This window comes from Saccharopolyspora rhizosphaerae (genome assembly GCF_003931915.1).
In the GTDB taxonomy this organism is placed as follows: domain Bacteria; phylum Actinomycetota; class Actinomycetes; order Mycobacteriales; family Pseudonocardiaceae; genus Saccharopolyspora; species Saccharopolyspora rhizosphaerae.
Genome location: NZ_RSAA01000017.1, coordinates 57,672 through 285,589, shown reverse-complemented (window position 1 = coordinate 285,589; position 227,918 = coordinate 57,672). Strand labels below are relative to the sequence as shown.

Annotated in this window: 209 protein-coding genes (2 of these 209 cut by a window edge); 121 read left to right on the top strand and 88 right to left on the bottom strand. The window is 70.8% G+C overall.

Going from position 1 to position 227,918, the window contains the following annotated elements:
- Positions 1 to 57, top strand: the 3' portion of a protein-coding gene (locus EIL87_RS19440; protein WP_125091979.1) for a PPOX class F420-dependent oxidoreductase. The gene continues 369 nt to the left of window position 1, outside the view; only the last 57 of its 426 coding nucleotides appear in the window; its start codon lies off the left edge, out of view; its stop codon occupies positions 55 to 57.
- A 246-nt stretch (positions 58 to 303) separates the two neighbouring features.
- Here EIL87_RS19440 and EIL87_RS19435 read toward each other — a convergent pair whose 3' ends face one another.
- On the bottom strand, positions 304 to 2,019 hold the full coding sequence (locus EIL87_RS19435; RefSeq protein ID WP_125091978.1) for a DEDD exonuclease domain-containing protein: 1,716 nt from the start codon (positions 2,017 to 2,019) through the stop codon (positions 304 to 306).
- Between the two features lie 76 nt (positions 2,020 to 2,095).
- Between EIL87_RS19435 and EIL87_RS19430 the strand changes: the two genes are divergently transcribed.
- From EIL87_RS19430 to EIL87_RS19420, 3 genes are all read left to right on the top strand, one after another.
- Positions 2,096 to 3,457, top strand: a complete 1,362-nt coding sequence (locus tag EIL87_RS19430) for an NYN domain-containing protein (RefSeq protein ID WP_125091977.1) — start codon at positions 2,096 to 2,098, stop codon at positions 3,455 to 3,457.
- Positions 3,458 to 3,839: 382 nt separating this feature from the next.
- A complete protein-coding gene (locus EIL87_RS19425; RefSeq protein ID WP_233576382.1) occupies positions 3,840 to 4,886 on the top strand; it encodes a C40 family peptidase in 1,047 nt (348 codons plus the stop codon).
- Positions 4,887 to 4,993: 107 nt separating this feature from the next.
- Positions 4,994 to 6,289 carry a hypothetical protein gene (locus EIL87_RS19420; RefSeq protein ID WP_233576381.1) on the top strand — a complete coding sequence of 432 codons (1,296 nt, stop codon included), beginning with the start codon at positions 4,994 to 4,996 and terminating at the stop codon, positions 6,287 to 6,289.
- Between the two features lie 460 nt (positions 6,290 to 6,749).
- On the opposite strand, the gene EIL87_RS19415 is transcribed toward EIL87_RS19420, so the two are convergent.
- Positions 6,750 to 8,558, bottom strand: a complete 1,809-nt coding sequence (locus tag EIL87_RS19415; RefSeq protein WP_125091975.1) for an AMP-dependent synthetase/ligase — start codon at positions 8,556 to 8,558, stop codon at positions 6,750 to 6,752.
- 345 nt (positions 8,559 to 8,903) lie between these two features.
- Here EIL87_RS19415 and EIL87_RS19410 point away from each other — a divergent pair, with 345 nt between their 5' ends.
- The 5 genes from EIL87_RS19410 to EIL87_RS19390 all read left to right on the top strand — a co-directional run bounded on the left by EIL87_RS19410 (position 8,904) and on the right by EIL87_RS19390 (position 12,715).
- Positions 8,904 to 9,692, top strand: coding sequence for a metallophosphoesterase family protein (locus EIL87_RS19410; RefSeq protein WP_125091974.1), 789 nt, complete (start codon positions 8,904 to 8,906; stop codon positions 9,690 to 9,692).
- A gap of 89 nt (positions 9,693 to 9,781) precedes the next feature.
- Positions 9,782 to 10,222: an SRPBCC family protein gene (locus EIL87_RS19405; protein ID WP_125091973.1), complete on the top strand. Its 441-nt coding sequence runs from the start codon at positions 9,782 to 9,784 to the stop codon at positions 10,220 to 10,222.
- Positions 10,223 to 10,229: 7 nt separating this feature from the next.
- Positions 10,230 to 11,447, top strand: a complete 1,218-nt coding sequence (locus EIL87_RS19400) for an ArsA family ATPase (RefSeq protein ID WP_125091972.1) — start codon at positions 10,230 to 10,232, stop codon at positions 11,445 to 11,447.
- A gap of 6 nt (positions 11,448 to 11,453) precedes the next feature.
- A complete protein-coding gene (locus EIL87_RS19395) occupies positions 11,454 to 11,804 on the top strand; it encodes a hypothetical protein (protein WP_125091971.1) in 351 nt (116 codons plus the stop codon).
- Positions 11,798 to 12,715, top strand: coding sequence for an ROK family protein (locus tag EIL87_RS19390; protein WP_125091970.1), 918 nt, complete (start codon positions 11,798 to 11,800; stop codon positions 12,713 to 12,715). Before EIL87_RS19395 ends, EIL87_RS19390 begins: the two co-directional genes overlap by 7 nt.
- Positions 12,716 to 12,910: 195 nt before the next feature.
- Here the strand turns inward: EIL87_RS19390 and EIL87_RS19385 are convergent, their stop codons facing one another.
- Positions 12,911 to 13,393, bottom strand: a complete 483-nt coding sequence (locus EIL87_RS19385) for a DUF308 domain-containing protein (protein ID WP_125091969.1) — start codon at positions 13,391 to 13,393, stop codon at positions 12,911 to 12,913.
- Complete coding sequence (locus EIL87_RS19380) at positions 13,390 to 14,151, bottom strand: alpha/beta hydrolase (protein WP_125091968.1); 762 nt, start codon at positions 14,149 to 14,151, stop codon at positions 13,390 to 13,392. Before EIL87_RS19380 ends, EIL87_RS19385 begins: the two co-directional genes overlap by 4 nt.
- A 250-nt stretch (positions 14,152 to 14,401) precedes the next feature.
- Between EIL87_RS19380 and EIL87_RS19375 the strand changes: the two genes are divergently transcribed.
- From EIL87_RS19375 to EIL87_RS19350, 6 genes are all read left to right on the top strand, one after another.
- Positions 14,402 to 15,142, top strand: coding sequence for a lysophospholipid acyltransferase family protein (locus tag EIL87_RS19375; RefSeq protein WP_125091967.1), 741 nt, complete (start codon positions 14,402 to 14,404; stop codon positions 15,140 to 15,142).
- A gap of 45 nt (positions 15,143 to 15,187) precedes the next feature.
- Positions 15,188 to 15,688: a polyadenylate-specific 3'-exoribonuclease AS gene (locus tag EIL87_RS19370; RefSeq protein ID WP_125091966.1), complete on the top strand. Its 501-nt coding sequence runs from the start codon at positions 15,188 to 15,190 to the stop codon at positions 15,686 to 15,688.
- 188 nt (positions 15,689 to 15,876) lie between these two features.
- Positions 15,877 to 16,902 (top strand): 6-phosphofructokinase, encoded by a 1,026-nt coding sequence (locus tag EIL87_RS19365; RefSeq protein ID WP_125091965.1) that lies wholly within the window; start codon positions 15,877 to 15,879, stop codon positions 16,900 to 16,902.
- Between the two features lie 787 nt (positions 16,903 to 17,689).
- Positions 17,690 to 19,138 (top strand): MFS transporter, encoded by a 1,449-nt coding sequence (locus EIL87_RS19360; RefSeq protein WP_233576380.1) that lies wholly within the window; start codon positions 17,690 to 17,692, stop codon positions 19,136 to 19,138.
- A 136-nt stretch (positions 19,139 to 19,274) separates the two neighbouring features.
- Entirely contained in the window at positions 19,275 to 19,748 is a 474-nt protein-coding gene (locus EIL87_RS19355; protein WP_125091963.1) for a TIGR03618 family F420-dependent PPOX class oxidoreductase, read from the top strand.
- Between the two features lie 1,074 nt (positions 19,749 to 20,822).
- Positions 20,823 to 22,208 (top strand): class II 3-deoxy-7-phosphoheptulonate synthase, encoded by a 1,386-nt coding sequence (locus tag EIL87_RS19350; protein WP_125091962.1) that lies wholly within the window; start codon positions 20,823 to 20,825, stop codon positions 22,206 to 22,208.
- Positions 22,209 to 22,268: 60 nt separating this feature from the next.
- Here EIL87_RS19350 and mptB read toward each other — a convergent pair whose 3' ends face one another.
- Entirely contained in the window at positions 22,269 to 23,822 is a 1,554-nt protein-coding gene (gene mptB, locus EIL87_RS19345) for a polyprenol phosphomannose-dependent alpha 1,6 mannosyltransferase MptB (protein ID WP_233576379.1), read from the bottom strand.
- A gap of 316 nt (positions 23,823 to 24,138) precedes the next feature.
- Positions 24,139 to 26,127 carry a Stk1 family PASTA domain-containing Ser/Thr kinase gene (gene pknB, locus EIL87_RS19340; RefSeq protein ID WP_125091961.1) on the bottom strand — a complete coding sequence of 663 codons (1,989 nt, stop codon included), beginning with the start codon at positions 26,125 to 26,127 and terminating at the stop codon, positions 24,139 to 24,141.
- Between the two features lie 150 nt (positions 26,128 to 26,277).
- Here pknB and EIL87_RS19335 point away from each other — a divergent pair, with 150 nt between their 5' ends.
- Positions 26,278 to 26,643: an Rv2175c family DNA-binding protein gene (locus EIL87_RS19335; RefSeq protein ID WP_199740504.1), complete on the top strand. Its 366-nt coding sequence runs from the start codon at positions 26,278 to 26,280 to the stop codon at positions 26,641 to 26,643.
- A 52-nt stretch (positions 26,644 to 26,695) separates the two neighbouring features.
- On the opposite strand, the gene EIL87_RS19330 is transcribed toward EIL87_RS19335, so the two are convergent.
- From EIL87_RS19330 to EIL87_RS19315, 4 genes are all read right to left on the bottom strand, one after another.
- The gene (locus EIL87_RS19330) at positions 26,696 to 27,118 is read right to left on the bottom strand and encodes a PPOX class F420-dependent oxidoreductase (RefSeq protein ID WP_125091960.1); all 423 of its coding nucleotides are present in this window, start codon (positions 27,116 to 27,118) and stop codon (positions 26,696 to 26,698) included.
- Between the two features lie 106 nt (positions 27,119 to 27,224).
- Entirely contained in the window at positions 27,225 to 28,700 is a 1,476-nt protein-coding gene (gene crtI / locus EIL87_RS19325) for a phytoene desaturase family protein (RefSeq protein WP_125091959.1), read from the bottom strand.
- Between the two features lie 4 nt (positions 28,701 to 28,704).
- Positions 28,705 to 29,823, bottom strand: coding sequence for a polyprenyl synthetase family protein (locus EIL87_RS19320; protein ID WP_233576378.1), 1,119 nt, complete (start codon positions 29,821 to 29,823; stop codon positions 28,705 to 28,707).
- A gap of 156 nt (positions 29,824 to 29,979) precedes the next feature.
- Complete coding sequence (locus tag EIL87_RS19315; RefSeq protein ID WP_125091958.1) at positions 29,980 to 30,642, bottom strand: DUF3153 domain-containing protein; 663 nt, start codon at positions 30,640 to 30,642, stop codon at positions 29,980 to 29,982.
- 113 nt (positions 30,643 to 30,755) lie between these two features.
- Here EIL87_RS19315 and EIL87_RS19310 point away from each other — a divergent pair, with 113 nt between their 5' ends.
- Positions 30,756 to 32,438: a DUF885 domain-containing protein gene (locus EIL87_RS19310; RefSeq protein ID WP_125091957.1), complete on the top strand. Its 1,683-nt coding sequence runs from the start codon at positions 30,756 to 30,758 to the stop codon at positions 32,436 to 32,438.
- A gap of 318 nt (positions 32,439 to 32,756) precedes the next feature.
- On the opposite strand, the gene EIL87_RS19305 is transcribed toward EIL87_RS19310, so the two are convergent.
- Positions 32,757 to 33,317 carry a GNAT family N-acetyltransferase gene (locus EIL87_RS19305; RefSeq protein WP_125091956.1) on the bottom strand — a complete coding sequence of 187 codons (561 nt, stop codon included), beginning with the start codon at positions 33,315 to 33,317 and terminating at the stop codon, positions 32,757 to 32,759.
- A 259-nt stretch (positions 33,318 to 33,576) separates the two neighbouring features.
- Between EIL87_RS19305 and EIL87_RS19300 the strand changes: the two genes are divergently transcribed.
- Genes EIL87_RS19300 through EIL87_RS19290 form a run of 3 tightly spaced genes read left to right on the top strand, consistent with a single transcriptional unit; the run spans position 33,577 to position 35,365 of the window.
- Positions 33,577 to 34,032: an SAV_6107 family HEPN domain-containing protein gene (locus tag EIL87_RS19300; RefSeq protein WP_125091955.1), complete on the top strand. Its 456-nt coding sequence runs from the start codon at positions 33,577 to 33,579 to the stop codon at positions 34,030 to 34,032.
- Entirely contained in the window at positions 34,019 to 34,789 is a 771-nt protein-coding gene (locus EIL87_RS19295; protein WP_233576377.1) for a maleylpyruvate isomerase N-terminal domain-containing protein, read from the top strand. Before EIL87_RS19300 ends, EIL87_RS19295 begins: the two co-directional genes overlap by 14 nt.
- A 57-nt stretch (positions 34,790 to 34,846) precedes the next feature.
- Positions 34,847 to 35,365, top strand: coding sequence for a GNAT family N-acetyltransferase (locus tag EIL87_RS19290; protein WP_125091954.1), 519 nt, complete (start codon positions 34,847 to 34,849; stop codon positions 35,363 to 35,365).
- 6 nt (positions 35,366 to 35,371) lie between these two features.
- Here the strand turns inward: EIL87_RS19290 and EIL87_RS19285 are convergent, their stop codons facing one another.
- The gene (locus tag EIL87_RS19285) at positions 35,372 to 39,940 is read right to left on the bottom strand and encodes an ATP-dependent helicase (RefSeq protein WP_125091953.1); all 4,569 of its coding nucleotides are present in this window, start codon (positions 39,938 to 39,940) and stop codon (positions 35,372 to 35,374) included.
- A 190-nt stretch (positions 39,941 to 40,130) separates the two neighbouring features.
- Complete coding sequence (locus EIL87_RS27745; RefSeq protein ID WP_267898864.1) at positions 40,131 to 40,253, bottom strand: hypothetical protein; 123 nt, start codon at positions 40,251 to 40,253, stop codon at positions 40,131 to 40,133.
- A 37-nt stretch (positions 40,254 to 40,290) separates the two neighbouring features.
- Between EIL87_RS27745 and EIL87_RS19280 the strand changes: the two genes are divergently transcribed.
- Complete coding sequence (locus EIL87_RS19280) at positions 40,291 to 40,485, top strand: DUF3046 domain-containing protein (RefSeq protein WP_125091952.1); 195 nt, start codon at positions 40,291 to 40,293, stop codon at positions 40,483 to 40,485.
- Positions 40,486 to 40,575: 90 nt separating this feature from the next.
- Here EIL87_RS19280 and EIL87_RS19275 read toward each other — a convergent pair whose 3' ends face one another.
- Positions 40,576 to 41,307, bottom strand: coding sequence for a DUF4383 domain-containing protein (locus EIL87_RS19275; protein WP_125091951.1), 732 nt, complete (start codon positions 41,305 to 41,307; stop codon positions 40,576 to 40,578).
- Between the two features lie 275 nt (positions 41,308 to 41,582).
- On the opposite strand from EIL87_RS19275, the gene recA reads away from it, so the two are divergent.
- From recA to EIL87_RS19260, 3 genes are all read left to right on the top strand, one after another.
- The gene (recA, locus tag EIL87_RS19270) at positions 41,583 to 42,638 is read left to right on the top strand and encodes a recombinase RecA (protein WP_125091950.1); all 1,056 of its coding nucleotides are present in this window, start codon (positions 41,583 to 41,585) and stop codon (positions 42,636 to 42,638) included.
- Positions 42,639 to 42,654: 16 nt separating this feature from the next.
- On the top strand, positions 42,655 to 43,248 hold the full coding sequence (locus EIL87_RS19265) for a regulatory protein RecX (protein ID WP_125091949.1): 594 nt from the start codon (positions 42,655 to 42,657) through the stop codon (positions 43,246 to 43,248).
- A gap of 486 nt (positions 43,249 to 43,734) precedes the next feature.
- On the top strand, positions 43,735 to 44,391 hold the full coding sequence (locus EIL87_RS19260; RefSeq protein ID WP_125091948.1) for an HAD family hydrolase: 657 nt from the start codon (positions 43,735 to 43,737) through the stop codon (positions 44,389 to 44,391).
- A 45-nt stretch (positions 44,392 to 44,436) separates the two neighbouring features.
- On the opposite strand, the gene eda is transcribed toward EIL87_RS19260, so the two are convergent.
- Both eda and edd read right to left on the bottom strand, forming a co-directional pair.
- Positions 44,437 to 45,060, bottom strand: coding sequence for a bifunctional 4-hydroxy-2-oxoglutarate aldolase/2-dehydro-3-deoxy-phosphogluconate aldolase (gene eda, locus EIL87_RS19255; RefSeq protein WP_125092058.1), 624 nt, complete (start codon positions 45,058 to 45,060; stop codon positions 44,437 to 44,439).
- 41 nt (positions 45,061 to 45,101) lie between these two features.
- Positions 45,102 to 46,946 (bottom strand): phosphogluconate dehydratase, encoded by a 1,845-nt coding sequence (gene edd, locus EIL87_RS19250; protein WP_125091947.1) that lies wholly within the window; start codon positions 46,944 to 46,946, stop codon positions 45,102 to 45,104.
- A 357-nt stretch (positions 46,947 to 47,303) separates the two neighbouring features.
- Here edd and EIL87_RS19245 point away from each other — a divergent pair, with 357 nt between their 5' ends.
- Complete coding sequence (locus EIL87_RS19245; RefSeq protein ID WP_158628668.1) at positions 47,304 to 47,897, top strand: transporter substrate-binding domain-containing protein; 594 nt, start codon at positions 47,304 to 47,306, stop codon at positions 47,895 to 47,897.
- A gap of 49 nt (positions 47,898 to 47,946) precedes the next feature.
- On the opposite strand, the gene EIL87_RS19240 is transcribed toward EIL87_RS19245, so the two are convergent.
- From EIL87_RS19240 to EIL87_RS19225, 4 genes are read right to left on the bottom strand one after another with little or no spacing between them, the layout of a single operon-like run.
- Complete coding sequence (locus EIL87_RS19240) at positions 47,947 to 48,816, bottom strand: amino acid ABC transporter permease (protein ID WP_125091945.1); 870 nt, start codon at positions 48,814 to 48,816, stop codon at positions 47,947 to 47,949.
- On the bottom strand, positions 48,813 to 49,472 hold the full coding sequence (locus EIL87_RS19235) for an amino acid ABC transporter permease (RefSeq protein ID WP_233576376.1): 660 nt from the start codon (positions 49,470 to 49,472) through the stop codon (positions 48,813 to 48,815). Before EIL87_RS19235 ends, EIL87_RS19240 begins: the two co-directional genes overlap by 4 nt.
- Positions 49,473 to 49,531: 59 nt before the next feature.
- A complete protein-coding gene (locus EIL87_RS19230; protein WP_125091944.1) occupies positions 49,532 to 50,434 on the bottom strand; it encodes a glutamate ABC transporter substrate-binding protein in 903 nt (300 codons plus the stop codon).
- Between the two features lie 36 nt (positions 50,435 to 50,470).
- Positions 50,471 to 51,199, bottom strand: coding sequence for an amino acid ABC transporter ATP-binding protein (locus EIL87_RS19225; RefSeq protein ID WP_199740516.1), 729 nt, complete (start codon positions 51,197 to 51,199; stop codon positions 50,471 to 50,473).
- Between the two features lie 287 nt (positions 51,200 to 51,486).
- On the opposite strand from EIL87_RS19225, the gene miaB reads away from it, so the two are divergent.
- Both miaB and EIL87_RS19215 read left to right on the top strand, forming a co-directional pair.
- On the top strand, positions 51,487 to 52,971 hold the full coding sequence (gene miaB, locus EIL87_RS19220) for a tRNA (N6-isopentenyl adenosine(37)-C2)-methylthiotransferase MiaB (RefSeq protein ID WP_125091942.1): 1,485 nt from the start codon (positions 51,487 to 51,489) through the stop codon (positions 52,969 to 52,971).
- A complete protein-coding gene (locus tag EIL87_RS19215) occupies positions 52,968 to 53,411 on the top strand; it encodes an Rv2732c family membrane protein (RefSeq protein WP_233576375.1) in 444 nt (147 codons plus the stop codon). The genes miaB and EIL87_RS19215 overlap by 4 nt, the downstream gene beginning before the upstream one ends.
- A gap of 84 nt (positions 53,412 to 53,495) precedes the next feature.
- Here EIL87_RS19215 and EIL87_RS19210 read toward each other — a convergent pair whose 3' ends face one another.
- Complete coding sequence (locus EIL87_RS19210; protein WP_125091940.1) at positions 53,496 to 54,821, bottom strand: DUF349 domain-containing protein; 1,326 nt, start codon at positions 54,819 to 54,821, stop codon at positions 53,496 to 53,498.
- A 332-nt stretch (positions 54,822 to 55,153) separates the two neighbouring features.
- Here EIL87_RS19210 and EIL87_RS19205 point away from each other — a divergent pair, with 332 nt between their 5' ends.
- From EIL87_RS19205 to EIL87_RS19185, 5 genes are all read left to right on the top strand, one after another.
- Positions 55,154 to 55,849, top strand: coding sequence for a class III extradiol ring-cleavage dioxygenase family protein (locus tag EIL87_RS19205; RefSeq protein ID WP_125091939.1), 696 nt, complete (start codon positions 55,154 to 55,156; stop codon positions 55,847 to 55,849).
- 29 nt (positions 55,850 to 55,878) lie between these two features.
- On the top strand, positions 55,879 to 56,790 hold the full coding sequence (gene miaA, locus EIL87_RS19200; protein ID WP_125091938.1) for a tRNA (adenosine(37)-N6)-dimethylallyltransferase MiaA: 912 nt from the start codon (positions 55,879 to 55,881) through the stop codon (positions 56,788 to 56,790).
- Positions 56,791 to 56,799: 9 nt separating this feature from the next.
- On the top strand, positions 56,800 to 57,642 hold the full coding sequence (dapF, locus tag EIL87_RS19195) for a diaminopimelate epimerase (RefSeq protein ID WP_125091937.1): 843 nt from the start codon (positions 56,800 to 56,802) through the stop codon (positions 57,640 to 57,642).
- 166 nt (positions 57,643 to 57,808) lie between these two features.
- Complete coding sequence (gene hflX / locus EIL87_RS19190) at positions 57,809 to 59,242, top strand: GTPase HflX (protein WP_125092056.1); 1,434 nt, start codon at positions 57,809 to 57,811, stop codon at positions 59,240 to 59,242.
- Positions 59,232 to 60,260: an esterase-like activity of phytase family protein gene (locus EIL87_RS19185; RefSeq protein WP_233576374.1), complete on the top strand. Its 1,029-nt coding sequence runs from the start codon at positions 59,232 to 59,234 to the stop codon at positions 60,258 to 60,260. The genes hflX and EIL87_RS19185 overlap by 11 nt, the downstream gene beginning before the upstream one ends.
- Before the next feature lie 9 nt (positions 60,261 to 60,269).
- On the opposite strand, the gene lexA is transcribed toward EIL87_RS19185, so the two are convergent.
- Entirely contained in the window at positions 60,270 to 60,980 is a 711-nt protein-coding gene (gene lexA / locus EIL87_RS19180) for a transcriptional repressor LexA (RefSeq protein WP_199740503.1), read from the bottom strand.
- Between the two features lie 451 nt (positions 60,981 to 61,431).
- On the opposite strand from lexA, the gene EIL87_RS19175 reads away from it, so the two are divergent.
- The 4 genes from EIL87_RS19175 (at position 61,432) to EIL87_RS19160 (ending at position 66,077) form a co-directional block, all read left to right on the top strand.
- Positions 61,432 to 61,686 (top strand): LysM peptidoglycan-binding domain-containing protein, encoded by a 255-nt coding sequence (locus tag EIL87_RS19175; protein WP_233576373.1) that lies wholly within the window; start codon positions 61,432 to 61,434, stop codon positions 61,684 to 61,686.
- 260 nt (positions 61,687 to 61,946) lie between these two features.
- A complete protein-coding gene (gene nrdR / locus EIL87_RS19170) occupies positions 61,947 to 62,435 on the top strand; it encodes a transcriptional regulator NrdR (protein ID WP_125091935.1) in 489 nt (162 codons plus the stop codon).
- A gap of 179 nt (positions 62,436 to 62,614) precedes the next feature.
- Positions 62,615 to 65,440: a vitamin B12-dependent ribonucleotide reductase gene (locus EIL87_RS19165; RefSeq protein WP_125091934.1), complete on the top strand. Its 2,826-nt coding sequence runs from the start codon at positions 62,615 to 62,617 to the stop codon at positions 65,438 to 65,440.
- 202 nt (positions 65,441 to 65,642) lie between these two features.
- On the top strand, positions 65,643 to 66,077 hold the full coding sequence (locus tag EIL87_RS19160) for a hypothetical protein (RefSeq protein WP_125091933.1): 435 nt from the start codon (positions 65,643 to 65,645) through the stop codon (positions 66,075 to 66,077).
- Between the two features lie 66 nt (positions 66,078 to 66,143).
- Here EIL87_RS19160 and EIL87_RS19155 read toward each other — a convergent pair whose 3' ends face one another.
- The gene (locus tag EIL87_RS19155; RefSeq protein ID WP_125091932.1) at positions 66,144 to 67,421 is read right to left on the bottom strand and encodes an aminotransferase class I/II-fold pyridoxal phosphate-dependent enzyme; all 1,278 of its coding nucleotides are present in this window, start codon (positions 67,419 to 67,421) and stop codon (positions 66,144 to 66,146) included.
- A 201-nt stretch (positions 67,422 to 67,622) separates the two neighbouring features.
- On the opposite strand from EIL87_RS19155, the gene EIL87_RS19150 reads away from it, so the two are divergent.
- Positions 67,623 to 68,363, top strand: a complete 741-nt coding sequence (locus EIL87_RS19150) for an SDR family oxidoreductase (RefSeq protein WP_125091931.1) — start codon at positions 67,623 to 67,625, stop codon at positions 68,361 to 68,363.
- Here the strand turns inward: EIL87_RS19150 and EIL87_RS19145 are convergent.
- Entirely contained in the window at positions 68,350 to 68,643 is a 294-nt protein-coding gene (locus EIL87_RS19145; protein WP_125091930.1) for a hypothetical protein, read from the bottom strand. The two genes, EIL87_RS19150 and EIL87_RS19145, sit on opposite strands and share 14 nt — an antisense overlap.
- Before the next feature lie 151 nt (positions 68,644 to 68,794).
- Here EIL87_RS19145 and EIL87_RS19140 point away from each other — a divergent pair, with 151 nt between their 5' ends.
- Both EIL87_RS19140 and EIL87_RS19135 read left to right on the top strand, forming a co-directional pair.
- Complete coding sequence (locus tag EIL87_RS19140; RefSeq protein ID WP_125091929.1) at positions 68,795 to 70,579, top strand: Xaa-Pro dipeptidyl-peptidase; 1,785 nt, start codon at positions 68,795 to 68,797, stop codon at positions 70,577 to 70,579.
- 191 nt (positions 70,580 to 70,770) lie between these two features.
- Positions 70,771 to 71,865 carry a DUF4192 domain-containing protein gene (locus EIL87_RS19135; RefSeq protein ID WP_125091928.1) on the top strand — a complete coding sequence of 365 codons (1,095 nt, stop codon included), beginning with the start codon at positions 70,771 to 70,773 and terminating at the stop codon, positions 71,863 to 71,865.
- Between the two features lie 20 nt (positions 71,866 to 71,885).
- Here EIL87_RS19135 and galE read toward each other — a convergent pair whose 3' ends face one another.
- The 3 genes from galE to EIL87_RS19120 all read right to left on the bottom strand — a co-directional run bounded on the left by galE (position 71,886) and on the right by EIL87_RS19120 (position 74,785).
- The gene (gene galE, locus EIL87_RS19130) at positions 71,886 to 72,848 is read right to left on the bottom strand and encodes a UDP-glucose 4-epimerase GalE (protein WP_125091927.1); all 963 of its coding nucleotides are present in this window, start codon (positions 72,846 to 72,848) and stop codon (positions 71,886 to 71,888) included.
- Between the two features lie 66 nt (positions 72,849 to 72,914).
- On the bottom strand, positions 72,915 to 74,093 hold the full coding sequence (galK, locus tag EIL87_RS19125; protein WP_125091926.1) for a galactokinase: 1,179 nt from the start codon (positions 74,091 to 74,093) through the stop codon (positions 72,915 to 72,917).
- A complete protein-coding gene (locus EIL87_RS19120) occupies positions 74,090 to 74,785 on the bottom strand; it encodes a metal-dependent transcriptional regulator (protein WP_125091925.1) in 696 nt (231 codons plus the stop codon). Before EIL87_RS19120 ends, galK begins: the two co-directional genes overlap by 4 nt.
- A gap of 122 nt (positions 74,786 to 74,907) precedes the next feature.
- Between EIL87_RS19120 and EIL87_RS19115 the strand changes: the two genes are divergently transcribed.
- The 5 genes from EIL87_RS19115 to EIL87_RS19095 all read left to right on the top strand — a co-directional run bounded on the left by EIL87_RS19115 (position 74,908) and on the right by EIL87_RS19095 (position 81,270).
- Entirely contained in the window at positions 74,908 to 75,759 is an 852-nt protein-coding gene (locus EIL87_RS19115) for a sulfurtransferase (RefSeq protein ID WP_125091924.1), read from the top strand.
- 82 nt (positions 75,760 to 75,841) lie between these two features.
- A complete protein-coding gene (locus tag EIL87_RS19110) occupies positions 75,842 to 77,017 on the top strand; it encodes an acetoin utilization protein AcuC (RefSeq protein WP_125091923.1) in 1,176 nt (391 codons plus the stop codon).
- A 12-nt stretch (positions 77,018 to 77,029) separates the two neighbouring features.
- Entirely contained in the window at positions 77,030 to 79,705 is a 2,676-nt protein-coding gene (locus EIL87_RS19105) for a bifunctional acetate--CoA ligase family protein/GNAT family N-acetyltransferase (RefSeq protein ID WP_233576372.1), read from the top strand.
- A 122-nt stretch (positions 79,706 to 79,827) separates the two neighbouring features.
- Positions 79,828 to 80,709, top strand: coding sequence for an alpha/beta hydrolase family protein (locus EIL87_RS19100; RefSeq protein ID WP_233576371.1), 882 nt, complete (start codon positions 79,828 to 79,830; stop codon positions 80,707 to 80,709).
- 258 nt (positions 80,710 to 80,967) lie between these two features.
- On the top strand, positions 80,968 to 81,270 hold the full coding sequence (locus tag EIL87_RS19095; protein ID WP_233576370.1) for a hypothetical protein: 303 nt from the start codon (positions 80,968 to 80,970) through the stop codon (positions 81,268 to 81,270).
- Between the two features lie 186 nt (positions 81,271 to 81,456).
- On the opposite strand, the gene EIL87_RS19090 is transcribed toward EIL87_RS19095, so the two are convergent.
- Positions 81,457 to 83,112 (bottom strand): fumarate hydratase, encoded by a 1,656-nt coding sequence (locus EIL87_RS19090; RefSeq protein WP_125091921.1) that lies wholly within the window; start codon positions 83,110 to 83,112, stop codon positions 81,457 to 81,459.
- 198 nt (positions 83,113 to 83,310) lie between these two features.
- On the opposite strand from EIL87_RS19090, the gene EIL87_RS19085 reads away from it, so the two are divergent.
- Positions 83,311 to 84,030, top strand: a complete 720-nt coding sequence (locus EIL87_RS19085) for a tyrosine-protein phosphatase (RefSeq protein ID WP_125091920.1) — start codon at positions 83,311 to 83,313, stop codon at positions 84,028 to 84,030.
- Positions 84,031 to 84,285: 255 nt separating this feature from the next.
- Here EIL87_RS19085 and EIL87_RS19080 read toward each other — a convergent pair whose 3' ends face one another.
- The 3 genes from EIL87_RS19080 to EIL87_RS19070 form a co-directional block, all read right to left on the bottom strand.
- Complete coding sequence (locus EIL87_RS19080) at positions 84,286 to 85,257, bottom strand: sigma-70 family RNA polymerase sigma factor (protein ID WP_125091919.1); 972 nt, start codon at positions 85,255 to 85,257, stop codon at positions 84,286 to 84,288.
- Between the two features lie 300 nt (positions 85,258 to 85,557).
- Entirely contained in the window at positions 85,558 to 85,983 is a 426-nt protein-coding gene (dtd, locus tag EIL87_RS19075) for a D-aminoacyl-tRNA deacylase (RefSeq protein ID WP_125091918.1), read from the bottom strand.
- Complete coding sequence (locus EIL87_RS19070) at positions 85,980 to 87,494, bottom strand: N5-glutamine methyltransferase family protein (protein WP_125091917.1); 1,515 nt, start codon at positions 87,492 to 87,494, stop codon at positions 85,980 to 85,982. The genes dtd and EIL87_RS19070 overlap by 4 nt, the downstream gene beginning before the upstream one ends.
- A 281-nt stretch (positions 87,495 to 87,775) precedes the next feature.
- On the opposite strand from EIL87_RS19070, the gene EIL87_RS19065 reads away from it, so the two are divergent.
- Positions 87,776 to 88,354 carry an HhH-GPD-type base excision DNA repair protein gene (locus EIL87_RS19065; protein WP_125091916.1) on the top strand — a complete coding sequence of 193 codons (579 nt, stop codon included), beginning with the start codon at positions 87,776 to 87,778 and terminating at the stop codon, positions 88,352 to 88,354.
- A 71-nt stretch (positions 88,355 to 88,425) separates the two neighbouring features.
- On the opposite strand, the gene EIL87_RS19060 is transcribed toward EIL87_RS19065, so the two are convergent.
- Positions 88,426 to 89,100, bottom strand: coding sequence for a lysophospholipid acyltransferase family protein (locus EIL87_RS19060; protein WP_125091915.1), 675 nt, complete (start codon positions 89,098 to 89,100; stop codon positions 88,426 to 88,428).
- A 162-nt stretch (positions 89,101 to 89,262) separates the two neighbouring features.
- Between EIL87_RS19060 and EIL87_RS19055 the strand changes: the two genes are divergently transcribed.
- Complete coding sequence (locus EIL87_RS19055) at positions 89,263 to 89,589, top strand: DUF3099 domain-containing protein (protein ID WP_125091914.1); 327 nt, start codon at positions 89,263 to 89,265, stop codon at positions 89,587 to 89,589.
- A gap of 81 nt (positions 89,590 to 89,670) precedes the next feature.
- Positions 89,671 to 89,919, top strand: a complete 249-nt coding sequence (locus EIL87_RS19050) for a DUF3039 domain-containing protein (RefSeq protein ID WP_125091913.1) — start codon at positions 89,671 to 89,673, stop codon at positions 89,917 to 89,919.
- A 27-nt stretch (positions 89,920 to 89,946) separates the two neighbouring features.
- On the opposite strand, the gene EIL87_RS19045 is transcribed toward EIL87_RS19050, so the two are convergent.
- Positions 89,947 to 91,008: a YihY/virulence factor BrkB family protein gene (locus EIL87_RS19045; protein WP_233576369.1), complete on the bottom strand. Its 1,062-nt coding sequence runs from the start codon at positions 91,006 to 91,008 to the stop codon at positions 89,947 to 89,949.
- Between the two features lie 315 nt (positions 91,009 to 91,323).
- On the opposite strand from EIL87_RS19045, the gene EIL87_RS19040 reads away from it, so the two are divergent.
- From EIL87_RS19040 to EIL87_RS19030, 3 genes are all read left to right on the top strand, one after another.
- Complete coding sequence (locus EIL87_RS19040; protein ID WP_125091911.1) at positions 91,324 to 93,093, top strand: DEAD/DEAH box helicase; 1,770 nt, start codon at positions 91,324 to 91,326, stop codon at positions 93,091 to 93,093.
- A gap of 69 nt (positions 93,094 to 93,162) precedes the next feature.
- The gene (locus EIL87_RS19035; RefSeq protein WP_125091910.1) at positions 93,163 to 93,900 is read left to right on the top strand and encodes a hypothetical protein; all 738 of its coding nucleotides are present in this window, start codon (positions 93,163 to 93,165) and stop codon (positions 93,898 to 93,900) included.
- Positions 93,901 to 93,976: 76 nt separating this feature from the next.
- On the top strand, positions 93,977 to 95,188 hold the full coding sequence (locus EIL87_RS19030; protein ID WP_125091909.1) for a cysteine desulfurase-like protein: 1,212 nt from the start codon (positions 93,977 to 93,979) through the stop codon (positions 95,186 to 95,188).
- 60 nt (positions 95,189 to 95,248) lie between these two features.
- Here EIL87_RS19030 and EIL87_RS19025 read toward each other — a convergent pair whose 3' ends face one another.
- The 3 genes from EIL87_RS19025 to ppgK all read right to left on the bottom strand — a co-directional run bounded on the left by EIL87_RS19025 (position 95,249) and on the right by ppgK (position 98,481).
- Entirely contained in the window at positions 95,249 to 95,434 is a 186-nt protein-coding gene (locus EIL87_RS19025) for a DUF7455 domain-containing protein (RefSeq protein ID WP_125091908.1), read from the bottom strand.
- 482 nt (positions 95,435 to 95,916) lie between these two features.
- The gene (locus tag EIL87_RS19020; RefSeq protein WP_125091907.1) at positions 95,917 to 97,299 is read right to left on the bottom strand and encodes an RNA polymerase sigma factor; all 1,383 of its coding nucleotides are present in this window, start codon (positions 97,297 to 97,299) and stop codon (positions 95,917 to 95,919) included.
- A gap of 420 nt (positions 97,300 to 97,719) precedes the next feature.
- Positions 97,720 to 98,481: a polyphosphate--glucose phosphotransferase gene (ppgK, locus tag EIL87_RS19015; protein WP_125091906.1), complete on the bottom strand. Its 762-nt coding sequence runs from the start codon at positions 98,479 to 98,481 to the stop codon at positions 97,720 to 97,722.
- Positions 98,482 to 98,568: 87 nt separating this feature from the next.
- Here ppgK and EIL87_RS19010 point away from each other — a divergent pair, with 87 nt between their 5' ends.
- Positions 98,569 to 99,372 carry an inositol monophosphatase family protein gene (locus tag EIL87_RS19010; protein WP_233576368.1) on the top strand — a complete coding sequence of 268 codons (804 nt, stop codon included), beginning with the start codon at positions 98,569 to 98,571 and terminating at the stop codon, positions 99,370 to 99,372.
- A gap of 79 nt (positions 99,373 to 99,451) precedes the next feature.
- Here the strand turns inward: EIL87_RS19010 and cei are convergent, their stop codons facing one another.
- Positions 99,452 to 100,153, bottom strand: a complete 702-nt coding sequence (gene cei, locus EIL87_RS19005; protein WP_158628667.1) for an envelope integrity protein Cei — start codon at positions 100,151 to 100,153, stop codon at positions 99,452 to 99,454.
- 482 nt (positions 100,154 to 100,635) lie between these two features.
- Between cei and EIL87_RS19000 the strand changes: the two genes are divergently transcribed.
- Positions 100,636 to 100,935 carry a DUF4193 domain-containing protein gene (locus EIL87_RS19000; RefSeq protein WP_125091905.1) on the top strand — a complete coding sequence of 100 codons (300 nt, stop codon included), beginning with the start codon at positions 100,636 to 100,638 and terminating at the stop codon, positions 100,933 to 100,935.
- A gap of 127 nt (positions 100,936 to 101,062) precedes the next feature.
- Here EIL87_RS19000 and EIL87_RS18995 read toward each other — a convergent pair whose 3' ends face one another.
- The gene (locus tag EIL87_RS18995; protein WP_125091904.1) at positions 101,063 to 101,572 is read right to left on the bottom strand and encodes a DUF3093 domain-containing protein; all 510 of its coding nucleotides are present in this window, start codon (positions 101,570 to 101,572) and stop codon (positions 101,063 to 101,065) included.
- Positions 101,573 to 101,596: 24 nt separating this feature from the next.
- Between EIL87_RS18995 and dut the strand changes: the two genes are divergently transcribed.
- The 4 genes from dut to EIL87_RS18975 all read left to right on the top strand — a co-directional run bounded on the left by dut (position 101,597) and on the right by EIL87_RS18975 (position 103,982).
- Positions 101,597 to 102,091, top strand: coding sequence for a dUTP diphosphatase (dut, locus tag EIL87_RS18990; RefSeq protein WP_125091903.1), 495 nt, complete (start codon positions 101,597 to 101,599; stop codon positions 102,089 to 102,091).
- A 4-nt stretch (positions 102,092 to 102,095) separates the two neighbouring features.
- Complete coding sequence (locus EIL87_RS18985) at positions 102,096 to 102,731, top strand: DUF3710 domain-containing protein (RefSeq protein WP_125091902.1); 636 nt, start codon at positions 102,096 to 102,098, stop codon at positions 102,729 to 102,731.
- A gap of 178 nt (positions 102,732 to 102,909) precedes the next feature.
- Entirely contained in the window at positions 102,910 to 103,287 is a 378-nt protein-coding gene (locus EIL87_RS18980; protein ID WP_125091901.1) for an OB-fold nucleic acid binding domain-containing protein, read from the top strand.
- A complete protein-coding gene (locus EIL87_RS18975) occupies positions 103,284 to 103,982 on the top strand; it encodes a DUF3159 domain-containing protein (protein WP_125091900.1) in 699 nt (232 codons plus the stop codon). Before EIL87_RS18980 ends, EIL87_RS18975 begins: the two co-directional genes overlap by 4 nt.
- A gap of 387 nt (positions 103,983 to 104,369) precedes the next feature.
- Here the strand turns inward: EIL87_RS18975 and EIL87_RS18970 are convergent, their stop codons facing one another.
- Positions 104,370 to 105,035 (bottom strand): potassium channel family protein, encoded by a 666-nt coding sequence (locus EIL87_RS18970; RefSeq protein ID WP_125091899.1) that lies wholly within the window; start codon positions 105,033 to 105,035, stop codon positions 104,370 to 104,372.
- Entirely contained in the window at positions 105,035 to 105,700 is a 666-nt protein-coding gene (locus EIL87_RS18965; RefSeq protein WP_125091898.1) for a potassium channel family protein, read from the bottom strand. The genes EIL87_RS18970 and EIL87_RS18965 overlap by 1 nt, the downstream gene beginning before the upstream one ends.
- Positions 105,701 to 105,933: 233 nt before the next feature.
- Between EIL87_RS18965 and EIL87_RS18960 the strand changes: the two genes are divergently transcribed.
- From EIL87_RS18960 to EIL87_RS18945, 4 genes are all read left to right on the top strand, one after another.
- Complete coding sequence (locus EIL87_RS18960; protein WP_125091897.1) at positions 105,934 to 107,961, top strand: APC family permease; 2,028 nt, start codon at positions 105,934 to 105,936, stop codon at positions 107,959 to 107,961.
- Entirely contained in the window at positions 107,933 to 109,171 is a 1,239-nt protein-coding gene (locus EIL87_RS18955; RefSeq protein ID WP_125091896.1) for a class I SAM-dependent RNA methyltransferase, read from the top strand. The genes EIL87_RS18960 and EIL87_RS18955 overlap by 29 nt, the downstream gene beginning before the upstream one ends.
- 193 nt (positions 109,172 to 109,364) lie before the next feature.
- Positions 109,365 to 110,231, top strand: a complete 867-nt coding sequence (locus EIL87_RS18950) for a hypothetical protein (protein ID WP_125091895.1) — start codon at positions 109,365 to 109,367, stop codon at positions 110,229 to 110,231.
- The gene (locus tag EIL87_RS18945) at positions 110,228 to 111,349 is read left to right on the top strand and encodes a hypothetical protein (protein ID WP_125091894.1); all 1,122 of its coding nucleotides are present in this window, start codon (positions 110,228 to 110,230) and stop codon (positions 111,347 to 111,349) included. The genes EIL87_RS18950 and EIL87_RS18945 overlap by 4 nt, the downstream gene beginning before the upstream one ends.
- Before the next feature lie 216 nt (positions 111,350 to 111,565).
- On the opposite strand, the gene EIL87_RS18940 is transcribed toward EIL87_RS18945, so the two are convergent.
- The 3 genes from EIL87_RS18940 to EIL87_RS18930 are packed head-to-tail and all read right to left on the bottom strand — an operon-like array spanning position 111,566 to position 113,569.
- A complete protein-coding gene (locus EIL87_RS18940) occupies positions 111,566 to 112,738 on the bottom strand; it encodes a WXG100-like domain-containing protein (RefSeq protein ID WP_125091893.1) in 1,173 nt (390 codons plus the stop codon).
- Positions 112,739 to 112,748: 10 nt separating this feature from the next.
- A complete protein-coding gene (locus EIL87_RS18935) occupies positions 112,749 to 113,057 on the bottom strand; it encodes a WXG100 family type VII secretion target (protein ID WP_148101519.1) in 309 nt (102 codons plus the stop codon).
- A complete protein-coding gene (locus EIL87_RS18930; RefSeq protein ID WP_125091891.1) occupies positions 113,057 to 113,569 on the bottom strand; it encodes a YbaB/EbfC family nucleoid-associated protein in 513 nt (170 codons plus the stop codon). Before EIL87_RS18930 ends, EIL87_RS18935 begins: the two co-directional genes overlap by 1 nt.
- Positions 113,570 to 113,814: 245 nt before the next feature.
- Between EIL87_RS18930 and dxs the strand changes: the two genes are divergently transcribed.
- The 3 genes from dxs (at position 113,815) to EIL87_RS18915 (ending at position 118,022) form a co-directional block, all read left to right on the top strand.
- Complete coding sequence (gene dxs, locus EIL87_RS18925) at positions 113,815 to 115,731, top strand: 1-deoxy-D-xylulose-5-phosphate synthase (protein WP_125091890.1); 1,917 nt, start codon at positions 113,815 to 113,817, stop codon at positions 115,729 to 115,731.
- 468 nt (positions 115,732 to 116,199) lie between these two features.
- The gene (locus EIL87_RS18920; protein ID WP_125091889.1) at positions 116,200 to 116,886 is read left to right on the top strand and encodes a response regulator transcription factor; all 687 of its coding nucleotides are present in this window, start codon (positions 116,200 to 116,202) and stop codon (positions 116,884 to 116,886) included.
- 2 nt (positions 116,887 to 116,888) lie between these two features.
- Entirely contained in the window at positions 116,889 to 118,022 is a 1,134-nt protein-coding gene (locus tag EIL87_RS18915) for a sensor histidine kinase (protein ID WP_125091888.1), read from the top strand.
- A 401-nt stretch (positions 118,023 to 118,423) separates the two neighbouring features.
- Here EIL87_RS18915 and EIL87_RS18910 read toward each other — a convergent pair whose 3' ends face one another.
- From EIL87_RS18910 to EIL87_RS18890, 5 genes are all read right to left on the bottom strand, one after another.
- Positions 118,424 to 120,520, bottom strand: coding sequence for a 3-hydroxyacyl-CoA dehydrogenase NAD-binding domain-containing protein (locus EIL87_RS18910; protein ID WP_125091887.1), 2,097 nt, complete (start codon positions 120,518 to 120,520; stop codon positions 118,424 to 118,426).
- Positions 120,517 to 121,758 (bottom strand): thiolase family protein, encoded by a 1,242-nt coding sequence (locus EIL87_RS18905; protein WP_199740502.1) that lies wholly within the window; start codon positions 121,756 to 121,758, stop codon positions 120,517 to 120,519. Before EIL87_RS18905 ends, EIL87_RS18910 begins: the two co-directional genes overlap by 4 nt.
- A gap of 256 nt (positions 121,759 to 122,014) precedes the next feature.
- Positions 122,015 to 123,274: a ribonuclease D gene (locus EIL87_RS18900; protein WP_125091886.1), complete on the bottom strand. Its 1,260-nt coding sequence runs from the start codon at positions 123,272 to 123,274 to the stop codon at positions 122,015 to 122,017.
- Between the two features lie 93 nt (positions 123,275 to 123,367).
- Positions 123,368 to 124,084 carry a response regulator gene (locus tag EIL87_RS18895; protein WP_093264979.1) on the bottom strand — a complete coding sequence of 239 codons (717 nt, stop codon included), beginning with the start codon at positions 124,082 to 124,084 and terminating at the stop codon, positions 123,368 to 123,370.
- 432 nt (positions 124,085 to 124,516) lie between these two features.
- On the bottom strand, positions 124,517 to 125,107 hold the full coding sequence (locus EIL87_RS18890; protein ID WP_199740514.1) for a DUF3000 domain-containing protein: 591 nt from the start codon (positions 125,105 to 125,107) through the stop codon (positions 124,517 to 124,519).
- A 205-nt stretch (positions 125,108 to 125,312) separates the two neighbouring features.
- On the opposite strand from EIL87_RS18890, the gene hemE reads away from it, so the two are divergent.
- From hemE to hemQ, 3 genes are read left to right on the top strand one after another with little or no spacing between them, the layout of a single operon-like run.
- Entirely contained in the window at positions 125,313 to 126,398 is a 1,086-nt protein-coding gene (gene hemE / locus EIL87_RS18885) for a uroporphyrinogen decarboxylase (protein ID WP_125091884.1), read from the top strand.
- Entirely contained in the window at positions 126,398 to 127,843 is a 1,446-nt protein-coding gene (hemG, locus tag EIL87_RS18880; protein WP_125091883.1) for a protoporphyrinogen oxidase, read from the top strand. Before hemE ends, hemG begins: the two co-directional genes overlap by 1 nt.
- Positions 127,844 to 127,847: 4 nt before the next feature.
- On the top strand, positions 127,848 to 128,543 hold the full coding sequence (gene hemQ / locus EIL87_RS18875) for a hydrogen peroxide-dependent heme synthase (RefSeq protein ID WP_125091882.1): 696 nt from the start codon (positions 127,848 to 127,850) through the stop codon (positions 128,541 to 128,543).
- Positions 128,544 to 128,601: 58 nt separating this feature from the next.
- Here hemQ and msrB read toward each other — a convergent pair whose 3' ends face one another.
- Positions 128,602 to 129,018 carry a peptide-methionine (R)-S-oxide reductase MsrB gene (msrB, locus tag EIL87_RS18870; protein ID WP_125091881.1) on the bottom strand — a complete coding sequence of 139 codons (417 nt, stop codon included), beginning with the start codon at positions 129,016 to 129,018 and terminating at the stop codon, positions 128,602 to 128,604.
- A gap of 845 nt (positions 129,019 to 129,863) precedes the next feature.
- Complete coding sequence (locus tag EIL87_RS18865) at positions 129,864 to 130,157, bottom strand: hypothetical protein (protein WP_125091880.1); 294 nt, start codon at positions 130,155 to 130,157, stop codon at positions 129,864 to 129,866.
- Between the two features lie 132 nt (positions 130,158 to 130,289).
- Between EIL87_RS18865 and EIL87_RS18860 the strand changes: the two genes are divergently transcribed.
- Positions 130,290 to 131,063, top strand: coding sequence for a DUF4389 domain-containing protein (locus EIL87_RS18860; protein WP_125091879.1), 774 nt, complete (start codon positions 130,290 to 130,292; stop codon positions 131,061 to 131,063).
- A gap of 275 nt (positions 131,064 to 131,338) precedes the next feature.
- On the opposite strand, the gene EIL87_RS18855 is transcribed toward EIL87_RS18860, so the two are convergent.
- Complete coding sequence (locus EIL87_RS18855) at positions 131,339 to 132,895, bottom strand: alpha/beta fold hydrolase (RefSeq protein ID WP_125091878.1); 1,557 nt, start codon at positions 132,893 to 132,895, stop codon at positions 131,339 to 131,341.
- 246 nt (positions 132,896 to 133,141) lie between these two features.
- Here EIL87_RS18855 and EIL87_RS18850 point away from each other — a divergent pair, with 246 nt between their 5' ends.
- Entirely contained in the window at positions 133,142 to 134,014 is an 873-nt protein-coding gene (locus EIL87_RS18850; RefSeq protein WP_407690556.1) for an EamA family transporter, read from the top strand.
- Between the two features lie 352 nt (positions 134,015 to 134,366).
- On the opposite strand, the gene EIL87_RS18845 is transcribed toward EIL87_RS18850, so the two are convergent.
- From EIL87_RS18845 to EIL87_RS18800, 10 genes are all read right to left on the bottom strand, one after another.
- Entirely contained in the window at positions 134,367 to 135,260 is an 894-nt protein-coding gene (locus EIL87_RS18845) for a 2-dehydropantoate 2-reductase (protein ID WP_233576367.1), read from the bottom strand.
- A 14-nt stretch (positions 135,261 to 135,274) separates the two neighbouring features.
- Entirely contained in the window at positions 135,275 to 136,378 is a 1,104-nt protein-coding gene (locus tag EIL87_RS18840; protein WP_125091876.1) for an ATP-dependent DNA ligase, read from the bottom strand.
- Between the two features lie 179 nt (positions 136,379 to 136,557).
- Positions 136,558 to 137,160 carry an alkaline shock response membrane anchor protein AmaP gene (gene amaP / locus EIL87_RS18835; RefSeq protein WP_125091875.1) on the bottom strand — a complete coding sequence of 201 codons (603 nt, stop codon included), beginning with the start codon at positions 137,158 to 137,160 and terminating at the stop codon, positions 136,558 to 136,560.
- Positions 137,157 to 137,693 carry a DUF6286 domain-containing protein gene (locus tag EIL87_RS18830; RefSeq protein WP_125091874.1) on the bottom strand — a complete coding sequence of 179 codons (537 nt, stop codon included), beginning with the start codon at positions 137,691 to 137,693 and terminating at the stop codon, positions 137,157 to 137,159. The genes amaP and EIL87_RS18830 overlap by 4 nt, the downstream gene beginning before the upstream one ends.
- 3 nt (positions 137,694 to 137,696) lie before the next feature.
- Complete coding sequence (locus EIL87_RS18825; RefSeq protein ID WP_125091873.1) at positions 137,697 to 138,062, bottom strand: Asp23/Gls24 family envelope stress response protein; 366 nt, start codon at positions 138,060 to 138,062, stop codon at positions 137,697 to 137,699.
- On the bottom strand, positions 138,059 to 138,241 hold the full coding sequence (locus tag EIL87_RS18820; protein WP_125091872.1) for a hypothetical protein: 183 nt from the start codon (positions 138,239 to 138,241) through the stop codon (positions 138,059 to 138,061). The genes EIL87_RS18825 and EIL87_RS18820 overlap by 4 nt, the downstream gene beginning before the upstream one ends.
- 31 nt (positions 138,242 to 138,272) lie before the next feature.
- Complete coding sequence (locus EIL87_RS18815; protein ID WP_125091871.1) at positions 138,273 to 138,524, bottom strand: hypothetical protein; 252 nt, start codon at positions 138,522 to 138,524, stop codon at positions 138,273 to 138,275.
- A 17-nt stretch (positions 138,525 to 138,541) separates the two neighbouring features.
- A complete protein-coding gene (locus EIL87_RS18810) occupies positions 138,542 to 138,844 on the bottom strand; it encodes a hypothetical protein (RefSeq protein ID WP_233576366.1) in 303 nt (100 codons plus the stop codon).
- 35 nt (positions 138,845 to 138,879) lie between these two features.
- Positions 138,880 to 139,395 (bottom strand): Asp23/Gls24 family envelope stress response protein, encoded by a 516-nt coding sequence (locus tag EIL87_RS18805; protein ID WP_125091869.1) that lies wholly within the window; start codon positions 139,393 to 139,395, stop codon positions 138,880 to 138,882.
- Positions 139,396 to 139,532: 137 nt separating this feature from the next.
- Entirely contained in the window at positions 139,533 to 140,285 is a 753-nt protein-coding gene (locus EIL87_RS18800; protein ID WP_125091868.1) for a pyrimidine reductase family protein, read from the bottom strand.
- Positions 140,286 to 140,365: 80 nt separating this feature from the next.
- Here EIL87_RS18800 and zapE point away from each other — a divergent pair, with 80 nt between their 5' ends.
- Entirely contained in the window at positions 140,366 to 141,397 is a 1,032-nt protein-coding gene (gene zapE / locus EIL87_RS18795; RefSeq protein ID WP_125091867.1) for a cell division protein ZapE, read from the top strand.
- A 51-nt stretch (positions 141,398 to 141,448) separates the two neighbouring features.
- Here the strand turns inward: zapE and rocD are convergent, their stop codons facing one another.
- Together rocD and EIL87_RS18785 are read right to left on the bottom strand one after the other, a co-directional pair.
- Positions 141,449 to 142,681, bottom strand: a complete 1,233-nt coding sequence (rocD, locus tag EIL87_RS18790) for an ornithine--oxo-acid transaminase (RefSeq protein WP_125091866.1) — start codon at positions 142,679 to 142,681, stop codon at positions 141,449 to 141,451.
- 116 nt (positions 142,682 to 142,797) lie between these two features.
- Positions 142,798 to 144,486 carry a serine/threonine-protein kinase gene (locus tag EIL87_RS18785; RefSeq protein ID WP_125091865.1) on the bottom strand — a complete coding sequence of 563 codons (1,689 nt, stop codon included), beginning with the start codon at positions 144,484 to 144,486 and terminating at the stop codon, positions 142,798 to 142,800.
- 228 nt (positions 144,487 to 144,714) lie between these two features.
- Here EIL87_RS18785 and EIL87_RS18780 point away from each other — a divergent pair, with 228 nt between their 5' ends.
- The 4 genes from EIL87_RS18780 (at position 144,715) to EIL87_RS18765 (ending at position 149,328) form a co-directional block, all read left to right on the top strand.
- Complete coding sequence (locus tag EIL87_RS18780) at positions 144,715 to 146,223, top strand: sugar ABC transporter ATP-binding protein (protein WP_233576365.1); 1,509 nt, start codon at positions 144,715 to 144,717, stop codon at positions 146,221 to 146,223.
- Positions 146,216 to 147,226 carry an ABC transporter permease gene (locus EIL87_RS18775; protein ID WP_125091864.1) on the top strand — a complete coding sequence of 337 codons (1,011 nt, stop codon included), beginning with the start codon at positions 146,216 to 146,218 and terminating at the stop codon, positions 147,224 to 147,226. The genes EIL87_RS18780 and EIL87_RS18775 overlap by 8 nt, the downstream gene beginning before the upstream one ends.
- Positions 147,227 to 147,257: 31 nt before the next feature.
- The gene (locus tag EIL87_RS18770; RefSeq protein ID WP_125091863.1) at positions 147,258 to 148,262 is read left to right on the top strand and encodes a substrate-binding domain-containing protein; all 1,005 of its coding nucleotides are present in this window, start codon (positions 147,258 to 147,260) and stop codon (positions 148,260 to 148,262) included.
- A 256-nt stretch (positions 148,263 to 148,518) separates the two neighbouring features.
- Positions 148,519 to 149,328, top strand: coding sequence for a serine hydrolase (locus tag EIL87_RS18765; RefSeq protein WP_233576389.1), 810 nt, complete (start codon positions 148,519 to 148,521; stop codon positions 149,326 to 149,328).
- Here EIL87_RS18765 and EIL87_RS18760 read toward each other — a convergent pair.
- Positions 149,312 to 150,499: a low temperature requirement protein A gene (locus EIL87_RS18760; RefSeq protein WP_233576364.1), complete on the bottom strand. Its 1,188-nt coding sequence runs from the start codon at positions 150,497 to 150,499 to the stop codon at positions 149,312 to 149,314. The genes EIL87_RS18765 and EIL87_RS18760 overlap by 17 nt on opposite strands.
- Before the next feature lie 298 nt (positions 150,500 to 150,797).
- On the opposite strand from EIL87_RS18760, the gene EIL87_RS18755 reads away from it, so the two are divergent.
- Positions 150,798 to 151,658, top strand: coding sequence for a 3-hydroxybutyryl-CoA dehydrogenase (locus tag EIL87_RS18755; RefSeq protein ID WP_125091861.1), 861 nt, complete (start codon positions 150,798 to 150,800; stop codon positions 151,656 to 151,658).
- A 24-nt stretch (positions 151,659 to 151,682) separates the two neighbouring features.
- Here the strand turns inward: EIL87_RS18755 and EIL87_RS18750 are convergent, their stop codons facing one another.
- Positions 151,683 to 152,351, bottom strand: coding sequence for a GntR family transcriptional regulator (locus EIL87_RS18750; RefSeq protein WP_125091860.1), 669 nt, complete (start codon positions 152,349 to 152,351; stop codon positions 151,683 to 151,685).
- A gap of 134 nt (positions 152,352 to 152,485) precedes the next feature.
- Between EIL87_RS18750 and EIL87_RS18745 the strand changes: the two genes are divergently transcribed.
- The 3 genes from EIL87_RS18745 to EIL87_RS18735 all read left to right on the top strand — a co-directional run bounded on the left by EIL87_RS18745 (position 152,486) and on the right by EIL87_RS18735 (position 156,093).
- On the top strand, positions 152,486 to 153,667 hold the full coding sequence (locus EIL87_RS18745) for a CaiB/BaiF CoA transferase family protein (protein WP_125091859.1): 1,182 nt from the start codon (positions 152,486 to 152,488) through the stop codon (positions 153,665 to 153,667).
- On the top strand, positions 153,664 to 154,857 hold the full coding sequence (locus tag EIL87_RS18740; protein ID WP_125091858.1) for an acyl-CoA dehydrogenase family protein: 1,194 nt from the start codon (positions 153,664 to 153,666) through the stop codon (positions 154,855 to 154,857). The genes EIL87_RS18745 and EIL87_RS18740 overlap by 4 nt, the downstream gene beginning before the upstream one ends.
- 75 nt (positions 154,858 to 154,932) lie before the next feature.
- Positions 154,933 to 156,093, top strand: a complete 1,161-nt coding sequence (locus EIL87_RS18735; RefSeq protein WP_125091857.1) for an MFS transporter — start codon at positions 154,933 to 154,935, stop codon at positions 156,091 to 156,093.
- Here the strand turns inward: EIL87_RS18735 and EIL87_RS18730 are convergent.
- Entirely contained in the window at positions 156,056 to 156,901 is an 846-nt protein-coding gene (locus EIL87_RS18730) for an SAM-dependent methyltransferase (RefSeq protein WP_125091856.1), read from the bottom strand. The two genes, EIL87_RS18735 and EIL87_RS18730, sit on opposite strands and share 38 nt — an antisense overlap.
- 120 nt (positions 156,902 to 157,021) lie before the next feature.
- Between EIL87_RS18730 and EIL87_RS18725 the strand changes: the two genes are divergently transcribed.
- From EIL87_RS18725 to ehuA, 11 genes are all read left to right on the top strand, one after another.
- Positions 157,022 to 158,158, top strand: a complete 1,137-nt coding sequence (locus tag EIL87_RS18725) for an S-(hydroxymethyl)mycothiol dehydrogenase (RefSeq protein ID WP_125091855.1) — start codon at positions 157,022 to 157,024, stop codon at positions 158,156 to 158,158.
- A gap of 27 nt (positions 158,159 to 158,185) precedes the next feature.
- Entirely contained in the window at positions 158,186 to 158,815 is a 630-nt protein-coding gene (locus EIL87_RS18720) for an MBL fold metallo-hydrolase (protein ID WP_125091854.1), read from the top strand.
- Between the two features lie 219 nt (positions 158,816 to 159,034).
- The gene (locus EIL87_RS18715) at positions 159,035 to 160,276 is read left to right on the top strand and encodes a sensor histidine kinase (protein ID WP_125091853.1); all 1,242 of its coding nucleotides are present in this window, start codon (positions 159,035 to 159,037) and stop codon (positions 160,274 to 160,276) included.
- A gap of 38 nt (positions 160,277 to 160,314) precedes the next feature.
- A complete protein-coding gene (locus tag EIL87_RS18710) occupies positions 160,315 to 161,013 on the top strand; it encodes a response regulator (RefSeq protein WP_125091852.1) in 699 nt (232 codons plus the stop codon).
- A 60-nt stretch (positions 161,014 to 161,073) separates the two neighbouring features.
- Positions 161,074 to 162,135, top strand: a complete 1,062-nt coding sequence (locus EIL87_RS18705; protein WP_125091851.1) for a Gfo/Idh/MocA family protein — start codon at positions 161,074 to 161,076, stop codon at positions 162,133 to 162,135.
- 451 nt (positions 162,136 to 162,586) lie between these two features.
- Positions 162,587 to 164,962, top strand: a complete 2,376-nt coding sequence (locus EIL87_RS18700) for a phosphoketolase family protein (protein WP_125092045.1) — start codon at positions 162,587 to 162,589, stop codon at positions 164,960 to 164,962.
- Positions 164,947 to 166,047, top strand: a complete 1,101-nt coding sequence (locus tag EIL87_RS18695) for an acetate/propionate family kinase (protein ID WP_125091850.1) — start codon at positions 164,947 to 164,949, stop codon at positions 166,045 to 166,047. The genes EIL87_RS18700 and EIL87_RS18695 overlap by 16 nt, the downstream gene beginning before the upstream one ends.
- Before the next feature lie 240 nt (positions 166,048 to 166,287).
- Positions 166,288 to 167,172 (top strand): ectoine/hydroxyectoine ABC transporter substrate-binding protein EhuB, encoded by an 885-nt coding sequence (gene ehuB / locus EIL87_RS18690; protein WP_125091849.1) that lies wholly within the window; start codon positions 166,288 to 166,290, stop codon positions 167,170 to 167,172.
- 6 nt (positions 167,173 to 167,178) lie between these two features.
- The gene (ehuC, locus tag EIL87_RS18685; RefSeq protein ID WP_125091848.1) at positions 167,179 to 167,880 is read left to right on the top strand and encodes an ectoine/hydroxyectoine ABC transporter permease subunit EhuC; all 702 of its coding nucleotides are present in this window, start codon (positions 167,179 to 167,181) and stop codon (positions 167,878 to 167,880) included.
- Complete coding sequence (gene ehuD, locus EIL87_RS18680; RefSeq protein WP_233576362.1) at positions 167,865 to 168,533, top strand: ectoine/hydroxyectoine ABC transporter permease subunit EhuD; 669 nt, start codon at positions 167,865 to 167,867, stop codon at positions 168,531 to 168,533. Before ehuC ends, ehuD begins: the two co-directional genes overlap by 16 nt.
- A gap of 4 nt (positions 168,534 to 168,537) precedes the next feature.
- Positions 168,538 to 169,293, top strand: a complete 756-nt coding sequence (ehuA, locus tag EIL87_RS18675; protein WP_125092044.1) for an ectoine/hydroxyectoine ABC transporter ATP-binding protein EhuA — start codon at positions 168,538 to 168,540, stop codon at positions 169,291 to 169,293.
- Positions 169,294 to 169,300: 7 nt separating this feature from the next.
- Here the strand turns inward: ehuA and EIL87_RS18670 are convergent, their stop codons facing one another.
- Together EIL87_RS18670 and EIL87_RS18665 are read right to left on the bottom strand one after the other, a co-directional pair.
- The gene (locus tag EIL87_RS18670) at positions 169,301 to 170,269 is read right to left on the bottom strand and encodes an LLM class flavin-dependent oxidoreductase (protein WP_125091847.1); all 969 of its coding nucleotides are present in this window, start codon (positions 170,267 to 170,269) and stop codon (positions 169,301 to 169,303) included.
- Positions 170,270 to 170,321: 52 nt separating this feature from the next.
- Positions 170,322 to 170,504: a PspC domain-containing protein gene (locus EIL87_RS18665; RefSeq protein WP_125091846.1), complete on the bottom strand. Its 183-nt coding sequence runs from the start codon at positions 170,502 to 170,504 to the stop codon at positions 170,322 to 170,324.
- A 79-nt stretch (positions 170,505 to 170,583) separates the two neighbouring features.
- Between EIL87_RS18665 and EIL87_RS18660 the strand changes: the two genes are divergently transcribed.
- Positions 170,584 to 171,447 (top strand): hypothetical protein, encoded by an 864-nt coding sequence (locus EIL87_RS18660; protein ID WP_125091845.1) that lies wholly within the window; start codon positions 170,584 to 170,586, stop codon positions 171,445 to 171,447.
- A gap of 130 nt (positions 171,448 to 171,577) precedes the next feature.
- On the opposite strand, the gene EIL87_RS18655 is transcribed toward EIL87_RS18660, so the two are convergent.
- Positions 171,578 to 173,569, bottom strand: a complete 1,992-nt coding sequence (locus tag EIL87_RS18655; RefSeq protein WP_125091844.1) for a S9 family peptidase — start codon at positions 173,567 to 173,569, stop codon at positions 171,578 to 171,580.
- Between the two features lie 350 nt (positions 173,570 to 173,919).
- Between EIL87_RS18655 and EIL87_RS18650 the strand changes: the two genes are divergently transcribed.
- Positions 173,920 to 175,176, top strand: a complete 1,257-nt coding sequence (locus EIL87_RS18650; RefSeq protein WP_199740500.1) for an MFS transporter — start codon at positions 173,920 to 173,922, stop codon at positions 175,174 to 175,176.
- Between the two features lie 97 nt (positions 175,177 to 175,273).
- The gene (locus EIL87_RS18645; RefSeq protein ID WP_125091843.1) at positions 175,274 to 176,713 is read left to right on the top strand and encodes an Nramp family divalent metal transporter; all 1,440 of its coding nucleotides are present in this window, start codon (positions 175,274 to 175,276) and stop codon (positions 176,711 to 176,713) included.
- Between the two features lie 420 nt (positions 176,714 to 177,133).
- On the opposite strand, the gene EIL87_RS18640 is transcribed toward EIL87_RS18645, so the two are convergent.
- The 3 genes from EIL87_RS18640 to EIL87_RS18630 form a co-directional block, all read right to left on the bottom strand.
- A complete protein-coding gene (locus EIL87_RS18640; RefSeq protein ID WP_125091842.1) occupies positions 177,134 to 177,610 on the bottom strand; it encodes a (2Fe-2S)-binding protein in 477 nt (158 codons plus the stop codon).
- Positions 177,611 to 177,628: 18 nt separating this feature from the next.
- Positions 177,629 to 179,974: a molybdopterin cofactor-binding domain-containing protein gene (locus EIL87_RS18635; RefSeq protein ID WP_125091841.1), complete on the bottom strand. Its 2,346-nt coding sequence runs from the start codon at positions 179,972 to 179,974 to the stop codon at positions 177,629 to 177,631.
- Positions 179,975 to 180,185: 211 nt separating this feature from the next.
- The gene (locus EIL87_RS18630) at positions 180,186 to 181,175 is read right to left on the bottom strand and encodes a sugar-binding transcriptional regulator (protein WP_125091840.1); all 990 of its coding nucleotides are present in this window, start codon (positions 181,173 to 181,175) and stop codon (positions 180,186 to 180,188) included.
- A 130-nt stretch (positions 181,176 to 181,305) separates the two neighbouring features.
- Between EIL87_RS18630 and EIL87_RS18625 the strand changes: the two genes are divergently transcribed.
- The 5 genes from EIL87_RS18625 to EIL87_RS18605 all read left to right on the top strand — a co-directional run bounded on the left by EIL87_RS18625 (position 181,306) and on the right by EIL87_RS18605 (position 186,039).
- Positions 181,306 to 182,307, top strand: a complete 1,002-nt coding sequence (locus tag EIL87_RS18625) for a zinc-dependent alcohol dehydrogenase family protein (protein ID WP_125091839.1) — start codon at positions 181,306 to 181,308, stop codon at positions 182,305 to 182,307.
- Positions 182,300 to 183,658: an ABC transporter substrate-binding protein gene (locus tag EIL87_RS18620; protein WP_125091838.1), complete on the top strand. Its 1,359-nt coding sequence runs from the start codon at positions 182,300 to 182,302 to the stop codon at positions 183,656 to 183,658. Before EIL87_RS18625 ends, EIL87_RS18620 begins: the two co-directional genes overlap by 8 nt.
- Complete coding sequence (locus EIL87_RS18615; protein WP_125091837.1) at positions 183,655 to 184,584, top strand: carbohydrate ABC transporter permease; 930 nt, start codon at positions 183,655 to 183,657, stop codon at positions 184,582 to 184,584. Before EIL87_RS18620 ends, EIL87_RS18615 begins: the two co-directional genes overlap by 4 nt.
- Positions 184,584 to 185,405, top strand: coding sequence for a carbohydrate ABC transporter permease (locus EIL87_RS18610; protein ID WP_125091836.1), 822 nt, complete (start codon positions 184,584 to 184,586; stop codon positions 185,403 to 185,405). The genes EIL87_RS18615 and EIL87_RS18610 overlap by 1 nt, the downstream gene beginning before the upstream one ends.
- Positions 185,406 to 185,634: 229 nt before the next feature.
- The gene (locus tag EIL87_RS18605; protein WP_125091835.1) at positions 185,635 to 186,039 is read left to right on the top strand and encodes an FHA domain-containing protein; all 405 of its coding nucleotides are present in this window, start codon (positions 185,635 to 185,637) and stop codon (positions 186,037 to 186,039) included.
- A 77-nt stretch (positions 186,040 to 186,116) separates the two neighbouring features.
- On the opposite strand, the gene EIL87_RS18600 is transcribed toward EIL87_RS18605, so the two are convergent.
- Positions 186,117 to 187,445, bottom strand: coding sequence for an MFS transporter (locus EIL87_RS18600; protein ID WP_125091834.1), 1,329 nt, complete (start codon positions 187,443 to 187,445; stop codon positions 186,117 to 186,119).
- Between the two features lie 55 nt (positions 187,446 to 187,500).
- Complete coding sequence (locus tag EIL87_RS27965; RefSeq protein ID WP_407690561.1) at positions 187,501 to 187,581, bottom strand: putative leader peptide; 81 nt, start codon at positions 187,579 to 187,581, stop codon at positions 187,501 to 187,503.
- A 240-nt stretch (positions 187,582 to 187,821) separates the two neighbouring features.
- Here EIL87_RS27965 and EIL87_RS18595 point away from each other — a divergent pair, with 240 nt between their 5' ends.
- A complete protein-coding gene (locus EIL87_RS18595) occupies positions 187,822 to 188,985 on the top strand; it encodes an LLM class flavin-dependent oxidoreductase (protein WP_125091833.1) in 1,164 nt (387 codons plus the stop codon).
- A 129-nt stretch (positions 188,986 to 189,114) separates the two neighbouring features.
- Here the strand turns inward: EIL87_RS18595 and EIL87_RS27520 are convergent, their stop codons facing one another.
- Positions 189,115 to 189,519: a hypothetical protein gene (locus tag EIL87_RS27520; RefSeq protein WP_233576361.1), complete on the bottom strand. Its 405-nt coding sequence runs from the start codon at positions 189,517 to 189,519 to the stop codon at positions 189,115 to 189,117.
- A 416-nt stretch (positions 189,520 to 189,935) separates the two neighbouring features.
- Here EIL87_RS27520 and EIL87_RS18585 point away from each other — a divergent pair, with 416 nt between their 5' ends.
- Positions 189,936 to 190,865, top strand: coding sequence for an LCP family protein (locus tag EIL87_RS18585; protein WP_325049482.1), 930 nt, complete (start codon positions 189,936 to 189,938; stop codon positions 190,863 to 190,865).
- 77 nt (positions 190,866 to 190,942) lie between these two features.
- Here EIL87_RS18585 and EIL87_RS18580 read toward each other — a convergent pair whose 3' ends face one another.
- Positions 190,943 to 191,827 (bottom strand): formylglycine-generating enzyme family protein, encoded by an 885-nt coding sequence (locus EIL87_RS18580; protein ID WP_407690555.1) that lies wholly within the window; start codon positions 191,825 to 191,827, stop codon positions 190,943 to 190,945.
- Between the two features lie 168 nt (positions 191,828 to 191,995).
- Between EIL87_RS18580 and EIL87_RS18575 the strand changes: the two genes are divergently transcribed.
- Together EIL87_RS18575 and EIL87_RS18570 are read left to right on the top strand one after the other, a co-directional pair.
- A complete protein-coding gene (locus EIL87_RS18575; protein ID WP_125091831.1) occupies positions 191,996 to 193,354 on the top strand; it encodes a PepSY-associated TM helix domain-containing protein in 1,359 nt (452 codons plus the stop codon).
- Positions 193,355 to 193,780: 426 nt separating this feature from the next.
- Positions 193,781 to 195,223: an MDR family MFS transporter gene (locus tag EIL87_RS18570; RefSeq protein ID WP_125091830.1), complete on the top strand. Its 1,443-nt coding sequence runs from the start codon at positions 193,781 to 193,783 to the stop codon at positions 195,221 to 195,223.
- A gap of 58 nt (positions 195,224 to 195,281) precedes the next feature.
- Here the strand turns inward: EIL87_RS18570 and EIL87_RS18565 are convergent, their stop codons facing one another.
- A complete protein-coding gene (locus tag EIL87_RS18565; RefSeq protein ID WP_125091829.1) occupies positions 195,282 to 195,821 on the bottom strand; it encodes a cupin domain-containing protein in 540 nt (179 codons plus the stop codon).
- A gap of 56 nt (positions 195,822 to 195,877) precedes the next feature.
- Here EIL87_RS18565 and EIL87_RS18560 point away from each other — a divergent pair, with 56 nt between their 5' ends.
- The gene (locus EIL87_RS18560) at positions 195,878 to 196,312 is read left to right on the top strand and encodes a MarR family winged helix-turn-helix transcriptional regulator (protein WP_125091828.1); all 435 of its coding nucleotides are present in this window, start codon (positions 195,878 to 195,880) and stop codon (positions 196,310 to 196,312) included.
- 37 nt (positions 196,313 to 196,349) lie between these two features.
- On the opposite strand, the gene EIL87_RS18555 is transcribed toward EIL87_RS18560, so the two are convergent.
- Both EIL87_RS18555 and EIL87_RS18550 read right to left on the bottom strand, forming a co-directional pair.
- The gene (locus EIL87_RS18555; protein WP_125091827.1) at positions 196,350 to 197,816 is read right to left on the bottom strand and encodes a 4Fe-4S binding protein; all 1,467 of its coding nucleotides are present in this window, start codon (positions 197,814 to 197,816) and stop codon (positions 196,350 to 196,352) included.
- 10 nt (positions 197,817 to 197,826) lie between these two features.
- Positions 197,827 to 198,729, bottom strand: coding sequence for an AurF N-oxygenase family protein (locus tag EIL87_RS18550; protein WP_125091826.1), 903 nt, complete (start codon positions 198,727 to 198,729; stop codon positions 197,827 to 197,829).
- Between the two features lie 258 nt (positions 198,730 to 198,987).
- Between EIL87_RS18550 and EIL87_RS18545 the strand changes: the two genes are divergently transcribed.
- Complete coding sequence (locus tag EIL87_RS18545) at positions 198,988 to 199,674, top strand: TetR/AcrR family transcriptional regulator (protein ID WP_125091825.1); 687 nt, start codon at positions 198,988 to 198,990, stop codon at positions 199,672 to 199,674.
- A gap of 1 nt (position 199,675) precedes the next feature.
- Here the strand turns inward: EIL87_RS18545 and EIL87_RS18540 are convergent, their stop codons facing one another.
- Both EIL87_RS18540 and EIL87_RS18535 read right to left on the bottom strand, forming a co-directional pair.
- Positions 199,676 to 200,560, bottom strand: a complete 885-nt coding sequence (locus EIL87_RS18540; protein ID WP_125091824.1) for an AurF N-oxygenase family protein — start codon at positions 200,558 to 200,560, stop codon at positions 199,676 to 199,678.
- A 99-nt stretch (positions 200,561 to 200,659) separates the two neighbouring features.
- A complete protein-coding gene (locus EIL87_RS18535; RefSeq protein WP_125091823.1) occupies positions 200,660 to 201,058 on the bottom strand; it encodes a DUF5997 family protein in 399 nt (132 codons plus the stop codon).
- 42 nt (positions 201,059 to 201,100) lie between these two features.
- On the opposite strand from EIL87_RS18535, the gene EIL87_RS18530 reads away from it, so the two are divergent.
- The 4 genes from EIL87_RS18530 to EIL87_RS18515 all read left to right on the top strand — a co-directional run bounded on the left by EIL87_RS18530 (position 201,101) and on the right by EIL87_RS18515 (position 205,315).
- Positions 201,101 to 201,838, top strand: a complete 738-nt coding sequence (locus EIL87_RS18530; protein WP_125091822.1) for a LysR family substrate-binding domain-containing protein — start codon at positions 201,101 to 201,103, stop codon at positions 201,836 to 201,838.
- Between the two features lie 84 nt (positions 201,839 to 201,922).
- Positions 201,923 to 202,363 (top strand): nitroreductase family deazaflavin-dependent oxidoreductase, encoded by a 441-nt coding sequence (locus EIL87_RS18525; protein ID WP_125091821.1) that lies wholly within the window; start codon positions 201,923 to 201,925, stop codon positions 202,361 to 202,363.
- Positions 202,364 to 203,452: 1,089 nt separating this feature from the next.
- A complete protein-coding gene (locus EIL87_RS18520) occupies positions 203,453 to 204,115 on the top strand; it encodes a C39 family peptidase (RefSeq protein WP_233576360.1) in 663 nt (220 codons plus the stop codon).
- A gap of 132 nt (positions 204,116 to 204,247) precedes the next feature.
- The gene (locus EIL87_RS18515; protein ID WP_125091819.1) at positions 204,248 to 205,315 is read left to right on the top strand and encodes a hypothetical protein; all 1,068 of its coding nucleotides are present in this window, start codon (positions 204,248 to 204,250) and stop codon (positions 205,313 to 205,315) included.
- A gap of 55 nt (positions 205,316 to 205,370) precedes the next feature.
- Here EIL87_RS18515 and EIL87_RS18510 read toward each other — a convergent pair whose 3' ends face one another.
- Complete coding sequence (locus EIL87_RS18510) at positions 205,371 to 205,976, bottom strand: glycoside hydrolase family 25 protein (protein WP_158628666.1); 606 nt, start codon at positions 205,974 to 205,976, stop codon at positions 205,371 to 205,373.
- 406 nt (positions 205,977 to 206,382) lie between these two features.
- Between EIL87_RS18510 and EIL87_RS18505 the strand changes: the two genes are divergently transcribed.
- Positions 206,383 to 206,601, top strand: a complete 219-nt coding sequence (locus tag EIL87_RS18505) for a hypothetical protein (RefSeq protein WP_125091817.1) — start codon at positions 206,383 to 206,385, stop codon at positions 206,599 to 206,601.
- 129 nt (positions 206,602 to 206,730) lie between these two features.
- Positions 206,731 to 207,537, top strand: a complete 807-nt coding sequence (locus EIL87_RS18500) for an SAM-dependent methyltransferase (protein WP_125091816.1) — start codon at positions 206,731 to 206,733, stop codon at positions 207,535 to 207,537.
- Between the two features lie 27 nt (positions 207,538 to 207,564).
- Here the strand turns inward: EIL87_RS18500 and EIL87_RS18495 are convergent, their stop codons facing one another.
- Positions 207,565 to 208,464: a hypothetical protein gene (locus EIL87_RS18495; RefSeq protein WP_233576359.1), complete on the bottom strand. Its 900-nt coding sequence runs from the start codon at positions 208,462 to 208,464 to the stop codon at positions 207,565 to 207,567.
- A gap of 217 nt (positions 208,465 to 208,681) precedes the next feature.
- On the opposite strand from EIL87_RS18495, the gene EIL87_RS18490 reads away from it, so the two are divergent.
- The 3 genes from EIL87_RS18490 to EIL87_RS18480 all read left to right on the top strand — a co-directional run bounded on the left by EIL87_RS18490 (position 208,682) and on the right by EIL87_RS18480 (position 212,519).
- Positions 208,682 to 209,461 (top strand): SGNH/GDSL hydrolase family protein, encoded by a 780-nt coding sequence (locus EIL87_RS18490; RefSeq protein ID WP_125091815.1) that lies wholly within the window; start codon positions 208,682 to 208,684, stop codon positions 209,459 to 209,461.
- Between the two features lie 476 nt (positions 209,462 to 209,937).
- On the top strand, positions 209,938 to 211,230 hold the full coding sequence (gene larA / locus EIL87_RS18485; protein ID WP_125091814.1) for a nickel-dependent lactate racemase: 1,293 nt from the start codon (positions 209,938 to 209,940) through the stop codon (positions 211,228 to 211,230).
- 482 nt (positions 211,231 to 211,712) lie between these two features.
- The gene (locus EIL87_RS18480; protein ID WP_125091813.1) at positions 211,713 to 212,519 is read left to right on the top strand and encodes a class I SAM-dependent methyltransferase; all 807 of its coding nucleotides are present in this window, start codon (positions 211,713 to 211,715) and stop codon (positions 212,517 to 212,519) included.
- A gap of 150 nt (positions 212,520 to 212,669) precedes the next feature.
- Here EIL87_RS18480 and EIL87_RS18475 read toward each other — a convergent pair whose 3' ends face one another.
- The gene (locus EIL87_RS18475) at positions 212,670 to 213,689 is read right to left on the bottom strand and encodes a helix-turn-helix domain-containing protein (protein ID WP_158628665.1); all 1,020 of its coding nucleotides are present in this window, start codon (positions 213,687 to 213,689) and stop codon (positions 212,670 to 212,672) included.
- 208 nt (positions 213,690 to 213,897) lie between these two features.
- On the opposite strand from EIL87_RS18475, the gene EIL87_RS18470 reads away from it, so the two are divergent.
- From EIL87_RS18470 to EIL87_RS18450, 5 genes are all read left to right on the top strand, one after another.
- The gene (locus EIL87_RS18470) at positions 213,898 to 214,689 is read left to right on the top strand and encodes an enoyl-CoA hydratase/isomerase family protein (RefSeq protein ID WP_233576358.1); all 792 of its coding nucleotides are present in this window, start codon (positions 213,898 to 213,900) and stop codon (positions 214,687 to 214,689) included.
- A gap of 62 nt (positions 214,690 to 214,751) precedes the next feature.
- A complete protein-coding gene (locus EIL87_RS18465; protein WP_125091811.1) occupies positions 214,752 to 216,008 on the top strand; it encodes an acyl-CoA dehydrogenase family protein in 1,257 nt (418 codons plus the stop codon).
- On the top strand, positions 216,005 to 217,354 hold the full coding sequence (locus tag EIL87_RS18460) for a phosphotransferase family protein (protein ID WP_125091810.1): 1,350 nt from the start codon (positions 216,005 to 216,007) through the stop codon (positions 217,352 to 217,354). The genes EIL87_RS18465 and EIL87_RS18460 overlap by 4 nt, the downstream gene beginning before the upstream one ends.
- Positions 217,347 to 219,002 (top strand): class I adenylate-forming enzyme family protein, encoded by a 1,656-nt coding sequence (locus EIL87_RS18455; RefSeq protein WP_199740498.1) that lies wholly within the window; start codon positions 217,347 to 217,349, stop codon positions 219,000 to 219,002. The genes EIL87_RS18460 and EIL87_RS18455 overlap by 8 nt, the downstream gene beginning before the upstream one ends.
- 5 nt (positions 219,003 to 219,007) lie before the next feature.
- Positions 219,008 to 220,030 (top strand): phosphotransferase family protein, encoded by a 1,023-nt coding sequence (locus tag EIL87_RS18450; RefSeq protein WP_158628664.1) that lies wholly within the window; start codon positions 219,008 to 219,010, stop codon positions 220,028 to 220,030.
- Positions 220,031 to 220,033: 3 nt separating this feature from the next.
- Here the strand turns inward: EIL87_RS18450 and EIL87_RS18445 are convergent, their stop codons facing one another.
- Positions 220,034 to 220,651, bottom strand: a complete 618-nt coding sequence (locus tag EIL87_RS18445) for an MOSC domain-containing protein (RefSeq protein WP_125091808.1) — start codon at positions 220,649 to 220,651, stop codon at positions 220,034 to 220,036.
- A gap of 44 nt (positions 220,652 to 220,695) precedes the next feature.
- Positions 220,696 to 220,881, bottom strand: coding sequence for a hypothetical protein (locus tag EIL87_RS27960; RefSeq protein ID WP_407690554.1), 186 nt, complete (start codon positions 220,879 to 220,881; stop codon positions 220,696 to 220,698).
- Positions 220,882 to 221,672: 791 nt separating this feature from the next.
- Between EIL87_RS27960 and EIL87_RS18435 the strand changes: the two genes are divergently transcribed.
- Complete coding sequence (locus EIL87_RS18435; RefSeq protein WP_125091807.1) at positions 221,673 to 222,275, top strand: methyltransferase domain-containing protein; 603 nt, start codon at positions 221,673 to 221,675, stop codon at positions 222,273 to 222,275.
- A 10-nt stretch (positions 222,276 to 222,285) separates the two neighbouring features.
- Here EIL87_RS18435 and EIL87_RS18430 read toward each other — a convergent pair whose 3' ends face one another.
- Positions 222,286 to 223,740 carry an MDR family MFS transporter gene (locus EIL87_RS18430; RefSeq protein WP_233576357.1) on the bottom strand — a complete coding sequence of 485 codons (1,455 nt, stop codon included), beginning with the start codon at positions 223,738 to 223,740 and terminating at the stop codon, positions 222,286 to 222,288.
- 630 nt (positions 223,741 to 224,370) lie between these two features.
- Between EIL87_RS18430 and EIL87_RS18425 the strand changes: the two genes are divergently transcribed.
- The 3 genes from EIL87_RS18425 (at position 224,371) to EIL87_RS18415 (ending at position 227,517) form a co-directional block, all read left to right on the top strand.
- Positions 224,371 to 225,678, top strand: coding sequence for an Nramp family divalent metal transporter (locus tag EIL87_RS18425; protein WP_125091806.1), 1,308 nt, complete (start codon positions 224,371 to 224,373; stop codon positions 225,676 to 225,678).
- Between the two features lie 98 nt (positions 225,679 to 225,776).
- Positions 225,777 to 226,367, top strand: coding sequence for a hypothetical protein (locus EIL87_RS18420; RefSeq protein ID WP_125091805.1), 591 nt, complete (start codon positions 225,777 to 225,779; stop codon positions 226,365 to 226,367).
- A gap of 55 nt (positions 226,368 to 226,422) precedes the next feature.
- On the top strand, positions 226,423 to 227,517 hold the full coding sequence (locus EIL87_RS18415) for a baeRF2 domain-containing protein (RefSeq protein WP_125091804.1): 1,095 nt from the start codon (positions 226,423 to 226,425) through the stop codon (positions 227,515 to 227,517).
- Positions 227,518 to 227,577: 60 nt separating this feature from the next.
- Here EIL87_RS18415 and EIL87_RS18410 read toward each other — a convergent pair whose 3' ends face one another.
- Positions 227,578 to 227,918, bottom strand: partial view of a BCCT family transporter gene (locus tag EIL87_RS18410; protein WP_125091803.1) — the 3' portion only. 1,261 nt of this gene lie beyond the right edge of the window; only the last 341 of its 1,602 coding nucleotides appear in the window; its start codon lies off the right edge, out of view; the stop codon is at positions 227,578 to 227,580.

Genomic DNA, 227,918 nt, shown 5'->3' with positions numbered 1-227,918 from the left:
GTCGTCGTCCGCCTCCGCCCCACCAAGATCAACGCAGCCTTCGACATGATCGTCTGACCGACCCGTCCAGTTCGGATCGTCCGATCGTCGGCTCGGGCGCGCCGCGGTTCCCGGAGATGACCCACCACCTAGGGCGGACGAGTCGGGAGAGCACAGCCCCGGTCGGTCGCGGCCGGGCACTCGCGTCGACGCTGCGTCCGCAGCCGCCGACCCGGCGCCGGAGCACCTCCGCCGACGGACGGGAGGGCCGGTACACCGCGGTTCCCGGCACCGATCACCGCGGTATCCGGGTGCGCGGGTGCGTCAGTCGAGGGCGGCGTAGGGGGTTCGGCCTCTGGTGGCCTTGTCGAGCCAGGCTCGCCAGGAGCCGGCGGCGCCGGCGGGCTCGCCCCAGGGGGAGTGGGTGCGGACGAGGCGGGTGCCTCCGGTGGTGAGCCAGCGGTAGACGACCCGGACCTCGTCGGCGGTGGCGCCGCGCAGCGGGCCCGGGCCGTCGACGACCGTTTCCGCCGCGGCCTGCAGCACGTCCACCACCGGCATCGGTGGAACGCCGCGTCGGGCGACGCCGGCGGACGCGAGGCGGCCGTGGCGGATGACGGAGAGGTGCCAGCCGCGGCGCCCGTCGGGCCGGGCCGCGACGAGTTCGGGGACGGCGGCGAGCGCGGACAGCCGCTGGCCCCGGTCCAAGGAGCGGACGAGGCCGGCGAGCTGGTCGCGGTGGGCCGCGGCGTCCTCGAAGCGCTCGGTGTCGGACAGCCGCTGGAGCTCGAGGTGCAGCCGCTCCAGCAGGTCGCCGCTGCGGCCGCGGATCACGTCCCGGATCGCGATCACCTCGGGTGCGTACTCCTCGGCGCTCTGCAACCCGGCGCACGGCGCTCCGCACCGGCCGAGCTCGTGCAGCGCGCACGGGCGGAGGGGCTTGCGCGGGGAGATCCGCTCGGTGCAGCGCCGCACGAAGGTGGCCGACTGCAGCGCCTCGACGGCCGCGCTCGCCGCGTGGCGGGACCCGAACGGCCCGAGCGCGTCCTCGCGGGGCGTGCGCACGATCGACAGCCTCGGGAACGCCTCGTCGGTGAGCACCACCCACCACGCGCGCTGCGGGAACTTGGAGCGGCGGTTGTAGCGCGGCTGGTGCGCCGCGAGCAACCGCAGCTCCCGCACCTCGGCCTCCAGCGGGTGCGCGCACTCCACGTGGTCCACCCGCTCGGAGATGCCGACCATCTCCTTGATCCGCGACCGGCGCTCGCCCGCCGTGAAGTACTGCCGCACCCGCCGTCTCAGGTCGGAGGCGGTGCCGACGTAGAGGACCTCGTCGCGTGGGCCGCGGAAGAGGTAGACGCCGGGGGAGTTGGGCAGCGCGTCGGCGAGGTTGCGCTTGCGCTTCTGCTGCGGGGTGACGTCGGGCAGGTGACCGAGCAGGTCTTCCAGGGTGCGCACGCCGAGCGGGCCCAGGCGCTCCAGCAGCGAGTGCAGCACGTCGACGGTCGCGCGGGCGTCGTCCAGGGCCCGGTGCACGGGTTGGGTGCGCGCGCCCAGGACGCGGGCGAGCGTGCCGAGCTTGTGGTTGGGCGTCTCGTCGCGGGTCAGGACGCGGCGGGCGAGCCGGACGGTGTCAACGACCTGCGGCTTCGGCCACCTCAGCCCGAGCCGTTCGCAGCCGGCGCGGAGGAACCCGATGTCGAACGGCGCGTTGTGCGCGACCACCACCGCGCCCTGGCAGAACTCCAGGAACGCGGGCAGCACGCTGTCCCAGAGCGGTGCGTCGTGCACCATCGCCTCGGTGATGCCGGTGATCGACACCACCGACGGCGGGATGCCGCGCTCCGGGTTCACCAACGTCGCGAACTCTCCGAAGACCTCGCCGCCGCGGACCTTCACCGCACCGATCTCGGTGACGGCGTCACCCTCCCGGTCGCCACCGGTGGTCTCCAGGTCGACCACGACGAACGTGGCCTCGTGCAACGGGATTTCGTCGTTGACGGCGATCTCGTCGAAGCTCAGCTGGCGGTGCGCGGACATCATCCGCACGTTACGTCCCGCTACCGACAACGCGGCGCGTGCGTGTGTTCCGGGCGGTGGCGATTAGCCTGTGGGGATGGCGACACCGAACTCGGGGACGGACGGCCCCACCCCGGACGAGTCCGCTGTGGACGGTGCGCAGCAGACTCCCGGTGCTGCGCCTGTCGACACCGAGGACCTACCGCCTCCGCTGCGCGCCCGGCTGGCCGACCTGGCCGCGGGGGCGCTGGACGCGATGCGCACGAGCGACGTTCCCGCGGCGCTGCGCCCGGTGGTGCGGTTCGCACCGGCCAAGCGCGCCAAGCTCGGCCAGCCCGCGCTGCTCGGAGCGCTGCGCGACTCCTCGGTGTTCCGCACGGCGGTGCTGGACTGGTGCCGCAAGCACCGCCCGGAGGCGTTGTCCTTGCAGGACCCGGACCCGGTCGTCGTCGGGGCCGCCGCGGTGCTGCAGGGGTCTCCGACCGCTCCGCACTACGTCGAGCTGATCGGTTTCCGCACCGAGCAGGGGCAGCTGCGGGCCGAACGCGACTCGGCGACGGCGAAGGCCGAGCGGCTGTCCGCCGAGGTCGAGCGCCTCAAGGCCGAGTTGGCCGAGGCCCGGGCAGCGGCGGACCAGGCCGCGGGCAACGAGGAAGCCGAGCGGTTGCGGAAGCGCCTGCGGGAGCAGGGGATGCGGCTGCGCGAGGCCAAGGACGCGGCCGAGGCCGCGCAGGACGAGCTGGCGCGGATGCAGCAGGAGCGGGAGTCGGCGATCACCGAGGTCGCCGCCGAGCGCGACCGCGAACGCGCCCGCGCGCAGGAGGAGCGGCAGCGGGCCGAGCGCGCCGCCGCCGAGGTCCAGGTGGCGCGGGAGAGCGCCCGCGAGGCGCGGCAGGGGGACGAGGTCCGCCTGGCGCTGCTGCTGGAGACCTTGGAAGGCGCGGTCGGTGGGTTGCGCCGCGAGCTGGGTGCCACGGGTTCCGGGCCGCGGCCCGCCGACGTGGTGCGCCGGGTCCGCGAGCAGACCGCGATCGCCGGCGAAGTCGCGGACCTCGCCGCGCTGGACCGGCTGCTGGCGCTGCCCGCGGTGCACCTCCTCGTCGACGGCTACAACGTCACCAAGACCGGCTACCCGGAGCTGCCGCTGGCCGACCAGCGGGACCGGCTCGCCCACCAGCTCGCCGCGCTGGCCGCGCGCACCGGAGCCGAGGTCACGCTCGTCTTCGACGGCGCGGACGTGCTGGCGGTGCCCACCTCCCGGCCTCGGGGCGTGCGGGTGCTGTTCAGCGAGTCCGGGGTGCAGGCCGACGACGTGATCCGCGACCTCGTGGCCGCTGAGCCGGAGGGCCGGCAGGTCGTGGTGGCCACGTCCGATCGCGCGGTGGTGAGCTCGGTGCAGCGGCGCGGCGCCTACGCGGTGTCCTCGGCGATGTTGCTCGCGCGGCTGAACAGGGTCTGACCGCTCGTCGCTCCAGCGGTGCCGCCTGGCGACTTCCCGACACGTGGCGGAGGTCATGCGGGATCACCCCGCACGCTCCGCAACCCGAAGGTGGGCGTGTTGTCGTCACTTGTCCAGGTGATGGCCTCGCACGATCGGTCACCGTGAGCAAGTGACTCTCCTCCGTTAGGGGAATTCAGTCGCGCTCAGTAGAAAACGGGACCCGCTTATAGACGTTCCGCCTCACCTTTCGTAACCTACTCGAGGCCTCGTGCCGATCAGTTGCCCAGACCGGGCGACACGCGAGGCGCCGCTGATTCGGTTTTGTCGGGGAACCGGGCCGCGTGCGAGCGGGTTTCCGCGCGCGGTCAGGCGGTTGGACGCAGAAGGAGCTGTGCGCGACGTGGCGTCGCACGGAATCAAGCGATCATTGCGAGGCGCCCTGGCCGCAACCGCGGTCGCTGCGGTCGTTGGCATGACCTCCGGCGGTGCGGCTCTCGCGGACCCGCCTCTCCCGAACAACGCCTCGGACGCGGCCAAGCAGGTCCGCGAGCTCCAGCACGAAGCTGAGAAGCTCACCGAGGAGATGAAGAAGGCCGAGGACGACCACGAGGCCAAGAAGGCCGAACTGGCTCGTTCCGAGGCGCAGGCCGTCCAGGCCGAGCAGGTCGCCAACCAGGCCCGCGGCGAGGAAGAGAAGTTCCGCGGCCAGGTCGACCAGCTCACCCACGCCTCCTACCAGGGCGCGAGGCTGAACAAGCTCTCCGCGCTGCTGGTCAGCGAGAACCCCGATGACTTCCTGGACCGCGCCTCGGCGCTGGACGCGCTGGCCAAGGACAACAACGACGCGGTCAAGGCGCTGGCCGCGGCCACGCACCAGGCCGAGGAGGCCGAGCGGACCGCCAAGGACGCGCGCAACCGCGCCGCCCAGGCCGAGCAGGACGCCGCCCGGCTGTCCCAGGACCTGAAGGCCAAGAACAAGGCCATGAAGGACCAGATCGAGAAGGTCGAGGAGCGCTACGCCGAGCTCAGCGGCACCGACCGCGACTCGCTGATCTCGGACGGCGACACCGGCGTCGGCTCGATCGCCGGTGCGGGTGCTGCGGTCAAGGCCGTCAACGCCGCGCTGAGCAAGCAGGGCTCGCCCTACGTCTGGGGTGCCAAGGGCCCGAGCAGCTTCGACTGCTCCGGCCTCATGCAGTGGGCCTACAAGCAGGCCGGCGTGAGCATCGGGGGTTCCACCAAGACCCAGGTCAGCGAGGGCAAGTCGGTGTCGGCCAGCCAGCTCAAGCCGGGCGACCTGATCTTCTACTACAGCCCGGTCAGCCACGTGTCGATGTACATCGGCAACGGCAAGGCCGTGCACGCCCCGACCTCAGGTGACGTGGTTAAGGTGACCGACTACAAGAAGATCGGTGACGTCACCTCGATGCGCCGCATCGCGGGCTGACCCGCCGTCGTGCTCCGGGGCCGGTGCTCTCACGAGTGCCGGCCCCGGAGTGCGTCCGGCCCCGGGCTGCGTCGACCGGACCGGTGATCGGACTTACGATGCGAGCCGTGTCTTCGACCGGGAAAGCACGCGGTTGGTGGGTGCTCGCCGCGGCGGCTGCGGTGCTGGGCGGGTTCGGGCTGGTGGGCCTGCCTTCTCCGGCTCCGGTCGAACCGCCGCCCGCGCCGGCACCGGCCGAGCACGCCGGACTGGCGGCACGGCTGCCAGCCCCTGAGGCGGCCGTGGGCGAGCTGCTGGCGCGGCGGGCGGAAGCCGTCCGCGACGACGACGAGGCGGCGTTCGCGGCCACTGTGGACCCGCAGGCGCCCCTCGAGTTCCAGCAGCGGCAGCTGCAGCTGTTCCGCAACCTCCGGACCGTGCCGCTGACCCAGTTCGCGCTCCGCCTCGACGGAGCTCCGCTGCCGCACGCACCGGTTCCCGCCGCCGACGAGGTGCTGGCCTCCCGCGTGGTGCTGCGGTACGCCATGGCGGGTGCCGACTCGGTCCCGACCCAGCGCCCGCTGGGGTACCAGTTCGTCCGACGTGGAGCGTCCTGGTACCTCGCCGAGGACACCGGCGTCGTGCCCGACGCCTGGCGCGGCCCGTGGCACTTCGGGCCCTGCGAGGTGCGGCGCACCGACCGCGGGATCGTCGTCGGCCACGACACCACCGCGGTGGAACAGGCTGCGGCCCAGCTGGACTCGGCGGTCGCCGACGTGACCGAGGTGTGGGGGAGCGGCTGGGCGAAGCGCGTGGGGGTGCTGGTGCCCGCCACGCCGGAGGAGATGCGGGCGCTGGTCGGGCCGGAGTTCGCGGTCAACGGGATCGCCGGGGTGGCGATCGCGGACCTGGTGGACACCCGGACCCGGCGGGTGGAGGGAGCCCGCGTCGTGCTGAGCCCGCGCTCCGCCGATCAGCTCTCGGACGTCGCGCTGGGCGTGGTGCTGCGGCACGAGATCACCCACGTCGCGGCCCGCGCCGTCACCGCGGACGGCGCTCCGATGTGGATGCTGGAGGGCTTCCCGGACTACGTCGGCTACCGCAAGAGCGGGCTCGAACCCCGGGACATCGCGCCGGACCTGGCCCGCTCGGTCCGCGAGGTGGGTCCGCCGCTGCGGCTGCCCACCAACACCGAGTTCCACCAGGCCGGACGCCGTCTCGACCTCGCCTACCAGCAGTCCTGGTCGGTGGTGCACTACCTGGCGCAGCGGATCGGGGAAGAGCGCCTCACCGAGCTCTACCGCCGCATCGCCGCGTCGACCACCCCGGACCAGGCTGAAACCGCCCTGCACGAGGCGACCGGCCTCACCTCGCCGCAGTTGCTGCAGGCCTGGGGCCAGGCACTCCCGCACACGCTCGGCTGACCGCCTGCGGAGGACCGTTCCAAACAGGCGGTGCCGGTACCAGGAACTCCCGCAAACCGAGAGCCCAGCAGCTCGGCGGACCTCAGCACGCCGCTCCGCGAGCCGTGTCGAACGCGCGTCCCGGCGCGCTCTCCCCGAACCCGCTCACGACCTGCGGCGTTGCCACCCGGGTCCCCACGTCGGCTTCGCGCGAAGTTCGACGGGGATCTTCAGGGGTCGAAGTTCTCGCGAGGTTCGAGGGGGCTTCGGGGGCGAAGTTCTCGCGAGGTTCGACAGGCCCTGCGTGGTGCCGGGAGCTGGCTCCGCCGCCGCTTCGGGAGCGTCCTGGAGACGACGACGGCGGTGCTCCGACCCCGGTTCGGGTCGTCGCACCGCCGTGCTCCGGGCTCGCTGGAGCTGCTCCTGCGGCCTGCTGTCGGCACCGCCCGGGCGAGTCGGGTCGCCCGGGCGGTACCGGGGATCAGGAGTAGATCGCCTCGATGTCGGCCGCGTGGTTCTCCGCGACCTTGTTGCGCTTGAGCTTCATGCTCGGCGTGAGCTCGCCGGAGGCCTCGGTGAAGTCCTCGGTGAGGATGCGGAACTGCTTGATCGCCTCCGCGCGCGAGACCGCCTTGTTGGCCTCGTCGACGGCACCCTGCACCTCGGCCCGCAGGTCCGGGTCCTTGACCAGCTCGGACATCGGCGTGTCGGCGGGCCGGCCGTGGTTGGACAGCCAGGACGGCACGAACTCCGGGTCCAGCGTGATGAGCACGCCGATGAAGGGCTTCTGGTCGCCGACCACCATGCACTGGCTGATCAGCGGGTGGGCGCGCAGCGCGTCCTCGAGCACGGCCGGGGCGACGTTCTTGCCGCCGGCCGTGACGATGATCTCCTTCTTGCGGCCGGTGATCCGCAGGTAGCCCTCGTCGTCGAGCGAGCCCAGGTCACCGGTGTGGAACCAGCCGTCCTCGATGGACTCCTTGGTGGCGGTCGGGTTGTTCCAGTACTCCTTGAACACCACGTCGCCCTTGATGAGCACCTCGCCGTCCTCGGCGATGCGGACCGTGGTGCCCGCCAGCGGCCGGCCGACGGTGCCGACCTTGAAGCCGTCCTCGACGTTGACCGCCGCGGCCGCGGTGGTCTCGGTCAGGCCGTAGCCCTCCAGCACCGGCACGCCGACACCGCGGAAGAAGTGGGCCAGCCGCTCGCCCAGCGGGGCACCGCCGGAGACCGCCGCGATGCAGCGGCCACCGAGGGCGGCGCGCAGCTTGCCGTAGACGAGCTTGTTGAACACCGCGTGCTTGACCTTGAGGCCCAGCCCGGCGCCGCCGGCGTCCATCGCCTTGGAGTACTGGACGGCCGTCTCCTCGGCGGCGTCGAAGATCTTGCCCTTGCCGTCGCCGTGCGCCTTCTGCTTCGCGGTGTTGTAGACCTTCTCGAACACGCGCGGGACCGCCAGCACGAAGGTCGGGCGGAACGAGCCGAGGTCGTTGACCAGGTCCTTGACGTCGGGCGTGTGGCCGAGGGTGACCTTGCCGTAGACGCACATGACCGTGATCGCGCGCGCCAGCACGTGCGCCATCGGCAGGAACATCAGCAGCGAGTTGCCCGGCTGGGCCAGCTGCGGGAACGCGTCGATGTCGGCCCGCACCTCGGCGAGCACGTTGCGGTGGGTCAGCACGCAGCCCTTGGGGCGGCCGGTGGTCCCGGAGGTGTAGATGAGCGTCGCGGGGTTCTCGGCGTTGACCGCCTTGCGGCGCTCGTGCACCTGCTGGTCGGACACCTCGGCGCCCAGGGCGGTGAGCTCGTCGACCGCGCCTGCTGCGCCGCCGCTGGTCGGACCCTCGATCTGCCACACGTGGCGGACCTCGGAGAGCCGGTCGATCACCTTGTCGACCTCGGCGCGGTGGGCGTCGGTCTCCACGAAGATCGCCGTTGCCCCGGAGTCGGTGAGGATCCACTCGGCCTGGTCGGCCGAGGAGGTCTCGTAGATCGGGACGGTGACACAACCGACCGTCCAGATCGCGAAGTCCAGCAGCGTCCACTCGTAGCGGGTGCGAGACATCAGCCCCACCCGGTCGCCGGGCTCCAACCCGGCTGCGACCAGGCCCTTGGCCACGGCCAGGACCTGCGCGGCGAAATCGGCGGCCGTGACGTCGACCCAGGTGCCGTCCACCCGGCGCCGGAAGCTCACGGTGCTCCCGAACCGCTCCGCGTTGGCCCACACCATGTCGGTGAGGTTCTCGTCCTCTGCCACTGTCGTAGTGGCGGGTGCGCTGAACTCTCGCACGTCGAAACCTCCGGAAAACAAGCCTGTCTAGTGGGCTCAACCTAACGTTGATGGTTACTGGGCGGTAGCCCCCGTTATCTCAGGCCACACCAGCGGTCACAGCCTAGACCTCACCGATTCGGAGGAACGCCGACCGGTCACCGCGGGCTGATCGTGGGCGGGAACAGGTGCGCAACGGGCCGTGCGATCCGGTGCCCCGGCCGATTAGGTTCGAGGGTGGTCGTCGTCGAGGAGGAACCTGGGTATGCGGTGCGAGCGGCCGCGTCGAGGCGGTGGCTCCGCTCCCGCAGCCCTCGCTCACCGCGCCGCTGAGCAGCACGAGCATGAGCAGAGAGAGGTTGGAAGTTGCGCGTTCACGTCGTGTCCGACGTCCACGGCAACGTCGAAGCGCTCAAGCGCGCCGGTGATGGTGCGGACGCGCTGGTCGTGCTGGGCGACTTGATCGACTTCGTCGACTACCACGACCACGGCAACGGGATCCTCGGCCGCGTCTTCGGCGCCGAGAAGGTCGCGAAGTTCGCCGAACTGCGGAGGAGCCGCCGCGGGCCGGAGTTCGGCGCCTACATCCGTTCGCTGTGGGAGAGCCTGTCCGATCCGGCCGCGACGGTCGACGACGCCGTCCGCGAGCAGTACTCGGAGCTGTTCGGCGCGATGACCGCGCCGACCTACGCGATCGCCGGCAACGTCGACGCCCCGCACCTGTGGCCGGAGTTCGCCGGTGAGGGCATCCACCACCTCGACGGCGAGACGATCGACCTCGACGGTCTGACGTTCGGCTTCGTCGGCGGGGTCCGGCTCCCGGACGGGGTCGCGCTGCGCCGGCACTCGGCCTGGGTGCCCTACCTGCGCGTCGCCGAGGAGTACGACGCGGCGATCGCCGCGCTGCCGCAGGTGGACGTGCTCTGCACGCACCAGCCGCCCGCCGTCCCGGAGCTCACCTACGACGTGGTGGCGCGCAACGAGGAAGCCGGCGCGGCCAGCGTCCTCGAGCGCATCAACGCTGATCAGCCCCGCTGGTCGCTGTTCGGCCACGTGCACCAGCCGCTCTCGCGGCGGGTCCGCATCGGGCGCACCGAGTGCGTCAACGTCGGGCACTTCAAGCGGACCGAGCAGCCCTACGTCCTGCGCTGGTGATACCGCACGGGAAGGTGATGTTCGCGGACTTCCCCGAAACCGGGCTCCTCGTTGACCGCGCACCGGCCTCCACCCGGTAGCCTGCGCGCATGGTCGATCAGTCCACCCAGTCCATCGAGATCGAAGCCCCCGCTGAGCGGATCATGGCGGTCATCGCGGATTTCCCCGCGTACCCGGAGTGGGCGGAAGCGGTCAAGGAGACCGAGGTGCTCTCCCAGGACTCCGCGGGCAACGCCGAGCGGGTCCGGTTCGTGCTGGACGCAGGCGTGGTCAAGGACACCTACACCAACGTCTACACCTGGGCCGAGGACGGCCTTTCGGTGAGCTGGGAGCTGACCGAGGGGCAGGTGCAGAAGGCCCAGCACGGCAGCTACACCCTCAAGCCGCTCGGTGAAGGCCGGACCGAGGTGACCTACAGCCTCGCGGTGTCGCTGGCGATCCCCATGATCGGCATGTTCCGCCGCAAGGCCGAGAAGATGATCATGGACACGGCGCTCAAGGAGCTCAAGCGCCGCGTGGAAGCGGAATAGAGCGCACTTGCGCATCGTGCTGTTCACCGGGAAGGGCGGGGTCGGCAAGACGACCCTGGCCGCGGCCACCGCCGCCCGCGTCGCGGGCGACGGCGGCAAGGTGCTGGCCGTGTCGACCGACCCGGCCCACTCGCTGGCCGACGCGCTCGGCACCGACCTGGGCGCGCAACCCCGCGAGGTGCGCGTCGCCGAGACCGGCGCCGCCCTGCACGCCGCCGAGGTGCAGACCCGGGGACTGGTGGACGGGGCGTGGTGCGAACTCCGCGAGCACCTGCGAACCCTGTTGCGCGGCGCGGGTGTCGGCGAGGTCGACGCCGAGGAGCTCACCGTCCTGCCCGGCGTCGAGGACCTGCTGGCGCTGACCGAGGTGCACCGGCTCGCCGCGAGCGGGATGTGGGACACCGTCATCGTCGACTGCGGCCCCACGGCCGAGACGCTGCGGTTGCTGGCCCTGCCGGAATCCCTGGCCGGGTACCTGGAGCGGCTCTTCCCCGCCCACCGCAGGGCCGTGCGCGGACTGCTCGCCGGGGTCGCCGGCAGCGACCAGGTCGAGCGCTGGGACGCCGTGGCCGACGGGCTGAGCCGGCTCGCCGAGCAGCTGGCCGCGCTCAAGGACATGCTCACCGATCCGGACACCAGCGTCCGGCTGGTGCTCACCCCGGAATCCGTCGTCGCCGCCGAGACCCGCCGGACGCTGACCGCGCTGGCGCTGCAGCGGATCCGGGTCGACGGGCTGGTCGCCAACCGCCTGGTGCCGCACCCGGGTTCGGCCCGCGGTGACGCGGCGGGCTGGTTGCGGACCCGCCGCAAGGAGCAGGAAGCCGTCCTCGACACGCTGCGCGCGGCCACCGACCTGCCGCTGCGCACCGTCGAGCACCGGGCTTCCGAACCCGTGGGGACCGAACAGCTGCAGGACTTGGGCGCCGAGCTCTACGGCGACGGTGACCCGCTCGCCAACGACGCCTCCGCACCCGAGATGCGGGTCGGTGGCGGCGGCACCTCGCTGGACTCGGAGTACACGTTGCGCGTCGGGTTGCCGCTGCACCCGGCCGCCGAGCTGGACCTGGCCCGCATCGGTCCAGAGCTGGCGATTACCGTCGATGGACGACGACGGCTCGTGGCCCTTCCCGCTGTGCTGCAGCGGTGCGTGGTGACCTCGGCGGTCGCCGGAGAAGACGGGCTGACGGTGCGGTTCCGTCCCGACCCCGATCTGTGGATGCGGTGAGGCTGGATGCGCGAGCACGATCGACTGCTCGAGGAGTTGCGGCTGCTGCTGGACGCGCTGGCCGGCAGGGCCGAGGAGTACCTGCGCGGCTGCGAGCGGGAACCGCGGCAGGGCGAGACCGGCTGCGGCTGGTGCCCGCTGTGCGCGGCGGTGGCGCTGGCGCGCGGGCAGCGTCCCGAGCTCAGCGACCAGCTCCTGGGCATCGTCCAGGTGCTGCGCCAAGCGCTGGTCGACCACGCCGAGCACGCCACGGCCGAGCAGCCGGAGGAACCCGAGCCGGAGGAGCCGAAGGTGCAGCGCATCCAGGTCCAGCGGGTCGCGGGACCCGTGCTGGCGGAAAGCGACGCGGTGTGCTGACCATCGGCGTGGACGTGGGCGGCACCAGTGCGCGCGCGGCCGTGGTGGACGAGCACGGCCAGATCCTGCAAACGCACCGGGTGCCCACCCCGAAGACGGGCGCCGAGCTCAACGCGGCGATCGCCGACACCGTCCGGGCGCTCACCGACCGCTACCCGGTCGATGGCGTCGGTCTCGCGGTGGCGGGCTTCGTCAGCGAGGACCTGCGGATGGTGCGGTTCGCCCCGCACCTGCCGTGGCGGCACGTCGCCGTCGCCGACGAGCTCTCCCACCGCCTGGGGTTACCGGTGGTGCTCGAGCACGACGCGAACGCGGCGGCCGTGGCCGAGCAGCGCTTCGGCGCGGCCGTCGGTGCCCGGGTGGCGGCCCTGGTGGCCATCGGCACCGGCATCGGCGGTGCGCTGGTGATCAACGGTGACGTCTTCCGCGGTGCGTTCGGCGTGGCCCCGGAGCTCGGCCACCTGCGGCTGGTGCCGGACGGGCGGGAGTGCCCGTGCGGCAAGCGCGGCTGCTGGGAGCGCTACTGCAGCGGGACCGCCCTGGCCGCGACCGCGGCCGAACTCGGCTGGTCCGGGCCGCCCCCGACCGGCTTCGAGGTGGCCCGTGCGGCCGAGGCCGGCGACGAGCTCGCGTTGCGCGCGGTGGACGACCTGGCGCGCTGGCTGGGGGAGGGGTTGGCGCTGGTCGCGGACGTCTACGACCCGGAGGTCGTGGTCATCTCGGGTGGCGTCTCCGACTCGGCGCACCTGTTCCTCGACAAGGCCCGCGGCCACTACGCCGCCGCCGTCACCGGTGCCGGGCACCGACCGCTGGCACGCGTCCGCGTCGCCCACCACGGCGACCCCGCGGCGATGATCGGCGCAGCAGCCATAGCGCGCCAGCACGTCCTCACCGGCCCCCGGGTCAGCTGACTCCTGTCGCTCGTCAAGCGGCGGCAGCCGCCGCTTCAGGTGGGACTCAGCTTGCACCGCCGCAGGTTCTGAGCGGCTTCGTGGCGAGTACGCCGCGACGCCGTGCACCTGGCGTACATCAGGAGTGGCGCACGGAGCCACGCCCCGGTTCTGCTACCCGCACCGCCACGCACAGCAGGTCTTCCAGCAGGAGGCTCAGACCTGGGCGCCGTCGTCGTCCGGGTCTTCCGGCGGCGTGCGGCGCAGGCGGAAGAGCAGCACGCCGATCCCGGCGCTGATCAGCACCAGGCCCAGCGGGAGCTTCACGGTCGCCGCGATGCCTGCCAGGCCGGGGACGAGCAGCACCAGCACGCCGAGCACGATGACGCCGACGCCCAGGAACGTCGCCGGGCGCGGCACCGGCAGCGGCGGTGGTTCGGGCGGGACGAAGTGCTCTTCCTCCTCCTCGGCCGGTGTCCAGTCGCGGGGGCCCTGCTCGGCGGGCGGCTCGACCGCCGGCTGCGGGGCGGTGGACTCCGCGGGGCGCGGCTCCTGGTCGTCCTCCGACGAGGTCTTCGCGGGCTCGTCCTCGCCCGGCCACCTGCCGAACTTGGTGTCGCGTTCCAGGTCGGCGACGATCTCCGCGAAGGCGGCGTCGATGTCCTCCGGCCCGTCGGGCGAGTTGTGTCCGCGGCTCATACGGCTTCTCCGACACGCTCGCGGTGGACGCGGTGCGCGAATTCGACGCTGTCGCTGAAGATCCGCGGCGCGTCGTGGTCGAGGGTCGCCACGTGGTAGCTGTCGTCGAGCACCACTTCGGTGACGTCCTCGCTGCTCACCTCGTTGAGCACGATCGTGGAGTTCTCCGGCTCGACGATGTGGTCGACCGCCGAGTGCAGCAGGAGCAGCGGCTGGTGCACGGTGGCCAGGTCGGCCCGCACCACGCGCCAGAGCTGCTGCAGGCTCGCCATGCCCCGCAGCGGCAGCCGCGAGTAGGCCAGCTCCACGACCTCCGGCTTGGCGATGTCACCGGCGATCGCCGCCAGGGACGGCACCACCCGGCTGAGCACCGGGAGCAGCTTCGCCTCCTTGCGCAACGTCATGACCGAGGGGTTGACCAGCACGATCCCTGCGATGTCGGGATGCTGCTCGGCCAACCGCAGCGCCAGGGTGCCGCCCATCGACAGGCCGAACACGAACACCGAGCGGCACCGGCCGCGCAGCTCGTCGAGGGCTTCCTCGACGGTGCGGTACCAGTCGTGCCAGGTCGTGCGGTTGAGGTCTTGCCACCGCGTGCCGTGGCCGGGCAGCAACGGGCACCGCACGGTGTGGCCGGCCTCGGCCAGGTGTTCGGCCCATCCCCGCATGCTCTGCGGTGTGCTGGTGAAGCCGTGGCACAGCAGCACGCCGATGTCCTCGGACCCCTCGTGCGCGAACGGCTCTGCGCCGACGAGCACGGACCCTGTTCCTCCCACCCGCGAACCTCCCTCAGGCTCAACACCACGGCACGGCGAGCCGGTCCCAATCGTCGCACGCGAGCCCGTCGATTGGGACCGTCTGGCCGCTACTCGCGTCGAGCGGAACAGCGGGGGGTCGAACGCGGACCAGGTGTGACGTGATCGGATTCCGGACGGTGCGCATTGTGCGCAAAGTGCGCGCTCCGTAGGCTGAAAAACAACATTTCACGCGTGAGGAGGCGGCGGCGCCGTGATGTACTGGGTGATGAAACACCTTTTGCTCGGTCCCCTCATGAAGATGTTCTGCCGCCCGCGCGTCGACGGCGTCGAACACGTTCCGCGCGAGGGCGGCGCGATCCTGGTCAGCAACCACATGGCGGTCGCCGACTCGTTCTTCATGCCGCTGATGATGCCGCGCAGGGTCACCTTCCTGGCCAAGCGCGAGTACTTCACCGGTAAGGGGCTCCGCGGCAAGTTCAAGAAGGCCTTCTTCTCCGGCGTCGGGCAGGTGCCCATCGACCGCTCCAGCGGTGCGGCCGCGCAGGCGGCCCTCGACACCGGTGTGCGGTTGCTCAGCGAGGGCAAGTTGCTGGGCGTCTACCCGGAGGGAACCCGTTCGCCGGACGGCCGGTTGTACAAGGGCAAGACCGGTGTGGCGCGAATGGCGTTGGAGTCCGGCAAGCCGGTCATCCCGATCGCCATGTTCGGCACCGACAAGGTCAACCCGATCGGCTCCAAGATGTGGTGGCCGCACAAGGTCGTCGTCAAGGTCGGTGAGCCGCTGGACTTCTCCCGCTACGAGGGCATGGCCGGTGACCGCTTCGTGGAGCGCTCGATCACCGACGAGATCATGTACGCGCTGATGGAGCTCTCCGGCCAGGAGTACGTCTACGCCGCCACCGTCAAGGACCAGCTGGCTGCGGAGGGCAACGACCTGGGCGGGTGGAGCACCAGCTCGGCGTCGCGACTGCCGGAGTCCAAGGCCGGCTGACGGCCCGGGCCCACGACCACGAAGAACGCCGCATACGCTTCCCGGGTGCGGTACTTCTACGACTGCGAGTTCATCGAGGACGGGCGGACCATCGATCTGGTGTCGATCGGTGTGGTCGACGAGACGGGTCGCGAGTTCTACGCGGTGTCCACCGAGTTCGACGCGGCCCGGGCGGGTGCCTGGGTGCGCCAGCACGTCCTCCCGCAGCTGCCGCCTCCGGCCGAGCAGGTCTGGAAGTCCCGTGCGCGCATCCGCGAGGACCTCTACAAGTTCCTCACCTCGCGCGGCGAGAACGTCGAGCTGTGGGCCTGGTACGCCGCCTACGACCACGTGGCGCTGGCCCAGCTGTGGGGCCCGATGCCGACCCTTCCCTCCCGGATCCCCAAGTTCACCCGCGACCTGCGGCAGCGCTGGGAGGACGTCGGCAAGCCGAAGCTGCCCGCGGCGCCGGACAACGCCCACGACGCCCTCGCCGACGCCAAGCACAACCTCGAACGCTGGAAGGTCATCGAGGAGATCCGCAAGAAGCGCGGCTACCCGCTGTAGGTGACGTAGCCGGGGGTCCCGGCTGCTGCGCAGGTGATGACCGGTGCGCGCCGCGGCCGGTGATCTCGACCGGTGGGTATACGCGCCAGAGCCTTGCTGCACCGATCCAGCCCGTGCCACGCTGTTCCTGGGAGAGACGTGGATCACTCGAGGGTTGGATGGAGGCGGCAACAGCGATGCCCGCTGGAATGCGTGTCGGAGTTCTCACCGGTGGCGGCGACTGCCCTGGGCTCAACGCGGTGCTCCGCGCCGTGACCCGCAAGGGGATCTCGGTCTACGGGCACGAGATCGTGGGTTTCCGCAACGGCTGGCTCGGTCCGATCGAAGGTCTGACCACCCCGCTGACGCTGGACAAGGTGGAGGACGTCCTGAACCGGGGCGGCACGATCCTCGGTTCCTCGCGCACGAACCCCTACTCCGTGGACGGCGGCGTGGAGCGGCTCAAGAGCACGATCGCCGAGCACCGGATCGACGCGCTGGTCGCGATCGGCGGCGAGGACACCCTCGGCGTGGCCGAGAAGCTCACCGCCGAGGGAGTGCCGGTGGTGGGCGTGCCGAAGACGATCGACAACGACCTCGACGCCACCGACTACACGTTCGGCTTCGACACCGCCGTGCACATCGCCACCGAGGCGATCGACCGGCTGCGCACCACGGCCGAGTCGCACCACCGCGCGCTGGTCGTGGAGGTGATGGGCCGGCACGCGGGCTGGATCGCGCTGCACTCGGGCCTGGCCGGCGGTGCGAACGTGATCCTGGTGCCCGAGCAGGAGTTCAGCGTCGACCGCGTCGTGGACTGGGTCGAGCAGCGCTTCGAGCGCCAGTACGCGCCGATCATCGTCGTCGCGGAGGGCGCGATCCCGGAGGGCGGCGAGGAGTTGCTGGCCGCGGGCGAGAAGGACGCCTTCGGGCACGTCCGGCTCGGCGGTGTCGGCACCTGGCTGGCGGACGAGATCGCGCACCGCACCGGCAAGGAGTCCCGCGCGGTCGTGCTCGGCCACGTCCAGCGCGGCGGCACGCCGACGGCCTACGACCGGGTGCTCGCCACCCGCTTCGGCCTGCACGCCATCGACTCCATCTCCGACGGTGACTTCGGCAAGATGGTCGCGCTGCGCGGCACCGACATCGTCCGCGTCCCGCTGCGCGAGGCCACGGCGGCGCTCAAGACGGTGCCCAAGGAACGCTTGGCCGAGGCCGAGGTCCTCTTCGGCTGATCCCTTCGGAACGCGGGGGCCTTCGTGAGAAGGCCCCCGCTTCTTCGCGGCAGCCAGTGCGGCGCGCCAGGCCTCGGTGACCTCGGTGAGCTCCCTCCAGGACGCGAAGCCCTCGAGATCCGTGGTGCAGAGGCGCGCGTCCTGAGCGCGTGCGCCCCGTCGGGGCTACCAGGAGTTCCCCTCGTGCGGGCCGGTGGCTGCCTCCTCGATCTGGCCGCCGCAGCTCGCCGCAACTGGCATCGTCCTTGGGAAGTGTGACCTCTCGGCGAGCGCCGACAAGCGCCTGAGCGATCGACTCTCGCCCTCTCGTCCTCGGCGATCAGCACGCCGACGTGGATCTCGACCACGGTCGCGCGCTGATGGCCAACTCGCCAGGGGCTCGCGTCGAGGATCGCCTTCACCTCTCGCTCCGCGGGTCGCGGAGCTCCTGGTCGACGAGGTCGTGGTCAGCCAACCAGTCGCGGTCCGGAGCTGTCAGCGGTCTCGTCGAAGGTCGGCCAGCGTCGACGCCGATCGGCACGAGGCGCGTGGGGGCGGCCGGCAACCGTGGTGGTGATCTCCGCGCCGGAATCGACCCGGCGCACGGGACCAGCCGTGTGCTGTCGCAGGTCGCGCAGCCCGACGGTGGTGCGGTCCGATGTCCCGCCTCGGTGGCAGCGCAGGCGCAGCAGAGGCGCTGTTCCAGCATGTGGACGAGGGTTCTCGTCCGGTTAAGCTCTTCCTCCGCGGTTTTGAACGGTGCGCAGCGTCGCGGGCCGGAACATCCCACCAACGTGAAGGAGCCCGCGTGTCCACGCACACGGCCGCCGAGCGCCCACCGGTGCTCATCCGCTCGGCGCAGGACGTCACCGACCTGGTCAACTCGGGTGCGGCGCGCGGCAGCCACGCGAAGATGATCGTGCTGCTGGCGCTGGGCGGGATTTTCCTCGACGCCTACGACCTGACCTCGCTGGCCTACGGCATCACCGACATCAAGCAGCAGTTCGGCCTGACCTCGGTCGGTGCGGGCGCGGTGACCGCCTCGATCAGCGTGGGCGCGATCCTCGGTGCCTGGTTCGGCGGGGTGCTGGTGGACCGCCTCGGCCGCTACCGCGTGTTCATGGCCGACATGCTGTTCTTCGTGGTCTCCGCGCTCGGCTGCGCGCTGGCCCCGAACGCGGAAGTGCTGATCTTCTTCCGGTTCCTGATGGGCTTCGGCGTCGGCATGGACATCCCGGTCGCGATGGCCTTCCTCGCCGAGTTCTCCCGGCTGCGCGGCAAGGGCAGCAAGGGATCGCGGACCGCGTCCTGGTCGACGGCCTGGTACGTGGCCACCAGCGGGTGCTACGCGGTGATCATGGCGCTGTACTTCCTGCTGCCGGAGGCGCACCACGGTCTGCTGTGGCGGTTCACGGTCGGCTTCGGCGCGGTGCCGGCGCTGGTGATCCTGCTGGTGCGCAACAAGTACATGAACGAGTCCCCGTCCTGGGCGGCCGACAACGGGGACCTGCAGCGAGCGGCGGAGATCCTCACCCGTTCCTACGGCGTCAACGCCACCGTCGCCGAGGACGCGCAGGTCCCGGCGAAACCGCAGCGCAAGGGGCTCCCGGAGGTCAAGCGGCTGTTCGAGCGCCGCTACCGCGCCCGCACCTTCCAGGCCCTGACGATCGGCCTGGCGCAGACCTTCGGCTACAACGCCGTCGCCTACGGGCTGCCGGTGATCATCGCGAGCATCCTGGCGCAGGGCGCGCTGAACACGATCAGCGCGTCGCTGGTGCTCAACCTCGTCTTCGCGGTAACCGGTGGGGTGCTGGGGATCCGGTTGGCCCACCGCGCGGGTGCGTGGAAGCTGACCTTCATCGGTTTCGCCGTTCAGCTGGCCTCGCTGGTGGTGCTCGCGCTGATCGGCAAGCCCGACGGCACGGCCTACGTGCTGTTCGCCATCGCCGCCCTCGGCGCGTTCATGTTCGCCCAGGCCTCCGGACCGGGCGCGCACTTCATGAGCTTCGCGTCGCTGAGCTACCCGACGTCGATGCGCGGCACGGGGCTCGGCTTCAACCAGGGAACGCTGCGCGTCGGCTCGACGCTGGCCCTGTTCTTCTTCCCGGTCCTGAGCACGGCACTGGGCAGCGGCGTCTTCTGGGTGATCGCTCTCGCGCCGGTCATGGGTCTGGTCGCGCTGCTCGCCAAGCGCTGGGAACCGGTCGGCTACGACGCCGACGCCCGCGAAGCCGACGCGGTCCGCGAAACCGTCTGACGACGACGGAGCTCGCCGAGGTCCACGTGGTCCAACCGGTCCGGATGATCGCGGACACCTCCGGCCGGGATTGACGGGACGGAGACGGCGGAACAAGATCGGCCCACCAACGGTCTTGCGGAACACCGGAGTTGCCATGTCGCGGCGCGGCCAGATCACCATGTCAGAGGACGAGATCGTCGAGTTCATCGACGAGCGCAGGGTCGTGGTCCTGGCCAGTGTGAAGTCCGACGGCCGCCCGCACCTGGTGCCCATGTGGTTCGTCCCGAACGGCACCACCATCGAGGTCTGGTCCTACGGGCGATCGCAGAAGACGGTGAACCTGCGTCGCGATCCGCGCGCCACGCTGCTGCTGGAGACCGGCACGGATTACGGCGAACTCCGCGGTGTCTCCCTGGAGTGCGGCGTCGAGGTCTTCGACGAGCCGGAGGAAGTCGAACGCCTCGGCCTGGCGATCGCGGTCCGCTACGGCCAGCTCACCGAAGCCGAGGCCAAGGACGACGGTGTCCGCGAAGTCATGCGCGGCCGAGCCGCCAAGCGGGTGGGCTTCCGCTTCACCCCCACCCGGACCCTCAGCTGGGACCACAGGAAGCTCGGTGGCACCTACTGACCTCCGGGGCAGCGGACTCGTGGTGGCGACGTGGACGACGACCCGCGCCAATCCACGAGCTGACCCACGACTCGCCGCGGGTCTTCGGTACCGATGGAGCGCAGCTCGACCAGTGGGTCGCGGCCGGCGAGGCACCCGCCGACTGGCACGAGCGGCAGGAGGGGTTGCGCTCCTTCCTGGCCAACGCGCCGGTGCGCACCGCGTTGCCGCGCGAGCGTGCGGGGTCGACGGCCGTGCTGGCCGACCGCGAAGCCGAGTCGTGACCGCGACGTCCCCGTTCGAACTTCCGGAAGGCGGCGTGATCTCCCTCGACAGGGCGGCGACGAGCTAGCCAGTGGTCGATGCGCCTGAGCGCTCGGCCGGTGGCTGGCCGTCAGCGGCACGGTCAATCCCCGGCACTCGCCACGTCACTGGGATCACCGGGCCGAGTTGATCACCTCTCCTGAACAAGTTCGATCACACTGTCGGGGGTTGCACCCCCGGTCCGTCGTTCGCGCCCGGCGCAGGTGCGTTCCCCTCGTGCGTCCGATTTCTCGCGAAGTTCGAGGGCCGAAGTTCCGCGTCGAACCTCGCGAGAACGTGGAACGTGGGGATTCAGCCCCGCAGGTGCTTCAGCGGTGCGGTGGCGAGTGCGCCGTGACGTCCCGTGGGAGCGGCGCCCGGAGCTGCGAGCCGCTCAGATCCGCCAACAGCGCTGCTGAGCGGAAGCAGTCGAGGGAGGAGGTCGAAGCAGTGGTGCAGACGAGCTGGACGGTGATTCGACTGGTGCGCGGCGTCGTGATCGCTGATCGCCCCGAGCGTGGTGTGCATCACCACGTCGACCAGGCGCGCTGTGCCGGGCGGTGAGGGCGCTCGGGAGCTGCACGCGGTCCGCGACAGGTCAGGGGCACCGGTCGGTCCGGGAGGTGGTGCGCGCGGAGCGTCCGGTTTTCGGCGGGCCGGTGGCTTTCGCGGGGTGGGTGGGGTGGTGCAGATCTGAATCGACGCCGACCGGTGAGGTCGTCACCACACCAGCGGTGTGAGACTGCGCTCCCGGCGGAAAAGGAGTGGCACCGAGCGCCTATTCTTGAGCGCGTGAACTGGACCGTCGACGTCCCCGTAGATGACCTGCCCGAGTTGCCTCCGCTGCCGACGGAGATGCGCGCGCGTCTCGACGACGCCCTGGCGCGGCCCGCGGCTCAGCAGCCCACGTGGCCGGACCAGGAGGTCCGCAACGTGCGCAAGGTGCTGGAGAGCGTTCCGCCGGTGACCGTGCCCTCCGAGGTGGACCAGCTGCGTCACCACCTCGCCTCGGTCGCGCGCGGCGAGGCGTTCCTGCTGCAGGGGGGTGACTGCGCGGAGACGTTCGCGGACAACACCGAGCCGCACATCCGCGGCAACATCCGGACCCTGCTGCAGATGGCCGTCGTGCTCACCTACGGCGCGAGCATGCCGGTGGTCAAGGTCGGGCGCATCGCCGGCCAGTACGCCAAGCCGCGCTCGAGCGACACCGACGCCCTCGGCTTGCCGTCCTACCGCGGCGACATGGTCAACTCCCTGGTCGCCACCGAGGAGGCCCGGCGGCACGACCCGTCGCGGCTGATCCGCGCCTACGCTAACGCCAGCGCCGCGATGAACCTCTCCCGCGCGCTGACCAGCGCCGGGATGGCCGCGCTGACCAAGGTGCACGACTGGAACAAGGACTTCGTGCTCAACTCCCCGGCCGGGGAGCGCTACGAGTCCGTCGCCGCCGAGATCGACCGCGGCCTGCGCTTCATGCACGCTTGCGGCGTCGACGACACGAGCCTGCACTCGGTGGAGTTCTTCGCCAGCCACGAGGCCCTGGTGCTCGACTACGAGCGCGCCATGCTGCGGCTGGACACCAGCGGTGACCAGCCCCGGCTCTACGACCTGTCCGGGCACTTCCTGTGGGTCGGTGACCGCACCCGCCAGCTCGACGGGGCGCACATCGCCTTCGCCGAGCAGATCTCGAACCCGATCGGCCTCAAGATCGGCCCGACGACCACGCCCGAGCAGGCCGTGGAGTACGTCGAGCGGCTGGACCCGAACAACGAGCCGGGCCGCCTCACGCTGATCAGCCGGATGGGCAACGGCAAGGTGCGCGACGTGCTGCCGGCCGTCGTGGAGAAGGTCACCGCCTCCGGGCACCAGGTGATCTGGCAGTGCGACCCCATGCACGGCAACACCCACGAGGCCACCACCGGGTACAAGACCCGCCACTTCGACCGAGTCGTCGACGAGGTGCAGGGCTTCTTCGAGGTGCACAACCGGCTCGGCACCCACCCGGGCGGCATCCACATCGAGCTGACCGGTGAGGACGTCACCGAGTGCCTGGGCGGCGCCCAGGAGATCTCCGACACCGACCTCTCCGGCCGCTACGAGACCGCCTGCGACCCGCGCCTGAACACCCAGCAGTCGCTGGAGCTGGCGTTCCTGGTCGCCGAGATGCTGCGCGGCTGAGGACTTCTCGTCCGACACGAGAACGGGCCCGGGAGAGCGCTCCCGGGCCCGTTCTCGTGCTCAGCGGCTGATCAGCCGTTCTTCGCGGAGATCGCGTGTGAAGTCCCGGATCGGGCCGCTCAACCCCAGCGGGTCGAACCGCACCAGCGAGATCCCGCCCAGCACGGCGGCGCCGATGCCCACCGCGACGAACGGCCAGTTGTACATGGCCTGCTCGCCGTCGGGGTAGTAGGCCAGCACCAGCGCGATCGACGCTCCGACCACGTAGGACAGCGCGCGCGGAGTCCACGCGAACGCCGAGCCGAGCGCGAGCCCCCAGGTCAGGTACCAGGGCAGCACCACGGGGGAGAGCAGCGCGCCGCAGCACAGCACGATCGCCGCGCGCCGCACGGCCTCGGTGCCGCCGTCACGGGCCTGCCACCAGTGCCAGGCGAGCAGGGCGACCAGCAGCATCGACCCGAGCGTGCGGGTGGTGCCCACGATCGGCCAGATGTTGCGCTCGCCGAACAGCGACAGCAGGGTGTGCGCGGCTTGCCCCACCGCCGTGGGGGCCGACAGGTAGTTCACGATCATGCCCGGGGCCGACAGCGCTGACAGCCAGCCGAAGCCGACCTTCGCCAGCGCGGTGCAGGAGCCGAAGACCACCGCGAAGACGCCGAGCGCGGGCACCAGCGCGTGCACGAACCGGCGCAGCAGCGGGCCCTCGAGCTGCGCCGCCCACATCCACACCAGGAACGGCAGCGCGAGACCGGCGGTCGCCTTCACCGCCATCGCCGCGGACACCAGCGCGAGGCCCAGCACGGTGCGGCCCCGCAAGACGGCCAGCGTCCCGGTCGCGAGCAGCCCGATCATGAGCATGTCGTTGTGCGGGCCGCCGACCAGGTGCACCACGGTCATCGGGCTCGCCGCGACCAGCCACAGCGCGACCGGCAGCCGCCCACCCAGGTGCTCGACGAGGCCGGGTAGCGCGCAGATCAGCAGCACCAGGCCGCCGAGCAGCACCAACCGCATCACGATGACGCTGGCGATCACGTCGTGCCCGGCCAGCAGGATCACGCCCTTGGCCACGCCGATGAACAGCGGCCCGTAGGGCGCGGGCGTGGTCTGCCAGGTGGGGTGGACGTTCTCCGGGATGGGGCCGGTCAGCACCGCCGGGCCCACGCCGTAGGGGTCGAGGCCGTTCAGCGCGAGCAGGCCTTGCCCGAGGTAGCTGTAGACGTCGCGGGTGAACAGCGGCGGCGCGAGGAGGATCGGTGCCAGCCACGCGGCCGTCGCCCACAGCACACCGCGCGCGGAGACGAGTTCGGCGATCACGCCGCGGCCCAGCCGCACCCACGCCCAGACCAGCAGCGCGAACCCGACGTAGAGCACGGTGACGGCGACGTCGTGGCCGTGGCCGTAGCGCAGCACCGACAGCGGTCCGCCGCCGAGGACCGGGTCGTGGATCAAGGTGCCGCCGGCACCGATCGAGCCGGTCAGCAGCAGGAGGGAACCGATCGCGCCCAGCGCGATGGTGCGCAGCGGCAGCGGACGTCCGGGGTGACGTCCGCCGAGGGTGAACACGTCGGCTGTCGGGGTGGGGGTCCGCTGGGACCGTTCAGGTGCCGACTCCACGGGAGCAATCGGGGCCATTGTGCTCCCAATAGTTCCACAAACCCCGGCTCCTCCGGCCCTGACCAGGCGAGATCACGGGCCGTAGGGTCGACCGCAGGTGATCTTCTCGACCCGGGTCGGCGCAGGTAGATCCACATGCCGGATGAACGTTACAACTCGGACGCGAGATCAGGATCACACGGTCAGGTGGAGATCTTCCGCCGGAGAGCTGACACCCGACCCGGGGATCGCCAGGCCCCGAGCACGTGCGGCGGGCCGCTGTTCCCGGCGTGGGACTCAGCTGCCACCGCCGTGCGGAACGGTTCCGGGTGCTGCCCTAGAACGCCGTGACGTGGAGGGCGGACCCGGGCTCCACCCGGCTGCCCGGCAGCGGGTACTGGCCGAGGATCACCATGTCCTGGCGTTGGAACAGCGCCTGCACGTTCAGCTGCAACCCGAGCTGGGCCACCTGCTGCTGCGCCTCGGTGACCTTCATGCCGTTGAGGCTGGGCACCGGGACCGCGTTGGACACGACCACGCCGATGCGCGGCCTGCCGACGAGCTTGACCTCGGTGCCGGTCGTCGGGTTGGTGCTGACCACCTTGCCGGCGTCGACATCGCCGTCGAACTGCTGGCCCGCGTCGTAGGGCTCGAACCCGGCGTTGCTGAGCGTGGTGAAGGCGTCGTCGCGGCTCATCCCGCGCACGTCCGGGACCTGCACCGGCGGTGGGCCCTTGCTGACGATCAGCGTCACCGCGGAGTTGAGGTCCACCCGGGTGCCCGGCGCGGGGTCGACGCTGATCACGCGCCCCTCCGGCACCGTGCGGTGGTACTGCCTCGAGGAGGAGTTCTGCTGGGGCTGCAGCTTGGCGTTGCGGAGCAGGTTCTCCGCCTCGGCGACCGTCATGCCCGAGGAGATCTCCGGGACCGCCGGCTTGCCGAGCGAGACCACGAGGTCCACCGAGCCACCGCTGCGCACCTGCGAACCCTCGCCCGGGTTCGAGCTGAGCACGATCCCTTCCGGGACGTCGTTGTCGTTCTCCTTGGTCACGTTCGCGGACAGCCCGGCGCTCTCCAGCGATTGGACGGCCTGCTGCTCGGAGGTGCCGACGAGCTTGGGCACGGCGACGTAGTTGCCGAAGCCGAGCCAGAACGCCGCGCCGCCCACCAGCGCCGCCAGCACCAGCACGACGACCGCCCACAGAGCACCGTTGCGGCGGCCCTTGCGACGCGGCTCCATGCCCGCACCAGGCGGCGGGGCGTCGAGCTCGTCGGTGGCCGGGCGGGCCAGCGCGCGGGTGTGGTGCCGCGGCTGCTGCGCCATCGGCGCGGGCTCCACCCGCGTCGGCTGCGCGCGCACGGTCGGGAACTGCTCGGTCGGCGGGTCGGCCACCGGCGGCATCACAGCGGTGTGGGCCTCCGAGGCGGGCACCGGCACGGCGACCGGGGCGATCCCGAGGTCGCTGCGCACCTGCTCGAGCTCGGCCAGGAACGCCTCGGCGTCGGCGGGCCGCTGCGCCGGTTCGCGCCGGGTGGCGCGCACCACCAGCGCGTCGAGCTCGGGCGGGACCTCGGGGGAGGTCTGCGCTGGGGGCGGGACGTCGTCGTTGACGTGCTGGTAGGCCACCGACATGGCCGTGTCGCCGACGAACGGCGGACGGCCGGTCAGCATCTCGTAGAGCACCACGCCCGCGGCGTAGACGTCGGTGCGCGCGTCGGCCGCGCCCGTGGTGACCTGCTCGGGGGAGAGGTAGGCCACGGTGCCGAGGATGACGCTGCCGCTGGTCGTGCCGGCCTCCGCGGCCGCGCGGACCAGGCCGAAGTCGGCGACCTTGACCGACCCGTCGTTGCCGATGAGCACGTTCTCCGGCTTGACGTCCCGGTGCACCATGCCGGCGCGGTGCGCGGCGGCCAGCGCGGACAGCACCGGCTGCATCACGCTCAGCGCCATCGCCAGCGGGAGCTTGCCACCGCGGTCGATGATGAGGTCCCGCAGCGTGCAGCCCTCGACCAGCTCCATGACGAGGAACACGTGGTCGCCGTCGGCCTCGCGGTCCACACCCTGGTCGTAGACGGCGACGACGTCGTTGTGGTGCAGCTTCGCGGCAGCCCGGGCCTCGCGCTCGAAGCGCTCGACGAAGGAGCGGTCACCGGAGTAGCGGGCGTCCATCACCTTGAGCGCCACCGGGCGCTCGAGGCGGGTGTCCAAGCCCCGGTAGACGGTGGACATGCCCCCGCGGGCGATGACCGAGTCGACCCGGTAGCGACGTTCGAGAAGGGCTCCGACGAGGCTGTTGCCTTGTCCTTGCCGTGTCTCAGGTGTCATCGCTCGCCTATTTCCCCGGGTTCCTTGCCACCACCGATTGTGGCAGGTATGCGCGACGGTACCGCTGCTCGGTCGGGCGGTGGTGTTGATCAACGAATTTACCCGTGCGGTGCACGGCACACCGGGGTGCGATGTGGCAAGGTGTTCGACGTGGTTGCGATCCCTGCTGCCCCGGACGTGCTGGCTCCCGATGTGGAGGTCGTTCCGCTGACCGCCGTGGCTGAGAAGCTCGGCCGGTCCGTCACCCGGGTGCACCAACTCATCCGTGATGGTCAACTGCTCGCTCTGCGCCGGAACAAGGAACTGGGTGTGCCGGCAGCGTTCTTCGTCAACGACGAGATCGTGAAGGGCTTGCCCGGCACGATCACCCTGCTCCGGGACGCCGGCTACCACGAGGACGAGATCCTTCGCTGGTTGTTCACCCCGGACGACACGCTCCCGGGCGCTCCGATAGACGCCCTGCGCGGCGACCGCGGCCGAGAGGTCAAGCGCCGCGCCCAAGCGATGGGCTTCTGAACGACCGTCCCAGGTGGAGCGCGACCGCGCGCTCCACCTGGGACGAGCGTGCTCATCCTGGCTGGGCGTTGTCCTTCATCGCACCCCAGCCGTGCCACCGGTCGACCTCGATCCAGGCGCTGACCCGCGGGCGTTCCCGGTCCGGGTACTTGCTGCCGAGGTAGTGGTGGGCGAGCCGGTCGATGTCGACGAGGCCTTCGTCGTCCTTGAACTCGGTCACCCGCCCCACGAGGGTCACGTGGGTGTACCAGTCGTCGGAGGCGAGCACGCTCAGCGAGACCCGCGGGTCGCGGCGGACGTGCTTCAGGCGAACCCGGCCAGCGTCCATGTTGATCAGGACCCGGCCGTCGTCCTCCCACAGGTACCAGGTGGGCGTCGAGACCGGTGACCCGTCGGAACGCAGCGTTGAGATCACGGACGGGTTGGCGCGGCGCAGCAGCTCGACGGCGTCGGGCGGCAGCGGCGGCTTGGACATGGGATCTCCTCGATCACTGGGTGCCATTGCGGGGCAGCGGTGATCAGCCCCGCCCAGCATCATCGCCACAGCGCGCCTCCGGCGCCATCCGGGCGCGCCCGCCCGGTCACGCCGAGCGGGTGCCGCCCAGGACGCGCTGCGCGGCGAGCTTCCCGGAGATCAGCACCGGCGGGACGCCGACGCCCGGCGTGGTGCCCGAGCCGGCGAGCACGGCGTTGCTCACGCCGCGGACCAGGTTCTTCGGCCGGAACGGTCCCGTCTGGGAGAAGGTGTGGGCGGCCGAGAACGGTGTCCCCGCGGCGTGCCCCTGCGCCGCCCAGTCCAGCGGTGTGACCAGCTCGGACGTCTCGATCGCGGAGCCGAAACCGGTGAACCCCCGGTCCTCGAGAACGCCCAGCAGCTCGTCGCGGTAGCGCGGACCGACGCGGGCCCAGTCGAGCGGCCCGGTCTCCAGGTTCGGGCAGGGCGCCAGCACGTAGTGCAGCTCGCGGCCGTCCGGGGCGAGCGACGGGTCGCTCGCGGTCGGCCGGGTGATCAGCAGCGACGGGTCCGTCATGGGCTTGCCGTCGCGGATGATCTCGGTGAAGGTGCCGTGCCACGCCGAGCCGAAGGAGATCGTGTGGTGCGCGGGACCCCAGTTGCGCGTGGTGCCCGCGTGCAGCACCACCGCCGAGGGGGACCAGCGCAGGCGCCGTCGTGGGCGCGTGCCCAGCAGCCGGTGCACCACGGGCAGGTCGGGGGTCAGCACCACGGCGTCGGCCGGGAGCCGCTCCTCGGCGGTGAGCACCGCGCTGATCCGGTCGCCGCTGCGTTCCAGGCCGGTCACCTCGGTGCCGTAGCGGAACTCCACGCCCGCTTCGGCCGCCGCTCGGGCCATCGCGGTGGGGACCGCGTGCATGCCGCCGCGTGGGAACCACACGCCACCGACCGTGTCCATGTAGGAGATCACCGAGTACAGCGCCAGCGCGCGGCGCGGGTCGAGTCCCGCGTAGAGCGCTTGGAAGGAGAACACCCGCTGCAAGCGCTCGTCGCGCAGGAACCGCCCGATCGCCGGTCCGAGCCTGCCGAAACCGCCCAGCGCCACCAGCTTGGCGAGCTCGGGCGAGACCAGGTCGAGCGGGGAGTCGAAGTTGGCGTCGATGAAGCGGTGCATCTCGGTCGCGTGCACCTGGGTGAGCCAGCGCCGCAACCGCCGGTACCCCTCGGCCTCGCGGGCACCGGCCAGCCGCCGCACCTCCTGCTCCATCGCCTCGGCGTCGGTGTGCACGTCGAGCACCGAGCCGTCGGCGAAGCGCGCCTGGTAGGCCGGGTGCAGCGGGAGGAGGTCGAGGCGTTCGCGCACCGACGTGCCGACGGCGTGCAGCGCTTCGTCGAGCAGCTCGGGCATGGTCAGCACGGTGGGGCCGGTGTCGATCCGGTACCCGTCGAGCTCGGTCCGCCCGGCCCGCCCGCCGGGCACCTCGGCGCGCTCCAGGACGGTGACCCGGCGTCCGGCACCGGCCAGGTGCAGCGCCGCGGACAGCCCCGCGAGCCCTGCACCGACGATCACCACGTGGTGGGCGTGACCGGTGACCGAACGCATCGGCTCAGCAGCTGCGGTCGGTGACCGCGATGGCCAGCTCGGCCAGCCGCGACGCCGCGGGTTCGTCGAGCCCGGCGGTGTGCAGGGCGAGCATCGCCGATCCGGTCAGCTCGGTGATCCGCTTCTCCACGGCGGTGACCGCGCCCAGCTCGGTGAGCACCTCGCGGGCCGCCTCGACCCGCTCCTCGGTGAGCTGCGGGTCGCCCAGCACCTCGTGCAGCAGGTCCAGGCCCGCCTGGTCCTGCTGCGCGCGGGCGACGGCGACGGCTTCGGCGACCAGCACGGTGCGCTTGCCCTCGCGCAGGTCGTCACCGGCGGGCTTGCCGGTGACCGCCGGGTCGCCGAACACGCCGAGCAGGTCGTCGCGCAGCTGGAAGGCCACCCCGATGTCGGAGCCGAAGCGGCGCAGCGCCGCCAGCGCCTCCGGGCCGGCTCCGGCGATCTCCGCCCCGACCTCCAGCGGCCGCTGCACGGTGTAGGAGGCGGCCTTGAGCTGGCAGATCTTCAGCGCGGCCTCAGGCGACTCGTCGACGGCGACCTGCCCCATCACGTCCAGGTACTGCCCGGAGAGCACCTCGGTGCGCATCGCGCGCCACGGCCGCAGCGCGCGCAGCATCGCCTCGGCCGGGATGCCGGAGCTGTGCAGCATGTCGTCGGCCCAGGCCAGCGCCAGGTCGCCCAGCAGCACGGCGGCGGCCATGCCGAACTGGGTGTCGTCACCGGTGTAGTCGGAGTCGCGGTGCTGCTGCTGGAAGCGCCGGTGGATGGTCGGCTTGCCGCGCCGGGTGTCGGACTCGTCGATGAGGTCGTCGTGCACCAGCGCGCAGGTCTGGATCAGCTCCAGGGCGCTGGCCGCCTGCAGCATCGCGGCCGCTTCGGGACCGTCGGCAGCGCCGCCGCTGGCGCGCCAGCCCCACCAGGCGAAGGTCGGGCGGATCCGCTTGCCGCCACCGAGCACGAAGTCGTTGAGCTGGGCCACCGCGGCCCCGACGGCGGGATCGAGGTCGGCCGCCTCGTCGCGCCGGGACTGCAGGTAGGCCGCCAGCGTCCGCTGGACGTGGCCGGGGAGATCGGCTTCGAAGTCGGCGTTGCCGCCGGGGGCCCGCATGGTGGCCGAGTACATGGGAGGCACACCTCCATCCTGCGCGATGCGTTCCGGTGACTTCGGACGGGGCCACGGCATCGCTCCCCGTAGCTGGGAAGACTCCGGAGGGTGACCGCCTCGGATCGGGGTTCGGGGGAGGGCTGTGATCGTCGTGGTCCTTCCTGGAGCCCGGGGTCAGAGGCGCGCTCCCGGACGGGTCCGGAGGTGGTTGCGCAGAGCCAGGGTGCCGACCCACACCGCCGCGGCGGCCGCGCCCGCACCCACCAGCAGCGCCCACCCGATCCACTCCAGACCCGAGCCGTCGGAGAACTGGAAGGTCGCCGACGGCTCCGTGACCTCGCCGGGCTGCAGCACCCAGGTGACGGTGCCGGCGCTCTCCTCACCGTTGGTGGTGGTGATCTCGCCGGGGGCGCTGATCTTCAGCTCGATGCCGGAGTCGGTGTCCGCCAGCGGTGTCAGGTCGGCCGACCCCTCGAAGACCACCAGCGAGCCGGTCCGGTACAACCGCATCGAGAAGCGCGAGTCCGCAGGGCTCATCGCGGACGCGAGCCGCTCGACCTCCTGCAAGGAGAGGTCGGAGAACGACAGGTTCGCGCCCACCCGCTTGCCCTGCGCGTAAGGCCGCACCTGCACGCGGTCGGCGAACTCGGGAGGCGGCCGCAGCTCGAACGGCACCTGGCCGTCCGGGGTTTCGGTGGCCACCAGCACCTCGCCGGACACGGTGTCCTCACCGGAAATGGTCATCGCGGCCCTGACGTGCAGACAACCGCTGAGCAGTGCGCAGAGCACGATGACCAGCAGCAGCCGCAGCGCTCGACTCGATCCGTTCCCCTCCACCCGAAGGATGTTGCCACCGAAGCGGGAGGTTCGCCGTCCGTGCGATCGCCCGGCGTTGGCCGCTTCACGTCGGACCGCGTCGGTGCTTCCCGGCGCGCGCTAGCGTTGGCGGCATGGGAGTTGACCACAACGGCGTACACGCGATCAGCGACCGGTTCGTCGACGAGCTGGCGGCGCTCGATCCTGTTGCGAGCACCTACCTGGGCCTGCCCGGTGGGGACGAGGAACTGACCGACTACTCGCCGGACGGGCACCGGGCGCGCGCCGACCTCGCCGCCAGGAGCCTGGCCGCGATGCGCGAGGCGGAACCCACCGACGACTCCGAGCGGGTCGCCCAGGCGGTGTTCACCGAGCGCGTCGGGCTCGACCTCGAACTGCACGAGATCGGCGCGGACATGTCCTCGCTCAACGTGATCGCCAGCCCGCCGCAGGAGTTGCGCCAGGTCTTCGACCTCATGCCGACCGGTTCGGCCGAGGACTGGCGGACCATCGCCCGACGGCTCTCGGCGATGCCGCAGGCGGTGCTGGGGCTGCGCGCCGGGCTGACCGAAGCGGCGGCCAACGGTGATGTCGCGGCGGCGCGGCAGGTCCGCAAGGTCGCTGAGCAGTGCGACACGTGGTCCGGGCGCAGCGGTGGCGAGTCGTTCTTCGCCGAGATGGTGGGGCGCGCCGAGAGCGTCGACGACTCGTTGCGCGGGGAGCTGGAGACTGCCGCGGAGTCGGCCGCCGAGGCTTACGCCGGGCTGGCCGACTTCCTGCGCGGCGAGCTGCTGCCCAAGGCCCCGGAGAAGGACGCGGTCGGCGAGGAGCGCTACCGGCTCTGGTCGCGCTTCTTCACCGGCGCGAAGCTGGACCTCCGCGAGGCCTACGAGTGGGGCTGGCAGGAGTTCTCCGCCATCGAGGCGGAGATGAAGGAGGTCGCGAACCGGATCAAGCCGGGCGCGACGCTGGCCGAGGCCGCTGCCGCGCTCGACGCCGACGAGCGCTACCGGGTGCACGGCCAGCGGGAGTTCGAGCGGTGGATGCAGCGGCTGTCCGACCAGGCGCTGGCGGACCTGCGCGGGACGCACTTCGAGATCCCCGATCGGCTGATGCAGCTGGAGTGCAAGATCGCCCCGCCCGGCGGCGGAGTCGGCGCTTACTACACCGGTCCCACCGACGACTTCTCCCGTCCGGGCCGGATGTGGTGGTCGGTCCCCGCTGACCGGCAGGACTTCCCGACCTGGCGCGAAGTGTCCACTGTGTACCACGAGGGTGTTCCGGGGCACCACCTGCAGATCGCGACCTCGGTGCACGAAGCCGAGCGGCTCAACAAGTTCCAGCGGCTGGTCTGCTTCGTCTCCGGGCACGGTGAGGGCTGGGCGCTCTACGCGGAACGGCTGATGCGCGAGCTCGGCTACCTCTCCGACGACGGCGACCTGCTCGGCATGCTCAACGACCAGCTGTTCCGCGCCGCGCGCGTGGTCGTCGACATCGGCATGCACCTGGAGCTGGAGATCCCGGCCGGCACCGGGTTCCACGAGGGGGAGAGGTGGACGCCGGAGCTCGGGCTGGAGTTCATGCTCAGCCGGACCATCACCGATCCGGCGCAGGTCCGCGACGAGATCGACCGCTACCTGGGCTGGCCTGGCCAGGCCCCGTCCTACAAGCTCGGCGAACGCCTCTGGCGCGCCGCGCGGGACGAGGCCCAGCAGCGCCACGGCGCGGACTTCGACGTCAAGGCCTTCCACACCGACGCCCTCAAGATGGGCGCCATGGGCCTGGACACCCTCCGCCAGCAGCTCGCGCACCTCTGAGGGTGTTCTGGCTAGCTCTGCTGGGCGGTGCGGGAGCAGAACCTGAGCGGGTCGTGGTCTCCGTGCGCCGCTCCTCGAGCACGTCGACCACGGGGGCGTCTTGGCGTGGTCGCCACGAAGCCGCTCAGGACCTGCGGCGGTGCTAGGTGAGTCCCGCACCTGGAGGAGCGGCTGCCGTCGCGAGCCCGCTGTGTCCTCCGGCGGTGCTGGATTCCGCTCCTGGACCTCCGCACCGCTCCAGGTGTGGCGTGGTGGGGGAGGTTCCCGCCGGGAACGTCCTCCACCACGAGCAGGTTCCTCCTGGAGCTCCCGTGGCTGTCAGAGGGGGAGGGGGCGGCCGAGGACCGCGAAGGGCCTGGGGTCCCCGGTGAAGTTGTAGTTCCGCAGGACGTCCTGGAAACCGACGCGCTGGTAGAGCTTCCAGGCGCGGGTCGGACCCTCCGGAGTGGACAGCAGGACCTTGCTGCCGGGCGCTCCGTCGAGCAGCCTGCGCAGGATCTCCTCGCCGAGCCCGGCGCCTTGCGCGCTGGGGTGCACGTGGAGCTCGGTGAGCTCGAAGTAGTCCTCCAGCCAGGCGTCGGCGTCGCCGCCGGTCTCCTGCAGACCGCGGCGGACCTGCTCGTGCCACCACTGGCCCGGGGCGCCCAAGTAGCCGTAACCGATGCCGGTGAGCTCGTCGTCGTCGTTGAAGGCGCCGATGCAGCGCCAACCCGCGCGCAGCATGTGGGCGGACCACATCGGGGCCCGCTGCTGGGCGGTCACGGGCGGGTAGCCCATCGCGGTGACGTAGATCCGCAGGGCTTCGGGAAGTCTCGCCCGCAACTGGTCGGTGGTCAGTTCGACAACTCGGTCGCAGCTGGGGGATGGCGCAGCGGTCACGGCCGAACACTAACTCCTCTCGCCTCTGAGGTCTTTCTCCGCGCCCGGACACGGCGGTCCGATCCGGTGACGTGATCGTCTCCGCAGCACATGACTCGAACAGGTGAGCTACAGCGCATCGCTTGAGTCGATCTCCACCCGGCGCTAATCTGAACTCGTTCGAACGGTAGTTCGATGAACTCCTGTTCGAACTCCGGCCCGGTGGTGTGGTGGGGGAAGCACCCCACCACCGGGCCCCACAGCCGAAGGGAGAGAGCCGATGTCGCGTCCCACCGACCTGTCGATCCCGTCACCGCGGTACTCCGCCGAGAACGAGGGGCCCACACCGGAGGCCGACACCCCCGCCGGTGCGCTGTCGCTGCTGCTGCACGCGCGCACCTGCCTGCACGAGGCCGAGATCGCGGGACGACCGGGCGAGCGGTTCGTCGCCGCTCACCTGGCGGCGCTGCGGGCCGCCTCGGCGGTCGTCGTGGCGCGTGCGGTGCACCGCGTGGACAAGCGCCCGGCCAGCGTCTGGCAGCTGCTGACCGCGGCCGCACCAGAACTGCGCGAGTGGGCGGCCTACTTCGCCGCGCACTCCAACCGGCGCGCCGCGGCCGAGGCCGGGGTTCCGAGCACGAGCGACGTGCACGCCGACGAACTGCTGGAGAACAGCCGCGAGTTCCTCGGCATCGTGGGCCGGAACCTGCTGGGAGCGACGCGTGAACGGAACTGACGTGGAACTGCAACACGCGCGCATGCTCGACCACCTCGGGATCGAGGCGCAGCTGCTGACCGCCGCGACGCACGACGTGCACGCCGACGCGCCGGTGTTCAGCGCGTCCGGTCGCACCGTCGGTCAAACCGTCCGGCACCTCGGGGACCTGTGCGAAGACGTGCTGTGCTGGCTCGGATCCGCGGAGGCGCGGCGCCGTGGTGACCTCTCCGGCGAGCCCGAGCTCCGCGAACTGACCAACCGGTTCGCTCTGCGGATGGCCGACCTGCTCGCCGAGTTCACCTTCCGACCACCGGAGGACCCGTGCCCGACCTGGTGGCCCGAGCAGCACACCGTGGGGTTCTGGGTGCGGCGGATGCTGCACGCGACCACCGTGCACCGCGCGGACGTGCAGACGGCGGCAGGCATCGAGCACACGCCGATCGACCCCGTGGTGGCCACCGACGGCATCGACGAGGTCCTGCGGGTCTACTTCGGCTACCGGCTGCACTCGCTGCAGATCACCGCGACCCGGCCGTGCTCGGTGGGCGTGCACGTTCCCGGGCGGAACTGGCTGGTCACCGCCGACCCGGCCGGATCGGCGGTGACCAGCTCGGGGGACGTGGCCGGCACGACACCGGACGCGGTCGTCGGTGGCGACCCCAGCGCCGTCTACCTGTGGATGTGGGGTCGGCTGCCCAACCGCGCCGTCGAGACCGGCGGTGATCCGGACGCCATCGCGCAGCTGTGGGGGCTCCTGCAACTCGCCACCCGGTGAGCAGTGGTCGGCGGAAATTCGGTTGCCCGGCCGCGGCGGCGGGCACATCGTGGGCGGGTGCTGATCCGCCGTGAAACCCCCGCCGACCTCCCTCCGATCCGCCAGGTGCACGCGGCGGCGTTCGCCGACGCCGAGAACCCGCAGAGCCGCCCGGTCGAGGTCGGGCTCGTCGACGCCCTGCGCGACGGTGACGCGTGGCTGCCCGCCCTGTCGCTGGTCGCCGAACGGTCTGGTGAGGTCGTCGGGCACGTGGTGTGCACTCGAGCGCACGTCGGCGACGTCCCGGTGCTCGCGCTCGGACCGGTCGGCGTGCCACCGGACCTCCAGCGGGCGGGCATCGGATCGGCCCTGATGCACGCCGTGCTCGGTGCGGCCGACGCCCTCGACGAACCGCTCGTCGCTCTGCTCGGTCATCGCGAGTACTACCCGCGCTTCGGCTTCGAACCCGCCGCGGACCGCGGCATCACCCCGCCGGTGCCCGAGTGGGCCTCGCACTTCCAGGTCCGGCCGCTGAGCGGCTACGACCCGGCGGTGCGCGGTGAGTTCGCCTACGCCGCTCCGTTCATGGAGCTGTGAGCGCGCTCAAGCCCGCAGCCGGAGTCCTTTCGGCGTGGCTCGGAACCCCGCTTCGGTGAGGACTTCGGCCAGCCGCGAGCCCCAGGCGCCCTCCCCGTCGGCGCGTTCCACCGCGAGCTGGTCGAGCCAGCCATCGCGCACCACGCGGGCCAAGCCCGCCGCCGCGGTGCGCAGCGCCGACTCGTCCTCGGTGAACGACAGCAGCGACTTGCCGCCGCGTTCGACGTAGAAGACGGCCTCGCCTCCCACCAGCACCACCAGAGCGCCTGCCTTGCGCCCCGGCCGGTGCCGCGTGTCGCCTCGCGGCGCGGGCCAGTCGAGCGCACCGCCGTAGGGCTGCGCGGGATCGGCCGCGGCCAGCACCACGGCCTCGTCGTCCGCGTGGTCGTCACCGGACAGGGCGCGCAACCGGTCGATCGCGCCGGGGACGGCGAACTGCGCGGCGCCGAGGCCCTCGATCACGTAACCACGGCGGCAGCGCCCGGACTCCTCCATCGCCCGGAGCACCTTGTACACCGCCGAGAACCCGCCGGTCACCCGCTCCACGTCGAGGGCACCCCTCGTCAGCACCCCGTGCCGTTCCAGGAACGCCTCGGCACGCGCGTGCGCTCGGCGGGTGGGTGCCTCGGCGGGCTGCGGTGCCAGCGACCAGCGTCCTGACACCGTCGGCGGACCGCCGCGCGGCGGCATCGACGGGCGTCCCGCCCGCAGCCGCGCGTAGCGGCCCCGCGGGGCGTTGCGGCGCGGCTTGTGCGCTGCGCCCTTGCCGGAGACCAGCGCCCGCAACGGAGCCAGGGTGTCGTTGGTGACCGCTCCGGCCCACACCAGGTCCCACAGCGCGCTCGTGAGCGCGTCATCGGCGGGTGCGGACTCGTCCTGTTCGAGCAGCAGCGCGCCGGCCCGGTCGGCCAGCTGCCGGAAGAACAACGCGCCACCTTCCAGAGCGGACAGCGCGGCGCGGTGCAGCGGTGAATCCGGTGGTCCCTCGTCGACGTCGGGCAGCAGCAGGTCCGCGACGTCGGTGGGGGCCAAGGCGATCCACCCGTCACCGCCGGCCAGCGACCCCGCCCCGACCCAGCTCACCTCACCCGTCGCCGTCAGCTCGTCCAGCAGCGCGGGGGAGTAGCCGGGCAAGCGCGCGGGCAGCACCAGCGACTCGAGCGCGCTGGCCGGGACCGGCACTCCGGCCAACTGCTCCACGACCGAGTAGACGTCGTCGATGGTCGGCGCGCTGCGCACCCGTGCGCCGATGCCGTGCCACGCCGGCAGGAAGCGGCCCAGCGCTGCCGGTTCCACCGGTTCGACCTCGGCGCGCAGCCGAGCCAGCGAGGCCCGTCGCAACCGCCGCAGGACCTCGGCGTCGCAGTACTCCAGCGCGCCACCGCCCCCGGCCTCGAGCGGACGCAGCTCGCCGCGCACCAGCCGGCCGGAACCGCTGAGCCGGTCCAGCACGCCGTGCACCACCGCCACTCCCAACCCGAACCGGTGCGCGGCGGCATCGGCGGTGAACGGTCCGCGGCAGCGCGCGTAGCGGATCAGCAGGTCCGCCAGCGGGTCGGCGACCGGTTCGGTGAACGCCTCCGGCACCCCCACCGGCAGCGCGACGCCCAACGCGTCGCGGACCTTGCCGGCGTCCTCGATCGGGATCCAGCGCTGCTCACCGGCGATGCGCACCTGCAGCACCCGGCGCTGCTCGGCCAGCTCGGTCAGCCACTCCGGCTGCACACCGCGCTTCTCGGCCTCCTCCGTGGTGAGGTCGCCGAGGAAGTTCAGCAGGTCGGCCGCGCCCTCGGCGTCGCGCGCGTGGCGGTTGGGGTCCAGCCGTTGCAGCTGCTGTTCGATCTCGGCCAACGACTCCGGGTCCAGCAGCTCGCGCAGCGCTTCCGAGCCGAGCAGCTCGGCCAGCAGCGTGGAGTCCAGGCTCAGCGCCGCCGACCGGCGTTCGGCCAGCGGAGCGTCGGTCTCGTAGAGGAACATCCCGATGTAGCCGAACAGCAGGCTGCGCGCGAACGGCGAGGGCGTCGGCGTCTCCACCTCCACCACCCGCACGGTGCGGGACGCGACCTGCTGCATCAGCTCGGTCAGCCCCGGGACGTCGTAGACGTCCTGCAGGCACTCCCGCATCGCCTCCAGCACGATCGGGAACTGCTCGTACTTCGACGCCACCTCCAGCAGCTGCGCCGAGCGCTGCCGCTGCTGCCACAGCGGCGTCCGGCGCCGCGGATCGCGGCGCGGCAGCAGCAGCGCCCGTGCCGCGCACTCCCGGAACCGGGCGGCGAACAGCGCCGACCCGCCGACCTCGTCGGTGACCAGCTGCTGCACCTCGGCGGGAGGCAGCAGCACGTCCTCGGCGGTGGGCAGCACCTCGCTGCCGGAGTCGTCGAGGGCGTCGGCGAGCCGGAGCACGATGCCGTCGTCGGAGGAGGCGATCTGCGGTTCGATCCCGCGCCGCTCCCGGATCCGCGCCCCGATCGCCAGCGCCCACGGCCCGTTGACCTGCGCGCCGAACGGGGAGTGCACCACCATCCGCCAGTCGCCGAGCTCGTCCCGGAAGCGTTCCACCACGATCGTCCGGTCGTCGGGCACGTGGCGCGTGGAGCGCCGCTGCTCGTCCAGGTAGGACAGCAGGTTGTCGCTGGCCCACTCGTCGAGACCGGCGGTGGTGATGCGATCGCGGGCCTTGTCGCTGTCGGCGCTGATCAGCTCGCGGACAAAGGCGCCGAGCGCCCGGCCGAGCTCCAGCGGGCGGCCGGGCTGGTCGCCCTTCCAGAACGGCATCCGCCCCGGCTGTCCCGGCGCGGGGGTGACGACGACCCGGTCGTGGGTGATGTCCTCCACCCGCCACGCGCTGGTGCCCAGCAGGAACGTGTCGCCGACGCGCGACTCGTAGACCATCTCCTCGTCGAGCTCGCCGACCCGGACGCCACCGCGACCGGCCTCCTCGTCGCCGGGTGTGGTCACCGTGAACAGCCCGCGGTCCGGGATGGTGCCGCCGGAGGTCACGGCGAGGCGCTGCGCTCCCGGCCGTGCCCGCAGCTCGTCGTTGACCCGGTCCCAGACGATCCGCGCCCGCAGCTCGCCGAACTCCTCGCTGGGGTAGCGCCCGGCGAGCATGTCCAGCACCGCGTGCAGCGCCGAATCCGGCAGTCCCGCGTAGGGCGCCGAGCGGCGGAGCAGTGCGGCCAGGTCCTCCACCGACCAGTCGTCCATGGCGGTCATCGACACGACCTGCTGGGCCAGCACGTCCAGCGGGTTGCGCGGGTAGGAGATCGACTCGATCAACCCCCCGGCCATCCGCTCCGACACGACCGCGCAGCCGACCAGATCACCCCGGAACTTCGGGAACACCACGCCCCGCGACACCGCGCCGACCTGGTGGCCGCCGCGGCCGATGCGCTGCAGCCCGGACGCCACCGTCGGTGGTGTTTCGACCTGGATGACCAGGTCGACCGCGCCCATGTCGATGCCCAGCTCCAACGAGGACGTCGCCACCACGCACGGCAGCTGCCCGGACTTGAGCTCCTCCTCGACGACGGCGCGCTGCTCCTTCGACATGGAGCCGTGGTGCGCTTTGGCCACCACCGGCGGAGCGCCCGAACCGATGCCCGAACCCCCGACCGCCTCGGCCGGGAACTTCGTCATCTCCTCTTCCTGCTGCTCGGTGGCCAGCTCGTTGATGCCCGCGGTGAGCCGCTCGGCCAGCCGTCGGGAGTTGCTGAACACGATGGTCGAGCGGTGCTGCCGGATCAGCTCCAGGATCCGCTCCTGCACCGACGGCCAGATCGAGGTGCGCTGCTCAGCGGGCTGATCGCCGGGTTCAGCGCTGGAGGAGCCGAGCTCTGCCATGTCCGGGACCGGGACCTCGACCCGTACTTCGACCTCCTTGGGGTGGGCGGGCTGGACGGTGCGCACCGGTCTGCCACCGGCCAGGAAGGTCCGCACCTCCTCGACCGGGCGGACGGTGGCCGACAGCCCGACCCGCTGCGCCGGCCGCGCCAGCAGCGCGTCGAGCCGCTCCAGCGACAGCGCCAGGTGCGCTCCGCGCTTGGTCCCCGCGACCGCGTGAACCTCGTCGATGATCACCGTCTCGACCCCGGTCAGCGATTCGCGCGCCGCGGAGGTCAGCAGCAGGAACAGCGACTCCGGTGTGGTGACCAGCACGTCCGGCGGCTTGCGCGCGAAGGAGCGCCGCTGGTCGGCGGGGGTGTCACCGGTGCGGATGCCGACCTGGACGTCCGGTGGGTCGCCGCCGAGGCGCTGGGTGGCCTGCCGGATCCCGGCCAGCGGCGCCCGCAGGTTGCGCTCGACGTCGACGGCCAAGGCCTTCATCGGGGACACGTAGAGCACGCGGCAGCGCTTCTTGGGATCGGCGGGCAGGTCCTCGACCGCGAGCCGGTCCAGCGCGGAGAGGAACGCGGCGAGCGTCTTGCCGGACCCGGTCGGCGCCACGACCAGGGCGTGCTCGCCCGCGGCGATGGCCTCCCAGGCGCCGCGCTGCGCCTCGGTGGGCGCGTCGAAGGCGCCGCGGAACCAGTCGCGGGTCGCCGGGGAGAACCCGTCCAGCACGTCGCTCATGACTCCATGCTGGACCACAACACCGACGAACGGCCCGGTCAAGCCTGGGGCGGTCCGTGGTCGCCCTGCCCAGCGGTGCCGGAAGCAGAGCCCCGGGCTGCGCGGGCGTTCGTGCGCACGCGGCGTCACGGCGTGCTCGCCGCGAAGCCGCTCAGAGCTGCGCGGTGCGAGCTGAGCCCTGCACCGGCTTCTAGCGCCTGTTCTGCCAGAGGAAGCGGATGGCCAGGACGATCACGGTCAGCAGGGTCGCGGCGATCACCAGCTGGCCCAGGGGCGTGGACATGCCGGTCGGGTCGGCCTGCAGGAGGAGCACGACACCAGCGTACGGGCCGCACGTAGGCTGGTCGACGATGCGCCACACCGCTTTCCGCCACCGCATGGCCGAGGAGTTCGGCCGGGTCCGGGCCGAGATGCTCGCCCAGGACCACGTGTTCTCGGCCTTGGGCGGTCGCACCGTCGACGAGGCCCTGGAGGACGGGTTCACGACGAAGGAGGTCTGGGCGGCGGTGTGCGAGGCCTTCGAGATCCCGCACGAACGTCGCTAGGCCCTGCCGGCAAGCTCGCCGCTCGACACGGCTTTCCGGTGGTGCAGCCCTCCGTCCGTGGCGCGGACGCACCGCCGAGGCGGGTCGTGATCAGGGTTGGGCCTTCTTGCTCTCCTCGAAGTCGGCCCACGGGTTCTGCGCGCTGATCTGCTGCTCCTCGGTCGGGTGCAGCTCGCGGTAGTGCTCGTAGGCGCGTCGGCGTTCCTGCTGCATGTGGTGCAGCCGATCGGCGGTGACCCGGCGCTGCTGCTGCGGGGTCGGGTGGCCCTCCGCGACGGCCATCTCGTCGGTGCACATCCGCTCGATCTCCGCGATCCGCTGCTCGTCGGCGGCCACGTCGCTGTCGTCCTCGTGCGCCGGCGGCTTGTGGTGGCGGTAGCGCACGTAGGGGTTGTCCTCGGGCAGCCCGCCGCTGACCCGGCCGTAGAAGCCGAAGAACATCAGCACCAGGCCGGCGACGAGGCTGAACACCACGTTGCGCAGTTCGAAGGCGAACAGGTTCCACGACGTGTTGAGCAGGCCCAGGTTGATCAGCCCGGACAGGAAGAACAGCACGCCGACCGCGGCGGTCGTGGTGGAGGCGACCGCGCCGCCCCAGGCCGCGGCGCCGACCAGCAGCGCGCCGACCACGATCGACACCACGGCGAGCAGTCCGTTGCTGGACAGCCCGAGCACGTCGATCCCCTCGGTGGTGAACAGCGGCACCCGGTTGGCCAGCCCCAGCACGCCGAAGACCACCAGGCACGCCCCGAAGGCGGCTGCGGCCACCCGGTAGAAGTGGGTCAGGGGGTGTTCGGGTGGAAGGTAGCGATCCATGCGCATGGCGGCACCTCCTGGAGAACACGAGGTAACTCGAGTGTCCCTCTGCGCTCGACTGATCGCACTGTCACACGACCGAGTGACGTGACCGGCGTGTCGGGCATGTGCTCGAACATCCGTTCGCCTAGTATGGGGGCCACGGGATCGGGAGCGCCCGCAAACCCCGCGAACCGGATTGTCGGTCCCAGCCCGTAGCGTCAGAAGCGACGTGAACGACTCGCCCCACGCAGAGAGTCGCCCGAAGACCCGACTCGAAGACTTCACCGAGGTGGACCCTGATGGCAGCAGCGACACCGGACAAGGGCAAGGCGCTGGAGCTGGCGCTCGCCCAGATCGACAAGCAGTTCGGCAAGGGATCGGTCATGCGGCTCGGCGACGACTCGCGGCCGCCGGTCGAGGTCATCCCCACCGGTTCCATCTCGTTGGACGTCGCGCTCGGCATCGGCGGCCTGCCGCGCGGTCGGATCGTGGAGGTCTACGGCCCGGAGAGCAGCGGTAAGACCTCGGTCGCCCTGCACGCCGTGGCCAACGCCCAGAAGCTCGGCGGCACGGCGGCCTTCGTCGACGCCGAGCACGCGCTGGACCCGGAGTACGCCAAGGCGATCGGTGTGGACACCGACTCGCTGCTGGTGTCCCAGCCCGACACCGGTGAGCAGGCGCTGGAGATCGCGGACATGCTGATCCGCTCCGGCGCGCTGGACGTCATCGTCATCGACTCGGTGGCCGCGCTGGTGCCGCGCGCCGAGATCGAGGGCGAGATGGGTGACAGCCACGTGGGTCTGCAGGCCCGCCTGATGAGCCAGGCGCTGCGCAAGCTCACCTCCGCGCTGTACAACGCCAAGACCACCGCGATCTTCATCAACCAGCTCCGCGAGAAGGTCGGCGTCATGTTCGGCTCCCCGGAGACCACCACCGGTGGTAAGGCGCTGAAGTTCTACTCCTCGGTGCGCTTGGACGTGCGCCGGATCGAGACGCTCAAGGACGGTTCCGACGCGGTCGGCAACCGGACCCGCGTGAAGATCGTCAAGAACAAGGTCGCGCCACCGTTCAAGCAGGCCGAGTTCGACATCATCTACGGCGTCGGCATCAGCCGCGAGGGCTCGCTGATCGACATGGGTGTCGAGCAGGGCATCATCCGCAAGTCCGGTGCCTGGTACACCTACGAGGGCGACCAGCTGGGCCAGGGCAAGGAGAACGCCCGCAAGTTCATGCGGGACAACCCGGACGTCGCCAACGAGATCGAGAAGCGGATCAAGGAGAAGCTCGGCATCGGCGCCACCCTCGACGCCGAGGGTGACGACAAGGCCGCCGAGCCGGCCCCGGTCGAGTTCTGATCGGCGCCTGGGACGGATGGACGACGAGGCGGAGCGCCGGGGGAGCGGTCGTCGCACCCCCGGCGCCGGCCCCGAGGGCGGCGAGGCGGGGGAGAAGAAGTCGCGGCGCAAGCCGGACGACCCGGCGGCGCAGGCCCGCGACGTGGTGTACCGGCTCCTGGCCAGTCGCGCGCGCAGCCGGCTGGAGCTGCGGCAAGCCTTGCTGCGCAAGGACATCGACGAGGACGTCGCCGACGGCGTGCTGCAGAAGTTCGTCGACGCCGGCTTGGTCGACGACGCCGCGTTCGCCGAGGAGTGGGTGAACCAACGCCAGCGGTCGCAAGGCCTGGGTCGCAAGGCGCTCGGCTTCGAACTGCGGCGCAAGGGCATCGAGGAGCACCTGGTGGAATCCGCTCTGTCCAACGTGGACAGCGATGCGGAGGCTGAGCGCGCCCGCGAACTGGTGCAGCGCAAGCTGCGCAGCATGGGATCGGTCGAGCACACCGCGAAGGTGCGCCGCCTGGTCGGCATGCTCGCTCGCAAGGGTTATTCCGAAGGCCTCGCCTACCGCATCGTCAAGGAAGAGATCGAGAACGCCGGGGATTCCGCTGACGGCCTCGACTTCTTCTGAGGTCTGAGCCGGGGCGAACCGGTTTCCGGAGTTCAGCCGCTACGTCCCACCGAGACGTGCATCGCGATCGTCTGCACCTCGTCCCCACGCCCTGATCACCTGGAAGTGCCAGCGGGGTCGGGACATGAGCCGCGGCGAACAACGTCGCTTCCTCTGCGCCCGACCGACAGCTCCTGGCTCAACCACGCACGAACCTGTGCGCTGCTTCACCCGCGAGGGTGCCGATCGGCGGCGGTGACGACTGACGTCGTGACGATCACTCCCACGCACAACGTCAGGAGCGCCGAGGGCCCGTCGGCGCGGGTGCCCCGTCCCGGACGAGCAGCTGCCGCCGGGCGGAAGCGTGCGTGGCGACGCGGTTCCGGAATCCTGGTGGCTTCGAGGTCGGCGTGCGCCCGACCTGCGCACCGCGCACCGCGAACCTTCCGGGCCGTTTTTCAGACGCAGGTACCAGAACGTCGGGGGCGCGTCGTAAGGTTCCCGGTCATGACCAAGTCGAGCCCCCGGCACATCGTGTGGGATTGGAACGGAACGCTCCTCGACGACAACCACGCGGTGGTGTCGGCCGTGAACACCGTCTGCACCTCGTTCGACCGCGAACACATCGACATCGACGAGTGGCGCGCGATCTACAGCCGCCCGCTGCGCACGTGCTACGAACGACTCCTGCGGTGCGAGATCACCGAGGACGACTGGGCCCGGGTCGACAAGCTCTACCACGTCGCGTACCGGGACCTCCTGGACACGTGCGGCATGACCGAGGGTGTTCCGCACGTCCTGCAGGACTGGGCCGCGACCGGCCGCAGCCAGTCGCTGCTGTCGATGTGGTTCCACGACGAGCTCGTCGAGCTGGTCACCGCCCGCGGTCTGCACGAGCTGTTCGACCGGATGGACGGCCTGCGCTCCGCGGTGGGCGGGGGTTCGAAGGAGGAGCACCTGCGTGCCCACCTGGCGGCCCAGGAGCTCGACCCGGCTGAGGTGGTGCTGATCGGCGACGTCCTCGACGACGCCCACGCCGCCGAACGAGCGGGTGCGCGCTGCGTGCTGGTCACCACCGGGGTCATGGACCGGGCCAAGCTCGAGGGGTCCGGCTACCCGGTCGTCGACTCCCTTCCCGAAGCGATGGGCATGCTCGCGGGCTGACGAGCCGGGTGCGCCCGCCGGCCGGGCGGGCGCACCCCGGGAACATCAGCGCAGCGCTGCCGCCTCGGTGGCCAGCTGCTCGACCTTCGCCCAGTCGCCCGCGGCCAGCAGGTCCTTCGGCGCGAGCCAGGACCCGCCGACGCAGCCGACGTTGGGCAGCGCCAGGTAGTCCGGTGCGGTCGCCGGGCTGATCCCGCCGGTCGGGCAGAACCGCAGGTGCGGCAACGGCCCGGCGATGCCCTTGAGGAACGGCACACCACCGCTGGGCTCGGCGGGGAAGAACTTCATCGCGCTCGCCCCGCGTTCGGCCAGCCGCATCGCCTCGGACACGGTCCCCGCTCCCGCCAGGTACGGCACGCCCGAGGCGTCCAGGTCGTCCAGCAGCCGGTCGGTGGTGCCGGGCGTGACCAGGTAGCGAGCACCGGCGTCAGCGGCCTGCTTGGCCTGGCCGACCTCGGTGATCGTGCCCGCGCCGGCGACCACCTCGGGCACCTCGGTCGCGATGCGCTCGATCGACGGGAGCCCGGCCGGGGTGCGCAGGGTGACCTCGATGGTCCGGAGCCCGCCGCGCAGCAGCGCTTCGGCCAGCGGGACGGCGTGCTCGACGTCGTCGAGGGCCACGACCGGCACCACGGGGGCCAGGTCGAACACGTCGGCTGCGGTGTTCATCTTCGATTCCAATCGCTTCTGGGCGGTGGTTCCGCCGCTGGTCATGCTCGCACCTGCTGGCTCGGCCGGAGCGCTTGCCCGAACACGCTCGCGCCCTGGTCGGCGCGACCGACGGACTGCCGGAACGCGGCGAACAGCTCTCGTCCGGTGCCGAACGGTGCCGGGTCGGCGCCACCGGCGGGCCGGCGCGCGGCGAGCTCGTCGTCGGGGACGAGGGCTTCCAGCGTCCCGCGGTCGGCGTCGAGGCGGAGCACGTCGCCGTCCTGGATCCGCGAGAGCGGCCCGCCCGCAGTGGCTTCCGGCGTCAGCTGGATGGCGGCCGGGATCTTGCCGGAGGCCCCGGACATCCGGCCGTCGGTGACCAGCACGACCTGGTGTCCGCGGTCCATCAGCACACCCAGCGCCGGGGTGAGTCCGTGCAGCTCGGGCATGCCGTTGGCCTGCGGGCCCTGGTTGCGGATGACGACCACGACGTCGTGGTCGATCTCGCCCGCGGCGAAGGCGGTGGTGAAGTCGTGCTGGTCGTCGAAGACCCGGGCGGGTGCGGTCACGGAGCGGTGCTCCGCGGCCACCGCCGACACCTTGATCACCGCGCGCCCGAGGTTGCCCTCCACGACCCGGAGCCCGCCTTCCGGCGCGAACGGGTCGTCGACGCCGCGCAGGACCTCGGTGTCCAGGCTCCGGGCGGGCGCGTCCCGCCACACCAGTTCGCCGTCCTCGAGGAACGGCTGCCGGCGGTAGCGGTCCAGCCCCGGTCCGGCGACGGTCTGGACGTCGGCGTGCAGCAGACCCGCGTCGAGCAACTCGCCGACCAGCGTCTGCACCCCGCCGGCCGCGGCGAAGTGGTTGATGTCGGCCGAGCCGTTCGGGTAGACCTTCGCCAGCGACGGCACCACCGCCGACAGTTCGGAGAAGTCGTCCCAGGTCAGCTCGATGCCGGCGGCCGCAGCGACGGCCGGCAGGTGCAGCGTGTGGTTCGTCGAGCCGCCGGTGGCCAGCAGCGCGACCACGCCGTTGACGATCGCCTTCTCGTCGAGCAGCTCCCCGATCGAGGTGCGGTTCTCGTCCTGGCCGAGGCGCACGACCTGCCGCCCGGCCTCCTCGGTCAGCGCCTTGCGCAGCGGCGTCCCCGGCGGCACGAAGCTCGAGCCGGGCAGGTGCAGGCCCATGACCTCCACGACCAGCTGGTTGGAGTTGGCGGTGCCGTAGAAGGTGCAGGTCCCGGGGGAGTGGTAGGAGGCGGACTCGGCTTCCAGCAGGTCTTCGCGGGTGGCCTTGCCCTCAGCGAAGAGCTGCCGGATCCGGCTCTTCTCCCGGTTCGGCAGGCCCGAGGGCATCGGCCCGGCGGGCACCAGCACGGTCGGCAGGTGGCCGAACGAGAGCGCGCCGATCAGCAGACCGGGCACGATCTTGTCGCACACCCCGAGCAGCAGCGCCCCGTCGAACATCTCGTGCGACAGCGCCACACCGGTGGCCATCGCGATCACGTCCCGGGAGAACAGCGACAGCTCCATACCGGTGCGGCCCTGCGTGATCCCGTCGCACATGGCCGGCACCCCGCCGGCGAACTGCGCCACACCACCGGCTTCGCGCACCGAGTCCTTCAGCCACGCCGGGAACTCGGCGTAGGGCTGGTGCGCGGAGAGCATGTCGTTGTAGGCGGACACGATCGCCACCCCGGGCTTGCTCACGCCGCGGACCGCGAGCCGGTCGGAGCCGCTGCAGGCGGCGAAACCGTGCGCGAGGTTGCTGCAGGGCAGGTCGGCCCGGACCGGGCCTTCCGCCGCGGCGGCGTGGATGCGTTCGAGGTAGGCGGAGCGGGTCTGCGCGCTGCGTTCCGCGATGCGGCGGGTGACCTGCTCGACGACGGCGTGCACTGGCGCCATGGATCGCCTCCGGAGTTGTGCTGGACAAACGGGCGACGACGTTGGCGCCACATGGCGCCGGTCACACTAGCGGCAGAGGTGCGGGTTTCACAATCGATCCAGCTGACGGGAAGTGGCTTTTCTCGGACCTGAACGAGGAGGCGGCCGAGCCGCTTCCGCTTCAGTCGGGGGGTCAGCGAGCACCGCCGCAAGTTCTGAGCGGCTTCGCCGTGACGCCACTCGCTCGGCGGCGTGCACCACGAACGGCGCACGGAGTCCACGGAGCCGCTGTGCTTCCGGACCGGCACCGGCACGCGAAGCAGAGGTCCGCTCATGCGCGATCATGGTCGGAGTGGACCCGATGGTGGAGGAGTGATCGTGCGGAAACGCCTGCTCGCCGTGGCGGTGCTGGCCGTCGTCCTGACCGGGTGCGGGCAGTCGGAGCCCGCCGCACCACCGCCCCCGCCCGCTCCGGAGGAGGTCCCGGCGCCGCCGCCGGACCCGTCGGCGGGCGGTGACGTGGAGCTGAGCAGTTCGCCGACGCTGGGCGCGATCAAGCAGCGCAGGAAGCTCATCGTGGGCGTGCGCGCCGACCAGCCGACGTTCGTCACCCGCGACCCCGGAGGCGAGTACCGCGGGTTCGACGCCGACATCGCTCGTGAGCTGGCCAAGCGCATCGGCCTCGACCCCACCACCCAGGTGCAGTTCCGCCGGTTGCCTCCGACCCTGGTGCGCGATGCGATCGGCACGGGCAGCGTCGACCTCATGCTCGGCGGCACGGCGGACGTCCCGCAGTTCACCGCGATGCCGTACGCGGTCACCGACGCCGAGCGGAACCTCGTCATCAAGGCCGACGACCCCCAGCTCGCCGAGGAGCTCCGCGCCATGCTCGACGCCGCGGTCGCCGACGGCTCCTGGCAACGGGTCCACGACCAGAACCTGGCTCCGCAGGGAATCTCGGCCCATCCGTGACGAACGGGGTGCCTCCGCGCAGGAGGCACCCCGTTCCCGGTGGTCGACCTCAGTCGCCGGCCGTGGCGCTCTGGTCGGCTTCGACCGTGCCGAGCTTGCCCTTGCGGCCCTGGCTGAGGCGGCGTTCGGTGTAGACGGCCAGCCGGCTCAGCCCGTAGTTGATGAGGATGAAGATCGCCCCCACCACGATGTAGGTCTGGATCGGGTTGTTCAGGTTCTGGATGATCACCTGGGCCTCACGGACCACGTCGACGTAGGCGACGATGAAGCCCAGCGAGGTGTCCTTGACGATCACCACGAGCTGGCTGATCAGCGCGGGGAGCATCGCCCGGAACGCCTGCGGCAGCAGCACCGAGCGCAGCACCTGGCCCCGGCGCAGGCCGATCGCGTAGGCGGCCTCGCTCTGGCCCTGGGGCAGCGCCAGGACCCCGGCGCGCACGATCTCGGCGATGATCACCGAGTTGTACGCGGTCAGGCCGATCACCAGGAACCACATCGGTGAGAGGTCCAGACCGAACGAGGGCAGCACCCGGAACGCGAAGAACACCATGATCACGACCGGGACGCCGCGCAGCAGCTCGACCACGCCGACCACCAGCCACCGGTACCAGGGCGCGCTGACGATCCGGGTGATCGCCATCGCGGTGCCGAGCACCATCGAGAACACCATCGCCAGCACAGCGGCGGTGAGGGTGCCGAGCAGGCCGGTGCCCATCAGCCCCCACAGCGCGGTGAAGGTGCCGTTGGTCGGGTCCAGCAGGGGACCCCACTTCTCGGCGGTCAGCTGGCCCTGCACGCCCAGCGTGTAGAGCACCCAGCCGACGACCGCGAGGAGCAGCAGGCCGACGACGGCGCTGGCGACCAGCGAGCGGCGCTTGGCCTGCGGGCCCGGGGTCTCGTAGAGGACCGCGTTGGTCATCGCGCGATCGCCACCTTCCGCTCCACGTAGCTCAGCAGCAGGCCGGCCGGGATGGTGATCACCAGGTATCCCAGCACCACGCCGATGAGCACCGGCAGGGCCGACAGACCGCGCGCCGAGGTCAGGGTGTCGCCGACCGCGAACAGGTCCCCGCCGACGCCGAAGGCGCCCACCAGGGCCGAGTTCTTGATCATCGCGATGATCACGTTGCCCAGCGGCGGGACGACCGTGCGCACCGCCTGCGGCAGCACGACCAGCGACAGCGACTGGCCGAAGGTCAGGCCCACCGCACGCGCGGCCTCGGCCTGACCGGCCGGCACGGCGTTGATGCCGCTCCGGATCGCCTCGCAGACGAACGCCGAGGTGTACAACGCGAGGCCGATCGTGCCGAACCAGAAGTAGGAGCCGTTGATGCCGAGCTCCGGCAGCCCGAACGCCATGAAGAACAGCACCACCGTCAGCGGGCAGTTGCGCAGCACGTTGACCCAGCTGGTCCCGGTAGCGCGCAGCGGGGGCAGCGGGGAGACGCGGAAGCCGGCCGCGACGGTGCCGATGGCCAGCGCCAGCAGACCCGCCAGCAGGCAGATCTCCAAGGTGCGCACGAGGCCGCTCAGGTACAGCGGCAGGTTGTCGATGATGACTTGCACAGGTTCCACTCCGGCGAAGAGATGAGGGTGCCGACCGGACCGGACGACACCCTCATTCCGCGATCAGGTCAGCTGCAGGGTTCGGGCTGCGGGAGGGTCGGCGTCTGCTTGGCGACCTTGCCCGCGGTGGCCTGCCAGGCCTTCTCGTACGTGCCGTCCTGAGCGGCCTGCGCGAGCGTCTGGTTGATGAACTCGCAGAACTTCGTGTCGCCCTTCTTGATGCCGATGCCGTAGGGCTCCTCGGTGAAGGGCTTCTCCAAGATCTTGAACTGGCCGCCGCTCTGCTCGACCAGACCCATCAGGATCACGTTGTCGGTGGTCACCGCCTGGACCTGGCCGGTGCGCAGCGCGTCGGCGCACTTGGAGTAGACGTCGAAGAGCACCAGGTTCTGCTCGTCGACGTACTCCTTGATCTTCTCCGCCGGGGTCGAACCCGTCACCGAGCAGACCTTCGCGCCGGTGGGCCGCAGCGTCTCCGGACCGGTGATCCGCGTGTCGTCGGACTTGACCATGATGTCCTGACCGGCGGTGTAGTAGGGCCCGGCGAAGCTGATCCGCTGCTTGCGGGAGTCGTTGATGGTGTACGTCGCCACCACCATGTCGACGCGGCCCTGCTCGATGATCTCCTCGCGGGTCTTGCTCGGCGCTTCCACCCACTCGATCTTGTCCGGGGCGATGCCCATCTTCGCCGCGATCGTCTTGGCGATCTCGACGTCGAAGCCCTGCGGCTTGCCGTCGAGCCCGTTGAGGCCGAACAGCGGCTGGTCGATCTTCGTGCCGATCCGGACGGTGCCCGCCTGCTTCAGGTTGGCCATGGTGGTGCCGGGCTCGAACTGCGCGTTCTGGTCGACCGGGATCTCCGGGGCGCCGCCGCCGGCCAACTGGTTCTCGCCGCCCCCGCCGCAGGCGGACAACGCCAGGGCCAACGACGCGGTCAGCACCGTGACCAGACGAAACCTCTTGCCTCGCATCTGCTCCAACGCCTCTCTGTGCAGTGGGTGGTGAACTCAGTGGGTGAGGATCTTGCCGAGGAAGTCCTTGGCCCGGTCGCTCTTCGGTTCGCGGAAGAACACCTCGGGCGCGGCGTCCTCGACGACCTCGCCATCGGACATGAACAGCACCCGGTGCGCGGCGCGGCGGGCGAACCCCATCTCGTGGGTGACGACGACCATGGTCATGCCCTCGCTCGCGAGGCCGGTCATCACGTCGAGCACCTCGTTGACCATCTCCGGGTCCAGCGCGGAGGTCGGCTCGTCGAAGAGCATGACCTTCGGCTTCATCGCCAGGGCGCGGGCGATCGCCGCCCGCTGCTGCTGGCCGCCGGAGAGCTGGGCCGGGTACTTCTCGGCCTGGTCGGCGATCCCGACCCGCTCCAGCAGCTTCGTGGCCTCGCGCTGCGCTTCCTCCCGGCTCTGCCTGCGGACCTTGATCGGGCCCAGCGTGACGTTCTCCAGGATCGTCTTGTGCGCGAAGAGGTTGAACTGCTGGAAGACCATCCCGACGTCGGCGCGCAGTTCGGCCAGGGCACGTCCTTCGGCGGGCAGCGGCACACCGTCGATCTCGATCGTGCCGGAGTTGATCGGCTCCAGCCGGTTGATGGCCCGGCACAGCGTCGACTTGCCGGAGCCGGACGGCCCCAGGACCACGACGACCTGGCCCTTCGGCACTTCGAGGTCGATCGACCGCAGCACGTGCAGTGAGCCGAAGAACTTGTCGACCGCGGACATCCGGATCATCGGGACATCCGTGCGGGCTGCGGTCATCCAGTGCTCCCGAATGCGTCGTTTGTGGAATTCTCAGCCGAAAGTTAAGCCTGCCGACTCCCCGGAGTCCAGAGGTTGGGATCGATGCGTTGTTGCAACTCCGTTACGCAGCGGAGTGACCGTCGTCCACTTGTCGCCGCCCGGCGGCTCAGCTCGACAACCTGGTTTCCACTTCGTGGTTGACAGGGCCGGTGCTGTACCGCTCCATCATCGTCCTGGGCGGGTGATTCGGCGATCTGACCAGGCGCTACCGTGGAACGGTGAGCACGAAGACGTACGAGATCCGCACCTTCGGCTGCCAGATGAACGTGCACGATTCCGAGCGGCTCGCGGGCATGCTGGAGGACGCCGGCTACGTGCGGGCCCAGTCCGGCGGGGAGATGCCCGCCGACGTGGTCGTGTTCAACACCTGCGCAGTGCGCGAGAACGCCGACAACCGGCTCTACGGAACGCTCGGCCACATGCGTCCGCAGAAGGACGTCAACCCAGACATGCAGATCGCCGTCGGTGGCTGCCTGGCGCAGAAGGACCGCGACACGATCGTCAAGAAGGCGCCCTGGGTCGACGTCGTCTTCGGCACCCACAACCTCGGCTCGCTGCCCGCGCTGCTGGAACGCGCGCGCCACAACCAGGAGGCCGAGGTCGAGATCCTGGAGTCGCTGGACGTCTTCCCGTCCACGCTCCCGGCCCGCCGCGACTCCGCCTACTCCGGCTGGGTCTCGGTGTCGGTGGGCTGCAACAACACCTGCACCTTCTGCATCGTGCCCGCGTTGCGCGGCAAGGAGAAGGACCGCCGTCCCGGCGAGATCCTCGCCGAGGTCGAGGCGCTGGTCTCCGAAGGCGTCCTCGAGGTGACCCTGCTCGGCCAGAACGTGAACGCCTACGGCGTGGAGTTCGGCGACCGGTTCGCCTTCGGCAAGCTGCTGCGCTCCTGCGGTGAGGTCGAAGGCCTGGAGCGGGTCCGCTTCACCTCCCCGCACCCGCGCGACTTCACGGACGACGTCATCGAGGCGATGGCGGAGACGCCGAACGTCTGCCCGCAGCTGCACATGCCGCTGCAGTCCGGCTCGGACCGGATCCTCAAGGCCATGCGCCGCTCCTACCGCAGCGAGCGCTTCCTCGACATCGTCGGCAAGGTCCGCGCGGCGATGCCCGAGGCCGCCATCACCACCGACATCATCGTCGGCTTCCCGGGCGAGACCGAGGAGGACTTCGAGGCCACGATGGAGGTCGTGCGCCGCGCCCGGTTCTCCAGCGCCTTCACCTTCCAGTACTCCAAGCGGCCCGGCACGCCCGCTGCGGACATGCCCGACCAGCTGCCCAAGGAGGTCGTCCAGCAGCGCTACGACCGGCTGGTCGCGCTGCAGAACGAGATCTCCTGGGAGGAGAACAAGAAGGTCGTCGGCCGAGAGGTCGAACTCCTCGTCGCCGAGGGGGAGGGGCGCAAGGACGCCGAGACCCACCGCCTCTCCGGCCGCGCCCGCGACGGACGCCTGGTGCACTTCACGCCGACCGGTGCGCTCGACGGCGAGCTCCGCCCGGGTGACCTCGTGACCACCACGATCACCCGCGCCGCTCCGCACCACCTGGTCGCCGACACCGACATCACCGGCCACCGCCGCACCCGGGCGGGCGACCACTGGGAGGAAGGCGTGCGGCCCAAGACATCAGGGGTCAGCCTCGGGCTGCCCTCCATCGGCGCCCCGGCCCCGCAGCCGGCGGCGCAGCAAGGATGTGCGTGTTGAGCGAGGAACAGGACGTCACGACCCGCGGCGAGGCCCGACGACGCTTCGACCCGGGCGCGAAGGCCCTGGTCATCGCCACGGTGATGCTGGCGCTCGTGGTGAGTGCGCTGCTGCCGTGGTCCGGTGGCAGCCCCGGCTGGGAAGTGCTGACCGGTCAGTCCGACCCGGCGCTCAAGGTCGGCCTGCTGCCGCGGCTGTTCGCGATCAACTCCACCATCGTCGGCCTCGGCTTCGGCGCCCTGGCGCTGATCAGCCGCCGCTGGGGAGCGGCCTTCCTCGCCGGTGTGGCGGGGATGGTGGTCTCCTTCGAGGGCATGATCGCCATCTGGTCGCGCCAGACCAGCGGCACCGCGGGACCGGGCCTCGGGCTTGTCCTCGCGGTGGTTTGCATGGTCGTGCTGGCGGTGCAGTGGATGCGCATCGTCTGGTCCCGCGACTGACGCGCGCCTCGGACGCTGTTCCCACGCTCCGGACGAGCTCGGCGCCCGGCTCGCTGAGCGAACCGGGCGCCGAGACGTCGCCGGTCAGCGGTTCGCGATCGCCTGCTCGGCGGCGTGCAGCCACTCGCGCCACTGCGCGGCCTGCTCTTCGGCCTGCTTCGCCCGGCGCTCGTCGCCCGCGGCGCGCGCCTTCTCGGCCTGCGCCTCGAACTGCTGGACGCGGTCGCGGAACTGGTCGACCCGCGCCTGGGCCTCCGGGTCGGTGCGGCGCCACTGCGCGTCGACGGCGTCGCGGACCTTGTCGGCCACCGCTCGCAACCGGCCTTCCAGCTCGCGCATCCGCTCACGCGGCACCTTGCCGATCTCGTCCCAGCGCTCCTGGACCCGCTGCAGCTGCGCCTGCGCGGCCTTGAGGTCCGCGGACGGGTCGATGTGCTCGGCCTCGACCAGCAGCTCTTCCTTGAGCTTGGCGTTCGCGGCGAACTCGGCGTCGCGCTCGGAGAACGCCTCCGACCGGCGGCTGAAGAACCGGTCCTGCGCGGCGCGGAAGCGCTGCCACAGGGCCTCGTCGCTGTCCTTCGGCGCGCGACCCGCGGCCTTCCACTCCGCCATCAGCTGCTTGTAGCGGTTCGCCGTCGGTCCCCAGTCGCTGGACTCGGTGAGCGACTCGGCCTCCTCGACCAGCTCCTGCTTGCGAGCCTTGGAGGCGGCGCGCTGCCGGTCCAGCTCGGCGAAGTGCGAGCCCCGCCGGCGGCTGAAGGCGTCGCGGGCCTTGGAGAACCGCCGCCACAGCTGCTCGTCGGTCTTGCGGTCGACGCCGCGGACCTTCTTCCACTCCTCGAGGATCTGCCGCAGCCGGTCGCCCGCCGACTTCCAGTGGGTCGACTCGTGCGCGATCTGCTCGGCCTCGGCGACCAGCGCCTCCTTGCGGGCGATCGCTTCAGCGCGGGCGCGCTCCTTCTCGTGCTTGGCGCCCTCGACGGCCTGCTCGGCGCGGGCCACCAGGTGCTCGATGCGGGCGCCGAGCGCGGTCAGGTCGCCGATCACCGCGGCTTCGGGCAGCGCTTCCTGCAGGTGCTTGGCGCTGCTGAGCGTGTGCTTCGGCTCCCCGGCGTGGGTGCTCAGCCGGGTCTCCAGCAGCTCGACCTCGGTGACCATGTCGTCGAACTTGCGCGCGTAGAGGGCGAGGCCTTCGGCCGCATCACCGGCTTGCCAGGAACCGATGGCCCGCTCACCGTCGGCGGTGGTCACGTACACCGTGCCGTCGGCGTCCACCCGTCCCCACTTGGCCGGGTCCGCGGAAGCTTTCGGTACTGCGGGCGCGACCGCGGGTGACCCGGTGTTGCTGCTGGTCGAGTCCGCGACCGCCTTGCTGGCGACCGACTCGGGGGTCGTGTCCTGGTGCGTCATGGCCGGCTTCCTCCTTGCGTGCCCGCTCCGATGCCCGTGTCCGGCACGGGCGCCCCGCATCGGCGGGGCCCAGCAAGCGTCAGCCCGAACCGTCGGATGGTCCGGCCTCCGCTGGCGCATTCAAACAGGTCAACAGCCGATCCGGTACTCCACGTCCGGATCGGTGCTCTGCTGAGATCCCAGGGCCGCATGACCTGCACGGCTTCATTGTCATCGGTCACCCACCTGGCGGCAGCGAGCAGGGTGCCGATGCCCGCCATCGGCCCGTTCCGCCGCGGAGTGCGGCCACCTGCTCCAGCCAACTCGCCCGTGACCTCATACCGTGCACGGGTGTGATCACCCGTGTCGCCGTCGTCCCGTACCCGCCGCTGCTGGTTCCCGCCCTGACCGTGAGGGCCGACGCCGAGACCGAGCGGCTGCGGGGCGCCTGTTCGCGCGCCGTGTCCAGTCTGGCGGATTCGAGCGCCGAATGGGTGGTCGTTGGCGTAGATCAATCTGGACCGACCCGATTCAGCCCCGACACCGCGGGCACCTTCGCCGGCTTCGGCCGCGACGTGCGGGTCTCGCTCGGCGGAGCGCAGGACCCGGACCCGCACCTCCCGCTGCCGGTGCTGATCGCGGGCCTGCTGCGCGAGCAGGCGGGTGCTCGGACCGCCGAGGTGCGCCTGCTCGCCCCCGGCACACCTGTCGACGAGTGCGCTGACGTGGGCTCCGAACTCGCCGGAAGGGACGCCGCGCTGCTCGTCCTGGCCGAGGGCAGCAACCGCGCCGACGAACGGTCGTCGCGGGCGCCCGACCCGCGCGCCCGACCGCTGGACGACCGGCTCGCCCGGGCGCTCGCCGAGGTCGACACCGACGCCCTGCGAGCGCTGGACCCCGAGCTGTGCGCGGAGCTCGGCGTTCCCCGCGCGGCCTTGCAAGTGCTACCCGGCGTGGTTGAGGAAGGCACCTGGAGGGGTGAGCTGCTCCACTCGGCGACCCCGTTCGGCGTCACCTACCACGTCGCCACCTGGACCAGGGAGGACTGACCCACCCGGTCTCCTCTTAAGGTGCAGGTGTGTCCGCACCTCCCCACCCCGTCGCCGTCGTCGGGCCGACCGCGACGGGCAAGTCCGACCTGGCCTTGGACCTCGCCGACCGGCTCGACGGCGAGGTGATCAACGCCGACGCCATGCAGCTCTACCGCGGGATGGACATCGGCACCGCCAAGCTGCCCGTGGAGGAGCGTCGCGGCATCCCGCACCACCAGCTCGACGTCCTCGACGTCACCGAGACCGCGTCGGTCGCGGCGTACCAGTGCGCGGCCAGGGCTGCGGTGGAGGACGTCCTCGCGCGCGGACGCACCCCGATCCTGGTCGGTGGCTCCGGCCTCTACGTGCAGGCCGTCGTCGACGACCTGTCGTTCCCCGGGACCGACCCGCAGGTGCGGCAGAAGTACGAGGACGAGCTGGCCCGGCTCGGGCCCGTCGCGCTGCACCGCAGGCTCGCCGAGCTCGACCCCGCCGCCGCGTCGGCCATCCTCACCAGCAACGGGCGACGCATCGTGCGAGCGCTGGAGGTCATCGAGATCACCGGCGAGCCGTTCTCCGCCAACCTGCCCACCCCGGGGCCACCCCGCTACGGGACCGTCCTGGCGGGCTTGGACCGCCCCGCCGAGGACCTCGACGACCGCGTCGACGAGCGCGTCACCCGCATGTTCGACGCGGGTCTGGCCGAGGAGGTGCGCAGGCTCGAGGAGCAGGGGCTCCGGCACGGGCGCACCGCCAGCCGCGCGCTCGGCTACCAGCAGGTGCTCGCCGAGTTCGACGGATCGGGCGACATGACCGCCGCGGCCGCCGAGACCGCCCGCTTGACCCGCCGCTTCGTCCGCAAGCAGCGCTCGTGGTTCCGCCGCGACGAGCGCATCCACTGGTTCGACGCCGCCGATCCCGCGCTCACCGACGAGGTCCTCGCCCTGGTGACTCCGTAGACTGGCCCTGTGCACGCCTTCGGAGGACCCGAGTACACCAAGGGCCACGGGACCCAGAACGACTTCGTCATCCTGCCCGACCCGGACGGTGAGCTGGAGCTCACCGACGAGCGGGTGCGCGCGTTGTGCGACCGGCAGCGCGGTCTGGGCGCTGACGGCGTGCTGCGCGTGGTCCGCGCGGGCAACCTGCCCGACGCGCCGGCTGACGTCCCCTCCGACGTCTGGTTCATGGACTACCGCAACGCCGACGGTTCGATCGCTGAGATGTGCGGCAACGGCGTGCGCGTCTTCGCCCGCTACCTGGTCGACTCCGGCCTCGCGCAGCCCGGTGACCTGCCGGTCGGGACCCGTGCCGGCGTCCGTCCGGTGCGCACCCACGACGACGGGCGGGTGACCGTCGAGATGGGCCAGGCCAAGATCTTCGGCGAATCGGCCACCACCGTGGCCGGCGCCCGCGTTGCCGGCGTCGCGGTCGACGTCGGCAACCCCCACCTGGCCTGCGTCGGCGACCACGACCTCGACGCGCTGGACCTCAGCACGGCTCCGCCGCACGACGAGAACCTGTTCCCCGACGGCGTGAACGTCGAGTTCGTCCGGCCGCTCACGGCCGGCGAGGTGCGGATGCGCGTGCACGAACGCGGAGTGGGCGAGACGCGCTCCTGCGGCACCGGCACGGTCGCCGCCACCGCCGCCGCCCTGCACGCGGCCGGGCAGACCACGGGCAGCCGGATCGTGCACATCCCCGGCGGCACCGTCGAGGTCGAGATCACCGCCAGCGGCTCGACCCTGACCGGGCCCGCCGTGCTGGTCGGCGGTGGACGGCTCAGCGCCGAGTGGTGGCAGAACCCGTGACGACCCCTTCGTCGTGCCCGCTCTCGCAGGTCACAGCCCTGCGAACGGGCTCTGACGAGCGTTGCGCGTGAAAATGGGTCGCGCAGCGTGGGACACTACCCCTGAGATGAGAGATTCCTTGACCGCATCCCCAGAGCTCGACCAGGACTCGGCGTCGGAGCAGGACATGACCGACGCCGACCACTTCGAACCGATCCTCGCCGGGGACGAACCGTCCACCGGCGAGATGGAGCTGGAGGATCGCGCTTCGCTCCGACGGATCTCCGGTCTGTCCACCGAGCTCGAGGACATCACCGAGGTCGAATACCGGCGGCTGCGCCTGGAGCGCGTCGTGCTGGTGGGTGTGTGGACCGAAGGCGACGCCGAGCACGCCGACGCGTCGCTGGCCGAACTCGCCCGCCTCGCCGAGACCGCGGGCTCGGAGGTGCTCGAAGGCATCATCCAGCGCCGCGACCGGCCCGACCCGGGCACCTACGTCGGCTCCGGCAAGGTCCGCGAGCTGCGCGACCTGGTCGCCGCCAACGGTGCCGACACCGTGATCTGCGATGGGGAGCTCTCACCCGGCCAGCTGCGGCAGCTGGAGGAGAAGCTCAAGGTCAAGGTCGTCGACCGGACCGCGCTGATCCTCGACATCTTCGCCCAGCACGCCCGCTCCAAGGAGGGCAAGGCGCAGGTCGAGCTCGCGCAGCTGCAGTACTACCTGCCCCGCCTGCGTGGTTGGGGTGAGGCGATGTCCCGTCAGGCCGGTGGCCGGGCGGGCGCCAACGGCGGCGTGGGAACCCGTGGTCCTGGTGAGACCAAGCTGGAGACCGACCGCCGGAGCGTGCACAAGCGCATCAGCAAGCTGCGCAAGGAACTGGCCGCGATGAAGACGGTCCGCGGCACCAAGCGCAGCCGGCGCGCCTCCAACGAGGTTCCCGGCGTGGCCATCGCCGGCTACACCAACGCGGGCAAGTCCAGCCTGCTCAACGCCCTGACCGGGGCCGGGGTGCTGGTCGAGGACGCGCTGTTCGCCACCCTGGACCCGACCACCCGCAAGGCGGCCACCCCGGACGGCAGGGCGCACACGCTCACCGACACCGTGGGGTTCGTCCGCCACCTGCCGCACCAGCTGGTCGAGGCGTTCCGCTCCACCCTGGAGGAGGTCGCCAACGCGGACCTGCTGGTCCACGTCGTCGACGGGTCGGAAGCCTCGCCGCACGAGCAGGTCGCCGCGGTCCGCGAGGTGCTCAGCGAGATCTCCGAGGAGCACGGGTCGGAGATGCCGCCGGAACTGCTCGTGGTCAACAAGGTCGACTCGATCGACGAGACCCGGATGGCCGAACTGCGCCGCCTGCTGCCGGAGGCCGTGTTCGTCTCCGCGCACAGCGGCAAGGGCATCGAGGGCTTGCGCGAGATCATCGCCGAGCGGCTGCCTCGTCCTGAGGTGTTCGTCGACGCCCTGATCCCCTACACCCGGGGCGATCTCGTGGCGCGGTTGCACAACGACGGTGAAGTCGTCGTGGAGGAGCACACGCCGGAAGGCACGCGCGTGCAGGCCAAGGTCCGCCCGGACCTGGCCTCGGTGCTCGAGCCGTTCGCGGCCAACGGTGCGGTCTGACCGAGCCCGCGGCCTGACCGGGGCCGCACTGCTCACCGCCTGCGTGGTCCTCACGGGCACGCCCGCGCACGGGCAGCCGGCACCGGTCGAGCTGTGCACGGTTGAGGACTCGGAGCTCTCCGAGCTCTCCGGCCTGGCTTCCGACGGCACCCGCTGGTACGCGGTCGGCGACGGAGGTTCGTCGGTGCAGGTGTTCGTGCTCGACCCGGCGACGTGCGCGGTGCGTGGGCAACGCACCGCGGACAACGACCCCTACGACGTCGAGGACCTGGCCCTGGCGCCCGACGGCGCGCTGTGGCTGGCGGACACCGGCGACAACCGGCACAACCGGAAGGACGTCGCGCTGCACGTGCTGCCCGAAGGGAGTGGCGCCCAGCTGTACCGGATGTCGTACCCGGACAGCCCGCACGACGCGGAGGCACTGCTGCTGGACCGGAACGGCGTGCCCCACATCGTCACCAAGGAGCCGCTGGGCTGGGCCGGGGTCTACCGTCCGTCGCAGCCGCTGGACCCGCACGCCACCGTCCCGATGGAACGAGTCGGCTCCGTCTCCTTGCGCGCGACGAAGACCCCCGGCGGGCCGTTGCAGGGCTCGACGGGCTCGGTGCTGGTGACGGGTGGCTCGGTGAGCCAGGACGGCACGCTGGTGGCGCTGCGCACCTACACCGAGGCCTACGTCTACCGCTCGCCGGACGGTGACGTCCTCGAAGCGCTCAAGGGCGAACCGGTGCGCATCCCGCTCCCGGACGAGGAGCAGGGGGAGGCCATCGCGTGGGAGCCCGGCGGCAGCTTGCTGTCGGGATCCGAGGGCAACGAGCCGATCCGCCGCGTTTCCGGCGCAGATGGGAACGCGGCGGACGAACCGGTTACGCCCTCGGTGCCCCCGGGTGGCGATGCCGACCAGGCCCAACCCGCGACCGAGGAGGACGGCATGTCCACCGGCCGCGCACTGCTGCTGGCCGGGGTCGTCGCCGCCCTGGTGGTCTACCTGGTCGGCTGGCGTCGCAGGAGGTCCTGACCGCCTCGTTCAGAGGCGTCGGAGCACCGCGACGACCTTGCCCAAGATCTGGGCGTCGTCGCCCAGGATCGGCTCGTAGGCCGAGTTGTGCGGCATCAGCCAAACGTGCTCGTCGGTCCGCTTGAAGGTCTTGACCGTGGCCTCGCCGTCGATCATCGCCGCGACGACCTCGCCGTTGTCGGCGTCCGGCTGCTGGCGCACGGCGACCCAGTCCCCGTCGGTGATCGCCAGGTCGACCATCGAGTCACCGACGACCTTGAGCAGGAACAGCGTTCCGTCGCCGACGATCTCCTTCGGCAACGGGAAGACGTCCTCGATGGCCTCCTCGGCGAGGATCGGCCCACCGGCGGCGATGCGCCCGACGACCGGCACGTAGGCCGGCTTGGCCTGCGTCTCCTCCTCGCTCTCGCCGCCGACGAGCACGCCGACCGTGCGAGGCCGGTGCGGGTCGCGCCGCAGGAAGCCCTTCCGCTCGAGCACGCGCAGCTGGTAGGCCACCGACGACGTGGAGGTCAGGCCCACCGCGTCACCGATCTCGCGGACGCTCGGCGGGTAGCCGTGCTCGCTCATCCACTCCCTGATGGCCTCCAGCACCTTGAGCTGCCGGTCGCTGAGCTCCTCGGCCGCGGTGGCCTGTTCCGGCACGGTGTCCACCTCGGCAGGGGAGTCCTTGATGTCCGGTACGCGGCCCCCGATCGAGCCGGTCGCATTAGTCGCCACCGCTGCCTCCTGAATCCGTGTGAACTGCGGTGCTGGTCTGGTTGAGCGGTGCGCCGCCTCGGATCGGCCGCCGGTCCGCCGCTCGCTTTCCACAGTAGACGCGAGGAAGACAGAGATCAAACACCTGTTCGAGTTAATTTCAGGGCCCGGGTCTCGCGTCGAAGGCCACTCTTGGTACACAATCGCACGGAGGTTCGATCGAACAACCTTTCGATCATCGTTCCGCGCGGGAGGCGACATGACCACGTTCATCGACACAGTAAGGCGGGTCCGCCCGGTGGAGCGGGCTGCGCTGCCCGTCCGGCCGGAAGTCGAACCGATCGTGTCGCCGCTCCGCGGGCCCGAGGGGCGTCGCCCGCATGGGCGGGTGATCGGGACTGCTCAGCGGAACCGGGGGTCCGGGGTCAGGTCGTGCCCTCGGCCGGCCTCCGGTGGGTTCGGCGAGTGGGTGGTGCTCGGCGGTGTCGCCGCCTCGACCTTCCTCGTGGTGGTGCTGGTCGGTCTGTTCGGGGCGGGCGACGCGCCGGTGACCGGAGGTACCACCGTTGTGCAGGTGCACACGGGGGACACTCTCTGGGGCATCGCGACGCGGACGGCGCCCGGCGAGGACCCCCGCGCGGTGGTCGAGCGCATCGTCGAGCTCAACGGTCTGGGCGCTCCTGTTGCCGAAGCGGGCCGTCACCTGGTGGTGCCGGTCAGTAGCTGACCGAGCCACTAGATGTTGTGGTTCTCCGGGTTTTCGCAGCTGGCGCGCGGGCCGGGTCATCCGCCCGGGCGACATGGGTGTGTCGGTTTGCAACGCCGTCCGGCACGGGTTTAAAGTCGACCACAACATCTAGTAGTTACGTCCATGTGGTTAGTCCACAGGTTGGGCTTCGGCCCCCTCTGGGTACCCCGTGGGCACCGTGGTCGTGGACTGGTGGGAGTCGGTCGGCGGCCACCCAGGGGGAAGGGGGTGCATGGCCGGTGCGGTGCCCGTTCTGCCGCGGCGATGACTCCAGGGTCGTGGACTCGCGCGAAGTCGAGGACGGCCAAGCGATCCGTCGCCGGCGCTCGTGCTCGGCCTGCGGTCGCCGGTTCACGACGATCGAGGAACTGGTGTTGTCGGTCGTGAAGCGGTCGGGCGTCACCGAACCCTTCAGCCGGGAGAAGGTGGTGACCGGCGTGCGCCGCGCGTGCCAGGGCCGTCCGGTCGAAGAGGACGCGCTGCAGCAGCTGGCGCACCAGGTCGAGGAGGCGATCCGGTCGTCCGGCGTCGCGGAGCTGCCGAGCCACGAGGTCGGACTGGCGATCCTCGGCCCGCTGCGCGAGCTGGACGAAGTCGCCTACCTGCGCTTCGCGAGCGTCTACCGCGCCTACTCCTCGGTGGAGGACTTCGAGAAGGAAATAGCCGACCTCCGGGCCGCGAGGGACCTGCAGGACGACGAACGACGAGACGTGGAGAGCGGCGGTTGAGCAAGCCGCGACGGCGCGCGTCCCGCAGAGGGGGCGGAAGCGCGAAACGCCAGCAGGCGTCCCGGGCGGGGACGCCGAAGAGCACAGAGCCACGACCGAACCGGACGGGGAGCCCGGACGGGGCCGACGAAACGCGACGATCGACTGAGCGAGCGATGAAGAAGGAAAAGGGGCAGGTCATGACAGAGACCGTCGGTAGCCCGGCCGGCGCAGCGGGGGAACCGGAAGCAGGTGCCCGTGAGGGCATCCGGGTCGAGCGCGTCTACACCACCGAGGGGGTGCACCCTTACGACGAGGTCAAGTGGGAGCGCCGCGACGTGGTGATGACCAACTGGCGGGACGGTTCGGTCAACTTCGAGCAGCGCGGGGTCGAGTTCCCCGACTTCTGGTCGTTGAACGCGGTCAACATCGTCACCAGCAAGTACTTCCGCGGTGCGGTCGGGACCGAGGAGCGCGAGAGCAGCCTGCGGCAGCTGATCGACCGGGTCGTGAAGACCTACGTCGCCTCCGGTGTCGAGAACGGCTACTTCGCGACGGACACCGACGCGGAGGTCTTCGAGCACGAGCTGACCTACATGCTCTTGCACCAGGTCTTCAGCTTCAACTCGCCGGTCTGGTTCAACGTGGGGACCAGCTCGCGCCAGCAGGTCTCGGCCTGCTTCATCCTGTCGGTCGACGACACGATGGAGTCGATCCTCGACTGGTACAAGGAAGAGGGCCTGATCTTCAAGGGCGGCTCCGGGGCCGGGCTCAACCTGTCCCGCATCCGCTCCTCCAAGGAGCTGCTGTCCTCGGGCGGCACCGCGTCCGGGCCGGTCTCCTTCATGCGCGGCGCCGACGCCTCCGCGGGCACCATCAAGTCCGGTGGTGCGACCCGCAGGGCGGCCAAGATGGTCGTGCTCGACGTCGACCACCCCGACGTCGAGGAGTTCATCGAGACCAAGGCGCGCGAGGAGCACAAGATCCGCGCGCTGCGCGACGCCGGGTTCGACATGGACCTCGGTGGCGCGGACGCCAACTCGGTGCAATACCAGAACGCCAACAACTCGGTCCGCGTCTCGGACGAGTTCATGCGCGCGGTCGAGAGCGACGGCGACTTCGGCCTGCGCTCCCGCACCGACGGCGACGTGATCGAGTCGGTGCGGGGCCGCGACCTCTTCCGCAAGGTCGCCAAGGCCGCGTGGGAGTGCGCCGACCCGGGGATCCAGTACGACGACACGATCAACGACTGGCACACCTCGCCGGAGACGGGTCGCATCACCGCGTCCAACCCGTGCTCGGAGTACATGCACCTGGACAACTCCAGCTGCAACCTGGCCTCGCTGAACTTGATGAAGTTCCTCCGCGACGACCTCACCTTCGACGCGGAGCTGTTCGAGAAGACGGTCGAGTTCGTCATCACCGCGATGGACATCTCGATCTGCTTCGCGGACTTCCCGACCGAGGCGATCGGGGACACGACCCGCAAGTTCCGCCAGCTCGGCATCGGCTACGCCAACCTCGGCGCGCTGCTGATGGCGACCGGGCACGCCTACGACTCGGACGGCGGTCGTGCGCTGGCGGCGGCGATCACCTCGCTGATGACCGGCACCGCCTACAAGCGTTCGGCCGAGCTGGCCGGCGTCGTCGGCCCGTACGAGGGCTACGCCCGCAACGCCGAGGGCCACCAGCGGGTCATGCGCAAGCACGCTGCGGCCAACGACCTGGTGCGCACCTACCACCACAACGACAAGACGGTGCACAGCCTGGCCACCAAGGTCTGGCAGCGGGGCCTGGAGATCGGCAGCCGCAACGGCTGGCGCAACGCCCAGGCGTCGGTGCTGGCGCCCACCGGGACCATCGGCCTGATGATGGACTGCGACACCACCGGTGTTGAGCCCGACCTGGCGCTGGTCAAGTTCAAGAAGCTGGTCGGCGGCGGCTCGATGCAGATCGTCAACCAGACCGTCCCGCGCGCCCTGCAGGCGCTGGGCTACCAGGAAGAGCAGATCGAGGCGATCGTCGAGTACATCGCCGAGCACGGTCACGTCATCGGTGCGCCCGGTCTGCGCCAGGAGCACTACGACGTCTTCGACTGCGCGATGGGCGAGCGCTCGATCGCACCGATGGGGCACGTCCGGATGATGGCCGCGGTGCAGCCGTTCATCTCGGGCGCCATCTCGAAGACGGTCAACATGCCGGAGTCGGCCAGCGTCGAGGACGTCGAGGAGCTGTACTTCGAGGGCTGGCGGCTGGGCCTGAAGGCGCTGGCCATCTACCGCGACAACTGCAAGGTGGGCCAACCGCTGTCGGCCGGCAAGGGCGGCAAGGGCGAGTCGGAGAAGGCGGTCGAGAAGCAGATCGAGTACCGCCCGGTCCGCAAGCGCCTGCCGAAGAAGCGCCCGAGCCAGACGGTCTCGTTCACCGTCGGCGGTGCCGAGGGTTACCTGCACGCCGGTTCTTACCCGGACGACGGGCTGGGCGAGATCTTCGTCAAGCTCGGCAAGCAGGGTTCGACCCTGGCCGGTGTGATGGACGCCTTCTCGATGTCGATCTCGGTGGGTCTGCAGTACGGCATCCCGCTCGAGTTCTACGTCTCGAAGTTCCAGAACCTGCGCTTCGAGCCGGCCGGCATGACCGACGACCCGGACATCCGGATGGCCAGCAGCGTCCTGGACTACCTGTTCCGCCGCCTGGCGCTGGACTACCTGCCCTACGAGAAGCGCGCCCAGCTGGGCATCTTCACCGTTGAGGAGCGGGAGTCCCAGGTCAACGGAACGGAACCGGCGTCGAACTCGGACAACGTCGACCTGGACACCATGCGGTCCACGGTGGACTACGCCAAGGCCGAGGAGAAGTCCGAGTCCCAGGAGGAGGTCCGCGCGGGTAGTTCCACCGAACTGCTCGAGCTGCAGTTGGGCAAGGCCGCCGACGCGCCGCTGTGCATGACCTGCGGCACGAAGATGCGCCCGTCGGGCTCCTGCTACCTCTGCGAGGGATGCGGCTCCACCTCGGGCTGCAGCTGAGCCTGAGCGCTGGATGACCTGAGTCCGGGGTGGGTGTGTCACCGACACGCCCACCCCGGACTTCTTTCGTGGCACGGGCTTCGCATTTCCCCAGCGCGCGGGCTCACGTTCAGGCGACGCAGGCGACCTCGCCGCCCGGAGCGCGCGATTCGCGGGTCGCGGGTTCGGCACGATCTCCCCACCGAAACACGCGGAGGTGGAGATGCGGGCACGGAGCTTGCTGACGAACGCGGTGCTCTTCGCCGCTCCCGGAGTGCACGTCGTGACCGTGACGGGGTTCCCGGACCGGTCGGTGACCGCTCTGGCGGCTGTGAACCACAGCGGGGAACTGGAGTGGGACGAGCCGGAGGTCGAGCACTACCTCGACCAGCTGCTGCGCGAGGGGACGGCGATCTCGCTCGTCCTGCACGTGCTCAGCGATGAGGTCGCCTTCACCGATGCCCAGGGCGGCGAGGTGCTGGTCAAGCACGTCTACGGCTGGTTCATCGAGGACGGGGAGATCAGGCCCGTCACCGCGGCCGAAGCGTTCGACATCGGGTGCGTGGACCCGGACACGGGTGAGCCGGTCCCGCCCCAGCCCGGGGTGCGCTACGAGAACGCCTGGCCGCTCGTCCTCGAAGGCGAAGGTTCTTGGTGAGCGTGGCGCCCACAGCAGAAGGCCGGTGCGGTCCGACGGACCACGCCGGCCTTCTGCGCGTTCAGGTCAGGACTGCTTCTCGGCCAGCAGCTTTTCCGTGGCGACCAGGCGCACGCAGACGGCCAAGCCCGCGGTGGCGGCCTCGACGTCGGCGAGCTCCGGGAAGGTCGGAGCGATGCGGATCACCGAGTCGGCCGGGTCCTCGCCGTAGGGGTGGGTCGAGCCGGCCGGGGTGAGCGCGATGCCCGCTTCCTTGGCCTTGGCGACGACGTCCTTGGCGCAGCCCTCGGGCACCTCCAGGCTGATGAAGTAGCCCCCGGCCGGGTTGGACCACTTGGCCAGCCCGGTGCCACCCAGCTCGGCGCTGAGGATCTTGTCCACCGCTTCGAACTTGGGGCGGATCAGCGCGGCGTGCTTGCGCATGTGCTCGCGCAGACCGGCGGGGTCGCGCAGGAACCGGGCGTGGGCCCGCTGGTTGACCTTGTTCGGTCCGATGCTGCGCTTGGAGGTCGAGGTTAGCCACCACTCGATGTTCGTGGGCGAGGAGCCGAGGAACGCCACTCCGGCACCCGCGAACGTGATCTTCGAGGTGGAACCGAACACGAACGCGCGGTCCGGGTTGCCGTGCTCGGCGCACAGCGCCAGCAGGTCGGCGATCTCGGCCTCGTCGTCGGTGAGGTGGTGCACCGCGTAGGCGTTGTCCCAGAAGATCCGGAAGTCTGGGGCGGCGGTGCGCATCGCGGCCAGCCGCCGCACGGTCTCGTCGGAGTAGACGGTGCCGTCCGGGTTGCTGTACTTCGGCACGCACCAGATGCCCTTGATCCGGGAGTCCTCGGCGACCAGCTGCTCGACGACGTCCATGTCGGGACCGTCGGGCGTCATCGGCACGGTGATCATCGTGATGCCGAGGTGCTCGGAGAGCGCGAAGTGGCGGTCGTAGCCGGGAACCGGGCACAGGAACGCGATCTCGGGCTCGGCGACCCACCGCTGCGAACCGCCGGGAACGCCGTTGAGCAGTGCGAACACGAGCGCGTCGTGCATCAGTTCCAAGCTGGAGTTTCCGGCTGCGAGCAGCTGCTCGACGGGCACCTGCAGCGCGTCGCTGAAGATCTCGCGCAGTTCCACCAGCCCGTTGAGGCCGCCGTAGTTGCGCAGATCGGCGCCGTTCGCGTCGGTGCCGCTGGCGAGGTCGAGGAGCTCGTGGGAGAGGTCGAGCTGCTTCGGCGAGGGCTTCCCCCGGGTGATGTCCAGTTTCAGGCCCCGTGCCTTGAGGTCTGCGAACTCCTGGCGGGCGCGGTCGCGCTGGGCGGTCAGCTCTTCGATGGTTGAAGCTGGATCGGGCACCGGTTGAATCCTTCGCCGTATCGGGTAACGAGCAGGAAACAGCCTAGCCGTTGTGCCCGCCTGCGTGCTCACGACCTGCGGCCGGGGCGACCACTCGGCTGCCCGGGTATGACGTGGGTCACCCGTCTCCGCAGGTCATGGCGTCACGTCCGAGCCGGCTGCTTCGTCTGCTCGGTGACCGCGTCGAGGGAGGGTCGGGACGTGGGGAAGTCGATCTTGGTGACCGGCGGGACCGGAACGCTCGGCAGCGCGCTCGTGCCGCGGCTGCGGGCGGCCGATGACACCGTCGCGGTGCTCAGCCGCCGGCCAGGGGACGGCCGGGTCGTCGGTGATCTGCGCACCAGGCGGGGTGTGGCGGACGCCGTGGCGGGTGTGGAGGTGATCGTGCACTGCGCCACGACCGGCAGCGGCCAGGACGTGACCGCCACCCGGAACCTGGTCGAGCTGGCCCGCAGGGTGGGACGACCGCACCTGGTCTACATCTCCATCGTCGGGATCGACCGGATCCCGTTGGCCTACTACCGCACGAAGCTCGAAGCCGAGCGGCTGGTGATCGGTTCCGGGTTGCCGTGGACGATCCTGCGCACGACGCAGTTCCACGACCTCATCGCCAAGATCACCTCGGTGCAGCGGCGCTCACCGGTGGTCGCGGCGCTCTCCGGCGTGCGCTTCCAGCCGATCTCGGTGCAGGACGTGGCCGAGCGGCTGGCGGAGCTGGCCGCGGCGGAACACGCGGGTCGAGTTCCTGACATGGGAGGGCCGCAGGTGCGCGGTCACGAGGACCTGACCCGGGCCTACCTGCGCGCGGCGGACCTGCGTCGCGCGGTGGTGCGGCTGCGTCCGCCGGGAGCGCTCTTCCGAGCGCTCCGGTCCGGCGCCAACCTCGTGCCGGACCGGGCCGTCGGCCGCGGGACGTTCGAGGACTTCCTCAGCGGCGCGTGAGCAGGTGCGCCGCGGTCGCGGTCACCGCGGTCGCGGTGAACACCGACGGCCAGGCACCGATCTTCTTGGCGAGCGGGTGCGAGCCGGCCAGCGCGGCCCCGTAAGTCGCACCCAGCGCGAGCGCCGGGCCGACCCCGGCGCGGCGACGGCAGACCTCCACCGCGCCCAGACCGGCGCCCGCCGCGACGACTCCGCCCCAGTGCCGGTGCTGCGAGGCTCGGGCCACCGCGAAACCACCGATCAACCCGGCCGACGTCAGCAGGCTGGACGGGATCGACATGCGAACTCCTCACTGGTTCCGGTTCGGTCGCCTCGACCTTACTGCCGCTCGGGTGTTCTTGGCGGGAAACCGCCACTCCGGTGATTGACTTACCGTGCTGCGCTGAGAAAGGTGCTGATGTCGTCCTCCATTCCAGCATCCGGGAGCCTGCATGCGGCGCGTCCGAACGGGTTTGCTCGCAGTGATCTTCACCCTTCCCCTGCTCGGGTCCACGGCGGCGGCCCCACCGCCGCAGGGACCCGTGTTCGCCGACGGGGAGGCGCAACCGGTGTTCGACCCCGCCGGAGCGGTGCGGCAGGACCTGTTCGTCACCGCGCCAGTCGACAGCGACCACGACGGTCAGCGCGACCGCGTGCACGTCCAGGTCGTCCGGCCGGCCGAGACCGACCGGGGTCTCCGCGTTCCGGTGGTCTACCAGGCCAGCCCGTACTTCTCCGGCGGCAACGAGGTGGCCAACCACAACGTGGACACCGAGCTGCACGTGCCGGAGCAGCGGTCGGGTCCGCGGACGACGCGCAGCACGACCGGCGACGAGCGGATCGCGGTGGCCGCCGAGATCGACTGGGCCTACGAGCAGTACCTGCTGGCCAGGGGGTACGCCGTGGTCTACGCCGAGTCTCTGGGCACCGGCGGGTCCACGGGTTGCCCGACCACGGGCGCCGAGAACGAGACCGTCGGCGCCAAGTCGGTCGTCGACTGGCTCAACGGGCGCGCTGCCGGCCACGACGCCGGCGGTGCCCCGGTGGCAGCGGACTGGTCGACCGGGAAGGTCGGCATGATGGGGGTTTCCTACAACGGGACGCTGCCCAACGCGGTCGCCTCGACGGGGGTCGAAGGCCTCGAGGCGATCGTTCCGATCGGCGCGATCTCGAACTGGTACGACTACTACCGCACCGACGGAGCGGTCGTCGCCCCCGGCGGTTACCAGGGCGAGGACGCCGATCTGCTGGCCGAGTACGTCCACACCCGCGCCGACCGGGAGCCCTGCCGCCCCGTCATCGACGGGCTCACCGCGGAGCAGGACCGCATCACCGGCGACTACAGCCGGTTCTGGCACGAGCGCAACTACCTCCCCGACGCGAAGCGGGTACGCGCCGCGGTGCTGGCCGTGCACGGGCTCAACGACTGGAACGTCAAGACCCGGCAGGCCGCCCAGTGGTACCGGGCGCTGCGCGACCACGACGTCCCGCACAAGATCTGGTGGCACCAGTCTGGGCACACCGACCCGATCAAGCTGCGTGAGCAGGAGTGGCTGCGGACGCTGAACCGCTGGTTCACCCGCTACCTCCACGGCGTGCCCAACGGCGTCGAAGGGGAACCCCGGGCGACGGTGCAACGCGAGGACGGGAGCTGGGTCGAGGAACCGGAGTGGCCGGCGCCGGAGGTCACCGAGACCGTGCTGCACCCGACGGCGGGCGGACCGCAGCGCGGCGGTTTGAGCGTCGAGCGTCCCGCTCAGCGGGCCGTGGAGGGGCTCACCGATGACGCGCGCGTGCTGGCCGAGGACCTGGCGGCAGCGCCCAGCTCACCGCACCGCCTCGCCTACTTCACCGACCCGCTCAGCGAGCAGGTCCGGGTCAGCGGGGAGGTGCGCGCGAAGCTGGGGCTGACCTTCGACCGGCCGGCGGCCAACGTCACGGCGTTGCTCGTGGACCAGGCGCCGGACGGCTCGGTCTCGGTGGTCACCCGCGGCTGGGCCGACCCGCAGAACCGCGAGGCGCTGGACCGGACCACGCCGGTCGAACCCGGTCGCCACTACGCGATCGGGGTGCGGATGCAGCCCGACGACCACGTGTTCGCGCCGGGACACCGGCTCGGCGTCGTCGTGCTCTCCAGCGACCACGACTTCACGCTGCGGCCCGCTCCCGGGGCGGGACTGCGGTTGGACCTGGCGCGCACGAGCGTCTCGTTGCCGACCGTCGGACGGATCTCCTGACTCCACGGCACGGGAGCCGTGAGTGCGACGCACGGTGATGCCCGATGGGGTGGCGAGGTTGACCCGGTCGATCGTCACCGGCGGGAGTGGTTCCACGCGTTTCGACGCACATTCGTCCACAGCGGACGAAGTTGTCCAGAGATCCGTGGATCCGCTTCCGCCAGGCGGGTTTCCGCGACCATCGTGGGTGCATGCGAACGCGACTGAACACCCAGATCTCCTTGAGCGAGCCCGGTGACGTGCTGGCCGCCCTGCCGCACATGCTGGGGTTCCACCCGGCCGACTCCTTCGTGCTGCTCACGCTCCACGACCTGGACGACACACCGAGGTTCGGCTCGAGCATGCGCGTGGACCTGCCGTGCCCCTCGCAGGCGTGCTTCTTCGCCGAGATGCTGCTCGGTGGTCCGCTGAGCAAGCAACGGGCCGAGGGCGTGATCATGGTCGTGGTCGGGGAGCCCGACTGCGCCGGCTGCCCGCCCAACTGCGGCGGCGAGTGCCACGAGACCGACCGGGACGACTCGGAGGGTGCACCGCCGCTGCTCGACCTCGTCGACGTGGTCCGGAAGTCGTTGCTGCAAGCCGGGATCGTGACGGCCCACGCGTTGCACGTCCCGCAGATCGCGGTCGGTGAGCCGTGGCGGTGCTACTACGACGAAGGGTGCCGGGGCGTGGTCGCGGACCCGAAGGAATCCCCGATGGGCGCGTTGATGGCCGCCGAGGGATCGGTCACCTTCGGTAGCAAGGACGAACTGCGCGAACTAGTCGCGCCCGAATCCGAGGCGGTGATCAACCGCTGGGCCGCCAAGCTCGACGCCATGAGCGAAGAAGCCGTGGACTCCCACGACCCGCTGCACCTCACCAGGGACCTGCGCACGGTCTTCGCCGCCGTCCGGCGCCTCGCCGCGGGTTCGGCCCTGACCGAGGACGACCTGGTCGGCGTGCTGCGGGCGGTGTCGGACACCCGCGTTCGGGACATCGTGATGGGCACCGCGCTGAGCGAACTGGCCCGCCCGGCCGAGGAGCTGTGGTTGTCGCTCGTCCGGAAGGCACCGGAGCCCGAGCTCGTGGAAGTCGTGGCGCTGCTGGCCTTCTCGGCCTACGTGCGCGGCGAGGGTGCGCTCGCGAGCGTCGCCCTCGAGCGCGTCGAGCACATCAAGCCCCCGCACACGCTCAGCGCCCTGCTGCGGCAGGCCATGGACACCGGGCTCCCGCCCGCGGAGCTGGCCGTCATCGCCCGGCATTCGACCGACGACGTCCAGCTCCTGCTCGGCGAGGACGGGGCCTGATGGTGCTCGCGAAGCGGCGATCAGGCCGTGTGGCGGGCCCGGGTGAACTCCCACGCGTCACCGACGATCACGCCGAGGTCGGCGCGCTGGGGCTGCCACCCGAGCTCGTCCCGCGCGCGCCGGCTGGAGGCCACCAGCGTCGCCGGGTCACCCGCGCGGCGAGGCGCGACCTTCGCCGGGATGGGGTGTCCGGTGACCTCGCGGCAGGTGTCGATGACCTGCTTGACCGAGAAACCCGTGCCGTTGCCCAGGTTGTAGATCCGGTGCTGACCGCCCGTGGCGTTCTGCAGCGCCAGCAGGTGCGCGTCGGCGAGGTCGGTGACGTGGATGTAGTCCCGGACGCACGTGCCGTCCTCGGTCGGCCAGTCGTCGCCGAAGATCTGCACCTGCTCGCGCTGACCGAGCGCGACTTGGAGCACGATCGGGATCAGGTGGGTCTCGACGGTGTGCCGCTCGCCGAAGGCGCCGTGCGCGCCAGCGACGTTGAAGTACCGCAGGCTCACCGCGCCGATGCCGTGCGCGGTCGCGTAGGAGGTGATCGCGTGGTCGATCGCGAGCTTGGTCGCACCGTAGGTGTTGGTCGGCCGCGTCGGCAGGTCTTCGGTGATGGGGGAGACCTCCGGCTCGCCGTAGGTCGCCGCCGTCGAGGAGAACACCAGGCGCGGCGTGCCGTGCTCGCGCATCGCGTCCAGCAGGCGCAGTGTGGTCACGACGTTGCCCTGCCAGTACTTCTGCGGGTCTTCCATCGACTCGCCGACCAGCGACTTGGCCGCGAAGTGCAGCACGCCGTCGAACCGCTCCGCGAGCAGCTCACCGGCGGCCGAGGCGATGTCGGCCTCGACGAACGTGCAGCCGTCCGGGACAGCGTCGGCGTGCCCGGTGGACAGGTCGTCGACCACGACGACCTCGTGGCCTGCTTCCACGAGGCGTGCTGCGCACACGCTTCCGACGTATCCGGCACCGCCTGTGACCAGGAGCTTCAACTGCGTACTGCCTTCCGTGGGAGGTCTAGTCGACTGCGCGGGGAGCGGAGGCCGACGACCCGAGCGTCACAGGTCCCGTCCCGCACCGGCGGAGGGTATCGCGATGAAGACGCGCGGTTCGGTCAGGCTCCGCTGCGCGAACGCGTCCCGGACGGCGGACTCGACCCGCTCGCGGTCCGCGGTGGGGATCAACGCGATCGCCGAGCCGCCGAAGCCGCCCCCGACCATCCGTGCACCCAGCGCTCCAGCCTGCACCGCTGCCTCCACCGCGACGTCGAGCTCCAGGCAGGAGACGCGGTAGTCGTCGCGGAGGCTGGTGTGGGAGGCGTTGAGCAGCGGGCCGATCCCGGCGTAGTCGCCGGAGCGCAGCAGCTCCACGGTGGACAGGACCCGCTCGTTCTCGGTGACCACGTGCTCGACCAACGGACCGAGCTCGTCCGGCAGCTTCTCGAGCGCCGTCGGCAGCTGCGCTTGCGAGATGTCCCGGAGCGCCTTCACCTCGAGCAGCTCAGCCGCCCGCTCGCAGCCCTTCCGGCGTTCGCCGTAACCGGATTCGCTGTGCGAGTGCTGGGCGCGGGTGTCGATGACCAGCAGTTCGAGGCCCGCGCTGCGCGGGTCGAACGGGACTTGCTCGGCATCACCGGAGCGGACGTCGAAGAACAGCACGTGCGACTCGACGCAGCGCAGCGACGCGGTCTGGTCGAGCAGCCCGGTGGGGGCACCCACGTAGTCGTTCTCCGAGCGCTGCACCAGCCGCGCGATCTCCGCCAGGCTCGGCGCGCCCGGCTCGCCCGGCGCCCGGCCCTGCTGGTCGAGCATCGCCAGCGCGAGAGCGCACTGCAGAGCGTGCGAGGAGGACAGGCCCGCGCCGTTGGGGACGTCGCCGACGATCACCAGGTCCAGTCCGGGGACCGGGTGGCCGGCTTCACCCAGCGCCCACGCGACGCCTGCCGGGAAGGCCGACCAGCCGGTGGGGGAGCCAGGTCGCAGGTCGTCGACGACGACCTGCTCGGCTCGGTGGAGCTCGCCGTCGTCACCGTGCGTCGCGGCCACGAGCGCGCGATCCTCGCGCGGTCCGACGGCCACCGCCACGCGGTGCGGGATCGCCATCGGGAGCACGAAACCGTCGTTGTAGTCGGTGTGCTCACCGATCAGGTTGACCCGGCCGGGGGCGGACCACACCGCGCTGGGCGCGTGCCCGTGCTCAGCTGCGAAGAGCTCCGCGGCGCGGCGAGGGAGGGTCATTTCGCGGTCACCATGACCGCGTGCGCGATGCTGGACGTCAACTTGGCGTTGCCGTTCGGGCCACGCACCTCGATGGGTTTGTTCGCGCCGACCACGGACATGATCTCGACCTCGTTGCCCGGCACCACGCCGACCTCCTTGAGGTCGGTCATCAGGTCCGGGTCCAGCTGCACGTGCTCGGCGATGCGGCGGATGACCGCGCGACCACCGCCGTTGCGGGCGATCTCGTCGACACGCTGGAGTTCGCCCTCGGCGACCGCGTCGACGTGGTCGACACCGAGGTCGTCGAGGCCGGGGATGGGGTTGCCGTAGGGGGACGTGGTGGGACCGCCGAGGAGCTTGACGAGCTTGCGCTCGACCGCTTCGCTCATCACGTGTTCCCAGCGGCACGCTTCGTTGTGCACGTGCTCCCACTCGAGGCCGATCACGTCGACGAGGAGCCGTTCGGCGAGGCGGTGCTTGCGCATCACGCTGATCGCCCGGGCGCGGCCGGCCTTGGTCAGCTCGAGGTGGCGGTCCTCGGCTACCGTGAGCAGACCGTCGCGCTCCATGCGAGCCACCGTCTGGCTCACGGTGGGTCCGCTCTGCTCCAGGCGCTCGGCGATGCGCGCGCGGAGCGGCACCACGCCCTCTTCCTCGAGGTCGTAAATGGTGCGAAGGTACATCTCAGTGGTATCGATGAGATCGTTCACGTCGGCTCCCCATTCAAGTCCCAACCACGATGCTAGTCGTTGCCAGCGACAACGGTCAGTGGCTGGGGAGTTGACAGACCAGGATTGTCGACCGACCTCGTCGCGGGCTTCGAAAGGCCGTCATGCATCCCTTGATCAGTACCGATGATCTCATGGCCGCACTGCGTGCGGACCCGCACCCGACAGTGCTCGACGTGCGCTGGTCCTTGCTCGGCCCGCCGGGCCGTGGAGACTACCTCGAGGGGCACGTGCCCGGAGCGGTTTTCGTCGACCTGGACGCGGAGCTGGCGTCGGAACCGGGACCCGGCGGGCGGCACCCGCTCCCCGATCCGGCGGCGCTGCAGGAGGTGCTGCGCCGCGCCGGGGTGGACGCCGACCGGCCGGTGGTCGTCTACGACGCCGACAACGGTTCGGCGGCGGCCCGCGCGTGGTGGTTGCTGCGCTGGGCAGGCCACCGTTCGGTCGCCGTCCTCGACGGCGGTTACGCGGCGTGGACCGCTGAGGGCAAGCCGACCAGCACGGAGGTCCCCGGTTCGGGTGACGGGGGCTTCCGGGTGCGGGCCGGTGCGATGCCGGTGATCGACGCGGACCAGGCCGCGACGCTGGCGCGTGAGGGCGTGCTGCTCGACGCCCGGGCCCCGGAGCGCTACCGGGGCGAGGTGGAACCGGTCGACCCGCGCGCCGGGCACGTGCCGGGAGCCCGCAACGCGCCGTTCAGCGAACACGTCGGCGAGTCCGGCCGGTGGCGCTCGCCGACGGAGTTGGCCGAACGCTTCGCGTCGCTGGGCGTGACCAGCTGCGAGGCGGTCGGGGCCTACTGCGGCTCGGGCGTGACGGCCTGCTCGGTGCTCCTGGCACTGGAGCACGCGGGCCTCACCGACGCCCGGAACCCCGCTGCGCTCTACGCCGGTTCGTGGTCGCACTGGTCCGCCGACCCGGCGCGACCCGCGGCGACCGGCTCCGAACCGGGCTGACAGTCCTGGATCTCGATCCGATCCGGCGGCTCGCGAGGCGAGACCCTGTGGTGGGAGGCTTCCTGCGGGTAGCGTCCCGCTCATGGGTTCTCAGTTGGCCGTGGTCTGGGATGAGTCGGTGCTCCAGTACGACCTGGGCGGGCACCACCCGCTGCATCCCATCCGCCTGGACCTGACCATGCGGTTGGCCGACTCGCTCGGCCTGCTCGACGGTGTGGAGATGCTCAAGCCCGAGCCGGCCGCCGAGGAGGACCTGCTGCGGGTCCACACCGCCGAGTACATGGCCGCCGTGCGCGCGGCCCCCTACAGCGGCTGGGACGTCGGGCACGGGCTGGGCACCGACGACAACCCGATCTTCGACCGGATGCACGAGGCCTCTGCCCTGGTCGCCGGTGCGTCGGTCAAAGCGGCCGAGCAGATCGTCACCGGCCAGGCCGACCGGGCGGTCAACATCGCCGGGGGCCTGCACCACGCGATGGCCGACCACGCGGCCGGGTTCTGCGTCTACAACGACTGCTCGGTGGCCATCTCCTGGATGCTGCAGCAGGGCGTCGAACGCATCGCCTACCTCGACGTCGACGTCCACCACGGCGACGGCGTGCAGAAGGCCTTCTACGACGACCCCCGGGTCATGACGATCTCCCTGCACCAGCACCCGGTGACGCTGTGGCCGGGCACGGGGTTCCCCACCGAGGTCGGCGGGGGCAGCGCCGACGGCACGGCGGTCAACATCCCGCTGCCGCCGGGCACCGGCGACGCGGACTGGCGGCGCGCCTTCCACGCGGTGGTGCCCTCCGTGCTGGAGCAGTTCCGGCCGCAGGTGCTGGTCACCCAGTGCGGCGCCGACGCGCACCGCGACGACCCCCTGGCCGACCTGTCGTTGACCGTCGACGGGCAGCGCGCCACCTACCAGAACCTGCGGGAGCTGGCCGAGAACTACGCGGGCGGCAAGTGGTTGGCGCTGGGAGGCGGGGGCTACTCGCTGTTCCGCGTCGTGCCGAGGGCCTGGACCCACCTGCTGGCCACGCTGCTGAACCAGGACATCGCGCCGGAGACGACGATCCCCGAGGATTGGATCGCGTACGCCGTCCGGCGCTCGCAGAACGTGCCGATGCCGACGTCGATGTCGGACGGGGCGGACCCGTCCTTCGAACCGTGGACCGGGGTGACCGCTTCGGCGGTCGACACCGCGATCCGCGACGCCCGGCACGCGGTGTTCCCGCTGCTCGGGCTCGACCCGGCTGACAGTCGCGACTGAGGAGTGTCCGAAGTGGACGATGAGCTGGGAGAGGAGGCCGGCCCGCCGCAGGAGTACCCCCGGCAGTGGGAAGCCGACGTGGTGCTCTCCGACGGCGGGACCGTGCACATCAGGCCGATCGTCCCGGCCGACAAGGACAAGCTGATCGCCTTCCACGGGCGGCTCAGCGACCGGACCAGGTACTACCGGTACTTCGGCCCGTACCCGCGGATGCCCGAGCGCGACGTGCAGCGGTTCAGCCAGGTCGACTACGTCAACCGGGTCGCGTTCGTGGCGCTGCTCGGCGACGACATCGTCGCGGTCGGCCGCTTCGACCGGCTCGGCGAGCAGAAGTCCGCCGAGGTCGCGTTCGTGGTCGAGGACGCCCACCAGGGACGCGGTTTGGGCTCGATCCTGCTGGAGCACCTCGCCGCGGCAGCGCGGGAGCGCGGGCTTCGGCGCTTCGTGGCCGAGGTGCTGGCCGAGAACTCCACGATGGTGCGGGTCTTCCGCGACGCCGGCTACCAGGTCAGCCGCGCGATGGAAGAAGGCGTGGTGCACCTGGAGTTCGACATCGACCCGACCGAGGAGTCGGTGGCCGTGGCCAGGGCCCGGGAGCAAGCCGCCGAAGCCCGCAGCGTGCACAACCTGCTGCGCCCGCGGTCGGTGGCGGTCATCGGCGCGTCCACCGACCACAGCAAGATCGGCCACGCGGTGCTGACCAACCTGCTCACCGCCGACTTCACCGGCCCGGTCTACCCGGTCAACCCCGAGCACCGCTCGGTGCGCGGCGTGCGCGCCTACCCCTCGGTGCTCGACATCCCCGACGAGGTCGACCTCGCGGTGGTGGCGATCCCGGCCGCCGGCGTCAACGAGGTCCTCGACGACTGCCTCGCCAAGGGCGTGAAAACGCTGGTCATCGTCTCCTCCGGGTTCAGCGAGAGCGGCCCGGAGGGGCGCGAGGTCGAACGCGAGATGGTGCGGGCCGCACGCGTGCACGGCATGCGGGTGGTGGGGCCCAACGCGCTCGGCGTGGTCAACCCGGACCCGGAGTTCCGGCTCAACGCCAGCCTCGCGCCGCAGCTGCCCGGGCGTGGCCGCACCGGCTTCTTCTGCCAGTCCGGTGCGCTGGGCGTGGCGATCTTGGAGACCGCCACCGAGCGCGGGCTCGGGCTCTCGACGTTCGTCTCCGCCGGCAACCGCGCCGACCTGTCCGGCAACGACCTGCTGCAGTACTGGCAGACCGACTCGGCCACCGACGTGGTGCTGCTGTACCTGGAGTCGTTCGGCAACCCGCGCAAGTTCGCCCGGCTGGCCCGGCGGCTGGCGCGCAGCAAGCCGGTCGTGGTGGTCAAGTCGGGCCGCAACTCGGTGCGCGCGGGCCTGGCGGCGACCACGGTGGAGATCGACGAGACGAGCGTGCAGGCGCTGTTCGAGCAGTCGGGCGTCATCCGCGTGGAGTCGGTGGCGCAGATGTTCGACACCGCTCTGCTGCTGGCCCACCAGCCGTTGCCGCAGGGCGACCGGGTGTCGATCGTGGGCAACTCCTCGGCGCTGGGCATGATCGCGGCCGACGTCGCCCAGGCGCAGGGCTTGCAGCTGGCGCACGCCCCGGTCGACGTCGGGGCCGGGGCAGGTCCCGACGAGTTCGCCGCCGCGGTCCGCGACGCCGCGCTGCGCAGCGACGTCGACGCGCTGATCACGGTCTTCGCCCCGCCGGTGGCGGTTCCTGGCACGGCCTACGCGCGCGCTCTGCGCGAGGCGCTGCAGGAGGCCGACGCGGCCCAGTCGAAGCCGGTGGTGACGACCTTCCTGGCGGCCGAGGGTGTGCCGGACGAGCTGAAGGTGCTCGGCCCGGACGGGACGACCGGCAAGGGGTCGGTGCCCTCGTACCCGAGTCCGGAGCGCTCGGTGCTCGCGCTGGCCCGCGTGACGCGGTACGCGCAGTGGCGAGCCGCGCCGAAGGGGCACTTCGTGCGCCCGGACGTGGACGGCGAGCAGGCGCGTTCGCTGGTCGAGCAGTGGCTGGCCGAGGGCGTCACCGAGCTCGGCGACGAGCGGACCGTGAGCTTGCTGCGCTGCTACGGCGTGGACGTGGTGCCCTTCCGCAAGGTCGACGACGTCGAGGCGGCGGTCGGCGCTGCCGAGGAACTGGGCTACCCGGTGGTGCTGAAGTCCACGAGCGGGAAGCTGCGGCACCGCAACGACCTGGTCGGGGTCCGGCTGGACCTGGGCAGCCCGGAGGCGGTGCGCACCGCCTACGACGACGTCCGCCAGGTGTCCGGGATCGACGAGGTCTACGTGCAGCGGATGGCCGGACGCGGGACCTCGTGCGTGATCGACCTCATCGACGACCCGTCGTTCGGCACGCTGGTCTCGTTCGGCCTCTCCGGGGTGGCCAGCGAGCTGCTGGGCGACAAGGCCTACCGCGCGCTGCCGCTGACCGACGTGGACGTGGCCTCGCTGGTGCGCGCGCCCCGGGCGGCGCCGCTGCTGGTCGGGTACCGCGGTGTGGAACCGGCGAACCTCAAGGCGCTGGAGGACCTGGTGCTGCGGGTGGCGACCTTGGCCGAAGACCTGCCCGAGGTGCGGCACCTGGCGTTGCAGCCGGTCCTGGCCTCCTCGACGGGCGCGGTGATCACCGGAGCACGGGTGTCGCTGGGCGAGTCCCCGGTCGCCTTGGACGCCGGCCCGCGCAGGTTGCGCTGAGGGGAGCGGGGGACCGTTCCGGCCACGCTCCGCCGCGGTGCGAGGCCTGAGCCGGGTGAACCGCCGCACTGCCCGGGCCAGGGGAGCTGATCGGAACTTACCGGTTCCGTTAATCTGTGCGCGTGGATGAGGTCACGACCCGGAAAGTCGACGCACCGGCCCCCGTGCTCGGCGTGGTCCCCGCGGGCCAGTACCGCATCAAGGTGCGGGCGGTGCAGCAGGACGACCCGAGCGCGCCAGTCGCCGTGCTGGCACCCGCCATGGGAGTCCCCGCCGGCTACTACCGGCCGTTCGTGGCCGAGCTGCACCGGCTCGGCATGACGGTGGTGTCGTTCGACGTGCGGGGACAGGGCGAGAACAAGCCCCGGGCTCGACGCGGCGTGCACTTCGGCTACCAGGACTTCGTCCACGACCTCGACGCGGTGCTCGACCTCGTCGAATCGGTCCTGCCCCAGGCTCCCCGGTTCGTCCTGGGTCACAGCCTCGGCGGGCAGATCGCGCTGCTCCACACCGCCGCCAACCCCGGCCGGATCCAGGGCGCTGCGCTGATCGCCACCGGCTCGGTCTGGTACCGGGGCTACCCCGGGCTGGCCAAGTACTACTACTCGCTGCTGGGCACCCAGACGATCGCGCTGGCCTCGCGGGTGCTGGGCCACTGGCCCGGCTACGTCTTCGGCGGGCGGCAGGCGACCGGTCTGATGCGCGACTGGGCGCGGCAGGCGCGCACCGGGCGCTGGCGGCTGACCGGCTCCGACCTCGACTACGACGCCGCCCTGGCCGAGGTGACCACCCCGCTGCTCACGGTGACCGTGGACAACGACGAGCTGGCGCCGACGACGGCGATGGAAGACCTGGTCAAGCACTCGACGCGGGCCCAGCGCACCTCCCGGCACTACACGTCCGACGACGCGGGCGGGCCGGTGGACCACTTCAGGTGGACGCGGCACTCCGCCGGGATGGCGTCGTGGATCCAGGAGTGGGTGGACCGGGTGCTCGGGCGCTGACCCGGCGGAGACGTGGTCGGTCCCGGGCGAATTGTGGGAAAGCTGTGCAACGAACCACTTCGGCCGGGACGCAACCGGTGGTACCCGCGCGTCCGTCTTCAGGGCATGAGACGCCTACGAACCGCAGTGGGCGCGGGGAGTCTGCTACTGGTGCTGGCAGCCTGCGCCCAACAGCCGACCAACGACGTGGGGTTCGGTGGTCAACCGCCGGTGCCACCCGGACCTGTTCAGCCGAAACCTGAACCGGAACGGACACCGGTGGCACCGGAGGCCATCGACCTCTCGGCACTTCCGCAAGGATATCCCAAGAAGATCTGGACCCAGGACAACGGTACCGCGGTCGTGGCCACCGGTCAGGAAGGCGGCTGCAGCAAGGTTCACGCCGAAGTGGCGGAGCAGACCCCGGACCACGTCAAGATCCTCCTGGTGGAGGAGACCCCGGAGCCACCGGGCATCTGCACGATGGACTTGCGCTACCCGCCGGTGGCGGTGAGCCTCAGCGAACCGCTCGACGGGCGGAAGGTCGTCCTCGAGCAGAGGGACGTGAAGGTTCCGCGCTGATCGGACTGCGGTGCGGCGGAAACCTGCCGCCGTCGCACGGGAAGGACCGGGTACCACCGCCGGAGGTGGGGCTCCACGGTGCCGCCTGGTCCTGCAGTCCGACGCGGGCCCTCACAGCGGGATGACCGCGGCCGAGCGGCCGCACCCGCGCACCGCGCGCGGGTGCGGCCGTGACCGGTCACCGGCTCAGCGGCCGAACGAGATCTGCAGGGTGGGCTGCATCGACTCGGCGAAGAAGTCGTTGCCCTTGTCGTCGACGACGACGAAGGCGGGGAAGTCCTCCACCTCGATGCGCCAGACCGCTTCCATGCCCAGCTCGGGGTACTCCAGCACCTCGACCTTGCGGATGCAGTCCTGCGCGAGCCGCGCGGCCGGTCCGCCGATCGAACCGAGGTAGAACCCGCCGTGGTTCTGGCAGGACTCGACGACCTTCTTCGACCGGTTGCCCTTGGCCAGCATGACCATCGAGCCACCCGCGGACTGGAACTGCTCCACGTAGGAGTCCATCCGGCCGGCGGTGGTCGGGCCGAACGAACCCGAGGCGTAGCCCTCCGGGGTCTTGGCCGGACCGGCGTAGTAGACCGGGTGGTCCCGCATGTAGTCGGGCATCGGCTCGCCCGCCTCGAGGCGCTCGGCGATCTTGGCGTGCGCGATGTCGCGCGCCACCACCAGCGGTCCGGTCAGCGACACGCGCGTCTTGACCGGCAGCTTCGACAGCTCGGAGCGGATCTCGCTCATCGGCCGGTTGAGGTCGATCTTGACGACCTCGTCGGAGAGCTGCTCGTCGGAGACCTCCGGCAGGTACTTGGCCGGGTCGCGCTCCAGCTGCTCCAAGAACACGCCCTCCGGGGTGATCTTGGCCTTGGCCTGCCGGTCCGCCGAGCAGGAGACCGCGACGCCGACCGGCAGCGAGGCGCCGTGCCGGGGCAGGCGGATGACGCGCACGTCGTGGCAGAAGTACTTGCCGCCGAACTGCGCGCCGATGCCGAACTGCCGGGTCATCTCCAGCACCTGCTGCTCCATCTCGACGTCGCGCAGCGCGTGCCCGGAGGGCGAGCCCTCGCGCGGCAGCTCGTCGAGGTAGCGGGCGGAGGCGAGCTTGGCGACCTTGAGGTTGTACTCGGCGGACATGCCGCCGACGACGATCGCCAGGTGGTACGGCGGGCACGCCGCGGTGCCCAGGGATCGCAGCTTCTCTTCCAAGAACCGGGCCAGGCGCGTCGGGTTCAGCAGCGCCTTGGTCTCCTGGTAGAGGAAGGTCTTGTTGGCGCTGCCGCCGCCCTTGGCCATGAACAGCAGCTCGTAGACCGGGTCGGTGCCCGGCTTGTTGTACAGCTCGATCTGGGCGGGCAGGTTGCTGCCGGTGTTGCGCTCCTCCCAGAAGTTCAGCGGCGCCATCTGCGAGTACCGCAGGTTGAGGTCCTGGTAGGCGTTGAACACGCCGCGGGCCAGCGATTCCTCGTCCTGGCCGCCGGTGAGCACCGTCTCACTGCGCTTGCCGATGACGATGGCCGTGCCGGTGTCCTGGCACATCGGCAGCACCCCGCCCGCCGAGACGCACGCGTTGCGCAGCAGGTCGGTGGCCACGAAGCGGTCGTTCCCGCTGGCCTCGGGGTCTTCCACGATCGACTTCAGCTGGGCGAGGTGCGAGGGACGCAGCAGGTGCTGGATGTCCTTGATCGCCTCGGCTGCCAGCGAGGTCAGCGTGGCGGGTTCGATCTCCAGGAAGCGGCGCCCAGCGGCCTCGACGACCTTGATGCCTTCGTCGGTCACCAAGCGGTACTCGGTGTCGTCGGGGCCGAGGGGGAGCACCTCGGTGAAGTCGAAATTCGTGGTGGTCACGTCGCGGCTCCTTTGCGCGCGTTCGGGTTACGCGTCGCTTCATGTAACCGCGCAGCGGATCACGGCGTCCACACGGGTCTGCAATGTGTGACGGAGACCTGACCCGCGACCTGACCCGCGTGCCGGACCAGGTCTGGTCGAAACGGCTCCGGCCTGGGAGTCTCGATGCCGTCCGCTCCACACCGACACGGAGGCCCCATGGCGACCTCGGATGCGCTCGGCGAACTGGTCAACCTGCGCGACCTCGGCGGTCAGCCCACCGGTGACGGCGTGCTGACCAGGGCAGGTGTGGTCTACCGCAGCGATGCGCCGTTCCCCGGCGACCGCGATCCCCAAGGCCTGCCCGACTGGCCGCCGCGCGTCGTGATCGACCTGCGCGAGGCGGCCGAGACGAAGGACGCGCACCCGCTGGACCCCGTCGCGCAGGTGCACCGCATCCGGCTCCTGGAAGGGCTGGAGAAACCCGACACCGACGACGACGCGCTGCACGAGCTCACCGTGCTCTACCAGGGAATGCTGGAGGGCGCGCCGAAGAAGCTCGTCGAGGTCTTCCGGCTCGTCCTGGAAGCCGACGGCCCGGTGCTGGTGCACTGCGCTGCTGGCAAGGACCGCACCGGTGTGGTGTCGGCGATGCTGCTCAGCGCCGCAGGCGTGCGCCCGGACGCGATCGTCGCCGACTACGTGCGCACGGACAAGAACATGCTCCACGTGCTGCGGCGGCTCAACGAGCTGCCCGAGCTGCCGCCGGGCGTGGACGAGGAGATGGTCGCCGAGCTCATGGCCACGCCGACGCAAGCCATCGAGCGGGTGCTGGAGATCTTCGACGCCCACGAGGACGCCGCCGCGGGCTGGCTGCGCAGCCACGGCGTCACCGACGACGAGCTCACCCGCTGGCAGGGGAAGTTCCTGGACACCTGAGCCGGCCACGCCGACAAGGCGAGGAGGTGAGGAGGTCGGACCCGTCCCGCTCGACGAGTCCGGCCTCCTCCAGCAGGCGGTGGAGGACCCCACCGCTGAAGTTGTGCGGAAGCAGATCTTCGCTCCCGCGGGCGCTCGGGTCAACGAGCCGATCGGGTGTCACGTGAGGCGGGTTCTGCGCGGACCTGGCATTCCTCACACGTCACACCAGTCCCGGCTGCGCCCCGCCTCGCGTGGAGGAGGGGCGCAGCCGGTTCAGCTGGCGTAGGCGCGGAGCCGGTCGGCGCGGTCGCCCTGGCGGAGCTTGGACATGACCTCGCGCTCGATCTGGCGGACGCGCTCGCGGGACAGTCCGAAGGCCTTGCCGATCTGGTCCAGGGTGCGCGGCTGGCCGTCTTCCAGGCCGTAGCGCATCCGGATGACCGCCTGCTCGCGCTCCTCCAGCGTCGACAGCACCCGGCGCAGGTCGTCCTGCAGGAAGCCGGAGATCACCGCGTTCTCCGCGTCAGCGGACTCGGCGTCCTCGATGAAGTCGCCCAGCGGGGCGTCCTCCTCGGCACCCACCGGCATGTCCAGGCTCACCGGGTCACGCGAGTGGTCCATCAGGTCGAGGATCTTCTCGACCGGGATGCCGGCCTCCTCGGAGAGCTCCTCGTCGGTGGCCTCGCGCCCCAGCTTCTGGTGCAGGTCGCGCTTGATGCGGGCCAGCTTGTTGACCTGCTCGACGAGGTGGACGGGGAGCCGGATGGTGCGGCTCTGGTCGGCCATGCCTCGGGTGATGGCCTGCCGGATCCACCAGGTCGCGTAGGTCGAGAACTTGAAGCCCTTGGTGTAGTCGAACTTCTCCACCGCGCGGATCAGGCCCAGGTTGCCCTCCTGGATCAGGTCCAGCAGCGGCATACCGCGGCCCGTGTAGCGCTTGGCGAGGCTGACGACCAGACGGAGGTTGGCCTCCATCAGGTGGTTCTTCGCGCGCCGACCATCCCGCACCACGGCATTGAGGTCCGAACGCCGCTCGGGGGAGAGGTTCTTGCTGGTCTCCAGCAAGTGCTTGGCGAAAACTCCGGCCTCGATCCGCTTGGCGAGGTCGACCTCTTCCTGCGCGGTGAGCAGCGCGGTGCGCCCGATGCCGTTGAGGTAGACGCGCACCAGGTCAGCCGATGGACCCTGGGTGTCGAGTTCTTCGGCGACGGCGACGTCAGGCTTGGTGGTCTGCGGGACGGTCATGAGCTCCCTCCCTGGCGGGCTGGCTAGCAGGGCGCATGTCACACCTGCGCATCGGTGCGCGGTGCAGAAGACGCGTACGCTCGGGATTACCGGGGCTTCCGCGTCGACGTTCTCCTCCGGATGTCGAGGGGTCGCCCGTGGGTGGTCGGGCACCGCCGTCGGCATGGCCGTCGAAGCATCGTTACCTGGAAAACGACGGGCGCGGCGAATTCGTTCCCGATGTTCTCGAATCGAAGACGTCGCGGCCGTCACATCCGTTGCGCCCTGAGCCTGAGGATTTCCTGAGAGCTCCCGTTACATTTACACGTCAACCAATAGTGTGAATGGCCCGTCGTTCACGCTTTCGACCGCCATCATCGCGCCGAACACCCCGGTCGACACTCGCGCGCCCCGCTCGCGGAGGGTCGCCACGACCTCTTCCACCAGCGGTTCGGCCTGCTCGGGGCGGGCCGCCTCGGTCCACGAGGGACGCCGTCCCTTCGTGGTCGATCCGTAGAGGGTGAACTGGCTGACCACCAGCAGCGGTGCCCCGGCAGTGGCGCAGGACTCCTCGTCCCGCAGCGCGCGAATCTCATGCAGTTTGCGCGCCATTCTCGCGACTTCTTCACGACCGTCGGAATGGGTCACACCCAATAGCACCAACAGCCCCGGTTCATCGATCTTGCCGACGACTTCGCCCTCGACGCTCACCGAGGCGCGAGTGACCCGCGTGACGATTGCTCTCATCGATCGGCACCTCGCCATTCGGCCGGGACGACCATTCCGTGCCGGATGAGTTCGCGCACCACCGGAATCGCGGCGGAGGTCAACTCCTCCACTTCCTCGCCGTAGCCCAGCGCGAGCAGTTCGAGCAGCTCCTCCAGCGGCAGCGCACCGCGGAAGCCCGCCAGCAGCCGGACCCCGAGCTCGTCGATCTCGTGCTGCCAGCCCGGCCCGTCAGTGCGGTGCAGGCGGTGCACGAGTGGTTCCCAGCCCTCGTCCCCGGGCTGGGAGACCTGCTCCAGCACGGTGCTGTCGGCGGTCACAAGCCGAGCGGACATCAGGTCCTCGTCCGACTCGTGGGCGCGCAGCCAGTCGACCCGGCGCAGCCAGGCGTCGGACTCCGGGCCCAGGGGGTCGTCGAAGGCGTGACGCAGGTCCTCGCAGACCACCTCGGAGGGCCCGTCGGTGCGCCGGAGGGTGACGAAGCCGAAGCCGATGCCGATCACGTCGTTCTCCGCGAACCAGTCCAGCCACTCGGCGGCCTTGCGCATGCCCTGCTCGGAGCGCAGGTCGTAACCGGCGTCGCGCAGCCAGGTGCCCACGTAGAGGTCCGGGTCGGCGACGTCGCGCTGCACGAACCAGGCGTCCACCCCGGCGCCCGGAGGCAGCCAGGAGGTGACGCGGTCCTCCCAGTCCTCGCCTTCGCGGTGCACCCACGAGGCCAGCAGCTGCCCGGTGCCGCCCTCGTTGAGGAACGCCGGCAGCTGGCGCACCACCAGCGCGCTCGCGTCGTCCCCGGCCAGGCCGGAGTCGCGGTAGGTGAAGTCGGTGCGCGGAGGCCCCACCACGAACGGCGGGTTGCAGACCACCAGGTCGAACTTGCGGCCCCGGACCGGGTCGAACCACTCGCCCTCGGCGAGCTCGGCCTCGACGCCGTTGAGCCGGAAGGTCGCCTCGGCCAGCGCGAGGGAGCGCTTCGAGACGTCGGTGACGGTGGTGCTCTGCGCGTGCGTGCTCGCGTGCAGCGCCTGCACACCGCACCCGGTGCCGAGGTCGAGCACCGAGCCGACCGGCCGCCGGGTGGTCGCCCGCACCAGGCTCAGGGATGCGTGCCCGACGCCGAGCACGTGGTCGGGGTCGACGGGACGACCGCCGCGCAGGTCGGAGTCCAGGTCCGACACGACCCACCAGGAGTGCTCGCCCTCGCCGTGGGGGCGGATGTCCAGGCCCGCGCGCAGCAGGTCGCCGTCGGCGGCCAGGATGCCGGCGGCCAGCGCCTCGTCGGTGCTCAGCGAGCCCAGCGCGGCCTGCACGTCGGCCCGCTTCTCGGGCCTGCCCAGCAGGAAAAGCCGGACCAGGGTGCCCAGTGGCCCGGCGCCCTCGGTGGCGCGCAGCGCGGGTACCGGCTCGCCGCGGCCGAGCGCGGCGTGCGCGGAGTGGCCGAGCAGGTTCAGGACGCCGTCGGCGTCGTAGGAGGAGGCGCGGAAGGCGTCGCGCAGTCGGTCGATGCGGTCAGGGGACAGGTCTGGAATCACGCCCTGAATCCTCACACGCCCAGTGAACGCCGCATCCGCTCACTCGTCGGTGCGGCTCGGTGCGCGTGGTGTTGCTCGACCTGCGGAGTTCTCGGCCACCTCGGCCTCGACCACTCCGTCCTTCCGTCCTGTCCTGTGCACGGCGAGCCGAGTCGGCGCGGGTTGGTCGCGGTCACGCCTCCTGCGCACGCGCGGAGAACACAGCACGGAACTGCGGCGAAGCGCGGGTGGGCGACGCCCTTCGGGGCGAAGTGGACGGCCGCGCGTGCCAGGATGGGTGCATGTCGAAGACGCTCCACCTCACCGGCGACGCCGACGCCGACAAGCTGCTCTCCGAGGACTCGTTCGCCCTGCTCACCGGGATGTTGCTCGACCAGCAGGTGGCGATGGAACTGGCCTTCGCCGGTCCGCAGAAGATCGCCGGCAGGATGGGCGGGTTCGACGTCACCAAGATCGCCGAGTGCGACCCGGAGGAGTTCGTCGAGCTCTGCGTCCAGAAGCCCGCGATCCACCGCTACGGCGGCTCGATGGCCAAGCGGGTCCAGGCCCTCGCCCAGCACGTCGTCGAGCACTACGACGGCCGGACCGAGCGGATCTGGACCGACGGGGACCCGGACGGCAAGGAGGTCCTCAAGCGGCTCAAGGCGCTGCCCGGCTACGGCGACCAGAAGGCCCGCATCTTCCTCGCCCTGCTCGGCAAGCAGCGCGGTGTCCAGCCGGAGGGCTGGCGCGAATCGGCAGGAGCCTACGGCGAGGAAGGCGCCCGGAGGTCCATCGCCGACGTCGTCGACGAGCAGAGCCTGCACGAGGTCCGCTCGTTCAAGAAGGCCCAGAAGGCCGCCGCCAAGGCCGGGAAGTAGCGCGGACCGGCTCGGGAGCGAACGCGACCGGCCGTCCCCGCTGGGCGAGGACGGCCGGAGGACGTGCGAGGTCAGGCTGCCGCTGCGGCGCCCGGCTTCTGGTACTTGTCGACGTACTCCTGGTCGGAGAGCTCGGCGATCGCGTACATGATCTCGTCGGTGATCGAGCGCAGCACGGGCAGCGAGGCGTCCATGCCCGCGTAGCGGGAGAAGTCCAGCGGATCGCCGAAGTGGACGGTGACCGGGGCGGGTCGGGGGATCTTTGTGCCACGCGGCTGGAGCTTGTCGGTCCCGGTCAGCGCCACCGGGACGACCGGGGCGCCGGTGCTCAAGGTGAGGCGGGCGACGCCGGTGCGTCCCCGGTACAGGCGCCCGTCGGGAGAGCGCGTGCCCTCCGGGTGGATGCCGAACGCGCCGCCGTCGCGCAGCACCTGCTCGGCCGCGCCGATCGCCTCCATGGCGGCCCGGCCGCGCCCCCGCTCGACCGGGATGGCGCCCAGCGAGGAGAACAGCCACTTGGTGAGCCCGCCCTTGAGGCCGCTGCCCTGGAAGTACTCGGCCTTGGCCAGGAACGCCACCGGCCGCGGCACCACCAGCGGGACGATGAAGCTGTCCAGCACGGCGAGGTGGTTCGGCGCGAGGATCACCGGGCCCGCCGTGGGCACCTTCTCCGCACCGATGACCTCCGGTCGGTAGACGGATCGCGCCACTGCGCCCAAGACCCGTTTGCTCACCGTGTACAGCATTCTTCAGCCTCTCCCGCGCCGTCGTCGTCACTCCCCTCCCGAATCTAACCCCACCACGTTTCAAGGGCGGGTCGTGCGGGTCAACCGGGAGAGGGCAATCGGGCCGCCCCGGGGGTGTCGAGCAGCTCGCGCGGGTGGGAGCATGGAATCGGAGGTGGCGTCGTGAACACACCACATCGTGACGACTCCCCGGTGCTGATCACCGAGGCCCAGCCGTCGATGGACGATCAGCAGGCGATGCGTCGCCGCAGGTACGCGCTCATGATGGCCAGCCGCATCCCGTGCCTCGTCGGGGCGGTGGTCGTGTTCCAGGTGTGGCAGCTCTGGTGGCTGTCGCTGATCATCCTGGCGATCTCCATCCCGTTGCCGTGGATGGCCGTGCTGATCGCGAACGACCGACCCGCGCGCAAGACCGAGCACGTCAGCCGGTTCCGCCGCTCGCACCGCAGCATCGAATCCCCAGGCCACCAAGTCATCGAAGGCGCCTGACCACCGCTTTCGCGCGCGCCCGCCGCGGCGGCAGCACAGCCGCTGCGGACAGACGCGTGCGGCGTGCGGCATCATTGGGGCATGAGCACGATGACGCTGCCGGAAACCGACACCCGGAACGAGACCGCTGATCAGACCAGCGATGATCGTCCTGAGGTCTTCCACTACGTGCAGAAGGACAAGATCGCCGAGAGCGCGGTCATGGGCACCTACGTGGTGGCCCTGTGCGGCGAGGTCTTCCCGGTGACCAAGTCCGCCAAGCCGGGCTCGCCGGTCTGCCCGGACTGCAAGGAGGTCTTCGAGAACCTCCCCCCGGGCGGCGACGAGTGAGACGGGTGTCCCCCGAACCGCCGCGGGTCAGCCGCGCGGTTCGGGTTGACCGGCCTGTTTGAACGGCACGGGCTCACCGTTGGTGTGCGGCCTGGGACTCGGTCCCGGAGGTTCCGGCTCGTGCTCCGGTGCGGCCGCGTTGTCCTCGCGCCAGGCCCGGTAGCCGTCCTCGGTGTGCATCCGCTGCGCCAGCCGCCGCATCTCCAGGCGGCGCCAGCGGCGGCGCTCCCGGCGGGTCATCTTCGCCGGCCACATCTCCTGGATCGCGTTGTTGAACTCGGCGCCCATGATGATCGCGAAGCCGATGAAGAACGCGAACAGCAGGAACGCGATCGGGGTCGCCAGCGCGCCGTAGGTGTAGCCGGTGCTGGTGATCCAGGTGATGTAGACCCGCAGCCCGTAGCTGGACACCAGGAACAGCACCATCGCCAGCAGCGCGCCCGGCACGCCCCGGTGCCAGGGCAGCTTGCGCGGCAGCGCCACGCTGTAGAGCGTCGCGAGCGCGATCACCAGCCCGGCGGCCGTCGCCGGGTAGTAGACGACGTGGATCAGCCAGGTCACGTCGTCCTGCAGGGACTGCGGGAAGACCGTCGGCAACCACTCCGGCCCGAGCGCGATCACCGGCAGCCCGACGATCGCCAGCACCAGGCCCACCAAGTACAGCAGCAGCGCCACGATCCGCTGCCACACGCTGTTGCGCACCAGGTACTGGTCGTAGGCCTGGGTGATCGAGTCGACCAGCGACGCCAGCGCCGAGGAACCGGCCCACAGCGACAGCAGGAAGCCCATCGAGGCGATTTCGCTGCGGCCCTTGGTCAGGATGTCGCCGACCGTGGGGCCGATGATCTGGTCCACGACACCGCTGGTGAACACCGTCCGGCAGAACGCCAGGATCTTGTCGTGCACCGCGTCGACGATCTCCGGGCCGAACCAGTCACCGAGGTAGCCCAGGCTGCCCAGCAGGCCCAGCAGCAGCGGCGGCAACGACATCGTCTGCCAGAACGCGGCGGCCGCCGATTCCGAGAAGATGTTGTCCCACCACGCCTTGTCCAGGGTGCGCGCGATCAAGCGCAGGGGACCGCGGCGCACCGGGACCTCGTCCCTCGCTGCGGTCGCGCTGCGCCCCCGACTGTCTGGCGAAGCTGGTGAACCCATCTCGCCTACAAGGATGCTGCATGCTTCCGGCGCGCAGGCGTCGAGGTGTTGAAACGGGAGTGTCGGAACCATCTCGATCGGCCGAACCGGTCTCGGTCGGAGCGCGGAGGTAAGCTGCACGGCGGCCCGCGACGAGTTGATCGGTGCTGGTTGATCCAGTTCCGGTCGCTCCTGGGAAGCGTGGCGGTAGGGGCCGATGAACCCGCACCACCCGGTCTGGGGAAACGAGGAAGGGAGCGGCGAGCCAGCGTGTCCGAAGCGCAACTCGACTATTCCGTCCGATCTGTTCTGAGCGACCCCTCGCAGGCACCGTCCCGGCCACTCCGAGCCTGGCAGCGCCGAGCTCTGACCAAGTACCTGGCCAACCAGCCGAAGGACTTCCTGGCGGTCGCGACGCCGGGCGCGGGCAAGACGACCTTCGGCCTGCGGGTGGCGGCCGAGCTGCTGGCCGACCGGACCGTCGAGCAGGTCACCGTCGTCGCCCCGACCGAACACCTCAAGCACCAGTGGGCGCTGGCCGCGGGCGGTGCCGGCATCCCGCTGGACTCCCACTTCCGCAACGCCGACGGCATCACCTCCAGCGACTACCGCGGGGTGGTGCTCACCTACGCGCAGGTCGCGGCCCACCCGAACCTGCACCGGGTGCGCACCGAACGCCGCAAGACCTTGGTGATCCTGGACGAGGTGCACCACGCCGGTGACGCGAAGTCGTGGGGGGACGCGATCCGCGAGGCCTTCACCCCGGCCGTGCGGCGGTTGTCGCTGACCGGTACGCCGTTCCGCAGCGATGACTCGCCGATCCCGTTCATCAACTACGAACCTGACGCCGACGGGTCGATGCGCAGCCGCGCCGACCACTCCTACGGCTACTCCGACGCGCTCGCCGACGGCGTCGTGCGGCCGGTGCTGTTCCTGGCCTACTCGGGCGAGGCGCGCTGGCGCACCAACGCAGGCGACGAGTTCAGCGCGCGGCTCGGCGAGCCGCTGACCGCCGAGCAGACCGCCCGCGCGTGGCGGACCGCCCTGGACCCGGCGGGGGAGTGGATCCCGACCGTCCTCAAGGCCGCTGACACGCGGCTGGAGCAGCTGCGCCAGGGCGGCGTCCCGGACGCCGGCGGCCTGGTGATCGCCTCCGACCACCCGTCGGCCAAGGCCTACGCCAAGGCGCTGCACCAGATCACCGGGTCGGAGCCGGTCGTGGTGCTCTCCGACGACCCGCAGGCCTCCTCGCGGATCGGCGACTTCGCCGAGTCCGACGACAAGTGGATGGTCGCGGTCAGGATGGTCTCGGAGGGCGTCGACGTGCCGCGCCTGGCCGTCGGCGTCTACGCCACGAGCGCTTCCACCCCGCTGTTCTTCGCCCAGGCCATCGGCCGTTTCGTGCGGTCGCGGAGACCGGGGGAGACGGCCAGCATCTTCCTGCCCAGCGTCCCGGTGCTGCTGGAGCTGGCCAGCCAGCTGGAGGCCCAGCGCGACCACGTGCTGGGTAAGCCGCACCGGGAGAAGGACGGGTGGGACGACGAGCTCGTCGCGGCCGCCAACACCCAGCGCGACGAACCGGGCGAGGAGGAGAAGGCGTTCACCTCGCTCGGCGCCGAAGCCGAGCTGGACCAGGTGATCTACGACGGCTCGTCGTTCGGCACCGCCGCGTTCAGCACCACCGAGGAGGAGCAGGACTACATCGGCCTGCCGGGCCTGCTCGAACCGGACCAGGTGAAGGCGCTGCTGCGGCAGCGGCAGTCGCAGCAGCTGGAGGACGTCGGCAAGCGCGAGGCCGAGGCGAAGGCGGCCAAGGCCGCCGAGCAGGCCCAGCAGCAAGCGCGTCCGCAGAGCGTGCAGGAGCGGCTGCAGAAGCTGCGCAAGGAGCTCAACACGCTCGTCTCGCTGCACCACCACCGCACCCGCAAACCGCACGGCAAGATCTACAACGAACTGCAGAAGGTCTGCGGAGGCCCGCCCACGGCGATGGCCACGGTCGAGCAGCTCGAGGAGCGGATCGCCACCCTGCGTTCGTGGTGAACGCCTGATGCGCGGGCCGTTGCCCGGCTAACCTGTCACCCGCCAGAGTGACGATCTTGGAGCGGGGCTGTGACCGGCGACGCGTGGAACATCGGGCTCAACATCATCGCCAGCGTGATCACCGGCTCGGTGGTCTGGGCGTCCGGTCGTGTGCTGCGACTCCGGAGGTTGCGGCGCAAGCAGGCCTTCTTCGGCCCGAGCAGCGGGGGCGAGTGCCTGCTCGTCGTGCCGCGGATGGTGTCTGCCGACAACGAGCGCAGCGTCCACCGCAACGACGCCGCCGCGATGCTCGACCTCGCGTCGATCCTGGGCGAGTGCGGGGCGAAGCCGGAAGTGATCTTCCACGACCAGGTCTACCAGGGGCTGGCCGACAAGCCCGAGTTCTGCATCGGCGGTCCGGTGGCCAACCGGCGGACCGAAGCGCACCTGAGGTCGGTGCTGCCCGGCGTGCGCATCGGCGGACCGGAGGAGCGCACGGCGATCAGCGTCGGCGGGGAGAGCTACCCCTCGCACACCCGCCGCGTCGAGCACGCCCTGCTGGCCAAGATCGTCCGGAACAGGCGGGACAAACCCGCTTTCGCCATCTGCGGTCAGACCTCGATCGCCAACCGCGCCGCTGCACGCTACCTCGACTCGGAGTACCGGGCGCTCAGGAAGGCGCACGGTGTCCGTGGGCGATTCTGCGTGCTGCTGCGCGTGATCGAGTCCGAGAGCTACGGACCCAGCGTCGTCGAACTGGTCCGGGACGTCACCGACGAAGCCTTCTCCCCGGCACCCGCCGAGGCCCCGGAGGCCGCCTCCGCGTAGTGGGCCTCGTGCACCACCGCGGACCAGGGCCTGAGGGCGATGATCTCGCCGCCGTTCGGTCTTCTAGGGTCGCGGCATGGGATTCGACGTGGAGAAGGTCCGGGCGCAGTACCCGGCGTTGGGGGACGGGCGCGCTTGGCTGGACGGCGCGGCCGGCACGCAGGTGCCGGAGACCGTGATCGAGGCGATCAGCGACGCCTACCGCGCGGGGCTGTCGAACGTGGGCGGGCCGTACGCATCGAGCCGCCGGTCGTCCGGGATCGTCGCCGAGGCCCGCGCGGCGGTGGCCGACCTGGTGGGCGCCCCCGATCCGGCGTGCGTGGCGTTCGGACCCAGCATGACCGCCCTGACCTACCGGTTCGCCGGTGTTCTGGCCCACGGCTGGAACCCGGGTGACGAGATCGTCGTGACGAACCTGGACCACGACGCCAACATGCGGCCCTGGGTGCAGCTCGCGCAGCGGGCCGGCGCGACCGTGCGCACCGCCGAGATCGACCCGGCCACCGGGGACCTGCCGGTCGAGAGCGTCGTCGGGCTGATCGGTGACCGCACCAAGCTGGTCGCCGTCACCGCTGCGTCCAACCTGCTGGGCGTCATGCCGGACCTGAAGCCCATCACCGACCGGGCCCGCGAGGTCGGGGCCCTGTCCTACGTCGACGGCGTCCAGCACTGCCCGCACGCGCACGTGCGGGTCGGGGAGCTCGGCGCGGACTTCTACGCCACCAGCGCCTACAAGTGGGCCGGGCCGCACCTCGCCGCCGTGGTCGCCGCGGACCCGTGGAGCCTGGAGAACCTCCACCCGGACAAGCTCAAGCCTTCACCGGACACCGCCCCGGAGCGCTTCGAGCTGGGCACCAACCCGTTCGCCGCGATGGTCGGCGCCGTCGCCGCCGTCGACCACCTCGCCGGGCTGGACACCGACGCCACCGGCAGCCGCGCCGACCGGCTCGCCGTCTCCCGCAAGGCCGTCATCGCGCACGAGGAGCAGCTGGCGAACCGCCTCTTCGACGGACTGGCCGCGCTGGCCGGCGTGCGCCGCCACGGCGCCCCGCAGAGCCCCACCACGCCCACGGCCTTCTTCACCGTCCCCGGCAAGGCCCCCGCGGAGGTCTCAGCGGCGCTGTCGGAGCGTGGCCTCAACGTCTCGGCCGGGCACTCCTACGCCTGGGAGCTCGTCCACGCGCTGGGCGTCGGTCCCGAGGGCGGCGTGCGCGCGAGCCTGTCGCACTACTCGACCGCCGAGGAGGTCGACCGCCTGCTGACCGCGCTGGACGAGATCAGCGGCTGACACGCACCGGGCCCCCGCAGCGGTTGCTGCGGGGGCCCGGTGACCTAGCTGATCAGGCTGTCACTGCTCGTCCTTCTGCAGGTCAGCCTCCACGTCGCGGAGCCCGGCCTCGTAAGCGCGGGCGTGGTGCCCGCAGAACAGAAGCTCGCCACCGGACGGCAGTACGGCGCGAAGCTTGGCAGCGGCCCCGCAGCGGTCGCAGCGGTCGGCGGCGGTCAGCTCGGGGCGGGTGAGCGTTCCCGGCATCAGTATCTCCCTCCGTCCCGGCGTCGGTTTCCACCCGACGCCCTCGATCCGGCTACGACCACCGGTGTCCTACTGGCTGCAGGGTCGGTGCTCGTTGGTCCTACTCTTCCAAACTTTTGGGGCGGAGTCAGTGTTCCCGCGCGGGCGAGCGACGCCCGTCACCATGAAGTACCCGGTTGCAGCAGCGATGTGCGCGGAGAGTGATCAACATCGGTGCTGGCCCGCTGACCTGGAACGATGCGAAGATCGGTGGATCTAGCTGGGCAAATGGAAAAGCGCGTCAAGGGTTGGACCAGTGCCGTGGATCACAATTGTGACGATCTGTGAGCGTTCGCATTCTTCTGGAAGCGAACAGCGAATTCTCAATCCTCGGACGTGAAACCGGTCAGAACGCACTTTCCGAACAGGCGATCCGGCCGAAGTGGACGCACGAGAAGGGCCGCCGATCTCGCGGATCGGCGGCCCTCCTCGGAATTCTCCGGTCAGTCCAGGTAGTCCCGCAGGACCTGGGACCGCGACGGGTGGCGAAGCTTCGACATCGTCTTGGACTCGATCTGCCGGATCCGCTCCCGGGTCACCCCGTAGACCTGGCCGATCTCGTCCAGCGTGCGCGGCTGGCCGTCGGTGAGGCCGAAGCGCAGCCGGACCACGCCCGCCTCGCGCTCGGACAGCGTCGCCAGCACCGACTGCAGCTGGTCCTGCAGCAGCGTGAACGACACCGCGTCGACCGCGACGACCGCCTCGGAGTCCTCGATGAAGTCACCGAGCTGGCTGTCGCCCTCGTCGCCGATGGTCTGGTCGAGCGAAATGGGCTCCCGGGCGTACTGCTGGATCTCCAGCACCTTCTCCGGGGTGATGTCCATTTCCTTGGCGAGCTCTTCCGGCGTGGGCTCGCGACCGAGGTCCTGCAGCAGCTCGCGCTGGATGCGGCCGAGCTTGTTGATGACCTCGACCATGTGCACCGGGATGCGGATGGTCCGCGCCTGGTCCGCCATCGCACGCGTGATGGCCTGCCGGATCCACCAGGTCGCGTAGGTCGAGAACTTGTAGCCCTTGGTGTAGTCGAACTTCTCGACCGCGCGGATCAGACCGAGGTTGCCCTCCTGGATCAGGTCCAGGAACGCCATGCCGCGGCCCGTGTAGCGCTTGGCGAGGCTGACGACCAGGCGGAGGTTGGCCTCGAGGAGGTGGTTCTTGGCGCGCTCGCCGTCACGCACGATCCAGCGCAGGTCGCGCCGCATCTGCGTGGTCAGCTGCTCGCCGGACTCCTCGATCTGGCGCAGGCGCTCGGCGCCGTAGAGGCCGGCCTCGATGCGCTTGGCCAGCTCGACCTCTTCCTCGGCGTTGAGCAGAGCGACCTTGCCGATCTGCTTGAGGTAGGCGCGCACCGAGTCCGCGGACGCGGTCAGCTCGGCGTCCTTGCGCGCCTGCCGGAGCGCCTCGGACTCCTCCTCGTCCCAGACGAAGTCACCGGACTCCTTGGAGTCCTCGTCCGGAACCGGCTCCTCGGGGATCTCCACCTCGACGTCGGCGAGATCGCCGACCTCGGGGGAGGTCAGGTCGGTCTCGATCGGTTCGTCGATCTCCATGCCCTCGCCGTTGGCCTTGGCGGAAGCCGACTTGGTCGTCTTCTTCGCCGTGGTCTTGGCGGCGCCCTTCTTGGCCGCGGGCTTGCGGGTCGTCGACTTAGCACCCGTGGAGCTCTTGGCGGTGCTCTTGCGCGCGGCAGGCTTCGTCTGCTCGACGTCAGACGAAGCAGCCGCCTCCGAAGCTGGGGTGGCCTGGGACTGGCCCGACTCGGCTTGGGCGCCGCCGGCGGTTGCGGCGGTGCTGGAGCGTCGGGTTGCGGTTTCTGCGGCTGCCACGTACGCCCTTTCGCGACGGTCGATCAGGGCTGGCCGGAGGGCGCGAAACCTCGGCCGCCAAAGGTCGGGGAACAGCCCACCGGATTCGGCGTCCTGGCTGGGGAACGATCACCTCGGAACACCGGGGTGGGCGGTTGCTACCGCACCGGTTCCCTCCGTCGGTGCCAGTTCGCACCAGCGGGCAGGTGCACCGGCGTCACCAGCCAAAAGAACTTCGAACCAAGTGGGTCGCGTTCCATTGTAACTGCGATGCGGGGGTGTGGTTCCGCTGCAAGGCGGAGTCCGCGGCTCCCCGGGTGTGCTAGGCACGGTTCCACGGGCTCGTGGTGAGCAGCGCCGGGCACCCCGTCGGAGCACCCGTCCGCGTCCCGTCGAAGCGGGGCCGGCACGCGGTCGCCCCTGTGCCGGGCAGCGCTCCGATCAGCACTTCTCGCTGCTCGCGGCGGCCATCGCGGCGCCGACGATGCCGGCGTCGTTGCGCAGGGCCGCGGCCACCACGGGAGTGCGGGTCTCCAGCAGCGGGATCCACTTGTGACCCTTACGGCTGACACCGCCTCCGGCGATGATCAGGTCCGGCCAGATGAACTTCTCCAAGGACTGGATGTAGCGGGTGACCCGCGGTGCCCACTCCTCGTAGGAGAGCTCGAGGTCGTCCTTGATCGACGCGGCCGCCTGCGACTCGGCGTCGTGGCCGTCGACCTCGATGTGGCCGAACTCGGTGCTGGGGACGAGCTTGCCGTCGATGAACATCGCGCTGCCGATCCCGGTGCCGAAGGTCAGCACCACGACCTGCCCCTGGTGCCCGACGCCTGCGCCCACCTTCATCTCCGCGACACCGGCCGCGTCGGCGTCGTTGAGCACGACGATCTCCTCGCGGTCCCGTCCAAGCCGCTCGGCGAACAACGACTGGGCATCGGTACCGATCCAGCCCTTGTCGATGTTGGCGGCCGTCAGCGCGATGCCGTCCTTGATGACGCAGGGGAGCGTGACACCGACCGGGCCGTCCCAGGCGAACTTCTCGACGATCTCGGCCACGGAATCGGCAATCGCGTCCGGGGTCGAGGGTTGCGGCGTCGGGATGCGCATGCGCTCCTCGGCCAGCACTCCGGCATCGATGTCGACCGGCGATCCCTTGATGCCGGATCCGCCGATATCCACGCCGAACCCGCGGGCTGTCGCCATGGCTGATCCTTCCTATTCGATTCAGACCAAGGTGTGGAGACCTTAACGGGGTTGTGTTGCGATGTCTGCGTGGGATTGGCAGAAGAAGTGGACGCAACCGCCTTGTCCGAGGTCGCGGCGGGGGTCGCGCGGGAAGCCGCCGACCTCGCGCGCACCGTGCGTGATGAGGCGGTGACCGACGGTGTCGACACCAAGAGCACCGAGACCGACGTGGTCACGACAGGCGATCGGGCCGTCGAGCGCCTGGTGCGCGAGCGGCTCGCCGAACTCCGCCCCGGGGAACCCGTGCTCGGTGAGGAAGAAGGCGGCGGGGGCGCGCTGGAGGGTCTGCGCTGGGTCGTCGACCCCATCGACGGGACGGTGAACTACCTCTACGGCTTCCCGTCCTACGCGGTCTCGCTGGCCGCGCAGCTCGACGGGCGCTCCGTCGCCGGCGCCGTCGTCGAACCCGTCTCCGGCCGGGTGTGGAGTGCCGCGGTCGGGCACGGCGCGTTCCTCAACGGCCGTCCGCTCCGCGTCTCCAGCTCCGACCGGCTCGACCTGGCCCTGGTGGGCACCGGTTTCTCCTACGGGGTCGATCGGCGGACCGCCCAGGCGCGGGTGGTCGGTGACCTGCTCGGCCAGGTGCGCGACATCCGCCGCACCGGCGCTGCCTCGCTCGACCTGTGCGCGGTGGCCGCGGGCTGGCTGGACGCGACCTACGAGGTCGGCCTCAACCGCTGGGACTGGGCGGCGGGAGCGCTGATCGCGCAAGAAGCGGGCGCGCGGCTCCGGCTGCCGGAGAAGGGCTCCGCGGACGGGCTCGGCGACGAGATGCTGGTGTGCGCCACCCCGGGAATCGCGGACGGTCTCCTCGACGCGCTGCGCGCCGCGGGCGCGGGCGAGGTCTGAGGCGAACGTGGCGGGAACCCGCCGGGTTCCCGCCACGACATCGATGAGGAGCCGTTGCGCTCTCTCCGACGAATCGTTATCAGCAGTGCACGTCGCGGGCCTTGCTGAGCAGCTCCTCGCTGATCCGCGGCGGCGTCACCTCTTGCTGCGCGCCCTCCTGCTCGTCGCGCTGCGGCACCCAGTTCTGCAGCTGCTGCATGATCTGCTTGGCCTCCTGGGTGGTCTTGATGTCGTCGAAGTCCGCGCCCAGCGCCAGGTCCACGCCGGCGTCCTCGCGCTCGTCGCGCACCAGCTGCGCGCACGGCACGATCAGGCTCAACGTGCGGGCGGCGCTCATCCCGGCCGCGCCGAAGCGGATCTGGCCGTGGCACTGCAGGTCGTAGTTGACGTAGACGGCGTCGTTGTCCGCGCCCGCCTTGGTGAAGCCCAGGCTGGCCAGCTCGTCGCCGACCATGCTCGCCTGCCTGCTCTCGCCGTTGCCGTTGAGCACCCGTACCTGCACGTCCTGCGGCGGGACCGGCGTGGTGGAGTTCAGCGCCTCGCGGTGCAGCATCGTGCCCAGCGGGACCTGCGCGGGCTGGCCGCTGACCTCGGGCGGAGCGGTCGGCGCTCCGGGCGGGTTGCAGGTGGTCGCGGCGTTGATGTCCTCCACGGAGCCGAACACGCGGGTCCACAGCAGGCCCGACAGCACGACCAGCGCCACCAGCACCACCAGCGCGGGAAGTGGTCGACGCCGGCGGTATCCGACTCGCCGCCCCCACTTTGCACCTACGGCTGCCACGTCCGCCCCTCCCTGGATGCCTCAGGCCCGCGTGCTCCCGTCCGCACCGGATCAGACTAGGGGCTGAACCGGGGGTGCGCGGTGCCGGTAGCCGCGACCGTGTCTTGATCTCCCCGTGATCAACGCGAAGCCGATTCGCCCGGGAAACCGCGAGCGCATGGGATCACGCAGCGGTCGCCGAGGCAACCGGGACGAGCCGCCCGGCAGAGCCGGTCGATCACACCGATCTTGATCTACGATGCCCGCCGAATGCGCGCAATGCCACACCTACGGGTGACCTGGTGCGTGTTCGCAGAAGTTATGAGCTACCCTCTCGGCGCCTCACGGAGTGCCGGGTTGAGGCGAGTCGCTCTTTCACGGGGGAACTAGACGCGTTGCAGGGCGAGACCGCGATCACTGTCCCATCGGGCACAAATCCGGGTCCTGGAACGTTTACCAGCGGCACACCATTGCAGTCTCCACAAACGCAGGGGTGAATCACGATGGCGACCGACTACGACGCTCCTCGCCGCGAGTCCGAGGACTTGGCAGAGGACTCGTTGGAGGAGCTGAAGGCGCGACGCAACGATGCGCAATCCGGCGTCGTCGACGAGGACGAAGGGGCGATCGCGGAGAACTTCGAACTGCCGGGCGCGGACCTGTCCGGTGAGGAGATGACCGTCAAGGTGCTCCCGAAGCAGGCTGACGAGTTCACCTGCTCGAGCTGCTTCCTCGTTCATCACCGCAGCCGGCTGGCCGAGACCAGGAACGGCCAGTTCATCTGCCGTGATTGCGCCGCCTGAGGCGCACGTCGACGACGTACGCAAGCGGGGAGTAGCTGGGCACACGCGGGGCGTGTGCCCAGTGTTCTTCCCGGGGCAGGTGCCGAACGGCCCCGGGCGCACGTCCTCACCCGGCGTGAGCACCGGGCTAGGGCTTCCGCAGCAGGACGGCCTTGAGCTGCTCCGGCTTGCGCGTGCTGACGACCCAGTACGGGGTGGGGTCGTCCGGATCGTCGAGCCAGACGCGGACCGAGGTGCGCACCCAGGAGCGGTGCACCAGGAACGCCGCCGGGTCCAGGTCCGGACCGAGGGCCCGGCGCTGCTCGGCCGGCGAGACGACCTCGACCTCGTCGATGAACCTCAGCGGCAGGTGGGCGTCGCCGACCCACAGCTCGCCGTCGACGACCTCGATCTTGAGCCTGCCCAGCCAGAGCGGGATCGCGATGGCCAGCGGGACCAGCACCACGTACGGCAGCCAGGCCCGCACACCCGGGTAGCCCATGTGCACCTGAGCGGCCATCAGGACCGCGGCGATCAGCGGCAACGGCCAGGTCCACCACGACGCGTACAGCCGCTCGCGGAACACCGCCTGCCCTTTCGGAGTCGCCTGACCGGGCGTGTCCCCGGTCGTGCTGGCTGCTTCTGCGCTTTCCGACACGCATCCAGGGTAGTCTCGCCGCCCGTGTCCAACGTGCAGGTCCTGCTGAGCCGAGTCGACCCCGACGTGCCGCTTCCCGAATACGCCAAACCCGGGGATGCCGGCGCCGATCTGGTAACCACCAGGGATGTGGTTCTCGAGCCGGGTGAACGCGCCCTCGTGAGCACCGGAGTCGCCGTGGCGCTGCCGGAGGGGTACGCGGGATTCGTCCACCCCCGTTCCGGCCTGGCCGCCAAGACCGGCCTCAGCGTGGTCAACACCCCCGGCACCATCGACTCCGGGTACCGCGGTGAGATCAAGGTGTGCCTGATCAACCATGATCGTGTGCAGCCGGTGTCGCTGCGACGAGGTGACCGGATCGCCCAGCTCGTCGTGCAGAAGGTCGAGCACGCCGTGTTCACCGAGGTGGACGAGCTGCCCGAGTCGTTGCGCGGGTCCGGCGGCCACGGCTCCACAGGTGGTCATGAAGTGCTGACGGCGTCGGGATCGACCGAGGCCGGTCACAGGACGGAGGTCTGAGGGGATGTTCAGAAGGGGCCGGGGGAAGTCCAAGCGCGACGCGCCCTTCACCGAGGAGCAGCACGCGGAGGAGCAGCTGCAGGTTCCCGCGCGCGGGCCCTACGACGAGAGCGAGGCGCCCGAGTCCGAGGTGGAACGCCTCGACCTCGGGTCGGTGCGGGTTCCCGTGCCCGAGGGTGGCCAGCTGCAGGTCGAGGTCGACCCGGCCGGTCCGGTCCGCGCGGTGCACCTGGTGACCCCGGTCGGACGGCTGACCGTGAGCGCCTTCGCGGCGCCGCGCAGCGGCGGGCTGTGGGACGAGGTCCGCGACGAGCTGGCGGAACAGCTCCGCAAGGACGGCGCCCGCGTGCACACCGAGCAGGGCGACTGGGGCGTGGAGCTCGTCGCCGACTCGCCGAAGGCCGCGCTGCGGTTCGTCGGGGTCGACGGTCCGCGATGGTTGCTGCGCGGGGTCTCGGCCGGTCCGGCCGAATCGGCCAAGGAGTGCGCGCGACTGCTCTACGGCGTCCTGGACGACACCGTGGTGGTCCGCGGGTCCGACCCGATGCCGGTGCGCACGCCGCTGCCCATCGAGCTCCCCGAGGCGATCCAGCGGCACATCCAGCAGGCCCAGCAGGAAACCCCGAACGGTCAGGTCTGAGCCGCTCCTGGACGAGGCGTGGCAGGCCCTTCGCGGCACTGCCACCCCGTCCTGCTCGGGTGCCTTCGCGAAGGGTTCGTCCCTGATCCCTCCGGGCATGGGTTCGGGCCTGCCGTGCGGTTACGCTGGGAGGTGCACGGGCTGCGTAGTCGAGCCCCGAGGCGCACAGGAGCGCTAGATGAGCAAGACCGGAGGCGGCTACTGGAAACGCCTCGTTCGGAGCCTGACCAGCGATGTCGCCGAGCTGGACGCCGAGGACCTCTCCGACCGGTCGCAAGCGAGCGGAGCGCAGCGGGCCAGTGAGTGCCAGTGCGGGCAGGAAGCCGTGGTGCTCGGCCGGGTGCGCAGCGTCGAGCTCTGCCCCAAGACTTCCGCGCCGACCCTCGAAGCCGAGCTCTACGACGGCACCGAAGGGGTGACTCTCGTGTGGCTCGGCCGCAGGCGCATCGCGGGGATCGAACCGGGACGTATCGTCAAGGCCCGTGGCCGGATCGCAGTTCGGGACGGTCGCAAGGTGCTGTACAACCCCTACTACGAGTTGCAGAACACAGCATGAGCGAACACGACGCATCGGCAGCGGGGTTCAACGCCCAGCGTGCCGACGACGACCGGCGGCCCGCGGGCAAGACCGGTGTTTCCGAGCAGACCCTGCTGGAGCAGATGGGCGGTGTCAGCGGGCTCGCGTACTCCGCTGTGCCGATCGTCGTGTTCGTGGTGGTCAGCTCGTTCACCTCGATGATGCCGGCGATCTGGGCCTCCATCGGGGTCGCCGTGGCCATCGCGGTCTTCCGCATGGTCCGCAAGGAACCGCTGCAACCGGCGATCTCCGGCGTGCTGGGCGTGGCGGTGTGCTCCTTCATCGCCTACCGCTCCGGCGAGACCAAGGGCTTCTTCCTCCTCGGCATCTGGACCAGCCTGATCTACGGTGGCGCGTTCCTGGCGTCGGTGGCGGCCCGCTGGCCGCTGGTCGGCGTCGCCTGGTCGGCGCTCAACGGGCTGGGCATGGGCTGGCGCAAGCAGCGCCGCGCCATGCGCGCCTACGACATCGCCACGCTGTCCTGGGCCGCGGTGTTCGCCGCGAAGTACGTGGTGCAGCAGTGGCTCTACGACAACGACCAGACCGGCTGGCTGGCCTTCGCGCGCATCGCGATGGGCTACCCGCTGACCGCCATCGCACTGGTCGTGACCGTCTGGGCGATCCGCAGGGCGAAGAAGGTCGCCGAGGAATCAGCCGCAGTCGCCAGCGGCTGAAGCCCGTTCGTGCCCCGCTCCGCGTTGCGGAAGCCGCTTCCTCCCCGTGCGTGCGGGAGCCGTCACGGCCGCAGGTTCGAGCGGCCTCGTAGCGAGCCCGCCGCGGCGCCGCGCCCGGGCGCACGTCAGGACGCGACGCACGGAGTCCGCAACCGCCGGACATGTCCGGAACCGGGACACCTTTCGAACCTCGCACGAAGTTCGAACCTCCGCGCCCGGGCGTGTGTTAGCTGGTCAGAGGCCCTGGAGTGGACGCCTCCCCAGCACCGTGCTCCTCTTGCTCCGGGGCTTCCCGGCCTGGAGGGGCTGCGGTGTGTCGCCACGCGGTCTTGTCCTGTTGCCCTGGCGTCACGGTGGGCACCACGCAGGCGTCGCTGGCGCGACTGGTCAGTGCGCCTGGTCGTGGATGACCGCGCTGATCTCGTCCTCGACGTTGCTGGTGGCGACGAACAGCATCTCGTCGCCGGCCTCGAGCGGGTCGTCGGCCTGCGGCACGATGACCCGGCCGCCGCGCAGGATGCTCACCAGCGCCGCGTCGGCGGGCAGCTTGAGGTCGCGAACCCGACGGCCGGCCAGCGGGGTGGCCTCCGGCAACGTCACCTCGACGAGGTTGGCCTGCCCCTGCCGCAGCGTCATCAGCCGGACGAGGTCGCCGACGTTGACGGCTTCCTCGACCATCGCGGCCAGCATCCGCGGCGTGGAGACGGCCACGTCCACACCCCAGGCGTCGGTGAACAGCCACTCGTTGCGCGGATCGTTGACCCGGGCGACGACCCGGCGCACCGCGAACTCCGTCTTGGACAGCAGGGAGACGACGAGGTTGACCTTGTCGTCCCCGGTGGCAGCGATGACCACGTCGCAGGACTGCAGGCCCGCTTCCTCCAGCGAGGCCAGCTCGCAGGCGTCGGCGAGCATCCACTCGGCGCCCGGGATCAGCCTCGGGTGGTAGTTGGCGGTGCTGCGCTCGATGAGCAGCACCTCGTGCTCGCCCTCGAGCAGTTCCCGGGCGATGGACTGGCCGACGGCGCCGGCTCCGGCGATCGCGATCCGCATCACTCGCTCTCCTCGGGTGTGCGACGGGCCGCTGCGGTGACGTCGGTGACGGTGCCGGACAGCGCTGCCACGTAGACGGTGTCGTCGGCCTGGATCACGGTCTTGCGGTCGGGCAGCACGCCGCTGCCGAAGCGCATGATGAACGCCACCCGGGCGCCGGTCGCCGACTCCACGTCGGCGACCTGGTGCCCGACCCAGCCCTCGTGCAGCGGCAGTTGGAGCACCGCGACCGTGCCGGAGGGTTCCCGCCACGCGGTGGCCACGCCCTCGGGCAGCAGCATCCGCAGGAAGCGGTCCGTGGTCCACGGCACGGTGGCCACCGTCGGGATGCCGAGCCGCTGGTAGACCTCGGCCCGCTTGGGGTCGTAGATGCGCGCCACGACGTGCGCCACGCCGAAGGTCTCCCGCGCCACCCGGGCCGAGACGATGTTGGAGTTGTCCCCGTTGGACACCGCGGCGAAGGCGCTGGCCTGCTCGATCCCCGCTTCTTCGAGGATGTCGCGGTCGAAGCCGTTGCCGGTGACCTGCTGGCCGCGGAAGTCCTTGCCCAGGCGGTGGAACGCCTGGGGGTCCTTGTCCACCACGGCCACGGTGTGATCGAGCCGTTGCAGGGCAGCGGCCAGGGAAGCCCCGACCCGGCCGCAACCCATGATCACCACGTGCACGACCCTGTCTCCTCGCTGCGCGGTTGTGCTCTTCCGGGCGACGTCGTCCGGTCGCCGCTGACCGTACCCGGACGGGTGCGATCAGGGGACCGCGGCGACCGCCCGGCTCTGGGCTGGTGCACCGTACCGGGTGACAGGTGGCGGGGATGACCACGCCACCCCTGGTGTGACCTGAGCGCGATTCGGAAGCCCGCGTGCGCGGGTGCCGTGCCCCCACGGCTTACGCTCGCACCGTGTCCAAGCTCGCAACGGCGGCGAAGCGGTTGATCGTCGGTCGGCCGTTCCGCAGCGACCGCCTCTCGCACACGCTGCTGCCCAAGCGGATCGCGCTGCCGGTGTTCTCCTCCGACGCGATCTCCAGCGTGGCCTACGCGCCCGAGGAGATCCTCCTCGTCCTGTCGGCCGCGGGGATCTCGGCGTACACGGTGAGCCCGTGGATCGGTCTCGTGGTCGCGCTGGTGATGACCACCGTGGTCGCGTCCTACCGGCAGAACGTGCGCGCCTACCCCTCGGGAGGCGGTGATTACGAGGTCACCTCCGCCAACCACGGTCCCCGCTGGGGACTGGTGGTGGCCAGCGCCCTGCTGGTCGACTACATCCTCACGGTCGCGGTCTCCATCTCCTCGGCGGCGGCCAACATCGGGTCGGTGATCCCGTTCGTCGCCCAGCACAAGGTGCTCTTCGCCGTCGGCGCGATCGTGCTGCTCACCGCGTTGAACCTGCGGGGCATCCGCGAGTCCGGGACGTTGTTCGCCATCCCCACCTACGCGTTCGTCATCGGCGTGCTCGGGATGATGGTGTGGGGCTTCTACCAGTCCGCGGTCCTGGGCACCGACCTGCGGGCCGAGAGCGCCGGGTTCCAGCTGGTCGAGGAGGAGGGCCAGATCGCCGGGGTGGCCTTCGTGTTCCTGGTCTTGCGGGCGTTCTCCTCCGGTAGCGCCGCGTTGACCGGTGTCGAAGCCATCAGCAACGGCGTGCCCGCCTTCCGCAAGCCCAAGGCCCGCAACGCCGCGACCACGCTGGCGTTCATGGGCGTGTTCTCGGTGCTGATGTTCCTCGGCCTGCTCTTCCTCGCGAGCACCACCGGTGCGGTCGTGGCGGAGGACCCGGCGCACCAGCTCATCGGCGCTCCGCCCGACTACCAGCAGAAGACGCTGGTCGCCCAGCTCGCGGGTGCGGTGTTCGTGGGCTTCCCGCCGGGCGTGTGGTACTTGGTGTTCTTCACCGGCCTGATCCTGGTGCTGGCCGCCAACACCGCCTTCAACGGTTTCCCGGTGCTGGGCTCGGTCCTGGCGCAGGACCGCTTCCTGCCGCGCCAGCTGCACACCCGCGGCGACCGGCTGGCCTACTCCAACGGCATCCTCTTCCTGGCCTTCGCCGCGATCGTGCTCGTGTTCGCCTTCGACGCCGAGGTGACGCGGCTGATTCAGCTCTACATCGTGGGCGTGTTCGTCTCGTTCGTGCTCAGCCAGAGCGGCATGATCCGGCATTGGAACCGGCTGCTGCGCTCGGAGACCGACCCGACTGAGCGGCGCAGGATGCGCCGGGCGCAGTCGATCAACGCCTTCGGGCTCGTGATGACCGCCAGCGTGCTGGTCATCGTGCTGATCACCAAGTTCACCCACGGCGCCTGGATCGCCATCGCCGTGATGGCCGCGATGTACGTGCTGATGACGGCGATCCGCAAGCACTACGACCGGGTCGCCGCCGAGTTGCGGGAAGACGAGAGCGACACGGTCCTGCCCTCCCGCAACCACGCGCTGGTGCTGGTCTCCAAGCTGCACCTGCCGACGATGCGGGCCATCGCCTACGCGCGGGCGACCCGCCCGGACGAGCTGGAGGGCGTCACCGTCAACGTCGACGAGGAGGACACCCGCGCGTTGACGGCCGAGTGGGAGCGGCTGAACCTGCCGCTGCCGCTCAAGGTCTTGGAATCGCCGTACCGGGAGATCACCCGGCCGGTGCTGGAGTACGTGAAGCGGATCCGCCGGGACAGCCCGCGCGACGTGGTGACGGTGTTCATCCCGGAGTACGTCGTGGGCCACTGGTGGGAGCAGCTGCTGCACAACCAGAGCGCGCTGCGGCTCAAGAGCAGGCTGTTGTTCCAACCGGGTGTGATGGTCACCAGCGTGCCGTGGCAGCTGGCGTCGTCGGAACGGGTGCGAGCGCAGCGGATCACCTCGATGCCCGGCGCGACGCGTCGAGGACTCGGGGGCAACGGGAAGGTGAGTGGTGACCGGAAAACCGGACTGGACCGGTAGGCGCCTGGAGGTCGAGGTCGGCCCGGTGGCCCACGGCGGCCACTGCGTGGCGCGGTACGAGGGACGCGTGGTGTTCGTCCGCCACGCGCTGCCGGGAGAAGTGGTGATCGCCGAGGTCACCGAGGACAAGGGCGGCGGTTTCTGCCGCGCTGACGCCGTCGAGGTGCGGCAGGCCGCGCCGGGCCGGGTCACCCCGCCGTGCCCGCTGGCCGACATCGCGCTGGGCACCGACCGCTGCGGTGGGTGCGACTTCCAGCACGTCGACGGCGAGACGCAGCGGGAGCTCAAGTCCGCGGTGGTCACCGAGCAGCTGCAGCGCATCGCGGGTCTGGACTGGCCGGTTCAGGTTCGCGAGCTGCCCGGCGGCCTGCTGCGCTGGCGCACCCGCGCGCGGCTGGCCGTCGACCGCAAGGGCAACGCGGGTTTCCGGCCCAGCCGGAGCCACCGGGTCATCCCGGTGGCCGACTGCCCGATCACCGTCGAGGGCGCCGTCCCGGAAGTCGCCGACCGCCGGTGGCGACCGGGTGCGGAGCTGACGGTGACCGCTGACGGAGAGGGCGAACTGCACGTCACCGCGCTCGACAAGAAGCCGCAGCGACGTGGGCACCAGCAGGCGGTGGCGCGGCAGGTGGCGGGCAGCGGCGTGGCGCACGAGACGGTGCGCGGCCTCCCGTTCGAGGTGTCCGCGCAGGGCTTCTGGCAGGTGCACCGAGCCGCCCCGGAGACGTTCACCGAGGTCGTCGCCCGGCTGGCGGCGGTCCCGTCGCGTGGCGTGGCGTGGGACCTCTACGGCGGTGTGGGCCTGTTCGCCGCCGACCTCGCCGAACAGGTGGGCCCGACGGGTTCGGTGCTGCTGGTGGAGTCGTCCCGGCGTGCGGTGGAGGACGCGGTGGCCAACCTCCGCGACCTGCCGCAGGTGGGCTTCCGAGCCGGAACCGTGGAGCGCGTCCTGGCCGACGAGGACGTGCCGGCCCCTGACGTGGTCGTCCTCGACCCGCCGCGCAAGGGCGCGGGCCGCGAGGTGGTCGAGGCGATCACCGCACGTGAGCCGTCCCGCGTCGTGCACGTCGCCTGCGATCCGGCGGCCCTGGCTCGCGACGTCTCGCTGTTCGCCGAGAACGGTTACCGCCTGGTCGAGCTGGAGGCCTACGACGCCTTCCCCATGACCCACCACGTCGAGTGCATCGCCCTGCTGGAGCGGGAGGGCTGAGCAGCTTCCCCGTTCTCACCCTCGGCCGAAGCGCCCGCGTTCCATCCGCGCGGACGGGTTTCGGCTTCTCGGGCCGAGCCCAGCGGTGCGGCGTGGTCGTGGGACTCAACGCGCACTGCCGGTTTCGCTACCGGCTGGCCGAGCAACAGCTCACAGACCTCTAAGGTGACCACCGGCTTGAGGAGGTGGCCGGGTGTTCGGTGAGGTACCAGGACGGGTCGACCCGCGAGCGGCCGACGCGGTCGGACGTCGGTGGGCGCGGGCGAAGGCCCTGCTGTCGGTGACGTGGCTGTGCTGCGCGGCCGAGCTCGTGGTGTCGGCGTGCGCGCTGGTCTGGACGGTCGTCGCGGGACCCGACCTGCCGCTGCTCGGCAGCCCCAAGCGGGGTGATCTGGTCGGTCTCGCGTTCGTCGCGCTGCTCGTCGCGCTGCCGATGCCGCTGGCGTCCTCGATGGGCCGCCGTGCGGCGGACGGGATCGACTGGCGGCTCAAGCCGGACGGGTGGTTCCTGTACGGGAGCGTCGTCGGCGCGGCTCAGGCGTTCGGCCTGGCGCTGTCGCTCACCTACAGCGCGCTCCCGCTGTGGGCACGCACCGCCGTCGGGGTCATCGGCTTCGCGGTACCGGCCGGGGCGGCCTTCCTGGCCCGCCGGGCGCTCCTGGCGGAGCCGCTGCGGGAGATCGGCGGCAGCGAGTTCGTGCTGGTCAAGGGGATCCGGTCGCCGCAGGGCGGGGGCGAGGACTCGGTGAAGATCACCGGTGACGCGCTGCGGCTGTCGGTGCGCACAGCCGCCGGGCGACCGGCGCAGCAGGCGTCCACGAAGGACATCGCGCTCGCCGAGATCACCGCGATCGGCGTGCGCCCCAGCAAGCCGGAGGACGGTTCCTGGGCGGTGCTCGCCGACGGACGCGGGTCTTCCCCGCCGCAGGGCGACGTCGTCGAGATCCGCACCGCCACCGACACCCAGCTGCTCCCGGCCGATCCGGAACTCGCCGAGCTCATCCGCGCTCGCGCGGCGCTGCACGGCAGACGACCGGCCGGGATCGAGGAGCAGCGATGACGCACATCCCCGAAGTCCTCCCGGCACCGCCGGAGGCGGGCACCGAGGTTTCCCCCGTCTCCGGCCGGCCGAGCTCTGCACCGGAGTCCGTGCCGAGCCGCCGGGTGCAGGCCTTCGGGATCGGTGCCGTGGCCCTCGTGCTGGTCCCGCTGGCCCTCGTGCTCTGGGCCCTGCGCGGGCTCGACCTCGGCGCGGTGATCGGCGGTGTGGTCGGTGTCGCGGTCGCCACGACCGGGTGGCTGGCCGACGCGCGCACACCCCGGCGCTGGAGCGGCTGGGCGCTGCTCGCCGCGCTGGCCGGGGCCTACGTCAACCTCGCGCTGGCACCGGTCGTGCTGGTCGCGCTCGTCGCCGTGATCGCGTGCCCGCTGCTGGCGCGGGTGGCCCACCGGCGGTTCACCGCCCCGGGTTTCGACCTGGCGGAGATCGACGTCGAGGTCGGCTTCGAGATCTACCGGCACCAACCCGCGCGGCTGCGGATCGAACGCGACCGGGCCGTGCTGGCTCTTGGGCGCATGGCCGGGGGCGGACACGTCCACCAGGCGATCCCGCTGGCCGAGGTGCGGTTCGCCCAGCTCGGCGAGATCGTCGGCGGTGGCTCCTGGCCGCTGCCGGGCGCGCCGGCGATCCGGCTCTCGGAAGGTCCCGCGGTGCGAGTCGTGGCCGGACAGCAGCAGTGGATCGTCAACGTCGAAGACCCGCGCCTGGTCGCGGCGATCCTCCGCAGGAGGCAGACCGCCGCCTGGTCGCAGCGGACCGGCCCGCAGGACCTGGACTCCTGGCACGCGCTGCGGAAGTGGGCCACGGCCCAGACGACGACCTTCCGCAACGGGAAGAAGTCGCAGTCCTACCGGGTCCTGCGGCCGGTCGTCGGCTTCGGCTTCGGCGTGCTCGGCCTGATGCTGCTCACGATGCAGATCGCCGGGACCACCACCACGGGCACCTGGCCCGCCGGTGCGGCGATGCTGCTCGTCGGTGGGTTCTTCGTGGTCAGCTGGCTGCGGCAGCGCACCAGGCTGCACCACGCAGAACTGCAGTCGCTCCCGCCGAACAGCCCACCCTGGGGCGACCTGCGCCCCGAGGTAGCCCCCGCCCCGTGCTGGCGTCCCTGGTCCTGAGGAAGTTCGCGGGCGACTTCGTTCGCCGCTCGACACGCGGGGTCCCCGCGTGCTCGCCACGGAGCCGCGCAGAACCTGCGGTGGTGCGAGCTGGGTCTCCTGCCTGGAGCACGCCCGCACTTCCCACCGAGACCGCCTCGCTCCGCGGTGCCACGGGCACGGTCTGAGCCGTTCCCCGAACGGCACCGCTGAGCACGAGCGGTCCCTGAACGGGCCTCAGTTCGGGCCTTCTGGCAGGTCCAGCTTCTCCGGCTGCTCCTGCTTCGGGGCGTCGACTTCGCCGTAGGCGTTGCTGTTGACGTTGTTCGGTCCGCCCTCGACGTGGGCGTGCTGGCCGACCGTCGCGGAGTTGACGTCGTTGCGGTAGGGACTGTCCACATCGGCCCCCGCGACGGCGCCCTCGTCGGTCTCGAAGCGCCAACCCTGGGTGTTGGAGCCGGAAACCCACTCACCGCCGTCGCCGGTGGCGCCGCGGCCGTTGCCCTCCCAGGTGGCGTTCAGCCCTTCGTGCCTGCTCTGCATCCCGCCGGACGCCCCGCCGATGCCGCCGGAGATGGCGCCCGAGGTGATGTCGTTGATCCCCGGCGCCTGGCCGTGCAACCCCTGGTTGAGGGTGTTGCCGAGCACGCCCGAGATCGAACCGCGAGCCGCGCCGTAGGCGGCGGCCTCGGTGAAGTTCTTCGTGGCGTTGCCCGTCAGGTCCTTGCCGATCTGCTGGCCGATGCCGGGAGCGACGCCGTCGACCAGACCACCGGCCAGGCCCGCTGCGACACCGGACACGGCTGCGTTGCCGGTGTTGGACCAGTCCCAGCTCTTCCGGTCGCCCTTGGCGAACTGCAGGCCCTGGATCGCGCCGTCCACGCCGACGTTGATCGCCACGTTGAGCAGGACCTGCTGGCCGATCTTCTGCAGCAGCTGCTGGAAGAACGTCCGCACCGTCAGCTGCGTGGCGGCCTGGGCGACCGGGATGCCCGCCGTGCTCGCGCCGAAGGTCGCCACGGCCGAGGCGATCATCGCCGCGATCTGAGCAGCCAGGATGATCAGCGCGGCGATGATGCTCAGCTTGGTGTACTCGATCTCCAGCGCAGCGTTGTCGGCGCCTTCGCCGAGCGCCTCGCAGAGCTTCTTCAGCTCCGGCAGGTGGCCGGCGTCGCCGTTGCAGAAGTCCTGCATGAACTTCTCGAAGGCGTCGTGCGTGTCGCCCCTCATCGTGTCCAGCGCCGACTGGACCGCGGCCTCGGTCTCGCTGATCACGCCGTCGACGTCCACGCCGCACTGGTTCCACGCCTCAGCGACCCTGCGCAGCGCCGTCTCATCGCCCTCGGGCCAGTTCGCGCCGACCACGATCGGGAAGAGCCAGGTGACCTCGCCCGGAACCTCGATGCCCACGTCGTCCCCCTCAGCCCAGGCCCTTGATGCCGTCCGCGTTCGCCTTGTCGACGTCGTCCCAGGTCCGGGCGGTGGCGTCCAGCTCGCCGCGGACCTGGTGCAGCGCCTGGGCGAGGCCCTCCAAGGCACCGGTGCCCTGCTGCGAACCGGGTTCGTAGTTCTTGGCGAACTCCTGGCCCGCCTCGTCGCCGCCCCAGCACTGGCCCTCGGCTTGCAGGACGCCGTTCAGCTTGGTCAGCGCCGACTCCAACTTGTCCGACGCGGCGTCGAACTTCGGCGAGACGCCGAGCAGCGCCTCGGGGTTGACCTCGAATCCCATCACCAACGGTCCTTCCGGAAACGGGACCGGGGTTCGAAGTCGTCCCAGTCCTCCTCTTCTGGCGGGTGGGACGTCGCCGGTGGGGTGTTCGGTTCCGGCACCTCCGGAGCCGAGGGGATCAGCCGGGCCAAGGAGGGTGCGTCGGGGAACAGGTCGGGCAGGTCGGGCACGTCCTCCTGCAGCGGTGCGACGGCCGCGTCCGCCTTCGCCCGGGCGTGCCGGGCGGCGGCCTGGGCGGCCTCGGTGAAGCTCGCGGCCAGCTTCTCCGGCGTGGTCGACCGCAGTGCCGGGGACGTCAGCGAGGTCCCGGTGACCACGCCCGCAGCGTTGACCCGCACGGTGACCGCACCGTCGGACGAAGTCGCCTCGCCGGTCGCGGACAGCGCGTTGTCCTGCGCCTCCTGCAGCTGGGCGGTCTGCCGCTGCAGCCCTTCGAGCAGGGAACTCACCTGTTCGCGCATCGCGGCGTTGCGCGCTTCGAGCTCCGCTTCACGGCCGTCCGGACCAGTCATCGCGCCTCCTCGGGGATCAGGGGGAAGGTAGCAACACCGCCTTGCGGGTGGTACCGCTCACGCGGGCGCCGAAGACCGGGGTGGGAACGGGGTCCGGCGCATCGCTGCAGGTGTTCGACCACACCCTCTGGCCGCGTGGCCCCTCCGTAGACTGGGGCGCACTATGCAGACGGAGCCAGGTTGCCGGCCAGGCCCCGGGATTGTGAATTTGTGACCGACCGGCACGACAAGCGAGGTGGAACACGGTGACGCTGCTGGGGTCCGTGCGCAGTCCCGCCGACGTCAAGCGCCTGACGCACGCCGAACTGGCGGAGCTGGCCGACGAGGTCAGGCAGTTCCTGATCCAGAAGGTCTCGCGGACCGGTGGACACCTGGGACCGAACCTGGGAGCGGTGGAGCTGACCCTCGCCCTGCACCGGGTCTTCGACTCGCCGAACGACGCGCTGCTGTTCGACACCGGGCACCAGGCGTACGTGCACAAGATCGTGACGGGGCGCCAGGACGGCTTCGACCAGTTGCGCAAGCGGGACGGCCTGTCCGGTTACCCGTCGCGCGCCGAGAGCGAGCACGACTACGTCGAGAACAGCCACGCCTCGACCGCGCTGTCCTACGCCGACGGGCTCGCCCGCTCCTTTCAGGTCACCGGTGACCAGCGGCACGCGGTGGCGGTCGTCGGCGACGGTGCGCTCACGGGCGGCATGTGCTGGGAGGCGTTGAACAACATCGCGGCGGACCCGGACCGCCCGGTGGTCATCGTCGTCAACGACAACGGCCGCTCCTACGCGCCGACCATCGGCGGGCTCGCCGAGCACTTGGCGGCGCTGCGGCTCAACCCGACCTACGAGAAGGCGCTGGAGTCCGGCAAGCGCACGCTGCGCAAGATGCCGGTCGTGGGCCGTTCGCTCTACACCGGCCTGCACGCCGCCAAGAGCGGCATAAAGGACGCGATCAGCCCGCAGGTGATGTTCTCCGACCTCGGCCTGAAGTACCTGGGCCCGGTGGACGGCCACGACATGCGGGCGATGGAGCACGCCCTGCAGATGGCCAAGTCGTTCGGCGGACCGGTGATCGTGCACGCCGTCACCCGCAAGGGCAACGGCTTCGCCCCGGCCGAGAACGACGAGGCCGAGCAGATGCACCAGGTCAAGGTCATCGACCCGGAGACCGGCCTGCCGAAGAAGCCCGCGCCCAAGAGCTGGACCGACGTCTACGCCGACGAGCTGGTCAACATCGGCGCCGAGCGCTCCGACGTCGTGGCGATCACCGCCGCGATGCTCGGGCCGACCGGGCTGAAGAAGTTCGCCGAGGCTTACCCGGAGCGCTGCTTCGACGTGGGCATCGCCGAGCAGCACGGCATGACCTCCGCCGCCGGCCTGGCCATGGGCGGCCTGCACCCGGTGTTCGCGGTCTACTCGACGTTCCTCAACCGGGCCTTCGACCAGCTGCTGATGGACGTCGCCCTGCACAAGCAGGCGGTCACGGTGACGCTGGACCGCTCGGGCATCACCGGTGACGACGGCGCCAGCCACAACGGCATGTGGGACCTGTCGATCCTCGGCCTGGTCCCCGGCATCCGGGTGGCCGCACCGCGCGACGCGGTGACCCTGCGCGAGGAGCTGCGGGAGGCCGTCGCCGTTGACGACGGGCCGACCGTGCTGCGCTTCTCCAAGGGCTCGGTCATCGAGGAGGTCCCCGCGGTGGAGCGGGTCGGCGGTGTGGACGTGCTGCGCTCCGACGAGCGCAAGGACGTGCTGCTGGTGGCCGTCGGCGCGTTCGGCAAGCTCGCCGCGGCGGCTGCCGAGCGGCTGAGCGCGCTGGGCGTCGGCGTGACCGTGGTCGACCCGCGCTGGGTCGTCCCGGTGCCCTCGGAGGTCGTGTCGATGGCGGCCGACCACCGGCTGGTGGTCTCGCTGGAGGACTGCGGACGGCACGGTGGGTTCGGCTCGTCGCTGGCCGCTGCCCTGCGCGACGCGGAGCTGGACGTGCCGCTGCGCGACCTGGCCGTGCCGAACAACTTCCTCGAGCACTCCTCCCGCGAGGAGGTCCTGGCGGACTTGGGCCTCACCGAGACCGACATCGCGGCCAAGATCAACGACTGGTTCTTGGCCCGCCGCGGCGCTCAGCTCCACGTCGCCACCGAAGCCGAAGTCGCCAACAGCTGATCCAGCGGGACGAGCTCAGCGGGGACCAAAGGTGGTCCCCGCTGAGCGCTGTCCAGGGCAGGGTCCCGGCGGAGCGGGGAACCCGAAGCCGCGAACCCGCTCTTCCAGGCCCCCGGCCCGACCTCGCGCACGTGCCGTCCAACTTCGCGCGAATGTCGAGGGCCGAAGGTCCCCGTCGAACTTCGCGCGAAGTTCGAACGAGGGGACACAGCGAGATCGCCACCACCGGGCCGTCCTCGGTGCACGGAACGGCGGCAGGGTTCCCCACGCTCGTGGCGAGCACCTCGTGAGGCGGTGTGGTGGCGGAGGCCCGGGGAGTCGGGCCCTGCGGCGGGGGAGCCGCGCAGGTTCTGCTCCCGCACCGTCACGCACAGGGGTTGCTGAGTCCGGTCCCGCTCCTGCTGGAATTCCGGCCGCACGGCCTTGACCTCGCCTGGTGAGAGCGCTCGCTGTGGCAGGGTGGAATCCGTGCGAATCCTGGTCGTGGAGGACGAGAAGCCGCTCGCCGAGGCGGTGGCGAGAGGACTGCGGCGGGACGGCATGGCCGTCGACGTCGCCTACGACGGCGAGAGCGGGCAGGAGAAGGCCGCGATCACGCGCTACGACGTCGTCGTGCTCGACCGTGACCTGCCGGGCATGTCCGGTGACGACCTGTGCCGCGACCTCGTCGGGTCCGGGGGTCTGACCAGGGTCCTCATGCTGACCGCCTCGGGCACCGTCGCCGACCGCGTCGCCGGCCTGTCCCTCGGCGCCGACGACTACCTCGCCAAGCCGTTCGCGTTCCCCGAGCTGATCGCGCGGGTGCGCGCCCTGGGCCGCCGGGCGACGCCCGCCCCGCCGCCGCTGCTGACCGCCCAGGACCTGGAGCTGGACCCGGCCCGCCGCACCGTCACCCGGTTCGGCGAGGAGGTCGAGCTGACCCGCAAGGAGCTGGGCGTGCTGGAGGTGCTGCTGTCGGCAGGCGGCGCGGTCGTCAGCTCCGAGGAACTGCTGGAGCGGGTTTGGGACGAGAACGCCGACCCGTTCACGACCACCGTGCGGGTCACCATGATGACCTTGCGCAAGAAGCTGGGGGAGCCGGGCGTCATCGAGACCGTCGTGGGGTCCGGTTACCGGGTGCCCTCGGCGGCCCGCGCCGAGCACGCCAGGGACTGACCGTGGGTGCGCTCACCCGGCGCGGCCCGGGGCTGCGGGTCCGGCTCACGCTGCTGGCCACCTCGTTGGTCGCCCTGGTCAGCGCGGTGCTGCTGTGGCTGGGCTGGGTGCTGGTCGGCAACGTCGTCGCCGCGGTTCCCCGGCTGCCCGCGGGCACGCCGGTGCGGGTCGGCGGGGTGGACGTGCCTGCCGAACTGCTCGGCGCGGCGCTGCGCGAGTCGGCGCAGCACCAGGTGCTGGTCATCGGCGGGTTCGCGTTCGTGGCCGTGGTGACCGCCGCGGCTCTGCTGGCCTGGCTGGTCACCGGCCGGGTGCTGCGCCCGCTGCAGGAGGTCACCGAGACCGCGCAGCGGTTGTCGGCGGAGTCGCTGGACGAGCGGATCGCGCTGAGCGGCCCCCGGGACGAGGTGGCCCGGCTCGCCGACACCTTCGACGCGATGCTGGACCGGCTGCAAGCCGCCTTCGACGCCCAACGCCGCTTCGTCGCCAACGCCAGCCACGAGCTGCGCACCCCGCTGTCCGTGGTGCGCACGGAGCTGGAGGTGACGCTGTCGGACCCCGACGCCGACGAGGCCGAGCTGCGCCGGATGGCCGGTGTCGTGCGCGAAGCCACCGCGCGCGCCGAACGCCTGGTGGAAGCGCTGCTGCTGCTGGCCCGCACCGAGGGCGTGGAGCTGGCGGTCCGGGAACCGGTGGACCTCACCGAGGTCGTCACCCGCGCGCTCCGGGCGGTCGAACCCGAAGCGCGCGAGCGGGGGCTGCGCGTGCGGCGCTGCACCGAGCCGGCCTTCGCCGTAGGGGACGCGGCCCTGCTGGAACGCGTCGCGGGGAACCTGCTGGAGAACGCGGTGCGGCACAACCTCGACGGGGGCTGGCTGGAGGTCAGCACTGGTGGCGACCCGCGGTGGACGACCCTGCGGGTGGCCTCCTCCGGCCCGACGATCCCCGCCGAGTCGGTGGACACCCTCTTCGAGCCGTTCCGGCGAGCAGGGGTCGAGCGCACCGCGCGGAACGGCACCGGGTTGGGACTGTCGATCGTCCAGGCCGCCACCACGGCCCACCGCGGCACGATCCACGCGACCGCCCTCCCCGCAGGCGGTCTCGCCATCACGGTGCGGCTCCCCGCCGCGCCGTGAGCCCACACGACCTGGGACTGCTTCGTACGACAGCTCGTCGCACGAAAGAAGTTCCAGTGCGCCAGCTGAGCGGTCCAGGCTCCTGCCCGGGGTGAAGAACGGCGAAGAGGTCGGCATCGACCGAGCGCGTTCGCGCTCAGCCCGACTCGCTGGTGTCCGGCCCCGCCCCGGCCAGGCCGGTTCCCCGACCGCGGGAGCGGCGGACGCCGGTGCTGATGCGCGAACTCAAGGACGCTCCTGGTGTTCTGCTCGAACGCGGCCTGGCCGTCGTGGAGCGGATCGGCGCACGCCACTGCCGCCGCGGACCACGCGGCGGCCAGGACCCGGAAGCGGTCGGCCGTGGCAACACGAAGCCGGGGGCCGGAGCAGTGCGCTCCGGCCCCCGGTCTCGACTTCGCGCGTCAGGCGGGCAGGGAAGCCACGCCCGGGGCGAGGAAGCGCTTGCCGTTGACCCGCTCGGACACGCCCGCGCGGTCCAGGTACGGCGTGATGCCGCCCAGCCAGAACGGCCAGCCGGCGCCGAGCAGCATGCACAGGTCGATGTCCTGCGCTTCGGCGACGACGCCCTCGTCCAGCATGAGCCGGATCTCCTCGGCCAGCGCGTTGAGCGCGCGGTCGCGGACCTGCTCGCTGGTGGAGGGGCTGCCGCCCTGCTTCCACAGCTCGGCGACCTCGGGGTCGACGACGACGTTGCCGGACTCGTCGAACGTCCACACCGCGGTCTTGCCGGCGTCGACGAAACGCTGCAGGTTCTCGCTGATGCCGAAGCGGTCCGGGAAGGCCGCGTGCATGGTGCCGTTGACGTGCTGGGCGACGGCCGGGCCGACCAGCTGCAGCAGCACCATCGGGCTCATCGGCAGGCCCAGCTTCTCCAGGGCGTTGTCGGCCACCTCGAAAGGCGTGCCCTCGTCGACGGCGGCGATGATCTCGCCCATGAAGCGGGTCAGCAGCCGGTTGACCACGAACGCCGGAGCGTCCTTGACCAGCACGGACGACTTCTTCAGCTTCTTGCCGACTGCGAAGGCGGTGGCCAGCGCGCCGTCGTCGGTCTTCTCGCCGCGCACGATCTCCAGCAGCGGCAGGACCGCGACCGGGTTGAAGAAGTGGAAACCGACGACCCGCTCCGGGTTGTTCAGCTTCGAGGCCATCTCGGTGATCGACAGTGACGAGGTGTTGGTCGCCAGGATCGCCTCGGGGGAGACGTGCTGCTCCAGCTCGGCGAAGACCTCCTGCTTGACCGACATCTCCTCGAAGACGGCCTCGATGACGAAGTCGGCGTCGGCGAACGCCTTCTTGTCCAGCTCACCGCTCACCAGGGCCTTGAGCCGGTTGGTGGCGTCCGGCGACAGGCGGCCCTTGCCGGCGAGCTTGTCGATCTCGCCGTGGATGTAGGCCACGCCCTTGTCGATGCGCTCCTGGTCGATGTCGGTGATGACCACCGGCACCTCCAGGCGGCGCACGAACAGCAGCGCCAGCTGACCGGCCATCAGACCGGCACCGACCACACCCACCTTGTTGACCGGGCGGGCCAGGTTCTTGTCCGGTGCCCCGGCGGGCTTCTTGGCGCGCTTCTGGGCCAGGTCGAACGAGTACAGCCCGGCGCGCAGCTCGTCGGACATCAGCGCGTTGGTGAGCGCCTCGGTCTCGGCGGCGTAACCGGCGTCGAGGTCGTTGTCACGGGCCAGGTCGATCAGCTCGACCGTCTTGGTCACCGCGGGCGACGCGCCGTGCGTCTTGGACTCGACGATCTGCTTCGCACGCGCGACCGCGTCGTCCCAACCCTTGCCGCGGTCGATCTCCTGGCGCTCGACTGTCTTGTCACCGTTGACCACGCGCACCAGCCAGCGCAGCGACTCCTCGAGGAAGTCCGGAGCCTCCAGCAGCTCGTCGAAGATGCCCAGCTGCAGGCCCTTCTTCGGGTTGAGCATCTTGTTCTGGCTCAGCGCGTTCTCGATGATCACCGTCACGGCCGCGTCCGGGCCGATCAGGTTCGGCAGCAGCTGGGTGCCGCCCCAGCCCGGGAACAGGCCCAGGTAGCACTCCGGGAAGGCGATCGCGCCGGCGTTGGCGGCCACGGTCCGGTAGTGGCAGGACAGCGCCAGCTCGAGGCCACCGCCGAGGGCGGCACCGTTGACGAAGGCGAACGTGGGGATCGTCGACTCGGTGAGCCGGCGGAACACGTCGTGGCCGGTCTGGGCGATGGCGCGGGCGGTCTCGCGCTCGGAGACCTGGCCGACGCCGGAGAGGTCCGCGCCGACGGCGAACACGAACGGCTTGCCGGTGACCGCGATCGCCGCCGGCTCGGCCGCGAAGGCCTCGTCCAGCGCGGCGTTGAGGCTGGTCAGGCCGCCGGGGCCGAACGTCGACGGCTTGGTGTGGTCGTGGCCGTTGTCGATGGTGATCAGCGCGACCTTGCCGGTCAGGCCGGGAACGTTGACGAGGCGGGTGAACGCCTTGGTCACGACCTCGTCGGGGAACAGCGCCGCGAAGTCAGTCACTGCCCGCCTCCTGCGTTGTAGTTCGGGTTCTCCCAGATGACCGTTCCGCCCATGCCGATGCCGATGCACATGGTGGTGATGCCGTAGCGGACCTCGGGGTGCTGTTCGAAGTGGCGGGAGAGCTGCGTCATCAGCCGCACGCCGGAGGAGGCCAGCGGGTGACCGCAGGCGATCGCGCCGCCCCACGGGTTGACCCGCGGGTCGTCGTCGGCGATGCCGAAGTGCTCCAGGAAGGCCAGCACCTGCACGGCGAAGGCCTCGTTGATCTCGAACAGGCCGATGTCGTCGATGCTCAGACCGGCGCGCTGCAGCGCCTTCTCGGTGGACGGCACCGGACCCACGCCCATGACCTCGGGCTCGACGCCGGCGAAGGCGTAACCCACCATCCGCATGCCGACCGGCAGGCCCAGCTCGGCCGCGGTCTCGGCGTCGGCCAGCAGGGCACCGGTGGCGCCGTCGTTGAGACCGGCGGCGTTCCCCGGGGTGACCCGGCCGTGCGGGCGGAACGGGGTCTTGAGACCGGCCAGGTCCTCGACCGTGGTGCCCGGGCGCGGCGGCTCGTCGGTGGTGGCCAGGCCCCAGCCCTCGTCGGAGCGGGTGGAGACCGGGACCAGGTCCGGAGCGATCTTGCCCGTGCGGTGCGCCTCGTCGTAGCGCTGCTGGCTCAGTGCCGCGTACGCGTCGGTGCGCTCCTTGGTCAGCGACGGGTAACGGTCGTGCAGGTTCTCCGCGGTGGAGCCCATGACCAGCGCGGACGGGTCGACGAGCTTGTCGGACACGAAGCGCGGGTTGGGGTCGACGCCCTCGCCCATCGGGTGGTTGCCCATGTGCTCGACACCGCCGGCGATGACGACGTCGTAGGCGCCGAAGGCGATGCCGCTGGACACGGTGGTCACGGCGGTCATGGCACCGGCGCACATGCGGTCGATGGCGAAACCGGGCACGGACTTGGGCAGCCCGGCCAGCAGCGCCGCGGTGCGGCCGATGGTCAGGCCCTGGTCACCGATCTGGGTCGTCGCGGCGATCGCGACCTCGTCGATGCGCTCCGCCGGGAGTTCCGGGTGGCGGCGCAGCAGTTCCCGGATGACCTTGACGACCATGTCGTCCGCGCGCGTCTGGGCGTACTGGCCCTTCGAGCCGGCCTTGCCGAACGGCGTGCGTACGCCGTCGACGAAGACCACGTCCCGAACCGCTGGGCGGCTGCGGCTGTCGGCGGGTGCCGACGCAGGTGCGGCCACGGCGTGCTCCTCACTGGCTTGGTGGATGGTGCTCGGCCGGGACTCCGCGCGAGGCGTGCCTTACCGGCCGGTAACCGCACTCTAGCGCTTATTACCCACCGGTAACCACGTGGTCGCCACTGTCGGCTGTCTCACATGCTGACCAGCCCGAACCCGGCGCGGCCGATCCTTCCCGAACCGGCTCGGCCGCGCGCGACGAGCGGACCGGCCCGTCCGGCAGGGTCGGCTGGGAAGTGGTGCCGGAAGCGTCCTGCGCTCAGGACTCCTCGTCCGGAGTCGTCGCCAGCGCCTTGGCGAAGGCCTCCGCGGTGAGGTCGATCTGCCACTCGCGGGCGCCCTTGGAACGCAGCAGCTCGGCGACCGCCGGGACGCCGAGGTCTTCCGGAGGGGTCCAGCAGCTTCGCCGGACCAGGTCCGGCAGAAGCAGGTTCTCCACCGGCAGCGAGTGCTCCTCGGCGATCTGGTTCAGCGCCGCGCGCGCAGCGCTGAGCCGTGCCGCGGCCGCGGGGTCCCGGTCGGCCCACCGGTTGGTCGGCGGCGGCCCGTCGTGGGGCGTCGAGGCGGCCGGGAGCTCGTCGTTGCCCAGCCGGCGCGCGGCCCGCAGCGCCTGCAACCACATCGAGGCGCGACGCCGCTGCTGGCGCCCGCCGAAGACCGGCATGGCCACCAGGTCGCCCTCGGACTTGGGGTTGGTCTGCGCGGCCAGCACGATGGAGGAGTCCGGCAGCACGCGGCCCGGCGCGATGTCGCGCTCCCGGGCGAAGTCGTCCCGGGCCTGCCACAGCGCCCGCACCGCGGCCAGTTGCCGCGGGCTGCGCACCTTGTGGATCCCGGAGGTCCGGCGCCACGGTTCGGCGCGCGGGGGAGCGGGTTCGGCGGTGCGAACCGCCTCGAACTCCTCGAAGGCCCACTCCAGCTTGCCCTGCTGCTGGAGCTCGGCGTGCATCTCGTCGCGCAGCGCGACCAGCAGCTCGACGTCCAGCGCTGCGTAGACCAGCCAGTCCTCGGGCAACGGGCGCCTCGACCAGTCGGCGGCGCTGTGGCCCTTCTCCAGCCGGTAGCCGAGCAGGCGCTCCACCAGAGCGCCCAGCGACACCCGGTCGAACCCGGCCAGCCTGCCGGCCAGCTCGGTGTCGAACAGCCTCGCGGGACGCAGGTCGAGCTCGGCCAGGCACGGGAGGTCCTGGGAGGCGGCGTGCAGCACCCATTCGGTCTCGGTCAGTGCCGGGACCAACGGGTCCAGCGCGCCGCGGAGAGCGATCGGGTCCACCAGCACGGTGCCCGACCCCTCGCGACGCAGCTGCACCAGGTAGGCGCGCTGCGAGTAGCGGTAACCCGAGGCGCGCTCGGTGTCCACCGCGACCGGCCCGGTGCCCGCGGCCAGCGCTTCCGCGGCCGCTTCCAGCGCGGCCGGGGTGTCCACCACGGGCGGCACACCGTCAACGGGTTCGGTCAACAACACCGGCTCCGGGCGGCCGGGTCCGACGGTCTCGGGGCTTGCAGCTTCCACGGCCAACAGACCTTACGTGCTTCGGCCCGTGTCGTGTGGCTGGTCTGCCCGAGGTCGTCGAATCCGGCCGCTCCGGTAGCAGGTGCGCTCAGCGATCCGTCACCGGATCACACCGGCACGCATGGCCAGTGCGACCATCTGCGCACGGTCGCCTGTGCCCAGCTTGCGCCCGATCCGCGACAGGTGGGACTTCACCGTGAGCGCGGACAGGTTCAGGGCCTCGCCGATCTCCTTGTTGGAGCGGCCGTCGGCCACCAACTGGAGTACTTCGACCTCACGCCCGGACAGCTCGCGAGGTGTGTTGTCCGTTCCCGGCACGCGGGTTCCGGCGGCGAGCACCGGAGCCACGCTGGGGTCGGCGTACACACCGCCGTCGAGCACGCGGCGCACACCGTCGGTGACCACCATGGGAGAGGCCGACTTCAGCAGGTACGCCTGGGCGCCTGCTTGGAAGGCGGCTCGGACCGCATAGGGGTCATCGGACGAAGCGAGCACCACGATCCGCGGCCAGCCCTGGCTGCGGAGTTCGGTGACCAGCTCGATGCCGGTCCCGTCCGGTAGCCCGAGATCGAGGATCGCGAGGTCGCACGGACCGGTTGCCAGAGCGCGAGCCCTGGCTTCGGCCATGGATGCGGCCTCGTGCACCGTGCCGGCTCCCATCTGCAGCAACCGAGCGGCGATCGCCTCTCGGAGCAGCGGATGGTCGTCCACCACGAGCACCGTGAACAGCTCTTCCCGCGGGTGCGGGACCATGTTGGCCGGCAAAGCGCCGGCAGGCGTGGTTCGAGCGGCCTGACCTAAGCCGACGGCAGCCACGTCACTACCTCCCTGGAGTCGGTCGTGCCCCCCGACCGGCACCGGGACTCTCGACCAATCAGCCGCGCCACTGATCGACCGAAAGTGGTGTCGTCGGGGTGAGCGTAACCGCCCAGGCGGGTCAGCGGGACGATCAATCGGGTATCTATCCCGATCGAGTTGTGACGACACCATACTTTTGTCGCACTTTCGGGTGACTCAGAGCTACTGCCGTAACGGCGGAGCGTGGCCAAGCGACATATTTCGAATGCGCATGGTGAAAACTTTGCACGAACAACCACCTCGAGGACGTTGAACGATCTTCGCGAATGAAAATCGGACATCGGCGTGTCGCACTTGGGCGTGTCGCCTTCGGGGGGTCGTGCGAGGGGGTGAGCCCCGAACGCTACGCGCTGCGGCGACCGGCCGCAGCCGATGATCGGGGGACCCCGATCAGTCCTGCCGCGCTGCCCCGTTCGGGCGCCTGCCGAGCAGTGCAACCCCTTCCGGCGGAAGACCGGCGGCGCTGGCCATGAGTTCGTGGAGCGCGTCGGCGTGCGGGCGCACGTCGATGTCGTCGCCGCCGAACACCGAGGGTGTTGGCGTCCAGGACCCGCGCAGCTCCAGGTCGTGGCTGCGGGACGGTCCTGCGATGTCGCCGAACCTCGCCGAGGAGGTGAGGGTGACCGTGCCGCCCAGGGCCGTGTGCAGCGCTCCCGCGTTCTCCAGCGCATCGGTCAGCCACGACCAGCCGACGGCGGGCAGCAGCGGGTCGTCCGCGACCTCGGGGTCGAGCTCGGCCCGCAGGTAGACGACCAGCCGCAGCACGCCGTCCCAGGCCTCTTGCCCCTCCGGGTCGTGCAGCAGCACGAAACGCGCGGTGGCGAGCTCGCCGGCCGGTCCGTTCGCCTCCGCGGCCAGCGCGTGAGCCCACGGGGCCAGGCGCTTGGGGGCCCCGACCTCGCTGAGCTCGATCTCGGCACGCGGCTGAGGCGACGTCAACGCGGCAACCGCCTGCCGGAAAACTTCGGGCGCCGCCGACATCTCCGTCACGCCGACGACTCTAGGCGCCGCCCGCCGGGCGTGGGTGGAGGCACGCCGTCGAGGGGCGGCCGCTTCACGTGGGAGCGCGAGCGCCGTGCGAAGATTGTCGGCGCAAGCCCGGCCGTCCGTCGCGGCAGATCCGTTCCGAGTCCGCCCGCCAGACCGCTCCGGGATCCGACGATTCGACGTACGGACACCGACCTCGATGACGAACTCCGCACCGGTCTCCACCCGCCGGGACCTCGCCGACGCCCCTCTGCTCGTGGCCGCTCGCGGCGGAAAGCCCCGGCACACGCCGGTCTGGTTCATGCGGCAGGCCGGGCGGTCGCTGCCTGAGTACCGCCAGGTCCGCGAAGGCATCCCGATGTTGCAGGCGTGCCTGACCCCGGACCTGGTCAGCGAGATCACCCTGCAGCCGGTGCGCAGGCACGGCGTGGACGCCGCGATCCTGTTCAGCGACATCGTGCTGCCGCTCTACGCGGCCGGGGTCGGGCTCGACATCGTGCCCGGGACCGGCCCGGTGGTGACCAAGCCGATCAGCGGCCGCGACGACGTCGCCGCGCTGCCCGCGCTGGAGGCCGAGCAGGTCAAGCCGGTCGCCGACGCGGTGGGGCTGCTGGTCCAGGAGCTCGGCCAGACGCCGCTGATCGGCTTCGCCGGTGCTCCGTTCACGCTGGCCTCCTACCTCGTCGAGGGCGGGCCGAGCCGCAACCACGAGCGCACCAAGGCCTTGATGCACTCCGACCCGCAGACCTGGCACTCGCTGCTGGAGAAGCTCGCCGACACCACGCTGGAGTTCCTGCGGGTGCAGGTGGGCGCCGGGGTCGACGCGATCCAGCTGTTCGACTCCTGGGCGGGAGCGCTGTCGCTGCGCGACTACCGGGAGTTCGTGCTGCCGCACAGCCGCCGGATCTTCGAGGGCGTCTCCGAGATCTCCGACGTCCCGAAGATCCACTTCGGCGTCGGGACCGGTGAGCTGCTCGGCGCGATGCGCAACGCCGGGCCGGACGTGGTCGGCGTCGACTGGCGCGTTCCCCTGGACACCGCCGTCGCCCGCATCGCCGCCGCCGAGCCCACCGCGAGGAAACCGGTCGTGCAGGGCAACCTCGACCCCGCGGTGCTGTTCGCCGGGTGGGACGCCGTCGAGCGCGAGGTGCACCGCATCCTCGCCGAGGGCCGCGACGCCGGCGGGCACATCTTCAACCTCGGTCACGGCGTGCTGCCGACCACCGACCCGGAGGTGCTGACCCGGGTCGTCGAGCTGGTGCACACCGCGACCGCCCAGCGCTGATGGCGGCTCGGGTCGCGGTCGTCGGCGGCGGTGTCTCCGGGCTGACCGCCGCGCACCGGCTCCGCCGCGAGCTGGGTGCCGACGCCGAGATCGTGCTGGTGGAGCAGACGTCCCGGCTGGGCGGCAAGCTGCGCACCGTCGAACTCGCGGGTCGGCCGTTCGACCTGGGTGCCGAGGCGTTCCTGGCGCGACGGCCGGAAGTGCTGGGCCTGGCCGAGGAACTGGGTGTGCGGGGCGAGGTCGTGCACCCGGCCGGTGCCACCGCCACCATCCGGGCCGGAGGACGCACCCAGCGCCTGCCGGCCGGCACCGTGATGGGCGTTCCCGCGGAAGCGGACTCGGTCGCCGCGGTGCTCTCCGAGGCCGGGACCGCCGCCGTGCGCGCCGAAGCCGAGCTGCCGCCGGTCGAACTGGCGGGCGCCGACGTGTCCGTCGGTGGCCTGCTGCGTGAGCGCGTCGGCGACGAGGTCGTCGACCGCCTGGTGGAACCGCTGCTCGGCGGCGTCTACGCGGGCGATGCCAACCGGCTCGGCCTGCGCGCGACGATCCCGGCGCTGGCCAAGGCGCTCGACGACGGTGCAGGCTGGATCACCGCAGCGGCCCGCGCGGCGCTTCCGGAGCCGAAAACCGGCCCGCCGCAACCTGTTTTCGGCGCCTTCCGAGGCGGGTACCGGCAACTGCTCGACCGGCTGCTCATCGCTGCCAACGCCGAGGTCCGGTTGGGCCTGCCGGTCCGCGCGTTGGCACGCACTTCCGAGGGCTGGCGGCTGGAGATCGGCTCGGCACCGGCCCCTGACCACCTCGACGTCGACGCCGTCGTGCTCGCGGTTCCGGCGCCGGCCGCCCGGAAGTTGTTGCAGGGGCTGGTTCCTCCGGCCGCCGCGAAGCTGGCCGAGGTGGAGCTGGCGTCGATGGTCGTGGTCGGACTCGCGCTGCGGCCCGGCACCGACCTGCCCGAGCACGGCGGAGCTCCCGCCTCCGGCACGCTGATCGCGCGCGGCGAGCGGCACTCCGACGGAACTCCTTTCACGGCCAAGGCTTTCACCTACTCCAGCGCCAAGTGGGCGCACCAGCGGGGATGCGGGGGAGAAGTGCTGGTGCGCGGGTCGGTCGGTCGCTTCGGCGAGACCGAGGACCTGCGCTTGGACGACGAGGAACTGCTGCGCCGGGTGCGCGCGGACTTCGCAGAGTTGACCGGCATCACCGCCGAACCCGTCGACTCCACCGTGGTGCGCTGGGGAGGCGGCCTGCCGCAGTACGGCGTCGGGCACCTGGACCTGGTCGCCGACGTCGAACGCGCCGTGGCCGGCGTGCCGGGGTTGGCGATCGCCGGTGCGGCGCTGCAAGGCGTCGGCGTTCCCGCTTGCGTGGCCACCGGCGAAGCGGCCGCGACCAGCATCACGCGGGACCTGCTGCCTACCGGCCCGCGAGAGGTGGGACCATGAGGGCATGGCGCGGCTGAACTACGACGAGTTGAACGACACCATCCGCTACACCATGTGGTCGGTCTTCCGGGTCGAGCAGGGAACCCTGCCCGAGGACCGGACCAAGGCCGCGCAGGTGACCCAGGAGTACCTGGACTCGCTGGCCGAGTCCGGTGTCGTGGTCCGCGGTGTCTACGACGTCTCCGGTCTGCGCGCCGACGCGGACTTCATGATCTGGTGGCACGCGGAGGACGTCGAAGCCGTCCAGGCCGCCTACACCGGCTTCCGCCGCGAGACCCCGCTCGGCCAGGCCTCCGCGCCGGTCTGGAGCAACGTGGCGCTGCACCGCCCGGCGGAGTTCAACAAGAGCCACATCCCGGCGTTCATGGCTGGCGAGGACCCGAAGAAGTACCTCTGCGTGTACCCCTTCGTGCGGTCCTACGAGTGGTACCTGCTGCCTGACGACGAGCGCCGCAAGATGCTCGCCGACCACGGCAAGGAAGCCCGCGACTACCCGGACGTGCGCGCCAACACCGTCGCGTCCTTCGCGCTGGGCGACTACGAGTGGATGCTGGCCTTCGAGGCCGACGAGCTGCACCGCATCGTCGACCTGATGCGCCACCTGCGCGGCACGGAGGCCCGCCTCCACGTGCGCGAGGAGGTCCCGTTCTACACCGGCCACCGCGTCGACGTCGGCGACTTGGTCGCCCGGCTCCCCTGAGCCGTGGGAGCACGACGGCCCGGCACTCGTGGCGAGTGCCGGGCCGTTCTGCCTTGGATCAGCTCTCGACGAGGCGCACTGCGATGGAGTTGATGCAGTAGCGCTGGTCGGTGGGGGTGGGGAAGCCCTCGCCCTCGAACACGTGGCCGAGGTGGCTGTGGCAGGAGGCGCACAGGACCTCGGTGCGGACCATGCCCATGCCGCGGTCCTCGCGCAGGATCACGGCGTCGGAGTCGCTCGGGTCGTAGAACGACGGCCACCCGCAGTGCGACTCGAACTTGGTCTCGCTGCGGAACAGCTCGGCTCCGCAGGCCCGGCACTCGTAGACGCCGGTGGTCTTGGTGTCGACGTACTCGCCCGACCACGCCGGTTCGGTGGCCGCCTGGCGCAGCACCGCGTACTCGTTCGGGGTGAGCTGCTCCTGCCACTCCTGCTCGCTCTTGGTGACCTTGGGAGTGCCTGCAACCGGATCCATGCTTCCACGCTAATCCGGATGAAGATCAATCGCTAAACCGGCCGCCCCGTCACACGGCCCCCGCTCGCCCTCCCGTCCCACGGGCTGCCCCGCGCCTCCTGGCACGGGGGCTGCGCCTGGTCCCCGGTCACGCGGGCTGTGCCTGCCCGCCCCGTCCCGCGGGCTGTGCCTTGCTACGCGCCACACGGGCCGCGCCCGGCCTCCTGGCACGGGCTGCGCCTAGTCCCCGGTGCCTGCCCTCCTGCGACACGGGCTGTGCCCGCCCTACTGCCACACCGTCTGCGCCTTGCCTCCCGACACCCGGGCCACGCTTGCCTCCCGACACCCGGGCCGCGGCTTGCCTCCCGAGATCCGGGCCGCGGCTGCCTCCCGACACCCGGGCCGCGGCTTGCCTCCCGAGATCCGGGCCGCGGCTGCCTCCCGGCACCCGGAGCGCCCGCCCCCGCGACACACGGGCTGCGCCTGCCCTCTCGACATGCGCGCACCACCCCACCAACACGCGCAACCGTCTGGGAAAGCCGGGTGCATCTTCCCTGGTCACGGGGTTGGTTGTCGAACTTCGCGCGAAGTTCGACCCTGCCGCGTCGGGGGCGAAGTTCGCGCGAAGTTCGAGGTGCGAAGGCGCCTCCCGTCCCACCGGTGGGGGCTGGTGCTCGAGTTCGGGGGACTTCCGAGGTGGCGTAGGCGCTCGCTGCAGGTGTGCCGGTGTGGGACTCGAGTCGCACCGCCGCAGGTTCTGGGCGGATTCTTGGTGAGTGCGCCGTGACCTCGTGCGAAGTGCTCCAGGAGTGCTCAAGAGCCCTCAGGTGGTGCTACCGGCACCGCAACGCGAAGCGGCCACGCCTCTAGCCGAAGAAGGTGCTGAGCATGTAGAGCACTGCGTTCCAGACCGTGAACAGCACGCCGAAGAGGATCAGCACCACGACCGACACCGCCACCAGCCTGCGGTGGCCGCCGGTGCGGTTGGCGCTCTGGGCGAACTCGTCCACCCCGCGCAGCATGCCTTCGACGGTCGCCTCGGAGTGCGGGCGGTCCATCCGCGCGCGGTGCTCGGCGAACGCCCTGACCTCGGGGTCCTCGTGGTCCAGGTCCTCAAGGTCGCCGAAGCGAGCCGGCTCGTCCGGTTCACGGCGCTGCATCGGCCCACCGTATCCCGTCGCGGTGGTGAGCGGAATCAGCGCGTTCACCGGATGGAGTCGCGCGAAAAAACCTGGTTGCGGCTCCTCGTGGAATAGGCTCGGAAGATCACCCAGGACCTCAGGAGGGCGGCGATGAGCGAGTCAGCCGGAGTCGAGGGCGGTCGGTTCCTGCCGGAGCTGCAGATCTCCCCGCCGGAGCGGCACCGCCGCTGGACCGTGCTGCTGCGGCTCCTGCTGCTCGTCCCGCACTTCATCGTGCTGTGGGCGCTGGGCATCGCGGCAGCCGTGGTGGCGATCATCGGGTGGTTCGCCGCGCTCGTGCAGGGCCGGCTGCCCGAGTGGATCTCCGCGTTCCTGGTGCTCTACGTCGCGTACCACACCCGGGTGGGAGCGTCCGCGTGGTTGCTGGTCGACCGCTACCCGCCGTTCGTGGTCGGCGATCCGCAGTTCCCCGTCGACGTCGACATCCGTCCGGGTGCGCTCAACCGCTGGGCCGTGCTGTTCCGGCTCGTCCTGGTGATCCCCGCGGCGATCGTGACCACCGTGGTCTCCTACGGCTTCGCCGTCCTGGCATTCTTCCTGTGGTTGATCATCCTGGTCCTGGGGCGCAACCCGCGCCCGATCTTCGACGCCTCGGCGGCCTCGCTGCGCTATTCGATGCGCACCAACGCCTACTTCTACATGCTGACCGGCGCCTATCCGAAGGGCCTCTTCGGCGACACCCGCGAGGGTGGTGAACCGGCGAAGGTGGCGGCCGGCACCAGTCCGCTGGTGATGTCCCAAGGCGGCCGGGTCGTGCTGATCGTGTTCATCGTGCTCGGCGCGCTGGCGGTCATCGGCAACACCGCTGCGTCGTCGATGCAGCAGCCCTACCCCTACCAGCACCAGTTCGACTACGCCGGTTGATCGACCTGCGACCGGCGCCGATCACCGATCGCAGCGGAACCGGGCCCCTGCGGGTGATGACGGTTCGCTCTAGCAGCGGTGTTCCACCCGCTGGAGCGACGAGGAACATCAAGAGGTACCGGTACCCACACCGATCGGAGGTCGGAGATGGTGGTCCGCACCGAAGCACCGCACCAGGGCGGTTGCAGCTGCTGCTCGAGCTGCAGCGGTCCCTCTTGTGGCTGCTGCTCCAGCTGCGGCTGAAGCGGCGGTGGCTTGCCCGGGGTGTTGCGGGATCACTCCGGGCAGGCCATGCCTTCCGTCGGTGGCACCCCTCGGACCAGGAACCGGCTGACGGCGTCGGTGATGCACGTCGAGCGCGCGATCGCTCCGTGCCCGGCGCCCTGCCAGCGCATCGGCACCCCCGTCGGCAGCTCGTCGGCCAGGTGATCGGTGCCCAGGGCCAGCGCCTTCGGGTCGTGAGCCGTGGTGATCACCGGGATCGGCGGTAGGTCCGCACGGCGCGGTGTCGGCAGCGGTTGTTGCGGCACCGGCCAGGAACCGCACCACACCACGCGCTGCACGGCGACCCCGCCGAACAGCGGGAAGCGGTGCACCCAGTCCTGCGCGAGTTCGCTGCTGCGCTGCGGCGGAACGCGCAACGTCGTGTCGTTGCAGCTGGTGATGAGGTCGCCGTCGAGCCACGGCGGGTTCACGCCCTGCGGTGCGACCTGCGGCGCGGTGAGCGCGGCGAGGCGGGCACCGTCACCCCGGGAGCCCGCGGCGAGCGCCTCCGCCAGCGCCGGCCAGCTGTTGCGGTCGGACAGGCCCTGCAGCACCGCTTGCGTCACCCGACCGGCGGGCACCGTCGTGCCCTGGGCCGGAAGCGGAGCCGTGCGAGTGCGTTCCACCAGGTCGCTCACGGCCTGGCGGGGGTTCGGGCCGAGCGGGCAGGCCCGCCGGAGGCAATCGGCGGCGAAGACGTCGAAGACCTGCTCGGCAGCCTGCGCCTGCTGTTCGGACTGCCCCATCGAATCGCGCGTCGGGTCCGGCGCGCCGTCGATCACGAACCGGCCCACCGCGCCGGGGTAGCGCTCGGCGTAGGTCGTCAGCAGTCGCCCGGCCTCGCCGCGACCGATCGCGTGCAGCCTCGGCACTCCCAGTTCCAGGCGGAGTTCTTCCAGGTCCGAGGCGGTGCGCCAGGTGTCGTAGGCCTGCAGCCGCTCGTCCAGCTTGAGCAGGCACTCCTGGCTGCCCGCCAGCACCGCCTCCAGCAGCTCGTCGAGCTCCTCCCGCTGGGTGGCGCGCGGGTCGAAGCCCACGATCTGCTCGCGCTGCTGCGGTGGCACGCAGTCGGCCGGTTCCGACTCGCCGGTGCCGCGACGGTCCATGCCGACGATGTCGAAGGTGCCGCGGATCTCCGGCGGCAGCTGGGTCGCCAGCCGTGCGGCGAAGGTCGTGCCGGGCTCACCGCCGATGTCACCGACCACGACCAGCGGCACCCGGCCGGACCCGGTGCGGATCAGCGAGTTGCGGGCGGTGCCCTGCTCCGGGGCCTCCGGCGCGTCGAGCGTGGACAGCAGGCGCGAGCAGGAGAACGTCATCCCGGGCGGCAGCGCCCCCAGCTCGGCGCGCGTCTGCTCGGTGCAGTCCTGCCAGTTCAGCGAGTCCGTCGGTGCGGAGCCCAGCGGCGGCACCGGCTGCGGCTTCGGAGCTTGCGGTGCAGGCGCGACCTGCTGCTCGCTGTCGTGGTAGGCGACCGCGGGACGCTGCGACGGACCGACCGAACATCCGGCGACCACCAGCAGCAACGGCAGCAGCGCAGCTCCGGCCCGGTGGATGGTGCGACGCACGAGAACTCCTAGTCGACCGGCGAACGTGCTCCTCAGCTTCCCATGATCGAGGTGAGGACTCCGTGAGGGGACGCCACGGTCACCCTCGGTCGTGTCGGCCCGATCCGGGACCGCTTCGCGCGACGGCTGCTGGACCACCGGCTCGTTCGCTGGGATAGCGTGCCGGTGGTTGTCGTTCGGGTGCGAGGGAGCGTCGTGCAGGTCGCCTGGGGGCCGGGGGAAGAACGTCGGTTCAGCGCGAGTCGGTTGTCGTCCGCTGCGCTGGGGGCGGTGCCGCCGCCGATGTTGGTGCTGGTCGGCGTGATCAGCGTGCAGGTGGGCGCGGCGTTCGCCAAGCAGTTGTTCAGCACAGCCGGGGCGTCCGGGGTGGTGACCTTGCGGCTGGTCTTCGCCGCCGTGGTCCTGCTGGTCCTGTTCCGCCCGGCGCTGCGGTGGGATTGGTCCACGCTCCGGGTGATCGCCGGTTACGGCCTGGTGCTGGCGGGCATGAACATGTGCATCTACCAGTCCTTCGAGCGGATTCCGCTGGGAGCGGCGGTGACCATCGAGTTCCTCGGACCGCTCACGGTGGCGCTGTTCGGCTCGCACCGCAAGCTCGACGTCGTGTGGGCCGTGCTCGCCGGGACCGGGGTGTTCCTGCTGTCCCGCGTCGAAGGCGGCCTCGACTGGATCGGGGTCGCGTACGCGCTGGCCGCGGGCGCGTGCTGGGCCGGGTACATCATCCTGGGCGCCAAGGTCGGCAGCCGTACCACCGGGACCTCGGGACTGGCGCTGGCGATGGCCTTCGGTGCGCTGGTGGCGATCCCGATCGGCGCGGTCGACTCCGGTCCGGCGCTGCTGAGCCCGACGGTGCTGGCCATCGGCCTGGTGGTGGCGCTGATGTCCTCGGTGGTGCCCTACACCCTCGAGCTCGAGGCGCTGCGCAGGATGCCGGCGCGCGTCTTCGGCATCCTGATGAGCACCGAGCCCGCCGTCGCCGCCCTCGCGGGCCTGGTCGTCCTCGGTGAGCTCCTCACCGGCTGGCAGTGGCTGGCCATCTGCTGCGTCGTCATCGCCTCCGTCGGTTCGGTCGCCACCACCCGCACGACCCCGGAAACCAGCGACCCACCTGCCAACTAGGAGCCCTCCGGGACTGCTCAGCCGGTGCCAGCAGCAGGAAGCCCGGGAGGTCGCCGCTCTCAGCGGTACCCGTGGACTCCGTGCCCTGCTGCCAGCAGCTGCGTGCGCGTGTCTGGGGACGTGCCGCGCACGGCGTCCCGTCATGCAGGGCATGAACCCGCTGGAAATCGGCGGCAGTCCTGGCTGGGTCCCCCCTCGAATGCGCGCGACATTCGACGGGAACTTCCGCCGTCTTGAAGGGGGATTTCAGGGTCGAACTTCGCGCGAAGTTCGAACGGGCCTGCTCGGCGTCGGGGGCCAGGACAGCGGCTTCGCCGGGTTCCGATGGCGAGGAGCTTCTCGGGTTCGCGTGCTAGGCGCCGGGGATGGGGTGGGGCTGGACCGCTCTGAGGAGGGTGAGCAGCGTGCGGTTGAGCGGGACCGGGATGCCGTGGCGGTCCGCCGCGCGGACCAGGACACCGGTGATGTGCTCGTGCTCCAGCGGGAGTCCGGCGATCCGGTCGTAGAGCATCGACGTGCCGTTGGTCGGCGGCATCAGCGCCGTGTAGTCGGCGAGGACCTTGTCCGCGTCCTCCTGGGTGAGCGCCGAGCCCTCGGCCTGCGCGACGGCGATCGTCTCGGCGAGCACGCCCGCGCACAACTCCTGGACGTCGGGCTGGGCGAGCACGTCCAGGCGGCGCAGGGTCAGCGCCGTGATCGGGTTCGGTGCCACGTTGGTGAGCATCTTGCGCCAAGCCGCGGTGTGGAAGTCGTCGGTCGCGCGCAGCCTGACCCCGGATCCCTCCAGCAGCGACACGAAGCGGGAACCGAGCTCCCCGCCCTCGACCTGCATGGTGGTGGGGGAGCGGCGCACGACCTGGCCCGGGCTGGTGCGTTCGGCACCGACGTAGATCAGCGCCGGGAGCACCGGGCCCTCGGACCACAGCTCGGCCACCGACCCCCGGTGCTCCACGCCGTTCTGGACGACCACGAGCGGCGTGCCGTCGTCGAGCTTGTGCAGCCACGGTGCCGTGCTCGGCACGTCGTGGACCTTCGTGGTCAGCACGACCCAGTCGAACCCGCCGACGGCGCCGGGCTCGGTCACCACCGACACCGGGACCTCCGACGTCCCCTCGGGCGTGTCCAGCACCAGCCGCTCGAACGGGGTGCGCACGCACATCGTCACCTCGTGGCCGGCGGCGTGCGCCGCCTCGGCGATCACACCGCCGATGCCACCCGAACCGATCACCGCAATCCGTTGTGCCACCACGGACGCGGAGATTACCCGTTCGAACGATCCTTCCGGTGCACAGCGCCGACGAGCACGGAATCGAGGTCGTAGCGCACCGGTTCCTCCAGCTGGGCGTAGTCGCAGGACTCCGGGTCCCGGTCGGGACGCCAGCGCACGAACTGGGTGGTGTGCCGGAAGCGGGCCGGGTGCCCGCCTTCGGTGTGGTCGTAGGAGACCTCCACGACCCGCTCCGGCCGCAGCGGCACGATCGGCTGCTCGTTGGTGTTCCAGCGGTTCACCGAGCCCGGCAGTCGCCGTTCGGTCTCCTGCTCGCCGATCCACGGGTGGTCGCCGTCGGTGATGAGCTCGGCGAGCTCGTCGGCCAGCTCGCGCCGCTTGGCTGCGGGGAACGCGCCGACGACTCCGACGTGGTGCAGCACCCCGTGCTCGTCGTGCAGGCCCAACTGCAACGACCCGACGGCGGTGCCGGGTTCGGTGTTGGCGTGCCAGCGCAGCCCCGCGACCACGCAGTCGGCGGTGCGCGAGTGCTTCACCTTGAACATGGTCCGCTTGTTCGGGACGTACTTGCCGTCGAGCGGCTTGGCGATGATCCCGTCCAGCCCGGCGCCCTCGAACAACCGGAACCACTCCTCGGCCAGCTCCGGGTCCTCGGTGGCCGGCGTGGTGCGCAGCCCCGACGTGTCCAGGCCCAGCCCGGTCAGCAGCTCGCGGCGCTCCGACAGCGGCGCGTCGGTGAGGTCGCGGTCGTCGAGCGCGAGCAGGTCGAAAGCGATGAACGTGGCCGGGGTCCGCTCGGCCAGCGTGTTGACCCGGCTGGCGGCGGGGTGGATGCGTTCGCTGAGCTGGTTCCAGTCGAGCCGGTCGCCGTCCTCGTCGTGGCGGATCACCACGAGCTCCCCGTCGAGCACCGCCGGCCGGTCGAGCTGCTGGGCGAAGGTCGTCCGCACTTCAGGGAAGTAGCGCTCCAGGCCGCGTCCGGTCCGGGACTGCAGCACGGCGGGCTCGCCGGGATCGACGAACGCCAGGCAGCGGAAGCCGTCCCACTTGGGCTCGAACAGCAAGCCGTCCCGGTGCGGAACACCGTCGATCGGGCTGGCCAGCATCGGTTTCACCGGCGGTTGCAGCGGCAGCACGACGGCCTCCTCAGTCCTGGTGCGGGCATTGTCCTGCGGGGTGGTGCGGGTGGCAGGACGTCATCCTCGCGGGTGGTGGCGGACATCCCGCGCGACATGCCCGCCACCACCCGCTCAGGCGACGCAGCCGCACGCGGCGCCTTTCGGTTCCACACCTGGGCCGCGGCCTGCGGAGACCGTCAGCGGACGCGTTGCTTCGGGGCGCGGTCCAGCCGGAGGCGGATCGCCGTCGGCAAGGTCTCCCGCCCCAGTGCGCGGCGAGCGCGGGAGAGGACCTTCTCGTCCAGCTCTTCCCACACGTGCCGGACGTTGGTCCCCTCCTTCAGCGACAGGGTCAGGCGCAGCGACGGGGACCGCTCGCTGCCCGCCATCCGCACCCGGGCCCGCTGGACGCCCGAGACCTGCTCGGCGTCGGTGCGCACGGCGTTGGCCAGCGCAGCCGAGGTGACGTGCAGATCGCCGGTGTCGGAGTGCTCCAAGCGCACGTCCGGGCGCTCCTCGGGGCGCAGCGCGCGCACCAGCCACCACAGGCCCAGCACGAACAGCAGCGCACCGAGGACCAGGCCGACGCCCGCGGCGAGCTGCGCGTTGTCCCGCAACCACTGCACGAGCAGCGGATCGGCCACCGGGCGTCGCGCCCGGAACACGCCCAGCACGCCGGAGCCGACCACCAGCACCGCGGCTCCCACCAACAGCGACAGCGCGCCCAGCAGGACCACGACGCCGCGCTCGAACCCCGCGGCGCGGCCGATCGGCGTGCTGCTCGGCTTGATCTCGGTCATCGGCGCTCCTCCGGCGGCTCGACCGACACCAGCACCTTCGGCGCCCTCGGCAGCGGCAGGTCACCGACGGCGCGCTCCGCGGTGGAGGTCAGCCGCTGGCGCAGATCACCGCTCTCCCGGAAGCGGGCCGCCGCCTTCACTCGCACCCGCTTGGCGCCCGCGGTGACGGTCGCGCCCGCGACCCCGTCCTGGTCGCGGACCTGGTGGCCGACCAGCCGAGCCAGGGAACGGCGGTCGGTGGTCACGGTGACCTCCGGTGCCGGGTCGTGCAGCCGCAGATCCCGGTGACCTGCGGTGATCGCGACGACCAGGAGCACCGCGCCGAGCACGACCAGTGCGATGGCGACGGCCCGGACCGTGGGGGAGGTCCACGTGAACCCGCTGAGCGCATCGCGGAGCGCGGCCGGGCCGAAGATCAGGCCCGGCGATCTCGGCCGGACCAGCGCCCAGGCCGCTTCGACGGCCAGCAAGGTTCCGGCGGCGGCCACCACGAGGCCGGCCAGGGCGGTGATCAGTCGTGCGAACAGGCGCATGGCTCACTCCACCCTCGGCGGCTCGGCCGGCGGGACCAAGGCGGACACGGTCACGTCGATGCTGCGCACCCGGCACCCCGCGATGCGCTGCAGCTCCGCGCTCACGCGCTCGCGCATGGAGGCGACGGTGTCGCGCACCGGGTCCGGGTAGCGCACCGCGACGGTGAGCCGGACCCGCAGTGCGTCGTCCGGACCGCTGACCTCGGCGGAGGCGGCGTGCTTGCGGCCGCTGCGCGCGCTGCCCGGGTCGACGTCGGCGGCGTGCGCAGCGATCTTGCGCAGCACCGCGGGCTGGACCTCCAGGCTCCCGCGCTGCTCGGCCTCCACGCTGAAGACGGGGTCCTCGGGCTTGGTCGCGACTGCGGTCATCGGCGGTCCTTGGCACGGCCGAGCAGGTCGCCGATCTCCAGCTCACCGTCGAGGATCCGGCCGACCACCAGGCCCACCACGCCGATCAGCAGCGCGATCAGGAACCCGCTGAAACCTCCGATCGCCGCGGCGGTGCCGAGGATCAGTCCGGAGATCAGTCCGGTCTGCGTCGCATTCATCTCCGAGCCTCCTGCAAGAGTGGTGAGCGGGTCATCGAACGCGGGGTGGCGCGTGGCGGCGCCGCCACCGGCACCGGACGCGGTGCAGCACGCCGCGCACTCCCCGCGGCCTGACCTCGACCACGACCGGCGCGTCGAAGCGGGAACCGTCTCCAGACCGCGCGCGCAACCGGGCGAGCCCGGCGGCGAAGGCCTCCGGGTCTCCTCCCACGTCCGGGTGGTTCGCCCGGACGAACGCGCGGATCTCGGCGCGCGTCGCCGGGTCCTGCTGCACGTCCGCCATTCTGCGCCTCCCGCCCGTCATCCGGTCGTCGACGGATCTTCGGCGGTCTCCACGTCGCAGACGTGGACGTCCACGGGGGTTCCGCCCCACCGCTGGGCCAGCGCGTCGCGCAGGTCCGCGACGGTCTCCGGCAGCGGCCGGTCGAGCCGCAGCACCACGCCGACCTCCACCGTCCCGTCCTCGCGCAGCCGCACGCCGGTGAGGCGGCGGCCGGGGTAGTAGGAGGCGATCTCGCCGAACGCGCCGCCGTGCAGCCGCGCCACCGACGGGTGCGCCAGCACCTGGTCGGCGAGCTCCTCGGCGGACGGCTGCTCCGGCAACGGGGTCTCCTCGGCGGATCGTGGTGCGGACGACGTCATTCCACGCGCGAGGGCGCGGGCTGCGTCGTCTCCTCCTCGTCGTCGCTGGGCAGGTGGATGTCGTTGACCACGATGTTGACCTCGATGACGTCGAGCCCGGTCATCCGCTCCACCGCGTTGATCACGTTGCGCCGCACGGCCCGCGAGAGGTCCACGATGGACGCGCCGTACTCGACGACGACGTCCAGGTCGATCGCCGCCTGCTTCTCACCGACCTCGACCTGCACGCCTGACGTGGAGGACGTGCCGGTGCCGCCCGGGATCCGGTCCCGCAGGGCGCCGAAAGCGCGGGACACGCCACCGCCCATCGCGTGGACCCCGGACACCTCGCGCGCGGCGATGCCGGCGATCTTCTGCACGACCGAGGCGGCGATGGTCGTCTTGCCCTGTGACGTCTCGTCGGGCGTGCGTGCTGGGGAACCGCTCCCGCGCGTCTCCGGGATGCGGCCCTCCGCGCTCGGAGCCTCCGACTGGGTGCCCTGACCGGACGACGTGCCGCTGTTCTGGGCCATGGAAATGCAGCTCCTTCCCGGTGACGCCGGATCGGTGGGTGTGGCGCGCGTGCACGGCCGCACCTGGTTCGAGGGTGTCCCAGGTGCGGTTGCGGCACCATTCGGTGCGCGGTGGGGCGTCACCTCCGCCCCACCTGTCACCCGTGCATTCTTCCGTAGCGCAAGAACAGCATCGAATCCGCGTGCAACACCGAGTCGAGCCGCATCCGGCGGAGCTGTTCCGCACCGGCGCCGGTGGCGATGCGGCCGGCACCACCGCTGGCCAGGACGGGTGAGAGGGTCAGGCAGAGCTCGTCGACGAGGTCCGCGTCGACCAGGCTGCCGAACAGCCGAGGGCCGCCCTCGCAGCCGATCCGGCGCAGCCCGCGGTCGTCCAGCGCGTCGAGCGCGGCGGCCAGGTCCACCCGATCGGTGCCCGCCACGACGACGTCCGCACCCGCGTCGGCGAGCGCGGCCCGGCGCTCGGCGGGAGCCGAGGCGCAGGTGATGAGGATCGGCGGGACGAGCGTGTCGGTCAGCAGCGGCGAGTCCAGCGGCAGCGAGGCTCGCGCGGACACCAGCGCGATCGGCGGCACCTCGGACAAACCCAGGCGGCGGCGCCGTTCGGCGCGCACCTCGGTGCGCTTGACGCCGCGGTAGCCCTCGGCCACCGCGGTGCCCAGTCCGACCAGCACCACGTCGGAGAGGTCGCGGATCAGCCCCAGCACCTTCTGGTCCACCGGGTGCGACAGCGCCCGGGAACTGCCTCCGGAGGTGACCGCGCCGTCCAGGCTGGACACGAAGTTGACCCGCACCCACGGGCGTTGCAGCTCCTCGGGGAAGGCGTAGTGGGCTTCGAGTTCGTCGCCCACGTCTCGCGCGCCGTCCACCGGCCAGAGTTCATCGACCACGTGCTCATCCCACCACGGGTGAGCAGGAGCACGTGGCGGTAGGGCGTGGTGAGGCGATGTCCGGTTATAGAGTCGGGCGCATGAATTTCGCCCGTCTGGTCGACCGCCGTCCCGAGATCACCCCGGACGAGCTGGTCCAGGCGATGACGCCGCCGCCCCGCTTCGAGGAGGCGCGCTTCGACACCTACATCCCCAACCCCGAGGAGCCCAGCCAGGCCGAGGCGGTGCGGGACTGCTCGGCGTTCGCCGAGCGCATCAACGCCTCCACGAGCGGTGGTGGCGGCTGGCTGCGCGGGATGTTCGGCGGCAAGAAGAAGGACCTCGGGGACAAGCGCGGGCTCTACCTCGACGGCGGGTTCGGCGTCGGCAAGACCCACCTGCTGGCCTCGCTGTGGCACGCGACCGAGGGCACCAAGTCCTACGGCACCTTCGTCGAGATCACCAACCTGGTGGGCGCGCTCGGCTTCGCCGAGACCGTGCAGCGGCTCTCGCAGCACCGGTTGCTGGCCATCGACGAGTTCGAGCTGGACGACCCGGGTGACACGATGCTGGTCACCCAGCTGATCGCCAAGCTCACCGACGCGGGCGTGCACGTGGCCGCCACGTCCAACACGCTGCCGGACAAGCTGGGCGAGGGCCGGTTCGCAGCGGCGGACTTCCTGCGCGAGATCCACGCGATGTCCGCCCGGTTCAGCGTGGTGCGGGTCGACGGCCCGGACTACCGGCACCGGGGGCTTCCCGAGGCGCCGCCGCCGATGGCCGAGGAGGAGCTCGCCCGGCTCGCCGAGGCCACCGACGGCTCGACGCTGGACGACTTCGACGAGCTCTGCGGGTTCCTCGCCCGGTTGCACGCCTCGAAGTACGGCCGCCTGGTCGACGGGGTCAGCGCGGTGCACCTCTCCGGCGTGCACGCGGCCCCGGACCAGGACGTGGCCCTGCGCCTGGTGGCGCTGGCCGACCGCCTCTACGACCGGGCGATCCCGGTCCGGGTCTCGGGGGCACCGCTGTCCGGCCTGTTCACCGAGGAGATGCTGCAGGGCGGCTACCGCAAGAAGTACCTGCGCGCGATCAGCCGCCTCACCGCGCTCTCCCGCGACCTCACCAAGTCCTGAGGCTCAGCTCGGCTTCGGTGGGGGAGGCTCCGGCGGAACCTCCCCCTCACGTCACCGGGCGAGGACGCCGGCGATGGCGTCGATGCCGGTGTCGAGGTCCTCGCGGCTGACCACCAGCGGTGGGGCGATGCGCAGCGTGCTGGCCTGGGTCTCCTTGCAGAGGACGCCCTGGGCCATCAGCGCTTCGCTGGCCGCGCGACCGGTCGGCCCGCCCGGGGCGATCTCGACACCCGCCCACAGGCCGCGTCCGCGCACTTCGGCGACGCCGTGGCCGATCAGCTCGCCGAGCCGTCGGTGCAGGTGAGCCCCCAGCTCGCGGGAGCGCTCCTGGAACTCGCCGGTGCGCAGCAGCCGGATCACCGCACGGCCCACGGCCGCCGCCAGCGGGTTGCCGCCGAAGGTCGAGCCGTGCTGGCCGGGCTGCAGCACGCCGATGACGTCGTCGCGGCCCACCACGGCCGAGACCGGCAGGATGCCGCCGCCCAGCGCCTTGCCCAAGGTGTAGAGGTCCGCGCGGACGCCGTCGTGCGCGCTGGCCAGCAGCTCGCCGGTGCGGGCGAGACCCGACTGGATCTCGTCGCAGATCAGCAGCGCGCCGTGCTCGTCGCAGACCCGTCGCAGCCGCGGCAGGTAGTCGGCGGGCGGCACGACGACCCCGGCCTCGCCCTGGATGGGCTCGACGAGCACCGCCGCGGTCCGCTCGCTGATCGCCGCCTCGACCGAGGTGGCGTCGCCGTAGTCGGTGAGGGTGAAGCCCGGGGTGTAGGGGCCGAACTCGTCGTGGGCCTCCGGATCGGTGGAGAACGAGACGATGGTCGTGGTGCGGCCGTGGAAGTTCGACCCGGCCACGATGATCTCCGCCTGGTTCTCGGGCACGCCCTTGACCTGGTAGGCCCACTTGCGGGCGATCTTGATCGCCGACTCGACGGCCTCCGCCCCGGAGTTCATCGGCAGCACCCGGTCGGTGCCGGTGAGCTCGGCGAGCTCCTGGCAGAACGGCCCGAGCTGGTCGTGGTGGAACGCGCGGCTGGTCAGGGTCAGCTTGTTCAGCTGCTCGGTGGCGGCGGCGACCAGCTCCGGGTGCCGGTGGCCGAAGTTCAGCGCCGAGTAGCCGGCCAGGAAGTCCAGGTAGCGACGACCGTCCACATCGGTCATCCAGGCGCCTTCGGCTTCGGCGATCACGACCGGGAGCGGGTGGTAGTTGTGCGCGCTGTAGCGGTCGTCGAGCGCCAGGAACTCGGTGGCGCGGTACCGGGTGTCGACGTGCGTGTGGGCGGTAGCCATGAGCACAAGGTTATGTCGACGATGCCGTGGATTTCAGTCGCCGAACCTTGCTTTCCGCGTCACTTCGTTGCGTTGATCCGGGTGAATCCGGCGGTTCGTTGCGCCGGTCGCCGACGTCACAGCATTCGCGAGTCGTAGCGGCCGCGCGCGTACTGCTCCAGCGCGCTGCGCAGGCGACGGGACTCCTGGCGGCGCGAGATCCACCCGCCGGTCGCGCCGACGGGGTAGATGCGGGCGCCGCCGTGGTAGCTGCGGACCCGGTGCCAGAGCGCGGAGCGCGGGACGGTGCCGTCGGCCATCCAGACGACCAGGGACGTCGACTTGCCCCTGCCCGCGACGCCGACCCGGGACACCTGGTGCCACGGGAGCTCGCGGGTGAAGCCGAACCGGTGCACGGCGATCCCGTCCGCGTTGACCTTCAGGCGCAGGCTCGGGGCCACCACCCGGCAGAACGACCAGACGGCTCCGATCAGCAGCAGCAGCGCCCCGAGCCGGAACACACCGCGGCCTTCCGTCACGGTGCCTTGGAAGAGCCGGAAGCCCATCTCCTGCGCGAGGTAGCCCGCCCCGGCCAGCAGCAGCGCGAACACCACGGTCCACATCGCCGCGGACACGCGCCCGCGCGTGCGGAACTCGGGTCCTGGCCCGTCCGTGCGCACGCGGTCCGGCCGTTGTTCCTGGGATTGCGTCGGACGCTTGTGCGGAGGTGAAGGGACGATCTTGTCCCGGATCGGCTGCGGAGCCGAAGCCGAAGCCGAAGCCGAAACCGGATTCGGCTTCGGTGTTGGAGCGGGAGCCGGTGCGGGTGCGGACGAGGCCGCCGCAGCCGCCACCGGTGGTGCCTGCGTGTAGGCCTGGGTGCCGCCCTTCTTCGGCGCCTGCGGGGACGCGGGCACCGGTTGCGGCGGGGCAGTGTCGGGGACCTGGGCGGTGCGCTGCAGCTCGGTCGCGTGCTGGGCGATCACCGCCGTGATCGTCTGCGGCAGCCAGCCGCTGCCCTGCGGGCTCGTCTCACCGATCCGGTCCAGCATCTGCGACGGGGTCGGCCTGGCCGCCGGGTCCTTGTCCAGGCACTCGGCCAGCAGGTCACGCAACCCGTCGGGCACCTGGCTCAGGTCGGGGTCGGAGTGGGCGACCTTGTACAGCATCGACGCGGTGCTCTCCTCGCCGAACGGTCCGCAGCCGGTCGCGGCGAAGACCAGCACCGCGCCGAGCGAGAACACGTCGCTGGGCGGTCCCACCTCGTCGCCGAGGGTCTGCTCCGGGGAGAAGAAGCCGGGGGTGCCCAGGAAGATGCCGGTCGCGGTGAGCGACTGGCCGGTCATCGCGCGGGAGATGCCGAAGTCGATGACGCGCGGCCCGTCCGGACCGAGCAGCACGTTGGCCGGTTTGAGGTCGCGGTGGACCAGCTCGGCGTTGTGGATGGCCACCAGCGCTTCGGCGAGCCCTGCGCCCAGGCTGCGCACGGTGGCTTCCGGCAGCGCGCCGTGGTCGGCGACCGCCTGGTGCAGCGTCGGCCCCGGCACGTACTCGGTGGCCAGCCAGGGTTGCTCGGCGTCTGGGTCGGCGTTGACCACCGCGGCGGTCCAGAACCCGCCGACGGCTCGCGCGGCGTCGGCCTCGCGGCGGAACCGCTCGCGGAACTCCGGGTCCTCGGCGAGGTCGGCCCGGATCACCTTGACCGCCACGACTCGTCCGCCGCGGGAGCGGCCGAGGTAGACCCCACCCATCGCTCCGCGGCCCAGTCGAGCCAGCAGCCGGTAGTCGCCGACCGTGGTCGGATCGCTGGCCAGCAACGGCTGCACGGCGTGTTCGCCCCCTAGATCGTCGAACGTCGCATGTGGGCTGTCCCCGGAGAAGAGCTTACGTACCCCTTGCTGTGGTGTCCGGAAGTCGTACCGGTCGGGGTGGTCCGTTCGCTTCGGTAATCGGTTACTTGGCTTCGTTCCAGATCTTTCACCACGAGCAGTGCTGTGGGTATGATCCGGCGCACCGTGACGTGGAACACGCCCGAGGATCGAGGGAGGCACGCCGTGACAGCCAGCGGACAACGCCCGGCAGTGGCGCTGCGCGGCATCGGCAAGCGGTTCCCCGGGGTGGTGGCCGTCGACGACGTGGCCTTGGAGGTCCTACCCGGCGAGGTGCACGTCTTCGCTGGTGAGAACGGCGCCGGCAAGTCGACGCTGATGAAGGTGATCGCTCAGGTCGAGCAACCCAGCAGCGGGCACGTCGAATTGGACGGAGTGCCGGTCACCTTCCAGGGGCCCGGCGCAGCGCGGCGGCTCGGTGTGTCCATGGTGCACCAGGAGTTCGCGCTCGCCCCCGACCTGTCGGTGGCCGAGAACCTGTTCATCGGGGACGAACCCGGTCGTGGGGGTTGGATCTCGCGCAGCGCCGAGCGCCGGGCCTCGCGTGAGCTGCTCGCCCGCGTCGGCCTCGACGTCGACCCCACGCGGCGGGTGGCACTGCTGTCCACAGCGGAGCAGCAGCGTGTCGAAATCGCCAAAGCCCTGGCGGTGGAGGCGAAAGTGCTCATCCTCGACGAACCGACGGCGAGCCTCACCGAACGCGAGGCCCAGGAGCTGTTCGGCATCGTCCGCGAACTCACCGGTCAGGGGATCGCTGTCCTCTACATCTCGCACCGGCTCGACGAGATCTTCGAGATCGGCGACCGCGTGACCGTGATGCGCGACGGGGCGCTGGTGGAGACCAGTCCTGTGTCGGAGCTGGACGAAGCCCGCCTGGTCCAGCTGATGGTCGGGCGTGAGGTCTCGAACCTCTACCCGCGCACCCACCAGGCACCCGGCGAGGTGCGGCTCGAGGTCGAGGGTCTCACCCGTGGCGACGAGGTCCGCGACGTGTCCTTCGAGGTCCGCGCCGGGGAGATCGTCGGCCTCGCCGGGCTGGTCGGCGCGGGGCGGACCGAGCTGGCGCGGGCGATCTTCGGCGCCGAACCGCCCGAGCGCGGGAGGATCACGAAGGACGGTCGCGAGCTGCGCGTCCGCGGTCCGGCCGACGCCATCGCCGCCGGGATCGGTTACCTCACCGAGAGCCGCAAGACCGACGGGCTGGCGATGCAGCTCGGCGTCGACAAGAACATCACCATGGCCAAGCTGCCGATGCTGCGCTACGGACTGATCGACCTGCAGTCCGAACGGCGCATCGCCGAGCGGCAGCGCGATTCGCTGCGCATCCGCGTCCCGAGGGTGGGGCGCCAGGCGCGGACGCTGTCCGGTGGCAACCAGCAGAAGGTCGTGCTGGCGCGCTGGTTGGAGACCGGGGCCGACGTGCTGTTCTTCGACGAACCGGGCCGCGGCATGGACGTCGGTGCCAAGTCGGAGATGTTCCAGCAGATGGATTCCCTTGCCCAGCAGGGGAAAGCGGTCGTGCTGATCTCCAGCTACCTGCCGGAGCTGCTGAACATGTGCGACCGGATCCTGGTGATGCGCGGCGGTCGGATCACCGGTGAGGTGCAGCGCACCGAGTTCTCCGAAGAACGCGTGGTCGCATTCGCGACCGGAGCGAAGGGCAACCATGACTGAGCAGACCAAGACACCGTCCACTGCGGACGGTGGACTGCTGGGCGGCCTGAGCGACCGGCTTTCCGGCGCGGTCTCCCAGGTGGCCGCGGCCGGCGCACTGATCGTCGTGTTCATCGTGCTGTCGATCATCGCGCCGTCGTTCCTGACCGCCGACAACCTGTTCAACCTCGGGTCGCAGACCTCGGTGAACGCGGTGATGGCGGTCGGCGTGACGCTGGTGATCATCACCGGCGGCATCGACCTGTCGGTGGGGTCGGTGGCCGCGTTGTCCGGGGTGATCGGCGTGATGCTGATGGCCGAGCACGGGTTCAACCCGCTGCTGGGCATCGTCGGCGGGCTCGCCGTCGGTGCGGTGGCCGGGCTGGTCAACGGGTTGCTGGTGTCGGTGGTCGGGTTGCCGCCGTTCATCGCCACCCTCGGCATGCTCAGCGTGGGGCGCGGCCTGGTGCTGATCGCCACCGGGGCGGTCGCGGTCTTCGGCGCACCGGACTCGTTCCGGCTGCTCGGGCAGGGCGTCGTCGGGATCGTGCCGATCCCGGTGCTGCTGATCGTGGTGGTCGCGGTGCTCGGGTACGTGGTGCTCACCCGCACCCGGCTCGGCCGCTACGCGTACGTGATGGGTTCGAACATGGAAGCCGCGCGGCTCTCCGGTGTTCCGGTCAAGCGCTACATCACTTCGGTGTACGTGCTCTCCGGTGCGCTGGCCGGGCTCGGCGGCATGATCGCGGCGTCGCGGATCAACTCCGGCCAGCCGAACTTCGGCGAAGGCTTGGAGCTCGACGTGATCGCGGCGGTCGTCATCGGCGGCGCCAGCCTCTTCGGCGGGCGCGGGACCGTGCTCGGCTCGCTGATCGGGGCCTTCCTGGTCGCGGTCATCCGCAACGGCGCGGTGCAGCTCAACATCGGCACCTTCTACCAGAACGTGCTGATCGGCGTGATCATCTGGCTGGCCGTCTGGTGGGACTACTACCAGCGCCGCAAGCTCGGCGGCGACGTCGGGTAGCCACTTCCGCGATGAGCAAGGGAGCTCTGCGATGAAGAAGGTACTGACCGCAACGTGCGCGTTGCTGGTGCTGGCGGCCACGGGCTGCAGCGTCGGCGTGCGCGAGCAGACCGGAGGCGGCCAGCAGGACGGTGGCCCGATCAAGATCGCGGTGGTGCCCAAGGCGATCGGCTTCGACTTCTGGGAGAAGGTCCGGGTCGGCGCCGAGTGCGCCGGGTCCAAGCACCAGGACGTCGAGCTGCAGTGGGACGGCGTCAGCGCGGAGAGCGACGTCAGCGGCCAGCAGAGCCTGCTGCAGGACATGCTCGCCCAGGGCAACGTCAAGGGCCTGGTGTACGCGGCCACCGACGCCAAGGCACTGGCCGACGTCACCAAGACCGCGCAGGGCCAGGGCACCACGGTGGTCAACATGGACTCGGGCACCACGCCGCAACCACCGGACGTGCCGGTGTTCGCCACCAACAACGTCGCCGCCGCCGAGCAGGGCACCGACGAGCTGGCCACGCAGCTGGGCGGTCAGGGCAAGGTGGCCTTCATCGAGTTCCAGGCCGGCACCAGCACGAACGAAACCCGCGGCCAGGGCTTCAAGAACGGTCTCGCGAAGCACCCGGGTCTGCAGCTGGTGGCGCAGCAGTCCAGCGACAGCGATTACAACAAGGCGCTGCAGGTCACCCAGGACATCCTGACCGCCAACCCGGACCTCAACGGCATCTACGCGGCCAACGAGCCCAGCGTGCTCGGCGCCGCCGAGGCGGTCCGGCAGTCCGGCAAGGCCGGTCAGGTCAAGATCATCGGCTGGGACACCTCGGAGGGGCAGATCCAAGCCCTGCGCGATGGCGTGATCACCGGTCTCATCGCCCAGAACCCGTTCAAGATGGGCTATGCGGCGGTGAACGCCGCGGTCACCAAGATCCGCGGGAGCGGCGAGCAGAACGCCAGCACCGACACCGGGGCCACCTTGATCACCAAGGAGAACCTGGATTCCCCGGAGGTCCAGAAGCTCCTCAACCCCAGTTGCGAAAACCCACCGGAGTGACGCAGAACGTCCAGTGGTGAGGGAGCGGCACCGGCTTCGGCCGGTGCCGCTGTTGTCGTTCCCGGTGCTCTCCGCGCCTGATCCAGCTGCGGGTCCACCCCGGCTGTGCTGTCGTGGGTTGGCGGCATTTCGCGAGTCCGGCTCGCGTGCCGATCTGCCAGTTCATGGCATCGGGGGGCTCATGTTCGACTGGCATCGGGATCCGACGTGTCCGTTCCGCCGTCGTGCGACGAGAGTGGCAGGTGTGGCGTTGAGCGTGGCGCTCTGCGGCTGCGCACCCTCGGCGGTGGCGACCCTGCACGAGCAGCCGAGGGCTGCCGTGCAACCGAGCGCTCCTGCGCAGCTCGCCCGGCACACCGGGGCACCGGCGCACGCCGTCGAGGCGGTCGACGAGCGAGCTGCCGAACTCGACGGCGAGTTCGGCGTGGCCGTGATCGACCGCGTGACGGGGGAGTTCGCGAGGGGGGCGAATGCGGAGTTACCGATGTACTCAGCCTCCTTGGTCAAGATCATCGCCGCAGTCGAGCTCGTCGAACGCGGCCCGCTCACCCCGCAAGACCGTTCACTCCTCCAGCGCGCGCTCGGCCCGAGCGACGACGAGGCCATGAACGCGCTCTGGGACCGCCACGGCGGCGAATCCCTCATCACCGGCGCGGTGGCCCGGATGCACCTCCAGCAGACCCGGCCACCGGACGAGACGGGCCGGTGGGGACAAACGACCACCTCGGCGCGAGACCTCGCCGCCGTGTTCGACCACCTGCTCTCCCAGGTCTCCGTCGCCGACCGCGAGTTCCTCCTCTCCGCGTTGCACGCGGCCCCGGAGGAAGGTGCCGACGGCGTTGACCAGGACTTCGGACTCATGGCGGTGGACGCGCACGCGGTCAAGTCCGGCTGGATGTGCTGCCAGAAGGGCAAGGTGTGGCTGCACAGCGCCGGGGTCGTCGACCCCGAGCACCGGCGCTACGTCGTCGCGCTGCTCAGCGCGCAACCCAGTTCGGCCGGGTACGGGGGTGCCGGCGAGGAGCTCACCGAAGCAGCCCGGACCGCGCTCACGCCGCTGCGCTGACCTCCCGTCGCGTGGCCAGGCCGACGGCCAGCAGCAACGCCACCAAGACCCCCTGCACCAGCACCGCCACCGAGACGCCGGTGGTGGGCGCCAGCAGCGCCGTCGCCAGGACGAGGAGCGCGCCCACCACGGAGATCGCCGTCGAGGTCGTGCCCGCGCCGGCGAAACCGGCGTGCAGCAACCCGACCAGGACCAGGAACAGCGCCAGCGGTGCGGCCACGGTCAGCGCCGCGGCTGCCTCGCCGATGTGCGCCTCGTGGGCGCTGGCGTCGATGGCGACCTCCAGCCCGGCTCCCACCGCCGCCACCGAGGCGAACACGAAGATGTGGCTGTACCCCCACGTCAGGGCGGACTTGAGGTTGTCGCGCAGGCGGTCGACGGGGGATTGCTTGAAGTAGGTCCACCACATCGCGAAGATCATCAGCAACCCGCCGGTGCTGATCTCCAGCAGATCGGCCGACCAGCCGCCGTCAGCGACGTCCTCCTGCACCGCCGCCGTGACCGCCAGCACCACTTCGCCCAGCACGATGATCGTGAAGAGGCCGTAGCGCTCGGCGATGTGGTGCGGGTGCCACGTCGTCGACGAGTACCGCTCGGCGATGGCCGGGACCGCGAGCTCGGCGGCGACCAGGACGGCAAAACCGATCTCGCCGAAGGGGTGCGGCAACAGCAACCGCAGCAACCAGCCGACCTGCACCACGGCGATGCCGCCGGCGTAGCGCAGTGCACAGCCGCGCCCCTCCGGGTGCTCGGCGGCGGCCCGCAGCCACTGCGCGATCATGGCGACCCGCATCACCACGTAGCCGATCGTGACGATCGTGAAGTCGTAGTCGTGGAACGTCGCCGGGACGCCGGCGGCCAGCACCAGCACGCCGCCCATCTGCAACAACGTCAGCACACGGTAGGGCACGTCGTCGGTGTCGTAGGCCGAGGCGAACCAGGTGAAGTTCATCCACGCCCACCAGATGGCGAAGAACACCATCATGTAACCCACCGCGGTGGAAGCGAAGTGCCCTTCGGAGAGCCCGTGGTGCAGCTGCACCGCGGCTTGACCGACCGCGGCTACGAAGCACAGGTCGAACAGCAACTCCAGCGGAGTCGCCGCTCGGTGGGCCTCCTCCGGGTCGCGCGCGACCATCCGGCCACGCAGCGGCGGCATCTGACTGCTCATGGTGGTGGATTGTCGCAGTCGTGCACAGCTGTGGCGTGCGAGCCGGTCGGTGCAGGTAGGGGTGACACGTTGTCCACTGCGCATGACCGGAGCGCATGCGCTCGTGCACGCACCGTGCTGTAACCTCGTCACCGCAAGGGGGTCAGGGTCGGCTGTCGGGGGACGACCGGAGGAGCCGGGCGCGTGGTTCGCGCCCGGCTCCCCGTGTGTGTGCCCGCGCACTGTTGATCGGTGCCGTTCGACTGTCTTTGGCATGATCCGACGCGGCAGTGCGGCCGGAAGCGGAAGGAACGGTGTGGTGACCAAGATCGAACGCCTGGGAGTCGTCGGTGGCGGGCAGATGGGCGGGGGTATCGCCGAGGTCGGCGCCCGCGCGGGTCTGGACGTGATCGTCCGCGAGATCGATGACGACGCCGCTCGGGCGGCTCGCTCCCGGTTGTGGAAGTCGCTGAACCGCGCGGTCCAGAAGGGCAAGATGACCGAGGCGGAGCGCGACGAGACCCAGGAGCGCCTGCACTTCACCACCACGCTGTCCGACTTCGCCGACCGCCAGCTGGTGATCGAGGCGATCGCCGAGGACGAGGGCCTCAAGCTCGACGTCTTCAAGCAGCTCGACGAGCTGCTCACCGATCCGGAGGCCATCCTGGCCTCGAACACCTCGTCCATCCCGATCGCCAAGCTCGCCGGCGCCACCAAGCGCCCCGAGAAGGTCATCGGCGTGCACTTCTTCAACCCGGTCCCGGTGCTGAACCTGGTGGAGCTGGTCCCGTCCCTGCTCACCGCCGAGGACACGGTCGAGCGCGCCCGGAACTTCGCCACCGAGCAGCTGGGCAAGCAGACCATCCGCGCGGAGGACCGCTCCGGGTTCATCGTCAACGCGCTGCTGGTGCCGTACCTGCTCTCGGCCATCCGCATGTTCGAGGCCGGCCACGCCAGCGCCGAGGACATCGACAACGGCATGGTGCAGGGCTGCGCCCACCCGATGGGTCCGCTGCGGCTCTCCGACATGGTCGGGCTGGACACGCTCAAGGCCATCGCCGACTCGATGTACGAGGAGTACGCCGAGCCGACGTACGCCGCTCCGCCGCTGCTCAAGCGCATGGTCGACGCGGGCCTGAAGGGAAAGAAGAGCGGCAAGGGCTTCTACGACTACGAGTGAACGAGCCGGCCGGGCCGACGGTGATCACCCGGTCGGCCCGGCCCACTCGTCCTCGCCGATGGTGCCGCGCAGCGCGTCGACCGCGTGGTCGCGGTGCTCGGCGAGCAGGCGGACCAGGTCGGCGGCGCGTCGGTCCTGCGCCGCGGAGATGATCGCCTCGTGCTCGCGGCGGACGCGCGTCCGGTTGGTGCCGGAGTTGTAGTAGACCGCGCGGTAGGCGTCGGTGGCGTCCCAGAGCGTGCGCACCACGCGCAGCAAGCGCGGCATCCCGGCGGGCTCCAGCAGCGCGAAGTGGAAGCGGCGGTTGGCCGCGATCATCGCCACCAGGTCGCCGTCCTCCGCCGCCACCTCCACGTCCTGCCCGGCGTCGGTGATGCGCGCCAGGTCGGCGTCGGTGAGCCGGTCCGCCGCCACCGTCGCCGCCTCGGACTCCAGCAGCTCGCGCATCCGGTACACCTCGAGCAGGTCGGCCAGCGACAGCTCGGCCACCGAGTAACCCCGGTGCGGCTGGTAGACGACCTGCCCCTCGGCCTCGAGGGTCTTCAACGCCTCGCGCAGCGGGACGCGGCTGACGCCCATCCCCGCCGCGATGGAGTCCTGCCGGATCGGCTGGCCCGGTTGCAGCTCGCCCGACACGATCGACCTGCGCAGCTCGTCGAGCACGTACTCCTGGGTGGTGGGCGGTCTGCGCATCACGGGTCTCCCACGTCGGCTGCGGACACGCGGGCGCCGAGAACGGCTTGACCGCGCCTCGATCAACTGTATATTGGATCCAAATTTCCGGACGCGCAAGCGACCTGCTGCGCGCCCTCGGAAAGGGTGTGGTCATGGAATCGCTGCCGTTGGACGGCGTGGTCGTCGCGGACTTCAGCCGGGTGCTGGCCGGGCCGTACGCGACGATGCTGCTGGCCGACCTCGGAGCCACCGTGATCAAGGTGGAGCGGCCGGGCAAGGGCGACGACACGCGTTCCTGGGGTCCGCCCTGGACCGAGAACAGCTCCGCCTACTTCGAGTCCGTCAACCGCGGGAAGCGCAGCATCGCCCTCGACCTGTCCGACGCGCAGGACCGGGAATCCGCGCTCGAGCTGGTGCGGCGGGCCGACGTGCTGGTGGAGAACTTCAAGGTGGGCTCGCTCGCGCAGTACGGCCTGGACGCCGAGTCCGCGCTCGAGCTCAACCCGCGGCTCGTGTACACCTCGATCTCCGGTTTTGGCTCCAAGCAGGGCGCCGACCTGCCCGGGTACGACTTCGTGGTGCAGGCGCTGGGCGGTCTGATGAGCATCACCGGTGAACCCGACCGGCCACCGGTGAAGGTCGGCGTCGCCGTGGTCGACGTGCTCACCGGCAAGGACGCGGCGCTGGGCATCATGGCCGCGCTGCGGCACCGCGACAGGACGGGTCAGGGACAGCACGTCGAGGTCAACCTGATGTCGAGCCTGCTGGGGTCGCTGGCCAACCAGACGTCGAGCCTGCTGACGACCGGGGTCGCGCCGCAGCGGATGGGCAACCAGCACCCGAGCATCGCCCCCTACGAGACCTTGCGCTGCGAGGACGCCTTCCTGGCCGTGGCCATCGGCAACGACGCGCAGTTCCGCAAGCTCTGCGATGCGCTGGGGCTGGTCGCGATGCCCGACGACCCCGACTTCGCCACCAACGCCCAGCGCGTCGCCCACCGCGAGGAGATGGTGCGGCAGTTGGAGAACGTGCTCGGTGCACGTCCGGCCGCCGACTGGCAGCAGCGGTTGCAGGGCATCGGGATCGCCTGCGGGCAGGTCAACGACCTCTCCCGGGCCGTCCACTACGCCGAGTCGCTGGGCCTGCGCCCGGTGGTCGACCCGGGTGGCGGTGCGGCGATGCAGGTGCGGATGCCCATCGACTTCTCCGGGCACGGCAGCGCCGAGGTGACCCCACCGCCGCTGCTGGGCCAGCACGAGGAAGAGGTCCTCGCCTGGTTGCGGGACCCCGAACAACAGCTTCCCCCGATCTCGTCCAGGAGGGACCTCTCATGAGCGCCGCCGGAAACCGTCCGAAGTTCAACCCCCACGACCCGCTGGGCATCGACGCCGAGTTCACCCCGGAGCAGCTGGCGATCCGCGACAGCGTCCGCGCGCTGTGCCGCGACCACGTCGAGCCGCACGTCGCCGAGTGGTACGAGAACGGGGAGTTCCCGCAGGCGCGCGAGCTGGCCCGCGAACTGGGCAAGCTCGGCGTGCTCGGCATGCACCTGGAGGGCTACGGCTGCGCCGGTCTGTCCGCTGTGGACTACGGGATCGCGTGCGAGGAGCTGGAGGCCTGCGATTCCGGGTTGCGTTCGCTGGTGTCGGTGCAGGGTTCGCTGGCCATGTTCGCGATCTGGCGCTGGGGTTCGGAGGAGCACAAGCAGCGCTGGCTGCCGCAGATGGCGGCCGGTGAAGCGATCGGCTGCTTCGGCCTGACCGAGCCCGACCACGGCTCCGACCCGTCGTCGATGCGCACCTCCGCCCGCCGCGACGGCTCCGACTGGGTTCTCAACGGACGCAAGATGTGGATCACCAACGGCAGCATCGCCTCGGTCGCGGTGGTCTGGGCGCAGACCGACGAGGGCGTGCGCGGCTTCGTGGTGCCCACCGACACCCCGGGCTTCTCGGCGCCGGAGATCAAGCGCAAGCTCTCGCTGCGCGCCTCGGTGACCGCGGAACTGGTGCTCGACGACGTCCGGCTGCCGGCCGACGCCGTGCTTCCCGAGGTCACCGGTTTGCGCGGTCCGCTGTCCTGCCTCAACGAGGCCCGCTACGGCATCGTGTGGGGCTCGGTCGGCGCGGGGCGCAGCTGCCTGGAGGCGGCGCTGGACTACGCGACCAGCCGCGAGCAGTTCGGCCGCCCGATCGCGGGTTTCCAGCTCACGCAGTCCAAGCTCGCCGACATGGCGGTGCGGGTGCAGAACGGCCGGCTGCTGGCCCTCCACCTGGGCCGCCGCAAGGACGCCGGTGAGCTGAGCCCCCAGCAGGTCAGCTTCGGCAAGCTGGACAACGTCCGCGGTGCGCTGGAGGTCGCGCGCACCGCGCGGACCATCCTGGGCGCCAACGGGATCTCGCTGGAGTACCCGGTGATCCGGCACATGACCAACCTGGAGTCGGTGCTGACCTACGAGGGCACCAGCGAGATGCACGCGCTGACCATCGGCCAGGCGCTCACCGGGATCCCCGCCTTCCGCGGATGACGGGTACGTCACCTTAGCCTTGCTAAGGACTGTCCGGAGTCAGAGGCTGTCAGGACCTGTGACGAGGGGGTCTTGATGTCAGCCGTGGCGGTCGGGCAGCGCAGCGTCGGGATACCGCGGGTGCTCTCGTCGGTGGCCGCGGTGGTGACCGTCGGCGTGTTCCCGGTGTTCCTGGTCGGTGGGCTGGGCGTGCAGCTGCAGCAGGACCTGCGCTTCGGCGCGGCGCTGCTCGGCGTGGGCGCGGCCGGGTTCTTCGGCGTGGCGTCGGTGTCCTCGCGCGGCATGGGTTGGGTCGTCGAGCGCATCGGTGCCCGGCTCGGCATGCGCATCGGCGCCCTCGGCAGCTCGCTGTGCCTGTTCGGCCTGTCGGCCGCGCCGAACGCGGTGTGGCTGCTGGGCCTGCTCTGGCTGGCCGGGCTGCCCAACTCGCTGGCGCAACCGGCGTCGAACCTGCTGATCGCGCAGGGCATCCCCGCTCATCACCGGGGCATGGGCTTTGGCGTGAAGCAGTCGTCGATCCCCGTCGCCACGTTGCTGGCGGGTGTGGCGGTGCCGGGCATCGCGCTCACCATCGGCTGGCGCTGGGTGTTCCTCATCGGTGGCGTGATCGGATTGCTCGCGGCGACGGCGGTGCCGCAGCTGCCGCAGGCCGAACGGTCCCGGGCCGCCCGCACGGGGCACGGCGGCACCGGTGGGAACTTCACCGCGTTGCTGCTCATCGCGATCGCCGGCGGTCTCGGTTCGGCGGCGGCCAACGCGCTCGGCGCGTTCGTCACGACCACCGCCGTCGAGGTCGGCTTCAGCCCCTGGGCGGCCGGGCTGGTGCTCTCGCTGGGGTCGGCCGCGGGCCTGACGATCCGGCTGCTGGCCGGGGTGGCCGCCGACCGGAGGGACCCCGACCTGATCCGCGTCATCACGGTCATGCTGCTGGTCGGGTCGCTCGGGTTCGGCCTGATGGCGGTGGACTCGCAGCCGGCTTTCCTCATCGGCGTCGCCGTCGGCTTCGGCGCGGGCTGGGCGTGGCCGGGCCTGCTGAACTTCGCGGTCGCCAAGATCGCCCCGGACCGGGTGGCCAGCGCGACCTCGTTCACCCAGACCGGCATCTACTTCGGCGGCAGCCTCGGCCCGCTGCTGTTCGGGCTCCTCGCCGAGCACGCCGGGCTGGCCGGTGCCTGGCTCGCCGCCGGGCTCTGCGCCATCACCGCCGCTGTCCTGCTGCTCTTCGTCCGCCGCTGAAGCGGCCTGACGTGCGGGCCATGCCGCCGTGCAGCAAGCGGTACGGGGGCGGGGTCGGGGTACCCGGGTCGGGCCGCCAGTCGGCCAGGTGGGTCGGAGCGGGCGGGACCTGGGTGAAGTCGCCGAAGAACGCGTCGATGCGCTCGGTGCTGCGCAGGTGCAGCGGGTCCGCGGTCTCGGCGTAGAAGTCGGCGAGGGTGCGCGCCCGCGGCAGGTCGTGGGTGTCGGTGACGTGCGAGATGAGCAGGTGGCTCCCCGGCACGAGCCGCTCCCGGTAGTGCGCGACCAGGCCCTCGGGGTCGTCGGAGTCCGGGATGAAGTGCAGCACCGACGACATCAGCAGCGCGACCGGCTCGTCCACCGCCAGCAAGGCGCGAACCTCAGGCGACTCGAACACCGACTGCGGATCGCGGATGTCGGCGTGGGTGATGGCCGCGTTGAGCTCGGCGGCGAGCAGCGGCTTGCTGTGCCCGACGGTCAAGGGCTCGTTGTCCACGTAGACCACCCGGAAGTGGCGCGTGCGCTTGCGGGCGACCTCGTGCACGTGACCGATGGTGGGAATCCCCGAGCCGAGGTCGAGGAACTGCCGGACCCCGTGGGCGAGCAGGTACTCCACCGAGCGCCGCAAGAACGCGCGGCTCTCCCGGTAGGTCCCGGCGATGCCGGGCAGGGCCTTCTCGATGCGTTCCACCAGCGCGCGCTCCACCCCGAAGTTGTGGCTCCCGCCGAGGAACGCGTCCTGGAGCCGGGCGGCGGCAGGACGATCGATGTCCATCTCGCGGACCGGCGTGCTGCGCGTGTCGACCACGCTCTCACCTCTCCCCTCGCCCTGGAAATCGTACAGTAATCGGGATGTCACCTAGCGTGTTCGCATCGATCGGGGAGGCTGATCAACGCGCCCTTGTGGTGGTCGGACGCGCATATGACGATGAGCGTGCGGCAGTTCGAGTCAACTCAGACGACGCGGTCCCGGGAGGCAGATGTGTCCGATGTGCAGGCAGTGGTTTCGACCGGCAAAGGGCGTCCGGTCGAGGTCGTGACGATCAAGGTCCCGGACCCGGGGCCGGGCGAAGCGGTCGTGCGTGTCCAGGCCTGCGGGGTCTGCCACACCGATCTGCACTACCGGGAGGGCGGCATCAGCGACGACTACCCGTTCCTGCTCGGGCACGAGGCGGCCGGTGTCGTCGAGCAGGTCGGTGAGGGCGTCACCGACGTCGCCCCGGGCGACTTCGTGGTGCTCAACTGGCGGGCGGTCTGCGGCGTTTGCCGCGCCTGCAAGCGCGGTCGCCCGCAGTACTGCTTCGACACCCACAACGCCGCGCAGCCGATGACGCTGGCCGACGGCACCCCGCTGGAACCGGCGCTGGGGATCGGCGCGTTCGCCGAGAAGACGCTGGTCCACGCCGGGCAGTGCACGAAGGTCGACCCCTCCGCGCGGGCGGCGGTGGCCGGCCTGCTGGGCTGCGGGGTGATGGCCGGCATCGGCTCGGCGGTCAACACCGGTGGTGTCGGGCCGGGTGACACCGTCGCCGTCATCGGGTGCGGTGGCGTCGGCGACGGCGCGGTGGCCGGTGCGGCGATGGCCGGAGCGCGGCGCATCATCGCCGTGGACACCGACCCGAAGAAGCTGAGCTGGGCGCAGGACTTCGGTGCCACGCACACGGTCAACGCCGCGGAGCAGGACAGCGTCGAGGCGATCCGCGAGCTCACCGGTGGTTTCGGCGCGGACGTGGTGATCGACGCGGTCGGCCGCGTGGAGACCTTCAAGCAGGCCTTCTACGCCCGCGACCTGGCGGGCACCGTGGTCCTGGTCGGTGTGCCGACACCCGACATGACGCTCGACCTGCCGCTGCTGGACGTCTTCGGCCGCGGTGGTGCGATCAAGTCCTCCTGGTACGGCGACTGCCTGCCGGAGCGCGACTTCCCGATGCTCGTCGAGCTCTACCAGCAGGGCAGGCTGCCGCTGGAGAAGTTCGTGACCGAGGAGATCGCGCTCGACCAGGTGGAGAACGCCTTCGAGAAGATGCACCACGGCGAGGTCCTGCGCTCCGTGGTGACCTTCTGAACCTCGAACCCGAACCCGGTGGTGAACATGACCCTGCGAATCGACCACGCGGTGACGTCCGGAACGTTCTCGCTGGACGGTCAGACCTTCGACGTCGACAACAACGTCTGGGTCGTCGGTGACGACTCCGAGTGCGTGGTGCTCGACGCCCCGCACGACGTGACGGCGATCCGGCAGCTGATCGGCGACCGGACGGTGCGCGCCGTTCTGTGCACGCACGCCCACGACGACCACGTGCGCAAGGCGCCCGAGCTGGCCGACGCCGTCGGCGCCCCGATCCACCTGCACCCCGACGACGTGGTGCTGTGGAACATGACCCACCCCGACCGGGCGCCGGACCGGCAGCTGTCGGACGGCGAGGTGGTCGAGGTCGGCGGCGGGGAGCTGCGCGTGATGCACACACCGGGGCACGCGCCCGGCGCGGTGTGCTTCTACGCGCCCGCCCTGGGTGTGGTGTTCACCGGCGACACGTTGTTCGCCGGTGGGCCCGGGGCGACCGGCCGGTCCTATTCGGACTTCGGCGTGATCACGGATTCCATCCGGGACAAGCTGTTGCCCCTCCCACCGGAGACCGAGGTCCGGCCGGGGCACGGGGAGTCGACCACCATCGGCGACGTCCGGCCGCAGTTCGACGAGTGGGTGGCACGCGGCCACTGATCAGTCGCCGGTGCGAAGCTGGGGCGGCCCTCGCTCCCACTTTCGACTGATGAGCCGTCGCCGGACGGCGGGCAGGATCGTGAGCCCGCCGTCCGGCGTGCCGGTGTGGCGGGAGCGGCGTGCTGCGGAGGCCGGAACCCCCGACTCCGGTGTCCGCGGCACGCGTTGCCGGCGGAGCCGTGCTCGGTCCCGCGAGCCCGTTGCAGACAGGCAGGTGCGATGGTCGATCAGGTCGTCGGCGGGCTCGCGTTCTCCCGCTCCCGGTCGGGGCTCTGGAAGTGGGTGCTGATCCACCGGGTCACGCTCTTCGACGTCGCGTTCGTGCTGGCCGCCTCGGTGCTCTACGTCTTCGACGCGGCGCTGGCCGAGCACCCGCCGTCGATCCCGTGGTGGGTGCCGATGGCCATCGGCGGCCCGGCCGGTCTGCTGCTGACGCTGCGCCGCAGGCTGCCCTGGACGGTGCTGTTCGTGCTCGTCGCGACGACCGTCGGGCTGACGGCCCTCCACCTGAGCATCGGTGCGCTGAACCTGGTCATCCAGGTCGCCGTGTACTCGGTGTGCGTGCGCAGCACTCCGCCGATGATGGTGGCCGCCGCCGGGCTGGCGATGTGCTACCCGGTGGCGGACGCGGTCGCCTACGGGATGGGCCCGCTGATGGGTGCCCTGCGCGTCGTCGGCGCGGTGGTGAACCTGGTGATCGTGGTCGGCCTGGCCTACGCGGTGCAGATCGGGCGCCGGCGGGCCGAACAGCTCGAGCGCACCTTGACGATGCTGGACGACGCGCGCGACCAGCTCGCGGCCGACGCGGCGTCGATCGAACGCGCCCGCATCGCGCGGGAGTTCCACGACATCGTCTCGCACAACCTGTCGGTGGTGGCGCTGCGCGCGGGCGTGGCTCGGGCGGTGATCGACCGCGACCCCGACCACGCCCGGCAGACCTTGCAGGAGTTGGAGAGCAGTTCGCGCGGTGCGCTGGGGGAGATGCGCGACATGCTCACCGCGCTGCGCGAACGCGACGCGACCGGCAAGGAGACCATCGACTGGCAACCCACGCCGACGCTGGACGGGCTGGACGACCTGGTCGACTCGGTGCGCGGCGGGCACGTGAGCTGGAAGCTGGACCGACGCGGCCAGGTCCGCGAGCTCGGGCCGGGCGTGGAGATGACGGCCTACCGCATCGTCCAGGAGGCGATGACCAACGTCCTCAAGCACGCGGGAGCCGGACGTGCTCGGGTGCTGGTGGAGTACGGGGCGACGACTCTGCGCATCGAGGTGACCAACGAGCTCAGCGCTCTGGACGAGCAGGTGCAGCGGCCTGGGTCCCAACCGTCGGGTCACGGGTTGATCGGGCTGCGGGAACGCGTTGCGCTGCTGGGCGGAACCTTGACAGCACATCCGGTCATGAACGGATTTCGCCTGGAGGCCGTGTTACCGTGCCCGGAAAATCCGGACCTGGCCTGAGCCGTGGATGTCAGGCCGCCAGGACCTAGGAGGCTTCGGTGGGAAGTGCGGAGACGACCGTCCTGGTTGCCGATGACCAAGCGATGATCCGTGCCGGACTGGTCGCGCTGCTGTCCAACGAACCGGGTCTGCGGGTCCTCGCCGAAGCGTCGGACGGCGACTCGGCGGTCGCGGCGGTGCGCCGCAGGCGCCCGGACGTGGTGCTGCTCGACGTGCGGATGCCGGGCAAGGACGGCATCGCCGCGGCGCAGGAGATCCTCGCCGAGACCGGTGGTGCGACGGCCGTGATCATGCTGACCGTGCACGACCTCGACGAGTACGTCTACGGCGCGCTGCGCGCCGGGGCCAGCGGCTTCCTGCTCAAGGACGCCAGCCCCGAGGAGCTGGTCAAGGCCGTGCACACGGTCGCCGCCGGGGAGGCGCTGCTGGCGCCCCGGGTGACCAAGCGGCTGCTGCAGCGCTTCGCCGCGCTGGGCGTGCGGGACGCGCGCAGCGAGCTGTCGGTGCTCACCGAGCGCGAGCTGGACGTGCTGCTGGAAGTCGCGCGCGGCGGCTCCAACGCCGAGATCGCGCGCAACCTCGGCCTGGCCGAGCTGACCGTGAAGTCCCACCTGTACCACGTGATGCAGAAGCTGCAGATCTCCTCGCGCACGCAGCTGGTGATCCTCGCCTACGAGACCGGACTGGTCTGCCCGGGGCAGGACAACGCACGCTCGCCGACCCAGGTGTCGGCGTAGCGGTCACCGCGGGTGGCGACCCTCGCTCGAGCGGGCGGCCGCGGAGTGTCTAATGGGGACATGCACGGCTCGGGACAGCAGGAACTGAAGGTCGGACTCGTCGGCTACGGCTCGGGCGGGTCGATCTTCCACGCACCGCTGATCACCGCTCACCCGCGGTTGCGGTTCGACGCGGTGGTCACGGCCAACCCCGAGCGGCAGGCGCAGGTGCGCGCCGACCTGCCGGGCACCGAGCCGGTGGACGACCTGGACGCGCTGTTCGCGCGCCGCCCTGACCTGGTGGTCATCACCACGCCCAACCGCACGCACGCCGAACTGGCGAAGGCCGCGCTCGACGCGGGCTTGCCGGTGGTGGTGGACAAGCCGTTCACGCCGACCGCCGAGGAAGGCCGCGCGCTCATCGAGCACGCCCGCGAGCGGGGCCTGCTGCTGACGGTGTTCCAGAACCGGCGTTGGGACAGCGACATCCGCACCGTCCGCGCCGTGCTGGAGAGCGGCGAGCTCGGGCGGGTGCACCGCTTCGAGTCCCGCTTCGACCGCTGGTCGCCCCAGCCCAAGCCGACCTGGCGCGACTCCGGCGGCGCCGAGGACGTGGCCGGCCTGCTCTACGACCTGGGCAGCCACCTCATCGACCAGGCGTTGCAGCTGTTCGGCCCGGTCACCTCGGTCTACGCCGAGATCGACCGCCGCAGGCCGGGCGTGCGCGCCGACGACGACTCGTTCGTCTCGCTGACCCACGCCGGCGGCGTCCGCTCGCACCTGTGGATGAGCAAGCTCGCGGCGGTGCCCGGTCCGCGCCTGCGGGTCCTCGGGGACCAGGGCACGTTCACCAAGCACGGGACCGATCCTCAGGAGGCCGACCTCCGCGCCGGCAAGCGCCCGGTCGACGACGCGTGGGGCCGCGAGCCCGAGGAGATCTGGGGCGAACTCGGCGATGGCGAGACCACCCGCACGGTCCCCAGCGAACGGGGTGACTACCTGGCCTTCTACGACGGGGTCGTCGAGGCGCTCACCGGCCACGCCCCGGCCCCGGTGGACCCCGCCGACGCGGTGACCGCCCTCGAGATCATCGCCGCAGCCCAGCGCTCAGCGGACAGCAGCACGGTCGAGCGTCTCCCTTGAGAGGTCGAAGGTTCTTCTGCTCAGCGGTGCGGGTGGCAGAACCTGAGCGGCTCCGTGGCTCCGGTGCGCCACTCCTACGTTCAACACGGCGTCGGGACGTACTCGCCACGAAGCCGCTCAGAACCCGCGGCGATGCCGGTTGGATCTCACACCTGAGGACGGCGGCTCCGCCGCAAGCCTCACAGACCTCAGCGCCTCGTCGTGAACCCTTGCCGCGGCATGCCGATCACACTGCGTGAAGTCGTGCCGGCCGCGTAGCCACGGGCACCTGGGGCGGTGCCAGCCGAGTTCCACCTGGAACAGCGGCTCTCCTCCCGCCGATCACGCCGCAGGCCTTGGCCCGCGTCCCAACTTGCGCGTTGGTGGCGGGCGACCACGCTGAGTGGTGTGAATCGACTTCGGGGAGTCGGGGATGAGCAGTGAAGCGCAGGTCACCGAGCCGGGGTGGACGATGACGCCGGCGGTGAGCGAACACCTGGACCCGGGGGAACTCGACCGGTTGCACCTGTGGTGGCGCGCGGCCAACTTCCTGTCGGCGGGCCAGATCTACTTGATGGACAACCCGCTGCTGCGGGAGCCGCTGCGGCCGGAGCACATCAAACCGCGCCTGCTGGGGCACTGGGGGACCACCCCCGGTCTGAACTTCGTCTACGCGCACCTCAACCGCGCGATCCGGCTGCGCGACCTGGCGATGATGTACGTGATCGGCCCTGGCCACGGGGGCCCCGGGTTGGTCGCGGCGGCGTGGCTGGAGGGCACCTACAGCGAGATCTACCCTGACGTCGCGCAGGACACCGAGGGCCTGAAGCGGCTGGTCACGCAGTTCTCCTTCCCCGGTGGCATCCCCAGCCACGTCGCGCCGGAGACACCGGGCTCGATCCACGAGGGCGGGGAGCTGGGCTACTCGCTGTCCCACGCCTTCGGGGCGGTGTTCGACAACCCGGACCTGATCGTGCCGTGCATCATCGGCGACGGCGAGGCGGAGACCGGGCCGTTGGCGACCAGCTGGCACAGCAACAAGTTCCTCAACCCGGCCACCGACGGTGCGGTGCTGCCGATCCTGCACCTCAACGGGTACAAGATCGCCAACCCCGCGGTGCTGGCGCGCATCCCCGACGAAGAGCTGCTCAACATGCTGCGCGGTTTCGGCTACGAGCCCTACCTGGTCGCCGGCGACGAACCCGCGCCGATGCACCACCTCTTCGCCGCGACCTTGGACCGCTGCCTCGACGAGATCGCGGCCATCCAGCGGCGGGCCCGGCGCGAGCAGAGCGCGCAGCGGCCGCGGTGGCCGATGATCGTGCTGCGCACCCCGAAGGGCTGGACCGGACCCGACACCGTCGACGGCAAGCACGTCGCCGGGACCTGGCGGGCGCACCAGGTGCCGATCAAGGACCCGTGGCACAACCCGGAACACCTGTGGCTGCTGGAATCTTGGATGCGCAGCTACGAACCCGGAGAGCTGTTCGAGGCCTCGGGAGCGCCGGTGCGCTCGATCCGCGCCAACAACCCGGCCGGCAACCGGCGGATGAGCGCCAGCCCGCACGCCAACGGCGGGCACCTGCTGCGCGCCTTGCGGCTCCCGGACTTCCGGGACTACGCCCTGGAGGTCGAGCACCCCGGCGCGACGACGGGGGAGGCGACGCGGGAGCTCGGCCGGTTCTTGCGCGATGTGCTGCGGTTGAGCGAGAACGAGCGCAACTTCCGGATCTTCGCGCCGGACGAGAACAACTCCAACCGGCTGGGTGCGGTGCTGGAGGCGACCTCGCGCGCCTGGACGGCCGAGATCCTCCCCGGTGACGACTCGTTGGCCGGTGACGGCCGGGTGATGGAGGTGCTCTCCGAGCACACCTGCCAGGGCTGGCTGGAGGGGTACCTGCTCACCGGCAGGCACGGTTTTTACTCCTGCTACGAGGCTTTCGCGCACATCGTGGACTCGATGGTCAACCAGCACGCCAAGTGGCTGAAGGTGGCCGGGCAGCTGGCGTGGCGGCAACCGATCGCCTCGATGAACTACCTGCTGACCTCGCACGTGTGGCGGCAGGACCACAACGGTTTCTCCCACCAGGACCCGGGGTTCATCGACCACGTGGTGAACAAGAAGGCCGAAGTGGTGCGGGTGTACCTGCCGCCGGACGCCAACACGCTGCTGTCGGTGGTCGACCACTGCTTGCGCAGCCGCGACTACATCAACGTCGTCGTGGCCGGCAAGCAACCCGCGCCGCAGTACCTCGACATGGAATCGGCGGTGGTGCACTGCACCAAGGGGATCGGCATCTGGGACTGGGCTTCGAGCGACGGCGACGGTGATCCGGACGTGGTGATGGGGTGCGCCGGTGACGTGCCCACGATGGAGACGCTGGCGGCAGTGGACCTGCTGCTGCGGGAGTTCCCCGACCTGCGGGTCCGCGTGGTCAACGTGGTCGACCTGATGCGGTTGCAGGACGAGCGCGAGCACCCGCACGGGTTGTCCGACGCCGAGTTCGACAGCCTCTTCACCCGCGACCGCCCGGTGATCTTCAACTACCACGGCTACCCGTGGCTGATCCACCGCCTGACCTACCGCCGCCACAACCACGAGAACATGCACGTGCGCGGCTACAAGGAGGAGGGCACCACGACCACCCCGTTCGACATGTGCGTGCTCAACCAGATCGACCGGTTCAACCTCGCCATCGACGTCATCGACCGCGTGCCCCGGCTCGGTCCCCGCGCCGCCTACGCGCGGGAAGCCTTGAAGACCAAGTTGATCGAGCACCGGCACTACGTCTCCACGCACGGCGAGGACATGCCGGAGATCCGGGAGTGGGTGTGGCCCGGCCGGTGAGGGTGCTGACGGTCAACACCGGTTCCAGCAGCCTCAAGCTCGGGCTCCTCGACGGCGACGACCTCGTCGACGAGCGGCACGAGGAGCGGTGGGACGGCGAGCCGGCGCCGATCGCGGACTTCCTCGACCGGCACGGCGCCGAGGTCGTCGGGCACCGGGTGGTGCACGGCGGCGACCGCATCATCGAGGCCACGGTCGTCGACGACTCGGTGCAGGCGTACTTGGAGTCGCTGACCGAACTCGCCCCGCTGCACCAGCCGCGCGCGATCGAGGGGATCCGCGTGGCCCGACACCTCGCACCCGAGGTGCCTTCGGTGGTCTGCGTGGACACCGCCTTCCACGCCCGGTTGCCCCCCGCGGCGGCCACCTACCCGCTGCCGCGCGAGTGGAACGAGCGGTATTCCTTGCGGCGCTACGGTTTTCACGGTCTCTCGCACGCCTACGCGGTCCGGCGCGGAGCGGAGCTGGTCGGGATGCCCGCGGGGCGTGGGAAGGTGCTCAGCTGCCACCTGGGGGCCGGGGCCTCGATGGCGGCGGTGCTCGACGGACGCTGCGTGGACACCACGATGGGCTTCACGCCGGAGGAAGGGCTCGTGATGAACACCCGCAGCGGCAGCGTCGACCCCGGCCTCCTCGGCTGGCTCATCAACACCAGAGGCCTTGCCCCGCAGGAGGTCTTCGAGGTCTTGGCGAAGCGCTCCGGGATCGCCGGACTGGCCGGCGGGTCCGGCGACCTGCGCGACGTGCTCGACGCCAGGGAGAACGGCGATCACGACGCCGCAACGGCTTTCGACGTCTACCGGCACAGCCTGGTGCGGCACGCCGGGGCGATGCTGGCGGTGCTCGGTGGCGTGGACCTGCTGGTGTTCACCGGCGGGGTCGGCGAGCACCAGCCGACGGTGCGTGCCGCGGTCGGCCGGGCCCTGGTGTTCGCCGGGGCCGCCATCGATCCCGCGCGCAACATCCACGCGGGTGAGGGGGAGATCAGTGCCGCCGGGGCTGCCGCGCGCAGCGTCGTGGTGCGAGCGCGGGAAGACCTGGAGGTCGCGCGGGAAGCACGCGTCGCGGTCGCACTGCGTTCCTGAGATCGCCGTTGTTCACCCGTCCGTGTTGATTTCTAGTCCGAACGGCGCCGTCCCGCCCGTGCGGAGGAGTCCCGGCCTTGTCGCGTTTGCGCTGGATGGGCAGTCCGGCACAGTTGACGTGGCGCAACATTCGGAAACCGTGCGGTGACGAGTTCGCGTTGACACGGACACAAGGGAGTCCTACCGTCACTGCCCAACCGCATCACCCTAATGGGCGATGCTCTAGGGGAGGTTTGGGCCATGGCCAGGACCGAAATGTCCCGACGACAACTGCTCCGCGCCGGTGGAGCCGCGGCACTCGCCCTGCCTGCCGCAGGCCTCCTCGCCGGGTGCAGCTTCACCGAACCCGGCACCGGCCAGCCGACCGGCTCCCCGGTGGACCGCCTCAAGCAGCAGGGGTACGCGCGGATCGCGATCGCCAACGAACCGCCTTACACGCAGATCAACCCGGACGGCAGCGTCACCGGGGCCGAACCCGACGTCGTCGCCGCCGTGCTCAAGCGCATGGGCGTCCCCCGGATCGAAGGCGTCGTCACCCCCTACGAATCGATGATCCCCGGGCTCAACGCGGGCCGGTGGGACATCATCGCCGCCGGGCTGTTCATGAAGCAGTCCCGGTGCAGCCAGGTCCGCTACTCCGAGCCGCAGATCGTCTCCACGGAGTCGTTCGCCGTGCCGGTGGGCAACCCGAAGAACTTGACCACGGTCGGGGCGGTCAAGGCCGACCCGGCGCTGAAGATCGCGGTGTTGCCAGGCGGTTTCGAGGACGGTGCCCTCAAGACGGCCGGTGTTCCGGCCGCGCAGGTCGTCAACGTCCCCGACGGTCGCAGCGGGATCGAGGCGGTCCTGGCCGGCCGGGCTGACGCGTTCTTCCTGCCGACCCTGTCGCTCAACGCGCTCAAGACCGAGGGCATCGAGATCACCGGTGCCATCACCGACGTGCAGCAGACCGGGTCCGGCGCCGGGTTCCGGCAGGCGGACGCCGACCTGGTCGCCGCCTACGACGAACAGCTCAAGGCACTCAAGGCCACCCCGGAGTTCGACCAGATCCTCGCGAAGTGGGGCTTCTCCGGGGAGGCGGCGCGGTCGGTCACCCGCGAGCAGCTCTGCTCCGTCGCGGGCTAGACGCCCATGTCGGAGATCCTCCCGTACTTCCCGCTGCTCGGCGAGGGCCTGCTGATCACCATCGCGCTCACCCTCGCCGGCACGCTGCTGGCGGTGGTCGTGGCCTTCGTCGCCGGCATCGCCCGGATGTCGCGCCGCCGCTGGGTGCGCTGGCCGGCCTCGGTGTTCATCGAGGTCTTCCGGGGGACGTCGATGCTGGTGCAGCTGTTCTGGTTGTTCTTCGCCCTGCCGTTCTTCGGCGTCCAGCTCGTCCCCTACGCCGCGGCGATCCTCGCCCTCGGGCTCAACGAGGGCGCCTACGGCGCGGAGATCGTGCGCGGTGCCATCACGGCGTTGCCGCGGGGTCAGCGGGAAGGAGCCATCGCGCTGAGCCTGAGCCCGTACCAGCGGATGCGGTTCGTCATCCTGCCCCAGGCGGTTCCGGCGATGATCCCGCCGTTCGGCAACGTCATGGTCGACCTGCTCAAGAACACCTCGCTGGTGTCGCTGGTGACCGTGGCCGACCTGACCTTCACCGCGCAGATGGTCCGCAACACCACCGGCGCCACCGCGGCGGTGTTCGGCACCATCCTGGTCCTCTACTTCGTGGTCGCCTACGTCCTCTCGCTCGGCTCGTCCTGGGTGGAGCGGAAGGTGGACCCGACCCGTCCTGCGCAGGCGCGGAGCTTCTGGCAACGGGTGCTGCCGGATCGGTGGGTGACGTCGTGATCTGGGACTGGTCGTTCGCCGCGCAGATCCTGCCGTTCCTGCTGCAGGGCCTGTGGGTCACCGTGCGGATCACGCTCATCGGCATGGCGATCGCGCTGGTCGTGGGGCTGTTCGTGGCGGTGGTGCGCTACTCCGGTGTTCCGGTGATCAGCAAGCTGTTCACCTTCTACGTGCTGTTCGTGCGCGGCACCCCGCTGCTGGTGCAGGCCTACTTCGCGTTCTTCGTGCTGCCGAGCGTCGGCGTGCAGTTCTCGCCGTTGATCACCGGCATCGTCGTCATCGGCCTCAACTACAGCGCCTACACCGCCGAGGTCTACCGGGCGGGGATCCAGAGCGTCGCGGTGGGGCAGTGGGAGGCGTGCACCGCGCTGAGCCTGTCGACCTGGCAGCGCTGGCGTTTCGTGGTGCTGCCGCAGGCGATCCGCGACGTCATCCCCGCGCTGGGCAACTACCTCGTGCAGATGTTCAAGGACTCCGCGATCCTGCACGCCATCACGGTCTTCGAACTGCTCGGCCACGCGACGGCCGTCGGGTCCAGCAGCTACCGCTACTTGGAACCGATGACCATCGCCGCCCTGCTGTTCCTGGCGGTCAGCCTGCCCGCCGCGTGGCTGGTCACAAGATTGGAGCTGCGTCTTGCCCACCCCAGATGAGGCGATGATCTCCTTCGCAGGCGTGGGGAAGTCCTTCGGGGACAACCACGTGCTGCGCGACCTCGACGTGACCGTGGCGCCGGGGGAGAAGGTGTCGATCATCGGGCCGAGCGGTTCCGGCAAGACCACCATCCTGCGGCTGCTGATGACCTTGGAGAGCCCGGACACCGGGCTGGTCGAGGTCGACGGCGAGCCGCTGTGGGACTGCCGCGAGGGTGCCCGGACGGATCTGAAGAAGCAAGCCGAGGTGCGGCGCAAGATCGGCATGGTCTTCCAGCACTTCAACCTGTTCCCCCACATGACCGTGCTGGACAACGTCACCCTCTCACCGGTGCGGGTGCTGGGCATGGGCCGCGAGGAGGCTGGGCAGCGCGCCGTCGACCTGCTGCAGCTGGTCGGCCTGGAGAAGCACATGTCGCACAAGCCGGGCCAGCTCTCCGGCGGTCAGCAGCAGCGCGTCGCGATCGCCCGCGCGCTGGCGATGCGCCCGAAGGTGATGCTCTTCGACGAGGTCACCTCCGCGCTCGACCCGGAGCTCATCGGCGAGGTCCTCGCGGTCATCCGCGACCTCGCGCACACCACGGCCATGACGATGCTGCTGGTCACCCACGAGATGCGCTTCGCGGAGGAGATCTCCGACCGGGTGCTGATGTTCGACTCCGGGTCGGTGATCGAGTCCGGGCCACCGGCCCAGATCCTCCAGCACCCCCAGCACGAGCGGACCCGGCGCTTCCTCAAGGCCGTCCTCGAGCGCAAGTGACCGCCGCTCAGGCGGTCAGCTCGGCGAGCAGGCGGTAGGAGCGGAGACGCTCGTCCTGGTCGTGGCCCGTCGTGGTCACCAGGAGTTCGTCGGCCGCCGTCGTGGCGAGGAGGTCTTCGAGGGCCGGCGCCACGTCGTCCGGGGTGCCGTAGGTGTGGCCGCGCACAGCTCGGGTGAAGTGGGTGCGCTCGCGGTCGGTCATCTCGCGGGCGAGGACGCGGTCCGGATCCTCCAGCGGCGGGAACTCGCCTCGGGTGCGCGACCACACCCCGGCCCACGCCTCCGGGACGAGCAGGCGGCGGGCGTCCTCCGTGGTGTCGGCGACCGCGACGGAGCGCGCGAGCACCACGTACGGCTCTTCGGCGCGACGGGAGGGGCGGAAGTTCTGCCGGTAGTCGTCGATCGTGCGCAGCACCTGCTGCTCGCCCAGCGGTGAGGCGATGACCAGCGGCAGACCGAGCTCGGCTGCGCTGGTGGCGTTGCGGGTGGCCAGCACGAACACCGGCAGGTCGAGCCCTTCGGCCGGGACCGCGTGCACGCCCCCGATGCCGCCGTCGAGGTAGGCCAGCAGGTCGGCCAGCTGCTCGGTGAAGCGGCTCGCGTCCTCGGCGGCGAGCGCCTTGCGGATGGCGCCGGTGAAACCCAGCGACCGGCCCAGGCCCACGTCGACGCGGTCGCCGAACAGGGAGGCCAGCACGCCGAACTGCTCGGCGACCACCAACGGCTGGTGGTTGGGCAGCATGACCCCGCCGGAGCCCACCCGGATGCGGCTGGTCGCCGCGGCGACGGCCGAGGCGAGGACGGTGGGGGCGGCTCCGGCGACACCGGGCACGCCGTGGTGCTCGGCGACCCAGAACCGGTGGTAGCCGAGGCGCTCGACCTCCTGCGCGAAGCGCACCGTCTCCCGCAGCGCGTCCTGGGCGTTGCCGCCGACGCGGAGGTGCGAGCGGTCGAGCACGGACAGACGAGGACTCACGTCAACTGCAACGCCTGCCGGAACCAGAGATTCCGGCAGGCGCGCACGAGCTTCACCGGGCCTTGGGAAGCAAGATCCACAGCGCGATGTAGACCACGAACTGCGGGCCCGGCAGGATGCAGGAGAGCACGAAGGCAAGCCGCACCAAGAACACCGGCAGACCGAACCGGTGGGCGAGGCCGGCGCAGACTCCGGCGATCATCTTTCCGTTGCGAGGACGCTCCAATGCCGTCATGTCCCCAGCCTGCCCGCGTGCCGACGATCTCGCCAACGCGCGCCTCGCGCGAGCACCGGCTCGATGGCAGGTTGGGGGAGTGGACCTGCGGGAAGTGTCGCGCGATTTGCTCACCGGTGATCCGGTGGGGTTCGTCACCGCACGCGACGAGGCCGCCGCGCGCGCCAAGGAATCCGGTGACGCCGAACTGGCCCGGCACATCAAGAAGCTGCGCAAACCCACCACCGCCGCCTGGGCGGTCAACCTGCTGGCCGACCGCGAGCACGACGAGTTGCGCGCCCTGCTCGACCTCGGGGAGCGGCTGCGCAGCGCTCAGCGCGAACTGCGCGGTGACGAGCTCCGCGAGCTCGCCGCCGAACGCACCAGACTGCTCGACCGGCTCACCGGCCTGGCGGTCGACCTCGCCGCCGAGCGCGGGCAGAAGATCGCTGAGAGCGGCCGCGAGCAGATCACGCAGACCCTCACCGCGGCCCTCTCCGACCCCGAGGCCGCTCGCCAGGTCGAGGAGGCGACGCTGACCAAGCCGCTGGAGTACAGCGGCTTCGGCCTCGACGACCTCGCCGTCGCGGCGGTCCGCAGGCAAGCCGGCAACGGGGCCGGGAAGTCCCGCTCGAAGACCGGCGGGTCCGGTGCGAAGACCAGGAGGTCCCGCTCGAAGCGGCGCGAGGAGGACGGGGACACCGGCGAGGCCGAGCTCGTCGAACTGCGCGACCACCTCAGCCGGGCCTCGAACCGGCTCGACGAGACCGCAGAAGACCTCCGCAAGGCCGAACGGGCGGAGCAGGAGGCCCAGGAGCGCTGCGAACGACTGCGGGAGGAGCTCGCCGAGGCCGAGTCCGAGCTCAAGGAGCGCCGCCGCGAGACCAAGACCGCCCGCCACGAGCACGAGCGCGCGAGCAAGGCCAGGGACCAGGCCACCAAAGCCCTCGACGAGCGTTCGTGAGGTCTTCGCGGAGGGAGTGCGGCGCGTGGCGAAGCGGGTAGCGGAGACCCGGACGGGAAGCTCCGCGGCTCCGCCTCCTGCGGACACGCGGCGTCACGGCGGTGATCGGCACGAATCCGTTCCGAAGGTCCTAGCTCTGATCGAGGTTGTCGATCTCGATCGGTGCGATCCCCTCGTCTTCGGGGAGGTCGAAGCCGAACACGCGGGAGTAGAAGTAGAGCTCGGCGTCCAGCGCGCGGCGGATGTTCTCGGTGCGGCGGAAACCGTGCTGCTCGTCCGGGAAGAGCAGGTAGGCGACGGGAACTCCGCGCTCGCGCACGGCTTCGACGATCAGCTCGGACTGGTTCGGCGGCACGACGACGTCTTCACCGCCCTGCAGCACGACCAAGGGCGTGCGGAGCTGGTCGACGTGCGTGATGGGCGAGCGTTGCACGAAGGTTTCACGGTCCTGCGGGTACTGCCCGATGAGCCGGTGCAGGTACTGCGACTCGAACTTGTGGGTCTCCTGCACGAGGGCCTCCAGGTCGGCCACGCCGAAGTGGTCGGCGCCGGCGGAGAAAGGCGTGTCCGGCCGTGCCAGCGCCGCCAGCGTGGTGAACCCGCCGGCTGAACCACCGCGGATCGCCATGCGGTCCGGGTCGACGCGCCCGGCTTCGGCCAAGGCTCGTGCGGCAGCCGTGCAGTCGGCGACGTCGACGACACCCCACGCGCCGTGGAGCTGTTCGCGGTAGGCGCGACCGTAGCCGGTCGAACCGCCGTAGTTGACGTCGACGACGCCGACACCACGGCTCGTCCAGTACTGCACGCCGACGTTGAGGACCGGCTGCGCCATCGACGTCGGTCCACCGTGGATCGTCACCAGCAGCGGTGGCAGTTCCCCTTCCGGAGCGGTGTGCGTTCCCGTCGGCGGGTAGTAGAGCGCGTGTCCGGTGCGCGGAGCTCCTCCGGCGTCCACCGACGGGAACGCGAAGCTCTCCGGGCGCGCGAACAACTCCCGGTCGAGGCCGAGATCGCGCGGGGCCCGCGCCGTCTGCGCGGTGGCTTCCGGCGAGGGAACCACCCGGTGCACGCCGAACTCCTCCGCTGGACTGCCCGCGATGAACACGACCGTGCCCGAAGCGTCCGGTCGGACGGACCGGAACACCGAGAACGGCAGGTCCAGCTCGGTGATCTCGCCGGTCGTCTCGCGCACCGCCAAGCGGTCGAACCCGTCACGGACGGCGGCGAACACGATCCGGCCGTCCGGGAGGACGGCGTACCGGGACCCGCCCAGCTGCCAGCCCGGCACGCCGATCTCGGCGTCGACCTCGACGAGGGCCTCCACCGCGGCGCCGGGCCGCCACCGGTAGAGGTTCCACCACCCGGTGCGGTCGGAGAGGAAGGTCAGCGAGCCGTCCGGGTGCCACTGCGGTTCGGAGACCGACTCGCCCGGGCCGCCCGCGACGACCTCCTCGGCCCCGGTGGCCAGGTCACGCACCCGCAGCACCGTGTCGTCCCACGGCATCGAGGGGTGCTCCCAGCTGATCCAGGCGAGCCGGGAATCGTCGGTCGACAGGCGAGGGGCGGCGACGAAGTCGTGGCCGCTGACCAGCACCTCGGGCGTGGAGGCCGCGTAGGCGTCGAGCCGAACGACCTCGTTGCGGACCTCGCGGGCCGGGCACCCGGCGGAGGGGTGGTGCTCGCGGACGGCGACCACGAACCTGCCGCTGTGCGCGACGTCGCCGTCGGCGTAGCGGTCACCGCGCGGCACCTCCGGCTCCGGGGTGAGGGCGACGGCCTCGCCGTCGCGCCGCTGCAGGCGCACGCGCTGGTCGGCCCAGTCGACGTACCAGACGCTCTCCGGGTCGCCGGGGTGCAGCCACCACGCCCCGCCGCCGTACTCGTGGACCGCGGTGCGGGCGTTGGCCTCGGCGGGCAGAAGCTCGCAGCGGACCCCGTCCGAGGTCAGGCGTACCAGCTGGGTCCGGCCACCCTCGTCCGGCCGGCTCTCCGACCACACGATGCCGCTGCCACCCGGCGCGTCGTAGGCGGCGACGGACCCGAACCCCGTCGCCGCTCTCGTCACGAGTTCCGAGGTCACCGGTGTGGGCCACGACCCGTACCCCAGCGATGCCTTCGACATGGTCCTCCTCCGCGGGCTGCCCTCGGCGCCCGGAACGACGATCTGAACCGTGGTGGATCTCCGGCCCTCGGCCGACAGGTCCGGCCTGCAGGCCGGACCTGCAGCTCAGAACCCTGGTCTACGTGACGAACACCGACCTGTCGAGCCGCACCCTCCCGATCCCGGAGGTCTGCGGTAGGAGCGTCGGTGCGTGGAGCCGCAGGGAACCGAACGTTGTCCGGTATGTCGTGAACGTCCACAAAAAGCCTTGCCGGCTCGGGGAATTCGGTGGAAAACGGTGACTCGAACGTGTCCTGGGGTCGTGTTCGGGTGCTTAGTGTCGCGCCACAACTTCGTCGTGGAGGTGGAGCGTGGGAGCGCCAGCGGGCATCCGGCGGATGCGGGTCGTGCTGATGGTGATGCTGCTGCTGATCGGCATCGTCAACTACGTCGACCGCAGCACGCTGGCCATCGCCAACCACAGCGTGCAGCAGGACTTCGGCATCGGTCCGGCCGAGATGGGCTTGCTGCTGTCGGTGTTCTCCTGGGCGTACGCGTTCGCCCAGCTGCCCGCCGGGGGACTGCTCGACCGGTTCGGGGCGCGGCGGGTGCTCGGTGGAGGGCTGCTGCTGTGGTCGGTGGCGCAGGCGTTCTGCGGCCTGGCGGCGAACTTCAAGCAGATGCTGCTCGGCAGGGTCGTCCTCGGGCTCGGTGAAGCGCCGGCGTTCCCCGGAGGGGCGAAGGTGGTCTCCCAGTGGTGGCCGCGCGCATCGCGCGGGTTTCCCGTCGGGTTGTTCAACGCCGCCTCCACCATCGCGCCCGCGATCGCGCCACCGCTGCTGACCTGGCTGATGCTGGCCTACGGGTGGCGGACCATGTTCGTCGTGGCCGGTGCGGTCGGCATCGTGCTCGCGCTGGTCTGGTTCGGCGTCCACCGCGACCGGGCGCCGTCGACCGACGAGGAGCGGCCGGTGCCGGTGTCGGTCCGGGAGTGGGCGGGCCTGCTGCGGCACCGCACGACCTGGGGCATGGTGCTGGGCTTCACCGGCGTCATCTACTCCATCTACCTCTACCTGACGTGGTTGCCGGCCTACCTCGAGAGCGAGCGCGGGCTCAGCGTCGCCGACACCGGGATCGCGCTGATCGTTCCGTACCTGGCCGGAACGCTGGGCATGCTCGCCGGTGGTGGCTTCGGAGATCTCCTGGTGCGGCGAGGAGTTCCGACCATGCTGGCGCGGAAGATCCCGATCTGCACGGGACTGCTCGTCGGCGGGCTGTGCACGATCCCCGTGGCGCTCACCCCCAGCACCACGCTGGCGCTGGTGTGCATCTCGCTGGCGCAGTTCTTCATGAACTCCGCGAGCGCCGGAGCCTGGTCGCTGGCGGCCACAGCGGGTAGCGAGCGGATCACCGCGTCGCTGGGCAGCCTGCAGAACTTCGGCGGCTACTTCGGCGGCGCCTTCGCGCCGCTGATCACCGGCATCCTCGTCGAGGAGACCGGTTCTTTCGTGGTGGCGCTGCTGGCGGCCAGCGGCATCGCGATCCTCGCCGCGCTCAGCTACGCCTTCCTGGTCGCGAAGCCCGTGGGCACCCCCGACCTCCACGAGGTCGCGGAAAGAACGACGTAAGCGACGAAAAGATTACTTTTCGGCCCGAGTGCTGTTCGGGCGCTTACGTTGGCCCCTCTTCGTACGACAAGCACAACCACGAGCAAGGGTGCCGACGATGGCAGATCGCAACGAGGCGAGCTCGGTGAGCCCGGCGAAGGCGTTCCCCGACAAGTACATCCCGCAACCGCAGGTGCGCGACCTGCCGGAACCGCCGCGCAACCAGTGGCGGCTGATCGGACCTGGCATCGTCGCCGCCGGTGTCGGCCTGGCCAGCGGTGAGTTCATCCTCTTCCCCTACATCACCTCGCAGGTCGGGCTGACCTTCGTGTGGGCGGCGCTGCTGGGCTTGATCACGCAGTACTTCCTGAACATGGAGATCGAGCGCTACACCCTGGCCACCGGTGAGACCGCGGTGACCGGCTTCAGCCGGCTGTGGAAGCACTGGGGCCTGGTGTTCGCGATCATGGCCTACTTCGCCAACCTCTGGCCCGCGTGGGCGACGAGTTCGGCGACGCTGATCACCTACGCGGTCGGCGGCGACAAGTCCGTCGTGGCCGTGGGGATCTTGGTGCTGGTGGCGCTGATCCTCACCCTGGCGCCGGCCGTGTACACCGCGCTGGAGCGCGCGGAGATGCTCAAGGTCGCCGCGGTCGTGCTGCTCATCGCGATCGGCTGCCTGTTCGTCATCGGCGCCGAGACCTGGCAGGCACTGCCGACCGTGGTCACCGAACCCGGGTTCCCGGCTGCCGAGCTCGGTTTCGCCGTGCTGATGGGCGCGCTCGCCTTCGCCGGTGCCGGTGGCGGCCAGAACCTCGTGCAGAGCAACTGGATCCGCGACAAGGGCTTCGGGATGGGGCACTACGTCCCGAAGATCGTCTCCCCGCTGACCGGTCAGGCCGAGGCGCGCGGACAGGCCGGCTTCATCTTCCCGGCCACCGACGAGAACCTGGACCGCTGGAAGGCCTGGTGGCGCTTCGCCAACAAGGAGCAGCTGATGACCTTCGTGGCCATCACGTTCCTGTCCATCATGTTCATGTCGTTGCTGGCCTACGGCACCGTCTTCGGTCACCCGGGCCTGGAGAACGACGTGTCGTTCCTGCGTGTCGAGGGCGAGAAGATGTCGGCCACGGCCGGCGGCTGGTTCGGCTACTTCTTCTGGGTCGTGGGCGCGTTCTCGTTGTTCGCGGCGGCGTTGGGCATCGTCGACTACACCAGCCGCCTGGCCGCCGACGTGCTCAAGACGAGCTACTTCCCGGACGCCTCGGAGAGCAAGATCTACGCGGTCCTGGTGTGGGGCCTGTGCATCATCGGCACCGTGGTGATCGTCGCGGGCATGGGGCAGCCGCTGCTGCTGGCCACCATCGCCGCCTGCACCGGCGGGCTCATGATGTTCATCTACTCCGGCCTGCTCATCGCCATCAACCGCAAGATGCTGCCCGCCCAGATCCGCATCTCCGGCGTTCGCCTCGGCGCGCTGATCTGGTCGATCATCCTGTTCGGCGTGCTGGCGGTGCTCACCGTCCACCAGCAGATCGACAAGCTCCTCGGCGGATGATCTCGTCAACCGCCCGGTAGCGGGACCTGAGCGGCTTCGTGGACCTCGTGCGCCGAGCCTGTTCCATCTCAGGCGTCGCGGCGCCACGGAGCCGCTCGGGACGGTGAGGGTGAGCCCCGTGTCCGGGAGCGTCTGAAGCGGAAGCCTCCGGTCGCTCGGACCGGAGGCTCCGCCGTGCGGGGATCGAATGCTCCACGTGCCAGCGCGGAGCGCCCGCCGGCACGTCCAGGATACCGCGCCCACCTGTGGTGGCGCCTGTCTGCGCGCCCGGGGCGCGGGGCGAGCCGTGTCCAGCCCCGGCCACGGCTGTGACGTGGCGCAGGAGTCCCCACGACGCCCGACGGCACGACACCGCGACCGCTCCGAGGAGCCCCCTGCGGGCCTCGGGAGCGCGGTCGCGGCGGGTCGTGCGCGGTGAGGTCACATCGTGGCGGCGCCGGACTTGATGGCTTCGCGGATGCGGAAGTACGTGCCGCAGCGGCAGATGTTGCGGAGCGAGTCGAGGTCGGCCTCGGTGATCTGGCGTCCCTCCTCCGAGGCGCGGCGCACCAGGGCCACCGCGGCCATGATCTGGCCCGGCTGGCAGTAGCCGCACTGCGCCACGTCCTGCTCCAGCCACGCCTCCTGCATCGGGTGCAGCTCGGAGTCGACCGTGGCGGGCAGGCCCTCGATCGTGGTGACCTCGTCCTCGGCGGAGAGGTCGCCGACCGGGACCGAGCAGGGGTTGAACGCCTTGCCGTTGATGTGGCTGGTGCAGGCCTTGCAGACGTTGATCCCGCAGCCGTACTTCGGCCCGGTCACGCCCAGCAGGTCGCGCAGCACCCACAGCACCCGCACGTCGTCGGCGACGTCGACGGTGACCTGCTCGCCGTTGAGTCGAAAGGTGTGCTCAGGCACGGGGATTCCTCCAGGTCGTCACTGCGCGTGGCGCAGGCCGTCGGTGGGCGACTGCGGGATCGGCGGGACGTTCGGCTTCGGCTCGAACGACAGCGTCCCGTGGTTGATCGGGAAGCTCGTCGGCATCGACCCGGTCGCGCGGGCGTAGGCGCAGGCCACCGCCGCCTGGGCCGAGGCGACTCCGAGCTCGCCGGCGCCACCGGGCTTGCCGGTCGTCGGCGGCATGATGATGATCTCCAGCTCCGGCGGCGAGTTCCACTGCCGGGTGTAGAAGTAGTTGTCCCAGCTGGCTTCCAGGAAGTGCCCGTCGGTCAGGTGCAGGCTGGAGGTCAGCGCGTTGGCGATGCCGTCGTTGATGCCGCCCATGACCTGGGCCTCCAAGCCGCGCGGGTTGACCGCGAGACCGATGTCCACCGCGCACACCGCCTTGGTGACCCGTGGTCCGGCCACGCCGTCGCGGATCGGCCGGTTCACCGTCTCCGGCGTGCAGTCGACCTCCACCAGCGTCGCGATCGTCGACCGGTACTCGGAGTGCACCGCGATGCCCTGCGCGGTCCCGGCCGGCATCGACCGGCCCCACCGGCCGGCCTCGGCGACCTGGTCCAGCACGGCGGTGAGCCGCTCCTCCTGCAGGAACCGCTGGCGGAACCGGTAGGGGTCCTCGCCCATCTTCGCCGCCAGCTGGTCGACGATCAGCTCGCGCGCGGTGGTGACGTCGGGGGAGTAGATGTTGCGCATGCTGCCGGTGTTGAAACCCTTGTCGGTCTCGTTGAGCAGCTGCGTGGTCGCCCCGAACCCGTAGGGCATGTTCTGGGTGAACGTGAAGATGGTCTGCGAGAACGACGCGTCCATGACCGGCAGCTTCGCCGCGCTGGCGGTGATGATCTCGCCGAAGCCGTGGCTGAAGTCGGTGAAGACGCTGGTGTGCCGCTGCTCGTAGCTGAGCACGTTGTCACCGGAGACGCCCACCCGCACCCGTGAGGTCGCCATCGGGTGGGTGCGGCCCTGGCGCGAGTCGTCGGCGCGGTGCCACATGAGCTTGACCGGCTTGCCGAGCTTGCGGGAGATCTCCGCGGCCTCCACCGCGCCGTCGTTGAACAGCTTGCGCCCGAACGACCCGCCGCCCTCGGTGACGTGCACCTTCACCGCGTCGAGCGGGATGCCGTACTCGGCGGAGATGGTCTCCTTGGTGACGATCGGGTTCTTCTGCGCCGACCAGATCTCGGCCCGGTCGCGCCGCACGTCCGCGATCGCGCAGTTGGTCTCCAGCGCGCTGTTGCTGCGGAAGTGGAAGGTGAAGTCACCCTCCACACTGGACTCGCCCTTCGGCGCCACCAGCGGGGCCTCGGCCGCCCGCAGCTCGGCGAGGACGGACTGGTCGGACTTGCCCTCGGCGGTGCCGGGCTTCCAGTCGACGTCCAAGGCCCGCACCGCGTCGATGCACTGGCCGAAGGTCTGGGCGCGCACGGCGACCCCGGTGGAGATCGCCACGACGTCGGTGACCCCGGGCATGGTGGCGACCTCGTCGAGGTTGCGCACCGAGCCGACCTTCCCGTTGATCGTCGGCGGCCGGCACACCATCGTCGGCAGCGCGCCCGGGATCGTGAGGTCCATCGCGAACTTCTTGGTGCCGGTCACCGCGGCGAGCGCGTCCACGCGGTTGTGCGGCTTGCCGATGACGCTGAAGTCCTCGGCGGGCTTGAGCTGCACCGGGACCTCTTCGGTGCGCACGCTCGCGGCCTTCTTCGCGAGATCGCCGATGCCGATGGTGTTGCCCAGCAGGTCGGTGACGACACCCTGCTTGAGCCGCAGGCTCGACACGGACTGCTCCAGCTCGATCGCGGCTGCCTGCAGCAGCCTCCCGCGCGCCACGGCGGCGGCGACCCGGATCGGCGTGTAGGTCGACAGCGTGGTGCCGGAACCGCCGGTGATCTGGTTGAACACCAGCTCGGGCCGGGCGTCGGCGAGCGAGACGTGGACGTGCTCGACCGGCACGTCCATCTCCTCGGCGATGAGCATCGCGGTCGAGGTGGTGATGCCTTGGCCCACCTCGGCGCGCGGCAGCTCGAAGGAGACGGTGCCGTCGGTGTTGACCGTGACGGTGATGAGGTTGGCCGTGGGAGCTGCCGAGTACTCCAGCATGTCGCTGAGGTCGGTGATCTCGGCGATGGCGGGGGACGGAGCCGGCGGCAGGCCTTGTGCTTCGGCGGTGGGCGCGCGCAGGTTCAGGTCGGCGGCGGCCACCAGCGTCGGCGCGGCCAGCACGTAACCGAGGAAGCCCCGGCGGCCGACGGTGCGGGGCTCGGCGGGTGGAGAACCGGCGGGCTGCGACGAATGCGGTGAAGATCGGTCCGCGGTCGTCATCTCGCTCCCCTCACGCCGGGCGCACGCGCGGCGCCTGCGGCCTGGAACAGTGGTCTTGACCTGGGAAGACGATGATCCAGGTCGATCGGGCAGCGGAACTGTAACGTTGAACGTTGTACCGGTCAACGGATCAGCGCTGCAGCAAGATCACGATCACGTCAAAGTGCGGAAGTGCTTGGTCCGCCGTCCGTTTCACGGTCGTCGGGCTCGGTCAGGCCGGGCGGGACACGGGCCGTTCGGAGACGAGGTGGAGGAGGCGGTCCGCTGCTTCGGCGTCGGTGACGAGGGTGTTGACGATGCCGGACCGCAGGACCGCGTCTATGGCACGCGCTTTTGGCGTCGTGTAGCCGACCGCGATCACCTCGGGGACCGCGCGGAGCTGCTCGTGCGGGATGGCCAGCACGTGGTGGGAGAGACCGGTGGACACCGCGTTGCCGTCGGCGTCGAAGAGCCGGGCGGCGATCTCGGCGGTGACGCCGAGCTCGCGGATCGACTCGCGTTCGGCAGGGCTGAGCGCGTCGTAGACGGTGGACTCGTTGTCCTGCCACGCCCCGATGCTCACCACCGCCTTGGTCAGGTGCCGGAACTGCTCGAAGGTCTCCGCGATGCCCGGCTGGGCGCGCAGGATCTCGGTGGTGCGGCGGTCGGGGAGCACCAGCGGCCCGTAGATGGGGTAGGACTCGCCGCCGCTGACCGCGGCCACCCGGCCGACCGTCTCCACCGAGCGGTCCCGCATGTCCATGCCCGCCTGGACGCCGCACAGCTGCACCACCGGGCACTTCGGGAGGCTGCGGATCGCCTCGGCCATGGCGTTGACCGAGCGCGCCCACGACAGGCCGATGACGTCTCCTCCCACCGTGATCTCGGAGAGGAGCTGCGCGGCCAAGGCGCCCATCCGGCGGCGCAGCTCCGCCCGATCGGTTCTCGACTGCGCTCGGTTGAGCACCAGCGCGCGGCGCAGCCCGTAGGCCGTCCGGAGCTGTTCGGATCGCTCCACGTCGACCGGGAAGGGCAACTCGAAGGAGATCTTCACCAGCCCGTCCTCCTGCGCGGAGGACAGGACGCGGGCGGCCTTGAAGCGGCTGATGCCGAACTCCTCGGCGATCTCCAGCTTCGAACGCCCGGCCACGAAGAACCGGTGTGCGATGGCGGCCGCCGTCATGGTGTCGATCAGTCCGCTCCGCGGTCGAGTGGTGCTCATATGAGCACTCTAGCGTGAAAGCGGCGTGAAAGCTTGACGCAGTGACCTGTGGACCTCTTCAATGCCTTTCAGATTCAGGGCCGAGTACAGCGCAGTTCGCTCAGATGAGCGCTCTGGAGGCGGAGGTGTCATGCGCGCCGCGATCATCGACGAGCCCGGTTCCACCCGGGTGGGCGACGTACCGGATCCGGTACCGAGGGAGCGCCAGCTGGTGGTGAAGGTCGGTGCCACGGGGATCTGCGGCACTGACGTGCACATCGCGGACGGGCACTTCCCGCCCACGCCTTACCCGATCGTGCCGGGGCATGAGTTCGCCGGTGAGGTCGTCGAGGTCGGGCCGGAGGTGCCGGGCGAGTGGCGGGTCGGCGACCGGGTCGCGGTGGACCCGTCGCTGTTCTGCGGCTACTGCACGCCCTGCCGCAACGGCCACGGCAACCTGTGCGCGAACTGGGGAGCCACCGGCGACACCGTCGACGGCGCGTTCGCCGAGTACGTCGCGGTGCCGTCGGCGAACTGCTACCGGATGCCCGACGAGATGACGTGGCAGCAGGGCGCGCTGGTCGAGCCCGTCTCCTGCGCGGTGCACGGCGTGCGCCAGATCGGCGTCGAAGCCGGCGAGCGGTTCCTGGTCATCGGCGCGGGAACGATGGGCCTGCTCGTGCAGCAGCTGCTGCAGCGCGCGGGCGCGCAGGTCACCGTGGCCGACCGCAACGGCGCGCGGCTCCCGCGCGCGGAGCGGCTGGGTGCGGTCGCCGCCGTCGAGGACGCCGGCGAGCTCGAGGCGAACTTCGACGCCGCCGTGGACTGCACCGGTGCCGCCCCGGCCATCGAGACCGCCTTCGACAAGGTGCGCCGCGGCGGGCGGCTGCTGGTGTTCGGCGTCGCCCCCGCCGACGCGCGGATTTCCCTGTCCCCCTTCCGCATCTACAACGACGAGATCAAGATCGTCGGTTCGATGGCGGTGCTGCACAGCTTCGGCCCGGCGCTGGACCTCATGGCGATGGGTGCGATCAACAGCGACGAGCTGCTCACCGACGCGCTGCCGCTGGAGGAGTTCGGCAAGGCGCTCGAGCTGATGCGCAGCGGTGCCGGTCTCAAGGTCCAGGTGCTGCCCGGAGGTGCGGATGCCTGAGTGGCTGCGGCGCAGCCGGGTGCGGCTCGCGCTGCTCGCGGTGGTCGGCCTGCTGCTGACCAGTTGCGCAGGAGCCGGTGCCCTCGGCTCCGGTGGCCGAACCCTGGTGATCGCGATCGTGTCCAACCCGCAGATGGAGGACGCGGTCGCGCTCAAGAGCGAGTTCGAGCGGGACAACCCCGGCATCAACCTGAAGTTCGTGCAGCTGCCGGAGAACCAGGCACGTGCGAAGATCACCGCGTCGACCTCCACCCAGGGCGGCGAGTTCGACGTGGTGATGATCAGCAACTACGAGACCCCGCAGTGGGCGGCCAACGGGTGGCTGGAGAACCTGCAGCCCTACATCGACCGCACCCCCGGCTACGACCCGGACGACTTCATCCCCAGCATCCGGGATTCGCTGTCGCACCAGGGATCGATGTACGCGGTGCCGTTCTACGGCGAGTCGTCGTTCCTGACCTACCGCGAGGACCTCTTCGAGCAGGCAGGCCTCACCATGCCGGAACACCCGACGTGGCAGCAGATCGCCGACTTCGCCGCCAAGCTCGACAACCCCGCGGCCGGCGTCGCGGGGATCTGCTTGCGCGGCAAGCCCGGTTGGGGCGAGAGCCTGGCGCCGTTCTCCACGGTCGCCAACACCTTCGGCGCCCGCTACTTCGACGAGGACTGGAACGCCCAGATCACCTCACCGGAGTTCAAGCGGGCGGCGGAGTTCTACGTCAACCTGGTCCGCGAGCACGGGGAGGTCGGCGCTTCCAGCGCCGGGTTCTCCGAGTGCGGCACGCACTACGCGCAGGGCCAGGCCGCGATGTGGTACGACGCGACCGTCATGGCCGGCACCAACGAGGACCCCGCCGAGAGCAAGGTCGTCGGCAAGAACGGCTACGTGTCCGCACCGGTCGAGCGCACCCCCGAAGCCGGGTGGCTCTACACCTGGTCGCTGGCGATGCCCAAGGTCGCCAAGGACAAGGACGCCGCCTGGCGGTTCATGAGCTGGATGACCTCCAAGCAGTTCGTCAAGCAGGTCGGCGGCGCCTTCGGCTGGAACCGGGTTCCGCCGGGCGTGCGCAAGTCGACCTACGAGATCCCCGAGTACCAGCAGGCCGCTGCCGCCTACGCCAAGCCGACCTTGGACGGGATCGACAAGGCGCAGCAGGCCAACACGATGGCGCACCCGGTGCCGTACCCGGGCATCCAGTTCGTCGGCATCCCCGAGTTCCAGGACCTGGGGACCCGGATCAGCCAGCAGTTGTCGGCGGCCATCGCCGGGCGGATCACCGTCGACGAGGCCCTGGAGCAGTCCCAGGAGTACGCCGAGACCGTCGGTGAGGCCTACCGGGAGACGCGATGAGCCAAACGGTCGTCGAAGAAGGAGAAGTTCGGGCGCCGGTGGTGCCGAAGAAGGAACCGGCGGCCTCGAGCGCCTGGCTGCGCCGCGCGCCCTTGTTGCCGGCACTGCTGTTCACTGTGCTGGTGACGCAGGTCCCGTTCTTGATGACGGTGTTCTACTCGTTCCAGTCCTGGAACCTGGTGCGACCGGGATCGCGGCACTTCGTGGGCCTGCGCAACTACGTCGACGTGTTCGCCGACAGCCAGTTCCGCGGCGCGCTGGTCAACACCGTGGTGCTGACGGTGGTGTGCGTGTTCGCCTCGATGCTGCTCGGCCTGGGGCTGGCCGTCCTGCTGGACCGGAAGTTCGTGGGACGCGGCGTGGTTCGCACCTTGCTGATCACACCGTTCCTGATCCTGCCCGCTGCGGGCGCGCTGCTGTGGAAGACGACGATGTTCGACCCGACCTACGGGCTGTTGAACTTCGTCCTCGGCGGCGACACCGACTGGCTGGCGGAGTACCCGCTGGCGTCGGTGATGACGCAGATCACCTGGCAGTGGACGCCGTTCATGATGCTGCTGATCCTGGCCGGCCTGCAGGGCCAGTCCAAGGAAGTGCTGGAGGCCGCGGCGGTCGACGGCGCCGGCCGGTGGCGCACGTTCGTGTCCATCACGCTGCCCCAGCTGTCGCGGTACCTGCAGCTGGCCGGTCTGCTGGGGGCGATCTACATCGTCAACAGCTTCGACGCGATCTTCCTGATGACGCAGGGCGGTCCCGGTACCGCGAGCACCAACCTTCCCTACTACATCTACCAGCGCGCGTTCGAGGGCTTCGACATCGGCCAGTCCTCGGCGATGGGCGTCGTCGTGGTCATCCTGACCCTGATCGTGGCGAACTTCGCGCTGCGCTTGATGTTCCGGACCTTCGGATTGAGCGAGGTGCGCTGATGCCCACCGCGAACCCGAGCGGCCGGTGGGCGCTGACCGCGTTCACCTGGATCGTGGCGATCTTGTTCGTCTTCCCGTTGCTGTGGATGGTGCTGACCTCCTTCAAGGAGGAGTCCGACGCCTACACCGACCCGCCGAAGCTGCTGTTCACACCGACGCTGAGCCAGTTCGCCGGCATCCTGGAGCGCGGTTTCGTGCCGTACCTGGGGAACTCGGCGTTCGTGACGGTGGTGTCGACGCTGCTGGTGCTGCTGCTGGCGATCCCGGCCGCTTACGCGCTGTCCATCGCGGCGGTGCCCGGTACCCAGGGCGTGCTCGGGTTCTTCCTGTCCACGAAGATGCTCCCGATCGTGGCGGCGATCATCCCGCTCTACGTCATCTCGCAGAACATCGGTCTGCTGGACCACGTCTGGGCGCTGGTCATCCTCTACACCGCGATGAACCTGCCGTTGGCGGTGTGGATGATGCGCTCGTTCTTCCTGGAAGTTCCCCGGGAGATGGTCGAGGCCGCCCGCGTCGACGGCGCGCCGCTGCCGGTGCTGCTGTTCCGGGTTGTGCTGCCGGTCGTGGCACCCGGCATCGCGGCAACCGCGCTGATCTGCGTGATCTTCTCCTGGACCGAGTTCTTCTACGCGGTCAACCTCACCGCCGCCCAGGCCGGCACGGTGCCGGTGTTCCTGGTCGGCTTCATCACCAGCGAGGGCCTGTACTGGGCGCAGTTGTCAGCAGCGGCGCTGCTGGCCTCACTGCCGGTGATGGTCATCGGCTGGGTCGCGCAGAACCACCTGGTGCGCGGTCTGTCGATGGGTGCGGTGAAGTAGTGCCGGAGTGGCCAGGCCGCCGGAAACGCACTTTCGCGCGATCCGACGGTCTGGCAGGAAAATCTCCCCCGAAGATGGGAGACATGGCTCACATCGTGTGCCACCAGTGGTGAATCAAGGACGTTGGACCTAGCGCTTGCGGCCCTCCGTTCGGCATGCTGTCCGTAACCGCTCAGTCACGGGTTGGTGCTTTTCGGAGGTTTGACGCTTGTTGGCCAGGGAGACGACCATGGAACAGACCAGGATCGGCACGTCCGCGTGGAACGCAGGCGACCAACACGCCCGCCGGGCGTCCGTTCCTCATGAGGTTCCAGCGCCCCGTGCCGCCGACGAGCTCAGCGGCAAGCCTCGCCTGGTGATCAACCGCGGGAACGCGGTCGGCAGCGGTTTCGTGCTGCAGGGCGAGCGCACCACGATCGGCCGCGACTCCTCGAGCGACATCGTGATCGACGACTTCACGGTGTCCAAGCACCACGCCGAGGTCCGGCGTCGCGGTGACGACCACGTCCTCGTCGACGGCGGTTCGCTCAACGGCACCTACCTCAACAGGCTGCCCGTCGACACCGCGGTCCTGCACGACGGCGACGAGATCTGGGTGGGCAAGGCCCGCTTCACCTACCGCACGGGTCTGTGAGCCCCGGTGCGTGGCGCGGGCCGACCGGGGGTTTTCGAAGCGCCCCCGGTCGGCCCGCGCCGGCACGTCACCCTCGATCAGGCCTGCCCGTTCTCGTGCAGGTCCGCGGGTCGCAACGCCAAGGTGGCACCGAGGCCGATGAGGCCGGTGAGCACGAGGTAGCCGCACGCCAGCCAGGGCGAGCCAGCGCCGGCGGCGATGAGCGCGGTGATGACCAGCGGCGTCAGACCTGAGGCGTAGATGCCGGAGAACTGGTAGACGAACGACATCCCGGTGTAGCGCGAGCGGACCGGTGCGAGTTGGGCGTAGAGGGTTCCCTGCGGCGCGTACAGCAGCGCGTGCACCACGCCCAGCACGAGCACGATGATCAGTCCGGACAGCAGCACGTCCCGCGTCTGGAAGGCCAGGAACGCGGGGTAGACCGCGAGCGCGAACAACCCCGCGCCGAACGCGTAGGCGCGCCGCGGCGTGATGCGGTCGGTGAGCCGGCCGAACACCGGCAGCAGCACGGCGAGGGTCACCGACGCGAACATCACCGAGACCAGCACGCCGTTGCGCGGCAGGTGCAGCGACGAGGTCGCGTAGGACAGGAAGAACACCGCCCAGGTGTTGAACGCGGCGCCCTCCGCCCACCGGGACAGCAGCCCCAGCAGGGTGTTGCGGCGCGTGGTGCGGTCGCGGAACAGCTCCACCAGCGGAGCCTTCGCGGCGCCCTGGGTTGTCCGCATCCGCTCGAACGCCGGTGTTTCGGCGACGCGCAACCGGATCACCAGGCCGATGAGCACCAGCACGATGCTCACGCCGAACGCGATCCGCCAGCCGTAGCCGAGGAACTGCTCGTCGTCGAGGACGTTGCCCAGCAAGGCGAAGAGCCCGGTGCCGAGGCCGAGGCCGAGCGCGAGGCCGACCTGGGGCCAGGCGCCGTACCAGGCGCGCTTGCCGGGTGGTGCGTACTCGACGGCCATCAGCACCGCACCGGCCCACTCGCCGCCGATCGCCAGGCCCTGCACCACGCGCAGCAGCACCAGCAGCAGGGGTGCCAGCAGCCCTACCTGCTCGTAGGTGGGCAGCGCACCCATCGCCGCGGTGGACAGGCCCATCAGCAGCATCGTGCTGACCAGCGTGCGCTTGCGTCCGATCCGGTCGCCGACGTGGCCGAACAGCACCCCGCCCAGCGGGCGTGCGACGAAGCCGACGAAGAACGTCGCGAACGCCAGCATCGTCGAGACCGTCGGGTCGTCGGTGGGGAAGAACAGCTCGTCGAACACCAGGCTCGCCGCGGTGCTGTACAGGAAGAAGTCGTACCACTCGACGGTCGTGCCCATCAGGCTCGACACGATCACGGTGCGGACGTCCTTGCGCGAGACGTCGCGCACATCGGGAGCAGGCTTCAGGCCCGCGGTCATCGCTGCCTCCCAGGGCCCGGCGTCCAGCCGGTTGAGAACGTGTGTCGGGAACGGGTCAGGAACCCGAACACGCCGCGGACGCCACCCGGAGCAGGTCCACGTGGTGGCGCGTCGTCAGCAGTGCGGAAGGCAGCACGCCTGGAAGCGTGCGAGGCTGGCGGGCCCGAGGTCAAGTGGTGTCGAGATCGTCCACTTCCTGGGACGCGCTGCCCGCCCGTTGACTTCACGCCGATCTCGGACCAACGATGAACCCGTGGAACTCCTGACCCGCCGCCGCCACGTGGACTTCTTGCGCGTGGCCGCGCAGGCCTGTCGCAGCTGACCCTCCTCGCGCACATCCCGATCGGCAGTCCACATCGGACTTCAGGAGAAGCAGATGTCTTTGACGTTCCACTGGTTCCTGCCCACCTACGGCGACAGCCGCTACCTCGTCGGCGGCGGCCACGGCACTCCCACGCACACCGCCGGTGGCGCCCGACCGGCCACGCTGGCCTACCTGGGGCAGATCGCGCGCAGCGCCGAGCAACTCGGCTTCGAAGGCGCGCTGACGCCGACCGGCGCGTGGTGCGAGGACGCCTGGCTGTCGACCGCGATGCTCGCCGAGGTCACCGAGCGGCTGAAGTTCTTGGTCGCCTTCCGGCCGGGTCTGCTCTCGCCGACGCTCGGCGCGCAGATGGCCGCCACCTTCCAGCGGCACTCCGGGAAGCGACTGCTGCTCAACGTCGTCACCGGCGGTGAGAGCCACGAGCAGCGCGCCTACGGCGACTTCCTGGACAAGGAGGCCCGCTACGCGCGGTGCGACGAGTTCTTGGAGGTCGTGCGCGGGCTCTGGCGCGGCGAGCGGGTCGACTTCAGCGGCGAGCACGTGCGCGTCGAAGGAGCCGAGCTCACCCGGGTGCCCGACCCGGTGCCCGCCGTGTACTTCGGCGGGTCCTCGCCGGCCGCCGGCGATGTCGCCGCCAAGCACGCCGACGTCTACCTGACCTGGGGTGAGCCGCCGTCGAAGGTGGCCGAGAAGATCAGCTGGATCCGCGAGCTGGCGGCCGCGCAGGGGCGCACCCTGCGCTTCGGCATCCGGCTGCACGTGATCAGCCGCGACACCAGCCAGCAGGCCTGGGCGGAGGCGCAGCGGCTGCTCGACGCCCTGGACCCGTCGGTCATCGAGCAGGTGCAGGCGGGCTTGGGCCGCAGCGAGTCCGAGGGGCAGAAGCGGATGCTGGAACTGCACCGGGGCTCGACCTCCGACCTCGAGATCTACCCGAACCTGTGGGCCGGTGTCGGCCTGGTGCGCGGCGGTGCGGGCACGGCGCTGGTGGGCAGCCACACCGAGGTCGCCGAGCGCATCGAGGAGTACCACGCGCTGGGCATCGACGAGTTCGTGCTGTCGGGGCACCCGCACCTGGAGGAGGCGTACTGGTTCGGCGAGGGAGTCCTGCCGATCCTGGAGCGCAAGGGTCTTTGGCGGCACCCGGCCCGGGAGGCGGACGAGTCCGCCGCGGCGAGCATCCCCTTCGCGGGAGCGCCCTCGCCCGCATCCTGAGCCGAGCGAGGAGGTCGGTCACGCCCGTCGAGCGCGTCACCCGGGGGAGGCTCGACCACGTCGTGCCGGAGGACGTCACCGTGCAGCGGAGCGTGCTGCACGGTGACGTCGCGGCCGTGTCCGGCTGGCTCAGCGGCGCAGCGACTTGATGACCAGCTGGCCGATGACGAGGTAGACCAGGGCGGCCAGGCCGTAGTTCAGGACCACGCCCAGCAGCGCGTCGTCCGGGGTGAACACATCACCCAGGCCCAGGACCAGCGTCTTGGCCAGCACGTAGACGACCGAGACGAACTCGTTGCCCTGGTTGGCGTCGAAGACGACGAACAGCACGTGCAGCAGGAAGATCGTGAGCACCACGCCGAGGACGACGCGAACGATGTTCGCCACGCGGTCGGAGTTCTCCTCGCGGCGGCGGCGTTCCTCGTAGTGCTCGTCGTACGGCGGCTGCGGGGGATAGCCGCGGCCCTGCGGCGGGTAGGGCCCGCCTTGCTGGGGCGGGTACGGGCCGTGGCCTTGGGGCGGCGGGTAATTCATGGTGCGCGATTGTGGTTGTCGAAGAGCGTTCAGAACAACCCCGCGGCGAATGCAGAAGTGCTGCGAGGATCGCCACGATCGACGGTCGAAAGTGGAAGGATTCCTACAACCCGTGGCTGCCCAGGAATTTCGGAGTCGTTGTTCCGAGAAGTGGTTTCAGCGCCAGTGTGGAACGTTGTTCCCGCGTGATCCCGCCGTGGCCGCATCGTTGCCGAAAGCTGTGGGGTTGGTCCTATTCCGAAGGCACGATCGTCTGCCATGCTCGCCCGCCGCGCTAGGTCGGGGAGCGCGAAAAACCGTGCCTGACAATCGACTTCTTCGGATGGCAGATGAATTACGCTCAGCAACAGATGCTACACGCGCAGCCACCTCACCATCGACCGAAACGCCGCAGCCCCGGCAAGAAGATCCTCGCCGTGCTCCTGGTCCTGGTGCTGGCGCTGGTCGGTTTCCTGATCTACGTGGACTTCTCGCTCAAGCGGGAGGACGCGCTGCCGGCCTCCGGTGAGCGTCCCGCCGACGGCCCCGGAACCAACTGGCTGCTGGTGGGTTCCGACAGCCGCGAGGGTCTGGACCCCGAGCGCCAGGCCGAGCTCGGGACCGGTGACACCGCCGGGCGGCGGACCGACACCGTGATGCTCGTGCACATCCCGGAGAGCGGCGGCAAGCCCACGATGGTCAGCCTGCCGCGCGACTCCTACGTCACGGTTCCCGGGCACGGCAAGGACAAGCTGAACTCGGCCTTCGCCTACGGCGGCCCGCAGCTGCTGGCCCAGACCGTGGAGGCCTCCACTGGCGTGCGCGTGGACCACTACGCCGAGATCGGTCTTGGCGGCTTCGCCGACATGACCGACGCCATCGGCGGCGTGGACATCTGCGTGGAGGAGCCGATCCAGGACCCGAAGGCCAACCTCGACCTGCAGGCGGGCTGCCAGGAGCTCACCGGCCCGCAGGCGCTGGGCTACGTGCGCACCCGCGCCTCCGCTCGCGGTGACCTGGACCGGGTCGAGCGGCAGCGCGAGTTCCTCGCCGCGCTGACCGAGAAGGCCGCCTCGCCGGCCGTCTTCCTCAACCCGCTGCGACTGTTCCCGCTGATCCTGGACACCTCGGGCGCGTTCATCGTCGACACCCACGACCACGTCTGGCACCTCGCCGGCCTGGCGTTCGCGATGAACGGGATCGCCTCCGGTCAGGGTGTGACCACCACGGTCCCGATGTCCGGCTTCGGCGAGACCAGCGACGGCGCGTCGGTCGTGAAGTGGGACAGCGACAAGGCCGAGACGCTGTTCGGTGCTCTCGCCAACGACACCGAGGTCCCGGCAGAAGTCATCGTCACCGGAAAGTGAGTCAGGCGCTCCGGCGCCCAAGAGGAATGAATTCTTCCTCTTGGGCGCCGGAGCTCTTCTTCGCGGACGAAATTCCTTCAGGCGTCGGCGGCGCAGCGGAAACCGAGGTTGCCGCTCGAACTGTCCGGTGTGTTCGACGTTCTCGCCGCGACCCGGTAGCGGTTGCAGTAGGAGTCGTGGCACAAGTAGGAACCGCCGCGCATCGCGCGGTTGTCGGAGTTCTCGGAGAACCGGTCCGCGCACCATTCCCACACGTTCCCGGAAACGTTGTGCAATCCGAAACCGTTGGGCTCGAAGGAATTCACCGGTGCCGTGCCCACGTGGCCGTCCTCGGCGGTGTTGCGCACCGGGAACTGCCCCTGCCAGATGTTGCAGCGGTGCTCGCCGCCCGGGGTGAGCTCGTCGCCCCACGGGTAGCGGGCTTGGTCGAGGCCGCCGCGCGCCGCGTGCTCCCACTCGGCCTCGGTCGGCAGCCGCTTGCCCGCCCACTTGCAGTAGGCGGCCGCGTCGTGCCAGGACACGTGCACCACCGGGTGGTCCCAGCGGCCCTCCACGTCGCTGCCGGGCCCTTCCGGGTGACGCCAGGAGGCGCCGCTGACGCCGCACCACCACGGGGTCTGCTCCGGGCGCGGTGACTCCTTGCGCAGGTGTCCCGGCAGGAACTTGGCGAAGACGTAGGTCCAACCGAACCGCTCGGCCTCGGTGACGTAGCCGGTGTCGTCGACGAAGTCCGCGAAGCGCGCGTTGGACACCGCGCACGGGTCGATGGCGAAGGAGGACACGCGGACCTCGCGGATCGGCCCTTCGGCGTCGTCGGGGAACCCGTCGGGGTCCTCGGTCCCCATCCGGAACACGCCGCCGGGCAGCACGACCATGCCGTCCAGGTCACCGCTGCCCCGGGTGACCTGCTGCTCCGGGCCGGACGCCGGACCGGAACGCGACGGAGGGCAACAGCCCGCCACTCAGCACACCTCCCGAACTCGTCTTGCGCTGCGCGACGACGTTACCCGCGCGCGACCGGCGCGGACCGCCCTGGACGGCGCCGGGTGTGACGACGGCAACGCGCGGGAACCGGGACCCACCCGGCACCGACATCTGCACCAGGAGCACCACGCGCGGACGGAGACGAGATGAGCACGGGCGAGACCACCACCGGCGAGCAGCGCAGGACCACGAGCAGTGGGGCGGCGCTGCGCCCGCTGGTCCTGCGCCTGCACTTCTACGCAGGACTGCTCATCGCTCCGTTCCTGGTCGTCGCGGCCACCACCGGACTGCTGTACGTGTTCACCCCGCAGCTCGAGCAGCTGGTGCACAGCCGCGAGCTGCACGTGCCGGCGAGCCCGCGGACCGTGTCGGTGCACGACCAGCTGGAGGTGGCCCAGGCGGCGCTGCCCGGCGCGTCGCTGATGTCGATCCGCACGGCACCTACGCCGACCGACACCACGCAGGTCATCTTCGCGGCCCCCGACCTCGAGGAGAGCTTCCGCCGCACGGTCTTCGTCGACCCGCACACCGCCGAGGTCCGGGGCGTCCTGGAGACCTACGGCGACAGCCAGGCCCTGCCGGTGCGCGCCTGGGTCGACAACCTGCACCGGGGCCTGCACCTCGGCGAGCCCGGCAGGCTCTACAGCGAACTGGCCGCCAGCTGGTTGTGGGTGGTGGCGCTGGGCGGACTGCTGCTGTGGTTCCGGCGCCGCCGCGCTTCCCGCACGGGCCTCGTGCTCCCGGACACCGGTGCGCGCGGCCGGAAGCGGCTGCTGTCCTGGCACGGCGTGCTCGGCACCTGGACCGCGGTGGGACTGCTGTTCCTGTCGGCGACCGGGCTGACCTGGTCGGTCCACGCCGGCGCGAACGTGACGGCGGTGCGCGAGGCGTTCTCGTGGGAGACGCCGACGGTGTCGGCCACCTCGGCGCACCAGGGCCACCACGGGCACGGCGGGCACGCCGCGCACACCGGGACCGACGTCGGTCCGGACCGGGTGCTGCGCGTGGCGGAGGCGCAGGGTGTGACCGGGCCGGTCGAGCTCAGCCCACCGACCTCCGGCGGCGCCTACGTGGTGCAGCAGGTGCAGCGGCACTGGCCGACCCAGCAGGACGCGGTGGCTGTGGACGCCACGACCGGTCAGGTGGTCGAGACGGTGCGGTTCGCCGACTGGCCGCTCATGGCCAAGCTCGCGCGCTGGGGCGTCGACGCCCACATGGGACTGCTGTTCGGCCTGGTGAACCAACTCGTGCTGGCGGCACTGGTGGTGGCGCTGCTGACGGTGATCGTCCTCGGCTACCGGATGTGGTGGCACCGCCGCCCGGCAGGGACCTTCGGCGCTCCGAGCGCCCGCGGGGCCTGGCGCCAGGTGCCGCTGCGCGTGCTGCTGCCGCTGGGCGCGGTGACGCTGCTCGTGGCGATCTTCCTGCCGCTGCTCGGGATCTCGCTGCTGGGCTTCCTCGTGCTCGACACGGCGCTGGGCCGGTGGCGGGCCGCTCGCGGCTGAACGTGACGTCGGTCATCCGCTTCGCCAACACCGCTGGTGCGCACGGTTCCTCGATCATCCCGGCAAAATCAGTTTGACGATCGCGGATGATGGGAGAGGTCTGGTGCGTTGAGGGATGCGTCCGCGCGCTCGCACGAGATCGTGACGGACGTCGTCGTCCGGATCGGGCGCCGAGGTGGACCGGAGCTCTGGGGGGATGAGCATGCTCGCGAAGGGGAGGGTCCACGTGACTCCCCGGCGCAGGAACTGCTGACAGCCCGCGCCCGCACGACCGTCGCGCACACCGAACCCGGGAGGACCGGTTCGCGGTCGCGCGCGGCCTCCACCACGCCACCCGTCAGCGACGAGGCGACCCCGGGCGGCATCCCGGCCGGGAGGAACAGCGGCCACCACCTGGCCCCACACGAACGAGGTGCATGACGACCCATGACCGAGACGGCCGCGATCGCGGAACCTGAGCGGGTGACCACACCGCCGAGGGCCAGCGTGCTGCTCAGCGTGCTGGTCGCCTCGGCGTTCGTGATGATCCTCAACGAGACGATCCTGAGCGTCGCGCTGCGCGACCTCACCGTCGACCTCCACGTCTCCACCACGACCGTGCAGTGGCTGACCAGCGGGTTCCTGCTGACCATGGCGGTGATCATCCCGATCACCGGGTTCCTGCGGGAGCGCTTCACCCCACGTCAGGTGTTCCTCGCCGCGATGGCGATGTTCAGCCTCGGCACGCTGATCAGCGGGCTGGCACCCGGGTTCGCGGTGCTCCTGCTCGGCCGCGTGGTGCAGGCGGCGGGCACCGCGGTGATGCTGCCGCTGCTGATGACCTCGGCGATGCGCCTGGTCCCGGCTGACAAGCGCGGCGCCACGATGGGCACCATCACGATCGTCATCGCGGTCGCCCCCGCGGTGGGCCCGACCATCGGCGGTGCGGTGCTGTCCTCGCTGGGCTGGCGCTGGATGTTCTTCATCGTGCTGCCGCTGGCGCTGATCGCGCTGGGCATCGGTGCGGTGTGGATGCGGCTGGAAGGCGAAACCCGCGCGGTGCCGCTGGACCTGCTGTCGGTGCTGCTGTCCGCGCTCGGCTTCGGCGGGCTGCTCTACGGCCTGTCGGCCATCGGTGAGGCCGGTGGTGGGCACACCGTTCCGCCGTGGGTGCCGCTGGTCGTGGGTGCCGTGGCGCTGGCCGTGTTCGTGGCCCGGCAGCTGCGGTTGCAGCGCGACGACAAGGCGCTGCTCGACCTGCGCCCGTTCACCCACCGCTCGTTCGTGGTCGCCCTCGTGCTGGCCGCGCTGCTGTTCATGTGCCTGCTGGGCGCGGCCGCGATCCTGCTGCCGCTCTACCTGCAGACGGTGCTGCGGACGAGCACGTTCGTCAGCGGCCTCGCGGTGCTGCCCGGTGGTCTGCTGATGGGTCTGATGGGCCGGCCGGTCGGGCGGTTGTTCGACCGCATCGGCCCGCGCCCGCTGGTGATCCCGGGTGCGGCGGCGATGGCGGTGTCGCTGTGGTTGTTCGCCACGCTGAGCCCGGATTCCTCGCTCGGCGCGGTGATCGGCTTCCACCTGCTGCTCATGCTGGGGCTGAGTCTGATGATGACGCCGCTGATGACCTCGTCGCTGGGCGCGCTGCCGGACCACCTCTACTCCCACGGCAGCGCGATCCTGGGCACGTTGCAGCAGGTCGCGGGCGCCTTCGGCACGGCGGTGTTCGTGACGGTGTCGTCGCTGACCTCGACCAACCCGGCCGGCATCCCGGACGCCGCGGGTCTGCGCACGGCGTTCGTCGTGGCCGGCGTGATCGGTCTGCTCGCCTTCGGCACGGCCCTGTTCATCCGCAAGACCGACGGGCACGGCGCCCCGGCGGCGGTGCACTGACGGAAACTGCTCCCGGGGGGCGGACTGAGCAGAGCAGTCCGACCTCCCGGGAGCGTTCTCAGACCGGTGCGGTGGCGCCGGGGAGGCGCTGCTCGTAACGCAGGATTCGGGCGAGCCGGGCCAGACCGCCGAAGAACGCGCGCTGGAGCCAGGCTGGGGTCCTGGCGAGGTAACCGTCCTGGGCCTCCCAGAGCAGCGCCAGCGCGAGCGGGTTGCGCGGCAGCCCGGAACGGGTGGTCGCTCCGGCGGTGTCCAGGGCGTGCCAGAGCTCGAACATGCGCCGGTGCCGCAGCGGCGGGCGGACCTCGTGGTCGAGGACGACGTCGGCGGTCAGGGTGCGGAACTCGTGGACCTGACGCGCTCCGGCCGAGGCGGACTCGCCGGGCCCGAGGGTGAGTTCCCGTCCGTCGATGCGGAACCACAGCCGTCCCCGCCGGGCGGTCCACCGCTCGGTCAGCAGCGGGTGCCAGTGCGGGCCCGCCTGCCGCGCGGGTCGTGGCAGCCGGTGCTCGATGCGCAGGAACGGGCCTTGCTCGTCGCTGCCTTCGTCGACGAACGTGACCCGGCGACCATCGCGGAAGACCAGCGTGTCCGGCATCGCACCCACCCCCGTGTGAAGGCTGCCTTCGTAATTAGCAAGGTAGCCTTCTTTCCATGTCGGCGGAAGGCCAGACCCTGCTCAGGTTGCTCGTGCAGAGCGCCACCGCGTTCGAGCGGCGGCTCAACGACGGCCTGCGCGCCGAGCTCGGCGACGAGCTGCGTCCGGCGCACTACGCCGTGTTCCGCTACCTCGACCCTGCGGGATCGCGGGTGTCCGAGCTGGCCGAAGCCGCCGGGATGACCCAGCAGGCGATGGGTGAGCTGGTGACGCACCTGGAGCGGTGCGGCTACGTCGAGCGCCGACCCGACCCGGCCGACGGGCGCGCCCGGCAGGTCGTGGCCACGCCGGCCGGGCGGGCGGCGCTGCGGGTCGCGGCCGACCGCATCCGCGCGATCGAGCAGGCCCTCGGCGACCACCTCGGCGCCGACGAGCTCTGCCAGCTGCGGAAGCTGCTGGTGCGCCTCGACGAAGGGCTGCGGGAGAGCTGATCCGCCCCGAGAGGTCTCGCGGCGGACCAGCACGCGCTCACGTGCGGGAGCGCAGCAGCTTGGTGAACGCCTTGCCGTCCTTGGTGGGCCTGTGCAGGCGTCCGGCCGCGGCGTCGTCGAGGAGGGCGTCGACCGTCTCCGACGCGCACGACCGGTTGGCGCCGATGCCGCCCGCCGCTCCGCGCTTGGCCCACCCGACCACGTAGGTGCCCGGCTGCACCCGGCCACCGGTGTTCGGGATGGTCCCGGTCTTCTCGTCGAAGGGCAGTTGCGGTACCTGCACCCCGCGGCTGCCCACCGACCACAGAACCAGGCCGGTCTCCACGTCGCGGGTGGCCGTGCCGTCGCCGACCCGGATCGCCCGCACCTGGGTCGTGCCGAGGACCTCCGACGGGGCGGAGGTGAACCGCAGCACCAGGCGGCGGTCGCCCGCCGGCGCCCAGTCCCAGTCGACGTCCTCGACCGGGAGCCCGCGCAGCAGCGCGGCGGGACCGTCCTCGGCCCCCGCGATCGCCTCGCCCGCACCACCGTGGCCGTCGACCACGATCCGTCCGGCCAGCCGGTGCTGGATCCCGACCCACTCCGAGGGCGTGAACGCCGCGTGCTCGGGTCCCCGTCGAGCGAGCAGCACGACCTCGCGCACCCGGCTCGTGCGCAGCGCGGCGAGCGCGTGCTCGGCGATCGGGGTGCCGACCAGCTCGTCGGGATCGCTCAGCAGCAGTCGGGCCGCGTCCAGCGCGACGTTGCCGTTGCCCACGACCACGACGCGCTCCGCCGACAGGTCCACGGCGTCGGCGGCGACGTCCGGGTGCCCGTTGCACCAGCCGACGAACTCGCGCGCGGCGAGCGTGCCGGGCAGGTCCTCACCGGGCAGGCCGGGCGTGCGGTGACCGGGTGCGCCCACGGCGTAGACCACCGCGTTGTGGTGCTCGGTCAGCTCGGCGTGGCTGACGTGGCGGCCGACCTCGACGCCCAGGTGCATGCGCACCCTCGGGTGCTTGAAGCTGGTCGCGAAGGTGCGCCCGATCTGCTTGGTGCTGGGGTGGTCCGGCGCCACGCCGTAGTTGATCAGACCGCCCGGAGTGGTCATCCGGTCGATCAGTGTGATCTCGGCGTCGGTCGAGCGCAGCAGCGACTGCACCGCGTACCCGGCTGCCGGCCCCGTCCCCACGACCGCCACGCTCGGCGCAGCGGCGTGGGACGGCAGCGACCGCGGGAAGTGCGGTTCGCCCCAAGGGTGTTCGGCCGGGACGTCGGTGAACCGCTCCCGGTTGATCTCGGCGTGCACGGACAGCTCACCGGTGAGCTTGTCGACCGGGAACACCGCGTCGACCGGGCACGCATCGGCGCAGGCGCCGCAGCCGATGCAGGCGCGCGGGTCGATGTAGAGCCGGTCGGTGGTGCCGAAGTCGGGCTCGTCCGGCGTGGGGTGGATGCAGTTGACCGGGCACACCGACACGCACGATGCGTCGGCACAACAGGATTGCGTGATCGCGTAGGTCATCGCCGCCGGCTCAGATCATGTGCACGCGCTTGTAGAGCGCGGTGGAGGTGCGGGTGAGCAGACCGGCTTCGTCGAGGAACTCCACGAGACCGGCGCTGGCGTTGCGCATCAACGACTTCCGGTGCTCGTTCGCCTCGACCGCCGCCAGCGCGCGCTTGGGGTCGATCCCGACCGCGGTGTAGACCTTCGGGCTGACCAGGGCGTTGACGATGACGTAGGCGGCGATGCTGATGATCGCGGCGCTGGTGTGGCGCTTGACCCGCCCGATGCTGCGCATGTGCTCCTTGATCTCCTCCCGGGCGAACTTCATGTGCCGGGACTCCTCGACCACGTGGATCTTGGAGCTGGTGCGCACGATGTCGAGGACGTTCTCGCCGCGCATCCAGTCGCGCTGCATCACGTCGAGCACTTCCTCGGCGACGAGTCCGGCGCCGTAGGCGACCTCGCCGGAAGCCATGCTCTTGAGCCCCCGCGCGAGCTCGATGACGAACCTGCTGGGGAAGTAGGCGGGGACTTCGAGCTTCTGGCAGATGCGGGCGAACATGAGCGAGTGCCGGCACTCGTCGGCGACCTCGGTCAGCGCGAACTGGAACTCGGAGTTCGCGGGGTTCTTGACGTACTGGTCCCGGAGGATCATCTGCTGCAGGATCATCTCGAACCAGATGCCGGTGCTCATGATCGAGCAGACCTCGTGCCTGGTCAGCGTGATTCGCTGCTGTTCGGTGAGCTCGTTCCACAGCGGCGTGCCGTAGAGCGTGCTCCACTCCGGGTTGAGCCCGTACTGGTCCGGTGGCACCGGAGCGTCCCAGTCGATTTCCGTGCTCGGGTCGTAGGAGAGCGTCTGGGAGGACGCCAGCAATCGGCTGGAGAAGTCCTGCTCGGCGCCCTTGCCGGCAACATCGACGGCGGTCATGTGCGCACCTCCGCAGTTCAGTCGTACTCGAAGTAACAGGTACAGACTGTACCCCATAAAACGGCTCTTGCGGAGACCTTCGTCGACCCGACCGGGGTCCGGCGGAACGCTGCAGGTGGGGAGCACACCCGGCACCACCGCAGGTTCGGGCGGCTACGTCCCCCAGACGGGCGTGGGCTGACATGTCGCGCGACATGTCAGCCCACCCCCGCCAGGGTGATCTTCGGGTGAGTGCGCGCCAGGTTCTAGACTTCGTGGGTGACCGCATCAACGACAGGGCAGGTGGACGGGCGCAGCGCCCGGTGGGCCGGGTACCGGGAGAAGCGCCGGGAAGAACTCGTCGATGCGGCCCTGCGAGCCATCGCCGAGCACGGTCCCGACGTGTCGGTGGAGCAGATGGCCGAGGAGGCCGGCGTGGCCCGGCCCCGGCTGTACAAGTACTTCACCGACACGGCCGACCTGGGTGCGGCGATCGCCGCGCGCGCCGCCGAGATGGTCACCGACGAGCTCGCGCCGATGTTCAACCCGCACGGCACGCCGAACGAGATGATCCGCGCCGCGATCGGAGCGCACACCAACTGGCTGGCCGAGCACGGCAACCTCTACCGCTACCTGAGCAGGAACTCGGCGACCGGTCAGGCCGGGCAGAACGTGATCACCGACGTCAAGACGGTCATCGCCCGCCAGGTCACCGGGTTGTTCCAGCACTTCCTGGACCAGTTCGGCGTCCAGGTCCCGATCGTGCAGCCGCTCGCGTTCGGCATCGTCGGGCTCGTCGAGTCCGGCGCCAGTAGCTGGATGGAGGAGCCCGACGGGATCACCCTCGAGGAGCTCACCGACTGGCTCTGCGACTGGACCTGGCACCTGCTCGACCAGTCGTTGCAGGTGTACGGGATCGAGTTGGACCCGGACGTACCGCTGGTGGAAGCGGATCCGGCCGACTGACTCAGACCATGTGCACGCGCCGGTAGAGCCGGACCGACGCCGGGGTGAGCAGCCCGGCCTCGTCGAGGAACGCCATGAGGTTCCCGCACGCGTTGCGCATCAACGACTTCCGGTGCTCGTTCGCCCGAGCCGCGGCGAGGCCGGTGCGGGGCCGGATGCCCACGCTCCGGTAGACCTGCGGGCTGACGAGGCTGAAGACGATGCCGCAGGAGATCAGGGCGATCAGGTACGCGCTGGCGTGGCGTCGGACGGTGTTCGCCCCCCGGACGTGCTCCTCGACCTCCTCGCGGGCGAACTTCATGTGCCGGGACTCCTCCAGCACGTGGATCTTGGAGCTGGTGCGCACGATGTCGAGGACGTCCTCGCCGCGCATCCAGTCGCGCTGCATCACGTCGAGGACCTCTTCGGCGACGAGGGTGCCGCCGTAGGCGATCTCACCACCCGCGGTGCTCTTGAGCAGGCGCGCCGCCTCCACGATCGCCTGGGGAGGGGAGTAGGCGGGAACGTCGAGCTTCTGGCAGATGCGGGCGAACATGAGCGAGTGCCGGCACTCGTCGGCGATCTCGGTGAGCGCGAACTGGAACTCGGACGTCGCGGGGTCCTCGGCGTACTGGTCGCGCAGGATCATCTGCTGCAGGACCATCTCGAACCAGATGCCGGTGTTCATGATCGAACCGACTTCGTGCCGGGTGAGCGTGATCCGCTGCTGCTCGGTGAGCTCGTCCCACAGCGGCGTGCCGTAGAGCGTGCTCCACTCCGGGTTCAACCCGTACTGGTCGGGCCGCAGCGGCGCGTCCCAGTCGATCTCGGTCATCGGGTCGTAGGACAGCACCTGCGACGATCCCAGCAGTCGGGAGAAGTCCTGCTCGACGTCCCGGACGGCCATGTCCACACCTCCGCGCACGACGCTGTGACTGGAAGTAACAGGAACACGACCGTACCCCACACTGCCCCGTTCCTGAACTCCTCAGGCGGGGCGAGTGGATCAAGCGTTCTGGCGAGCCTGGGCCTTCTCGGCCTTGCGCAGCTGGGCGCGTTCTTCCGCGCGGCGAGCCTCGACGCGCGTGGCGCGTTCCTGCTGGAGCCACTCGGGGTTCTCGTCGCGCAGGGCGTTGATCTGCTCGGTGGTCAGCGGATCGCCGTAGCCGTTGCGGTTGAGGCCGCTGATCGAGATGCCCAGCTTCGCCGCGACCACGGGACGCGGGTGCGGGCCGTTGCGGCGCAGGTCGCGCAACCACTCCGGCGGGTCGGTCTGCAGCGCGTTGAGCTCATCGCGCGAGACGACGCCCTCCTGGAACTCTGCGGGGGTGGCTTCCAGCAGCACACCCAGCTTCTTGGCCGCGGTGGCGGGCTTCATCGTCTGGACGGTTTTGCGCGACGTCATCCGGCCAGCGTAACGGGCGACTCCGGCCGGTAGTCTGGCCAGGTGACAGAGTCGGCCCCCTCCTTCGACCTCGGCTACGTCCCCGGAGTCACGCCCGACAAGTGGGCGCGCAAGTGGCGCGAGCGCGAACCGGAGGTCTCGCTCAACCTCGTCCAGACCTCGGCCGCCGACGCCGTCGACCTGGTCCGAGGACGCGAGGCCCACGCAGCGTTGCTGCGGCTGCCGATCGACCGCACCGGATTGCACGCGATCCCGCTCTACACCGAGCAGACCGTGGTCGTCGTGCCCAAGGACCACCTGTTCGCGGCCGCCGACGAGGTCACGCCCGAAGACCTGGCCGAGGACGTGGTGCTGCACCCGCTCGACGACGCCCTCGACTGGGAGCGGCCGCCCGGACTTCCGGCGATCGAGCGGCCGGCCACCACCGCCGACGCCATCGTGCTGGTCGCCGCGGGTGTCGGACTGCTGGTCGTGCCGCAGTCGTTGGCCCGGCTGCACCACCGCAAGGACCTCACCTACCGGCCGATCCGCGACGTGCCTGAATCCTCCGTCGCTCTGACGTGGATCGAAGGTGAGACCACCGATCTGGTGGAGCAGTTCATCGGGATCGTGCGCGGCCGCACGGTCAACAGCACGCGCGGCAAGCAGCAGTCCGAGCCCGCCCGCAAGACCAAGAAGGCCCCGAGCAAGCCCTCCTCCAGCAAGAAGGCCCAGCCGCGCAAGCCCACGCCGAGCCGGGGCCCGGCCGGGGCGAGGGGGCGCAAGCCGCGCCGCCGGTGACCCGGTGGGGTGGCGGGTGCGGAATGCGCCTCGGACCTGTGGTGTTGTCGTGATCACAGCACGGTTCGTGATGGAGGTACGACGATGCCCTTGACCGGCGAGTACGCGCCGAGCCCGACCGGTTTCGTGCGCGAGCAGGTCGAGAAGTACGAGAGTTCCGGCGGTGCCGAGGGCGCGACGATGCACGGTTGTCCCGTGGTCGTGCTCACCACGAAGGGCGCCCAGTCGGGCAAGATCCGCAAGACGCCGGTGATGCGCGTCGAGCACGACGGGCGCTACGTCGTGGTCGCTTCGCTGGGCGGCGCACCGCAGAACCCCTTCTGGTACCACAACATCCGTGCGCACCCGACCGTGGAGCTGCAGGACGGGCCGGTGCGGCGGGACTACACCGCGCGCGAGCTGGAGGGCGACGAACGCGAGCTGTGGTGGAACCGCGCGGTGGCCGCGTTCCCGAACTACGCCGTGTACCAGACCAAGACCGACCGGTTGATCCCCGTCGTCCTCCTGGAACCCGTCGACATCTGAGCCGAGCTCCCGCGAAGGCAACCCACCGTCGCTGCCCGACCGACGGTGCCGCACGGTGAAGGCCCACGCGGCGTGGCCAGGGCAGTCGCCCGCTCCGTTCGGCCACGCGGGGGCGTCCCCTGCGAACTTCGCGTTCTGGGGTCAAGGGGCGGGTGCAGCACCTCGGGGTGATCGTGGTGGAGGTGTTGCGTTGTGGCTGGCGCGCGGGTGGCGGGGAGGGCGTCCCTCGGCGGTGCGCGCGAGAGCCGCGGTCTGCTGCCCGTCCCGGGCGGGAGGCTCGGCGCGGCCACATCCGTGTGCCGCGGTGCGCTTCCGGTCATCAGGTGGGCGGCGAGGTCCTCACCGCCGTGTCGTCTCGTGCGACTCCGGTTCTGCACGGCGTCCGGCGACACCAGGCGTCCACCGGAACACCGTGCGGCCGAGGGCCGGTGCGGCACTCGGGATCGGAAACCGCGTCCAGGGCTGCCCACGAGCCGTGAGGTGAGCCTGCAGGACGACCTGTGTCCGGCAGGGCTCAGCGGCCCCGGCGCCCACCGGAGCCTTCAGCCGCCTCCCGCCGGAGCCGGGTGCGGCCGGAGTCGGTCACCCGTTGTGCCCGGGTCGAGGGCTTCCACGGAGCCCGGTGCGGCGCTTCCGGAGGCGCTCCCAGGCAGGTGCAGATGTGATGTCGGTTACCTCGGAACAATTCGTGACCGTTCGACCACAGACCGGACCTGTACCGGTGCCACGCTGTGTGAATTGAGAGCTCGCGCAGCGCATCGCAATTGTTGCGTCCGGTGCCCACCTGTTCACGCACAGTTTTTCAGAAAGGAAGTCGATCGCGTTCGCGCAGGCATTGTGCCTGGTCGTGACGTTGTGGGGCGATCACGTGACGAAGGGTGACATGGTGGCGCAGGCCTCAATGGATTGCTCCGTTCGGCCCATTAAAGGAGGGTTTCTTGGCGTAAGGATATGAAGTTGTGATGATCCCGCCTCGAAAGGGAGACCTACATGCCCCGGCTCGCAGTTGCGGTTGCCCCGATCGGATTGGCCGCAGCCCTGGGCCTCGGTGCACTGGCAAGCGCCGAATCAGCGACCGAGCAGCACAGCGTGAACACCGCTACGCAGCCGGTCGGTGTGCAAAGCCCCGCCCCCGCCCCCGTCCTGTCCCCGGCGGCCCCCGAAGCCCCCGTCGCCTTGGCCGCCCCGAAGGCCGAGGACCAGAAGCCCGCGGAGATCAAGCCGCAGGCCGTCACCAAGCAGCTGCCCGTCAGCTACGAGGCCCAGAAGACCGGTTACTGGTGCGGGCCCGCGGCGACGCGCATCGCCATGTCCAGCAAGACCGGCGACCTGCCGTCGCAGTCCGAGATGGCCAAGACCCTCGGCACCACGACCAACGGCACCGACCACGTCGGTCAGGTCGCTGACGGCCTGAACAAGCTGGTTGGCAACACCGGGGCTCACTACGAGGCCAAGGACCTCAGCAGCCGTGAGATCTCCCCGGAGATGAAGAAGGAACTGTGGGACGACACCGTCCGCAACATCGACAGCGGTAAGGCGATGGTCGCCAACATCGTCGCCAAGCCCGGCAACCAGCCGCCCGGGTACCCGTCGAGCAAGACGATCTACCACTACGTCGCGGTCACCGGCTACGACGCGGAGAAGAAGAACGTCAAGATCTCCGACCCGGCGAACTTCTCCGGCAACAAGGAGTACTGGCTGAGCCTCGACAAGCTCACCTCGCTGACGCAGCCCCGCGGCTACGTCGCCTGATCACCTCCGGGTGAGTTGACCACTGCGGCGGTCCCCTTCGACCAGGGGGCCGCCGCAGTCGTCTTGGCACGGCAACCTCGTCGCGCTGTGCGGCGTCTGAGTGATGTCTCGATCACTCGGAGGGGGAGCACCGTGCGGAGGAGAACCGGGATCACCGCCGCGCTCGTCGCGGCGACGGCGTTGCTGGGAGGCGTTGCGGACGCCCAGGGCACGTGGACGGCTGAGCCGTTCCCGCAGCGCCCGGACGTCCCGTCGACGATCGCCACCGCGTCCAGCGGTAGCGGCGAGACCTGGGCCTTCGGCGGGTTCAGCCAGGCCGGGGGCACGTCGAACGCCCAGGCCTACCGGCGCGGTGACGACGGGAAGTGGGCCGAGGTGCTGGTCCCCGCGGTCGGGACGGTGGTGTCCTCGGCGGTCGTCGGGCCGGACGAGGTGTGGGCGATCGGCTGGGGCTGCAAGAACACCGCGGGAACCCTGCTGCGCTGGGACGGCGCCGCCTGGGTCGAGGTCCCGGTGGCGGTGCCGGGTGCCACTCGGGTGCGTCCCGACGACGTGCTCGCGACCGGCGGTGAGCCGTGGGTGGTCGGCAAGGGCTACGAAGACGGTGACGAGCCGCGGCAGCAGACCTTCGTCCGGCGCTGGGACGGCGCGACGTTGCAGGACGTCCCGGTGCCTGGACCGGCCCACGAGGCCACCTTCACCGCGCTCGGTGGCAACCCGGACGACCTGTGGCTGGTGGGCACGAGGGACGGCGCCGCGGTGTCGATGCACTGGGACGGCACGGCGTGGACCGAGGTGCCGGTGCCCGAGGTCGAGGTGCCCGGAGGTGCTCAGCTCGCGGTGAACGACGTGGCCACTGCCGCCCCGGACGACGTCTGGCTCGCGGGTGGTGTGCGCGACGACGACCAGACGCAGGCCAGGCCGGTGTTGCTGCACTGGGACGGCTCGGCGTGGACCGAGGCCCCCGCCGCGAACTCACCGGGTGAGCCGGGGGAGTTCGTCCACGCCGGAGGAGCGGTGTGGAACATCGCCGACGAGGGCGTGCTGCGCTACGACGGCACTCGGTGGCAGACCGTGGCCGGCCCGGCTGAGGGACCGTTGGCGACCGGAGCGGAGACCTCGGACGGCCGGCTCCTCGTCCTCGGCTCCACCGGCGAGCTGCCGAGGACGGCACCGTTCGCCGCGGTCCGCACCGGCTGACGAGAACTGGGCGCGGCACCTGGTGAACGAGTGCCGTGCCCAGGCAGCGGGAGCGTCAGAGGGTGAAGGACGCGAGGGTGTGGTCACCGACGGTGGCGTTGCGGTCGACCCCGGCCGGGATGCCCGGGACCTGACCCGCGTCGCTGTGCTGGTGCAGGGCGAGCCGCGGGTGGCTCCAGCCCGGGTTGCCCGGGTCGCCGTTGTACCGGGCGATCCACAGCAGCACGTCGTCACCGGCCCACAGGTTCGGGTCGATGATGTTCTGGAACCAGTTCAGGCTCGCGTACACCAGCACGCCCCGGACACCGGTCGCGGCCCGCAGCCGCTGGACGAACTCGGTGATGAACCCGTTGGGATCCGGGATCTCGGAGTCCTCCATGTCGAGCATCGGCCACATGTTGCCGGGCTCCTTGAGCCCGTGCTGGCCCATCCACCACGCGAAGTGGCCCACCTGCGGGTCGATGGCGCCGGGCCGGGCGAAGTGGTAGCCGCCGGTGACGATGCCCGCGCCGCGCGCTCCGGCCGTGTGCCCTCCGGCCGCGTCGTCGACCCAGGACTGGCCTTCGGTGAGCTTGATGCTCGCGAAGGTGATGTTGTTGCCGCGCACGGCCCCCCAGTCGTCGACGGCGTTGTGGTGGCTGATGTCGATTCCGTAGTCCATGCGGTCCCCCATCGTGGAGTGCTCGGGTCGCGCACCGCTCGCGGGAGCACGTCGGCGAGAGGTGCCGTCGGCGTCCAGCGGCCGGACGCGGCTGCACTGGTGATCAACCCGTGTGGGGACACGGTCTCAAGAAAGGTTCGCTCTGTGGGGTGAACGACGTGAATTCGCACGTTCGGAGCACCCGGACGGCGCAACGCGGGTTGGTGCTCCCGGCCCCGCTCGGTCCGATGTGGACTCGACCGGTTGTTGCGCGCAGAAGACGAATCCCGGACGCGGTACCTCCGTTGGTCGGTACCGGGCGCGGCGGATGTTCGGAGTTCGAAAAGGACCGGTTGAACGCCTTGTTCGCGGTTTCCGCCTCGGCGAGCCTGCTTCTGCCCGAAACGAGCAACAAGAGGAGATCACCATGAGCAACATCGTCGAGCAGCGCACCGAGGCCCGCTCCGGCTCGCACGCCAAGCGCCTCGCCTTCGGCGTCCTCGCGGTCCCGGCGCTGATGATCGGCCTGGCTCTGCCGGCCAACGCCGCCGAACTCACGCCGATCGCGGAAGCGGTGGACGCCACCGTCGCCGACACCCTCTCCAGCGTGGGCGCAGCGCTGGACGCGCTCGGCCTCGCGGCCTGACCTCGCCGAACGCAGGGCGGGGACCCCGTACCCGGGGTCCCCGCCCTGCCCCGTGCGATCTGCGCGAACGCGTGGACGCCCGCTGTTGCGTCTGAAACGATCGGCACGTCACCCGGTGGGAGGAGCACGATGGCCGAAGGCGTCCAGGACCTGCGCACGGACGTGGCGCACGGCGCGCGGATCTACGACTACATCTTGGGCGGCAAGGACAACTACGCCGTCGACCGCGCCGCCGCGGAGGCGTCCCAGCAGGTCTGGCCCGCGCTTCCGGTGCACATGCGCGCCAACCGCGAGTTCATGCACCGGGCCGGCCGCTTCCTGGCCACCGAGCGCGGCGTCGACCAGTTCCTGGACATCGGTACCGGCATCCCGACCAGCCCGAACCTGCACGAGGTGGTCCAGGAGGTGGAGCCGGAGGCCCGCGTCGTCTACACCGACAACGACCCCATCGTGCTCGCCCACGCCCGCGCGCTGATGTCGCGCACCGGTCAGGGCAGGACCGCCTACGTCGAGGCCGACCTGCGCGACCCCGACACGATCTTGAGCTCGCGCGAGTTCCGGGAGACCTTGGACCCGGACCGGCCGATCGCGCTGATGCTGATCGCCGTGGTGCACTTCATCGAGGACGACGACGAAGCCCTGGACGTCGTCCGGCGCATCGTCGAGGTCCTGCCCTCGGGCAGTTACGTGGCCGCCACGATCGCCACCGACGACTACGCCCCGGAACTGCTGGCCGAAGTCCGCCGCGCGTACCACGAGCACGGCGAGACGTTGAAGTTCCGCGACCACGACCAGGCGCTGCGCTTCTTCGACGGGCTGGAGGTCCTCGAACCCGGCGTCGTCCAGGTGCACAAGTGGCGCCCCGACGACCCCGCGTCCCTCGACGTCCCCGAGGCCGACATCGCGATGTACGCGGGGATCGCCCGCAAGCCCTGACGTGCGGACCTGATCGGCCTCGGCCGGTCAGGCCCGGGCCGGGCGGTTGCCGAGCTGCTGGGTCGGCGGTTCGGCCGGAGCGGGGCCCTGGTTCGGGGTCGGTTGTCGGGATCCGTTGGTCTGCGGGCCGACCGCCGGCGTGAGCTGCGTCTGCTGGTTCGGGTCGGCCTGCGGTGCGGGCGCGGCCGTCGCCTGGTTGAGCTGGGTCTGCTGGCCGTTGGCCTGCTGCCCGGCCGCGGGCTGGGGAGCGGAGAGGTTGGAGCTCACGATGCGCTGCAGGTTGCGGTGCGCGTTGTTGAGCTCGTGCCGCATGCCGTGGATCTGCTTGGTCAGCGTGTCGCCCTCGCCGAGCGTGTTGGTCTCCACAGCCCGCAGCAGCACGCCGATGTGACCGTGCAGCCGCTGGTGCACCTCGGCGAACGTGGTGACCTGCTGCTGCATCTCCAGCGGAGGCTGGGTGCGCGCGATCGCCTTGATCATGGTGTCCTGCCAGCGCTGACCGGCCTGGCGGTAGTGGCGGTCGGCGGCCTGGCGGTAGTGCGGGGCGACCTGCGTGTCGAGCGAGACGCGGATCAGCTCGTGGCAGCTGTTGACCAGTTCGCGCGCGGCCGTGGTCAGCGCGTAGGCCCACTCCCACTGCTCGGCCTGCGTGCTGGCGTGGCGCTCCTGCCGGGCGTCGTCGAGTTGGCTGCGGGTGAGCTTCACCTGCTCCCACGCGCGTTCGGCCTGCTCGGTGGCGGTCGAGGCCGCTTGCCCCGTCTGCTCCGCGTTGGCCTCGACCGCGCTCGCCAACCGGCGCACGGCCTCAGCGCGCTGCGCGGTCTCCTCGGCGGCCTTCCGCGCCGACCACAGCAGCCAGCCGGCGACTCCGGCCGCGACGAGTGCCAGGACTGCCGGGATCCACGCGGCCAGTGCCTCCATCCCCATGTGTCCGACGATGACACATCAGGGCTCGGACCGATCGACCGCCTGCGCAAAAAGTTCGCAATAACACGAACAGTAGCCGTGGTGTGACGCACCGGAATCACGAGCGGGAGGCGAACTTCCCGATCAGCTCGGGCGAAATCCGCTCCTCCTCGCGCTCTTTCGACTCCGCGTCGCCTAGTGTGCACGCCAGGTCAGCACGGACCGAACGAGGAGGGCCATGTACGCGAGGTATGTCGCGATCGGGGACAGCCAGACGGAAGGCGTCGGCGACGGTGATGACCACAGCGGTCTGCGCGGCTGGGCCGATCGTCTCGCCGCACGGCTGGCCGCGCTGAACCCGGACTTCCGCTACGCCAACCTCGCGGTCCGCGGGAAGCTGATCGACCAGGTGCACGCCGAACAGCTCCAGCCTGCCCTGGAGCTCGAACCTGACCTCGTCACCGTGGTCGCCGGCCTCAACGACATGCTCCGCAGCGAGTGCGACGGAGAGGCGATCGCCGCCCGCCTGGAGCAGATGATCTCCGCCCTGACCGAAGCCGGGGCGCGGGTCGTCACGGTGACCTACCCGGACATCGGCCAGGTCGCCCCGATGGCGCGTCGCTGGCAACCGCGGATCACCGAGTTCAACACCCGGGTGCGCGAGATCGCGGCGAAGCACGGCACCGCGCTCGTCGAGGTCGACCTCCACCCGGTCTGCGCCGACCGCAGGATCTGGAGCACCGACCGGCTGCACCTCAACTCGGATGGTCACGCGCTGCTCGCCGCCGCCACCGCCAGCGCGCTGGAACTGCCGGACAGCGACACGTCGTGGAGCGAGCCCTTGCCCACCCGTCCTGAGCCGGGCTTCCTCCGATCGGCCTGGGAGGAGGTCCGCTGGGCCGCGGTGTTCCTGGTGCCGTGGGTGTGGCGCAGGCTCACCGGCCGCTCCTCGGGTGACGGCCGCACCGCCAAACGCCCGCAGCTCGCGCCACTCTCACAACCCACGACGAGCCGCTGATACGTCGCACCGGACCGCTCCGCCCCGCGGTGCGGGAAGCAGGACCTGATCGGCTCCGCGGACTCCCTGCGCCGTCCTGCCGCATGCCCCCACGGCGTACTCGCGGGGATGTCACCTGAGCGGGGGGTGGACATTTCGCGCGAGGTGGTCGCCACCCCTCGCAAGGGTGGCGCCCTGTTGCGTCCACAGTGGTCACGCCGCTGAGGGCCTTCGCGGCGCGGACGCTGTCGCTCGGTCGGGGGGGGTGCCCGACGTCGGTCGCGCCGTGGACCGGGGTAGCCCTGCTCGGCCGCTCGGTGGTGGCACCCCCGGAGGCGGAGATCGCGGGGTTCCGCTGGGTGCTCGTCCGGCTCGACGGGGGCGGGGGCCGACCGGTCGCGCCGTCCGGAGAGGCAGGCGTCACCTCGACTTCGGCTCCTGCCGGGGTGTTCGCGAGGGCAGGATCGGACGCAGGAACGACTGGAGCAGGAGTGTGGATGTCCGAGAAGGTGTCCGTCGAGCTGGCCTACGGCCGGTCGGGCTTGACCGTGGAGCTGCCGTCCGAGCGCACGACCGTGGTGGCGCCGGCCCACCCGCAGGCCGCGCCCGACGCGGAGGTGGCGCTGCGCAAGGCGCTCGCCGAGCCGGTCGCCGGCCCGCCGCTGCGCGAGCGGGTGCGGCCGGGTCAGCGGATCGCGGTGTCGCTCTGCGACCTCACGCGCCCGCAGCCGCGCGAGGCGATGGTCCGGGCGCTGCTGGCGGAGCTGGAAGGCATCGCGACGCGCGACGACTTCACGCTGCTGGTGGCCACCGGCACGCACCGCGGCAACACCGACGACGAGTTGCGGGCGATGCTCGGTGACGAGCTGGTCGAGACGATGCGCGTCATCAACCACGACTGCCGCGACCCCGAGGCGCTGCGACCGATGGGCACCTTCGGCGACGGCGTGCCGGTGTGGCTCAACCGGCACTGGGTGGACGCCGACGTCCGGATCACCACCGGGTTCGTCGAACCCCACTTCTTCGCGGGGTTCAGCGGCGGCCCGAAGCTGGTCGCACCGGGCTTGGCGGGGTTGGACACCGTGCTCACGCTGCACGACGCGGCGCGCATCGCCAGCCCGCAGGCGACCTGGGCGGTGTGCGAGGGCAACCCGGTGCACGACGACGTCCGCGCCATCGCCGAGGGAACCGGCGTGGACTTCGCCTTCGACGTGGTGCTCAACCGCGAGCAGCGGATCGTCGAGGCCTTCGGCGGTGATCTGCTGCCCATGCACGCCACCGCGCGCGAAGTCGTCCGCGAGCTGTCGATGCAGCCGGTCCCGCAGCGCTACGACGTCGTCGTCACCACCAACTCCGGGTTCCCGCTGGACCAGAACGTCTACCAGGCGGTCAAGGGCATGACCGCCGCGGCGACGGTGGTCGAACCCGGCGGGCTCATCATCTGCGCGGCCGAGTGCAGCGACGGCTTCCCCGACCACGGGTCGTTCCGCGAGGTCCTGGCCTCCGAGCCGACGCCGGAAGCCCTGCTGCGGACCATCTCGGCCAGGACCGAGACCGTCCCCGACCAGTGGCAGGTCCAGATCCTCGCCCGCGTGCTGGCCACCGCCCGCGTCGGCGTGCACACCACCAACCTCACCGACGAGCAGCTGCGCACGGCCCACCTCTACCGGGTCGACGACATCGCCGCGGCCGTCGAGGAAGAGCTCGCGGCCCGAGGTCCGGAAGCCCGGGTGTGCGTCCTCCCGGAGGGCCCGCAGACCATCCCGTACGTCGCGGGCGACGAGTCCTGAACCGCCTCCGCGGTCACGGAGGCGAGGAGCGGCCACCTCGGGTCGCCGATCCTCGCCCGCGTCAGGTTCGCGCATCGAAAGGTCGCGACGCGGCTCCAGCCGATCCACGCCACCCCCCTCGGGAGTCCACTGTGGATCGTAGGTGGGGTGCCGGGCGGTGCTGAGCTTGTCGGGGTGCGCACGTCCTGGATCGAGCTCCCACCGTTCGGGCCTCGCCGACAGAGGGCCGCTCGCCGAGCAGCCGTCGCCGGATCGCCATCGACGCCGCAGGATGCCGCCCTCAAGGCGTGCTCCGACAGACCCGCGGTGACGAGGCCCTCGCGCTGAGGACCTCGCAGCCGCACCGGTCGTGCGGTGGTTGTCGAGCAGCTGGGGGCTGGGATCGTGGAGGTCGGTCGTCGTAGCAGGGAACCGGCCCGGCGGCAGGCGGACGTCGGCGACCTGCGTTGCGACGTCCGTCGGGGTTGACGAGGGGAGCGGGGATGGCCGAGCAGGGCAGGATCGGCACGCGGGACGCGTTCGACGCGGCTGCGGCGGACTTCGCGGCGCTCGGTCGTCACCTCTGGGAGCCCCTCAGCGCCGACGCGGTCGCAGTCGCGGACCCGCAGCCGGGGGAGCGGGTGTGGGACGCGTGCTGCGGCACCGGGGCGTCGGCCATCCCGACGGCTCGTCGCGTCGGAACCGACGGACTCGTCGACGCCGTCGACGTCTCGGGTCCGATGATCCGGGGACTGCGCGACCGGGCGGCCGACCTGCCCCCACTGCACGCGCACGAAGCCGACGTCACGACGTGGGAAGGCGGCGACTACGACCTCGTCCAGTCGGTCCTCGGCATCTTCTTCCTCCCGGACATGGAGGCCGGGACCCGACACCTCCTCCGTGCGGTGCGGCCGTGCGGCCGGGTCGCCCTCACCGTGTGGCGTCGCGGTGCGATGGACCCGGCAGGCGGTCAGCTCGCCCTCGCGGTTGCCGAGGTGACCGAGGCAGAACCGCCGGGTGAGCGCCCGGCCCGTCCGATCGATCGCATCAACCAGCCCGACACCTTCGCGGCCTGGCTACGAGGTCTGGGTCTGTCCGAAGTGGACGTTCTGGTCCGGTCGCGTTCGCTGTCGATGACACCCGAGGTGGCATGGCTGCTGGTCACGGGCTCCGGCTACCGCGGCGCTCTGGCCGAGCTGACCCAGGAGCAGGTCGCCCGGGTCCGCGACCGTTACCTCGCGCGCCTTCACGAGGTCGGCCTGACCGAACTCGACGTCACGACGCTCATCGGCACCGGACGGGTTCGCTGATCATCCGAACGCAGCAGTTCTGCGCGGGCCCGGGTCGGCTGGGTCGGGCGGTCACCTCCGACCCAGCCGGCTCCCCCTTGGTGTGCTGCCGTGCGTTCGGCGGGCCCCAGGCAGGGCGCGATCCAGGGTGGGGGGATCGGTCGGCTCGGGTCATTGGCCGTTCGCGCCGGGAGGGTGGCCGTTCGCGACAGATCGCTCAGCGGCATCGCGGTAAGCGCCGGGCGGGGCTCCGTAGCGGTCCCGGAACCTCCGGCTGAAGTGGGACTCGTCGCGGAACCCCCACCGGAACGCGATGGCGGCAACCGGTTTCCCGCGCTGGGACGGGTCGAGCAGGTCTCGTCGGCACCGGTCCAGGCGTCGGTCCCGGATGTGGTCGACCACGGAGGTCCCCTCGCGCTGGAACAGCCGCTGCAGCGTGCGGGGAGCGACGTTGTGCGCCTCCGCGACGGTGCGGGTGGTGAGCGAGGGATCGGCGAGGTGCTCCTCGATGAACCTGCGCACGCTCCAGAGCAGGGCGTTCTCCCGGGTCTCCGGCGTCACCGCGGAGAGTGATTCGAGCTGGTGGGCCAGGCCGAAGCTGAGCAGGTCGGCGATCACGGAGGTGAGGTGGACGACGAGGTCGGTGTTGCCCGCCAGGTGCTGCCGGTCGAGCTCGGCCATCGCGGACGCGGCCAGCGAGTTCATCGGGTTCCGGCACGACAGCCGCGCTTGGGTGATCCGGTCCCGGGGGCCGCGCAGGTCGAGCATCGGTCTCGGCAGCATCAGGTTGACCACGCGCGCGATCCCGTCGCTCGCCTGACCGGGTACGGGGTGGCCGACGGCGGCGTCGAAGGGCTCGTGCGGGTCGAAGACGACGACCTCCCCCGGGCCGATCTGAGCTCGCTCGTCGCCCTCGGTGATCTGGTTCGTCCCCTCCAGGTGCATCTGCACCTGGCAGAGGTCGGGGTCTGCCTCGCGGATCAACCTCGGCGTGCGCTCGATGTGGGTCGGGTACGCGCTCATCCGCGCCACTGAGCCGCACGGCAGGTCAGTGCGGATCACTTCGCCCCAGTGGTTCACCTTCGACCGCTCCTGGTGGAGGTTCAGCGGAACCACCGTGTCACGGACGATCTGCCGGAGGTACTCGTGCCGGTCCCGCGGGTCCGGCACCGTGTCGGTTCGCAAGGTCACGGTCATCTGTCGATCACTTCCGACTGGCGACGACGCTCGAAGGTCAGATCCTCCCACGGGGGAGAAGCGCCGTGTCCGCCCTGTCCGGGGAACCTCCGCACGGGGGAACCTCGCCGGACTGATCGCTCTCGGACGGTGCCGTTCGGCCGTTCCGGGTGTTAACTTAGCGATCGATAAGGACAGCGGAGTTCTTGGTCGGGGAGGGCGTGTGAGCACAGTGGACAGTGACACCGTTCTGGTGGAGCGGCGCGGAGCCGTGTTGTCGGTGACGCTGAACCGGCCGCATCGCAAGAACGCCATCGACGTCCCGACCTGGGGTTCTCTGCAGGAGGCCCTGCGCGAGGCCGAGCTCGACGAGGGCGTGCGCGCCGTCGTGCTCACCGGGGCCGGGGGCGACTTCTGCGCCGGCGCCGACCTCGCCGCCGGGCGCGACGGGCACCCCCTGGCCCGGATGCACCGGGTCAACGACGTCGCGCTGGCCCTGCACGAGCTGTCCAAGCCGGTGATCGCCAAGGTGCGCGGCGTGGCGGTGGGAGCGGGCTGGAACCTGGCGCTGGGTTGTGACCTCGTGGTGGCGAGCCCGGAGGCGCGGTTCTCGCAGATCTTCGCCAAGCGCGGTCTGTCGCTGGACTTCGGCGGCTCCTGGCTGCTGCCGCGCGTGGTCGGGTTGCAGCAGGCCAAGCGGCTCGCGCTGCTCGGCGAGATCATCGGCGCCCAGGAGGCCCGCGATCTCGGCCTGGTGACCTGGGTCAAGGAGGACGGGGAACTCGACGGCTTCGTCGACGACCTCGCCGACCGCCTCGCGGCGGGCGCCCCGGTGGCGATCTCGCAGAGCAAGGCGATGCTCAACGCCGCAGGTCAGCAGTCCTTCCGCGAGGCGCTGGAGACCGAGGCGCGCAGCCAGAGCGTGAACTTCGCGACCGCCGACGCGCCCGCGGCGTTCCGAGCCTTCGTGAACAAGACCGAGCCGGAGTTCACCGGCGAGTGGTTGCTCGACTGACGTCCCCTTGTGTCGCTGTGGACGTGTGCTTAAGGTCACTGAACGGGCGCTAAGGAGGCTGCATGGACTTCTCACTGCCCAGCGAGCTCGTCGCACTGCTCGGGAAGCTCGACGAGTTCATCGAGAACGAGATCGTCCCGCTGCAGCAGCAGGACGACAACGAGCGGTTCTTCGACCACCGGCGCGAGTTCGCGCGCACCGACTTCGAGGCCGGTGGCACGCCGCGCCCCGAGTGGGAAGCGCTGCTGCGCGAGATGGCCCGCCGCGCCGACGCAGCCGGATGGCTGCGCTACGGTTTGCCCGAGGAAGTCGGTGGCGGAGGCGGCGGCAACTTCGAGATGGCCGTCATCCGCGAGCACCTCGCCGCCAAAGGCCTTGGGCTGCACAACGACCTGCAGAACGAAGCCTCCGTCGTCGGCAACTTCCCCGTCGTGCACATGATGCTGGAGTTCGGGACCGAGGCGCAGCGGCAGGAGCTCCTGCAGCCGATGCTCACCGGTGACGCCCGGCTCGGGTTCGGCCTCACCGAACCCGACCACGGCAGCGACGCGACCTGGCTGGAGACCACCGCCGTCCGCGACGGTGGCGACTGGATCATCAACGGCGGCAAGCGGTTCAACTCGGGCATGCACTCCGCCACGCACGACGTCGTGTTCGCCCGCACCTCCGGGGAGCCGGGTGACGCGCGGGGGATCACCGCGTTCATCGTGCCGACCGACGCACCGGGCTTCTCGGTGGACTTCCACTGGTGGACCTTCAACATGCCCACCGACCACGCCGAGGTGACGCTGCGCGACGTGCGGGTGCCCTCCTCGGCGATGTTCGGTGACGAGGGCGTGGGCCTGGAGCTGGCGCAGTGCTTCGTGCACGAGAACCGCATCCGGCAGGCCGCTTCCGGTGTCGGTGCTGCGCAGTTCTGCATCGACCGCAGCGTCGAGCACGCCCGTGAGCGCGTCACGTTCGGCCAGCCGCTGGCGCGCAGGCAGGCGATCCAGTGGCCCCTGGTGGAGCTGCAGAGCGAGGCCGAGATGGTGCGCGGCCTGGTCCGCAAGACCGCGTGGGAGATGGACCGGCGGCCGAACTTCGAGATCAGCGACAAGGTCTCGATGTGCAACTACCGGGCGAACCGCCTGGTGTGTGACGCGGCCGACCGGGCGATCCAGGTGCACGGCGGGCTCGGCTACACCCGGCACACGCCCTTCGAGCACATCTACCGGCACCACCGCCGCTACCGGATCACCGAGGGCGCCGAAGAGGTGCAGATGCGCAAGGTCGCGGCCTACCTGTTCGGTTTCGCAGGCCCGGGGAAGCGGCCATGAGCGAGCTCGGCGATCGTCTGGCGCAGCGGCTGGGTGAACTCCGCGGGCGCCCGGTGCAGGTGACGCGGCTGGAGCAGGCGAGCGGTGGCGCGAGCCGCGAGACGTGGTTCATCGAGCTCGTCACCTCCGAACGGCTGGTGCTGCGCCGCGACCCGCCCGGCCTGGCCCGGCCGGAGGGCATGGCGCGGGAGGCGGTGGTGCTCGACGCCGCCGCCGAAGCCGGGGTCCCGGTGCCGCGGGTGGTCGACCACAGCATCGACGAGTCCGTGTTGGGCTCACCCTACGTGCTGACCGAGCACGTCGACGGCGAGACCATACCGCGACGCCTGCTGCGCGACGACCGCTACGCCGCCGCGCGCAGCGGGCTCGCCCGCGAACTGGGCCGAGCCGCTGCCCGCGTCCACCGGATCGCGCCGCCGGAAGGCGTGCCCGAGTCCGATCCGCTCGAGCAGCTCGTCGCCGACTACGACGCGCTGGGCGATCCGATCCCGGCCGTGGAGATCGCCTTCCGCTGGTTGCGGGAGAACCAGCCGTCCGAGTCAGGTCGAACGCTGGTGCACGGCGACTTCCGCAACGGCAACCTGATCGTCGACCCGAGCGGGTTGCGAGCGGTGCTCGACTGGGAGCTCGTGCACGTCGGTGACCCGATGGAGGACCTGGGCTGGCTGTGCACCAACGCGTGGCGCTTCGGATCACCGCTGCCCGTCGGTGGTTTCGGCGAGCTCGACGACCTCTTCGACGGTTACGCCGAGATCGCGGGCGTGCGCCCGGACCCGGAGGTGGTGCGCTGGTGGGAGGTCTTCGGCACCACCAAGTGGGGCGTGATCTGCCGGGCCCAAGCCGAGCAGCACCTCAGCGGCGCGCACCCGTCGGTCGAGCTCGCCGCGATCGGCCGCCGGGTCTGCGAACAGGAGCAGGACCTGCTCCTCGCCCTCGGGATCCCCGAGCCGGAACCTCCCAAGCAGGTGGAGAGTCCCGCCTCGGACCTGCACGGTCGTCCGACGGCGGCCGAGCTCATCGCGGCGGCGCGGGACTTCCTGCGCGACGAGGTGCTGGCCGGTGCTGAGGGCCGGATGCGGTTCCAGTCGCTGGTGGCCGCGAACGTGTTGTCCACTGTGGAGCGTGAGTTGCGGCTCGGTGCCGAGCAGGAGCGACGGCACCGCGCACGGCTCGAGGAACTCGGCTTCGCCGATCGTGCCGCCCTGGCAGCGGCGCTGCGGGTCGGTGAGGCGGACCCGTGGAAGCAGGACGTGGCCGCGCTGCTGTGGTCGGAGGTGTCGGACCGGCTCGCGGTCGCCAACCCGAAGCACACCGAGGCGAGGACCAGGGGAGGCAACGGTGCCTGACGAGCTGCGCGAACGCCTGTTGGAAGAACTCATCGGACCCGGTGGCGAGTTCGAGATGACCGATGCCGTCGTGCGCGGCATCCCCATGCGCGTCTACGCGAAACCGCTCCAGACGTTGCGCGACGCGGCGCTGCTCAGCGCTTTCCACGGTGACAAGGACTTCCTCGTCTACGAGGACTACCGCTGCACCTTCAGCGAGCACCAGCGGTTGGTCGCCGGCCTGGCCCGGGCGCTGCGCGAGGAGTACGGCTTGACCGGCGGCGATCGCGTGGCCATCGCGATGCGCAACTTCCCGGAGTGGGCGCCGATCTTCTGGGCCGTCCAGGTGGCCGGGCTCGTCGCCGTCCCGCTCAACGCCTGGTGGAGCGAGGACGAACTGCGCTACGGCATGAGGGACAGCGGCGCGAAGCTGGTCTTCGCCGACCCCGAACGCGCCGCCCTCCTCGGCCGCGAGGTGCCGGTCGTCGAGGTGCGCGGCGGAGAGTCCGGGCCCGGGGTGCGGGCGTGGTCGGACCTGGTCGCGAGCATCCCGGCCGACGTGCACCCGCCCGAGGTCACCATCGACCCGGACGACGACGCCACGATCCTCTACACCTCGGGCACCACCGGACGCCCCAAAGGCGCGGTCGGCACGCACCGCAACCACGTCACCAACCTGCTCAACACGGTGGTCAACCGCAAGGTCGGCATGGCCCTCGAGAACGGTGGCGTCTTCCCGGAACCCGGTCCGGACGACCCGCAGCCGGGCGCGCTGCTGACCTTCCCGATGTTCCACATCGCCGGCATCACCATGCTGTGCTTCACCACCCTCGCGGGCGCGAAGCTCGCCACGATGTACCGCTGGGACCGTGAGCAGGCCGAGGAGCTCATCCGCGACCACCAGCTCAGCAGCGCCGCCGGGGTGCCCACGGTGATGCGCGACCTGGTCGAGAACAGCGAGGCCGTGCACGGGTTGGACGGCGTCACGATGGGCGGCGCGCCGATCCCTCCGGACCTGGTGCAGCGCATCGGCGGGCTCGGCAGCAGCGCCTCGAGCGGCTACGGCTTGACCGAGACGACCTCCACGGTCGTCGGCAACTCGGGCGAGGACTACCAGGAGCACTCCGACAGCGTCGGCCGGCTCATGCCGGGTGCGGAGATCCGCACCGTCGACCCGGCTACCGGCGACGACCTCGGGGACGGGGAGATCGGCGAGCTGTGGTTCCGCGGCCCCAACGTGGTGCGCGGGTACTGGAACATGCCGGAGGCCACCGCGGACGCCTTCACCGACGGCTGGTTCCACACCGGCGACCTCGGCTACACCCGGGACGGCTGGGTCTACGTCGTGGACCGGCTCAAGGACGTCGTGATCCGGGGTGGCGAGAACGTCTACTGCGCGGAGGTCGAAGCGGCCCTGCACGAGCACCCCGCGATCGCCGACGTCGCCGTGATCGGGCTGCCGCACCGCACCCTCGGCGAGGAGGTCTGCGCGGTGGTGAACCTGAAGACGAACGCGGACGTGGAAGAACTGCGCGCGCACGTCCGGAAGCGCTTGGCGGGGTTCAAGGTTCCGGCGCACGTGGTGGTGCGCGAGGACCCGCTGCCGCGCACCGCGACCGGCAAGGTCCTCAAGCGCCGCCTGCGCGAGCAGATCGTGCAGCAGGGGTGAGCGTGGTGGCACTGCCAGGCATCGAACGGGAAGCGGTCACCCGCTGGCTCGCCGAGCGCGGCGTGCCGGCACCGGTGGAGTTCTCGCTGGTCTCGGGCGGCAGGTCGAACCTGACCTACCGGGTCACCGGCGCCGATGGGGAGGTGCGTGCGCTGCGCCGGCCACCCACCGGGGGAGTGCTCAGCACCGCGCACGACATGAGCCGCGAGTGGCGGTTCATCTCCGCGCTGCACGGCACCGACGTCCCAGTGCCCACCCCGCTCGCGTACTGCGAGGACACCGAGGTCACCGGCGCGACGTTCTACGTGATGGACTTCGTCGACGGCACCGTGCTCGCCGACCGCGACTCCACCGCCGGGTTCTCGCTCGACGCGCGGGCGCGGGCGGGCACGGCGACCGTGGAGTGCATGTCCGCGTTGCACAACCTCGACCCCGACGCCGTCGGGCTCGGTGACGTGGCCCGCCGCGACGGCTACCTCCAGCGACAGCTGCGGCGCTGGCAGAAGCAAGTCCACGCCTCCGGAGCACCTGACCTGGCGCTGCTGGACGAGGTGCACGACGCGCTGGCCGCCAACGTCCCCGAGCAGACCACCGGCATCGTGCACGGCGACTTCCGGCCCGGGAACCTCTCCTACGGCGCCGACGGGGAGGTCCTCGCCGTCTTCGACTGGGAACTGGCCACGCTGGGCGAACCCCTGGCCGACCTCGGCTGGCTCATCGCCACCTGGGAAGAACCCGGCGACGACTACGCACCGGTCACACCAGGCCCCACGGCCGAACCGGGGTTCCCGAGCCGTGACGACCTCATCGCCCGCTACGCCGAGCTCACCGGCCGCGACCTGTCGGACCTGCCGTTCTACGTGGCGTTCCAGCGTTGGCGCTCCTGCTGCATCACCGCAGGCGTCCGCGCGCGCTACGAAGCGGGGCACATGGGCGACGACGGCTACGACGTCGGAGAACGAGCCGACGCCGAACAGCGCCAAGCCGAACTGGCCTGGCGAGCGGTGAAGGACCTCCGTTTGCGCTAGGACTCAGTCGAGGGCGTCGCGGATCTCGCGCGGGAGGTGCTGCAGCAGAGCGGGTTCCAGCGTCATCGCGCGGAACGCCAAGGCCACGGTGGTGTCGTGCTCGGGCCGGTGCACGACCTCCACCGGGTCGCCGGCCTCGACGTCCCCCGGCTCGATCACGCGCAGGTACGCACCTGGCTTCGCCGCCCGCAGGAACTGCTTGATCCACCCGTCACGCCCTGTCCAGCCCTGGAAGGTCGCGCACGGGATCCGCGGACCGGACACCTCCAGGACGACGTCCTGACCGATGCGCCACCGCTCGCCGATGAGCGCCCCGTTCACGTCGAGACCGCTGGTGGTGAGGTTCTCGCCGAAAAAGCCGTGCGGGAGCGGTGTTCCGAGTTCGGACTGCCACTCGTCGAGGTCTTCGCGGGCGTAGGCGTAGACGGCTTGGTCGGTGCCTCCGTGGTGCGCGACGTCGTAGACGCGGTCTCCCGCGAGGCCCACTGCACCAGTGCCCTTGGGCCCGGGCGCGCGGACGGACACCGGCCCGACCACCGGCCGTTTGTCGATACCGGTGGTGCTGACCTTCTTCCAGCGGTTCGGCCGAGGCCGACCGACGTTGACCGACAACACCTCCACCCGTCGACCGTATGCCCCGAACCACGCCCGACGCGACCGAATTCTCAGCTCGGGAGACCACGCGACAGGCGCCGGGCGAAGAAGCGGCTCGCGGAGTCGGCTTCAGAAGCCGGGACACCGGTGTGCCCGCCCATGTTGGCGTGCAACGTCCTCTCCCGGGAACCGAAGGCGTCGAAGAGGTTGAGCGCCTGCTGCCGGTCGTTGCCCTCGTCGTCCCACTGCAGCAGCACCAGCAGCGGGATGAAACACCTGCCTGGCTTCCTCGAAGGTGGCGCGCGGCACGCAACTCCCGGCGAACAGCTGTGCGGCAGCGATCCGGGGCTCGACCACCGCCAGCCGGACACCGATGGCGATGGGCCCGCCCGAACACCCGACCGGGCCATCGACCTCGGGCAGCGCGAGCAGCAAGTCGATGGTCGCCCGCCACTCCGGCACCGCTCGTTCCACCAGCGGTGGAACGAGCCGTTCGACGATCTCGTCAACCTGTCGACCCGCCTCCACAGCCTGCCGCAGGTCGGCCCGCGCCCGGTCGGCTTCTGCGGAACGCGGGCGGTCGCCGCTGCCAGGCAGCTCGAGGGTCGCTGCGGTGAACCCCGCCGCCACGGCGTGCCGCGCCCGACCGAGCAGCCGCGGGTACATCCGGTCCAGCCCACCGGGGTGACCGACCAGGATCAACGGGCCGGACGCCGATTCGGGAGTCCACAGGAGGCCGGGAACAGCGCCGAGGGAGAACCCGCGCTCGACGACCCCGTCGTCGAAGCGTGTTCCAGGGTGAACTGCATGGTCGTTCCTTCCGGAAGTGCGCTCCACGGCGCTCCCGGACGACCTACCGCCCGACCGCGACCTCGACGAGGAGCGCCCACGTCACCACGTTCACGGGGACACCTCCTCAACGGCCTCGTGGAACGTAGCAACACGATCGCAAGAGGTCCACCGAACTTCCTCCGCAGGGGAGGCACCGAGCGCGAGTTCGGGGGTTACCCCTGATGCCGCAGGGCTGCGGCTGTGGTGCGGTTTCACCATGGGCAACCTCGTGACGCGCGTGTTCGACAAGGCGTTCGGTCGTCCGCAGGGGTGGATGGGCTGGGCCGGTGGGTCGGTCATGGCGCTCCTCAACGTCGAACAGGAGCGTTGGGCCGTGGACCGAGCCGCGCTCCAGCCGGGCGAACGGGTGCTGGTCGTTGGCCACGGTCCTGGAGTGGGACTGCGGCTGTGCGCCGACGCGGTCGGTCCAACCGGTCACGTGCTCGGCGTCGATCCCTCTGCGACGATGCGCGAGATGGCCGCCTCGCGGTGCAGGGTGCAGGTCGAGGCCGGTGTCGTGGAGGTGCGCGACGGGTCCGCGGAGCGGACCGGGAGAGCCGACGCGTCGTGCGACGCCGCGATCTCGGTCAACAACGTGATGCTGTGGAACCGCGGAGCGGGGTTCGCTGAGCTCTTCCGCGTCCTGCGCCCGAACGGCCGCCTGGTGCTCACGGTCCACCGGCACGTCCTCGACGTCCCGCCGCGCACCCTGCGGAGCGACGCCGAAGCGGCCGGTTTCAGCAACGTCGGGCTCACCGCCCGGCCGCGACGGCTCGGCAGCCCGGCCATCGAACTCGTCGCCACCCGTCCGGCGAGCTGACTTCGGAGGCTCAGACCGTGGCTGGTTCGTCGGTCGGGGCCGCCTTCGCCGGCTGGTCCCTGCGGTGGTCCGCAGGCATCAGCACGGCCAGGACGACCAAGCCTGCTGCGATGACCGCCAGCAGGGCGAAGACGATGTGCAGGGCCGACATCAGGCCTGGTCCCGCCGGTGTTCCGTCGGCGGCAGCGGTGGTGCGGGCGTTGATGACCGCTCCGCAGATCGCCACGCCCACGGCCGACCCCAGGGAGCGGGCGAACATGTTGACGCCGGTGACCGCGCCGCGCTCGCTGAAGGTGGTCGAGGACTGCGAGGCGATCAGCGTCGGGACCGCGGTCAGGCCCATGCCCACCCCGATCACGAACGTGAAGGCACCGACCACGAACACCGACGACTGCTCGTCAAGCAGCAGCGTGAGAGCGGTGCCCGCCAGAACGAACGACGCACCGATCATCGACGTGTAGCGGAAGCCCAGCGCGAGGTAGACCCGTCCGGCGTTGGTCGCCGCCAGCGGCCATCCGACCGTCATCGCGGCCAGGGCGAAACCGGCGATCAGCGGGCCGAAGCCCAGCACGCCTTGCCCGTAGATCGGTACGTAAGTCGACAGACCCAGCACGATGACGCCGACCAGCAGTGCGACGGCCGTGGGCACGCCGATCACGCGGCGGCGCAGCAGCCGCAGGTTCAAGATCGGGTGCGAGGAGCGCAGCGCGTGGACCGCGAAGGCTGCGAGCAGCAGCACCGCCACCGCGAAGATCACCACCGAGGTCACCGACGTCCACGCCCAGCTGGTGCCGCCTTCGAGCAGGCCGAGCAGCATGGAGGTGCTGCCGCCGGTCAGCAGTGCGGCGCCCAGGTAGTCGATCGGTTCGCGGTCGCCTTCGCGCGCGGACTCGTGGTACTTGAGCAGCAGCATCGCTGCGGCGGCGAAGCACAGCGGCAGGTTGATCCAGAAGATCCAGCGCCAGCTGACGAACTCGCTGAACACACCACCGAGCGTGGGGCCGACGACCGACGAGATCGCCCACACCGAGGCCAGGTAGCCCTGCGTCTTCGCGCGCTCCTCCAACGTGTAGATGTCGGCGGCGATCGTCAGCGACACCGGCATCACCGCACCCGCGCCCAAGCCCTGGAGCACGCGACCGACGATCATCGCGGGCATCGACCACGCGGCGCCGCACAGCACGGACCCGATCAAGAAGAACCCGACACCGGCGAGCATCAGCCGCTTGCGGCCCAGCACGTCGGCGAGCCTGCCGAACAGCGGAGTGCTCACCGCCTGCGCCAGCAGGTAGGCCGAGAACAACCACGGGACCTGGGCGAAGCTGCCGAGATCGCGGGCGATCGTGGACGAGGCGGTGGCGATGATGGTCGCGTCCAACGCCACCAGGGCCGTGGACAACATCAGCGCGAGCAAGATCGGGCCGCGCTCGGAGCGCAGACCGACACCGGAAGACGAAGCGGGCACGACCCCTACAAGACACCGCGAGCCGCAAATATTCCTGATCCGCGCGTTCGCACGTTGCCCGATTTCCGCAGAAGTCCTTGCGGCACGGTGAAGGCGAGGCAGGAGGCGGTCCTCGCGGCGCCGTCAAGCCGTGGAGCATCGCGAGGTTGGGTGATTCATCCGGTTCGAGAGTCTCTCGGCTCCTACGGCGAACTCGGACGTCCGCGCCGGGCAGGATGCTCGTCGGCACCGTGGCGCGAGCACAGGCGGTCGGGGTGCGGCGGGTGTCGAGGCTCAGGTGAAGTCGTGCTCCTGTTCGAGGTCGCGAGAAGCCCAGCCGCGCGGAGGGCCAGGCGGGCGGCTCGGCCGGTGGTCGCGATCGTCCACGACTTCTCCGGCCGGGCGCAGAACGGGCGCACCGTCGAGGCGCTGTGCCAGGCGGGAGCTGCCCCGCGCGTCCGACGACCACCACGTCGAGGACGGGTTCCGCTCGCCGGAACGGTCGTCACGATCGTTCTCGTGAACACCCGTTTGCCGCTCGACTGGCTCCGTGCGGACTCCTAGCGTCACTGCGTGACGATGGCCGCTGCCCCGTGATGTCCACAGTGGAACAGACGGGGGGTGGTGCCGGGACGGGCAGAGGAGCCTTCCGTGGTCGAGTCGAAGCCGATCAGCACCACGTCCGACGACGCTCCCGCCGCGCCGCCGCCGACCTCGTTCTTGGGCTACCTGATGTCCTTCGGGCCCGGGATCGTGATCGCGCTCAGCTGGGTCGGCACCGGCGACCTCGTCGACAACTCCGTCGCCGGCGGCAACTACGGGTACGCGCTGCTGTGGGTGCTGCCGCTGTCGCTGGTCTTCCGCTTCCTGTTCGTCAACAGCCTCGCGAAGTACCCGCTCTACAACGTGCAGCGGGACTCCAGCATCGTGCGCGGTTTCGCCCGCACGCACCCGGTGTTCGGGTGGCTGATGCTGATCTCCTTCGTGCTCTACACGCACCTGCTGCTGGCGTTCAGCCTCAGCGGTGTCGGAGTCGCGCTGCACGGGTTGTTCGGTGGCCTGCCGACCTTCTGGTGGTCGGTGATCGGGGCGGTCTCGGTGTTCGCGGTGACCTTCCGCGGTGCCTACCGCGTCCTGGAGGGCACCTTCAAGGTCGTGCTCGCGGTGATGGTGGCGGCGTTCGTCGTGGGTGTCGTCATGGTGGGCGTCAACTGGCCCGAGCTGGTGCGCGGGTTCGCCTTCGAGCTGCCGCCGCAGAGCGGGCTGTTCGACTCCTCGCTGGTGGCGTCGAGCCTGGTCCTGGCCACGCTCGGTTCCATGGCGAACCTCTTCTACCCGCAGTTCTTGCGCGAGAAGGGCTGGGTGACCCCGGCCTACCGCCGCGTGCAGCAGTACGACCTGCTCTTCGGTTCGGTGGTGGTGCTCTTCCTCGGTGTGTGCGTGTGGGCGCTCGGGGCGGAGGTGCTCAGCACGGGGGAGGGGGTCGACGAGGCCTCCGACATCGCCGGAGCGCTGGGCACCGCGATCGGCCCGATCGGCAGCCACCTGTTCTACCTCGGCTTGCTGGGCGCGGCGTGGACCACGGTCGCCGGATCGCTGTTCGCGCTGAGCAAGATGAGCGTCGAAGCGCTGCACACCGTGCGCCCCGGCCGCCGCGAGCGGGTCGGCGACGACCCGCGCCGGGACGTCTTCTACAAGGTGGTGGTCGTCTGGGGCCTGGCCGCGATCGTCTGGTCCTCGCCCGCCGCACCGGGGTTCGTCGTGCTCGTGGTGATCTCCCACGTGCTGACCTCACCGTTCCTGCTGATCATCGTCGTCGGTCTGATCGCGATGCTGAACAAGCGCCGGATCATGGGCGACAACGTCAACACGTGGAAGGAGAACCTGGCGCTGGTCGTCGTGGCGCTGCTGGTCAGCGCAGCGGCCGTGCAGGGGTTCGCCGAAGTCCTCGGGTTCTGACCTGGAGGCCGGCCGGTTCCCTCCACTGTGGAGGTGCCCGTGCGTCGGCCCGATGTCGTGCTCCTGCGCCGCTCCGCGCCCGGCGCTAGCCTGCGGTGGTGCTCGTGCAGCGGTTGCAGGCGCTGGCCCTGGTGGTCGGGCCGGTCATCTTCGCGGCGTCACCGTTCTTCTGGGTCGATGGCCACTACGGCGTCACAGGTGGCGTGTTGATCGCAGTCTCCACCGTGCCTTGGGTTTTCGGGCTGATCGGGGAGTACGAACGGTTGCGCGAACACGCACCGGTCGCGGCGGGCCTGTGGTTGTTGCTGCTGCTGGCCGGGATGCTCGGAACCGTCGCGTTCGGCCTGCAGGGCTTCTTCGAGGGTGCGTTCGGCCTGCACGACCGGGTCGGGTTGGCGCGCTTCGACGACTACCCACCGCTGAGCCTGCTCGTGCTGTGGTTGCCCGGACCTGCCTTCCCCGCGGCCATGTTCGTGTACGGCGCACTGCTGCTGTGGACCCGCGCGGCGCCGCCGTGGGACACCGCGTTGATCTGCCTGGCAGCGGTCGCTTTTCCGCTCGGTCGGGTGCTGCGCTGGGAATGGGTCGCCTACGTCGTCGACGTGCTGGTCATCGTCGCCTTCACCCACCTCGCTCGGCGAGCCTGGCAGCGCACGAGAGAGCCGGCCGGAAGACCGAATGGCACGTGACCGCCCGTGGAGTTCCAATGGTGTCACGGCGTTCGCCTAGTGATCGAGGTGTCCGATGGACCTGCAGTTCCTGCGTCCACTGTTCGAGTGCCAGGGCGATGTCGAGTCCGTCCACCTCGACACCGGCCGCGGTGCCGTTGACGCGGACAAGCAGATCGAGCTCCGCTGGAGGTCCGCCCGGCGCACGCTCGCCAAGCAGGGCGCTCCCACCGGGTCCTTGGCGGCTCTGGACGAGGTGGTGGGAGGAGCCCGGGACGTGCCCGGGCCGCAGGGCGAAGCCCTGTTCAGCTCGGACGGGCAGGTCCTCGGCGTGCACACCATGGCGGAACCGCCGCGCAGCGACAGCGCCCTGCACCTGCCGGTGGCCGACCCGCTCCAGCTGGCCCTCGACCGGGACCACCAGCTCGCGCACGTCGTGGTCGCGGTCGACCGCGAAGGAGCCGACGTCGACGCCTACCCGGCCGCGGCCACGGCACCGTCGTTCCAGCGCACCTTCAACGGTTCCACGCTGCACATCACGCGGGTGCGGGCAGGCGCGGTTTCGCACGCCGCCTACCACCGGCGTTCAGTCAACCTCTGGTCGGAGAACACCGAGCAGGTCGCCGAGGACGTCCGACAGGCGGCCGAGGAGGTCGATGCCGCGGTCATCCTGATCGCCGGCGACCCGAAAGCCATCGGACTGCTCCGCCAGCACCTCGCGACAGCTCCTCCGTCCGGACGCATCGTCTACGTCGAGGGCGGCCGCACCGACCAGTCGGCCGTCGACGGGCTGCGGGCGAGCGTGGACGAAGCGATGCACGAGGCGATGGTCGAGAGCCACCGAGAGGTGCTCGACACGCTCGAAGCGGAACTCGCCGGTGGGCAGGCCCTGCGGGGCATGAACCCGGTGATGGAAGCGCTCTCGGAGGGCCGGGTCGACACGCTGTTGCTGGCGGCCGACCGAACGGGCGATCCGAACCTCGTGGCTTCGCGACGCGACCCCGTGCCGGTGGTCAGCGATGCGACCGCGCTCGGCGACGACGCCACGGCCTTCACCGCGCCCGCGAGCGCCCTGCTGCTGCGGTCGGCGGTGCACAGCAACGCGCAGTTCACCGAGATCCTGCCCGACGTCAGCGTCGAGGACGGCGTTGCGGCGATCGTGCGCTACTGAGCCCGGGCGCACCCGGTTCCGCGGGCGTACCGGCGGTGGAGGGCCGGCCGGTGAAGGAGGTCAGGCCGGGGGATCGCGCTCGTCGGACTCGACGAGCGCGGCGAGTCGGGCCTCGGCGCGCCTCCGGCGCTCGATCAGGTCATCGGCCCGCAGGTCCTGGGACAGCGATACGCACATCAGCACCATGACCAGGGCGAACGGCACCGAGGCGAGGAACGTCACGTTCTGGATCCCCTCGAGGGCGTCGTCACCACCGGAGAGCAGCATGATCGCTGCGACGGAGCCGGTGGCCACGCCCCAGAACACGATCATCCACTTGCTCGGCGAGATGGTGCCGTGCTGGGAGAACTTCCCCATGACCAGCGACGCCGAATCCGCTCCGGTGATGAAGAAGATCGCCA

What these genes read in the sequence shown, in the direction of transcription:
- EIL87_RS18665 (WP_125091846.1), bottom strand. Translation starts at nt 170,504, where the DNA reads ATGACGGCATTGGAGCGTCCTCGCAACGGAAAGATGATCGCCGGAGTC.
- EIL87_RS19320 (WP_233576378.1), bottom strand. Translation starts at nt 29,823, where the DNA reads ATGTACTCGGCCACCATGCGGGCCCCCGGCGGCAACGCCGACTTCGAA.
- hemE (WP_125091884.1), top strand. Translation starts at nt 125,313, where the DNA reads ATGACGAACTCCGCACCGGTCTCCACCCGCCGGGACCTCGCCGACGCC.
- EIL87_RS18460 (WP_125091810.1), top strand. Translation starts at nt 216,005, where the DNA reads ATGAGCGAGCTCGGCGATCGTCTGGCGCAGCGGCTGGGTGAACTCCGC.
- EIL87_RS18500 (WP_125091816.1), top strand. Translation starts at nt 206,731, where the DNA reads ATGGCCGAAGGCGTCCAGGACCTGCGCACGGACGTGGCGCACGGCGCG.
- EIL87_RS18615 (WP_125091837.1), top strand. Translation starts at nt 183,655, where the DNA reads ATGAGCCAAACGGTCGTCGAAGAAGGAGAAGTTCGGGCGCCGGTGGTG.
- EIL87_RS18620 (WP_125091838.1), top strand. Translation starts at nt 182,300, where the DNA reads ATGCCTGAGTGGCTGCGGCGCAGCCGGGTGCGGCTCGCGCTGCTCGCG.
- EIL87_RS18745 (WP_125091859.1), top strand. Translation starts at nt 152,486, where the DNA reads ATGGAATCGCTGCCGTTGGACGGCGTGGTCGTCGCGGACTTCAGCCGG.
- EIL87_RS18625 (WP_125091839.1), top strand. Translation starts at nt 181,306, where the DNA reads ATGCGCGCCGCGATCATCGACGAGCCCGGTTCCACCCGGGTGGGCGAC.
- EIL87_RS19435 (WP_125091978.1), bottom strand. Translation starts at nt 2,019, where the DNA reads ATGTCCGCGCACCGCCAGCTGAGCTTCGACGAGATCGCCGTCAACGAC.
- EIL87_RS18865 (WP_125091880.1), bottom strand. Translation starts at nt 130,157, where the DNA reads ATGCAGCGCCGTGAACCGGACGAGCCGGCTCGCTTCGGCGACCTTGAG.
- EIL87_RS19285 (WP_125091953.1), bottom strand. Translation starts at nt 39,940, where the DNA reads ATGAGCGACGTGCTGGACGGGTTCTCCCCGGCGACCCGCGACTGGTTC.
- msrB (WP_125091881.1), bottom strand. Translation starts at nt 129,018, where the DNA reads ATGGATCCGGTTGCAGGCACTCCCAAGGTCACCAAGAGCGAGCAGGAG.
- EIL87_RS18635 (WP_125091841.1), bottom strand. Translation starts at nt 179,974, where the DNA reads ATGACGACCGCGGACCGATCTTCACCGCATTCGTCGCAGCCCGCCGGT.
- EIL87_RS19165 (WP_125091934.1), top strand. Translation starts at nt 62,615, where the DNA reads ATGACAGAGACCGTCGGTAGCCCGGCCGGCGCAGCGGGGGAACCGGAA.
- recA (WP_125091950.1), top strand. Translation starts at nt 41,583, where the DNA reads ATGGCAGCAGCGACACCGGACAAGGGCAAGGCGCTGGAGCTGGCGCTC.
- EIL87_RS19225 (WP_199740516.1), bottom strand. Translation starts at nt 51,199, where the DNA reads ATGATCCGGATGTCCGCGGTCGACAAGTTCTTCGGCTCACTGCACGTG.
- EIL87_RS19310 (WP_125091957.1), top strand. Translation starts at nt 30,756, where the DNA reads ATGGGAGTTGACCACAACGGCGTACACGCGATCAGCGACCGGTTCGTC.
- rocD (WP_125091866.1), bottom strand. Translation starts at nt 142,681, where the DNA reads ATGGCTACCGCCCACACGCACGTCGACACCCGGTACCGCGCCACCGAG.
- EIL87_RS18815 (WP_125091871.1), bottom strand. Translation starts at nt 138,524, where the DNA reads ATGGCGGACGTGCAGCAGGACCCGGCGACGCGCGCCGAGATCCGCGCG.
- pknB (WP_125091961.1), bottom strand. Translation starts at nt 26,127, where the DNA reads ATGACACCTGAGACACGGCAAGGACAAGGCAACAGCCTCGTCGGAGCC.
- EIL87_RS18555 (WP_125091827.1), bottom strand. Translation starts at nt 197,816, where the DNA reads ATGACCTACGCGATCACGCAATCCTGTTGTGCCGACGCATCGTGCGTG.
- EIL87_RS19385 (WP_125091969.1), bottom strand. Translation starts at nt 13,393, where the DNA reads ATGAGCCGCGGACACAACTCGCCCGACGGGCCGGAGGACATCGACGCC.
- EIL87_RS19365 (WP_125091965.1), top strand. Translation starts at nt 15,877, where the DNA reads ATGCGTGTCGGAGTTCTCACCGGTGGCGGCGACTGCCCTGGGCTCAAC.
- EIL87_RS18825 (WP_125091873.1), bottom strand. Translation starts at nt 138,062, where the DNA reads ATGACCGCAGTCGCGACCAAGCCCGAGGACCCCGTCTTCAGCGTGGAG.
- EIL87_RS18565 (WP_125091829.1), bottom strand. Translation starts at nt 195,821, where the DNA reads ATGCCGGACACGCTGGTCTTCCGCGATGGTCGCCGGGTCACGTTCGTC.
- EIL87_RS19135 (WP_125091928.1), top strand. Translation starts at nt 70,771, where the DNA reads ATGCGAACGCGACTGAACACCCAGATCTCCTTGAGCGAGCCCGGTGAC.
- EIL87_RS19145 (WP_125091930.1), bottom strand. Translation starts at nt 68,643, where the DNA reads ATGTCGATCCCGTCCAGCCTGCTGACGTCGGCCGGGTTGATCGGTGGT.
- EIL87_RS19210 (WP_125091940.1), bottom strand. Translation starts at nt 54,821, where the DNA reads ATGACGCACCAGGACACGACCCCCGAGTCGGTCGCCAGCAAGGCGGTC.
- EIL87_RS19230 (WP_125091944.1), bottom strand. Translation starts at nt 50,434, where the DNA reads ATGCGAGGCAAGAGGTTTCGTCTGGTCACGGTGCTGACCGCGTCGTTG.
- EIL87_RS18505 (WP_125091817.1), top strand. Translation starts at nt 206,383, where the DNA reads ATGAGCAACATCGTCGAGCAGCGCACCGAGGCCCGCTCCGGCTCGCAC.
- EIL87_RS18550 (WP_125091826.1), bottom strand. Translation starts at nt 198,729, where the DNA reads ATGACCGCCGTCGATGTTGCCGGCAAGGGCGCCGAGCAGGACTTCTCC.
- EIL87_RS18750 (WP_125091860.1), bottom strand. Translation starts at nt 152,351, where the DNA reads ATGCGCAGACCGCCCACCACCCAGGAGTACGTGCTCGACGAGCTGCGC.
- EIL87_RS19260 (WP_125091948.1), top strand. Translation starts at nt 43,735, where the DNA reads ATGACCAAGTCGAGCCCCCGGCACATCGTGTGGGATTGGAACGGAACG.
- EIL87_RS19405 (WP_125091973.1), top strand. Translation starts at nt 9,782, where the DNA reads ATGGTCGATCAGTCCACCCAGTCCATCGAGATCGAAGCCCCCGCTGAG.
- EIL87_RS18560 (WP_125091828.1), top strand. Translation starts at nt 195,878, where the DNA reads ATGTCGGCGGAAGGCCAGACCCTGCTCAGGTTGCTCGTGCAGAGCGCC.
- larA (WP_125091814.1), top strand. Translation starts at nt 209,938, where the DNA reads ATGTCCGAGAAGGTGTCCGTCGAGCTGGCCTACGGCCGGTCGGGCTTG.
- EIL87_RS19395 (WP_125091971.1), top strand. Translation starts at nt 11,454, where the DNA reads ATGCGCGAGCACGATCGACTGCTCGAGGAGTTGCGGCTGCTGCTGGAC.
- EIL87_RS18570 (WP_125091830.1), top strand. Translation starts at nt 193,781, where the DNA reads ATGACCGAGACGGCCGCGATCGCGGAACCTGAGCGGGTGACCACACCG.
- EIL87_RS18495 (WP_233576359.1), bottom strand. Translation starts at nt 208,464, where the DNA reads ATGGGGATGGAGGCACTGGCCGCGTGGATCCCGGCAGTCCTGGCACTC.
- EIL87_RS18415 (WP_125091804.1), top strand. Translation starts at nt 226,423, where the DNA reads ATGGACCTGCAGTTCCTGCGTCCACTGTTCGAGTGCCAGGGCGATGTC.
- EIL87_RS19330 (WP_125091960.1), bottom strand. Translation starts at nt 27,118, where the DNA reads ATGTCCAAGCCGCCGCTGCCGCCCGACGCCGTCGAGCTGCTGCGCCGC.
- zapE (WP_125091867.1), top strand. Translation starts at nt 140,366, where the DNA reads ATGAATTTCGCCCGTCTGGTCGACCGCCGTCCCGAGATCACCCCGGAC.
- EIL87_RS19160 (WP_125091933.1), top strand. Translation starts at nt 65,643, where the DNA reads ATGCGGGCACGGAGCTTGCTGACGAACGCGGTGCTCTTCGCCGCTCCC.
- EIL87_RS19050 (WP_125091913.1), top strand. Translation starts at nt 89,671, where the DNA reads ATGAGCACGATGACGCTGCCGGAAACCGACACCCGGAACGAGACCGCT.
- EIL87_RS18830 (WP_125091874.1), bottom strand. Translation starts at nt 137,693, where the DNA reads ATGCGCCTGTTCGCACGACTGATCACCGCCCTGGCCGGCCTCGTGGTG.
- EIL87_RS18575 (WP_125091831.1), top strand. Translation starts at nt 191,996, where the DNA reads ATGAGCACGGGCGAGACCACCACCGGCGAGCAGCGCAGGACCACGAGC.
- hemG (WP_125091883.1), top strand. Translation starts at nt 126,398, where the DNA reads ATGGCGGCTCGGGTCGCGGTCGTCGGCGGCGGTGTCTCCGGGCTGACC.
- edd (WP_125091947.1), bottom strand. Translation starts at nt 46,946, where the DNA reads ATGGCGCCAGTGCACGCCGTCGTCGAGCAGGTCACCCGCCGCATCGCG.
- EIL87_RS19300 (WP_125091955.1), top strand. Translation starts at nt 33,577, where the DNA reads ATGTCGCGTCCCACCGACCTGTCGATCCCGTCACCGCGGTACTCCGCC.
- dtd (WP_125091918.1), bottom strand. Translation starts at nt 85,983, where the DNA reads ATGAGAGCAATCGTCACGCGGGTCACTCGCGCCTCGGTGAGCGTCGAG.
- EIL87_RS19025 (WP_125091908.1), bottom strand. Translation starts at nt 95,434, where the DNA reads ATGCCGGGAACGCTCACCCGCCCCGAGCTGACCGCCGCCGACCGCTGC.
- hflX (WP_125092056.1), top strand. Translation starts at nt 57,809, where the DNA reads ATGACCGACGCCGACCACTTCGAACCGATCCTCGCCGGGGACGAACCG.
- EIL87_RS18540 (WP_125091824.1), bottom strand. Translation starts at nt 200,560, where the DNA reads ATGGCCGTCCGGGACGTCGAGCAGGACTTCTCCCGACTGCTGGGATCG.
- EIL87_RS18890 (WP_199740514.1), bottom strand. Translation starts at nt 125,107, where the DNA reads ATGTCGGCGGCGCCCGAAGTTTTCCGGCAGGCGGTTGCCGCGTTGACG.
- EIL87_RS18510 (WP_158628666.1), bottom strand. Translation starts at nt 205,976, where the DNA reads ATGGACTACGGAATCGACATCAGCCACCACAACGCCGTCGACGACTGG.
- EIL87_RS18610 (WP_125091836.1), top strand. Translation starts at nt 184,584, where the DNA reads ATGCCCACCGCGAACCCGAGCGGCCGGTGGGCGCTGACCGCGTTCACC.
- EIL87_RS19355 (WP_125091963.1), top strand. Translation starts at nt 19,275, where the DNA reads ATGTCGCGGCGCGGCCAGATCACCATGTCAGAGGACGAGATCGTCGAG.
- EIL87_RS18705 (WP_125091851.1), top strand. Translation starts at nt 161,074, where the DNA reads ATGCACGGCTCGGGACAGCAGGAACTGAAGGTCGGACTCGTCGGCTAC.
- EIL87_RS18935 (WP_148101519.1), bottom strand. Translation starts at nt 113,057, where the DNA reads ATGGGATTCGAGGTCAACCCCGAGGCGCTGCTCGGCGTCTCGCCGAAG.
- EIL87_RS18655 (WP_125091844.1), bottom strand. Translation starts at nt 173,569, where the DNA reads ATGTCGAAGGCATCGCTGGGGTACGGGTCGTGGCCCACACCGGTGACC.
- EIL87_RS19030 (WP_125091909.1), top strand. Translation starts at nt 93,977, where the DNA reads ATGGGATTCGACGTGGAGAAGGTCCGGGCGCAGTACCCGGCGTTGGGG.
- EIL87_RS18740 (WP_125091858.1), top strand. Translation starts at nt 153,664, where the DNA reads ATGAGCGCCGCCGGAAACCGTCCGAAGTTCAACCCCCACGACCCGCTG.
- ehuC (WP_125091848.1), top strand. Translation starts at nt 167,179, where the DNA reads ATGTCGGAGATCCTCCCGTACTTCCCGCTGCTCGGCGAGGGCCTGCTG.
- EIL87_RS18820 (WP_125091872.1), bottom strand. Translation starts at nt 138,241, where the DNA reads ATGAATGCGACGCAGACCGGACTGATCTCCGGACTGATCCTCGGCACC.
- ppgK (WP_125091906.1), bottom strand. Translation starts at nt 98,481, where the DNA reads ATGGCGACAGCCCGCGGGTTCGGCGTGGATATCGGCGGATCCGGCATC.
- EIL87_RS18775 (WP_125091864.1), top strand. Translation starts at nt 146,216, where the DNA reads ATGACTGAGCAGACCAAGACACCGTCCACTGCGGACGGTGGACTGCTG.
- EIL87_RS18600 (WP_125091834.1), bottom strand. Translation starts at nt 187,445, where the DNA reads ATGACCGCGGGCCTGAAGCCTGCTCCCGATGTGCGCGACGTCTCGCGC.
- EIL87_RS19080 (WP_125091919.1), bottom strand. Translation starts at nt 85,257, where the DNA reads ATGACCGTCCCGCAGACCACCAAGCCTGACGTCGCCGTCGCCGAAGAA.
- EIL87_RS19060 (WP_125091915.1), bottom strand. Translation starts at nt 89,100, where the DNA reads ATGCTGTACACGGTGAGCAAACGGGTCTTGGGCGCAGTGGCGCGATCC.
- EIL87_RS18465 (WP_125091811.1), top strand. Translation starts at nt 214,752, where the DNA reads ATGGACTTCTCACTGCCCAGCGAGCTCGTCGCACTGCTCGGGAAGCTC.
- EIL87_RS27520 (WP_233576361.1), bottom strand. Translation starts at nt 189,519, where the DNA reads ATGAATTACCCGCCGCCCCAAGGCCACGGCCCGTACCCGCCCCAGCAA.
- EIL87_RS18630 (WP_125091840.1), bottom strand. Translation starts at nt 181,175, where the DNA reads ATGAGCACCACTCGACCGCGGAGCGGACTGATCGACACCATGACGGCG.
- EIL87_RS19110 (WP_125091923.1), top strand. Translation starts at nt 75,842, where the DNA reads ATGGGTTCTCAGTTGGCCGTGGTCTGGGATGAGTCGGTGCTCCAGTAC.
- EIL87_RS18975 (WP_125091900.1), top strand. Translation starts at nt 103,284, where the DNA reads ATGAGCGAACACGACGCATCGGCAGCGGGGTTCAACGCCCAGCGTGCC.
- amaP (WP_125091875.1), bottom strand. Translation starts at nt 137,160, where the DNA reads ATGACCGAGATCAAGCCGAGCAGCACGCCGATCGGCCGCGCCGCGGGG.
- EIL87_RS18435 (WP_125091807.1), top strand. Translation starts at nt 221,673, where the DNA reads ATGGGCAACCTCGTGACGCGCGTGTTCGACAAGGCGTTCGGTCGTCCG.
- EIL87_RS18980 (WP_125091901.1), top strand. Translation starts at nt 102,910, where the DNA reads ATGAGCAAGACCGGAGGCGGCTACTGGAAACGCCTCGTTCGGAGCCTG.
- ehuB (WP_125091849.1), top strand. Translation starts at nt 166,288, where the DNA reads ATGGCCAGGACCGAAATGTCCCGACGACAACTGCTCCGCGCCGGTGGA.
- EIL87_RS18725 (WP_125091855.1), top strand. Translation starts at nt 157,022, where the DNA reads ATGAGCGTGCGGCAGTTCGAGTCAACTCAGACGACGCGGTCCCGGGAG.
- EIL87_RS18760 (WP_233576364.1), bottom strand. Translation starts at nt 150,499, where the DNA reads ATGAGCAGTCAGATGCCGCCGCTGCGTGGCCGGATGGTCGCGCGCGAC.
- galK (WP_125091926.1), bottom strand. Translation starts at nt 74,093, where the DNA reads ATGACCCTCCCTCGCCGCGCCGCGGAGCTCTTCGCAGCTGAGCACGGG.
- EIL87_RS18605 (WP_125091835.1), top strand. Translation starts at nt 185,635, where the DNA reads ATGGAACAGACCAGGATCGGCACGTCCGCGTGGAACGCAGGCGACCAA.
- hemQ (WP_125091882.1), top strand. Translation starts at nt 127,848, where the DNA reads ATGGCGCGGCTGAACTACGACGAGTTGAACGACACCATCCGCTACACC.
- EIL87_RS18700 (WP_125092045.1), top strand. Translation starts at nt 162,587, where the DNA reads ATGACGCCGGCGGTGAGCGAACACCTGGACCCGGGGGAACTCGACCGG.
- crtI (WP_125091959.1), bottom strand. Translation starts at nt 28,700, where the DNA reads ATGCGTTCGGTCACCGGTCACGCCCACCACGTGGTGATCGTCGGTGCA.
- EIL87_RS18535 (WP_125091823.1), bottom strand. Translation starts at nt 201,058, where the DNA reads ATGACGTCGCGCAAAACCGTCCAGACGATGAAGCCCGCCACCGCGGCC.
- EIL87_RS18970 (WP_125091899.1), bottom strand. Translation starts at nt 105,035, where the DNA reads ATGCGGATCGCGATCGCCGGAGCCGGCGCCGTCGGCCAGTCCATCGCC.
- EIL87_RS19430 (WP_125091977.1), top strand. Translation starts at nt 2,096, where the DNA reads ATGGCGACACCGAACTCGGGGACGGACGGCCCCACCCCGGACGAGTCC.
- EIL87_RS19280 (WP_125091952.1), top strand. Translation starts at nt 40,291, where the DNA reads ATGCGCCACACCGCTTTCCGCCACCGCATGGCCGAGGAGTTCGGCCGG.
- EIL87_RS19275 (WP_125091951.1), bottom strand. Translation starts at nt 41,307, where the DNA reads ATGCGCATGGATCGCTACCTTCCACCCGAACACCCCCTGACCCACTTC.
- EIL87_RS18645 (WP_125091843.1), top strand. Translation starts at nt 175,274, where the DNA reads ATGGCAGATCGCAACGAGGCGAGCTCGGTGAGCCCGGCGAAGGCGTTC.
- eda (WP_125092058.1), bottom strand. Translation starts at nt 45,060, where the DNA reads ATGAACACCGCAGCCGACGTGTTCGACCTGGCCCCCGTGGTGCCGGTC.
- EIL87_RS19140 (WP_125091929.1), top strand. Translation starts at nt 68,795, where the DNA reads ATGCGGCGCGTCCGAACGGGTTTGCTCGCAGTGATCTTCACCCTTCCC.
- EIL87_RS18985 (WP_125091902.1), top strand. Translation starts at nt 102,096, where the DNA reads ATGTTCAGAAGGGGCCGGGGGAAGTCCAAGCGCGACGCGCCCTTCACC.
- EIL87_RS18720 (WP_125091854.1), top strand. Translation starts at nt 158,186, where the DNA reads ATGACCCTGCGAATCGACCACGCGGTGACGTCCGGAACGTTCTCGCTG.
- EIL87_RS18480 (WP_125091813.1), top strand. Translation starts at nt 211,713, where the DNA reads ATGGCCGAGCAGGGCAGGATCGGCACGCGGGACGCGTTCGACGCGGCT.
- EIL87_RS18770 (WP_125091863.1), top strand. Translation starts at nt 147,258, where the DNA reads ATGAAGAAGGTACTGACCGCAACGTGCGCGTTGCTGGTGCTGGCGGCC.
- EIL87_RS18805 (WP_125091869.1), bottom strand. Translation starts at nt 139,395, where the DNA reads ATGGCCCAGAACAGCGGCACGTCGTCCGGTCAGGGCACCCAGTCGGAG.
- EIL87_RS18595 (WP_125091833.1), top strand. Translation starts at nt 187,822, where the DNA reads ATGTCTTTGACGTTCCACTGGTTCCTGCCCACCTACGGCGACAGCCGC.
- EIL87_RS18715 (WP_125091853.1), top strand. Translation starts at nt 159,035, where the DNA reads ATGGTCGATCAGGTCGTCGGCGGGCTCGCGTTCTCCCGCTCCCGGTCG.
- EIL87_RS18860 (WP_125091879.1), top strand. Translation starts at nt 130,290, where the DNA reads ATGAGCGAGTCAGCCGGAGTCGAGGGCGGTCGGTTCCTGCCGGAGCTG.
- EIL87_RS18490 (WP_125091815.1), top strand. Translation starts at nt 208,682, where the DNA reads ATGTACGCGAGGTATGTCGCGATCGGGGACAGCCAGACGGAAGGCGTC.
- EIL87_RS19115 (WP_125091924.1), top strand. Translation starts at nt 74,908, where the DNA reads ATGCATCCCTTGATCAGTACCGATGATCTCATGGCCGCACTGCGTGCG.
- EIL87_RS19240 (WP_125091945.1), bottom strand. Translation starts at nt 48,816, where the DNA reads ATGACCAACGCGGTCCTCTACGAGACCCCGGGCCCGCAGGCCAAGCGC.
- EIL87_RS19265 (WP_125091949.1), top strand. Translation starts at nt 42,655, where the DNA reads ATGGACGACGAGGCGGAGCGCCGGGGGAGCGGTCGTCGCACCCCCGGC.
- EIL87_RS18735 (WP_125091857.1), top strand. Translation starts at nt 154,933, where the DNA reads ATGTCAGCCGTGGCGGTCGGGCAGCGCAGCGTCGGGATACCGCGGGTG.
- ehuA (WP_125092044.1), top strand. Translation starts at nt 168,538, where the DNA reads ATGATCTCCTTCGCAGGCGTGGGGAAGTCCTTCGGGGACAACCACGTG.
- EIL87_RS18945 (WP_125091894.1), top strand. Translation starts at nt 110,228, where the DNA reads ATGACGCACATCCCCGAAGTCCTCCCGGCACCGCCGGAGGCGGGCACC.
- EIL87_RS18930 (WP_125091891.1), bottom strand. Translation starts at nt 113,569, where the DNA reads ATGACTGGTCCGGACGGCCGTGAAGCGGAGCTCGAAGCGCGCAACGCC.
- EIL87_RS19065 (WP_125091916.1), top strand. Translation starts at nt 87,776, where the DNA reads ATGTCGAAGACGCTCCACCTCACCGGCGACGCCGACGCCGACAAGCTG.
- EIL87_RS19000 (WP_125091905.1), top strand. Translation starts at nt 100,636, where the DNA reads ATGGCGACCGACTACGACGCTCCTCGCCGCGAGTCCGAGGACTTGGCA.
- EIL87_RS18525 (WP_125091821.1), top strand. Translation starts at nt 201,923, where the DNA reads ATGCCCTTGACCGGCGAGTACGCGCCGAGCCCGACCGGTTTCGTGCGC.
- EIL87_RS19085 (WP_125091920.1), top strand. Translation starts at nt 83,311, where the DNA reads ATGGCGACCTCGGATGCGCTCGGCGAACTGGTCAACCTGCGCGACCTC.